Origin of the sequence: Escherichia sp. MOD1-EC5950, from assembly GCF_002965345.1 — a bacterium.
GTDB classification, from domain to species: domain Bacteria; phylum Pseudomonadota; class Gammaproteobacteria; order Enterobacterales; family Enterobacteriaceae; genus Escherichia; species Escherichia marmotae.
The window spans coordinates 1-213,440 of sequence record NZ_PTSR01000004.1 but is presented as its reverse complement, the minus strand read 5'-3'; the positions used below and the strand labels follow the sequence as shown (position 1 = coordinate 213,440).

The following is a 213,440-nucleotide window of genomic DNA, read 5'->3' as shown; positions in this document are numbered from 1 at the left end:
ACAGAAACGAAAGGCCGGGGTTATAGCAGAAGCTAATCCTGAGTAAAACGGTGGATCAATATTGGGCCGTTGGTGGAGATATAAGTGGATCACTTTTCATCCGTCGTTGACACAACCAGGCGCTTACCCTTCTCGCTGTTCTCCGCATAACGGCGATCAACGTACATATCTCCGATGACGCGTCCGTTTTCATGGCGAGCATTCTGAAACCACGCCCCTACGTGATAGTTATTCACGGCGCGCGGATCGCTGGCAGATACGTTTTCCCCATCAATCACCGGGTGATCCAGTGGCATGGGGTTACGTTCGAGAGTGTTATAGGATTTCTGAATTTCGGCTGACGGATAAAAACGCCGATTCATCACAATATCGTCAACGATAGGCACGACGCCGTGCACGACAATGTGCTCGCGTCCGTCGATGGTTTCAGTTGTGATATTTGAAGCGGAGTTGATAACCGTCAGCACGTTAACGCGGTTGCGTTTCATGCTGGGTCCTCTTTGATGGATTTTGGTCAATAAAAAACCCGCCGAAGCGGGTTCATAGTTCTATTAGACTCACTTAAAGTTAAGCTCATGCTTAGCATCATCCACAATCAGTTCAATCAGGTTGTCTACCTCAAGAGCCATATCGTTATAAGCAGCCTGCTCTGGATAATTTTCCTCATGTATCATCTCATCAGCATTAGCGTCTAATGAAAAAAACCAAGTTAAGTGCTCTTTAGTTATTTCACTCAAAGATATTGGAGCCAAGACATACAAGCGCCTCAATTGCTTCTTTAAAACCTTAAATTGACTCCAGTCGAAATAATAATCAGGAACTTCAGACAACCTTTGCTCAGCTATATGTATTCTTTCATGATGGTTTGACGCTGCGAGGTATATAGCTTTCATCTCTATAAGGATATCTATAAGATCCCCATAAGCTTTATGTTTCTTCTCCCACCACTTTTCACTGTGGAAGCGCCTTAAAGCGAAACGTGCAGTAAACCAAGCCACCACCCCCCCAATAGTTATCTGACCAATAAGGGATAGAATATATGAACCAACTTCCTGAGGTGTAATACTCATCAACTTAATACCATGAAAACTATGATGATGTTATTTAGCACTAATTAGAATCATGTTTCCACTGCTTGCGTTCAGTTGTCAACTTATCTGTCAGTCCTTCATTGAAGATACTGCCGTCGTCATTGAGCAGTACCGGTATCTGACTACAGTAGCAGTTGTACCGATTTCCGTTCTCAGCGTAGAATTCCCTCACATCTTTAGTGGTATAGCCCTTACCGTGACGACCGGCGTGCCAGGCACGAGTCGTCGGCTTGAGCGTAGACAACCACAACAGGCCGGTATTCAGGCCAAGCCTTGACGACGCCCAGTCGGCTTCATTCCACAGTGCTTCGCGTAGAGCACCAACCTGTTCCGTCTGGGCAATAGATTTTGCTTTCGCCTTCGATACATCAAGACGTTTGCTGATAGTACTAGCCAGGTCTCTCGGGTTAACACCCCGACCTATGCCGTTGGCAATAATACTGGCGAGATCCACACGCGCCGTATCAGCAATGCCCTTCCAGTCGCTGTAAGTTGAAACATACGCAGCCGCAATCTGGTTTTGATATGCAGGCATACTTAACAACTGCGGAAAGGTCGTCTGGCTGGCGTAAACAGAGGACTGCTGAGAAAGGCTGTTGTAAGCCTGGTGAGTTCCACGTTTGAACTCCGCCACCACATACGACATCGCCCAGATATTATGCGAGCCCCCCTCCAGTAGATAGTCATCCAATATCATCTGCACAATCTGTAACAGGCCTGCCAACTGCCGTCCAGACATGTCGCAAACGTAGGTGCTCGCGTTAACCCGGTACAGCATTGAAGAATCATCCACGTCATGACAAAGGAAGTGCCATGGTTGGCTGTTTGTCGCAGCAGAATGCCCTTGCAGGAGCATATCAAGCTGGTTTTTCAGTGCGTTTTTTATGGCGAAATAGCGATTCTCAATATCGCCAGCCATTCTCTTCACGGCATTTCGTGACAAGGTAGGATCGGTGCGTGACCGTGGTATTACCGGACTTTTACGCGTCTCCCTCTGAACCGACCAGAGGATCAGTCTGCTTTGGCTGGTCGTCATCATTTTCCTCTTCAAATTCTTTCAGTGGCGGGAACTCACCAACAGAACGAATTTCATTTTCAGTTATTGCCGCACGACCAAACGCGTTAGTGGTTTTCACTGCCACGTCTGCCATTTTGTTCATGTTGTCGATTTTTTCGACCTGCCCAGGAGCAAGCAGGTCACTCCAGTGGATCGTGATCTCTTCTTCGCTGGGGGCGGGAATTATTTCGAGATGGATAAACCACCGCACAACCCCCTCAATGACATCTGTCAGAAAACCTGCGCGGCGTGCATTACCGGTTTTCGCCCAGTCTTTCATGTCCTCGGTACTGGCGCGTTCACCTGTCTGCATACCGATAAGAATTTTCACGGGAACCGGGATTGTGGCGCAAAACTCATTAAGCGCCGTTCGCCATGTTGGCTCTGGATCTGCTGCGGCGACGGAAAGGACGCTGGTATCACCCTCTTGCATCATCACTGCGCTATCCGTGTTGTTATTTAGTCTGCGGGTCTGTTCATCCATAGCATCAGATAATTCAGACTCAGAGACGCCAAGGGCGCGGGCAAGTTGGGAAAAGTTGGTTTTGGCGCTGAAATTGAAATTAAGCTGGCGGCTGGCATTCTTCAGAAAGCCTTCGGCGCTGCCACCGGAGATTTTTTCAATATCCAATAATTTATTGAATCCCGCCTCCAGCATGGACTCACCATCCATACCGTCATCATCAGCGCCCTCAGCCAGAATAAAAACGCGATCCGGGTGAACATCAATGATGCGTCCTGGCCTGCCACTCTCACTGCCGACAGGCATTTCCGTGAACTGGTACATTTTCGGCATCCCGAACGTGTCACTGTCCGGGTCGTTATTCCACTGAGAAACGTCCAGCTGCGCTTCCCATACTGGGATAAGACGCACAAGCGCCTTTTCCTGCAACGACCTTACCGTTGTGGTATTAACAGGAGCATGCCACTTACCACCATCTTTTAGTTGAATCAGCAGCGCGGAACAATTGCCTACGAGGTTTCGACGATCCGCGCCTTTAATTTGTTTCCACAACTTTTTAAATAATTTATTAACGCGCTTATCCCACGCGCTGTCCTTTTTCGCGCCGTCCTCTTTCTCCCCCCCCCCTCAAATATTTCGGGGTTGTCCTGCCAACAGTTATCAATGACACGACGGACAGCAGCACGCGCAACTGCATTTCGCTTATATGCGCGATAAAAATCATCAAACCCTAATACTTCGGGGTAACCGAACTCTCTGTACAGGGTTTTGCGCTTAGTGTTACTGGTTCCGTAAAAACGGAAGTCGAGGTTGTTTGCGCGTGCACATTCCATTGAACGCGCCTGACGCTGCGTTGCCGCCAGTTGTTCTTTGTTCATGGGTACTCCAGAAATTAGCGGGAACGGACCAGCATGCCCTGATGAGCAATCTTGTTATTTTTTGCGACGGCAAAGTAACGAAAGCCATCAGCGCCGTGAGATGTAAAGTCATGAAGCGGTTTATCTTTCCAGCAGCCTCGCTTGTCGTCCCACTCTTTGCGGTAACCTTCAAGGTGAGATATGCCAACAGCACACTTCTCTTCGTCGAAAATGCAAAATAGGAGCACTTCACGAACTGATTCAATACCAGTGTCGACGCTGGTTTTTGGCACTACGTTGAATTCAAGGGAATAGTTCTGACCGTCTATTTCGTAACCCTCGCGCGCCAGCTCCTTACGTGACTTCGCATCAGCAGCAAACTCGCGGTTCTCGATATCGTGCGGCCCCCAATGCTCGCCATACTCGTAGCCTCGGTCTTTTAGCACCTTTAGTGCCTCAGCCCCTCGCCAGAGTTTTCGTAGTAGTCGATGATGTGGAACTCTTCACCAACCTCGCGAACGAACCAGATAGCCGTGGAGTCACCTACGCCTATATCCCAGAATGTGTGTACCGGCAGGTGTGAGTTATCCGGGATATGTCCGATACGCTTGTTAGTATAGAGCCAGCGGAATTGCTTGGCGTAGTACCAAGCTTGCTGACGTTCGTTGACGACTACACCGTGCTTCGCCTCCATTTCAGCGAAATACTCAAGCAGGCGCACCGGCAGCGATTCCACCGGGTCGATTGCGTACTGTGGGTTCTTCCACCAGGGGAAGAAGAAAAACTTCCAGTCCAGCGGAGACTGTGCTTTGCCCTGCAGCAGCGCCTTCTCTGCCGTCTGGCAGTAATCGAAGAAATACCCCGCCCGCCCTTCCGCCGTGCTCTCAATAGTCGCAAAGCATCCGGTTGACACTGCCTCAAACGCACCAGTGACAATTTCACGGGCTTTGTCAGGATACTTGGCGCATATCTTCCCGAACTCGGAAACGTGCAGGTAACGCAGCGTACCGCCACGAAATGACGTACTGACGTAGAGTGATCCGCCCTTCTTAAAGACGAGCTCTCCGGAAGAATCATTGCTCGCCGGGTTGGCCGCCGTTATCTCTGCTGGCAGCTTGTCGTATGCGTACTTCACCTTTTCACGGAACAGGCGTTTTGCGTCATTCAGCGTGTGGGCAATAAGCGCGCACTTTGCCGACTCGAACAGCGCTGCATCGAGCTGGATGATGCACACCTCGGTCGTGAATCCGAGCTGACGAGCCTTAAGAATGATGTTGCGGGTGTGGATCCCCTCGAAGTATTCCCGCTGCTCAGGTGTCATCCTGAACCGCGTCGGCTTACCCTCTTTGTCGGTGATCCAGTAGAGATTGTTCAGCCGCCAGTTTTTATCGGACAGCAACTTAAGGTGCTCAGGTTTCATTACGCCCCCTGAGACAGTGAATCCATCAGGTCAGACAGTTGCTTAACAGAGTTGTCGCCTTCTGGCCCGTCGATATCGTAGGCCTGGCGTTCAAGTCCGACCAGGTTCTTCAGCGCGTCGCTCAGTGCTTTTAGCGACTTAACACGCTCCGGCATGCTGATAACCTTGCGGTAGATCTCATTGAGTTTGTCCTGGCCTTTATCGTCAGAGTCAAGCATCAACTCTCCGAGCTTCTCCAGTGCAGCTACGTCTGCGCCCTCAGCACCAAGCTCATCAAACAGGGCATTGGTTATCTGCCTGGCTCGCTTGATGTCGCCGCGATGTTCCATGCGAACATTGGCGATTATCTCGGCGGTAGCCTCGATGAGTACGCGTTCGTTAAAAGTAACTTCGCTGCGTACCTGTTTGCGTACCTCTGCTTTGCGTACCAGATCGTCAGCGCGTTCTTTCACCTTCGCATTCAGGTCACGCGACCAGTCGTCACGCTTGGCCCGCTTACGAATAGCGCCTTCGCTAATACCGTTTTGTGATGCTATTTCTCGAAGGGACATCACTCCGGCCCGGTATGCCGTCTCGATGGCCTCCCAGTCCGCTTTGCTCATATAATTAAATCCTACTGTATTCTCATGGTGCACAGGTGTCGTCTATGCTTTTAACTCGAACATTCAATTAAGAGAAATGCTCTATGGTTATTGGTTTGCAGGAATCAAAAAATTGCCCTGTATGCGGCTCTGATGCCACGTGGACAAATCACGATACGTGCTGGAAAATTCATTGCGGTGGTTTTTGCAATGATTTTTTAATCACGGCCATTACGATAAATTACTTGGAAGGCGATGCGCACAGGCGTCTTGATGCCATCGATCTCTTAAGAGAACCCACAACACTCAAGACGCCTTTAACAAACCAAATCCTTGCTGATTATGCTCGTACAAAACATCCCTTGCACATTTTCGAAAACCTCTATCCGGGCTACTAGTCACCACTAGCAACCTTCAAAGCTGGAGGGGCTTTAGATGGATTGATAATTCATTTCTTCGTTCGTTTGAGGAATCAACCCACTAGCCCCTCAGCAATTGCAACGCGATAATGCGATCCATTCCATCGACTAAAATCGGAACGTTCATAAATAACTACTTCATTACCCACAATAACCCTTAGCTCCGTGCTACCTACGCTTCTGAGATAGATTTCTCAGCATTCACGAATGGAAGTGATTGTGGAACATCCGTTTGACCTGCTGGCCAGCGGTAGCCTGTTACGCGGGAACGAGGAAAAGCTTTGATATTTACTTCATCTGCCTGGTTGCCCCCCAAAATCATTAAATCCCCGGCGGCATTTTTCCCGACAACAAAACCAACGTGGCCACCGCCAGACCGAGACAGAATAGCAATGCATCCATAGGCAGGTTCCTTCAGTTCATTACCCCAATCGAGATAAGAATTCGCAGACTCAAAACGCGTTGAGCGAATACCAACACGTTCCAGCATTGCTCCGGTGAAGGCGGCGCACCATGGTGTTTCGTCATCCTTAATGCCGCCGCGTTTGATATCTTTCCAGTACTGCACAATTTCTGCAGCATGTTGCTTCCCTTTCATTTCCCGGATGCCGAGATTTTTTCGTGCCTCAATTAGCCATTTAGGATCGGTCATTACCTGTCTCCTGTTATTTTTGAAATATTTCCTCGTGCCCGCCAGACAGCAATACAGATGGTGAGGTTGAGAAAGAACTCTGCGGGATCAACCTGCGTATATTTCCCGTAAAAAATTCGTAGGGCTATCCACGCAGCAGACAGAATCGCCAGGTAAGCAGTTAGTGAGATAAAAAAACGATAGCGGCCTGTTTTTTGAAAAAACATCAACCGCAGTGCCAGCATCAGACAGATAATTGCATTGGCATTGATGAGGACAGAGTGCAGGGTCATTATTTCATCCCCTTATCTGATTTCCATAAACGAGCTTGTGACATGATCCGCAACAGTGATGTAACGCTGATTACTGATGCAACCAGTGCACCAATGGCGGGAGAGACTTTTACTGTTACGGGAGGGTTCAGGTGACTCAGCATCGCATTCAGAATACCGGTAATGATGGCTGATGCTGTCTCAGCGCAATACACACCGCCAACAAACGAAATGAGTGCGAAAATAACCTGCTTCCAGAATCGATGCTGCCCGGACGACGACACATAGAGAGCTGCGCCTGCCAGCGCACAGATCATCACTGCAGGTGTTGCCTCAGGAAATAACGCAGCAAACGTCACCCCCGCCGAGCCAGCAGCAACGCCAGCGGTTAGAGGTTCAGACATGATTTTTCCTGATTCAGAAACGACAAAACCCCGCCGTGGCGAGGTTCTTAGATATTTGGCAACATACCAAATTAGCGTTAAATATGGCCTATTTTGTTCGGTTTTGCAAGCATTATACGCAAACGTCGTCTAAATGGTTCTGATAATGATGCAAAGTTGCAAGAAGTGCCACTTCATCAAGTGCTCTCACCGCCTCTTTCATTCCTACCCAGTGCGGGGAGTATGTTTCGCACCAGGTGGAACGAGAAACCGACAGCATTCCAGCTAGCGCAGATCCGGCCATCTCCTTAAAATCCTCGCGTTTATTTGCTGCTGCAACCGCCTGCACGGACAACCACACCAACGAAAGCAGGCGCTTGACTATTTTTCTCTGAGTTGACGCGGGGATGTTTCCTTTATAGCGACTCCAGACAGCCTCACAAATAGCTGTTTGGTGTTTGAACGCCAGGTTACCACCGTAGCAATAGCGCAACCACGCCTGCTGACTAACGTCGAGCGAGTTCACGGCGCGGCGCCACGATGAATCAGCGAATTCAAAATCATTCATCGGCGGCGCGGGGCGACGTCTGCTGAAACTTTCCAGAGCATAAACTGGCGTAACCAGAGCATCAACGGTTCGGTCCTCCAGTTGCACACGATGAATATGTTTGCGTGGGTATGCGTTTTTATCTGCCGGCGGGTGCTCACACAATGCTTCCAGTTGCCCCTTAGAACCACCAGACAAATCCCGCAATGCAGCGCGCAGTTTTGTGCGGGTATATTCCAATAAATACTCGTTACTCATCAGATAAACTCCTCATCGCGCCAGATAGCCAGTGTTCTGAAAACTCCCTCAGCGTGCATCAACAACAATGAGTCGTGCTCGTAATCCGTTTTTGTACGTCCGTCGATGGCATCGTGACACGCACTGCAGGCGATAGCACCCTGCATATCGTGAGGTTTGATGGCTGTGCCGCACGTTCCGGCGAGACGATAATGAGCCAGTACGCTGGTTTCAGGATTGTGATTGCACACACCGGGGATACGCACAGTACAAGCGCGACCACGTGCAGCTTTTCTCAGATCGATTTTTTTCATGATGTGTAATCCAGCAGCTGCGCGGCAGCATTTTCAGCGGCCTCCTGAGAGGCAAACGTGCGGAACAAAATATAATTCCACAGCACATCTAAAACGGCTGAATACAGTTGACCGAACTCAAGATCGTCCATCGCAGCAAACGAGATTGAACGAGGTACGCGCATCAAACTGCCATCTGGCATCTGATGAACGTCATAAAACCCAGCTTCCATAATCGCCCAGGCGCGAAACGCCTCGAACGACTTCACCGCACTGATATTCCCCGCGCGCTTTTCCGACTCATCGAGAAGATACTGATCAGCCAGCTCTGCCATGACATCACCGTGTCCACCGTAATACGCCAGTAACTTAACGTAGCCGTGAACCAGTTCGCGCTCCGCAGGAGAAATAGCCCCTCCGGACGGATGCCAGTAATCAAAGCCCAAGTTGAGAAGTGAGAAAAATTTACGATGAAACGCGGGATTACGCGCCTGTTTGAAATCTGCATACACAACAGCACCTGGTTTGACTCGTTCAGTCAACCAGCGTTGCGTGTCTGGTGTCGCGGGTATTAGCGAACCGCCGGATACCCTGATAAATGAATGCTGCGCCATGGTTAACTCCAGGTGGCGCGGCAGTGTTCAGAAAATGGTGCCGGGTGTTCAATCCAGCACCAGTATTATACCGTGTTTTACGCGTCAGGGGGTGTAATAGTATATCCAGCTATTTCTGCCAACTCGAGAAACGCCATCAGGCTGGCAATCCGTTCATCATCGGTCAGAACACGCACACCAACGATGTGTCCGTCCTTACGCTTGATAACAGCCCGGCATGTTTCCGGTAGTTCGCCTATAGATTCTTGAATATTCATGTCTTCCCCCTAACGCCATTACCTGTACATTTATACAGTATTTTATGGCATTTGTCATAACGCCAAATACAATGAGGGAATAATGAACAATTATATTCACGTCGTGAATTTTACTAAACGGTTTTATAGGGGATTAAACCGTTTATGGTCATTATTTATCATTCCTGTAAATTGAAATTAACCATTTTCTAATCGTCGACGCTGCAGGTGGGTCAGAGTATTTCACCACAAAAATACCGGATATGTATTGCACACCACGCGATAATGGCGCTGTCGGGTTTTCAGTAAAAAAACGATCAGCCAGTTCAATGGCTTCGCTTTTTAATCTGTGCTGTGGTCGTCCTCCGCCCTTCGTGCCAAGGTAGCGCGCCAGTTGTTTGAAACGGTAGGCGATGATCAACGATCGCATCATCATATTGAAAAAATCGCGGGCATCGTTGTCAGCGCCTTGCGCTATCAACAGTGCAAAAAAAAGATACGGAATTGTGTACACTTCAGAAGATATACGAACCCGTTCACAGGTTGGTGGAGCTAACTCAATAAGTAAGTCAGCCAGCGGATTCCCCTTTCCACCATGTTTGTAATAGCGATACAGCGGCCCGATATCAAGTTCACTCGCGTCGATTTCAGGATGACTGGTAACGGCTGTACGTATCTCTTCTGCCAGAGCGTCAAATATTGCCCCGGTCCGCTCAAGATAGAGCCTCCGGGTCGAGCCGCGATCATCCAGAGCTCGTAACATATCTAACCGGCTAACGAAAGTTTCAGGCCAGCCCTCATAGAAGGTTTTCATAATTACCTCGAATAATAAAACTGCATTATTTGCACAGTTTATTATTCGTTTTCACATCGTGAAGTCTATAAAAAAGAAGCCCCGCCGAAGCAGGTTAGTAAATCATTTGTGCCAAATTATAAGACCACACCGTAAGCTTTTATATGCGTTCTATGGTTATAGCTCATATTATATGCTTCAAAAATATCTATTCTTTTGTTCTAACGTCAACACCCACCCTTAAAAGATTAATTCTCTAAGAATGAGAGAATCTTGTGTGTATTAGATAAGATATGAGCTGACACATCTATGGCGTGAAGACAAATTTAATCTGACAGTCCACTTTGTTGCCAGAGCGGATATCGCAAGCGTTAAGTCAGATATTTGAAAACGCATCGTTATCCTGGTTGGGATACTTGCACTACTTTTAGGCGTACTGCTATCTTGCACAGTTATTCAAAGGTAATTTTTTCTTTATTAGTAGCCTACTTCCAGGGGCTTGTACAACTGACAAAACGAGGGAGATCCCCATGAGCAACAAAGATTTTTCACTTTTTATTTTGCAACCATTGATCGGTCTTACTTCCTCGACAAACACAATTTTTATGTTGCTGAAGCCAGAAAGCGTCTATTTTCGCAGTTTAGCGATTCTGATCTTGAAGCTGAAGCCAGGCAGAGAGAACAAGATTACTATGAGGCCGCCGGTAAGCGTTTTGACCCCGATTATGACGACGAAGGGGCTATCTGTGAACAGGCTCATGATGAAGGAATTTCACATTGGATTGCTCTCAGTGATATGAAAAATACGGTTTCCCTTGCTCTGACAGCAGGAATGTTTCATCAGTTCGACAAGGAACTTCGAGAGAAGTGTATCAGAGAATTCAGCCATTGGCTCGACGCTAAATCCATAACATCGATGATCTGGGACATTAGCTTCCCAAGGCTAATTGAAATTCTAGAATGGATTGGGATGGATATCACCAGCAAGGCTTATTACGAAAAAATCGATGCCTGTCGCCAAGTGGTTAATGTTTATAAGCACGGTGATGGCCATGCCCATCGGGTGCTTTCCGTCGCGCATCCTGAGTATTATCAGGATATCAATATTCCAAGAGGCTACAGATTTAGTCTACGTCATGAGCAACTTGAGGTTACAGAAACACAGTTTATAGAGTTTGCAGATGCGATTACAGCTTTCTGGAATGATATCCCAACATACTGTATGCGCTCAGCTATTCGGGAAGAACCTGAATGGATAAATGGCGAATATAAAAAACATGAGAAGAAAGTTAAAATGCTTCAGGACTAAAATTCTTGATAATAGCAAGTGTATCCTACATGTAGACATTTGCCTGCCGTGTCTTTTAGCTACCCTAGTTGCGAGAACAATTACGAACTTCCGCTCCTCGCTCACAGCGAACTTTCAACTCAGTTAGCTTGCCCGCTTCGTACCAAAAGCGGGCATTGCTAACATCTATCTCCATCAATCTGTGGGAACAGCTCGCCGTAATAGCACATTGAATCCTATGTCTAAAAGCAGATGATCTGGTTTGCCGGGAAATTTACAAAATGACGGCGTCTCTTGTTAGAGATTCTCCCTGCTTCACACTGCTGATTCTTCATAGATTTTAGTATAATTAGTGAAAAAAATTTTTTTGGTTGTTATCATATACATGAGGACTTCTTCAGAAGAACTGAGAAAAATTCGGGGTTCACTGAACACAATGACAATTAAGAAGATTAACTGTCTGGTAAGTGATTATTTTATTCATTAAAAAACAAATATCATGATAATTGACTTTATAAAAAGCAAGGAAGCCTTGCTAATATTGGCAATAACTGTTCTATCTTATATGTCTGCAATTTCATTTGAATATGGCTATGCATATCATTTTGATTATCCTATGGAGTTTATAACGTTAGATTCTAAATTTTTATTCGTGGGTATGTCATATTTATTTTTTAATATAATTTGTGTTATGTTGATGTTTTTTACTCCATGGCCTGAAAGTAAAGTAAAAGCAGTTAAAGTTACTGCAGTTACAGTTTTTATCATGATTGTTTTTATTGTTCAGTCTTATAGACATAAGACTGAATATGGTGGTTTTTTCGTTTTAAGTTTATCGATAGCAACAGTTACTTATATTATACACAAAATTGTTAAAAATCATAAACGTAATCCAAGTTATTTAATTTGGTCCGCAACCCTTCCCCTTATTGCCATAATGACATTTAGTTTCTTAATTGGTTTACAACAAGCGTCATTAAAAAAAGAATTTAGTTACTTTCATGATCAATCTAAAGACTACGTGATTATTAGGTTGTATGACGGTAACCTTGTCGCTAAAGAAGTGAATATAAAAGAGCGCAAGCTAGGGAGTGAGATATTATATATACCTAGCTATAACCCAGCCCCTATAACGTTAAATAAAATTAAAATAGAACAATAGATTCATATAGTGGCCTTATGAAAAATAGGTCACTATCGTTGATATTTCATATGAATTTTTAACGACCTTGGTAGTAAAATTATCGTAAATCCCCTACATAACAAGACCATTTACTATAGATCTGTTTTACTCTCAATAAAATCAACTTCCGCTCCTCGCTCACAGCGGACCTTCAGTTTTTTGTCCGCTTCGTGTCAGAAGCGGAAGTAGCTAACAACAGCCTATGTTGATTCAAGGGGAACAGGTCACTGGGTTAATCTAATTATGTCCCTTTAGAACTTTTTTTCTTAAGTGAATATATTTTCACTTTATTTTCTACTGCCTCAGTCATAAGGTTTATTTTTTGGCTTTTGACATCATGAGAAGGAAATATGAAGGGTGGCTCTTTATTTCTGAAGAATGGCTTGTAATATTAAAGACATCTTTTAGAATCGTAAAAGCTCCTGTAGCCAACGACACTGGATTTGGTGCACCAATAAAACCTATCAATGAAGGCACACTGTTAAGAAAAAGTTCTTTTTTACTCTTCCGCTTATAGGCTTGTATTTTTTGCTCAATATCTGTCAATCCTTCATCCCACACCCGCTCGACAAAATGTTGATTTATTAGTTGTCTCTTATATGAATCACTTTCTGCTTCTATATCATACGCAGCTTCACGTAGTACAGAGCGGAAAGAATTAAAACTCGGCTCGTAGTCAGTTCTAATTTTGTAGAGTTCACTTGGAGTCAGTCCCTCTAAGAATGGAACGTCTATAGAGAGTTTAACCCTCTGAACTTCATTCTTTTGATCAAGTTTACGAAGAATCTCTCCATGAAACGGGCAATATGCACCCAGGGATGCTCTACATGAATGCGCTTGGTTAAGGTCAGTAATAAGGTTTTTATAATGAAAGAGAACCGTACGGTTTTTTGCTCCCTGCACCCACCGTTCATAACTTTTTTTTCCGCTATGATTTCCCATGACAAGCTCCATAGATATGGAGCCATCATCATTATCAATGGCATTTTTTATATGTTGATACATATATCCATTTGTATATAAACTTTCACAGTCTTTAATTTCCAACATAATTTCATTCGATAAAACATTTTTGTTTAATAACCGAATTTTATTTGTGTTACCTAGACGTTCTATATTCTTTACGGATAGTCTATTTTCATAAAGACGGGCAATATTAGGAGGGAGATATCGATATATAAAATTAGCATCAGAGTTATCGTCTAAAATTCCATTGCCCCTCTCCGAATCTTTAATAGAAGATTCGCTTCGTACAAAAACGATAAACTCACCACGGATAAGATCAAAGTTTTCTTTAGCAAACCTGATAAATCTAGCAATTTCCTTCCTGAGATGTTCAACCTTCTCTTTTCTATCGCTTACAATAATTTTTTCAAATGCATTTTCTGTTAGACTCACTCTGTATCGTAGGCTCAATGAATACAGAACATCATCAAGAATGACTCTGTCCATTGAAAACAGTCCACTCTTATACCTTTCAATATTACGATTTCCCGCCATGTAAACATTTAGCCGAGACTCCTGTACAGAATTTGCTTGCTCGATAATCAGTGAATCTATTCTTTTATTATATTCATCTAACTCAATTAGCAATTCATTCAATCCAATATTTTCATATTCCTGATCTAAAAGTCGATCAACCCAGAAAAGGCTTTCTGTGAGGGCATAGAGGTTGTTGTACATATCAGTTCCTTTTTACCAGGCTTCAGTCAGAGTACACTATCATTTTACATTTAAATGCACTTCCAAGCATCATGCTGTTAGTGCCGGATTATAACACTTGGCACCCGTATGTTTGGATAACAAACTGCGTATAATCCTTGTGAGTTGTGATGTCTGTTTCTCGCTCACAGCGGGTCTTCAGTTGTTCGTCCACTCTGTGCCAGGAGCGGACATTGATTATTCCTCATTGTAAAAATCTTAATGCTAACTAGTGGGAACTATAAGTTGTCAATTGACATAATTGTGTATATTTTGCGATGAAACGGTTAAATTTCAGGTATTATTATATGGATATTAATGAATTTCCAGCGGGAGTAATCGAACATCTTGGCTGGTATGTCTACCGCCTGATTGACCCGAGAGATGGCAGTACGTTCTACGTAGGGAAAGGGAAAGGTAATCGTGTCTTTGCCCATATGCGTGGTGAGGTTGCTGCAGTGGATGATGATGAGTTACTGAGTAACAAACTCAAACAACTTCGAGAGATCAGATTAGCTGGTCTTGAAGTTATCCATGTTATACATCGGCACGGTATAGCTGAAGAAAAGACGGCTTACGAAGTTGAAGCAGCACTCATAGACGCCTATCCCGGCTTGACTAACATCATGAACGGTGCTGGTAGTAACGAGTTCGGTGCTGCACACATCAAAGAACTAATCGCTACGTACCAACCTGAAACAATTACGTTCCAACATAAAACCCTAATGATATCGGTTAACAGGAGCTCAAAGGATATTGACCTCTATGATGCTGTACGTTTTAGCTGGCGTGTCAGCCTTGAACGCGCTCGTAAGGCTGAGGTCATACTGGCGACAGTAAGAGGAATTGTGAGGGGCGTATATATCGCAGATGAGTGGCTCAAGTCTACCCGTGAGAATTTCCCAGAGATACTCTCATGGGACGCGGATGATGAATTTGAAGCTACTCAAAGTTCCCGATTTGGGTTCCGGGGTAGGGCTGCACCTCCTGAGATTACACAGCTTTATTTAGGTAAGAAGATCCCTGATGACCTCAGAAAGAAAGGTGCTATGTCTCCTGTGAGATATTCTCCCGGATTTTGATTTCGGAATGAGACTGGATTTTAGATCGTAGCCAATATACTGCAGTAATGCATATTTCGGGGATCGTGTTTGCCGCGGTCACGGTTACCATTATTAGTGTGCTGAACTGAAATGACTAAGCGAAATAAAACCCAAAAATTTAACTTGGACAAAGCTCGCAAAAAAGAGATTCGCGCAGCCTTAACCAGCGTGGGTATGACCCCTCAACATGATGGCTGGGCGGATTTGTTTATGTACGCTTATACAGATGGCAGCAATTTAAACGGTTTGCAATTGGCCAAAGCCTTATCAGTGCATCCAACGCTGATAAATGGTTTATCGCGCGGCATCAAGTTAAAACCAGAGAAAGCGCTCTCCAAAAAACGACCATCAAAACCTACGCTGGCCGATAAACGCCGCGAGGCCAAACAGAAGGTCAATATGGGCTGGGAAGCGCTGATTCGCACTATGCCTATGCAAAAGCCAGGCGCACGCAAAAACCCTGAAACAGAAGCCCTTTGGGAGAATGCCCGTCGCCGTGGCACGTCCCAGGCCAGCACGCCAGCATTTACGCCGACAATCATCCCGCGCAAGGTTTCCGCTCAAATCAACACCGAATTACCAGGCCTGCAATCAACGCAGATGGAAACACCGAAACGGTATGATTCTGTGAGCATGACATCAAAAGTTACGACAAAGCTGGATAATCGCGTCCTACAGGATTTTCTGGCAAAACACATTCCAGCCAGCCAGCGTCGTGATGTTGAGCTTTATATCCACAAACACCAGCATGAAGCCACCACGACCATTGAACTGGTGCAGCGGTACCTGGATGAGCAGGAAGAAAAGCAAATCATCCGAGAAGCCGAGAAGCTGGCCGACGTTGTTCCGGAACTGGTAGCCGATGATCGAATCATCATGTCGCAGGAAGTAGTGGTCGTCGTGGAGGAAGAGAAACCCGCGCCCGCACTTGGCCAACCTGTCAAACTCCACAGTACCCGAACCGCGCAGCGCATCGTTGAGCAGCGCGACGCGACGGCGCATATGCAGTTTGTTGAATGGGTATGGAATAATTTTGCTGGCCGTTGCGCGGTGACTGGCTGGCAGAACGGCGAACGATTGCAAGCGGCGCACATTGAGCCAGCTACCTCAGGCAATTTTAGCGCTGATAATGGCCTGTTGTTGACTCCAACGATACACGACTTACTAGACGCAGAGCTGATGGCCGTCAACCCTGAAACAATGACCGTACATTTTGCCCCAGGTATTGAGCTCGGCGCGATGTTTGAAGGCAAAGTGATTGAGCCTAAATTATGGCCGCTGAACATGGCCGCGTTGGTTAAACGCTGGAAAGAACGGAAATTCTGATTAAATATTTTAATCACCATCGTGCTGGCTGCCATCGCCTATATGGCGTTGCCTCATCACTCGAATCCGAATGCATAATCTTATCCGAGTGGGGAAAGTGCACCACCAAAACATCGAAACAGGAATGGAAAATGAACGGAATATCAAAAATCATCTTAGCACTGACCGCTGGATTTACGCTGTCCGGATGTGTAAGCCATACCCAAAAAAATTCACAACCAGATCCGGCTGCAATCGAGGCGGCAAAACTTGCGCAGTACACCGATTCACAGCTTTGCCAGGCAGAAGATAATATAGAGCCATTGCTCAACCTTAATCCATCATCTCATCCTGAATTTAATGAAAATTATCGCCGCGCCCAAGCTATTAAAAAGGTGATCGCCTCTCGTAATTTAAGCTGCTACCACCTGAAAATGGAGAAGGCAGAACAGGCCACACCAGCACGCCCGTTAAGCCCACGACAAAAACAAGCGAGGGCATCCGCTGTTTGCCAGGCTTACACCCAGCGTACCCGATTTGCGGATCCGACAGTCACATTTCAGATGTGCGGGAAAGGATTCCAGTCTACTTCGGCAAAATGTAAGGAAGATTTGGCGAGTTTTGAACGTGAGTCTCAGAAACTTAGAGGTGCGGCCAGAGCGGAATATGTTGAAATTAGCAGTGCCTTTCGGGCAGGCTGTACTTTAAAATAAAAAATTAAGTGATATTAATAACGCAATTAAATTTTAAAAAAGCCAATGCCTGCTCAGTGCCATATACAGCCATGGTTATTAACAACAGGGAATAATCCCACACCGAAATTAAATATCTTCCTTTTACAGTAGAAATAGTTCCTCCAGGACACTATCTATTGCCGGGCACAATCACTCGGGCTATAACGATATAAAATATGTTCATGATAGTGCAGGTTCGTATATTAAGTTCAGCAGCGAAAACATGCCTTACAGGTTTCCGGTTTTGGGAGCGTCGTTACAGGATCCTGTGCATACCGTTCCCATCCGTTGAATTAAAGGTTTCACAGCCTTTGCCGATATCACCTTTTACCTTGCCTGTGATGCGTTCAGTGCTCAGCGTTGTTTACTGTAGCTCTCGGAACTGATTACAGACCGCGTCTTAAAAACCAATCCTTACTCTAAAGGGAATTCATGAGATTAAAATACTCAGTACTCTTACTCGCCATTGCCCTTACAGGCTGTGATAACAAAAAAGATGTGATCGGTTGTTCTTCGGAAATAACCCAGTCAGCGCTTATGGATTTATTAAAAAAATCTGCTTATGAAGGACTATCTGAACAGGTCGATAAATACCCTGATGTCACTAATCAGACCAAACGAAGCACACTGGACAAGATCAAACTAGCCGTCTCTGAAATCTCCACAACATCAAGTGACACGGGCAGCACAATGAAAACTTGTGAAGGGACCGTGACGATGACTCTACCTGCGAACGAGTACGTCCAGCTTTCAGATGCTTACAGAAAGAATTTTAATCGTAATCTCGACAAGCAAATGGAAAACCTGTTTTTGGAGAACAACGCAAACGCCTTTTCAAAACGTATCACCTACACCGTGCAGGCGACCGACGATCAGAAAAACGTTTTTGTAAAAACCTCTACTGATAATCCGATATCAGTGGGCGCCGCTTTACTGACATCGCTTTCCATTATCACCCCGATCGTTGAGCAGCAGAAAATCCAGCAGGCTAAGGATGCCCAACAGAGCCAAATTGAAGCGGAACAACAGGTGCAACTCAGGGCACAGGAACAGGCCAGGTATGAGGCGGAGAAGCAAAAAGAGAGACAGGCACAACTTCAGCCGCAAAAATCTGAAAGCCTTGATCAGTCCCGAATGGCATTTGCGAATGCTGACTCTGATTTGAGTACCGTCTGGAGCAAGTTAACCCCGGCGAAGAAAAAAGAGTTGCTGCCTTCTCAGCGCCAGTGGATCAAAACGAAGGACGCAATGTGCGGTAAAGTTTCAATGCAGGGAACAGATGCTGAAGTCAAGAAAATGGTCGACTGCCAGACGCAAATGACCCTTTCAAGAATCGCGTTCCTCAGAAACCAATAACTGAAGTCTCCTTCAAGCTGGCGCCTGGTGTTAACCTGGTGCCAGCTTAGTCATCAAGTGCATATGTAACTGTTTTATATGGGCGGTACTTTGACAGAGGTATTCGGTCTCGTGCTGGTCGTGGTCAAATACCTTTTTAAGCGCAAATAGAGTATAACCGCGCCAAACATTCAACCTGTCAAAATGCTGAATCAGCAAAGGATACAGCCGACTTTTTCCCCATTAGCATCAATTTATCCAGTGTCATACTTCGCAGATTGTCGCTGTGGATCACCAGATACCCTGCCCGCTCAGCGATCTCTTTGAAAGCGTCAAAAGTCATCAGATGTTCGCCTTTGGCAACATGGCGCATCCTGGTCACTTTTCCATTTTTGATAGTGGTGATAAAAGAAAAATCCGGAATAGTTGGCTGATTTTCATCGAGCAGCAGGCAGTGGATGTATTCAATCGCCTCTAACATTTGCGCCTGTGACAGTTGTTCTATGTGAGAGACGGCGAAGCGTTGATGAATCATGGTATAAGCATCGGGATACATCATGCCTTTCTTGCCGACCAGCATATTAACGGCATCACGTAAGGGGGTGCGGTCATCGGTGGTTGTACTCCGCCTCTCTGGACGCTGGCTAAAATAACAATCTTCCAGCTTTTCGAAAACTTCCCAGGCCTGTTCTGTTTCCAGCATTTTGGCATGGCGAGCTGCGCCGCGTTCTGTCCAGAGAATGAGGGATCGGGTATGTTTAGCAACTGACTGACTATCTGTCAGTCTGTTTTTGAAGTCGCGTAATTCATTACCTTCCAGCTTAAAAAAATGCTTTCCTACGACAAATCTGGCGATGTTGCGCTTGAAGTTTTGCTGGATACCATTTACTTCCGTGCCATACAAACTGGCAAGCAATTCAGTAGTGATGACGGGAAGTTGGTTATGATGTAGCGGAGAAAGGGATTCCGCAGATATTTGGACTGTCATCGCAGTGGCCTCACTTAGTGTTTTTTTCATCACCACCAGCGACGCCAATCATCTGGTGGTGAACTGTGCAGGGTTGGCGTAACCGGCTAAGTGAACCCGGCGCTTCCGCAGAAGCCCCCACACAGCCCACCATAATGCGAATGTGGCCGTGCCTAACACATAAAAAAACCGCTAACGCGGCTATGCGTCACTTAGATATCCGGGACGCCAATCCCGGCAACCGATTTTGCGGCTGCGCGGAAACTATAGCCCCGGGCTTTTTCTAAGTCAATTCAATCAACTTCAAACAGCCTGTGTCCGCATTCTCTACATTCAGTGGGTACTCAACACTATGTAGCTCCCCTCTTGCAATAAACCCTGCGAACAATTCGTCGTCATAGATATTATCCATAAACACCTCAAATAGATATTAGGAAACAATTCTTAATATCTATTATTTGATATATTTCGGATACAGAAACGTCACCAATTGTTTTCTTTTACTCTCGTAACGACTGGTATGTTATGTTATTCATAGAGTTCTGGATGGTTAAAACAGTTAGACGAGTTCTACACTTAAGGAACATAGATGACATTTCGATATTATTTGAGCAACATCCTGTACGGATGCGTATTTCTCGCCATGACAGTTTTCAGGTGGCATCAGGCCATAGCTGAAGGTGATTTATGGATATGGGAGTATTTGGTTATGCTTGCTGTTATTAGCTGTTTCTTGTTCCCATATGCAAAGAAAGCTGTAGAAAATATCGTTCTCAAATATACAACATACGAATCATGGATAACAGGGGCGTGGACAGACACCTGTTTAAAAAGCGGGGTAATGGGTTTATACCACGGTATGCTTTTTATTTTTTCAATTCCCATTGGCCTTCTGTTTATTATTTATATTCAATTGTCAAAAAAGGCCACATGACGTGGCCCTGGTTACTACTGATAACGGTTAAATCCCTAAGAACTTATTCAGTTCCTCAATGCGTTTTTCATTAACCATCGCACTTAGCAATGCCATTATAAGCGCAAACGTCAGAATACCCATCGGCGTTGCCAGAAGCGCACTAAATGCCCACGCAGCAACAATACCTGCATCAGCACCAAGAAGAATTGCCTCCAACTTAACAAGCATTGGGCGATAGTTTTTAGTACGAATAGCTTTCGGAAATTCAACGTAAAGAACATTGTAAGCATCTACAGCATAACTTGCGACACCAAATGCCTTACCAAATTTAGACAAATTCTTCGCCATTGCATCCCGGTTAACCGATTCCAAAGCCCTGGCAACTGCCTCAAGGTCTTTGGCACCATACTTTTTACTCAGTCGGTTATTAAATTTATCCACCGCCGCCAGTGCATCCCTGCTGTTACGAATCTTCTTGCCTTTTGCAGCCTCCGCCAGTTCCTTTGCGATGTTCGCGTTATGCTGTCCAAATTTACCTGCAAGGTCTTTATAGAAATCAGACGTAAATTTTACGGCGTCCAGAATCTCAGCACGTTCCGCAAGACCGTCCTGATACGCTTTTGTCAGTTCAGGCGAAACAACAAACAAATCTTTACCCCGAACGGTATATGTGTCGCCACGACCTTTGCGGCGTTCAACATATTGAGGCACGTTTACGCCTACCTTGCCGTCGTTAAGAACATAACCGTAGGGGATATTACCAGCCCGAACAGCCTTGACTGTTTCAATCCATTTCTTTGCCTCTGCCTCAGCCTTTGGATTGCTGGGCGCACTATTGTTAGCACTCCCGCCAGGCGCTGGCCCCACACCGCCACTAAAACCTGCCGCAACGTTGCTACGTTCCGAAGCAAATGGGGTATTCGCACCCTGAGAACTTACAACATGGTAATTACCTGCAATGTTAGCCTGATAAGTACCGCCACCATCCGGCCTGATGTTCGATACATCACTGGGTTTAATCTGACTACCGCCAAAACTATTCCATTGTGACGCGATCTCCTCGGCTGTCGGCGCACGAGTACCTACAGGATTCCCTTTGCCGTCGAGTTTTATGCCTCCACCGCCTATACTGCCAGAATCATCACCACCAGAATGCACACCGTTATTCCATTGACCTCCAAATCCAGTCCATGCCATATCAACTTTCCTTTTAATAATTATTTCCCAGAGATATTAGATAATCACCTCTTCAAATACTGTATAAATATACAGTATTTGGATGGTAACCTAGGGTTATAATCACGTCAATGAAAATTACCGATATTCCAAATCACCATCTCACTCTTCTTTGATACGAATGCCAGCGGCAACACACGCCCGTTTCAGCTCATCCACCATCACGGATAATGGCGCGTCTGTATCACTAGTAATGTGGTTCCACAAATTTTTAACTCATTTTTCATCTTGCTGGTCATTTCTGTCGATTTGCGAAGTGCCTGATAATTAATTTCACTCATACAGCCTCCCTGCCCTCAAACGGGCGAATATTGGTTGGTTCTCCACACGGAATGGCCCAACCCAGCCAGGTAAATATTTTCAGATCACACATCGCGTCATACCGTTCGCCCGGATTCACATCCACCATGCTGCAGGCAATTTCATATTGTTCACCATTATCAGTCAGTGCGATCTGGTCATTAATAAACCGGGGCACAAATGCCAGAAAAAGTTCTTTCATGAAATCCTCCGCTCAAAATAAACAAACTTATTCACCGCACCGATCGGCATTTCGAGTTTTTCCGCGATATCCTGGCGATTAATACCCGACTGATGTAATTCCCTTGCCAGCTCGATATCCTCCTGGCAGTATTTTGCTGACTGGTGATAATTACCCCGCAGATACATACAGATTTTCAGCTCGCGCGCTTTTGTGCGTACCGCTGCACCGGTTCTGCCAATAAGCTGCCCTATACGTTCAACTGTCATGCTGCCCGCACATTGTTTGATGATTACGACTTCCGCACGAACCCACCGTTTGTATTTCATTGCTCCATCACCCCTCTCCAGTAGTTCAGACGCTCTCTGAAAAATTCCCGGTACGTATCCGGCGTCATTCCGATTTGCTCAATCACGCTTCCCCTCGGAATACGTTTCTCAAAGAGCTGGCGGATCAGCGCCGCCGCTCGCATGTCGTAGTGCTCTTTAAGCTGGTATTCCTGGGGCCATTTGGCGCGGTTGTGTGGTAAGCCGGGCGGCAGGTAATCTGATTGCCCGGCCATATCACGCCCCTTTCTTTGCTATCGGAGTGATGGAACTCAGCAGCAGGCGACAGCGACCAGGCGCGCCAATGCGCTGCCCGGTTATCTTGTCGTAAGTTTCATGCGGTGAGGCACACCAGGTTGTCGCTGTTTCGTGGAGTTTCACTTGCCGCTCGCCATTTCTGCGAATCGCGATCCCGGTGTGCGTTTTCCCCTTACGTTTCACTGCTGGCGCTGTGGCCACGGATGCCTGACAGGCAGGTTGAGCAGGGGTTGAAAAATTGCCTGCTTTGGGTCTTGGCACAAAAACCGCGCGAGTGCGCGCACGTGGCCCGACGTTCATATTCCACAAAATGACGTCGAGATAGTTTTTACCGTCGTCTATGTGTCCTTTGTCCGACGGGTACTCTAATTTGCCTGGAGTGGTGGTCATTGGTCTTTCCTCGGTTATTTCACGCTGGTCAGGCGTGGTTAAAAGGGGTCCGTATTAAAGTTTTTGTTTGAATACCGTTTTTCACGTTTTCTCGGTTGTTCTGCCTCCTTCTGGATGCGTAATTTTTCGCGTGCTACGTGTTGATCAACTGGCAGGAAATGCCCATTCCTGAATTCCTGATAAATAATTTCACCTGCCCCGCCAGAACGGTTTTTACCGATAATCACCTCGGCGATACCCTTTGCAGGTGAATCAGGTGTGTAAACTTCATCGCGGTACAAAAACAAAATGCTGTCAGCGTCCTGCTCAACACTGCCGGAATCGCGCAGGTCCGACATCACCGGGCGACGCTGGCCAGCAGGTCGAGAATCCACCTGGCGGGAAAGCTGGCTAAGAGCAAAAACAGGGGTATGCAGACGCATGGCCATAGTCTTCATGTTGCGGGAGATATGCCCCACAGCGAGATCGTGGCGCTCGGCCTTCGGTTTTTTGATCAAGCCCATGTAATCAACACCAATCAACTTCAGGTGCGGATAACGGCGTTTATGAGTCTCTGCAATGGCGCGGATCTGCTCAATCGTCAAATCAGTGGCATCAACAATCCAGATATCGCGATCCTGCATGGTCTCCAGCGCAGCGGTTAATCGCGACCAGTCCTCATCGTCCATTTCTTTTGGATTACGCAGACGCGATGAGGACATATTCCCAGCCCCGGCAACGGTACGTTCAACAATCTGCTGAGCGCCCATTTCCATGCTGAAAAACAGTGCGCCACCGCCATCTGCGGTAACGCCATCGATAATCTTCAGGGTAAATTCCGTTTTCCCCATGCCTGGACGACCGGCAACCACAACAAGGTCGGTCATGTTGATACCGCCCAGGGCGACATCCAGATCCTCGACTCCGGTTTTCAGCATCATTTCCTGCGCGTCGCCAGACATCCGTTTATCAACGGTGTCAATGTAGAGCGGTAACAGCTCTTTGATGTGTACCGGCTGGACTGTGCCGGTAGCGGCGCTCATATCCAGCACCTGAGCAACATGAGATTCAATAACCTCATCACGCTGACTCTGGTTTACAGCGTTACGGATACCATCCGCGCCAGATTGCAACAATGCCGCCATTTTGCGGCTCCGCCACGCCTGCACCATTTTCCCGGCATAGCCTTTCAGATTCGCTACCGTCGCCGGGATTCGGGATATCTGAGACAGGTCCGCAAGGCTGGAACCGCCCAGCGATTCACTGAGAAACAGCATGTCTATGAAGCCGTTCGCCAGCGCCTGCTTTTTGATTTCGCTAAAAGCGCGGCGGTGAAACACAATGCTGAAAGCTTCCTCCGGAGTGGTGGCAATCACATCAAACGCGTCAGGCGTCGCGCCACCGTTAATCAGACCAGCGAGAACGATCGCTTCCAGTTCTTCCGGATTCATAATGCCCCCTCCCTGGTTTTACGCAGCGTTTCCGGTTTCATCAGGTAATCAAACCCTGCCCGCCAGCCGTCGCGATCCTCACCACCGAAATAAAATTTAGGTGCGGTATCACGGAATTTTTCGAAATACCCCAGGAACGCCCCGAGAGTTTGCGACCGCATGTGTGCCAGTAGTTTCATGATCGCCCGGCGGCGGTCTGTGTCGATTTCAGCCTCAGGCAGTAAATCAGCGAAAATCTCGTTGTAGCCGTTAACGACCTCAGAGGGGTCTACAGCAGCCTCAGCGACAGCCCAGGCCTCAGCGTCAGCCAGGTAGCCATCAAAGCGTCCTACACGGCAAATATTTGCGATTTTGGGCACACTACCGCTACGACGGTGCCACGTTGCCAACACCCAGCGGATCACCAGTTCGATTTCCGCGACGGTATAACCGGTTCGCGTTTTTGTCGGAGTCAGCAGCGTAACGAACGGTTTAACGTCGCGACAACGCGTGTTGGTTTGCTCGTTGTAACTGGCCAGTGCTTTTTGAGCATCAGCGAGAATGGTCTCGTCGCCGTCTCCCCCCTGGGGGTTAGGGGGATCTATAATCTCTGTAGTATTCTCTGTTGTATTCTCTGTAAGAATGTTTGTTGGTTTTCCACGTACAGGCCTGGTGGTTTTCCCCTCACCTGTATGTGGTTTTTCCGCATCCTTGTATGCGGACGTAAGTAGCTGGCACAACACATCATTATCGATTTTGTAGTACAGCCTGGCAGGCAAGCCCTGTTTACGTTCTAGCAAGACGCCGAGACCACGTAGTTTTTTGCGGACGCCCTCCTGCTCGTATCGTGAAAGCCCTGTTTCCTCTTCCCACTCATCCTGGGTTTTATATACCCAGCCGTCGTCAGTTGTTCTGTTTGTCCAGTACGTCAACTGCGACAGAAACAATGCGGCAGTCACGCCCGTTTCAAGACGGATAAAACTTCTCTGGAAGGCTATGGGTCTATCAAGTAACGGGAGGATGTTCATATGCCCAAAGCCTCTGAGAGAACGCGGCAGCCAGCCTCATAGGCAGCGCCAGAGAGATTTTGCTCACGCAGTTTCGCTTTTTCTTCTTCGTACTTTTCCCACACAGAACGTGCAGCTACGACGCGGCCATCGAATATGGGGCGGATCTCTGCAACATGTGCCGGGCGCCCATTCAGGTGCCAGCCGTTACGCCAGGTAATACGGTCAATATGTCTTAACATCGGTCTTTCCTCGGTATAAGTTAAACGCTGGTCAGGCGCTCTGCATGGTGGTCTTGCGCAGTGCTTATCACTGCCCCTCGCGTCGCTACCAGCGCCGCTATTGCTTCGTCAATTTCCTGGATAGTTAACTCTGGCGCGAAGTGGAGATGTACAGCGTTAATCGCTTCCACCCCTTCTTTTGCCGCCAGCGTTGCCAGCAAAACAGGCTCGCCCGGCGACTCCAGACGAGCCCGCCGTTCTGCGGGTAGCACGGCTTTCATCACACTGGCCAGCACCTGAGTTTTTCGGCGCGCCGCCGTTGTCTCGCCACGTAACCAGCGAAAGATTTTCTGCCGGTTGTTGTTGATGGCTCTCCAGTCCACGTTGCCGTCCGTGTCCTCAAATTCATGTAGTCTCAACTCATCATTGCGTCCCTGGCTGAACCAGGCTCGGCAGATTTCAATCGTGACGAGTTCCTGCCCTGCCCTTGCCGCCCAGGTCAAAATCTCTTTTTGTAATTCCTCTGGGTTTTCCATAGCGTCTCCTGTCGCTAAAAATTGATTACGCTTAATCAGATTTGGGGCTCACCAACAGTTAAGCTGCTTCCGTTTTAGGCAAGCTGTCATCTGGGTTTGGGTAAAGATCCGGTCTAAGATCATGAGGGGTCACGCGCCATTCAAGAGCTTCAGATGTGCGCAAAACCTCTTCACCGGGAACCCGTCCTTTGAACCAGAGGCTTACCGTTTGTGGTTTTTTCCCTAATCGCCGCCCTAACTCGGATTGACTCATTACGGAAAGAATTTTGTCTTGCAGTTGTTTATCCATATGGACTCCTTGTGTCCGCGTCATCATTACAAATAATAACTGTAATTACAAATTATATTTGCAATGCTCCCTACAATTAAACCTTGTATCCTTACGGTATGAACACAAAAACGAAAAACATGGCTTTTGCTAGCCGACTACAACGGATTCTAAAAGACTTAGGCTGGTCTCAATCTGAGCTAGCTCGCCATATTGGGGTTACGGCTCAATCAGTTCAGGCATGGTGTAATGGGGTAACTCCAAGAAAAGATAAATTAGACAAACTAGCAAAAGTGACCGGATACCCTGTTCATTTTTTCTTCATGAATGAAGGGGAATATTTGGATGAATCCACGCTACACCCGGGTAATTACAATCAAGAACTAACCCCGCAAGAACAGGCTCTACTGCAACTATTCAGAGGACTGCCTGAGAGCGAAAAAAATAAATTAATCAATGAGCTAAAAGAAAAAAGAGAGCACTTCGATCTACTGCTAAAAGAACTACTTGAAGCCAAAAACCAGACAAAATAGTTCAGTTCAAATTTCCAGGCCAGCCGCTGCTGGCATGCAACTTTCCCCCTAACACAAAAACACCTTTACACAGTGAATATTTTTTTGCCCCTCACTACAAATTATTTTTTAAAAACACATTGACAATTACAAATACAAATTGTAAAGTCACTTTCATCAACAACGCTTACCCAGCGGCAGTTGTTCAGAAACAAGTTCTGACAGCCGGAAAGACGGCACCAAATTTTGCGCGTCGGCGCCAACACGATGACAGAGGGAAAGACTTCACCGGCATATGGCACATGTGTCGAAGCGGTCTGGATGGAAGCGGAGCCTTAACGCGTTGTCTCCATAGCAGGTAGCCGGAATGTGCAAGCCACAGCCAGGTATGAGCGATTGATTCACCATCAAGGCGATACGGTGTGACCACCAGGGAAGAGTCCTGGCGACAACACGAGAGCGCACTTCATCGACTCAACTTTGAGCTTTGTCGTTAAATTTTGAAATGGCGGAGTGCGCTCCCGGTTGTGGTGAACAGGTGTTTGACGGGAACTCCCTGCCCGTTACCCGGTTCGATTCCGGGCGCTACACCGTAATTATTGGGACCCTCTGGTGAAAGCCAGAGCCTCTCGCAGAGAGGCGCAACGAGGAAAGACCGGGCATGACCAGCCCTGACAGCCGGAAAGACGGCACCCTTTAGATGGCAAAAGACCCGCACAAGGCGGGCCAGTTACCCCGAACGGCGACCAAACCATTCGGATATGGTGCAAGGGACCAACCTTACACCGAGGAAAGACCAACGACAGAGCCGCTGATCGGTTCTGAGTATACCCCACCAAGGAGTCGCTATGGAAGCGCGCACCATCCCAGTAACACTCTTTATTCATTATGCAACTTCAACTTTCAGCCACGAAAAGCTGCTTGTTGCGACTGTTGATATGTCAAAAAATTTTCCAGACAGGTACATCCTTCTGGAAAGCCGCGAAATTGAAATTACCGTCAACCAGCCTCAGCCAATCGACATCATCGGTTTACAGGTCGAGCAACTGAGTGAGCAAAAACAGAAAACAGCCGCCGACGCCCAACAGCGTATTGCTGCTATCGATGACAAAATCCAGCAGTTACTTTGCATCGAATACACGCCAGATACCGTTGAAATCCCCTACTAAAGACCACTGACCTGTAATGAGGAAAGACCAATGACCATTTTTAACGGCTTGTTAGAAGCGAAAAAAGGCGCGCTCAAAAACGGCGCGATCCCGGCGCTGGCCATCGCCATCGACGCCCCTAACAAAAAAGTTGCCGAGAACATCATCATCGGCAAATTGTGGGAAGCCTACCCTGACCACGGCGACAACTATTTCAAACCTAAAATCTGGGAAGATGCCCCGGGCCAACCGCGCCCAGGCGTCGGTGAGTTTGATGAGACGTTCGCCACAGAACACAGTTTTGATGGCGAAAAATGGGTAGTTAACACCCCCGCTGATTCAGATAGCGGTTCAGCAGATATCGCACAGGTTAGCGACCTGATGAAACTGCCTGCTCGTGAACGCTTCGCCGCCGTCCTGCTGTTCAGCCACGATGCCAACGAAGTCGACAGTGAATTGCTTGCGCAGACGCGTGAATACCTGGAGATGCTCGACAACAGTGATACTGACAGTCAGGATGAGGTTGACGCGTTTAACCGCATCGTTCTTGATGCCATGGTGGCGTGTAAGCCCATCGAGTACATGCATATTGCTGGATTGAATAATCTGGTACATGCAATTTTGGCAAGTTGCGATACCCAGGAACAAAACCCGACCAGTTGGACTATCTCCAAATTTATAAAAAAATGGGTAGAGAATCCCGGTAAACGCGATGAAATGCTGCCGGAGGTAATACCAGAAACAGCATCCGCACGTCCTTACAAACAGACGCACGCCACACTGGATCGTGAAATTGCCTGCGCCCTGTTACCTGTTGGCCCGGAAAAAATCACTCCCAGCGTCCTGAAAGCGGCAGACGAAATAATCAGCCAGGACCGGGAGGATTTTAAACGCTGGTCAATGGCCTTGCGCACAACGGATCAGATCCTTTCCTATGACCGGGCATCCGTATTCGGTGTCGTTCAGAGCGCCCCTGCAAAAGACACGTACCACTTCCCGCAATCCCTGCGCAGTCACATCGACAACTGGCTGCAAGCTAACGGGAAGCGTGATGCAAATGCTGTTGAAGAGAAACCAAAGGAAGCAGTACCGAAGGACGATGTAAAAGTCACCAACCACGGCGGCGGACGATTCTCAATTGATGGGATGATGTCAGAAACACCCTCAAATCATGGCGAAAAAAGCGAAGCTGCAAATGCTGGAGAACGTAGTTTGCAGCAGTTGCGTGAGCAGTTTGTCACGCCTCGCCATGTGTATGACGTACCTGAAAATAACGCCGTATCACAGAGGGAACCTGCAGCAATTACCCTGGCAGAAGAGACTCCTCCACAAGAAAAACTTAGCGAGCAGGTAAAGGATCTGGTGCAGAACGTTGACGCGCTGGTTGAGCGGATCCATACCGAAGAGCACAAGCGGCAGAATGCAATCTCAGCTATCGAAACGGAGTTAAAGGACTCCGGCGACACGGATAACCTGGCATTGTGGAAGAACGTATTCAAAACCGATGAGCGCTTCACCAAAGCTTTCTCTCAGAACGGCGGCGGCACATCCATCAACGGCACTTATATAGCGATGAAAGCGACTCGCGAATTTGGGCCGTTTGGTATTGGCTGGGGTGTAGAGGTGGTGGAAGAGCGTTTTGATAAAGGCGCACCGATAGTTCGCAAAAAACAGGTTGGTGAAAAAATAGAATGGGATCTGATTCAAGACGGTGTTGGCGGGTACCTATGTGAAATGCACCACACCATGAAAGTTAGAGTCTGGTACATGTTGAATGGGGTGCGCGGTGAATCCGAGGCTTACGGATGCACACCTTATATCTACGACACTAAATACGGACCTACAAGCGACGGCGAAGCGCCGAAGAAGTCCTGGACGGATGCTGTAAAGAAAGCGCTATCCCCTCTCGGTTTCAGCGCCGATATTTTCATGGGCCTGTACGACAATCCGGAATACCGCCAGAGGAATAAAGCTGAATTTGATATCAAGAATGCCAGCGAGAATGCGGAAGATGCTACCCGTCTTCGTAAGGAACTGGATGAGAAGCTTATCAACGTTGCCAATACGCTGGCCGCCGCGGTAACCACCAACGAAGTAAACAAGGTATTTGGCCTCATCGCCCGCGAAGTGGATGTACACAGGAAAGCAGCGGAAGCCAAAGGCGATAAAGAATATTCATCGTATCTGGGATCACGTCTGCGCCGTATCACCGACATTAAAACCGAACGCCTCACCGCCCTCACCGCCGCACAGGAACAAACAGCATGAGCACAGCTATCGCTATTGCAAAAGAATATGCCAGTCTGATTGACCTGTTAGAAACCTCCGACGAACTGACGCCAGAGATGATCGCCGACACGCTTGAAGGTATGGAAGGAGAACTGGGAGACAAACTGGACGCCATGATGGTCATCTGCCGCAATTTACAGGGCAATGCCAGTACCTGCGCTGAAGAAATGTCTCGCCTGGCCACCCGTAAGACGTCCTTTGAAGGCAAGGAAAAAGCAATTCGGAAGCATATGCTCGCCTGCCTGCAAGCTGCTGGCCTGGATAAACTGAAAACCGCAAAAAACACATTTACTGATGCACAGGGGGCTATCCGGGTAATTATTGATAACAAAGATAAGATCCCGGACGAGTATGAGGGTGTGTCACTTGTTGATGTAGAAACGGTTATTACACCAAACAAACGAGCCATTAAAGAAGTGATTGAATCTGCGGAGGCTGTTACAGCCGAAATACTGGCGCGTGGAGAAACACCGCCAGCAGAATTACTAAACCCGGTACCAGGCGCACATCTGGAACGCGGCGAACGGTCACTGAGGGTACGCTAATGCTTAAACTCACATTAAAGCGTGGTGACGCGGTTCACCTGGTACTTGCCGATGGTACCAATGGCATTATTGAAGCACGGAGTCGCTGCGAACTTGGGCTACACCTGCCAGAAAACATTAAGGTCACGCGGGAGAAATCGGCATTCACCCCACCAGAACTGATTACGCCTAATCAGAAATAAAAACTCACCACCGCTAGCATTGCGATTCACCAGACACCGGAGGATCACAATGCTGCGATGGCAACCGGGAGCAACTCTGCTCTCCGCATTTGATATCAAAATTGGCCGACTCTCGGCCAGCGTCAGGAAACAGACTTTGACCGAGTCTGATATTGCCCGTGCCTGCCATGTGGCAGATGACGCAATAAGCTACATAATGAGGAAAGACCATGAAAAGCGATCACGACATAATCACCAGAGAAGAAATGGTCGAGCTGACGGGAAGCCCACTTAAATCAAAGCAATGTGAGGCTCTTCGGCGGGCTGGAATTTTCTTCATGGAAAGGGCTGACGGACACCCAAAAACAACCTGGGGCCATTTCATGAACCCAATAAAATTTCGCAATTTACAGGAGGTGACGACGCGAAAAGATGATGAACCTGATTTTGGAGCAATATTTAATGGCCGGAAAGAGAAAGAACCCAGCAGATAACTGGATGCCGCCTCGTGTATACCAGGGCAAAGCGGCCTACGAATTCAGGAATAAAGATAACAAAGCGATACGCCTGTGCGCATTGGATGCGCCACGATCAGCCGTATGGCTGGCATATGAAAAAGCGGTCGGTGACGAAAAAGAAAGAAATACTTTTCAGGCGCTCGCGGAACAATTCATGACCTCCCCTGATTTTATGGATTTGGCAGTCGAAACCCGGAAAGACTACACAAAATACTCCGGAAAAGTTCTGCCTGTCTTCGGGAAGATCGACCCGGATAAAATCAAACCTGAACATATTCGGCGCTATATGGATCAACGCGGTTTATCAAGTCGAACCCAGGCAAACAGGGAAAAAAGCTTTATGTCCAGGGTATTCCGTTGGGGTTATGAACGAGGTTATGTTCAGAGGAATCCTTGTCAGGGAGTTAAGCAGTTTAAAGAGACAGCACGCGAACGTTATATTACGGATGAAGAATATCAGGCCGTTTATGAAGTGTCTCCTGACGTCGTTCGCGTGGCAATGGAGATTGCCTACTTATGCGTGGCCAGACAGAGTGATGTACTTTCATTGCAGAAAGACCAACTGTTCGATTCCGGGATCTACATTCGTCAGGGAAAAACCGGCGTTAAGCAAATCAAAGCCTGGTCGCCTCGTCTGCAGAAAGCGATAGCTCTGGCTCGTTCTCTGCCATTAAAAACGGGAATCAGTAGTCTGTTTGTGATTCATCAAACTACCGGTGGCAAGTACACCCGTGATGGTTTTAACTCTCGTTGGCGTGATGTCAAAGCTGCGGCACAGGAAAAATATCCTCATCTGCAAATAGACTTCACATTTCATGATCTGAAAGCAAAAGGTATCTCTGATCTGGAAGGCAGCCTGGAAGAGAAGCAAGCAATTTCCGGGCATAAGAACCCACGACAGACAGCAGCATATGACCGAAAAGTTAAAGTAGTGCCCGTAGTTGGTGGCCAGAGAAAATGAATGATGATGCGTCCAGAGAAAAATCATCTTCGGACGCATCTTCGGAAATGAGAAAGAAGATACAAAAAAACCACCCGAAGGTGGTTTCACGACACTGCTTATTGCTTTGATTTTATTCTTATCTTTCCCATGGTACCCGGAGCGGGACTTGAACCCGCACAGCGCGAACGCCGAGGGATTTTAAATCCCTTGTGTCTACCGATTCCACCATCCGGGCTCGGGAAAAAAGTGGAGGCGCGTTCCGGAGTCGAACCGGACTAGACGGATTTGCAATCCGCTACATAACCGCTTTGTTAACGCGCCAAATTCTTCAGGCTTTTCAGCCAGACACCCGCTTATGCCGATGTCTTTTAAACTGGAGCGGGAAACGAGACTCGAACTCGCGCCCCCGACCTTGGCAAGGTCGTGCTCTACCAACTGAGCTATTCCCGCATTCATCAAGCAATCAGCTAATCACTTGATTTTATTATCGTCTGGCAATCAGTACCGCCGTTCGATGCGTTGCATTCTACTTACCTGACGCGATGAGTCAACGATATTTTTCACCAGTTTTGATCGTTTGCTGAATTTTGCGTCGAAACGATCACTGATCAAGCAAATCTGCGCGCGCAGCGCTCAAATATTGCAACATTGACCACAAAGTCAGTACCGCTGCCACAAAGAAAAGTGCAATACCAGCGTATTCAACCCAAATGTTCGGGCGCCATAACAGCCAGGCCAACGCTACCATTTGAGCAGTAGTTTTAACTTTACCGATCCAGGATACGGCCACGCTGCTGCGTTTACCCAATTCAGCCATCCATTCGCGCAACGCGGAGATGATAATTTCACGGGCAATCATCGTTGCTGCCGGTAAAGTCACCCACCAGCTATGGTAATGTTCTGTTACCAGCACCATAGCGATGGCTACCAGCACTTTATCTGCTACTGGATCAAGGAAAGCACCAAACCGGGTACTCTGGTTCCAGCGACGCGCCAGAAAACCGTCGAACCAGTCAGTCACCGCTGCGACACAGAAAATGAGCGCAGCAGCAAACGGTGACCAGGTAACAGGCAGATAAAAAACCAATACAAAGAATGGGATAAGGATGACACGGAACAGTGTGAGCAACGTAGGGATATTAAATTGCATAATGACGGGTAACTATCTGTTGTCAGTAAGATTACCCCTATGTTGCTACAGAGACATCAATGTTTCAACGACCAGAAGATCTTTTCTGCCAGACCTTGCGAAATACCCGGCACTTTTGCAATTTCCTCGACGCTGGCGTTACGTAAACCTTGCAAACCGCCCATATATTTCAACAACATTTGCCGGCGTTTTGGCCCGACACCTTCGATGGTTTCCAGGGTGCTGGTATTTTTGACCTTTGCCCGTTTTTTGCGGTGACCACCAATCGCATGATTGTGTGATTCATCGCGAATATGCTGGATGACATGCAGCGCAGGTGAATCTGGCGGCAGGCTGAATCCCTCTCCTTCCGGCTCGAAGAACAGCGTTTCCAGACCAGCCTTACGATCGGCCCCTTTCGCTACCCCAAGTAACAGCGGATGGTTTTTATCCCATGAGACATCCAGCTCAGCGAAAACATTTTTCGCCTGCGCAAGCTGTCCTTTGCCGCCGTCGATAAGGATCACGTCCGGGATCTTACTGTCGTCGATAGCTTTTCCGTAACGCCGACGCAGCACCTGATTCATCGCCGCATAATCATCGCCCGGCGTAATACCAGTAATGTTATAGCGTCGATACTCCGCTCGCAGCGGGCCGTTAGCATCGAACACCACACACGAAGCGACTGTTTGTTCGCCCATGGTATGGCTGATATCAAAACACTCCATCCGCTTCACTTCCGGCAGTTTCAACACGCTGGCAAGCGCAGACAGACGCTGGTGAACAGTAGATTGCTGCGAAAGTTTGCTGGTTAACGCAGTCGCAGCATTGGTGCGCGCCAGCTTCAGGTAACGTGCCCGATCGCCACGTGGTTTGGTCTGAACGTTAATCTTTCTCCCCGCCAGTTCCGAAAGAGAATCGGCAAGCAGCGTTTTATCGCTAAGATTAAAGTCGAGCAGGATCTCACCCGGCAAAGTGCGCATCTGACTACCCTGTAAATAGAACTGGCCGACAAAAGTTTCCACCACTTCGCCCAATTCCGTACCGCCAGGTACTTTCGGGAAATAACTACGGCTACCGAGCACCTTGCCCTGACGAATAAACAGGACGTGGACACAAGCCATGCCTGCATCAAACGCCACGCCAATAACGTCAAGATCATCACCAGTATTGGAGACAAACTGTTTTTCGGTTACGCGCCGCACTGCCTGGATTTGGTCGCGAATACGTGCAGCCTCTTCAAATTCCAGATTCTGGCTGGCTGTTTCCATGCGGCTAATCAGTTGGGTAAGCACCTGATCGTCCTTGCCGGATAAAAACAGGCGCACATACTCTACCTGCTGGGCGTATTCTTCTTCACTCACCAGCCCTTCAACGCACGGCCCCAGACAACGCCCTATCTGATATTGCAGACACGGACGCGAGCGGTTGCGATAAACACTATTTTCACACTGGCGAATCGGGAAAATTTTTTGTAGCAGCGCCAGGGTTTCACGCACGGCATAACCGTTTGGGAACGGGCCGAAATATTCACCTTTGGCATGTTTCGCGCCGCGATGCATAGCCAGACGCGGATGGGTATCGCCACTCAGGAAGATAAAGGGATAAGATTTATCATCGCGTAACAGAACGTTGTAACGCGGTTGATAGAGTTTAATGTAGTTGTGCTCCAGCAATAACGCTTCTGTTTCGGTGTGGGTAACCGTGACATCGATTTGCTGGATCTGGGCGACCAACGCTTCGGTTTTGCGCGAAGCGAGGTTGCTACGGAAATAACTGGAAAGCCGTTTTTTCAGGTCTTTCGCTTTGCCGACATAAATAACCGTACCACCAGCATCATACATGCGATAAACGCCCGGCTGGCTGGTTACAGTTTTTAAAAACGCTTTTGCGTCAAACTGAACACTCACTGACTTGTTAATGTCTCCGCATTACACAGACCATGGCGAATTGCCAGGTGAGTCAACTCAACATCGCCATGTATGTTTAATTTACTAAACATACGGTAGCGATAGCTGTTCACCGTTTTCGGGCTGAGATTAAGCTGTTCTGAGATCTCATTGACCTTCTGGCCTTTGGTAATCATCAGCATAATCTGCAATTCACGTTCCGACAAACTGGCAAACGGGCTTTCTGTTTTTTCTGGTTCGATTTGGCTTAACGCCATTTGTTGAGCAATGTCAGAAGCAATATAACGCTGCCCTGAATAAACAGAACGAATCGCGCTCACGACTTCCTGCGGGGCTGCGCCTTTGCTGAGATAGCCCGCGGCACCGGCCTGCATCACTTTCGCTGGTAAAGGGTTTTCGGTATGAACCGTAAGCATGATGATTTTGACATCGGCTGTCGAGCGGGCGATTTTACGCGTCGCCTCAAGACCACCAATGCCAGGCATACTCATGTCCATTAGCACAACGTCAACGGTATTTGCCCGGCACCACTTAACGGCGTCTTCACCGCAGGATGCCTCACCGACAACTTTAATACCCTTTATATCTTCCAGAATGCGTCGTATCCCTGCGCGCACCAGTTCGTGGTCATCAACAAGTAGAACGTTGATCAAAGGAATATCTCCAGAAATAGGGATAACGCTACTGATAGTTAGTCATTAGTATATTAGCGGGTTTTATTGCAACTTTGAAACGTTAAAAATGGTGGGTATTCGATTTTTCTCTCGTTTTTGTAAATTCGATTGTCCACAGTTATGATCACGCCCGTCATCAAAGGTTTGCCGGTTCGTTTCACAGCACAACCAACGGCGAGATGTGACAAAAATTGACTTTATTCAGCACAAATGAAAAATCAGCGGTATGAATATGTAACATTAATTAACCCGAACAATACGTGCAAAAAACATTCATGATAAAAATATTTATTGGTCATTATATTGACTGAATTAATATAGTTGACGATACAGCGCACAAAAAACAACCACTAATATTTTTAGCAAAGCTTATGGTATACTCCGCCGCCTTAACATTTTTCACCGCAAATTTTTATTGCAACATGACGAGGAAAATAAATGAGTACGCCTGATTTTTCTACTGCCGAGAATAATCAAGATCTGGCAAATGAAGTCTCCTGCCTGAAAGCGATGCTGACGCTGATGCTGCAGGCGATGGGACAAGCTGACGCGGGCCGCGTGATGTTAAAGATGGAAAAACAGCTTGCGCTGATCGAAGACGAAACCCAGGCTGCAATATTTTCCAAAACGGTTAAGCAAATTAAACAAGCCTACCGTCAGTAATATAAAACCGGCTGAAAGCGCGCCTTTCAGCCGGTTTTGCATCTGGCACGCAGAATGTAATTGATGTCATATTAAGCCAGTTGCAGCAGCGTAGCAGGCAACCTGTGTCTTATTCGGTGCATTGATTTTTTTCTGCATGTTTTTCTGATGAAAATTGACCGTATTTTCAGAGATTGACAAGATCATCGCTATCTCTGCTGACGTTTTTCCTTCCGCGGTCCATTTCAGAATTTCTTTTTCCCGCTTGCTGAAATTCATCTCTGGCGTCATCACTATTTCATCATTTAAGCGTATCAACGCCATCAGACTTTCGCGCACCAATAACTGCATTTTTAATTGCAGTTCATCACTAAGGCCAGGTATTTCACGCGTACTACTACGGGAAAAGGACAAAAAACCCAGCGCCCGGTTTGGCAGCATTAAATACTGAGTGACACCACGGCGTATACCATGTGCACGCGCGGCTTCCCATAGCGGCTGCGCTTCGCTAAATAAGTCATCATTCCACAATAAATGCCCCTGACTGAAGTTTTCATGGTTAAGCACCGGATCAATGGCAAGAAAGTTTTTTGCCTGATAATAACTAATCCATGATTTCGGGTAATTGGTGTAGAAGGCCACTTTCGGTCGCGTGAATGGCACCGGGTGACGCACACATAATGAATAGAAATCGTACTCGAGTTGTTGAGCCTGCCGCTCTATTTCATGGTAGACCTCTTCCGCGGCCTCCATTCTCTGAAAACGTAACAGCATCGTGCGACGCCAACTGAAAAAATCCGTATCCTGCATAGTTAACCGCAACGCTCCTGAGAGTGAGTATCATTTATATTGATAACTCAAACTATCACATAAATAAGATTTATATATAATTTATATTATTCAGACAATGAATTACTTTTGCAAGACATAGCATTCTTTTATGTTATTAATAAGTTATGCTGATTTGTTAAGCAATTCACCAGATTGAGAGCGCGTTCTCGCCCCGTCTGGAAAGCCGACGGGGCTGATTTTTTCTTATTATTGCAACAGAAACTTCTCAAGGAACTGGCGGGTACGGGGCTGCTGCGGATCAGCAAATAACGCTTTTGCTGGCCCCTGCTCGACTATCCGCCCCTGGTCCATAAAGATCGCGCGGTCAGCAACGTCACGAGCAAAGCTCATTTCGTGCGTCACAATGACCATCGTGCGCTTTTCCTGTGCCAGTTGGCGGATGGTATTCAGGACTTCGCCCACCAGCTCCGGATCCAGCGCCGAGGTAGGTTCGTCAAACAGAATGACTTCCGGGCGCATCGCCAGCGCACGCGCAATCGCCACACGTTGCTGTTGACCGCCGGACAAACGACGCGGATAGCTGGTCTCTTTCCCCGTCAGCCCGACCTTCGCCAGCAGTTCGCGGGCGCGTGTCGTGGCCTCTTCTTTCGGTTCGCCTTTAACGATCACAGGCCCTTCAATAATGTTTTCCAGCACCGTACGATGCGGGAACAGATTAAAGTTCTGGAACACAAACCCGACGTGCTGGCGCAACTGGCGAATCAGCGATTTTTGCTGACTTAACGAACGTGCGGTATCAATAGTAATATCGCCAACGGTGATGGTCCCCGCCTCTGGCTGTTCCAGCAAATTTATGCTGCGTAGCAACGTGGTTTTGCCGGAACCACTCGGGCCGATAATTGCCACCACTTCGCCGGTGTTGACCTCCAGATCGATACCGTGCAGCACCGTCTGACCGTGGAATTTTTTCACCAGGTTTTTAACTTCAATGGCACTCATTTTGGCTCTCTCTCCTGGCGATTTAGTTGATTCTCAAAATGGTTCTGCAGCGTCGATAACACTGTCGCCATAATCCAGTAGATGAGCGAAGCCGCCAGATACATGGTGAACACTTCCAGAGTACGCGAGGTTATCAACTGCGCCTGACGAAACAGTTCCGGCACCTGAATCGTCGCGGCTAGTGAGGTATCTTTCACCAGGCTGATAAAGCTGTTCGACAGCGGCGGCAGTGCCACCCGCGCCGCCTGCGGCAAAATTGCGCGACGCATAGTTTGCCACGGCGTCATGCCAATACTGGCAGCCGCCTCCCACTGACCTTTATCAATAGACGAAATCGCTGCCCGCAGCGTTTCGGCAGCATAGGCGGCAGTGTTCAGTGACAGTCCAATCATCGCTGACGGAACCGGATCTAATTCAATGCCAAACTGCGGCAGACCGTAGTAGATCATAAACAGTTGTGCAATGAGCGGCGTACCGCGAAAAATGGAGATGTAAAAACGCGCCAGCCAGCGTACGGGCCATATGGGTGACAGGCGCATCAGCGCGAGAATAAACCCCAACAGCAAACCGAAAAACATACCGCCGATGCTGAGTTGCAGCGTATACCCAGCCCCTTTTAGCAGGAACGGCAAAGAATCAATAACCAGTTGTATACTTTCTTGCATGAGCGTTTCCGGAGCTAGACGTGAGGATGATAGGCGAACAGCGCAGGCGCGCCGCCAGTATGAATAAACAGAATCGGCCCTTCGTCTTTGAAGCGTTTCTGACTGATGCCATCAATCAGCCCCGCCATCGCTTTTCCGGTATACACAGGATCAAGCAGAATGCCTTCCAACCGCGCCAGCAGTTTCACCGCTTCCATGCCTTCGTCATTTGGCACGCCGTAGCCAGGGGCAAAGTAGTCATCCCAGAGTAAAATTTCTGCTGACGCGGTCAGTTCCAGCTCTTTCGCGATTGCCTGTTGCAGGCTAACCACTTTTGGCAACTGGTCAGCAACGGAACGTGACACGGTCACGCCAATCAGTTCGCTTTCTGGCATCAGTTGTTCCAGCCCTACTGCAAGCCCGGCATGCGTTCCGGCACTGCCCGACGCCACCACCACCGAAGAAATATTAACCGCCCCTTCACACTGTTGCGCGATTTCCAGCGCGCTCTCCACATAGCCCAACGCGCCTAAAGCATTGGAACCGCCAACCGGAATGACGTATGGGCGAAAGCCTTGTGCTTCGACGCGAGTCGCCAGCTCTTCCAGTTGGGCATTGGGATCGGTCAGCGCGTCGCACATTTCAATCTGGGTATTGAAGAGATCTAACAACAAGCGGTTGCCGTTGGTTAAATAGTTTTCTGCAGTAGTGCCAATGGGATTTTCCAGCAGCGCCACGCAATGCAGACCAAGTTTTGCGGCCACTGCGGCAGTCTGGCGCACATGGTTAGACTGAATCGCTCCGGCTGTAATCAGTGTGTCAGCACCTTCGCGCAAGGCGTCTGCTGCGAGAAATTCCAGTTTGCGTAACTTATTTCCGCCCATTGCCAACGGGGTGACGTCATCCCGTTTGATGAAAATGTCCCGACCGAGATAATCAGAAAAACGTGGCAGATATTCGAGCGGTGTCGGTGCGCCGATAAACTCCAGTCGAGGGAAACGGGTTAAATTATGCAGTGGCATAAAAGCCTCCGATGTCTGTTGTTGTGATATTGTTATTATGCACGCTGAAAACGCTTAAATAAAAAAGGCGCCGATTAAAGCGCCCTTTTTTGTCATTATGCTGATTACCTGGTCACATCAGCACCAAACCATTTTTCCGAAAGGGCTTGCAAGGTTCCATCTTTTTGCATTTCTGCGATGGCATCGTTGACTGCTTTCAGCAAGTCTTCGTTACCTTTACGCAGCGCGACACCTGACTCCTGGCGGGAAAAGGCTTCGCCGGTTACTGCCAGCGTATCATTGGTTTTCTTCACCAAATCCAGCGCCGCCAGACGGTCAACCAGGATGGCATCAATACGACCTACGCGCAGATCCTGATATTTGGTCGGGTCATCATCATAGGTGCGCACATCAACACCCTGAACATTCTGACGCAGCCACTCTTCATAGTTGGTGCCTAAACCAACGCCAACTTTTTTACCTTTCAGGTCGTCTGCGGTTTTTATTGTGCCTTCATTACCTTTTTTCACCAGCGCCTGAATACCGGAAATGGTGTAAGGGGTAGAGAAATCGTATTTTTTCTTACGTTCATCTGAGATGGTAACCTGATTAATCACCACATCGATGCGCTTAGAATCCAGGGACGCCAGCATACCATCCCACTTGGTCGGTTTTAATGCGGCTTCAACGCCCAGATGTTTTGCCAGTTGTTGAGCAAACTCCACTTCAAAACCGGTCAATTTACCGTCATCGCCCTGAAAGCTAAACGGCGGGTAAGTCCCTTCCAGTCCCACCAGCAACGTGCCACGCTCTTTTACTTTATTGAGCAGGCCTTCGTTGGCAAAACTTTTCACGCTCATACCCGCAACCAGCGCCACGGCCATAACACCCATCAACGCCTGACGCCCCAGATGTACTAATTTCATATTCACCCCGAATGTTGTTATGTTGGTTTGCAGTGTAGAGCCATTGTTCGTAGACACAAAAACAACTCTGCTACATCTTATTCTTATTTAATATATATCAGAAGCTGACAGACTGGGGGATTTCTGCGCAAGGTCGCCGCGGGTTTGCATCTGGTAACACTGGTACTTACGTAATGCGATGCGATAATTATTGGTGCTGGTGGTGGGCAGCCAGGGTGCGAGGTTTTCATCAAGAAAACCATCCTGCAACAGGTCAGAGGAAATATCGTGTTCGCTTAAATAATTACCCAAACGACGTAGACGAACCACATATTCGCGCACTGTACCGGGGCTCATTTCAGTATGGTCAAAAAGAAACTGCTTAAAGCCGATAATATCAAAAAAATCACTCTGGGTTTTGCAGTGTAAATCACCGCAGAAACGGCATAACGCTGCCCATGATTTTTGTTCCTCATACCAGCCATTTTCATCAAGCAGCGTATCAAGACGGGAAATCTCGATTTTATTGACTATTTTGCCATCGTGAACCAGGGTAATGCGATCGAGTAATTTACGGCAATATGCGCAATGAGTCTGGCTGTGTTTAAAATCTTTAAGATAGCGGCTTAATGGTCGCCTTTTCTGGTGCTGCATCATTATTAAGAACTCCTGGTATTCAAAATTAATGTGCGGCATTTACCTGAGTTATAACTTACCCAGTTTGGTGCGTAACCGTTTAATAGCCTGGCTGTGTAACTGACTAACCCGCGATTCACCGACCTCAAGCACCGCGCCAATCTCTTTGAGATTAAGCTCTTCCTGGTAATAGAGCGTTAATACCAACTGTTCACGCTCCGGCAACATTTCGATGGCTTCCATTACCCGCTGGCGCAAATTACTGTCCAGTAACTGCTGTAACGGGTTATCCCGCTGATGATCGTCAGTAACCAGTTCGATGCTATCACCGTGCTCTTCGCGCCACTCATCATAAGAGAAAAGTTGGCTGTTATTAGTATCAAGCAACATTTGCCGGTAATCAGCGATTTCAATCCCTAAACGTTCTGCCACTTCCGTTTCTGTGGCGTTGCGGCCAAGTTCCTGCTCCAGTTGCCCTATTGCCTGCGCCACTTCACGTGCATTGCGTCGCACGCTGCGCGGCACCCAGTCACGGCTGCGAAGTTCATCCAGCATAGCACCACGGATACGCTGCACTGCGTAAGTTGTAAATGCCGTTCCTTGCAGGGCATCATAACGTTCAACAGCATTAAGTAATCCAATGCCGCCTGCCTGTAGCAGATCGTCAAGTTCTACACTCGCGGGCAGTCGAACCTGCAGGCGCAATGCTTCGTGACGCACCAGCGGGATATAACGCTGCCACAGCGAATGTTTATCCATTACACCTTCAGCGGTATAGAGTGATTTCACGATAAACAGCCCTGCGTTATATAAATAATCGGCATAATTATCCGTTTCTGCAGGTTTTTTAATCGGACGATTAATGGGTGAAATAAGGGGTTATTTGGGGTAATCGGTAAATAGTGAGCAGAATAACCCCGCTGGAGCGGGGTTAAGATAGCTGACAAAGTCCGCCTCATCTTGCCGGATGCGGCGTAAACGCCTTATCCGACCTACGCGAATATGCAAATTTAATTAATTGCGATTCACCTTGTAGGCATGATAAGCGTAGCGCATCAGGCAATTTGGCGTTTGTTGTCATTATATTACGACGATTAGCCCTGCAGCAGAGACAGAACTTGCTGCGGCACCTGGTTAGCTTTAGACAGCACAGAGTTACCCGCCTGCTGGATGATCTGCGCTTTCGACATGTTAGACACTTCGGTCGCATAGTCGGCGTCCTGAATACGGGACTGCGCTTCAGACAGGTTGGTGGTGGTGTTGTTCAGGTTGGTTACCGCAGAGTCCAGACGGTTTTGAACGGCACCGAGGGAGGAGCGGAAAGTATCAACCTGTGCAATGGCTTTGTCTAAAAGTGCCAGTGGATCAGCAGAAGAAGCCCCTGAGAACTGCGCAGTCGGAGTTGCTGTAGATAATTCAACAACAACTTTGTTCGCTGTGGCTGTTGCCGTAGTGTCATCATTAAGCGCCGCTGGAGCCGTTGTAGCGTAGTTTTTACCCTGGAATGTTACATATCCCGCTGCCGCGCCGTCAGAGTCAGCGGCAACTTTAATCAGCTGATCTTTCTGAGTAGCTGCGGTCGTTAGTCCATTATCGGTGTCTTTGTATTCGACATCGGCTTTATTCAACGTCACTTCACCACTTGCATGGTCAATGGACGCGGAGTAGAAATCACTACCGGATTGAACGACGAACTGTGCGGTGGCAGCCCCTTTCGCATCCAGGGTGTTGTGTAACGTCAGGCTGGAAACATCGACAGTTTTACCTGTCGCAGTAGTCAGATCTTTCGCAACAGCAGTGAAATCAACACCAACAGGTTTTGTCCCAGCGGCTCCTGTAATTTGAGTAATTGAATCACCAACGTTAAGTGATTGAGCAGAAACGGAGAAACCATTCAACCCTAATGTAGAAGAGTCAATTTTCTGTAAATCAATGCTAATAGTCTGGCCATCATTCGCGCCAACCTGAATCTTCATCGAACCGTCTTTTGCCAGTACATTCACGCCGTTGAACTGGGTCTGACCGGAAACACGGTCAATCTCATCCAGACGGGATTTGATTTCGTCCTGAATAGATGACAGGTCAGAATCAGAGTTAGTACCGGTCGTCGCCTGAACGGTCAACTCACGCACACGTTGCAAGTTGTTGTTGATTTCAGACAACGCACCTTCTGTGGTCTGCGCCAGAGAAATACCGTCGTTGGCGTTACGCGCAGCCTGAGTCAGGCCTTTAATGTTAGAGGTGAAACGGTTAGCAATCGCCTGACCGGCAGCGTCATCTTTCGCACTGTTAATACGCAGGCCAGAAGAGAGGCGTTCGATAGAAGTCGACAGCGCAGACTGGTTTTTGTTGATGTTGTTTTGAGTGATCAGCGAGAGGCTGTTGGTATTAATGACTTGTGCCATAATTCATTTTCCTGTTTTCAAGTCTACGGTTTAAGTATTGGGCTTCCACCCTTCGGCTTCGTCGCCGTCAACCCTGTTATCGTCTGGTCACTCACAACCTTTAGAATTTTTTTCTAGCGGTCGAAATACTCCCCTTCCTCGTTGCTGTTCGTGTCATTAAGCCCAAAAATAAATCGTAAACTTTGCCCCACTTACGCCGATAACCCCGGTATTCGTTCTACATGTCGCATGATTAAGGAATCTATATGGCGAGTATTTCAACGCTTGGGGTTGGGTCGGGGCTGGACTTAAGCAGCATCCTCGACAGTCTGGAGGCGGCAGAAAAATCTACCCTGACGCCGATATCGAAACAGCAAAGTTCTTACACCGCGAAACTGAGCGCTTACGGGACGCTGAAAAGCGCGCTGGAGAGTTTCCAGACGGCCAATACAGCACTGAATAAAGCCGATTTATTTACCGCCACCTCAACCACCAGCAGTTCATCAGCTTTCAGCGCCACGACCACGGGCAGCGCAATTGCCGGGAAATACACCATTAGCGTCAGCCAACTGGCGCAGGCGCAGACGCTGACCACCCAAAATAGTCAAAAAGACAGTAAAGCCGCCATCGCCACCAGCGATAGCGTACTGACCATCCAGCAAGGCGGCGGTAAAGAGCCGGTCACGATTGATATCCGTGCGGCTGATTCGTCGCTCTCCGGCATTCGCGATGCCATTAACAACGCCAAAGCTGGTGTCAGCGCCAGTATCATCAATGTGGGTAACGGCGAGTATCGTTTGTCCATCACCGCCAATGATACCGGTAGCGACAACGCCATGAAGCTCAGCGTCAGCGGTGACAGCACCCTGCAAAGTTTTATGGGTTACAACGGAACTTCGGGTGATAGCAGCAATGGCATGGTTGAAAGCGTCACCGCGCAGAACGCCAAACTGACGGTCAATAACGTTGAGATTGAAAACAGCAGCAATACTATCAGTGACGCGCTGGAAGATATCACCCTCAACCTGAATGACGTCACCACCGGTAATCAGACACTGACCATCAGTAAAGATACATCCAAAGCTGAAAATGCGGTTAAAGCGTGGGTGGATGCCTATAACGCATTACAGGATACCTTCAGCAACTTAACGAAATACACAGCCGTCGATGCCGGTGCTGAAAACCAGGATTCCAGCAATGGTGCATTACTCGGTGACTCCACACTGCGTACCATCCAGACTCAGCTTAAAACCTTGCTCGCCAATACCCACAGCAGTTCAAACTATAAAACGCTGGCACAAATTGGCATTACCAGCGATGCCAGTACCGGAAAGCTGGAAATAGCGACCGACAAACTGCAAACAGCGCTGAAAAAAGATGCTGCTGGCGTCGGTGAAATGTTTATTGGTGACGGTAAAAGTACAGGCGTAACCACCAGCATTAGCAGCAACCTGACCAGTTGGCTCTCCTCCACCGGGATAATCCAGGCCGCAAAAGATGGCGTCAGCAAAACGCTGAACAATTTGACCGATCAATACAATGCCGCCAGCGAACGCATCGATACATTAATGGCGCGCTATAAAGCCCAGTTCACCCAATTAGATGTGTTAATGAACTCGCTGAACTCCACCAGCAGCTATCTGACACAACAGTTCGACACCTCAAATAGCAGTTCGAAATAATCTCAGGAGAGACAATGTACAGCGCAAAAGGCACCCAGGCCTACGCACAAATTGGCGTCGAAAGCGCCGTAATGAGTGCCAGCCAACAGCAACTGGTCACCATGCTATTTGACGGCGTGTTAAGTGCGCTGGTAAGAGCGCGCTTGTTTATGCAGGACAACAATCAGGAAGGCAAAGGCGTCTCTTTGTCAAAAGCGATCAACATTATTGAGAACGGGCTGAGACTCAGTCTTGACGAAGAAAGTCAGGACGAATTAACCCAGAATTTGATTGCACTCTATAGCTATATGATCAGGCGTTTGCTGCAAGCTAATTTACGCAACGATGTCTCCGCAGTCGCAGAAGTGGAAACTTTAATGCGCAATCTTGCCGATGCCTGGAAAGAGTCTCTACTCTCCCCTTCATTGATTCAGGACCCTGTCTGATGAACCATGCACCGCACTTGTATTTTGCCTGGCAACAACTCGTCGAAAAAAGCCAGCTCATGTTACGCCTGGCGACAGAAGGACGGTGGGATGAACTCATCGCCAGCGAAATGGAATATGTCAATGCGGTGCAAAAAATTGCACACTTAACGGAAGAAATGGAACCCTCTGCCATGATCCAGGAGCAACTCAGACCTATGCTGCGCCTCGTTCTGGAAAACGAAAACAAAGTAAAACAGTTATTGCAGATTCGGATGGATGAACTGGCGAAACTGGTCGGTCAGTCATCAATGCAAAAATCGGTGTTAAGCACCTACGGCGATCAGGGTGGCTACGTGCTGGCGCCGCAGGAAAATCTCTTTTGAAGCTTAAAGAGCTGATTGCTCGCGAATAATCCGATTACGGCTACGCTTCTAATGTTCCCCTTGAGCGGAGTCGAAGAATGCGTAACCCCACGCTGTTGCAATGTTTTCATTGGTATTACCCGGAAGGCGGCAAGCTCTGGCCTGAACTGGCCGAGCGCGCCGACGGTTTAAATGATATTGGTATCAATATGATCTGGCTGCCGCCCGCCTATAAAGGCGCATCGGGCGGGTATTCTGTTGGCTACGACTCCTATGATTTATTTGATTTAGGCGAGTTTGATCAGAAAGGCAGCATCCCCACCAAATATGGCGATAAAGCACAGTTGCTGGCGGCCATTGACGCACTCAAACGCAATGACATTGCCGTACTGCTGGACGTGGTCGTCAACCACAAAATGGGGGCTGACGAAAAAGAAGCCATTCGCGTACAGCGCGTCAATGCAGATGATCGCACGCAAATTGATGATGAAATCATTGAGTGCGAAGGCTGGACCCGTTACACCTTCCCGGCTCGTGCCGGTCAATACTCGCAGTTCATCTGGGACTTCAAATGTTTTAGCGGCATCGACCATATCGAAAATCCAAACGAAGATGGCATTTTTAAAATCGTCAACGACTACACCGGCGAAGGCTGGAATGACCAGGTTGATGATGAGTTAGGTAATTTCGACTATCTGATGGGCGAAAATATCGATTTTCGCAACCATGCCGTCACGGAAGAGCTTAAATACTGGGCACGCTGGGTGATGGAGCAAACGCAGTGCGACGGTTTTCGTCTCGACGCAGTAAAACATATTCCAGCCTGGTTTTATAAAGAGTGGATCGAACACGTGCAGGAAGTCGCGCCAAAACCGCTATTTATTGTGGCGGAATACTGGTCGCGTGAAGTAGATAAGCTGCAAACATATATTGCCCAGGTAGAAGGCAAAACCATGCTATTTGATGCGCCGCTGCAAATGAAATTCCATGAAGCATCCCGAATGGGGCGCAACTACGATATGACGCAGATATTCACCGATACGCTGGTGGAAGCCGATCCTTTCCATGCCGTTACACTGGTCGCCAACCACGATACCCAACCGTTGCAAGCCCTTGAAGCTCCGGTAGAACCGTGGTTTAAACCGCTGGCGTATGCCCTTATTTTGCTGCGGGAAAATGGCGTCCCTTCAGTGTTCTACCCTGATCTGTACGGTGCTCATTACGAAGATGTCGGCGGTGACGGGCAAACCTATCCGATAGATATGCCAATAATCGAACAGCTCGATGAGTTAATCCTCGCCCGCCAGCGCTTCGCCCACGGTGTACAGACGTTATTTTTCGATCATCCGAACTGTATTGCCTTTAGTCGCAGCGGCACCGACGAATATCCAGGCTGCGTGGTGGTGATGTCAAACGGTGACGATGGCGAAAAAACCATTCATCTGGGAGAGAATTACGGCAATAAAACCTGGCGTGATTTTCTGGGCAATCGGCAAGAGAGCGTGGTGACCGATGAAAATGGCGAAGCGACCTTTTTTTGCAACGGCGGTAGCGTCAGTGTGTGGGTTATCGAAGAGGTGATTTAAACACATCCCCGGCGGCAAACCGGGGATATTTCATTACGGTAGTGGCGTCGGCAACGGCGCTTTTTCCAGCACAGCAGCACATTCAGCCGTTGGTCGATCCACGCGTTCCATCGTCATGCCATCGTATTCAATAGTGTTACCGTCACGCTCAATCTCGTACAGTTCACGTTTGACAGTAACGTTAGTGAGATCATCAGATATCAGCGTCAACTTACCCGGTAAAGCAATCACCCGCTGCCACTGACGGCAATCCAGCGTATCACCCTCTTTAGTGACAATCAGGCTACCTATCGCTTCCGGGCTGACCAGAGCACGTTGCGGCCCTTTAGTCTGCCAGTAGCCCGCCAGCCAGTCTGGCGCGGGCGTTTTCACAACATTGTTATAATTTTCAACTTCGGCACAGCCAGCCAGCAGCATAAGTGCGCCTGCAATTGCGAGTTTTTTCATCATTCATCCTGCATGAGAAGAAAAGAAGATTGTGGCATTAATGCCTTGATGCTGCCAGCCTTTCCAGGCCCAAAGAGAAATTTGATCTAACCATTATTTTTGTGAATTATTACCACGAAAAAGAATTTGTCTGGTGTATTATTCGCGGCTCTTGTTTCAAACCTTCTGAGTTCAGAGGCTATATACATGTCATGGCAGCAATTCAAACAAGCCTGGTTGATTAAATTCTGGGCCCCCATCCCTGCGGTCATCGCGGCGGGTATTCTCTCCACTTATTATTTTGGCATCACCGGCACCTTTTGGGCTGTTACCGGCGAATTTACCCGTTGGGGTGGTCAGCTCCTGCAACTGTTTGGCGTCCATGCCGAAGAGTGGGGCTATTTTAAAATTATCCATCTGGAAGGATCGCCATTAACCCGCATTGACGGGATGATGATTCTTGGTATGTTTGGCGGCTGTTTTGCCGCGGCTCTGTGGGCCAACAACGTTAAATTACGTATGCCGCGCAGCCGTATCCGCATTATGCAGGCTATTATTGGCGGGATTATCGCTGGTTTCGGCGCGCGTCTGGCGATGGGCTGTAACCTGGCTGCATTTTTCACTGGCATTCCGCAGTTCTCACTGCACGCCTGGTTCTTTGCCATCGCCACCGCCATTGGCTCATGGTTTGGTGCACGCTTTACTCTGCTGCCAGTCTTCCGTATCCCGGTAAAAATGCAAAAAGTCTCTGCCGCCTCACCGCTAACACAAAAACCAGATCAGGCACGGCGTCGTTTCCGCCTCGGGATGCTGGTCTTTTTTGGCATGTTGGGCTGGGCGCTGTTAACGGCGATGAATCAACCGAAGCTGGGGCTGGCAATGCTGTTTGGCGTCGGCTTTGGCTTACTGATTGAACGCGCGCAAATCTGCTTTACTTCGGCGTTCCGCGATATGTGGATCACCGGGCGTACCCATATGGCGAAAGCGATCATTATCGGTATGGCGGTAAGTGCCATCGGTATTTTCAGTTACGTACAGTTAGGTGTAGAACCGAAAATCATGTGGGCTGGCCCGAACGCCGTCATTGGCGGGTTACTGTTTGGCTTTGGTATTGTGCTGGCGGGCGGCTGCGAAACTGGCTGGATGTACCGTGCAGTGGAAGGCCAGGTGCACTACTGGTGGGTTGGGCTGGGTAATGTTATCGGCTCAACGATTCTGGCTTATTACTGGGATGACTTCGCCCCGGCACTGGCCACCGACTGGGACAAAATCAACCTGCTGAAAACCTTTGGCCCAATGGGCGGCCTGCTGGTGACATATTTACTGTTGTTCGCTGCCCTGATGTTGATTATCGGCTGGGAGAAACGCTTCTTCCGCCGCGCGGCGCTGCAAACTGCTAAGGAGATTGCATGAAAAATATCGTTCCTGATTACCGTCTTGATATGGTGGGCGAACCCTGCCCTTATCCGGCGGTCGCGACCCTTGAGGCGATGCCGCAGTTAAAAAAAGGCGAGATCCTCGAAGTGGTCAGCGACTGTCCGCAGTCAATTAATAATATTCCACTGGACGCACGTAACCACGGCTATACCGTACTGGATATCCAACAAGACGGGCCGACCATTCGTTATTTAATTCAGAAGTAATCTTTTCTCCCGCTGTTTCAGGCAGCGGGAGTATCTTTGCTACGAATTCTCCATTGTGGACGTACAGAAAGTCCGTGGTATATCAGAAAAATAGTCTCAATATTTGATGACCATGCGGGAATGAATTAGTGGTGAAGCATCTCATCCACAATTTCTTTCGTCTGTAACTGATAAGGATAATAAGTTGGCCAGTTGTCCATTTCTTCAAGTAACTGCTGTTGTGACGTATTCCCCATAAATATATGAAAATGGGATGATTTACGAGGGGCAATAATATGATCACTAAACTGCACAAACTTAGGGGCTTTACTGGCTGGTTCCCGGCACTCAAACAGATAACGCACACCTTTCTTCCCTGATTTATATGTCAGTATTTTAAACCCACTGTAATTATATTTACAGGAAGTCATCTCCTCCCCTCGATGGAACTCCATAACACCATTTTCGATGCCAATTGTGTCAACATCTGTTATGTATCCCTTCTGATAGTAGGCTTTAATATCTGCGAATGATTTACCCGGTTCTTTTTCTGCTTTCATTTTAAAGACAGGATCAAGATCACCACTTTGAAGCAAGGGGTACACCGATTGCCAAATACCCTCCCAATCAGCGAGGGATCTATCCTTCACGTTATTATCATCAAAAATACCCTCTGCTGCTTTTTGTTCCATTTCTGTCAGTGGTGCCCCATGTGAATGATGCCCATGAGCAAGTGCATAGTTGCCTGCTAATAGTAACCCCAGAGCAAAAGCCAATTTATTAACAATCATCATCCAGTTTGTCCTCCCGCTTTAACATCACATAATGTTATAACATAACATTTAATAAAAACAACACTGAAGAACGAATAGCAAAACCTAACCAAACACACGCACCATAACCCTACATTTAGTACGTCTTTATCACCAACTACAACCGTTGAAAAAATGCGCCGTTGAAAGCTTTTATTGTAATGATTTTGTCTTACTGCGCTGCCAGTAATAACGGGAAATCATGAATGCAGTACAGAGACAACATTAAGTCATCGGATCTGATTGAAGGAATAGCACCAATCATGCAAACTACAAACTCTCACAACCAACAAGAGATTATTCCCCCTGATGGATCAGGTTGCTATTTTCCAAAAGATGTTTGAGCAAGTGAGAACGGAGCTAAACTTTTCCTGGTTTTACACAGAGTTAAAACGTCATCATATTGCGCATTACATTTACTATCTTGCTACAGATAACATTAGGATCGTTACACACGATGACAAGGTATTGTTAATAAGAGGAAGCAGAAATCTATTAAAAGTCAGTGCCACTAAGAACCCTGAGAAAGTAATAAAAGCAGCCCGGACTCACATTGCCAGAAGATCTACTTTTCGGGAATATTGTATAACGCTCGCGAATGCGGGTGTCTTCCGGTGGGTTACTGACGTTAACGATAATAAACGTCGTTACTATTCTATCGATAATACACTCTTATATATTGAAGATGTTGAGAACAATAAACCCTTAATTTAGATGTATTAGCTCATTTCAGATCTGACAGTTATCCGTACAGGTATCTGTCAGATTATCTCTGGCTTGATTTTCTCTTCTCTGACACCACTCACGCTCCATAGCAGCTCCCAGACGGGAAGTTCATGGAAAATGCCTGCCAAAAATTGTTATATTATAACAGCGAACAGCTTTACTCTGACTGAGGAGAAAATACATGAAAATCAATGGCATAGGTAAAACCATTTTTCTTTTTGCACTGCTAACCTCAACGGCCTCTGCCGCTGGCAAGGACATTAATGTTGAGTTCAGAAAGGGGCATAGTAGCGCCCAGTACTCAGGAGAGATAAAGGGGTACGATTACGACACATATAACTTCTATGCCAAAAAAGGCCAGAAGGTGCATATCAGTATCTCCAATGAGGGTGCTGATATTGTCCTCTTTGGGCCAGGAATTAGCGACTCTGTTGATCTCTCCAGATATTCTCCCGAGCTTGATGACAATGGTCAGTACATCCTTCCCGCTTCCGGTAAATATGAGCTAAGAGTGCTTCAAACCCGTAATGACGCTCGTAAAAACAAAGTAAAAAAATACAGCGTCAACATACAGATTGAGTAAACAGAAATTGACGGGGCTATCCCCGTCATTGCTTTCCTGTACCTGAGGATAACTGTCAGTAACAGACAGAGGCTGTCTATGACGCTGTTCCTGCCACATGAAATATGACCCGGAGTCTTCCCACCCGATTGAATCTGCTGGCATAAGGGACACCCCAGCGCCCTGTTTACGCGCTAAATACGGCTTCTTTAACCGTCTGAATGCGGTGAGGATATGTCGGTAAGACTTACCTGAAAATACGGTTAATTTTTTAGTTTAAACCTTTTTTAGTTATTAGTAAGATGCATATGCTTCAACAGAAGCTGGGAAATTCAACAACTCTTAGATAATTTTGGACCTTGTCCCGCGGCTCCAATCCGACAGCCGCGCTTCTTTTCACTCTCATAGTCAACAGGTTACAAAACCTACACCTGCATGGACATCATATGACCATGTATATTTCATAAATGACAAAGATCGCCCAAGAGCACACCAGATAACAGGCAGTTAGAGTTGACTGAAACATCAAGCATCGTAGTTCTCCGTAGATCTAACGGTGTGATTTGCCCCATATATGCCCCACCACTCAGCATCGAAGAGCACAAAGCCTTGCAATCATGCTCAAAGCCTTGTGTTTCTGAGTTTTACGATACCATAATGCATGTTAATAAGAACAATATAGTTGGACAGTAAAGTAGCCACAATTTGGATTGAAATTACTTATGAATTAATTGATCGTGAAATCTCACACCAATAAACTCCATCAAATTGAAGTTCTATTCTATCAAGACCACTATTAGGGACCCAATCACCATTGAGACGCAAATTACCAGACATGTCTTTCAGGGTAACGATATCTGATGAAGTTGCAATCCCAAGAAGCAACCTTTGCCATTGCGTACCACCATTAATCGTGGTTAAATCAACCCTTCCTCCAGATAAACGGTGGAATGAGCGGGTTACAGTTATTGCCCCGGAAATGACTGGTAAAGTAGTCGCTTCATTTACTTGTTTTTTTATTAGATTGACTTCTGGCTTAAGATTGCCATCTTTATCAAGAACCATTACGTCAGAAGTTCCATATCTAAACTTCAATTTATTTTCATCACTATCATCACGATATATTTTTAAACCACTAACAGTAGAATTAGCAGAATCGCCAAACTGAATAGAGCTATCTGTAGTTCCATCTGTCTGTGTTTCTGCCCTGGCACGCAATCCTTTACCCTTATGCCAGACATCAAATCCACGCCAAGATGGGCCACCAACCAATATCACACTCCCCCCAGCGGAGTTCCCAATACATGAGGCATCCTTATAAACTGGATCGTCTGTAAATCTGCACCCAATAAAATAAACATCGCCAGTGGTGTCATCACCAACGAACCTTGAGGTATTGGCTGTAGGGTCAGATGTGTAATCAGGAAGCTCCATCACCACACTTTGAAAAACAACATTATTGGCGCTATATAATTTTATAGCATCATTACCATACTGCTGAATTCGACCGCCTGTAATATAATGTCCATTAATAGAGAACCCACCGCCATCAATAACTAATGCCGTACTATTAAATTGTCCTGTTTGCCGAGAGTGATGGTCGTTTGCATACAAATCCCAATTATCCCATCTGGTTTCACTTAGACCGTGGCTGCCTGTTCCAAGAACTATAAATCCAACATTGCCAGACGAAGATCCGTTTATGAACTTTGTACCATCAGGGTCTGATCCATAATGAATAACCCCTGCAACTGGGAAATACCCCCACACCGTTATATTTTCGTACCTCCCCCTCGTAACATCGTTGCAGAACAGCCCAACATCATAATTAGAACGATTATCAGATGAAATGCCTGTTAATTCCCCACTTTCATTTAAGACATCCATATCCATAACGATAGCAATATTTGTCATTGAGCGTGGTGAGCTGTCACCTGCTCCGTCTTTTACACAATAAGTAAAGCTATCGTATGGTGAACTTCTTACAGTGCTTCCTTTCGCAATACCAGTACCTGAGAATATTAATGTTGTCCCTGGAATTTTATTTTTGTATCCCGGCCTCAGAAATCTCTTATCGTCCTGCCAGTTTGGGAAAGCACCCATTTTAGGAGAGAATACCCCCCTCCATTCCGCTGCTTTTTTCTCAATCCCATTTGAGCATCTAAATTGACCGTGAGGAAAATATAGTGCTTTCCCATTTTGCGCACACCATTCATCAGCAGCAATTATTGCTTCCGTGTCATCAGTTATATAATCTCCTCTTGCCCCCCAAGCACGAACATCCCCCTCATCACGCCATCTTGATATCTGAAGAAGTGGATATTTCATAACACCATCAGGATCTTCTAACTGCTGGCGAAGCTGATCCGGGTCGTACTTCAACACATTAGGGAAATAGAACTGCTGCGCCCCATATGCATCGTACACAGCCATAGAATGTCCTTGCACAGTTACGAACTTGGCAATCTGTCCGTTATATACCGGATATCCAGCAGCGTTAATGATGATGGGTTGCGAAACAGGAACGTGAGAACCGTCTTCGTTCTCCACATAAACCTGAATCTGGTTTTCAGGGTTTACCGGGTCAGTGTCAATTTTACCGATATAAATTTTGCCATTGGCTACGGCTTTAAAAGAACGTGCCATAGTGAAGAGTTGCGAAGGCATCGATACAATCACATTGGCTGTAATGTCTGTCATTTAATTTGCTCCAGATACAAGGAATCGCCGCAGCATGGCTACGGTTGGGATTTGTTTGGTTTTTGAACTACGAAAATTTCGTAGTGCTATCCATCAAGGCCATCGCCGCTTAGTTGCTGCGGTGAATTTTGGGCATAAAAAAACCCAGCCGAAGCTGGGTCGTTGCGTTGGTTATCTGTCAGTAGTTATGTATTGAAGGAGGTAATTCTTTATTCTTAAGTCTCATCCATGCGGAAAGATTCGTTGGTCCGTCTGGCTCATTGATATCAACATCTCGTGTGTGATTGATTAAAACGTCTCTCGCCATTCCGATAACATACGAGAACTCATGACCATAGTCGTAGCATCTGCCGGAATAGTTCGATTGAATTTGTTTTAGCGCCGGATACAATTCGCGGAATAATGCCTGTGAGCGGTTGGCATAATCCCATAACCATACAAGACTGTTTGCTTCTTTTGCAGAAAGCTCGTTGGTTTTCTTATCTTGTTTGCCGATGAACTCTCCTTCAAGCGGAACGCGAGCAGCAAGTGACAGTGCTTCGGTAAACTGCTCCTCACTGATTTCTTTGTACGAACATCCAAAATGGGATTTCAGTGACGACCACATGGTGATCATCGCCTTCGCCTGTTTTTCTTTTGGCAGAGACTGACCGCGACTCATGACGAGTTGTTTAATGGCTTCCTGCTGTTCAGTGGTGATTTTACCCGGCAACGCCTTTTTAGCTTTGCGTGGGTTAACTACATGACCTTTAGTCCAGTACTCGTATAGCACATCGTCACACTCTTCCTGATACTGGATTACCTTGTCGCGGATTTCAGGGCGTACTTTGTTTGGACTGATGGTTTGCAGCCAGCCATTCAGTTTACGTAAAGCAAGGCAAATCATGGTCTGCACACCGCCAACTGAAGGTATTGCGATTTCCACAATACCTTTAGCAAATCTTTGTTTTAACTTTGTAAACTGTGAAGCCCAATCCATACCCATTCCCTCAACGATAGGTTTCATTGGGGTATACGGTTCGCCGTTGTGATTGACAACATAAAGCTCTGCGCCGTGGAATGGTACATTGATAGTAGATACTGCTGTTGCTATACTTTTCATGTCGTTAATTCCTATGCGTGGTTTTACGATACCGAAGCCCTGACTGTTGCCGCAGTTGGGGCTTCACTGTTTTGATTTCTTTGCTGCATCAAGCATCACTTCTGAAAACGTGCGCTTGCCACTGAATACTCTTTCTCTTCTCAATTTTTCGTTCGTGCCAAATGATTCGCCATGAACAAAATTTGGTCTTAAAATGGTAATCGCAATCTCTTTGACTACTGCATCCAAGCGAATCACACCGTTATCCCCTCCCTCTTCAGACTGTCCAACACTCGTTTAATTACTTCTGCGCTAAATGAGCGACACTCTTCCTTTGCTTTCTCTTCAAGGATTTTTTCTAACTTCTCTGGCATACGCAGTGTTTTTACCTTCATTGCATCCTCCGTTGTATGTGGTACGCATACATAGTATTTAGGTACGCATTGATAGTCAATAGATACCTACATATCCTGTGGTAAAAAATTATTCAGGATGTGCCGATGTCTGATCGTAAGTACAAAAACCCTCAAGTGAATCTGAGGCTTCCTGTAGAGATAAAGGAACGTCTTATTGAACTGGCTGAGGCTAATTCTCGTTCATTAAATGCTGAGATGGTCGCGGCACTTGAAGCATGGACCGAAAAAAATAAACACATTCAAGCACTAGACCTTGCAACTATAGCATCACGATTGATAGATCTTGAACATGATGTTGAGACGCTAAAGACCATGTATGGTAAGGATGAAAAATAATGCTGCACACAATTCATTTCTTATGCCCCGTTAATACTGCCACTGTTGGGCAACTTCAGAACCACTGTCTCACCGCATTATCTCAAGGCGCAACTGAATTAAATATCCATATATCAAGTCAGGGAGGGGAAACTGCCGCTGGCTTTACTGCGTATAACTTTCTTAAGTCACTCCCTGTTACCGTTAGAACTCACAACATAAGCAATATTGAATCCATAGCTAATATCGTTTTCCTCGCTGGCTCAGAACGTTTCGCAAACCCATTATCAAGATTCCTGTTACATCCTCTATTATGGGGCTTTGCCACCCCAGCCGCCGACCATGCCAGATTGAGAGAGTACGGGAAATGCCTCGATAACGATCTTGATCGCTTCGTTGAGACGTTCAATATCGACATCGGAACCCATATTAGGTGGGCATCCCTGATAGCAGACTCGACCATTTTGGATGCTAACAAGGCTCTTGAGCATGGCATAATTAATTCCATAAAAACTGCAAGGCTGGTATCCAATCAGGCAAACTGGTGGGTTGTTTGATGGGTAAATCATGATTACTCCTTATAAAAAACCCACCTGAAGGTGGGTTAATTTTTGCCTTTTTTGGACCATATTGACTACTCATAAAATGAGATCAATATTTAATCGCCCAATAACGGGTGCATGTTGAGGTATATCATGGCGAAAAAACCAGGTGAAAACACAGGAAAAAACGGCGGAATATACCAAGAAGTTGGCCCGCGCGGCGGTAAGAAAGACAATTTTGCCACCGTCAAGGACAACGAAAGGCTTCCGCCAACAACAAAGCCAGGTCATGGCTGGGTATTGGATAAGCGAACTCCAGACAGCAAAAAGTAATAATCAAGCCGGTTCACTCCGGCTTTTTGATATGTCGCTCGCAGAACTCAACAAGCCTGCTCATTAAGTAGCAGTAAGTCTCGTTGGCTCTTCCTGGTTCAACATCAACACCGACCCTCGAGCAGATATCGAATGCCATGTGAGCGCACTCATGGGCAATAGTAGATAGTTTGCCATTGAACACACCTATCACATGCAAAACACCATTCTCGCTGCTCATTGTATGAGACGCTCCGTTGGCATCCGAGTCCCGCACGTCCACGCCAAGTTTTTGATGCAGGCGTTGCCATTCTGGAAAGTCTCTGCAAAATACAATCGTACCGCTCTCAAAGAGCGGTACGAGCATCTTTGGTACGTTTCCAATGTTAACTTTTTTCATGGTATCCTGCGCAAAACTAAGGAGGTTGGTGTGAAGCAATTTCTTGCTGCTATGTTCTTATTCATATCTTTTGGGGCTACAGCAGAGTGCTGGGTCGTTGGAGATATGCGCGGAATAAGCTATTCAGAACGAAATAATTTCCATCCGGAAGAAGATGGTTTTAGTGGAACATTCATCATTAAGACAAGCGGTGAAGATGCTAGCATCACATATTCTGGGACAGATGCGGGCGGCATGGCTTACAAAGTATTGTCTAAAAACTCCATCATAGGAATCGGCGCGAATGGCGAAACTCAACGCGTTATCGACTCATGGGTAATACATCCTACTGGAACAGTTTTAATGTCAAAAACCATTTCCGGTTATGGAAATATGGATTCAACCAAAGCTTTTGTTGGAAAAGTAAAAAGAAAATGTTAGCGATTGAATCCAATTTCCAATACGTTACTGCTGTGTTGCCTCAGTGGCAAGCAGCGGCCTGATGGCATTCGCAGCGTTATTCAGCGCTCTTTCATATGCTGGCGTTCCAGCTTTAGTGTTTGCCAGACGTAAGAGAGCATTCCTTGCTGCTTTGGACTCATACAAGCGCATGATTGCACCGAAACCAGCCTCAAGTCCCAGTGATACACCAAGGGTTGCAGTTGCGCCAATCGTTCTAATCCTGTTAGCTTGCGATTGTCCTGTCTGTGTTACTACATTTGCGGCGTCCGACCTTGCTGTTTGCTGTAGAACTTCATGAAGAGCATCAAGCTCTTTCATGTGTCTCCCACTGAATATCGTGTTATAGATCTGACCGTCAGATTGCGACTTCAACTTATTTAACTCGGTAAGAAATTTTGTTGGCGAGTCTCCTGCTTTTTCTGCAATCTTGCTGATATAAGCAGCACGCATAGCGTTCTTTCCATCTTCACTAAGAGCTGGCCATATCCTCTTAATATCTGATGGTTTTCTGCTGAATACAACGCTGTTTATTAGCTCTGGAGTAAACTCTTTTTTAGCTTTGTTGAGATTATTCGCAATCCTTTTATTAAGAACCTTATTGAAGACGTTGGAGTAGTCAGAGTTTGCTTTGACGTATCTGGCGGCCTCTCCAGCCCCCAAATACCGCGCTGCGTTATTCCTCAAATCTGCCCCCATTGCCCTCTCCACGGCATCAGTTGCGGCTTTCGCGCTATTAGGAAAAACCATGGCATCTCCCTGAATACTTTCCCTCAAGGCTGACCGCAACTCTCTCAATAGACCAAAATCTATATCTGGTTTAGCAAGTTCTTCTCGCAAATCGGATAACCCGCGAATCAAATCCTTATTTGCCACTTTCCCAAGCCTATTAGCTCTGGTAAGTACGTTGTCGATAACCTTAATAGATTTTGATGTGTCAACTGGTGTGTCTCCCATTTTGGCTGTAATGTCTTCAATAACGCTTCCGGCCGAATCCTTCCTTGACTTCAGAGAACCATACAGATCGTCAACAACAACTGATGGGCTATATTCACCATATTTCTCAAGCTGTTTTTTAACTAGCTGACTTCTTTTTGCATACTGCTCAGCTCGCTTTGAGCCTGTTCCCAGCAAAGCACCCTCAGCATCCTGAGTAAGACCACGAGTGAAAGCATTTTTCGGCGGGATTACATCAGATGTCATTGGTGTCACGCCCATCGATTCTGATGTGGCAATTTTCTTCGCCACTTCTGGTGCAATATCACCTTTAAAGGCAGTTATTCCACGCTCAAGCCCTTTTGCAACAGTATTAACAGCACCACCTGTTAGCATGCCAACACCTATATCTGTTGCCAGTTTTCCCGCATCATTTTTCTCACTGTTTGCGGCGAGCGATCCGACTGCGTTTTCTGCCAGAAGACGGGCTGCGCCTTGAGTAATTCGACCAGCAAGTGTTGGCGCCTGAGTTGAAGCGCCGCCAACGCCAACAGTAGCCAGGTAAGGCAATGCCTCCGCAAACACCCTACCTTCTGTCGTTTGTGGAGTCAGAGCACCTTGCTGAAGTCCAAACGCCTGCTCTAATCCCTGAGTTGTTACTCGTGGCGCTGGTTGATATGTTCCATCGCCAATACCGAGTTTACCGCCAGCCCATGCCGCCGCGCTTGTTACAGCATCGGCAACTGATGCTGGTATATTTGCCACATTTACACCAGCCTGCACCAGTCCGCGACCAGTTTCTTTTACTGCTTCGCCGAGGTCAGACATAAATCCATCTTGCTGTTCTACAGGCTGCTTTTGGTTTTGAGTTGGTTGATTACTGGAGGACAGAATCTGAGCAATGCGACGCGCTCCTTCTGTATCGCCTGCCGCATCAGCGTTCCTTAATGCTGTCATCAACTGTTCACGACTATAAGCCATTACTGCCCTCCGAGATATTTGCTAATTAATTCGTCATCGGACAATTGCTGTTGAGGTTGGCTATCGCCATAACTTGAGGAAAGAAAACGTTTTGCCGCAGAGTTCAATGATTCACCCTTCTTAACATCCATCCCCATGATGTTTCGGTTGCGATCAGATTGTCCTGGGCTGCCATTTGCACTCATCCACTCCGACCTAAACTCGTTGAACTTCGCGTTATTACTTTCCATTTTTGCCATACCCCTTAACCATCGAGCCATGACCATTGGATTATCCGTTTCGCTTGGAATGCCTTTCCTTGCAAACTCAATATCCTTATCTGATGCAGGGCCGGGAGGGAGAAGCTTGGTTGCCTGCGCATTGGCTAGTTGGTTGAATCTAATCCGCATATCTCGGAGGTAGTTATCTTGCCCCGTAAGCTTAGAGAACATATTTTCAGCGTTACCGAACAAACCAGGAGTTGGCTTCTCCTTCTCCAGCGTGTCAGCGAGCGTTGTCATTGAATCGGCAGCATTACGACTAGCTGCCGCATCACCTGCTGATTTTTCTATAGCCTTTTCCATGTTCACTGATAATTTTGGCGCTGCATTAATAAGTTCCTCGGCCTTTTTTTGTGCCTGTTGTACTTCAAAACCGAATTTCTGCTTATCAAGTGCCAGTCTTTCTGCTGCAAGTCCGTGTCCGGTCATTGCAGACTGATAGGAAAGGTTTTGCCCCCTAATAGCCCTCGCATTCGTCATGTCATTATTGCGAATGGTTTCGTTAATTCTTTGCTGCTCCTGCTGGCGACCAACCATCTTATCCTGAACAGCAAACGCCTTTTCTGGTCCAAGCGCACCGAGAGACATAGTAGTCAGCATGTGTGATAACTGCTCTGGATTCTGGATACCTGTCTGAATCATCCAGTCAGCATTAGCACCAACGCGATTTAACCTGTCCTTGTTGTCAGTAATGAATTTACTGTAGGCTTCCGGTCCCTGAGAAAGAGCGACGTTAGCCCTCATGGCTAAATCGCCCATATCGTTGCGTTGCTGATCATTAAGACCGGAAAACGCCTGTTGTGCCTGTGCAATAAACGCTGGATTTTCCTGGGCAAACTTAAATAGTCCAGATGGATCACCAGAAGCCCATGCATCAGCGTGAACCTTATTGAACGCACTAATAGCTTTCTGTTGCTGTTCCTGATTGTAAATATCAGCAACTCCAGCCAGACCACGTAACGCGGTCAGGCCAACGTTATTTGCACCTGAGCGAGCCAGTTCATTGTTTTCGCGGATCAGACCAAGCGTTGCGTTAATGTCGCTTGCCTTTGGCGCATTCTCATTTTGCGCACCGATGCCAGCCAGAAAACCACCAGAATTAATACCCTGTTGCCACGTAGCCATTGATTACCCCTTAAAACAACGAGCCAAGCAATCCGATACCAGCACCAATGCCAGCGCCCCAAGGTGTTGATGTTCCCAAAAGGCTGGCAAGACCTGCACCGGCAATCGCACCAGACGTGCCGCCGCTAATTGCTGTCTGAAGACCTGATGGTTTATTGGCATTAGCAGCGGCAAGTGCTGCGCTTTGCTGTGCAATGCTGCTCATGTTGTTGGCATATGTTTGCCCGGCGTTTGCCTGACCTTGCAGTGCGCCAAGACCAATATTTGCCAGATTCTGGTAGTTGTTCATCTGACCAGATAGCCATTGCTGACCAAGCGTTGGTGCGATTGTTGCTAACTGATTACTGGTTGCGGTGGAACCCAATCCACCTGTTGCTTCCGCTGCCGCCAGACTCTGATAGCGAGCCTGACCTGCAAGGTCTTTGTACTGCTGAGAGTTGTAATACTGGTTAAGTGCCTGACCTTGCCCTTCCAGAGACGATAAGTTCTCGAGGCTGCCGACATACTTCTCAGCCAGAGGAGTAAACGGCTTCAGGTTGTTCATGATGGTGTTGAACTGCTGATTTTGCAGGTCTGCGACATACTTCTGGGCTTCTGCTGCATACTTTGCGCTTTTATCGGAGCCACCTTTCCCGCCTTTTTCAGGGTAATAAGGTTCCTCGCCGCGCAGTTTTCTGCCCAGCTTAAATGCATATAACATGGCTATCTCCCGTGATTCAGGAAGTCGATTAGTTCTTCGCGTGTTGCGCTGTAAAAAGTCACGTCATCCACGCCTTTGAAGTATTTCTTGATGGTTCCTACACGCTTAAGGCCAATCATTGCGCAGTACATCTGACCGTGGCGGAATTTGCGCGCAGCGAACGATGTGACGCACTGAACGGTGGTGTTGGTCAGAATGTATCGCCAGAACGCCAGCCCGATTTCCTTGCTGAAGCCGCGAATCTCTGGCAGGTACATGGCGTGGCAATCGAATGTCAGCGGCTGAATCTCCTGATAGTAAACAATGCCGCCGAACTGCCCGTGCACATTCACTTCAAAGTAACGGCATTCAGGTTTGTAGTCGTATCCATCACCGTTGTTGCTACCAGCGATAATGTCAGGGTGATTTCCGACTGCTTCTATCAGGTCGATGTTTCGCGTTGGTTTGAATGTAATCATCAGTCAATCAGCCCATGTAATCTAAGTGCCGTTTCAAGCGCCAGAATACGCTGCCGCGCCTGCTGCAAACCTGTAGCGAGAGCCGCGACTTCGGATTGTGTGTACGTAGTGCCGACCGCGTATGACTGGTTAGCGTTGAATGAGCCAAGAAGAGGTGTACCTGTGGCTGCAGTCCATCCGGTATTTCTTGCTCCAACAACCTGAATTCCATCAACTGAATATGATGTTTTTACATCCAGCGGTGACGCAAGAGACTGCGATTCTGTTACGGTTTTCGATACGTAATCACTCTTAATGTCAGATACATCGCTTTCTACGCCATCCAGTCTTTGGTCAACAGTGACCAGATGCGCCTGAATATCGATAACCTCATCCAGCAAGTAATCAACATCGCTACGCAGTACGACTATCTTCCCTTCGGCGGTTGTTAACCTGACCTCAAGGAGATTTATCGCTTTTGTGTTTGCGGTGATTCTTGCGTCGTGATCAGCCAGTTCTACGTCCTGTTCATCGTTTTTTACCTGGGCATCGTAAGCGCCCTGACCAGCCTGATTTGCCTTCCCAGCAATTGCACCGACATCAGCTCCCTGATTTATGACATACAGCAGGTAAGACTGGCTGAATATATTGCGTGGCAAAATTGAAGCATCAAGGCGCGTAGCCTGAACCACGACAGGATCATTCAGTGATGAATCAACCATTACTCAATCCTTATCTGGCAGCCTGAGAGAGTGACAGGTGACTTAGTGATAACGCGCAATTTGAAGCCGACATTTTTCCTGATGCGTCCGACCCGCTTCCACAAAACGCGTTTGTCGTAAACGAACGGTTCATTCTGCTCAATCATCTGCTCACGCCCGTAATTGATGCCGTCAGTGGTTGCAGAGAGAAAAAGGCGGTCAGCATACTGCGCAACTCCAGTTGACGATTCAACTTCAAGGTCGAAAACTCTGGCGTTATCCGCTTTGAACAACGGAGTAAACAGCAGGTGTTCCTGCTGCTTGTCGTACTGGCTGCTGATATCGAACTGCAATTTCCCGGTCACGGATTCCAGCTTATCGCCGCACGTTATCTGATTGCCTTCGTAAATGAAGTCGATAGCGCGGTACACATCGTCATACAAGCCAGTTTTCAACACACACCATTGCGGACCATTGGCGCTTGAAGATGCGTCGTACACGAGAACATGGCGCGGAAGGTGGATAATCAGCAACTCATGAGCATCAAATCGCAGCGATTCCATCACACCATCAGCCAGTTCATCAGCAGTGTAGGAGCGGAGGATTTTCTCAATGCTCGCGCTGGCGATTGGTGACACCTGACCGGAACCGATGATGTACACAGACGGCGCACCTGTTGCCGGATTGCTGATGAACGCATAAGAATCAGCGAATGGCGTTTTGCAGTAGGTTCCGGCAATACCTTTCTGCACCATCAGCGATGGTTGTGCGACATACAAAGCGGCACCAACGGTGGTTGCGCCAGTAAGGGAGAAATATTCAATAGTCGATGAACCAAAGCAGACGATGAAGTCTCGCCATGTCCCGATACCGATGATGCCGTCCGGCTGAGACTCGGCACGATATTGTGCGCTGTATCGGTCAGGATGTGATTCATCTTCAAGGTCAGTGATGAACCATGAATCAGTTCCGTCTTTTGACCACGCATAACGCCCACGTAAGCGCGTAATGTCGCGGACTGAGCCTAACTCATACTGCGTGAATCCGCTGTCTGTAGGCCAGTTTGAGACGGTTTTAACCGTGCCATCATAGCGATACTCGACCAGTTGACCATTAACGCCTACCGCCTGTGATGTTCGACCATGCGCCATTGATACGCGACCACTTCCGGCAACATCACCGACCTCACTTTCGCCCTTATACAGTTTGCCACCACACACGCGATAAACAGCATTCTGCGCCATGTTGTACTCGACGCCGCGAGATACACCGTTCACATCAGAACGTTTGGCAATGCCCGGGAATGAGCGAAGATATCCGCTGCTGTTCAGGATTTCTTTTGGTGTAGCCAACATATTCACTGGCAGATAGTCGATATAGTCGGCGTTTCGGAAGTCTTTGCCGACACCTTTCATAAGCGGAAGTTGCTGAATCGGCATTTATTCGCTCCCGTTATCGCAAGGTTCCTTCCGGTGGAAGTAATTCCAACCGTTCCACTTCGCCAACTGATTACCGCTACCAACAGGCATACGGTTTGGATAACCGGACTTACATTTAGCGGCTTTTGCTCTGTCCATTGCAGACAGTTTGACGAGTCGCTCTTTCCCGTATCTGGCAGTGGTTATAAGTTTTGCTGACGCTTCCAGCGCATAATCCGGAGCAATGCGGCAGGCAAGGTTGAAAATGACGGCATTGATAGCGTTATTTGATAAACCGTGCTCATCGCCCGGATCTGGAGCGACATCTGCATCAGCGAAAATGTAGCCAACGTTGATACCTGGTGACGCATCAGCGCCAAGCCATTCCGCCATCATCATTTCAAGGTCATTGACACCATCTTCCATGGACTGAGGTTCGACATCGGTTAACGTGGCATTTGATGCCACACCGAGCTTACGTAATGCCGCAAGAACTAAATCACCCTTCGTTGTCAGGTTCATCTGCTGCCGCCTTAGGTTTTCGACCAGGCTTTTTAGGCTGTTTTTCTTCTGGCTCTGGCTCTGGCTCTGGCTCTGGCTCTGGCTCTGGCTCTGGCTCTGCAACATCCTTCAGAAGATCATCAGGATGTGCAAACCAGCCAGCATCCAGATATTCCTGAAGCTCTTCGGCTTTCACGATTTCAAAGTCGTATCCAACGCCTTTCCATTTCTTCATGTCGCCATGACGAAAGATCATGTGTGTCATGCTTGTCTCCAGATAAAAAAGGGAGCCGAAGCTCCCTCTGGTTATCACGCGGTCTGGTTAGGCAGACCAACACCAATTGCCTCTGGTCGTACAGCACATGCTGAATACCACACAGCAATACGGCACTTACCAGACAGAGTGTTGATATCACCCTGCGTTGCGAAGATGCCGTTAACACCAATACCAGGAATGCTGAAGGAAGACGTTTTCATGCCAGCAAACAGTTCATGGGTTACCGGGATCGGCTGAGACAGCAGGCGGATTGAGTCATCAGCCCAGAACACGTTAGCGGTGGTTGTTGCCACGTTCAGAACGTTTACCGGAGTGGTATCAGCAAGAGAGGTGTTTACGTTAGCGTAAGCCTTCTCTTCTTTTGTCAGTGACGCGTCATCCAGTGCAATCGGTTTCGGCGTGATTTCGATGTGAGTACCATCGATCACACGGGTGATTGAGAAAGTCGCATCATCAGTTAGCACGTTCTTCGCCATCTGAGACAGGAATTTCACACCAGTGAAACTGATTTTGTCGCCGCGCTTAAATCCGGTGGTGGAGGATACGGTCACCGTTGCAACACGGTTGTCGACGTTCTCTTTGTTACCATCGGTATCAAGAGTGTATGCCTGCGGCTTAAACTTCTGCGCACCAGAAACAGTTACACCAGTAGCGGTTGACTTGGTAACTGCCGGAAGTTTCGGTGAGCGAAGAATTTCATCAAAGCCAGCAATCTGACGCTGAATGGTACCGTTGCGATACGCTTCTTCAGGAACGCGCCCAAAGATGTCACCATCTACCAGGTTGCGGCCTGCTTTGCGGTAATCGTCAGGGTTCAGGAAGTAACTGATGCCCATATCGCGGTTTAGCTCACGTGAGAACATCAGGCGCTCTGCATCAGACACAAAATCCCAGCCAGACAGGCCAGTAGATGGACCAATTGCGCGGGTATCGTGAACAACAAGCGAGCCCATTTCAGTTGCCTGTTTGGCAATCGCTGACTCAATGTTATTCGCCAGTTTTTTGGCGGATGCCTGGATTCGGCGACGGTAAGAACGCTCATCACGCAGGTCATCTGCACGAAGCTCGAAGAAATCGTTATCCGGATCGCCCATGTTGCATTTCACGGAGAGTTCCAGAATCCCGGTTGCGTTGCCAGTTAAATCCCAGCCAGTCTGGGTTGGCGCTTCCTGCTCAACAGGCATCCACACGGTGTTGCTTGAACGCTGCATGGATTCTGCCGGAGGGGTGTATTTTGTCACTTTGGACGCCATTGGCGTCAGGTTCTGGACGGTTTCGATGATTTCATCCAGAGCATACGTGACCAGTTGACCTTCATTTAATGCCATTATCGAATTCCTTTATTCAGTTGCGCCTTGAGCTTGCGGTACGTCTCTACATCCCCTTTGTTTGCTGCCGCCTCCATCTGCTTTTCAATCGCAGAGATATTTGCAGCAACAGCGTGTCCCTGAATGGGTTCATCAGGTAACGGGGCTTCTGAAACAGGCTTGGCTCTAGGCTTGAGAGTTAAACGTTCTGACAGTCGAGTGAGTTCAATCAGCGCGGATTGCCCGTCCATCGCCAGCAACTGGCGTGTTTTCTCAGGATTAGCACCAAGGTGATACATGAGAGCAGCGGATTTCTCCGGGAAGAGGCGCATGATGTCGGCACCGACTGCTGGCGGCACCAGTTGCATGAATGCGTCCTCTTTCTCCTGATAGTCAGGGATATTGAGCTTTTCCGCTGCGTCGTAGTGCTTACGGGCTGCCTCGACGTATTGCGCTGATTGCTGGGTGAACTCCTGAGTTTTGCGACCCTGCTCGGCGACAGCCTGGCTTCGTGCGTCCATAGCCTTGATCTGCCATTCACTGTTTGCCTGCTGGAAGGCAGCCAGTGCGCGGCTCTGGTCATAGTCGTACTTAGCCAGTGCATCTTCGGAAAGATAATCGTTAGGGTCTGGTTGTTTTGGTAACTCAGGGTTCACCCGCAGGTGCTCCGGCAACTCTCCACGCTTAACCGCTTCCATCTGCTGCTCAAGCTCACGCTGGCGTTTGCGTTCGATGCGGCGACGGGCAAATTCAGCATTAGTTGCCGGGTCTTGTTTTGGTTTCTCATCGTCTTTCAGGACAATCTCGAAGCCTTCTTCCTGACCTGCGATGTCGTTGGCATTATCGACAACTAAGCCATCAGCAGATGCCGCTGCATGATTGCCGGGCAGGGTTAATTCTTCAGAAGCCTGAATGTCGGTGGTTTGTTCCATGATTAACTCTCTCTTATTGAGGTGTCTCGGCTACTCCGCCGGAGGGGATTTGAACTTGACGCATAAGATTCGCGAAATCCATGCGTTGTGAATGAGTCTGGTCTGCATCTTTAAGAAGCAGCTCAGCGTTAGCACGAGCATCTTTGCTGCGCTGTTGCTGGAATTGACCTACGAGCTTGAGGTACTCACGCAGTTCTGCCTGCTTGTCGAGGTCCATATTGTTGAAGATTTCTGCAATCTTCGCGGCGTTGAGTTGGTTTTGGGCTTCAACCTTGGCCGCTTCAACCTGAATCTGCGCCTGTTGGTTCTCTGCCTTGAGCAATTCAGCCTGACCTTGCAGAAGGATACCCTGCGCCTGAATTTGCTCTGCTGATGGCTGCTGCGGCTGTTGTTGTGCCTGCTGCACCATCTCCATCTCTTCAGGTGTTTCTGGTTTCTTCAGCCCCATCATCACCAGTTGCTTGTTCGCGTACTCTCGCATCATCTCGACGCCTTTACCGTCAAGCAGCGTGAAGTATTGCAGCATCAGCATCTGGAACTCTGGAGTACCTTGCGGAACCTTGGTTAGCAACTCCTGAATCTCTGCGCGATTCTGTTCCTTCATGCTCTGGAAGGATGGCCCAACGTCCGTATAGCACTCATAGCGACCGCGAATGTCGTTGAGTGTGACCACATTGCCGGACTGATAATCGACAACTTGCGCATAGAGTTGAACGTCTTTCTCGCTTCCATCTTCAAGTGTCAGCGTTACATGACGAGGAACGTCATAAATATCGTTGACCATTGAGGCATAAATCTCGCCATCACGTCGCATTGCGGTAGCCAGGTTATCCTGAAACACGTATGTCTCAAGGTCTGCCCGCATGTTCAGTTGATTGACGGTATCGAAAGCGACCTGACCATTTGCCGCCTGCGCATCAACGCCAAGACTAGCCACCTCTTTCACTGCGTTGGTGGCTGCCTCAAGCATGTAAGCGTTGGCTTGCGGCACTTCAGGGTTTTCCATGTAGGAGATTGGACCAATCGGCAGGTCGTTACCGTTTTCATCGGTCCTGTTCTGCAGATAGTACGGATAGTCATCATTTCCACCGTACATGTATTCGTAGCCTTCGATTTGCTCAGGGAAGAAGGTCGGTTTCTTCTTCGGTGAACGAGCAACAATATCGGCGTTGAATGACATGATCATGTTACGAAGGCGCTGACCGTCTTTCGTCAGCCTTACCACTCCTTCGTAGCACTCCTTGTCACCAGCGAATGACCATTCGCCATACACTGGAACGATTGGAATATGCTCTCCGGCTATCTTCTCGCGGTCTTTCAGTATCTGCGTGCAGGTGATGATCGACTTATACACACGCCGACGCTTCACCTTGCGCTCTGCTACCTTAATGAATCCACGATTAGCTAGGTCGTCGATGACGTCTTTGATATCCTGCTGGTAATAGCTGACCGGCTCACCTGTCAGCGGGTCGCGGTAGATGAAGACTTTCTCTTTCTTCTCTTCTACCTCGTAATACTCAGCGACGTAGACGACATCATTCGATACCCACGGAAACAGCCATGTATCGTTTGGATTCTGGAAAGATGGCAGCGTGTCAGGATCAATACCGTAATCCTCTGCGAACTCTTTCCAGCCATTGCGTGACAAGGCGTTAATCACCGTGCAGTGCTTAGCGTCGCTCTTATCCATCTGCTTGCTGTTGGCGTCCCATATGACGTGTGAGCAGGCTTCATGGATTGGCAGGCGTCGGATTACCTGATTGTTGCTTGTTGGATCGTTGTCTTCGTACTGCGTGACCAGACGCCATGCACCAACACCGGACTCTATCTGCTCACGAACGCCAACGTTAACGGCAATTTTTGCCGTGTTATGGCGCATATCAGTACGATACATCCCCATCAACACATCGGCTGCATCAGGATTAGCGCCGTCTTTGGGTCGGAAGAGAACGTCGATAGGGTTCCGTCGCATCTCTGCGACAAGTTTCCTGACCACCGGGCGAACAACATCGAATTGTCCGCGATATTGCAGGGTCGTGTAGTTTGATAGCCAGTCATCCCATTGCGACACTCGGCTAAAATACAGGTCATTTGTCGCCTCGGTTCTGGCTTCATCGCTCGCCATCCAGTCCGCGTCAAACTTACACAGAATGGAATTGAGTCTGTTTTCGTCGGCCATTTAAGTTCTCCGTGCGATGGGCCTGATTGGGGCTGGTATCTTTTTCTCTTTTGGTTTTTTGATGTCGCGCATCATTTTGGCGAAGCGGCGCATCATGTATGCATAGCGAACGGCGGATAGCACGTCGTCGTTAAGCTTGACGATTTTCCCGTTTTCATCACGGTGATAGAGGCGGAATTCCTCAAAGAATGGTTCACAGGTGTTGAATACCTTGAAGCGACCATCTAGCATCATGTCGCGCAATTCAGTGATTCCAGGCTCAACAGCATTACCGCCATCAGGCCATGTCGCATGCTCCTGCAACATCATAAATCCAGCGTCCGCATACTGCCCTTTGAGCTGCTCACCGCCGCCCTTCTCGTGCTGGTTTCCGTCATGGGGCCATGCGGTTGGCACTTTATGCGCCCATGGTTTAACGGCTCCCCACGCCTGAACAGCTGTCTTTTCTTTCGCCTTCCACACGCGTGAAAGGTAGATTATGTCTGCGTCCTTATCCCACCAAAGCTGAACCTGCGCCTGTGGGTGATCCCATCCGAAATCCATCCCGCCAATTACGTAGAAGTGATCCGGACACTCGAACGGCTGACACTTAATCGTCTCTTCCGGTATCTGGAAGATTCGACCGCTACCCATCGTAGGAATACCGCGAGCACGCGCCTCTCTCTCATGCTCTGGATAGGATGCGATGATTTGCTCTTTCTGCTCGTCGGTATAGTGCTCAGCGTCATAGATGGTCATGTTGACCACTTTCTGCGACTTGCTGGGGTTCTTCAGGAACTTGGTAACAACGTCAGACATCCCCATCAGCGGGGTAAACGTCAGAATTGAGAATTGCCCGTATTTGTTGGTACGGGTAAGGCCTTCGCCATAAATGCTGTATGGTGGTTCTTCGTCAAACCACACGCCGTGGATTGTGTCACCCTGCCAGCGAGCGCGGCCTTGCGAGTATGGTTTGAAGTAGCAGATTGAAATGCCATCTTCAACGCCATCAGCCGTGTGATGCTTAACCAGAAGATGATCAACAAGGTTCGGAAAGAAAGGAGACTTCTTCCAGCTAATGATGTCCTCTTTCGGTATGGAACCGTAGCCAGGCTCATCATTCTCTTCGATACGACCGCACAGGATGCGTTGAGTCGTTTTGGTTACAGTCTCGTTTGTCTCGCCACCAATCCAGAAGACAACAGGCTCATAGAAACGCTTACCTTTCCACTCCCCGCCATATTTACCATCAGCCGGATAGCCTTTTGTTCCCGGATAACGCCCGGTAAGGTGAAACGCGACTTCAGCAGCACCAGTAAATGACTTACCAAGCTGGTTACCAGCCATAAAACATCGCTCTGGGTAGTCATGCCCGGCGTCGATGAACTCACGCTGTTTGCTGTATGGCGTAAATTCATATAGCAGGTGTGTGTTCCGGTAGTTCTCTTCTTCTTCGAGTAGCTCGAGCAACTCGATTTGCTCTTCGTCGCTCAGGTTATCAAGAATCGCGTCCAGTTCCACGGTTGAATAGCTCCTTGATACGAGAGCGCCGCTTATCGCGATCTCCCTTATCAGGTGTCACGTCTTCAACTTGCGACTGCTCTTTGAGGCCCAAATCACGGGCGATGATGTTAGCGTTGAGAAGGTCAGCGGCTGCGCCAGAGAATTTCTGGTCGTAGATGATGTCTTCCGCTCGTGATGTGACGTCAGAAAAACCTTCCATTGACCGGAAGGTTCCCCATGTTTGCCTGGTGATATCAAGGAAGGTACACAATCCTGAAATAGTCATGGCTCGCATCTTAGGGACATTAGCCTTAATTATTTCTCCCTGATATGAAAATACCTTACCCTCCCATAGCGGGTTATCATCAGCCCACTCGAAGTATTCACAACAAGCAGCCCACAGCGCCTCAGGCGATTCGAATTTAGGATTTCGCCCATGGCTACTGCGGGCCTCCCAAAATCGGTTGCCCTTTGGTGCTGCCATATTCATCTCACTTAATTGTCATTTCAGGTTGAGGACTCTTTCGCGCTTTCAATCAGTGACTGCTTCAGCAATTCGAGTGTGCCAATCGCCTCGCATAAACTGATTTCACCATCGTAATCATGAATGACGCTTTCCAGCCGCTCATAAAGCTCTTGAGTAATTGGGAATTTCTTCTCCTTACCCAAATTGATTACACGGATCACATCATGCTCCGGTAGTGAACAGGTCTAACGCTTCCTTCGATTTACGCACCGCTTCGATAGTGCGGGTCGTGATATCCGAATTAGCGCCGCCTGACTGGAAGTGAATTTTGAATAGCTCAAGCTTCAGCTAGTCAGTGCCAATGAATTGAAATGCTTCTTCTGCGGCTGCGTTCTGGTTCATGACCAGTTTGTAAATCTCTAGCTGGAATTTCTGTTCTTCAGTCATGGGAATAATCTCTGCCATTGTTGGCTCCGTTTATCCGTTAAAAGGGATATCAGTTAAGTTATCCCGTGTAGGGTATAAGCCATTATCAAAGCCACTCTGTAGGGAATGGCTTTTGTGATGGCAATAAAAAAGGCCGCCTGAGCGACCTGCTAGTTGTTCACAACTTCCATTGTTGAAGGTTCAGCATGTCGAAAAATGATCCGCATTTAGGGGTATTTTCCATTCTTGCCCTCTCTTCAGCCGCTTTGTAATAAGCCATTGGCCTTTTCACACCATCGGCACCAGTGATGTATTCAACGCCTCCCTTCTGGTCTTTGTCTTTGTTTACGGAAAACATCGCAACCTCTTCCACTTGTTCGTTATCGATTCAGCGGATGTCTTTCCATCAGTCCGCCACCACAAAGAATCTTTTTTTGCCATAAGGCAGGAGGTTCATCTTTCAGTGGCTGCCAGTGTTATTTCCCCGCTTACTGGCTTGGGTTGTTTCGCGGTACTGCCGTAACTGGTTGCCCAGAATAAATTTCGGTTTCATTATCAAGCCCACCAGTAGATGGGCTTTGTAATGGCTACTTCGCTTTTGCTTCCGCTCGCTTACGCCGGCGCTCTTCTTTCCTCTCGGCTTTTGCCATGTCCATGAATGCCTGCATGATCGAGTTCCGCATCATGTAGCTAACAAAGTGATGATTGACACAGCCGTTGAGGCGCAGCTGCTCGCCATATCTTTTTTCTGATCAAACTCATGACACTTCATATTGAGCTGCGCACTTAAGCTGTTGCGATGCTGAAGTTCTCCGGTGAAGTAGTCATCCAGGACTTTATAGGCTGCATATTTAAATCCGGGGTTTAGCCATGCTGCATAATCATAAGCAACAAACTTCCCGCCATATGTTCCACCGTGTACACCGCGCTCAGTAAAAACCACAGATTCGTGGTTTTTCTCCAGCTCGGCTAAGAACTCTTTGGTCTGCTTGTTTCGCAGGTAGTGGTACGGAGATTCAGATTCACTTTTACCACTGGCTTTCCACATATCAGTGAGGCAGATCATGCCATCTTCACCGATACGAATTGGTTGATTGAAGAGGGTTAATGATTTCATAGCGTGTACCTACTCTTTGAAATGAACCTTTGCCGCACAGGAAACCAGCCCACCGAGGCTCGCCAGCACTAACTGGTATCCTCAAAGGCCCATTCCAAAGGGGCCGGTTCGGTGTAAAAAACATGCGTTGCGGTACGCATTTATTGCAAAAAGCCCCGCATCGCGAGGCTCATTAAATTGACTTTGTGATTTGCAAAAAAATTATTTCAGGCATTGCGTCCTGATGTACTCCTGCAGGTAGTTAACCTGCGCGGTTATCCTGTCGATTCCGCTTCGGAGACGGTAATAATTGAGTTCAGCATCTGCTGTAAGTCTTGGACTTTCTCCATCGCCCATGCTGCTGGCTCCGGTCGTTGACTTTGCACAGGTGGCGGCGACTTGCAGGCGCTTACGACCAGCAGAAACATCAGCACGGAGACTTTCGATAGTCGCGTTAGCATCAGCAAGCTCCTTTGTATATCTGGCATCGAGTTCTGCTACGTCACGTTGACGCTTCTGCATGTCAGCGATTGTGGATGTGGCCTTATCGCGCTGTTCTTTGTAGGCGATTGCGTTATCACGGTAATGATTAACAGCCCATGACAGACAGACGATGATGCAGATAACCAGAGCGGAGATAATCGCGGTTACTCTGCTCATACCTCAATCTCTCTGACCGTTCCGCCCGCTTCTTTGAATTTTGCAATCAGGTTGTCAACCTTATGCTCGAACTGACCATAACCAGCGCCAGGCAGTGAAGCCCAGATATTGCTGCAACGGTCGATTGCCTGACGGATGTCACCGCGATCAATCATCGGTAAAGCGCCACGCTCTTTAATCTGCTGCAATGCCACAGCGTCCTGGCTTTTGGGAGAGAAGTCTTTCAGGCCAAGCTGCTTACGGTAGGCATCCCACCAACGGGAAAGAAGCTGGTAACGTCCAGCGGCTGTTGATTTGAGTTTGGGGTTTAGCGTGACAAATTTGCGAGGGTGATCGGAGTAATCAGTGAATAGCTCTCCGCCAACAATGACGTCATAACCATGATTTCTGGTTTTTTGACGTCCGTTATCAGTTCCCTCTGACCACGCCAGCATATCGAGGAACGCCTTACGTTGATTATTGATTTCCACCATCTTCTACTCCGGCTTTTTTAGCAGCGAAGCGTTTGATAAGCGAACCAATCGAGTCAGTACCGATGTAGCCGATGAACACGCTCGTTATATAAGCGAGATTGCTACTTAGTCCGGCAAAGTCGAGAAGGTCACGAATGAACCAGGCGATAATGGCGCACATCGTTGCGTCGATTACTGTTTTTGTAAACGCACCGCCATTATATCTGCCGCGAAGGTACGCCATTGCAAACGCAAGGATTGCCCCGATGCCTTGTTCCTTTGCCGCGAGAATGGCGGCTAACAGGTCATGTTTTTCTGGCATCTTCATGTCTTACCCCCAATAAGGGGATTTGCTCTATTTAATTAGGAATAAGGTCGATTACTGATAGAACAAATCCAGGCTACTGTGTTTAGTAATCAGATTTGTTCGTGACCGATATGCACGGGCAAAACGGCAGGAGGTTGTTAGCGCAGCCTCCTGCCACCCGCTTTCACGAAGGTCATGTGTAGAAGGCCGCAGCGTAACTATCACTAATGAATTCAGGACAGACAGTGGCTACGGCTCAGTTTGGGTTGTGCTGTTGCTGGGCGGCGATGACGCCTGTACGCATTTGGTGATCCGGTTCTGCTTCCGGTATTCGCTTAATTCAGCACAACGGAAAGAGCACTGGCTAACCAGGCTCGCCGACTCTTCACGATTATCGACTCAATGCTCTTACCTGTTGTGCAGATATAAAAAATCCCGAAACCGTTATGCAGGCTCTAACTATTACCTGCGAACTGTTTCGGGATTGCATTTTGCAGACCTCTCTGCCTGCGATGGTTGGAGTTCCAGACGATACGTCGAAGTGACCAACTAGGCGGAATCGGTAGTAAGCGCCGCCTCTTTTCATCTCACTACCACAACGAGCGAATTAACCCATCGTTGAGTCAAATTTACCCAATTTTATTCAATAAGTCAATATCATGCCGTTAATATGTTGCCATCCGTGGCAATCATGCTGTTAACGTGTGACCGCATTCAAAATGTTGTCTGCGATTGACTCTTCTTTGTGGCATTGCACCACCAAAGCGTCATACAGCGGCTTAACAGTGCGTGACCAGGTGGGTTGGGTAAGGTTTGGGATTAGCATCGTTACAGCGCGATATGCGGCGCTTGCTGGCATCCTGGAATAGCCGACGCCTTTGCATCTTCCGCACTCTTTCTCAACAACTCTCCCCCACTGCTCTGTTTTTGCTATATCAACCGCACGACCTGTACCGTGGCAATCTCTGCATCTTGCGCCCGGCGTCGCGGCACTACGGCAATAATCCGCATAAGCGAATGTTGCGAGCACTTGCAGCACCTTTGCCTTAGTATTTCCTTCGAGCTTTGCCACACCACGGTATTTCCCCGATACCTTGTGTGCAAATTGCATCAGATAGTTGATAGCCTTTTGTTTGTCGTTCTGGCTGAGTTCATGCTTACCGCAGAATGCAGCCATTCCGAATCCGGCCTGTGATTGTGCCATCCCCATAGCAGCCATCACATCAGTACCGGAAAGAGAGTCAGAAGCCGTGGCCCGTGGTGAGTCGCTCATCATCGGGCTTTTTGGCGAATGAAATTTAGCTACGCTTTCGAGTCTCATGGTCTTCCCCTCTTGCCCTGTTTGACCATCAGGACGCCGTTAACTATTACGTGACGCTCGCCTTTGCTGTCTCGGTTGTACTTGAGCACTGTTCCTCTTGCGCAGGAAAGAATCCTCGCCACTTCGGTCTGATTTCCTCGTGTCTGGATAAGAAGCTCTGGTATCGTTTGAATTGTGGCGTTCATACGTTCTCCAGTTCGGTGATTTTTATTCCAAGCCGTCCGCCTGGTACTTTCACACCACGAATTACGCGAATGTCATCGAATTGCTCGTCGTCTTCCGCAAATCCGGCGTGGATAAGAGAGTCGAGTAAACCTTTCAGGATGTTATCGAGGTCGCGGCGGCGGGAGTCTGGAACGTCTGCGATGACTTTGATGCGGAGTCGTGATTTGGTGAAAATGTCTAACTTGAGTTGGCGGATTATTTGCTGAACTTCTTTTCGGTATTTCTGGCCTTTATCGCTGATGTAGTATTGGTTTCCCCGTCTTCGCCAGTAGGTATTCACCGACGGCGGGTATGGAAGCACAAACTGATATTCGTTCATGACTTAATCTTCCCCTCCTTCAGCAGTATCGCCTGCGTCCTGATTACGCCTTCGAGGTGGTAAAGTCTGGCGTCTTTGTTGTCGAGGTTATGGGTGCGTCGGTCGATTTCATCGTGACACGAGCTACAAGCCCATGCGCCGATCAGGTCGTCAGGTTTCATTCCCGTTCCGCAAATTCCAGCCATCCGGTAATGTGCCAGAACTGTAGTTTCAGGATTGCCATTGCATACGCCGTAAATACGTACCTGACATTCTCTGCCGCGCGCTTCTTTGCGTAGGTTAGCCATTAAGCAGCCTCCCCTGTTACTTTCAGCATTCCGTTATCGAGCAGCTTTCTGGTCAGCCACTGTTGACCACGCCCGGTGATTTTTGTGGTGAACGATATCTGTATTCCGTGATTTGTGTTGACCGCTGTTTCTTTCACTGTGAAATAGCCGCGATCCATATATTCCTGCATTGGCACATTTCGCCGGGAACCTGAAGCAATAAGGATTTTGTGATCGCGCATCCATGCAAACAGTTTGTTTGGACCAATACCGACAACCTTTGCAAAGTTTCCAATCAAAATTCCGCTGGCCTCGCCAACGCGATCGGCAAACTCAACTTTAGGTGCGGCAATTGCGAGCTGGTTTTCCAGTTGCATTTTCTGCTCAGCAAGGTCAGCAGCAAGGCGCAACGCTTCCGGTAGCGTTTTGGGGATATTAACCGCAGCTTCTTCAAGCTCTCGCCAACGGTCAACAAGACGAGCGGTGAATTCCGGCGACAACTGGGCTACAACGACAATACTGTCTCGCTTACCTTGTTCGCCCTCAAAAACGTAAGCCTCTACGCCACGAAGTAATCCTAAGTTATTGATTTTTTCGAAAACCACCATTGGGGGATTTCGGATCACACCTCGAGCCGCCAGTCGTTCAATAGATTGTTTCACCTTGTCATGACGACTTCCCACCAACTCAGCGATTTCAATGCTTGTCATTTTGATGGCATTGCCATTTATTAACTCATTCATCGTCTTCTTCCTCGTACATTGAGCTATTCGGATCGCTCATCAGTTCTGCGCAGCAATCGGAGCACACGTGAACTTCCAGAAAATGCAGCTTTTGACCGCAATTAGCGCACGTTAAAGCTCGCTCGACGCTTTCTTTCTGGTATTGAAGGGATTGGGATGGGCTAAGCATTATTGGCGTCCTGCATCATGAGAAATACAATCATGGCGGCGCGGAGTGGGTTGTTGTCTATGGTAATAAATTCACAAAATCTATCTGCCTCCCACCAATATTCATTCTTCATTCCAGGATTATTTCTTTCGTATGCACATATGCTGATATGATGTTTTGCGATTACAGGCCATGAGGCGCTCGGATCATTGCAGTAGTCAGGTAAAGGGTTTAATGGCTCAAAAGTTGTATCAGCATTTCCGTAATACCATTTGTTGGTGTTATTCCCTGATGTTTCCGGTTTACATGCCCAAAGGCCTTTAAAAATTATGTCTCCTACCATTCTGTTAATTTCAAAATCACTTAACTGTGAATAATCCATTGTCATTTCCTCGCACGATGTCTTAGCCACCGGATATCCCACAGGTGAGCCGTGTAGTTGAAGGTTTTTACGTCAGATTCTTTTGGGATTGGCTTGCGTTTATTTCTGGAGCGTTTCGTTGGAAGGTATTTGCAGTTTTCGCAGATGATGTCGGTGAAACTTCGTCGCTGTCGCCTCATGCCGCCCTGTCTCCCCATCTTGCTTTCCACTCCAGAGCCAGTCTCGCTTCGTCTGACCACTTAACGCCACGCTCTGTACCGAATGCCTGTATAAGCTCTAATAGCTCCGCAAATTCGCCTACACGCATCCTGCTGGTTGACTGGCCTATTACCACAAAGCCATTCCCGGCAAGGTTAGGAACAACGTCCTGCTGCTTTAATGCTGCGGTAAACACACACTTCCAGCTTTCTGCATCCAGCCAGCGACCATGCCATTCAACCTGACGAGAGACGTCACCAAGGCAAGCCCAAAGCTTTCGATTCTGGTCTAAGCTGCGGTTGCGTTCCTGAATGGTTACTACGATTGGTTTGGTTGGGTCTGGAAGAATTTGCTGTACTGCGTGAATAGCGTTTTGCTGATGTGCTGGGGATCGAATTTCAAAGGTTAGTTTTTTCATGACTTCCCTCTCCCCCAAATAAAAAGGCCTGCGATTACCAGCAGGCCTGTTATTAGCTCAGTGATGTAGATGGTCATTGCTTCATCTCCCTTTCCATTTCATCAATGTCAACGTCATCAGGAAGATGGGAACAATACGCTGCTATACCATGATGATTTATCTCATACCCTTTAAACGTTACCATCTGGCGCGTAATCTCAACTTCGTTCAGGAATCCGTCATCGCATAACTGCCTGGCTATTTTCGATTTGGTCTGGATTATTGGTAGTGCCTGTTCTTTCAAAGCGCATGATATTTGTGCATCCCATGCCTTTTCGAGAATGGCTAATTGTTTTTTATTCATTTAATACTCCGTCACGTTTTCCTGTCGCCACGCCTCGTCATATTCCGATTTCGGCATATTGGCGATGTAGCTATATGGCGATCCTGATTCAAGTTGCAGGAACTGGTGCGATTGCTCGTCAAGGAACAACGGGACACCACCTTCCCAACCTTCGCCGTTACGTTGTTTTTCAAGCATCAAAACAGATGCCGGAGATGCCAGTAGCTGTTCGTCCTTCTCTGACATCTTTTCACCACTCTGAACTCTCTGTAACGCTCTCTCACGAGCCTTGTTACGCCAGATGATGAAAAGGTTGTCTGTCAGGTCTGTTATCGCTCCAGAGCCTTTTACGTCCATTTTCCCGGTTGGTTTTTCTTCGCTGTCTCCTTTTCGCGAGTGAGTAACGAGAATGACGTGGGAGTTTGTTTTGTTTTTGAAGTCGCAAATCGAGTCAACAAACGCTTTCTGCCCGTTATAGTCATCGTCGCCTATGCCACATTTCATCAGGCTGTCGATGATGAATAACTGGATACCGTATCGGCGGCGAGCGTAGTCGAATATTTCGATCAGCCTGTCGGCTTTCGCCGTTCCGGTCAGGCCAAACACCCAAAGTCTTTCGTCATAAAATTTAAATGCAGAGTCAATTTCCAGCACTGGCGGCATCTTGCAGCACGTCGCCTGACGGGTAAGGCGCTTAAGGAGAATACCAGGCTTCAGCTCAAGTGACGCGATGCACGTCTTCACACCCTGACGCATTGCCTCAAGTGCCATATGCCCGACAACCTCCGTTTTTCCGTGACCGTTCACACCATTGACCAGCGTCAACTCTGCCTCACGGAACTGGAATTTATCTGCCAGAGATTTCCACGGTGGATTAAACAGATACTGCTGCTTGCCGTAGAAAGCGTTGATAGTGTCCTGGTAAAACTCTCGCGCGCTGTAGAGTTCTTCGGGGTCGAAGTAGGATGCCGTGCCGATGTACTGCCAGATTTCATCCTCGGTAACACCGTTCATCAGGCATTCGTTGATGTCTTTGTACGGCAGTGTAACAAGACGGCAACGATGTTCACCGAGTCGGCTTGCGATTTCCCTTGCGGCTTCACGACCAACATCATCAACGTCCATCGAGATGAATATTTCCTCAAACCTGTCGAGATTGTGATACTCAAACTCAATCCACTGCTGCTTAGCGCCTTTCCCGCCACCAAACGGCACGGATAACGCCGAGATGCCGTATTGCGCATAGCTCATACAATCAATTTCGCCTTCGCAAAGTACAACCGCCCTCACGCCAGCGTCCAGAGCCTGCCATCCGAACAGACAAGGTTCGCAATCACCTTCTGCCATAATGACTTTCTTCCCGTCCGGGCGCTCAGTGCTGATTCGCTTGACCTGCAACAACTCACCATCGCGTTTGTACGGAAGCACCAGAGCATCCAGTTCCCGCTCTCCATTCCACACCTTGCCGCTGACAACCTCGTAGCGCTTTACGATTTCTGGCGATATGCCACGCGATTGCAGGTACTCAAGATGGGATTCTGTTCTGGTAACGTAGCGGGCGATTTTCTTGCGGTCAGGTCTGGAGAATTTTTTCTCACGTTTGGCATCGAAATGGTGATCGTCATCCTTGATACCGAGAAATGCTTTCGCTTCCTGCATAGCCTGATGCAGGTTAATTCCACGACATGCCATCCACAAATCAAGCATGTCACCGCCGTCTCCCTCAGCGAAATCAGCCCATTTTTTCTTGCCGCTAATGTTGACCTTAAGGCTGTTTCCCTTGTCACCGTTGACGTTACCGGCAACCCACTCATGCCCCTCTTTCTTGCCGTTTGGCAACAGGTGCGGAGCCACCCTGTCAACCTGCGCCCAAAGCAGGTCGCTCAGTTCACTTGGAGTCATTACGCTGACCTCAGATCGAGACGGTTAAACCAGAACTCAACGAATGCAGAACTAAGCCAGCCATGGTTATAGCCAGCGATAAGTAACGATTTGATTCTGGATTTCATGGTTCACCTGTCGAAAAACACGTAGCCAGTTTTCGATACGGTGATTGCGGATGATGGTTTGGATTGTGGTTGAATAGTTTCTGGCTTCTCGTCGTTCCAGCGTTGACCGTTCAGGTAGCTCGATGGTAACAACCTGTCGAACCCGAACTGCTTACCGAGCCTGCACGCAATGTCTTCTGCCAGCATCGTGGCAAACTCGCTTGCCGTCCCCCTGGTAGTTTTACGCCATTCCCTGAACTGTGTTCTGAATGCTGAAGCTGCGTTTTTCTTCCCGGCTTTCCGCATGCCTGCACACCAGAATATTTCCTCGAATGCCTTGTCGGTTTCTTCGTGACGGTCAGGAGTTTTTTCACACTCTGTTCGGACATGTTCGAACATAATGTTTTTAGGTTCATTGACTGGTTCAAAAGAGTGATAGGTTCTGGGGGCAGCTCCTGCCCCACCTGATTCTGGTTGGATTTGTTGTGCATTATCCAGCGTCAGATAAAAAACGTTTGACTGGTTAAGCTCTCCTTTTCTTCTGAATTCCCTTTTCAAAAGCCCCATCTCTTCCAGTGCCCTAATGTGACTTTTTACTGTCGATCTGCTCACCTCACACTGGTCAGCGACATGTTGATATGAAGGCCAGCATTCGCCATTATCATTGGCGTTATCGGCAAGTTTAATCAGAACCAGTTTTCTCAGTGGGTTGCCAACCTTTATATTCATGGCCTTAGCCATAAGATTCATGCTCATTTTGACTTCTCCGAAGTTTTGTACCTGTTAAGTATTTCTCTCAGTGGCACAGCTATTGCTGGATTAACCCCCTGATAAAACTGGTCACGTAGCACATCTTTTCGGTGATTAACGCGTTTATTTTCCTGCGTTTTTCGCATATAATTACCTCGTTGGATGTTATTAAAATTCCATTTGTATTTGATCAGAACGCTCGGTTGCCGCCGGGCGTTTTTTATTGGTGATTCCATCAAGCGCATACTTAAAAGCCCTACTAATCGGACTGATGTCTGATGCCATTCCGAAAGCACACAAGACCGAAGCAATAAATCTCCAGTCCGTTCTGCTTATCTTTGATTCATGACAGCCAATCATCTTTGCCAGACCGCGCTGTGTAAGCGTTGACAGGTTGATGAGTAAATCTGTTTCTGCGCGATCAACGTCACGCTGTGATAGTTTGCTGTAACTTGTTTGTTCCATTTCTTATGATTTCCAATAGTGAATATTACGCATCTGTTGATGCGTTTTTTGTGGGGACGAATCATCCCCGACCTGATTGTTTAAAGAGCGGTGTTACTTATGCTGCCTGATTCGGTTTTGGAAACAGGTGTGGCAAATCGGGGCGAATTTCGTAAGCCTTGATCTGCCCTCCAGTGGCGTTAACGATGGCGGTAACTTTCTCTGGAGAGACCAACCCGCCTTTCAGCCATTTGTGTACTGCTGGCTGCGTTACACCACACTTGTCGGCAAGGCGCTTTTGGCTACCGACAATTTTCAAGGCTCGTTGAATTACTAAATTCATGAGCATACCTCTTGTGGTCATTACTTATAACCAAAGATAACTCAAGTTATAAAAAATAGCAATAACCTTTATTATTTTACTTTGGATAACCGTAGTTATAGATTTGTGGGTATGAAAACATTCGCAGAAAGACTAAATGCAGCCATGAGCTCAGCAGGTGTGTCGCAATCACAGCTTGCTGACATGGTTGGAATATCTCAGCCAGCCATACAGAAGATGTCATCCGGTAAAACAAACGGATCTCGCAAGATGGTTGAATTAGCCAATGCTTTAAAAGTACGCCCTGAATGGCTTAGCTCAGGTATTGGTGAAATGAGGGATGGTGCACATGAAGAGCCATCGAATGTGCGTGAGTCATCGTTAAAAGCGGTGGTATGGGAAGACATAAAAAGAAACGATGACGAGTTTGTCGCATTGCCTCTTCTTAATGTTTCTCTTTCCGCCGGGAGTGGTAGCTGTGAGTTAGAGGAATCATCTGAGTTCTCTTTGGTTTTCAGAAAGTACTATCTGAAAAAGATGGGGGTATCTGAAAGCTCTGCCAAGCTGGTTAGGGTGATAGGCCAAAGCATGGAGCCAACCCTTCACGATGGTGATGTTGTTGGAGTCAACACGCAAGACACCACCATCAGAGATGGTAAAACCTACGCTATTTGTCAATCTGATTTACTAAGAGTAAAGACATTAATAGCCACACCTACATCCGTGATAATCAGATCAATAAATCGCGAAGAGTACCCTGATGAAGTAATGGATAGAGATGAGTTTCATGAAACAGTAAGGATTATTGGCAGAGTATTCTGGTCATCACATAGCTGGTAGCCAGTGGCCTGAAGAGACGTTTGGGTGATTCCAATTGTGATTTATGAAAAGTCAATTGCGCCAGATTAGCGATGATGACAAACCACTATGTCTTATCCTCAACATGAATACATTCATCGTAACCACAACAGGGAGTTTAACGAATGAATACTATTGAAAATAATGATGTTTATGTGTATATAGGCGATATTCATCGTGATGGTTATCTTGATCTAACCAATAAAATCAAGAAGCGTAAGTCACAACATGGATTAAAAGAGAATGTTATCTTCTGTGTTGCTACTTATGGCGGTGATCCTAATGCTGGTTATCGTATAGGTAGGGCTCTCCAGCACTATTATGAAACGGTAACACTTTTAGTTGTTGGGCCGTGCAAAAGTGCTGGTACACTAATAGCCATAGCTGCGAATAAACTTGTTATTGGTGACATGGGTGAGCTCGGGCCATTAGATATCCAACTGAAAAAAAACGATGAAATAGGTGAGATGAGCTCTGGTTTAGCCATTATGACAGCTCTCGATGCACTGAAGGAGCGCTCTATTTCAGCGTTTAACTCATACCTTGTTCAGATAAAATACGAAAACCAGATAAGCACTAAAATATCTGCTGACATCGCAACCAGACTTACAGAGGCATTGATAGCCCCCATGGCTGCTCAGATAGATCCAATAAAACTTGGTGAGCATCAGCGTGCGATGAGCATTGCTATCACTTATGGTCAACGGTTAGCAGACAAGCCAAGTAGTCTAAAAGAAGGGGCGTTAAGCAAACTCATCGCTTCGTATCCTTCACATGGATTTGTTATCGACAGAAAAGAAGCCAAGGAACTTTTCAAGTGTGTTGAATGTCCTAAAGGTATAACAGAAATACTCGATAATTTTTTCTGTGATAAGATTCATAGTGGTGAAATCCCAACGTTTGGAAAACCAAGGGTGATGGATTTCCCTCTTACTACACAAGATAAAGAGGACAATACTAATGCCGAAGAATCTGCAACCGGAGATGGAAATTCTCAACAAAATGTTGGAAAGCCAGATCCAAGAAAGTCGCAATCTGGCAAGAAAAGCGGAACAGCACCTGAACGAGATCAAAAAAGAACTGGAGCCGTATCAATTCAACAACCAGATGAACAGCAACCTAATGCGTGATCTCTTTGCTCTGTAATTAATCCCTCACACCCCGGCCTTAGCGTCGGGTTTTCTTTGCCTCTCGATCCCCCTTCCCAACAACACATAACCATTTGTATTTATTGGAAAACTAATAGATACAACTTGCTAAACAGTGCAATTCTGATCCCTGCCCATCACCTTCATCCTCAACATTTACAAAAATAAAATACCTTTGTTATCCATTACTTATAACTTATTTACCACAAAATATAAACTAAGTTATTGACCACGCCTATAACCTAAGTTATCTTTAAGCCATCAGCAGGACGCAGGAAGCCAAACGGAACAGATTGGCAGGCTCTTTAACATTGATGGAATGGGGATGATTCGTCCCCACCAAAGAGAGGTTGGCTTTGGGATTTGATGAATGCGCAGGTCGATGCACTAACGCTTAGCGGTGAGCACCTGCCTTTGGGGCAGGATGGGTAGCCGCAATCAGGAGATCGACACCTGACATCAAATCACCAAAGTCAATCATCGGAGGTATCCAGTGAAAGCAAGAGAGATTCGCAAACTCGAACGCGCTCGTAAGCACAAAGAGGCGACAGCAAAACGTAAAAATATTGACCGTGTTTCAATGGTGGTTTCGCTAGCAGGAGCGAATAGGAAGAAGGTTGAATGTGGTTCGTGCTGCCTGCCAAACGTAGCCATTTACGCGGCAGGCTACCGGAAATCAAAACAACTGACGGCGAGGTGACGATCCCCCGCCGTCGAGGAACTAAATTAGCTCATCAGCTTTACCAGCAAAGCGCATATAACACTCATAGAACCAGACGTCAGGTATAACAAATTTCTCTTTACCTGACGCGCTGTAAGTCACACCTGAGCGATGGAGAAGGCCTTTTCTCATAAGAGATAAAGCGACCGGATCGCCGTGCTTAAGTACGATTTTGTTATTTGCCATAACAGCAAATGCTAAAACCTCTTTTTCCTGAATACTCAGAGAATTGAACAGGCGCTCAGTCTCCACAATTACTTTAGCCTCATCTCTCTTACTGAGATATTTTTTATATCTGTCTGAAGATGCCAGAAATATAAACTCCATCACCCTGTTCAGAACATAACTGATACACAAAAGCATTGCGTAATACATCCAGTGATCTGGAAGTATTTCGGGGTTCCTTATATCTACCCACTCTTTAATTGATGCTGGGGTAATTATTATCAAGGCAATTAAAATAATAAGCATATGAATTAACTGTTGTAGCGTAAGACCACGCAGGAAGAAGCGTAACAGTTCCTGCCACCAGTTACTCATCGGTGAATCTCCATCATTCTCTCTGTAGGGGTGAATAGAGTTTATCCGATTTCTCGCTGTAGGGGTACACGAGAACCACCGAGCCTGATGTGGTTAAAAGACAGGCACAATCTTTACTACCGCAATCCACTATTTAAGGTGATATATGGAAGAACAAGCAAACAAGATTCTCGTAGAACTACTGCAAAAAGCCAGCAATGGAATAGATGCTGCTGTTTCATTTAGCCAGGCACAGATTCCTGATGTTGTTCATCAGTTGCTGCTATGGAATATGGTTGACAGTCTGATTAAAACATTAATGGCCATTCTAACAATCCCACTAGTTTTCTGGTTTATGAAGAAGCAGTGCCAAAGAGTTGAGACAGGTAAAATCGGTGATGAAGGATATTCATGGGAGAAAGGAAATCACAAATACAGGCCGACAATGGTTTGGGATAGCAAAGGTGATATTAATCTTCTTATCGTGCCATTGGTTGGAGTTTTGACTCTGTGGGGGATTTTTATTATTGGTGTAGTAACCAATATGACTTGGTTAAAAATTTGGCTAGCCCCAAAGCTTTACCTTATCGAATATGCAGCATCATTGGTTAAGTAATTTCAGGCCGCATAGTCGGCCTTTATTTTTGGCATAAATAACAGAATAAATACTGCACTGAATTATTTGAGGTGAGATATGACAAAATCATGGAGCGTACCTTTTCCTGAATCAGAAACTGAACATGATGGAATGCCTGTTTTCTGGAGATTCCAGGCGACAGTTGAAGAAGATGGGATAAAAATATTCGCACTTCAATATATAGCTTTTCATCAGACAGAGCATTATGCATGGTTGGTTCCTGCGCATTGGATTGTTAATTTTAAACCAGCACCAAATCAGTGGTTACAGGAATGGAAACAAAGGAGAAATAGATATGCAATTAAGAAAGTAGCAAAAAATGCAGAAAGATCTTTTGCATTCCCAACGAAGAAACTTGCCATTGAGAGTTTATTGCGCCGGAAGAAATACCATTTAATGAGAATCAAACAAGATTTAGCTGTTGTATCAACTCTTGTTGATGGGATGAAGAATATTGATACATCAACACCAGATATTGAATATAACTTTGGACACAACCAAGAAACAGAAAATTGGGTATTTTATTAGTACGAATAAGCACTGTGTATTCATTCCAACGAGTGAATACACGGAGCAATGTCGCTCGTAACCAAACAGGAGCCGACTTGTTCTGATTATTGGAAATCATTCCTTGATAGTCTTGCCGCTCTATATGAGCGGCATTCTTTTGGTCTGGAGAAAAATATGGAATACGAATTAATGAGAGTAATTGATTTTATCAGCGCGAAATGGGCTGAATTCGAAGCATTTTGTGAAGACAACGGAGACAACCCGGACGACATCATTGATGTTCTTGAAAAGAATCAATAGCAAATAGCCGCCTGTTGGCGGCTTTACCGCATACCAATAACGCTTCACTCGAGGCGTTTTCGTTATGTATAAATAAGGAGCACACCATGCAATATGCCATTGCAGGGTGGCCTGTTGCTGGCTGCCCTTCCGAATCTTTACTTGAACGAATCACCCGTAAATTACGTGACGGATGGAAACGCCTTATCGACATACTTAATCAGCCAGGAGTCCCCAAAAATGGATAAAACACTTATGGCTATCCAGACTAAATTCACTATCGCCGCTTTTATTGGCGACGAAAAGATGTTTCGTGAGGCCGTCGAAGCCTACAGAAAATGGAGGTCAAAATGATTCCGGTAGAACTGGCGAAAACTCCAGAGTTAAGTCGATTAAAAAGAGAATATCACATTGCTGAGGCTCGTTACTGGCGTAAAGCGGGAGATAAATCAAAGAAACAACTTTGCTTATGGCAGGCGCAAAGAGAGCGCATGAATGAGCGCGAATTTCTTTCCGCCCCATCCGAATTACCATTCTGAGGCAAATTATGGGAACTGCGACATTAATACTCGGTGAATCTGGCACCGGAAAATCAACCAGCATGAGAAATATCAATCCAGAGGAAGCAATTCTTATAAAACCAATAGGCAAGCCGCTACCATTTAAATCAAAAGATTGGCTTGCATGGGATTACGGTGCAAAAAAAGGAACCGTAGTTACCACTGACAAATGGGACGTAATAGTTGCCGTAATTAAGCGTGCTCACGAATACGGGAAAAGAATCGTTATTGTTGATGACTTCCAGTATGTGATGAGCAATGAGTTTATGCGCCGCTCAGAAGAAAAATCGTTTGATAAATTTACTGAGATAGGCCGCCACGCATGGGAGGTGATTAAGGCTGCACAGGATGCACCTGATGACCTGAGAGTCTATTTTCTTGCGCACACCGAAGAAACCCCTATGGGGCGCGTGAAAATGAAAACTATCGGCAAAATGCTGGACGAGAAAATCACTGTCGAAGGCATGTTTACTATAGTTCTTCGCACCCTTACCCGTGATGACCAGTTCTTTTTCACCACAAAAAACAACGGTGCAGACACTGTTAAATCCCCAATGGGAATGTTTGATTCCAATGAGATTGATAACGATCTCTCTTTTGTCGATGCCACTGTTTGTGATTACTACGGCATCAATAATGTTCATCAAATTAAGGAAAACGCCGCATGAGCAACGTGATTTTTACTTATAACGAAGAAGCAGCACTGACCGCAGGGCAAGGTGGTTTTATTAACGAAACTGGCGCTCATATCATTACCATTACTGAAGCAGAACTAAAGCAATCAGAAAAAGGAGCCAAATTTATTGAGTTTTCTGGAGAATCCGACGACGGACGTAAAATCCAGTATCTTAGCGTTTGTGTTCAGAAAAATGACGGCACGGAAAACAAATTTGGCGCAAATGTCGTTCACGCTATGATGGGGTGTGCCGGGATTGGACAATTAACGCAACATATGGTTTCCGCCAGTAAATTTGTTGCACCTGAATTTCATGGAAAGAAAATCGGGTTAGTGCTCCAGAAAGTATTAACCACAAACAAAAAGACTGGCGCAGACAGCTACCAGATGGAAATACGCATCCCGTTTATTGCACAAACAGGTCAAACCCTTAAAGAAAAGGCGGAAGGCAAGCAACCAGAAACTATCGCCAACATGGTTGCCAGCCTCAAAGATAAAGACAATCGCTCTAAAAACGTAAGCCATAATCATGCAGATGATTATGGTTACAGCCAGAACGATTACCCTCCTTTCTGATTACTGAAAATAAGGCTCCCATTATGCCAGCGCCTCTGTATGGTGCGGATGACCCGCGCAATTGCTCCGGTAGCTCCAAGGCGGAGGTGCTGGAAAATATCAAAAACATTTTCGACACGTTTATTGATCTGCCACCAGAAACAAAAGCAGAACGGATGTACCGACGCGATATACAACTCGCGTTAAAAGATGAGAAGGACCGAACAAACGAAACAGCAATGAGACCGTTGCGAAAAGCGACAATAGACAAATTCCCTGAATATATCGACCCGCGCCTGCGTAATTACCGCTCACGCTATGGCGCTATCAGTAATGACTGAGGAATTTACCATGAGAGGACTTGCATACAATCCCGGCATTCTTCCGGCAGAAATGATTATTCGCCAACGCGTAAAGCCAATGCCATCGAGAGAGGAATTTCTTAAGAGAAAGAGTTTCGGTTCTGTTAATGACAACAAATATCTGAATGCGATGTGGCGCAAAGGAGGCAACCAGTGAGCGGAAAAAGAATGACTAACAGAGAGCTTGTCGATGCCGCGATTAAGCTTGCTGGTGATTTTTATTCAATGATGGGGTACACGCATCGCCCAGGCTTCAAATATTGGGAGTCTCCTCACCCGCAAGAACAACAGGTGTTTGAAATGGCCTGCCGTGCTTTTGAGGTTATTCGCGGTTCTGATGTGATGGACGCCGTTGCCGACTTGGAGGATGAAGAGTGAACAAGATTGACTATCAGGCACTGCGTGATGCGGCAGAACGTGCAATTCCGGCACCGAAACGCCGTACAGGCGTTGCAGCGGCGAAACGAGCAGCAAAGAAACGCAGGAGAGCAAAACGATGAAAAACCGTAAAGCAAAGATTCTGTTAGCTCGCAGAAACGGTGTTGGGGTCTGGCGATGGTTGAGGATTAGTAACAGACGGTTGAGGTTGACGGGGTTTTTAGGGGTGATGGGTCACAGTTGTTGCAACAAGCCCAGCGCGGCACAAAACCGCTGGAAAAACCACTTGCGCACTAAAGGAGAGTGATGTGCCAACATTATTCAGAAAAGAATATCCGCGAAAAAGTAGAGCGACAGAATTTTTGTTTCTCATTCTGTTTATCGTGTTGATGATACCGATATCCCCGCTAATTTTTGTCTGGGCAATCGGAAAAATAATTGAGCCAGTTATTGAATTGTATAACGACGTGGTATGGGCGTCGTTCAACACACTGCACAACAAAATCAACCCATATAAGGAAAGCTGATATGACCACTATTACCAGAGAAAACGCGGAGATTAAATCATTCATCACTGGTTTCCTGAGCGACGCGGCGCACGATAAACAATCGTCAAACAGCCTGCTTGCCAATGTGTTTCGTATCGCACTGGCATCGCTGGAAGCAGAGCCAGTGGCGTGGAAGGCAACCTTCACGCAAATTGACAATGAATATAATACGTTCACTGCTCTGTATTCTGACAAAGCAGAAGTCGAACGGTGGGTGCGACTGCATGAAATAGGTGACTTTCGGGCAGAAATAACACCGCTTTACGCAGCGCCGCCAGTGCAGGCACAGGGCATAGCGATTGCAATAAACGAACTGGTGGCTCTGTCCCCACGCCTGGATAAACAGGCGGTGGAAACTCTTTCAATGGCCGTGGCACATCTACGCAAACTGGTTAAGAAGCAGATACAGGCTAAGGACTAACACATGAGCACTTTAACTAACGACGAGCTGTTTGGCGAAATGCTGGGGCGTATTAATCACCTTGATGTGCGGGATGATATTGAGTGTCGGGCTTATGAAATCGCCATGGCTTCGCTGGCAGCAGAACCGGTGGCATGGCTGCATTCAGACAATGGCTTAGGTATTCCGGCAATAACGAGGAGTAAAAACATTGCTGACAGTTGGTTATCAAAGGGCTGGTATGTTCAGCCGCTATATATAGCCAAGCCAGTGCCGGTGGTGCCAGATGCTCGTCCGTCTTTAAATAATGGCATAGTCGGCTTTGATGAAGGCTGGAACGCCTGCCGCGCAGCCATGCTTCATGGTGCCGAACCTGTAAGCCAAACTTACAAGTCACAACACACGCAGTTTGAACAAGTTGCTGACCTCTACGAAATGCAATTTGATGACGGTCGCACTTGTGCCTTTCACACTGATGCGCAAAAGGCTGCGCAATGGCTTCAGGCATGCGACGGAAACAGGGTTCAGGAATACGTGAAGCTGGAGCGATTGCGTAATGCGCTATCGGGCAACTCTCCGGTAACTCCGGATGGTTGGATAAGCTGTAGTGAGCGGACGCCGAACGACGCGCAGTGGTGCGTAGTGAACACAAAATACGGGTATTACGTGCAATGCTGGTCTGAAGGTCAAGGGTGGCTTGGTGATGATATCAGCATCCCTGAATGCGATGTAATCAATTGGATGCCGCTACCGGAACCTCCGCAGGAGGTTAACCGTGGCTAACCTGCAACTAGCCGTTAAAGGTGAATACTTCGATGCCATAATTCGTGGAGAGAAAACGGAAGAGTATCGCCTGTGTAATGACTACTGGAATAAGCGAATCATGTTCCGGGAATATGACCGCCTGATTATCACAAAGGGATATCCGAAGCGCGACGACTCCAGTCGCAGAATTGACGTCCCGTATAACGGATATGAAGTGAAGACAATCACACATCCACACTTCGGTGATAAACCGGTAAAGGTGTTCGCGATAAAGGTGAATATCGGCAATGAATAACAATCCTCGCACTCGCGGGGATTTCTTTTATCTGAACTCGCTACGGCGAGTTTTGTTTTATGGAGACAAGAAATGTCAGATTTGGCTATGAAGATTTTGAAATGGCAAACGACTGGCGATGTCGGCATCAGTAGCGCAACTCTTGCCTCAATCGCATGTGGACTGAAAAAGAATATCTATGGTCATCACTTCGGCGCTCCACATGACGCAGCCGACTTCCGGCGATGCGTTGCACTTGTCGAGCAGATTCCAGAAATCAGAAATTCATTCGACAAGGTTGCAAAGCGCGTTCCGGCATTCAAAGGCATCCTCAACGAATGGGATTCCCTCGTTACTCTGTTGAAGTCTGAAATGAAGATACACGGAAACAAAGCGCCAGAGACTTACAGAAGAATCAGCGAGCTACGCAAGGACTAACCATGGAATCACACAGCCTCAAACCCAATGAGGCATGTTAACACCCCCCCTTTCATTCCAGCACCGGAGAAAACAATGAGCGAAGTTAACTTAATTGTGCCCAATGACTGGGTAACAGAGCAAAAACTGATCGAAATTACAGGTTTACGCCCAGGAACCATTGAGAGAGCACGTAAACAATCCTGGCTTGTCGGTCGTGAATATCTCCATGTTGCACCGGACGGTATTCCAAAAGAAAACAGCGAATGCATGTATAACCGCAAGGCTATCGACCAGTGGGTTGAAAGTATGTCAAAAAAACAGCCTGGTGCGCGTCGATGAAGAACCGTTTATGCTTAATACGCTCTTGGGCGTCAGGAGGGAACAATGGCTAAGACAGCATACCCAACAGGCGTTGAGAACCATGGCGGATCACTCCGCATATGGTTTATGTATAAAGGCACACGAGTACGGGAAAGTCTCGGTGTGCCGGATACACCAAAAAACAGGAAAATAGCTGGCGAGCTACGAGCGTCTGTTTGTTTTTCCATTAAGACGGGTAATTTCGACTATGCCGCTCAGTTTCCGAACTCTCCCAACCTGAGAAAATTTGGTGCGGAAAGTAAGGAAATTACCGTCGCAGACCTGGCTGAGAAATGGCTGGATCTGAAAAAGCTGGAAATCAGTACCAATGCGATGGGGCGTTACAGCTCCATTGTAAGAAATATGGTTCCCCGAATCGGAGGCAACAGACTTGCATCTGCTGTGACTCAGGAAGAACTGCTGTTCATACGAAAGGATTTGCTGACCGGATATCATGTTCTGAAACGAGGGCAAAAAACACCCATTAAGGGACGTTCCGTGCCGACAGTTAATAACTACATGAACACCATGGCGGGGATGTTTCAGTTCGCAGCCGACAGCGGATACATCAAAGAAAATCCGTTCGCAGCCATTTCGCAACTGAAGAGATCACGAACGGAACCTGATCCGTTAACCCGTGATGAGTTTGTCAGGTTGATTAACGCATTTAAGCATCAGCAGTTAAAAAATATGTGGTCACTAGCTGTTTATACGGGAGTTCGCCACGGGGAGTTGGTTTCTCTGGCATGGGAAGATATAGACCTGAAGGCAGGGACAATGACGATCAGAAGAAACCACACATTAACGAAAGAGTTCACTCTTCCTAAAACCGAAGCGGGAACAAACCGTGTTATCAACCTAATTCAACCAGCAATAGACGTGCTTAAGAATCAGGCTGAAATGACACGGCTTGGTAAGCAGTATCAGGTTGAAGTGAAACTTCGTGAGTATGGTCGAACTGAAATGCATCCGTGCACTTTTGTCTTCAATCCGCAAATCGTTACGCGTAATGGCCTTGCCGGGCACCATTATGCAGTTGGGTCGATTAATCAGTCATGGGAAACTGCAATGCGACGCGCCGGGATTCGCTACCGCAAAGCATATCAGTCCAGGCACACTTATGCATGTTGGTCTTTGACCGCTGGAGCTAACCCTAACTTCATCGCGAAGCAAATGGGACACTCTGATGCTCAGATGGTTTATCGCGTTTACGGATCGTGGATGGCAGAAAACAATCAGGATCAAGTATCAATTTTAAACCAGAAATTGAGTGAGTTTGCCCCATCCATGCCCCACGCTGTGGGATCGGATGTAATTAAACAAGCATAGTCAACAGGTTACAAAACCTACACCTGCATGGACATCACTTCCTGATACGCCGCCACCAGCTTATTACGCACCTGAATCCCCATTTGCATCGAAACCGACGCTTTTTGCATCTCGGTCATCACATCGTTTAGCGCTACGCCGGGTTCACCGAGGGTAAATTTTTCTGCCTGTGTGCGGGCGGTGGTTTGCGTATCGCTAATGCGATCGAGCGCAGCATGAAGCTGTCCGGCAAAACTGATGGTCGGTTGCGGCAGAGTCCCCTGCGCACGCGCACTCATCACCGTGGCCTGTAACTGGCTGATAACCCCTTCAATCCCCTGTATCGCTGACATATTCATCTCCCGGACAATTCTTGGTAGCAGAGCCTACCAGTAAGTCAATAAGATAAAGGCGCTAAATAGAGACAAAAAAATGGGTTAATTGGCGCATAGAAAAAAATAAAACCACAAATAATGAGGCCGTTAATTTTTCGAGTTTGCTGACCCGGGAGTGCGTCTTGTTCCACTTTGCCAATACCGCTGTCTATCATCTGCCACGAGGTGCGCGATGAATGCGACTGCAGCCCAGACAAAATCTCTTGAGTGGCTTAATCGCCTGCGCGCAAATCCGAAAATACCTTTGGTTGTTGCTGCCTCCGCGGCGGTTGCAGTGATGGTCGCGTTAATTCTGTGGGCAAAAGCCCCTGATTACCGCACGTTATTCAGCAATCTTTCCGATCAGGATGGCGGTGCGATCGTCAGCCAACTGACACAAATGAATATTCCTTACCGCTTCAGCGAAGCCAGCGGCGCGATTGAAGTTCCGGCAGATAAAGTTCACGAGCTACGTCTGCGTCTGGCACAGCAAGGCTTGCCTAAAGGCGGCGCGGTCGGTTTTGAACTGCTCGATCAGGAAAAGTTTGGTATCAGCCAGTTCAGCGAACAGGTGAATTATCAGCGAGCGCTGGAAGGTGAACTTTCCCGTACCATCGAAACTATCGGCCCGGTAAAAGGAGCGCGCGTGCATCTGGCGATGCCGAAACCGTCTTTATTTGTCCGTGAACAAAAATCCCCTTCGGCATCAGTGACGGTAAATCTTTTACCTGGTCGCGCGCTGGATGAAGGGCAAATCAGTGCCATTGTGCATCTGGTTTCCAGTGCGGTAGCCGGATTGCCACCGGGTAACGTCACGCTGGTGGATCAGGGTGGGCATCTGTTAACCCAGTCCAGCACCAGCGGGCGCGATCTTAATGACGTCCAGTTAAAATATGCCAGTGATGTTGAAAGTCGCATTCAGCGGCGTATTGAAGCGATCCTGTCACCAGTTGTCGGCAACGGCAATATTCACGCTCAGGTGACGGCACAACTGGATTTCGCCAGTAAAGAGCAAACCGAAGAACAGTATCGCCCTAATGGCAATGCGTCACAGGCGGCGCTCCGTTCCCGTCAACTGAATGAGAGCGAACAAAGCGGTTCCGGTTACCCTGGCGGCGTGCCTGGCGCATTATCGAATCAGCCCGCGCCTGCCAATAACGCGCCAATCAGTACGCCTCCGGCAAATCAAAACAACCGTCAGCAACAAACAAGCACCACCAGTAATAGCGGCCCGCGTAGCACCCAGCGTAATGAAACCAGCAACTACGAAGTCGATCGCACTATTCGTCATACCAAAATGAACGTAGGCGACGTGCAACGTTTGTCGGTCGCCGTCGTGGTGAATTACAAAACGCTGCCGGATGGTAAACCGCTGCCACTGAGCGCCGAACAGATGAAGCAAATTGAAGATCTGACCCGCGAGGCGATGGGCTTTTCTGAAAAGCGCGGCGATTCACTCAATGTCGTCAACTCCCCCTTCAACAGCGGTGACGAAAGCGGTGGAGAACTGCCGTTCTGGCAACAACAAGTGTTTATCGATCAACTGCTGGCTGCCGGACGCTGGTTGCTGGTGCTACTGGTGGCGTGGCTGTTGTGGCGTAAAGCGGTACGCCCGCAGTTAACACGCCGCACCGAGGCGGCGAGCGCCGTACAACAGCAGCCACAGGCTCGCCAGGAAGTGGAAGATGCGGTGGAAGTACGCCTCAGCAAAGACGAACAATTGCAGCAACGCCGTGCTAACCAACGTCTGGGAGCGGAAGTAATGAGCCAGCGTATCCGTGACATGTCTGATAACGATCCGCGCGTAGTAGCGCTGGTCATTCGCCAGTGGATAAATAACGATCATGAGTAACCTGACAGGCACCGATAAAAGCGTCATCTTGCTAATGACCATTGGCGAAGATCGGGCGGCTGAAGTGTTCAAGCACCTCTCCCAGCGCGAAGTGCAAACCCTGAGCGCAGCGATGGCAAATGTCACGCAGATCTCCAATAAACAGTTAACTGAAGTGCTGGCGGAGTTTGAACAAGAAGCTGAACAGTTCGCCGCCCTGAATATTAACGCCAACGATTATCTGCGTTCGGTGCTGGTGAAAGCGCTGGGCGAAGAGCGTGCCGCCAGCCTGCTGGAAGATATTCTCGAAACCCGCGACACCGCCAGCGGCATAGAAACGCTCAACTTCATGGAGCCGCAGAGTGCCGCCGATCTTATTCGCGATGAACATCCACAGATTATCGCCACCATTCTGGTACATCTGAAGCGCGCCCAGGCCGCAGATATTCTGGCGTTGTTCGATGAACGTCTGCGTCACGACGTGATGCTGCGTATCGCCACCTTTGGCGGTGTACAGCCTGCCGCGCTGGCGGAACTGACCGAAGTGCTGAATGGTCTGCTCGACGGTCAGAATCTCAAACGCAGCAAAATGGGCGGCGTGAGAACAGCAGCCGAAATTATCAACCTGATGAAAACCCAGCAGGAAGAGGCGGTTATTACCGCCGTGCGTGAATTTGACGGTGAGCTGGCGCAGAAAATCATCGACGAAATGTTCCTGTTCGAAAATCTGGTGGATGTCGACGATCGCAGTATCCAGCGTCTGTTGCAGGAAGTGGATTCCGAATCGCTGCTGATCGCCCTGAAAGGTGCCGAACAGCCACTGCGCGAGAAGTTCCTGCGCAATATGTCGCAACGCGCCGCCGATATCCTGCGCGACGACCTCGCCAACCGTGGTCCGGTACGTTTGTCGCAGGTGGAGAACGAGCAGAAAGCGATTCTGCTGATTGTGCGCCGTCTTGCCGAAACCGGCGAGATGGTGATTGGCAGCGGCGAGGACACCTATGTCTGATAACCTGCCGTGGAAAACCTGGACGCCTGACGATCTTGCGCCGCCACAGGCAGAGTTTGTGCCGCTGATGGAGCCGGAAGAAACCGTCACTGAAGAGATCGAACCCAGCCTTGAACAACAACTGGCACAACTGCAAATGCAGGCTCACGAGCAAGGTTATCAGGCGGGGATTGCCGAAGGTCGCCAGACAGGTCATGAACAAGGCTATCAGGAGGGTCTGGCACAGGGGCTGGAACAAGGACTGGTGCAGGCGAAATCTCAGCAAGCACCGATTCATGCGCGGATGCAGCAACTGGTCAGCGAATTCCAGACCACCCTTGACGCGCTGGATAGCGTGATAGCTTCGCGGCTGATGCAAATGGCTCTGGAGGCGGCGCGTCAGGTGATCGGTCAGACGCCCACGGTGGACAGCCAGGCACTGATCAAACAGATCCAGCAGTTGCTACAGCAGGAACCGTTATTCAGCGGCAAACCACAGTTACGCGTGCATCCGGATGACCTGCAACGCGTCGATGAGATGCTTGGCGCAACGTTAAGCCTGCACGGCTGGCGGTTGCGCGGCGATCCAACTCTGCATCCCGGCGGCTGTAAAGTCTCTGCCGATGAAGGCGATCTCGATGCCAGTGTCGCCACCCGTTGGCAAGAACTCTGCCGTCTGGCAGCACCTGGAGTGGTGTGATGACCACTCGCCTGACACGCTGGTTAACCTCGCTGGATAGCTTTGAAGCCAAAATTGCGCAACTTCCTGCGGTACGCCGCTACGGGCGATTAACCCGCGCCACCGGGCTGGTGCTGGAAGCTACCGGATTACAACTACCGCTCGGCGCAACCTGTGTGATTGAACGCCAGAACGGCGCTGAAACTCACGAAGTGGAAAGCGAAGTGGTTGGCTTTAACGGTCAACGGCTGTTTTTAATGCCGCTGGAGGAAGTGGAAGGTGTACTGCCTGGCGCACGCGTTTATGCCAAAAACATCTCCCCACAAGGGTTGCAAAGCGGCAAGCAATTACCGCTCGGTCCGGCGTTGTTAGGTCGCGTTCTGGACGGTAGCGGTAAACCACTCGACGGCCAGCCCTCCCCCGATACGACCGAAACCGGTGCATTAATTACCCCGCCGTTTAACCCATTGCAACGTACGCCGATTGAGCACGTGCTGGATACGGGCGTGCGTCCAATCAATGCCCTGCTTACCGTCGGACGCGGGCAGCGTATGGGGCTGTTTGCCGGTTCCGGCGTCGGCAAAAGTGTGTTGCTGGGGATGATGGCGCGTTACACCCGTGCAGATGTGATTGTCGTTGGTTTAATTGGTGAACGTGGACGCGAAGTAAAAGATTTTATTGAGAATATCCTCGGTGCTGAAGGGCGTGCGCGCTCGGTGGTGATTGCCGCACCAGCCGATGTTTCTCCGCTCCTGCGAATGCAAGGTGCCGCCTATGCCACGCGCATTGCCGAAGATTTTCGCGATCGGGGTCAGCATGTGTTGCTAATTATGGATTCCCTCACCCGCTACGCGATGGCTCAGCGTGAAATTGCGCTGGCGATTGGCGAACCGCCTGCCACCAAAGGCTATCCTCCATCGGTATTCGCCAAACTACCGGCGTTGGTCGAGCGTGCCGGAAACGGCATCAGCGGCGGCGGCTCGATTACCGCTTTTTATACCGTGCTCACCGAAGGTGATGATCAGCAAGATCCGATTGCCGACTCCGCGAGGGCGATCCTCGACGGGCACATCGTACTGTCTCGTCGTCTGGCGGAAGCCGGACACTATCCGGCAATTGATATTGAAGCGTCAATCAGCCGTGCAATGACAGCACTGATCAGCGAGCAACATTACGCGCGGATGCGCACATTCAAACAGTTGTTGTCGAGTTTTCAGCGCAACCGCGACCTGGTCAGCGTTGGTGCTTATGCCAAAGGCAGCGATCCCATGCTCGATAAAGCCATCGCCTTATGGCCGCAGCTTGAGGGCTATTTGCAACAAGGCATTTTTGAACGCGCGGACTGGGAAGACTCTCTCCAGGGGCTGGAGCACATTTTCCCAACGGTGTCATAACTCAGGAGATAACAGCAGATGGCAGAACATGGCGCACTGGCGACCCTGAAAGATCTGGCAGAAAAAGAGGTGGATAACGCCGCACGACTGTTGGGTGAAATGCGTCGCGGATGCCAGCAGGCAGAAGAGCAACTCAAAATGCTGATCGATTATCAGAATGAATATCGTAACAACCTGAATAGCGATATGAGTGCAGGAATGACCAGCAATCGCTGGATTAATTATCAGCAATTTATCCAGACGCTGGAAAAAGCCATTACTCAGCACCACCAGCAACTTACACAGTGGACACAGAAAGTTGATGTTGCCCTGAATAACTGGCGGGAAAAGAAACAACGTTTGCAGGCCTGGCAGACACTGCAGGAACGGCAATCCACGGCGGCACTGTTAGCAGAAAACCGCCTCGATCAGAAAAAGATGGATGAGTTTGCCCAGCGCGCCGCCATGAGGAAACCAGAATGATTCGCTTAGCGCCCTTGATTACCGCTGACGTTGACACCACCACGCTGTCCGGCGGTAAAGCCACCGATAGCGCACAAGATTTTCTCGTTTTGTTGAGCGGAGCATTAGCAGGCGAGACAACAAACAACAAATCTACGCCCCCATTGTTGGTGGCGACAGATAAACTTGTCATCAAAGTCGAGCCGCTGGTCAGCGATATTCAGAACGACGCGCAACAACCAGATTTACGGATCTCTGTGGATGGAACACAGCCCGTCATCAACGACGAACAATCCACATCAACACCATTAATCACCGCTCAGGCGATTACGCTGGCTGCGGTGCCAGACAAAGACACGGCAAAAGACGAAAAAGCGGATGATCTTAATGAAGACGCCGCGGCCAGCCTGAGCGCCCTTTTCGCAATGTTGCCGGGTTTTGACAATACGCCCAAAGTAACTGACACACCATCAACCGTGTTACCGACAGAAAAGCCAGCACACCCCACAAAACTGACTTCTGCGCAACGCACAACAGCACAGCCTGGCGACACCGCTGAAGCGTCAGTCCAGCCATTAACACCGCTGGTAGCTGAAGCCCAGAGCAAAGCGGAAGTCATCAGCACACCTTCGCCAGTGACTGCTGCTGCCAGCCCGCTAATCACTCCACACCAGACGCAGCCTCTGCCCACCGTCGCAGCGCCTGTTTTGAGTGCCCCGCTGGGTTCCCATGAATGGCAACAATCCTTAAGCCAACATATTTCACTGTTTACCCGTCAGGGGCAACAAAGCGCTGAATTGCGTTTGCACCCACAGGATTTAGGTGAAGTGCACATCTCCCTCAAAGTGGATGACAACCAGGCGCAAATCCAGATGGTTTCGCCGCATCAGCACGTGCGCGCCGCCCTGGAAGCGGCTCTTCCGGTACTGCGTACACAACTGGCAGAAAGCGGTATTCAGTTGGGGCAGAGCAATATCAGCGGCGAAAGTTCTAGCGGTCAGCAACAGGCAGCGTCTCAACAACAGCAAAGCCAGCGCACAATAAACCATGAACGCCAGGCTGGCGAAGATGACGATGCACTGCCAATTTCTGCCTCTTTACGAGGGCGTGTAGCAGGCAACAGTGGCGTTGATATTTTCGCCTAACGTCAGAGGTAACCCCTTAATCTGCGTCTTTTCCCCGCTTTGTCGCGATCAAGACACAGGATAATTAGCCGATAAGCAGTAGCGACACAGGAAGACCGCAACACATGACTGATTACGCGATAAGCAAGAAAAGCAAGCGATCGCTTTGGTTCCCGATTCTGGTATTCATTACTCTCGCGGCCTGCGCCAGCGCGGGGTACAGCTACTGGCACTCGCATCAGGCGGCGACTGACGACAATGCGCAGCAACATGTCATGCCCTCACCGGTCTTCTACGCACTGGACACTTTTACGGTCAACCTGGGCGATGCGGATCGTGTGCTTTATATCGGTATTACTCTGCGACTAAAAGATGAAACCACCCGTTCGCGCCTGAGCGAGTATTTGCCGGAAGTTCGTAGTCGCTTGCTGTTACTGTTTTCGCGTCAGGATGCCGCCGTGCTGGCAACCGAAGAAGGCAAGCAAAAGCTGATTGCCGCGATTAAAGCCATACTCTCCACCCCGCTTGTTGCCGGGCAACCGAAACAGGATGTCACCGACGTGCTGTATACCGCTTTTATTCTGCGATAACGACATGGGCGATAGTATTCTTTCTCAAGCTGAAATTGATGCACTGTTGAATGGCGACAGCGAGGTCAAAGACGAACCGACTTCCGGCGTGACCAGCGACAATGACATTCGGCCTTACGATCCCAATACGCAACGACGGGTTGTGCGCGAACGTTTGCAGGCGCTGGAAATCATTAATGAACGTTTTGCCCGACATTTCCGCATGGGGCTGTTTAACCTGCTGCGTCGTAGCCCGGACATCACCGTCGGGGCGATCCGTATCCAGCCATATCATGAATTTGCCCGCAACCTGCCGGTGCCGACCAACCTTAACCTTATCCACCTGAAACCGCTGCGCGGCACAGGACTGGTGGTGTTCTCGCCAAGCCTGGTATTTATTGCCGTGGATAACCTGTTTGGCGGCGATGGTCGGTTCCCTACCAAAGTGGAAGGTCGCGAGTTTACCCATACCGAACAGCGCGTCATCAACCGCATGTTAAAGCTGGCGCTTGAAGGCTATAGCGACGCCTGGAAGGCGATTAATCCGCTGGAAGTCGAGTATGTACGTTCGGAAATGCAGGTGAAATTTACCAATATCACCACCTCACCAAACGACATTGTGGTTAATACGCCTTTTCATGTCGAAATTGGCAACCTGACCGGTGAATTTAATATCTGCCTGCCATTCAGCATGATCGAGCCGCTGCGGGAATTGTTGGTTAACCCGCCACTGGAAAACTCGCGTAATGAAGATCAGAACTGGCGCGATAATCTGGTGCGTCAGGTACAGCATTCACAACTGGAGTTGATCGCCAACTTTGCCGATATTTCGCTGCGCCTGTCGCAGATTTTGAAACTGAAACCCGGCGATGTCCTGCCGATAGAAAAACCCGATCGTATCATCGCGCACGTTGACGGCGTTCCGGTGCTGACCAGCCAGTACGGCACCATCAATGGCCAGTATGCGTTACGGATAGAACATTTGATTAACCCGATTTTGAATTCTCTGAACGAGGAACAGCCCAAATGAGTGACTTGAATAATCCGGCCGATGACAACAACGGCGCAATGGACGATCTGTGGGCTGAAGCGTTGAGCGAACAAAAATCAACCAGCGGCAAAAGCGCCACTGAGGCGGTGTTCCAACAGCTTGGTGGCGGCGACGTCAGTGGAACATTGCAGGATATCGACCTGATTATGGATATTCCGGTCAAACTGACCGTCGAACTGGGTCGCACACGAATGACTATCAAAGAGCTGTTGCGCCTGACGCAAGGATCAGTGGTGGCGCTGGACGGTCTGGCTGGCGAACCGCTGGATATTCTGATCAATGGCTATTTAATCGCCCAGGGCGAAGTTGTGGTCGTTGCCGATAAATATGGCGTGCGGATCACCGATATCATTACCCCGTCTGAGCGGATGCGCCGCCTGAGCCGTTAGTGATGAATAACCACGCCACCGTGCAACCAACCACGCCGGTTTCCACCGCGCCGCTCCTGCAGGTGAGTGGCGCATTAATTGCCATTATTGTCCTGATTCTCGCTGCAGCGTGGCTGGTGAAACGGCTGGGATTTGCCGCCAAACGCAGCGACGCCCGCGGGTTAAGAGTCAGCGCCAGCGCTTCACTTGGCGCGCGCGAGCGGGTAGTGGTGATCGATGTGGAAGATGCACGACTGGTACTCGGCGTCACCGCAGGGCAAATCAGTCTGTTGCATAAACTTCCCCCTTCTGCGCCAACGGAAGAGATGCCACAGGCCGATTTCCAGTCGCTAATGAAAAATTTGCTCAAGCGTAACGGGAGATCCTGATGCGTCGTCTGTTATCTGTCGCTCCTGCTCTTCTCTGGCTGGTCAGCCCCCTCGCCTTTGCGCAACTGCCTGGCATCACCAGCCAACCGCTGCCTGGCGGAGGACAAAGCTGGTCGCTTCCGGTGCAGACGCTGGTGTTCATCACCTCGCTGACGTTTATTCCGGCGATTTTACTGATGATGACCAGTTTCACTCGCATCATCATCGTTTTTGGTTTACTGCGTAACGCGCTGGGAACCCCCTCCGCCCCGCCCAACCAGGTATTGCTGGGACTGGCGCTGTTTTTGACCTTTTTTATTATGTCACCGGTTATCGACAAAATTTATGTCGATGCGTACCAGCCATTCAGCGAAGAGAAAATCTCAATGCAGGAGGCGCTGGAAAAAGGGGCGCAACCGCTGCGTGAGTTTATGCTGCGTCAGACCCGCGAGGCAGATTTAGGGTTGTTTGCCAGACTGGCAAATACCAGCCCCTTGCCGGGACCGGAAGCCGTGCCGATGCGCATTTTGCTACCGGCCTATGTGACCAGCGAGCTGAAAACCGCATTCCAGATAGGCTTCACGATTTTCATTCCTTTCCTGATTATCGACCTGGTGATCGCCAGCGTGTTGATGGCGTTGGGGATGATGATGGTGCCCCCCGCGACCATTGCTCTACCATTTAAACTGATGCTGTTTGTGCTGGTGGATGGCTGGCAATTGCTGGTCGGTTCGCTGGCGCAGAGCTTTTATAGTTAGAGAGGGCAAAATGACACCTGAATCGGTCATGATGATGGGGACGGAAGCGATGAAAGTCGCTCTGGCGCTGGCCGCCCCGCTGCTACTGGTGGCGCTGGTGACTGGCCTTATTATCAGCATTTTGCAAGCTGCCACGCAGATTAACGAAATGACGCTATCGTTTATTCCGAAAATCATCGCCGTATTTATCGCCATTATTATTGCCGGGCCGTGGATGCTCAACCTGTTGCTGGATTACGTCCGCACCTTGTTCACTAACCTGCCGTATATCATCGGGTAGCGCGTGCTATGTTGCAGGTAACAAGCGAACAATGGCTTTCCTGGTTAAGTCTGTATTTCTGGCCATTGCTGCGCGTGCTGGCGCTGATCTCCACCGCGCCCATTTTAAGCGAACGTAGTATACCGAAACGGGTGAAACTGGGACTCGCGATGATGATCACTTTCGCTATTGCCCCGGCATTACCAGCCAACGATGTTCCCGTTTTTTCGTTCCATGCCCTGTGGCTGGCGGTGCAGCAAATCCTGATTGGCATTGCCCTTGGGTTTACCATGCAATTTGCCTTTGCCGCTGTGCGAACTGCTGGAGAAATTATCGGTCTGCAAATGGGGCTTTCATTTGCGACATTCGTCGATCCAGGCAGCCATCTTAATATGCCCGTTCTGGCGCGTATTATGGATATGCTGGCTCTGCTGTTGTTCCTGACATTTAACGGCCATTTATGGTTGATTTCGCTGCTGGTCGATACGTTTCACACTCTGCCTATTGGGGGCGAGCCGCTTAACAACAATGCGTTTCTGGCGCTCACCAAAGCAGGAAGTTTAATTTTTCTCAACGGATTGATGCTGGCATTACCGATTATTACCCTGCTGCTGACACTGAATCTGGCGCTGGGATTACTTAATCGTATGGCTCCGCAATTATCAATTTTCGTTATCGGTTTTCCATTAACTCTGACGGTCGGTATTTCATTAATGGCAGCATTAATGCCGTTAATTGCTCCGTTTTGCGAACATTTATTCAGTGAAATTTTTAATTTGCTTGCCGATATTATTAGCGAATTTCCAGCAATATGATTCCGTAATGTTTATCGTGTTATCCTAAGGATTATCCGAAAAATAAAATCAGGCTACATCTTCCAGGATACTCCGCTGGCGCAATATTTATTTTAGTCTCACTCACATATCACAACATTTACTTTACTTTAAGACAATTCCAGGCAAATTATAAAGAACTTTACGGGATAGTAAGTCCGCCTGAAAAATCGCGAGAGTGCCGCATTAGGTGATGCTTGTTGTTCCGTTTAGTCATGATGAAATATTCAGGTAAGGGGAATTATCGTTACGCATTGAGTGAGGGTATGCCATGTCAACGATTATTATGGATTTATGTAGTTACACCCGGCTAGGTTTGACCGGGTATCTGTTGAGTAGAGGGGTTAAAAAAAGAGAAATCAACGACATCGAAACCGTTGATGACCTTGCCATCGCTTGTGATTCACAGCGCCCTTCAGTGGTGTTTATTAATGAGGACTGTTTTATCCACGATGCTTCTAACAGTCAGCGTATCAAGCACATCATTAATCAACATCCCAATACGTTATTTATCGTTTTTATGGCAATTGCCAATGTTCATTTTGATGAATATCTGTTGGTCAGAAAAAATTTATTGATTAGTTCTAAATCAATTAAACCGGAATCTCTCGATGATATCCTTGGCGATATTCTGAAAAAAGAGACAACAATGGCCACTGTTTTAAATATGCCGACGTTATCATTGAGTCGAACCGAATCGAGTATGTTGCGAATGTGGATGGCTGGTCAGGGAACCATTCAGATCTCCGACCAAATGAATATCAAAGCCAAGACCGTTTCATCGCATAAAGGCAATATTAAACGTAAGATCAAAACGCATAATAAACAAGTTATCTATCATGTCGTCCGACTGACGGATAATGTGACTAATGGTATTTTTGTCAACATGCGCTAACACATTCTGACTGGTGGTTTCCCACCAGTCAGGCTGAATGAAATTACTCTGCTTTCTCCACAAAGATACCGTCCTGATGCCCTGCCTCATTAAAGAACCAGATGCCGAGCGGGTAGTCTTCCAGCGAAACCAGGTACATTGTGCCTTCACTAAACTCCTCAACTGCCAGTACCACGCCAGGACGACGCGGACCGCCATCCGTTTTGACTGTTACCCGATCATTCACCTTCATCATTTTCCTCCTGTGGCTTTGTGCCAGTGTAGAACAATTTCTTTTTGCTGGCAGCGCCGGATGAGCGCGAGTGCTGATTTTCTCGACGGTCTATACTTAAAAGATGCCAGGCGTGCATCACGGTCAGCAGCATCAAATGAGTAACGGTTGCGAGGAAAGATGATGAAAACCGCAAAAGAGTACAGCGATACCGCAAAACGTGAGGTCAGCGTCGATGTCGATGCCCTGCTGGCGGCAATCAATGAAATTAGCGAAAGCGAAGTTCATCGCAGCCAGAGTGATTCAGAACACGTCAGTATCGATGGTCGTGAATACCATACATGGCGTGAATTAGCGGATGCCTTTGAACTGGATATTCATGACTTTAGCGTCTCGGAAGTAAACCGCTAAATGCGACATAAAAAAATCCCGGCCCTTGTGGGGGTCGGGATCAAACTTGCTTAAGCAAGAAGCACTTAAAAAATTCGTTACACCAGGAAATCTGATGTGTTCATCACCTTATCTGCAATTTTTTTCGCTGACAAGGAAATATTCTTTGCATGAATGATTAATATCACTAATGAATGAAATTGTGACTTTCGTCACCCCTTATGGCCTCTGCTACGGGCGGGATCGCTCCCAAAAAATGATCAAATACAAATCGTGCTATTTTGAGAAACATCCTGGTAAAGGGAGTATGCGCTACCATGCTTTCAATTCAACAACCACTGCTGATTTTCACCGATCTCGATGGCACCCTGTTGGACAGTCATAGCTATGACTGGCAGCCTGCCGCTCCCTGGCTAAACCGTTTACGAGAAGCAGACGTTCCAGTGATTCTCTGCAGCAGTAAAACGTCGGCGGAAATGCTGTACTTGCAAAAAATCCTGGGTCTGCAAGGGTTGCCGCTGATTGCCGAAAACGGAGCGGTGATCCAACTGGATCATCAATGGCAAGATATAGATGGTTTCCCCCGTATCATCTCGGGTATTGCCCATAGTGAAATCAGTCTGGTGTTGAATACGTTACGCGAGAAAGAACATTTCAAATTCACCACTTTTGATGATGTCGATGAGACAACCATTGCTGAATGGACTGGATTAAGCCGTAGCCAGGCGGCGCTGACGCAATTGCATGAAGCCTCGGTCACGCTCATCTGGCGCGACAGTGACGAGCAAATGACGCAATTTACCGCTCGCCTGAACGAGTTAGGGTTGCAGTTTGTCCAGGGCGCTCGCTTCTGGCATGTGTTGGACGCCTCTGCCGGAAAAGATCAGGCCGCCAACTGGATCATCGCGGCATATCAACAATCAGGCGGAGAACGTCCGACGACGCTTGGCTTAGGCGATGGTCCAAATGACGCGCCATTACTGGAAGTGATGGATTACGCGGTCATTGTGAAAGGGCTAAACCGGGAAGGCATTCATCTGCAAAATGAGGATCCGCCTCGTGTCTGTCGAACGCAGCGAGAAGGTCCTGATGGCTGGCGCGAGGGGTTGGATCACTTTTTTACCGTCCGTTAAGGGGTATCACTGGCGCAGACCCGATTACGTCCTGCTTGTTTAGCGAGATACAGCCGACGATCGGCCAGCGATTGCAATTGTTCAAAATCATAATCACCGGTTTCTTCACTGCTGCTCACCCCCAATGAAGCACTGATGCGGATAGTCTTGCTCTTGGCAATCAACATCTCTTTTTCATTCAGCTTCAGACGAATATGTTCGGCAACTTCTTTTGCCTGCTCCAGGCTGGCGCCAGGCAGAATCACACAAAACTCCTCACCACCAACCCGTCCGGCAACATACTGGGGTCGTAATGAACGACTAATTAATCCGGCAGCATGTGACAACACACGGTCGCCCGCCTGGTGACCAAAGCGGTCATTAATCGCTTTAAAATGGTCAAGGTCGACCTGAATGACAGAAAAAGGATGTTTGTGTGTCTGGCACATTTTGGCCAGCGGACGCGCTTTTTCGAACAGTGCGCCACGGTTATACAGACGGGTTAAAGTGTCGTGCCACGCCTGCCATTGCAACGAGCTTTGCAGGACAAACATATTGCTGACCATCTGGCGAATCACATACCAGGAGATAAGTAACATGGTTGTGAAGAGCGCCCACAACAGGGTTAATGCAATGCTGATACTGCCGAAATCACCACGCACACCTTCGCTAAGCGTATGGATTCGCACTAATACCCCGTCAAAATGATCCAGCCGTTCCCAGCTAACATAGCGACTGTTCATCCGGATTCCACCGCGCGTATCGTGTTCAATGGCCTGCGCAAGTGATGCCAGTTCGCGAGGATCAAAGAGATCTTCGGTAGGATTCTCCGGGTTGGAAGAGGTCAATAATTTCAGTTTACTGTCGTAGAGTTGATATTCACCGTCGAGATTTTTATCGATAGCATTTTGTAAAAATTGCTGCATTGAACGCACGGGAATACTCATTCCCAGCACGCCATACCAGTAATTATTGCTGTCAACCGGCACGCTTACAGTGACTTGTGGTTCAGTAACATTGTTATGGTCATGCTGAGAGGTAAACCAACGCACCGCACGTTGGCGGTTTTCTCGTTGTGAATGACCGATAAACCAGGGTTGGGTGACAAATTCGTAGTAACGCCCGGGCACACTTCGCATAAACAGCGTCGGCTGCGTAGAAACGTAAAATCCGGCGCGCGAGACATACATCGCCTGTTCAACCATCGACGAGGAGTTGTGCGCCAGTCGCAGCAAGTAACCGACTTCCAGCGCGGCGGTAATTTCGTTGTCCAGGGATTCATTTTCGCGAGAAAGCAGATCCCCCTCGCTGACTAACGCATCAGAGACGCCATTTACCGGCAGGGTACGTCGTCTGTTGAGTTCTATCTGCCAGGCATGTTCATCGCGACGTTGTTCGAACTCGGTAACGGCATTGCGCAGAGAGGTGAAATCGAGCGGCGCAACGAGGGCTTCGCGCATCCCGTTACGCAAAAATAATAACTTATCAACGTTATATTGCAGTTGTTTATCAAGCGCGTTGGCAACATTTTCCAGATGGTTACGCTGACTTGAAATATAGGCATCTTCCAGTACGACGACTTCACGCCATGTGAGTAAAGTTGAGAAGATCAACACCACAATAAAGCAGAGATTAACGACATGACCAGGCCCCAGGCGGCGCGCGAGTTTTTTCAGCCAGCTCTGGTTTTCCATTTCTGTCTCGTGCAGCACCCTGACAACTCCCAACCTGCTTTCTTATGATTCTGGCATAACCTGGCAATAGCGTACCGCCAAACAACAATATTTTTATAACGAGGCATGATAAGACGCGCCAGCGTCGCATCAGGCTTTCAATGCCAACGCTGGCACAATCGCCGGATACGGCGTGAACGCCTTATCTGCCCTGGTGTTAATTATACGCTTTTAAACTTCTTCCGATGAACGACTCTTCTCCCCCGGAACAAGCTCAGTTTCATGAAAGGCTTCCCGTTTGACGCCGTAACCGTCATACCAGCGACACTCAACCATGCCGCTGGAATACCCGGTAACAATCATCCGCGGGCCGCCCTCTTTAACCGTTACTTCCTCACTCACCACAAAGCTCATACTCGCCTCCTTTTTTCGAGTGAAACTTGTTCACCTTAGTCGAGAATGGCGAATTTTGCATACCAGCCAGTGAGAATATTAATGTACCTGACCGCGCATTTTCGCTACTGCTTTCACTGCCAATACGACGATGCTACCGATGATAAAACCAAGAATCAGATTTAAAACAGTCGGTAATATCATCGCCACCAGCGCACTCTGCTGCCCGGAGAAATGTTCAATAGCATGATGCAGCGGCGCAATACCATGTACCACAATGCCACCACCGACGAGAAACATCGCCAGCGTGCCGACGATCGATAACGCTTTCATCAGCCAGGGCGCGATAATCAATAACCCCTTGCCCAGCGCCTGTATAACCGTACTGGATTTTTCCGCCAGCCAGTAACCCAGATCATCAATCTTAACGATGATCCCCACCAGACCGTAGACGCCCACGGTAACCACCAGTGCGATCCCTGAAAGTACCAGCACCTGATTAAGCAACGGCGCTTCCGCCACAATCCCCAGCGTGATAGCGACAATTTCCGCAGACAAAATAAAATCGGTACGAATCGCCCCTTTTATTTTGTCCTTTTCGAACTTCAGCGGATCCTGCGCTGCCAGTTTTTCCAGACGCTGCTGACTCTGTGCCGGATCCTCTTTATGCTTACGCGCCTCCAGCATATGCAGCACCTTCTCTACCCCTTCAAAGCAGAGAAATGCACCGCCAATCATCAACAGCGGTGTAATCGCCCACGGGATAAACGCACTGATGATCAGCGCCAACGGCACCAGAATCACTTTGTTGATGAGCGATCCCTTCGCCACGCCCCAGACCACGGGTAATTCCCGGTTGGCACGCACACCTGAAACTTGTTGCGCATTAAGCGACAAGTCATCCCCTAATACACCAGCGGTTTTCTTCGCCGCCAGCTTGCCCATCACGGAGATATCGTCCAGCAAAGTGGCGATATCATCGAGCAACGTCAATAAACTACTCCCGGCCAAAAGCATTCCCTCTCATTTTTATTGTTGACGGTGCTAAGTATGAAGCAAAATCGGCTTGTCTGATACTTGCTTCACAAGTCAACATTTTATTAACAATCAATTACGATTATATCTCTCGCCAGTGAAATGATTTTCACGTTTACTATGAACCGCCTTTTTATTTCCATCGTGAGGGATTATGCGTTTCCGCCAGTTGTTACCGCTTTTTGGCGCACTGTTTGCGCTGTATATCATTTGGGGCTCAACCTATTTTGTCATTCGGATTGGGGTAGAAAGCTGGCCACCGTTAATGATGGCGGGCGTGCGCTTTCTGGCAGCCGGTATTTTACTAATGGCATTTTTACTGCTGCGCGGGCACAAATTGCCGCCGCTACGTCCACTGCTTAATGCCGCGCTTATTGGCCTGTTACTGCTGGCTGTCGGTAACGGCATGGTAACGGTAGCCGAACATCAAAACGTCCCTTCCGGCATTGCCGCCGTGGTGGTGGCAACGGTGCCACTCTTTACCCTGTGCTTCAGCCGCCTGTTTGGCATAAAAACGCGCAAACTGGAGTGGCTTGGCATCGCCATTGGGTTAGCGGGGATCATCATGCTCAACAGTGGCGGTAATTTAAGCGGCAATCCGTGGGGCGCGATCCTGATTTTGATCGGGTCTGTGAGTTGGGCATTTGGTTCAGTTTATGGCTCACGAATCACTCTGCCAGTGGGGATGATGGCGGGAGCCATTGAAATGCTGGCGGCAGGCGTGGTGTTAATGATCGCATCGATGATTGCGGGTGAAAAACTGACGGCGCTCCCTTCTCTTTCGGGCTTCCTGGCGGTCGGCTATCTGGCGCTGTTTGGTTCTATCATCGCCATCAACGCTTATATGTATTTAATCCGCAATGTCAGCCCGGCCCTGGCGACCAGCTACGCTTATGTTAACCCGGTGGTCGCGGTATTACTGGGTACGGGGCTGGGTGGCGAAACGCTATCGCGGATTGAATGGCTGGCACTGGGCGTGATTGTCTTCGCGGTGGTGCTGGTAACGCTGGGGAAATATCTCTTTCCCGCAAAACCCGTTGTCGCCCCCGTCATTCAGGACACATCAAGCGAGTAAATGAATCCCCAGAGAGTCGATCTGCGCGCTGGCACCCTCGCTGCAGATCCACTCTTCCAGACGCTCGGTCAGCGCCGCGTCCGTCAACTTCTCTCGCCCACGTAACGCACACTCCCAGACAATCAATACACGCCAGCCGAGTTCCTGCAATCGATTAATATCACGACGATCGCGCTCGACATTTTTACCTATCTTCTCCAGCCAGAACTCCGTTCGTGTGGCAGGAACTTTGAACAAATGGCAATGATGATGGTGCCAGAAGCAGCCGTGGGTAAATATCACGCAGCGATACTCATCGAGGACAAAATCCGGACGTCCGGGTAGACTGGCACCCTGAACGCGAAACATCAGCCCCTGTGCGGTTAACAGACTGGCCAGGCGCTTCTCGATTGCTGTATCGTGCGTGGCAATCGCGCGCATATTTTTGCTACGCGTGGCCTTATCGTGAACGTCGGCCATGTTGTGCCTCTTGCTGACGCAATGCTACCGCCTGTTTGATTTTTGGCTCGAGCAGTTTTGCCACCGCGGCAAAGACCGGTACGACTACCGAGTTGCCGAACTGGCGATAGGCCTGAGTGTCAGAAACCGGAATGCGGAATTTCGCTTCATGCGGCGCTTCAAAGCCCATCAACCGTGCGCATTCACGAGGTGTTAACCGACGCGGACGATGTTGCTGATTCTGCGGATCGTCAAAGTCTTTCTCACCTGTTGCCATATCCCAGCCGCGATCGATTAAAATTTCTGCGCCATCTTTGTAATAGCGGGCAGAAAGCGTGCGCGTGACACTTTGCGGATTGTTCGGATAAACCATCCCGTACCCGAAGCCGTTACCGCGCGCCTGATGTTTTTTCGCATAGCGATAGAGGTACTTCCACAGCACCGGCGTCAGAATATATTTCGCTTCGACTATCGGATCCAGCAACTCCGCCAGCGTCACTCGCTGCGCAGGGAAACAATCGCTGATATCACGCAGGGTAAAATCTTGCTTCAGATTAAGATCGCGACGGAAACCCACCAGCACAATGCGTTCACGGTGCTGCGGTAAAAAATGTTTGCCATCAATGATCTTCGGATCGTTCGGGCCATTATCTTCTGCATCGGCTACGTCATAGCCCAGTTCGTCCAGCGTCTGCATGATGATGCGGAACGTTTTGCCCTGGTCGTGACTTTTCAGGTTTTTGACGTTTTCAAGTACAAAAATCGCCGGACGGCGGGCGTCGATAATGCGTACCACATCAAAAAACAACGTCCCCTGGGTATCGCAGGCAAAACCGTGCGCGCGACCAAGAGAGTTCTTTTTCGATACGCCAGCCAGGGAAAACGGCTGGCAAGGAAAACCGGCCAATAAAACATCATGTTCAGGGATGTGCTGACGAATATGTGCCGCCGCTGCTTCATCGCTCACGCCCTCTTTATGGCTCAGGGTAATGTCGCGGATATCTTCATTAAAGTGATGCGTAGCCGGGTCGCAATAATGATTCGCTTTGTAGGTGCGTACCGCATGTTTATTCCATTCACTGGTAAACACGCATTGACCGCCAATCGACTCAAAACCGCGACGGATGCCACCAATTCCGGCAAACAGATCGATAAAACGAAACGCATAGTGCGGATGATGTGCAGGTGGTTTGGGTAACAACGTTTGCAGATGAGCGAACTCTTTCTCACTTAAACGGTGCCATGCCGAATCATTCGCCAGCGCACGTTTTAAAATCGCCGCGCTCCAGTGATTCTCACCCACGCCATTAAGTTGTGCCACCAATGTTTTAACATCATAAATTTGCAGCAGTTTCTCCAGCATTGCCTGTGCGGCATTCCCGGTGCTGTATGAATCGGTTACTGATATATTTTCCTGCATAGATTTAACCGGCCATCTGAGATGGCCGACAGGTTAACATAATTACTTCAGTTTAGGGCCACGCGGTCAGCCTGCTGGAGAAAAGGCACGAATCACGTCATGATCCACACCTTCATTCTCGCCCGCCAGTTCAGCGCTGAGTTTAGCCATAAACTCCACCTGAAAACGGGCGTTGTGTTGCGCCAGTTGTTTACCTTTTGTCGTTTGCATGGTTTGCGGTAGTTTCAGCAGCTTAGTCTGGAAATGATCCAGCGCGTAGCGTTTATCATCAAGCGGGCGATGCTGCGCGAACGGGTCTTCACCGTCAAACAGCGCCACACCCAGCGAGCCTGAGACCGCAAACACTCGCGCCAGACCAATCGCGCCTAAGGCTTCCAGTCTGTCTGCATCCTGCACGATTTTGGCTTCCGCCGTTAAAGGTGTAATTTGTGCGCTGAAACTGTGTGCCGCGATAGCATGGCAAATGGCGTCTATTTTCTCTGGCGGAAAATCGACAAATTCCGCACTTAAAATGCGACGCGCCTCTTCTGCCGCCAGTAATGAGGAGCGCTGCCGTTGCGGATGATTTTTCGCCAGGCTCACAATATCGTGAAAATAACAGGCGGTTAAAATGACCAGCATATCGACGTCTTCATCTGCCGCCAGTTTCTGCGCTGTCGCCCAGACACGACGAAAATGACACAGGTCATGGGCCACGTCCTGGTGCGTTTGATGGTTTTTAAACCAGTTTTCAAACTGTGCCTGCCAGTGTTGTAAATCCATACACGCTCCGCTGCAAATGAGTCGCAACCTTAGCAGTTTTTACTCATAGCGTCTGCTACGCACGGGTCGTGGTCGGGTGTACCACGCAATACCACCTAACAACGCTCCGACCAGGGCCATAAACAAAAATCCCACTAATGCCCCTAACCACTTTCCTGCGGTAGAGCCTAAATCACTTTCAAATCCCGACACGGGGGCATCCGGGATCCTGCTCATCACCCAAATGTAACGCGCCATTACCCAGACGAAATAGCCACACCATGTATAGAAAGCCCATAAAGCCAGTTTGCCGCCAGGGCTGCGAGAAAGTCTCTCTTCCATCGTTGTCGAACCGTACTCCATTTTAAGATAACCCGGGAAATTCAGACTTAGCACTATTATGTGATAAAAGTCACATTTTTCCACATTAGTTGAGACAGTCAAGTCTCACTCATTTTTTGAACAAATATATAAATCTTAGCCAATGGCTATTATTTGCAGAAAAAACAAATAAGAAAGTATTTTTCTTTCGGCAGTGGATAATTAATTAATTCACATCTTGTATATATTAGCACTGAATACAATTATACCTTTTTCGTTTTCTGTGTCATGATAACTCCGTTATTAGCCTTTATCGTCTTGTTTATATTTTTGGGCCGGCATGATGTCGGCTTTTTTTATGCCATTCATAATGTGCGCAAGATCACTCAGGGTCTTTGGTGCAACACTCATTGACACAAACTATCCTTCCGCAAAATCAATAATCTATTGATATACAACCATAAATGACATGAATTTTTGTATCTGAAATTCATAATTTTGAATTATATTAAATAAGATAGAAACATTTTGAAATCTTTTAAATATATTTGTTACATGTAATCCTTAAAATAAAATGAACTTCATAGAATAGTATCCAAATGTGCTTTTTTTGGATAATGGCACTTATTGATATATTCATGAAGATTATAATCACAAGGGAATACATAATGAAAAGAAAAGTTCTGGCAATGCTGGTCCCGGCGTTATTAGTTGCTGGCGCAGCAAATGCGGCTGAAATTTATAATAAGAATGGCAATAAAGTTGATTTTTACGGCAAGATGGTTGGCGAACGCATCTGGTCGAACACTGATGATAATAACAGCGAAAACGAGGATACCTCCTATGCTCGTTTCGGCGTTAAAGGTGAAACTCAGATTACCAGCGAACTGACTGGTTTTGGTCAGTTTGAATACAACCTTGATGCCAGCAAGCCTGAAGGTTCTAATCAGGAAAAAACCCGTTTAACCTTCGCCGGTTTGAAATATAACGGATTTGGTTCTTTCGACTACGGTCGTAACTACGGTGTTGCCTATGATGCCGCAGCTTATACCGATATGTTAGTTGAATGGGGCGGCGATTCCTGGGCTTCCGCTGACAACTTTATGAACGGTCGTACCAACGGTGTTGCAACCTACCGCAACTCTGATTTCTTTGGTCTGGTCGATGGACTGAATTTTGCAATTCAGTATCAAGGCAAGAACAGCAATCGTGGCGTTACTAAACAAAACGGTGATGGCTATGCGTTATCCGTAGACTACAACATTGATGGTTTTGGTATTGTCGGTGTTTATGGTAAATCTGATCGTACCAATGAGCAAGTTGCTGATGGAAACGGTTCAAATGCAGAAGTATGGTCATTGGCAGCAAAATATGATGCGAACAATGTCTACGCTGCTGTGATGTATGGTGAAACTCGTAATATGACACCGACATCAGTTAATACAGGCGGCTTCGACAAAGACGGCAACTCGATAATGCATGATCAACTGCTCAACGAAACTCAGAACTTTGAAGCAGTTGTTCAGTATCAGTTCGACTTTGGTCTGCGTCCTTCCTTAGGTTATGTCTACTCCAAAGGTAAAGATATTAAAGGCGTCCCAGGCCATAGATATGTTGACGCTGACCGCGTGAACTACATTGAAGTTGGTACTTGGTACTACTTCAATAAGAACATGAACGTTTATACTGCATATAAATTCAACATGCTGGATAAAGATGACGCGGCAATTACTGGCGCAGCAACTGATGACCAGTTTGCAGTTGGTATCGTCTACCAGTTCTAATCAGCCAACGCGCCACGGCACGTTACTGTAAAAACTCATCCAGCCTGAGTTCGTCCCTCATTGAACTCGGGCTTTTTTATCCCCCTCGTCAAATCACCAGCAGCGGCACTCTCAACCGCTGTAGCATGTCGACAAAACTCAATTCCTGGGTGACTCCCGGCACAATAACATCTGCCAGTTTCTGTTCAACCAGAGTCGCTAAACAGTGCAAAGCCTGATCACGTAGTGCATCTTTAAAACGATGCATGTCAGAAACATATCTACGCTCCAGGATTCTTACATATTCCGGAATAAAGCCAGGTAAATGAATATGCCCTGAAGAAACGTTAGCGAAAAACCACGCATAATAAAGCGATAGTTCCCTATCATCCCGAGAAAGACATTCACCGGAATAACAATATTTCAGTACATAGAAAATCTCTGAAAACATCTTAATATAAAAAAGACTATAAATTATTATTAATTTATCTGTTAAAGATTATAGTTATGCCTTAAATATTTGGTGCATTATATCTGCTGTAACCTTAGCCACTCCTCGCACACCTGTTTCTGGTTGCTACTGTAATTAGAGAATCTGATAGCATGTAATTAACCATATCTGTCATTAGTTAATGATTAATCTGATTCATCATTTTTCCACGACTAACGGGCATACAGAACGGCTGCATCATTATTTTTTGCTAAAAATCTCATTTATGATTCTTACAGTCACCCTATGTAACGAGAGTATGCAATCTCATCTTTTCTGAAAAATGAACTAAAATATATTGCTACGCTTTACGTTTTTTATTGCAAATAAGGTTGATTCGATGAGAACACTATTCGTGAACTGTGATGTATTTTCCCTGACGTGTTTAACGCAACCCTCTACCGCTTTAGGTATATTGACTCGTTTTACGTTCCTGGTTAAATATAGCATCCAGCTCAGTCGCGAATATAGTGACTAACCTACCGAAGTAACAATAAGGAATACACTATGACTGTTCAAACAAGTAAGAACCCGCAGATTGATATTGCTGAAGATAATGCGTTCTTCCCTTCAGAATATTCGCTTAGCCAATATACCAGTCCTGTATCTGATCTTGATGGTGTGGACTACCCAAAACCGTATAGCGGTAAGCATAAAATTCTGGTGATCGCCGCTGACGAACGCTATTTGCCGACCGATAACGGTAAACTATTCTCGACGGGCAACCATCCCATTGAAACGTTGCTACCGTTGTATCACCTGCATGCTGCTGGTTTCGAGTTCGAAGTTGCGACCATCTCTGGCCTGATGACGAAGTTTGAATACTGGGCTATGCCGCACAAAGATGAAAAAGTGATGCCATTCTTTGAGCAGCATAAATCTCTGTTCCGCAATCCGAAGAAATTAGCGGATGTTGTCGCCAGCCTCAACGCAGACAGCGAGTACGCAGCAATCTTTGTTCCAGGTGGTCATGGTGCTCTTATTGGCTTACCTGAAAGCAAAGAAGTTGCTACCGCTCTGCAATGGGCAATTGAAAACGACCGCTTTGTTATCTCTCTTTGTCACGGCCCGGCTGCGTTTCTGTCGCTCCGCCACGGTGATAACCCACTAAACGGTTATTCAATTTGCGCATTCCCGGATGCAGCAGACAAACAAACACCAGATATTGGCTATATGCCGGGTCATCTGACCTGGTACTTCGGTGAAGAACTGAAGAAAATGGGAATGAACATCATCAATGATGACATTACTGGCCGGGTACATAAGGATCGTAAACTTCTCACCGGAGACAGCCCTTTTGCAGCGAATGCGCTGGGCAAACTTGCTGCACAGGAAATGCTGGCGGCATACGTGGGTTAACCGGACATCACTTACGGTGTAATAAAAAAGTGGGGGTTTATCTCCCCCACTGAATAAACGAGAGATGTTCACCACCAGTTGTTGACGCCTTATCTCTTGTCTTACCTCCATTTTTGCATCAGCTTCATGCATTGAAGAATGCAATACAATCCTTTGTTGAAATAACAAGTATAATTCAAGCAAATCATTAACACATAAAATATAAGGACATGTTATGTGGCATTACGTTATTTATCGATTTTAGAAAACGACTATCTCTGATAAACTCCATCACGTTTTAACCAGTAGGGAAGCGAGGTTAGATATGTCGTTAACGTCAATTTTTAGACGCATTGCATTTAGCTATTATGATTATTCATGTGAAGATATTGATATTGCAAATACTGAATTTGCAGTCATTCACATTCCAGATCAAATTGGTGATGCAATGGCTATTTACCCAATAATTAGATCGCTGGAATCACATAAAATAAAACATTTATTAATTGTCACATCTACAATTAATAAATCTGTTTTTGATGCGCTTCATCTTAAATACACCAAATTAACATTAGTCAGTATGACAATGCAGGACTATGCCAGCTTAAATGAAATAAAAAAACTGGCGAAAAGTATAAGAGAGCAACACGGTACACCAGATCTCTGTATTGAAGCGATGCGCAAGAAAAACTTGAAAACAATGCTATTCATAAGTCATTTAAAGGCGAAAACGAATTTACAAGTTGTGGGTTTAACGATGACATGTTATTCCCCATTATGTAAATCGGCATCAACAATGGATCAGTCTCTTCGAGCGCCAGTACCAATGACATGGGCTTTCATGATGCGAGAAGCAGGTTTCCCACCCGTCCCCCCTTTATTTGAATTACCGATCCACGAAGAGGTAATAGACGAGGTACATTATGAACTGGATCCATTGGGTTCTTATATCGCTCTTAATCTTGATGGCAGTGCCCAGGAAAGAACCTTTTCAGAGACAATAGCTCAAAAGCTAATAGCTATGATTAAAAATGAAACAAATATGCCAATTGTCATTGTTCATGGACCCAATGGTACTGAAAAAGCAGTAGAGCTAACCCAGTATTTTGACAATGTCTATCATTTATCGTTGGCTCCTTCAATAGCACGTTCTGCTGCCGTCATAAAAAATGCTTTTCTCGCGATAACGCCAGATACCTCTATTTTGCATATGACAAGTGCTTATAATGTTCCTGTCATCGCCGTGTATGCCGATTATAAAACACGCTGGCCTGCAATGGCGGATATTTCAGAGACAATTGTAGTAGGGAAAGAGATTGATCGCATCAATCTGGATGAATTCAGAAACACGGTGAAAAGAATTATCGTAAAAATTCAATCCTGATGTAATTATCAGATTTAAGAGATTTTAGATATGTCTGTTATGATTTGGCGCTAAATAGCAAAAAGCCTGCTTAAAGCAGGCTTTTTTGAATTTGGCTCCTCTGACTGGACTCGAACCAGTGACATACGGATTAACAGTCCGCCGTTCTACCGACTGAACTACAGAGGAATCGTGAGAACGAGGCGAATATTACTGAGTGGTGCAGCGAGTGTCAACACTAAAATTCACAAGCCATTTCAATCGGTTAATTAAGCAACAAAATTGATATTTAATGAACATCTGGTGCTGAATATGCGTCCCTTTCATTAGCATTTCGCAGTCTTTGCAGTGGATCCTGCTGATAAAATTGGCAGAAACGTTGCCACAGCGAGGGGAAGCGAGGCGCAAAAAGCTCCGGAGCACTAAAAAAGTATTCGGAAAGCACGGCAAAACATTCGGCAGGATCACTGGCAGCATAAGCATCGATGCTGGAGGCATTCTCCCCCACTAACTCAATTTCTTCCTGAATGTTATCCATCGCAGCGTGAAGATCGTGTTCCCAGCCCGCGACTTCGCGTAAAGAAATAAAGGGGACGCCACTGGCGCGATCGCCATTTCGGGTGTCCAGTTTATGTGCAACTTCATGGATAATCAGATTAAATCCCGAGGCATCGAAAGAATCCTGTATATCGAGCCAATTCAGCACGATGGGACCTTGCTGCCAGCTTTGACCTGACTGAACAATACGTTGATTATGAACCAGCCCTATATCGTCTTCCCATTCATCGTCTACCACAAATGGTGCCGGGTAAATTAACACTTCATGAAATCCATCCAGCCATTCCAGTCCCAGTTCCATAACAGGTAAGCAAAACAGCAAGGCAATGCGACCACTTTTCAATGCATCAAGTTCAACGCCTTGTAAAGGAACCAGCCGTTTTTGTTGCAAAAAACGTTCAGCCAGAGTGACTAATTTGTTTTGCTCTTGCTCAGTCAAACATGTCAAAAGAGGTATCGCCAAAGCTTCCTTCCACGGAATTGCATCATCATGGGCGGTTTCTTGTACTTTCCAGGGCCACTTAATCATCGTTTTGCTCGCAAACTCGTCACTTGAACAAAATTGCACGGACAGAGACTGTTAAAATGCCAAATTTCCTGGCATCATGGCAACAATCTGAACGGAGAGATGCCGGAGCGGCTGAACGGACCGGTCTCGAAAACCGGAGTAGGGGCAACTCTACCGGGGGTTCAAATCCCCCTCTCTCCGCCAATCATTCAAACAGCTAGTCCGCCCCATGTCAGTGACACAAATCCCATTGAGAAAATTCGAAAAATTCATCCGCGAAAAATAACGCCTGTAAGTAACCTGCACTACTTTAGCAATCACATTTTTCTCGCTGTTTTTGAATTTCTAATACGCGCCTGAACCCACAATTCTGTTTCGTTTCCGCACATTACAGTGATGCCCCTACCCGTCCCCCATAGTCATTTTCTGACATAAAAACATTTGCAGATGCTCTCTGTCGCGGTAGTCTCATAAGGTTCGTTTATAGTTCGACGGCAATGTGAGTTACCTTTTCCATACTAATTATAAAAAGACAGTACAAACAGGAACATTATGGACTCCACGCTCATCTCCACGCGTCCCGATGAAGGCACGCTTTCGTTAAGTCGCGCCCGACGAGCTGCGTTAGGCAGTTTCGCCGGTGCCGTCGTCGACTGGTACGATTTTTTACTCTATGGCATTACCGCCGCACTGGTGTTTAATCGCGAGTTTTTCCCGCAAATAAGCCCGGCAATGGGAACGCTCGCCGCATTTGCTACTTTTGGGGTCGGTTTCCTTTTCCGTCCGCTCGGAGGTGTCATTTTCGGCCATTTTGGCGACCGTCTGGGACGTAAACGCATGTTAATGCTGACCGTCTGGATGATGGGCATCGCAACAGCTTTGATTGGTATTCTCCCTTCGTTTTCGACTATTGGCTGGTGGGCACCGATTTTATTGGTGACGCTGCGTGCCATTCAGGGTTTTGCCGTCGGCGGAGAGTGGGGAGGCGCTGCATTGCTGTCTGTTGAAAGCGCGCCGAAAAATAAAAAAGCCTTTTACAGCAGCGGCGTACAAGTTGGTTACGGTGTAGGGTTACTACTTTCAACCGGACTGGTTTCACTGATCAGCATGATGACTACTGATGAGCAGTTTTTGAGCTGGGGCTGGCGCATCCCTTTCCTGTTTAGCATCATACTGGTGCTGGGCGCATTGTGGGTGCGTAATGGCATGGAGGAGTCCGCTGAATTTGAACAACAGCAACATAATCAAGTGACCGCGCAAAAGCGTATCCCGGTTATCGAAGCCCTGTTACGACATCCCGGCGCTTTCCTGAAGATTATTGCACTACGCCTGTGCGAGTTGCTGACAATGTATATCGTTACCGCCTTTGCACTTAACTATTCAACCCAGAATATGGGGTTACCGCGCGAATTGTTCCTTAATATTGGTTTGCTGGTGGGTGGGTTAAGCTGTCTGACAATTCCCTGTTTTGCCTGGCTTGCCGACCGTTTTGGCCGCCGTAGGGTGTATATCACTGGCGCGTTAATTGGAGCGTTAAGCGCGTTTCCTTTCTTTATGGCACTTGAGGCACAGTCTATTTTCTGGATTGTTTTCTTCTCCATTATGCTGGCGAACATTGCGCATGACATGGTGGTTTGTGTGCAACAACCGATGTTCACCGAGATGTTTGGTGCCAGTTATCGCTACAGCGGCGCGGGGGTCGGATACCAGGTTGCCAGTGTGGTAGGGGGTGGATTTACACCTTTTATTGCTGCAGCTCTCATTACTTATTTTGCTGGAGACTGGCATAGCGTCGCCATTTATTTGCTGGCAGGATGCCTGATTTCCGCAATAACTGCTTTGTTGATGAAAGACAATCAACGCGCCTGAGGGTCTGGCGAAGATCATTCGATCTTCGCCTTCCACTTTTGTTTCACATTCCTGTGACATACTATCGGAAACGCGGTAATTGTATGGAACAGGAGACACACATGAATAATAAGGGCTCCGGTCTGACCCCAGCTCAGGCACTGGATAAACTCGACGCGCTGTATGAGCAATCTGTAGTCGCTTTACGCAATGCCATTGGCAAATATATTAAAAGTGGCGAATTGCCTGATGAAAACGCCCGCAAACAAGGTCTTTTTGTCTATCCATCACTGACCGTGACCTGGGACGGCAGCACAACCAATCCCCCCAAAACACGCGCTTTCGGTCGCTTTACTCACGCTGGCAGCTATACCACCACCATCACACGCCCTGCTCTCTTTCGTTCGTATCTCAATGAACAACTTACTTTGTTGTATCAGGATTATGGCGCGCATATCTCCGTGCAACCGTCACAGCATGAAATCCCCTACCCCTATGTCATTGATGGCTCCGAGTTAACGCTTGATCGCTCAATGAGCGCCGGGCTAACGCGTTATTTCCCGACAACAGAGCTGGCACAAATTGGCGATGAAACTGCAGACGGCATTTATCATCCGGCGGAATTTTCTCCGTTATCGCATTTTGATGCACGCCGGGTAGATTTTTCCCTCGCGCGGTTACGCCATTATACCGGCACACCTGTCGAACATTTTCAGCCGTTCGTCTTGTTTACCAACTACACACGTTATGTGGATGAATTCGTTCGTTGGGGATGCAGCCAGATCCTTGATCCTGAAAGCCCTTATATTGCACTTTCTTGCGCTGGCGGGAACTGGATCACTGCCGAAACAGAAGCACCTGAAGAAGCAATTTCCGACCTCGCATGGAAAAAACACCAGATGCCCGCCTGGCATTTAATCACTATTGATGGTCAGGGCATCACTCTGGTGAATATTGGCGTGGGGCCGTCAAATGCAAAAACCATCTGTGATCATCTGGCGGTGCTACGTCCGGATGTCTGGTTAATGATTGGTCACTGCGGTGGATTACGTGAAAGCCAGTCTATTGGTGATTATGTACTTGCGCATGCTTATTTACGCGATGACCACGTTCTCGATGCGGTTCTGCCGCCCGATATTCCTATTCCCAGCATTGCTGAAGTGCAACGTGCGCTTTATGACGCGACCAAGCTGGTCAGCGGTAGACCGGGTGAGGAAGTTAAACAGCGGTTACGTACTGGCACTGTGGTAACCACAGATGACAGAAACTGGGAGCTGCGCTACTCGGCTTCTGCACTGCGTTTTAACTTAAGCCGGGCCGTGGCGATTGATATGGAAAGTGCAACCATTGCAGCACAAGGATATCGTTTCCGCGTGCCATACGGGACGCTACTGTGTGTTTCAGATAAACCGTTGCATGGTGAGATTAAACTTCCCGGCCAGGCTAACCGTTTTTACGAAGGCGCTATTTCCGAGCACCTGCAAATTGGCATTCGGGCGATAGATTTGCTGCGCGCGGAAGGCGATCGACTGCATTCGCGTAAACTGCGAACCTTTAATGAGCCGCCGTTCCGGTAATGAGTTCAGATCCTTTGCGTCAGGAAAAAATGTGAAGGATTTGATAAGTAGCAAAGCAAAAAGCCCGCTATCAAAGCGGGCTTTTCAGAATTTGGCTCCTCTGACTGGACTCGAACCAGTGACATACGGATTAACAGTCCGCCGTTCTACCGACTGAACTACAGAGGAATCGTGAGAACGGGGCGAATATTAACTATGCCCATCCACAATGTCAAAGCCTGTTTTTTAATTTTGAAAGCGTTTGCTGAAATATTCTGCGTTTTGCCGTTTATTCCGACACAACTGGCTTTTTTTCACACTTTTTATGTTCAGCGCGAGGATATTTCCATAGCCAACGCCCGGTCACCATCCGCCAGTAAAACAGCACGGCACGCACGGCCCAGTCGGCAAACATCCCCATCCAGACGCCAACCACGCCCCAGTCAAGCATAATTCCCAGCGCATAACCCACAACCACGCGGCATCCCCACATGCTCAGCATAGAAACCCACATGGCGTAGCGTGCATCACGAGCACCTTTAAAACCAGCAGGTAACACCCATGAGGCGGACCAAATAGGCATAAACAAAGCGTTTAGCCAAATCAGAATCACAACGACATGTTTAACTTGTGGATCCTGGGTATAAAACGACGCCATAACTCCGGCAAAAGGGGCAGTCAACCAGGCTATTGCCGTTAGTCCAATAGTGGACAGCCAGAAAACATGCCGCAACTGAATTTCTGCTTGCGCTATCTGCCCTACCCCCAGTCTTCGACCGGTGATTATTGTGGAGGCTGAACCGAGTGCACTTCCTGGTAAATTGATAAGAGCCGCGATCGAAAAAGCGATAAAGTTCCCGGCAATAACGCTGGTTCCCATCCCGGCGACAAACATTTGTGTTAATAACCGGCCACTGGTAAATAATACAGATTCAACGCTCGCAGGAATACCGATCCCCATTACTTCCCAGATAATGCTGAAATTCAAAGGCTTAAAATAGCTCTTTAACGAGATCCGTAGCGCAGGGTTAAAACCAATCGCCAGTACCCACAAAATTGCAATTGCGCCAATATAACGGGAAATAGTTAATCCCAGCCCAGCCCCGACAAAACCCAATCCCTGCCAGGAAAAAAGACCGTAAATTAATATACCGCTAATAATAATATTAAGAATATTCAGGCTGCCGTTTATAAGCAGCGGTATTTTCGTATTCCCTGCACCGCGAAGTGCCCCACTGCCAATCAAGGTGATAGCCGCAGCAGGATAACTGATTACCGTTAGCTCCAGGTAAGTCAGCGCCAGTGCTTTCACTTCCGTCGAGGCATCACCTGCAACAAATTCGATAATGTGCTCGCCAAAATGATGAATAAGAACAGCCAACAGCACGGCAAACAACGTCATGATTACCAATGATTGCCGTGTCGCTACTCTGGCTCGCCGTCGATCACGTTTACCGAGACTAAATGCCACAACGACAGTAGTACCAAGATCGATAGCGGCAAAAAAGGCCATAATGACCATATTGAAGCTATCAGCCAACCCTACGCCCGCCATCGCATCTTTTCCCAGCCAACTGACCAGAAAAGTGCTCAGGACGCCCATCAACAGGACACAGGCATTCTCCATAAAGATAGGAACAGCAAGCGGAGTTATCTCACGCCAGAACAACACTTTGTAACTCTTGCGTTTTGCGTGCCAGCGAGTGTGGCGTAAAGCAGAGGAGATATTCAAAGCCGACCCTAATTGCAGAAAGTGAAACCACATTTCAAATAATGAGGGAGAATCAGCAAAGCTGCAAAGATTTTCGCTGTCAAATTGTCTGCAAATGCAACAAACTGTTGATAGAAACGGCAAACAGTTAGGTTTTTTAAAAATCGGGTTTGACAAAATATTTTTCGCCGTTAAGATGTGCCCCAACAGCGATTCCTCTGTAGTTCAGTCGGTAGAACGGCGGACTGTTAATCCGTATGTCACTGGTTCGAGTCCAGTCAGAGGAGCCAATTTAAAGAAAGCAGACGTTCACTGACGTCTGCTTTCTGCATTTATATCAACTGGTTATCCCCTTCTTCAGGTTCACCCTCGTTCGTTAAAAACCGCTCGAATCCACACTACTTTGCTGGTAAAAATGCTGGTAAAGCTGGTTCGATTTGCGTTTTACCAGCACGCGGAGGGAACCGTCATGTCACTTACTGATACTAAAGTAAAAAATGCCAGACCAGCGGAAAAAGCCGTCAAGCTCACTGATGGATTTGGTCTCTACCTTCTTGTGCATCCCAATGGTTCAAAATACTGGCAGTTAGGCTATCGCTTCGATGGTAAACAGAAAGTGTTTTCCATTGGTGTTTACCCTGCGGTTTCTCTTGCTGATGCCAGACAACGACGTGATGAAGCAAAAAAGCTGCTTGCTCAGGGAATCGATCCCAACGCTAAAAAACAGGCTGATGAAAAAGCTCTGCAGGAAAAGCGGGATAAAACCCGTTCGTTCCGGGTCGTTGCCAGAAGCTGGTTTGCCACCAAAACAAAATGGTCAGAAGATTACGCCGATACGGTATGGAAGCGCCTTGAGACCTATGTATTCCCGGATATTGGCGACAGCAACGTTTCAGATCTGGATACGGGTGATCTGCTTGTTCCGGTTAAAAAAGCAGAAACGCTTGGCTATCTTGAAATTGCCATGCGGATCAAGCAATACATCACTGCCATCCTGCGTCACGCCGTTCAGCAAAAGCTTATGCGCCATAATCCTGCCTACGATATGGAAGGTGCTGTGCAGAAACCAGAGACTGAGCACCGTCCTGCACTGGAGCTGGAAGAGATCCCCCTGCTACTTGAACGTATTGATGCCTACAAAGGCCGTGGACTTACCACACTGGCGATTAAACTCAATCTGTTGATTTTCATTCGTTCCAGTGAACTCCGCTATGCACGATGGTCTGAAATCGACTTCAACAGTAAGTTATGGGTGATACCAGAAAAGCGTGAAGCGATTGAGCGCGTCAAATATTCCACGCGTGGCGCAAAAATGAAACGCCAGCACTTTGTTCCCCTCTGCAGGCAGGCTATTAAGATACTGAAAGAGATCCGTCAGCTTACCTATGAAGAAGGTAACGACGCCGGATTAATTTTTACTGGATGTTATGACTCATTCAAACCCATGAGTGAAAACACCATCAACAAGGCGCTGCGTAAGATGGGCTATGACACCACGCAGGACATCTGCGGTCATGGTTTCCGAACACTGGCATGTAGTGCTCTGATTGAATCAGGGCTATGGTCTGAAGATGCGGTAGAACTTCAGATGAGCCACAAGGAAAGCAACAGTGTTCGTGCTGCCTATACCCATAAGGCCAAGCATCTTGAGCAGCGAAGGTTAATGTTACAGTGGTGGGCTGATTTTCTTGATGCAAACCGGGATGGGATGGTCAGACCGTTTGAGTTTGCATCGATAGCTCAGCCATAAAAATATCTTGTATTTACTCAATAACAGAAGCTCGTGAGATCGGGCTTTTGTCGTATCTGAACAAACAGTTTTCCACTTTGTTTCTACACGCAGCATGGGTTTAGATCGACATTCCGTCATTGGGCTGGTGAAACGACCAACTACCCGCGTGAGGTTATTGAACATGCCTTAGCGCACCAGTTGGCAGATAAGGCCGAACAGGACTATGGTCTGAAGATGCGGTGGAACTCCAGATGATCCACAAGGAAAGCAACAGTGTTCGTGCTGCCTATCCCCATAAGGCCAAGCATCTTGAGCAGCGAAGGTTAATGCTACAGTGGTGGGCAGATTTTCTTGATGCTAACCGGGATGGGATGGTCAGGCAGTTTAAATTTGCTCAATAAGTAAGATTTAACTTTTTCACAACTTTGATTAAGATTCCTGTAAACCGTAAATAGCAAGTTTCCCGATTATTTCGTTACTAACAGAATAGTAACGTTATTTATGAGTTTTACATGAAGAAAAACTTCACATTTTGCAAGGTGTTAGATGATTTTTAGTCCACTTTATAATATCCTTTAGCTAAGGAGAATGCGTATTTCATACATAAAGCTAATGTTAAATATGTATTAATAGATTTACGCTATGATTTGATTAACAGGGGCAGCAAAAAATGTCAGAAAGCGTCAACTCAGGAGTTGAGGGAGGCTCAGGATATACATTCCAACGTTGTTGTGTTGTATACCTTCTTTTTGATGATTACGAAAAACTAAACTCTCCATTGCTAGATTATTTTATATGTGTTGAACACCATGAAGATTTTCTTTTTGCCTTTGTTGATGAAAATGGTGACATTAGTCGCATTGATACTTATCAAGCTAAAAAATCAAGAGATGACTGGAAAACGGATCAAAAATTTTGTGAGATCATCGGAAAAATATCGCTTGTTGGAAATGAACTTATCAACGATAAACACCCCAAATCTGATGATTACAAACACACTCTATCTTTCTTGACAAATCGAAATATTATACTTCAGGGTAAGAAAGAAAAAGGTAAAAAATGCAAAGTAGAAAAAATACAAGTAACAAACATCTCTAAAAATTATTCTGATCTACATGATGAAATCAAAGAAAACATTCAATCAAAACTAATAGATGGAGAAATTGCAGATTTTAAGCAACTCTCTAATGTAAAATTTAGTTTCATTGACCTTCCTCAAACTTATAAAGGGTGGAGAAGAACGCTAACAGGTTTATCTACTGAGGTTCTAGGTTGTAAGGTTAGTGATCATGACGCTGTAATAACAACTCTAATGGCTTTATTGCAAGATGTTGAGTTAACATATAATAATGCTGGATATGCTTTACTTACAGATAGGTCAAAGCGTTTGACCAAACAAAAAATTGATGCAACATTCAGTATGTTCCAAGAAAGTAAAAAAGCTTTCAACTTTTGGCGTTCTCATGCAGATAAATTGGCGAAAGGATTATCAATTAAGCTCCCTATAAAAAGAAGAGCGCAAGAATTATTAGATAACTGTTTCGATTTTTTTAAAGACATTCAACAAGTAGAATACAAAAAGATTTATAAATTTGTATCAGAAAACACGCAAATAGATTATAAACATACAGATGAAGCAGATTGTATTACTGAATTATATCAAACTTATATTAACACATATAATTCAAGGTTAGAAAAACACATGATTGCATTTGCGATAATAGCTGCATATGTTGAGACAAGAGGAATGTATGTCTAAATTAATTCTGAAAAGCATTTTAGCATACTCTATGAATAATAAATGTTTTTTTTGCACTGATTTTGGTGACTCAGTCAATATTATTCACGGGAGGAACACATCAGGGAAAAGTACATTAATGCAATCAATTTTGTACACAATGGGTGTTAATGATTCCAAAGAAAATTTGCACGACATTCTTACAGAAAGAGTACTCTTTCGTCTTGAGTGTGAAATAACAAAAGTAAAATCATCTCATACGGTTGTATTTGTTCGATTTGATGATACTCTCGTCGTTCGCATTGATGATAGAGTCCCCCTACGGTTTGATGGCATTAATGGAAATAACTCATATGAATATGCAAGATACAAAAGATTATTTAACCACTTATTTGACTTTAAACTAACATTACAGAACCAAACTAAGTTTACTGATGCACCGATAGAAGCTGCATTCTTGCCATTCTATATATCTCAATCTGTTGGTTGGGTTTATCTAAGAGAATCAATAGGTGATTATAGATTTTATAAAGACTTCAAATATGACTACCTTGATTACTACGCAGGCATAAAAGATCGTACGGACAGATTGCAAAAATATATGTTGCAAAAAGAAAAACAACAAATTGAATATGAAAGAGATCTATTAATTCAATACAAAACAAAAGATAGCTCTCTTAAAATCTCTGAGATATTAGAATCTCGATTCAAAGGGGAAGCAATTGATTACTTAAAAAAATACAACATATTAGCAGCAAATCTGATTACGGAAGAAGCTAAGTATGAAAAACTATGCAATAAACTCAGTATGTTACGTGGACGTCAAAAAGTACTTTTACAAACTATTCGAAATTTAAAACTTCAAAAACCCAGCGTTGACACATGTCCTGTATGCGAACAAACGCTACCCGGCGATCTTAGACAATTATATATCTATACTCAAGATATTAACGATGCGCTACGAGAAAAAGAACGTATAACTGAAGAAATTAAAGATGTTTCGTCATCATTAAATTCTGTTGAAAGAAAGATCAAACACGATAGTGAAAAAATAAACCTTGAGTATGAGGTGTTAAAAGAATCGAGAATTAAAAATATTGACTTTGACAATTGGGTTAATCACCGTGCAAATATCACCATTTTAAATGATATTAAAATTAAAGAAGCTAGTTATGTCGAAAAAATATCAAACCTTCAGACCCAAATTGACAACCTACTCACAGATTCACAAATTAAAGCTCTCCGAAACAACATTGACAAGGAATTTTTAACTATTTTCAGCGAAAAAGCAAAAGCTTTGAAGGTAATAATACCTAATAATCCAAGGTATCAAAATCTTTATTCCATTACATCCTTCCCCTTCCAAGGTGTTGAATTACACAAAATAATCATGGCTTATCATTTTTCCTTTATTAAATTAATCAATAAAAGAAAAACAATCCATAAATTTCCATTTTTGTTAGATGCTATATTCAAAGAAGATATAGATATAGGAAATAGAGATCTTATTTTTAAGTTCTTAGAAAATGAATCTGGCAATACTGAGCAAATGCTATTTACTGTAGCAGAATATAAAAAAAATGAAATTAATGACAATCCACTTTTTGATATCAATGAAATAAATAAGAAATATTTCGCAGGAAAAGCGAAACAAATTTGTATCGGTAATGCAAAATCAGTGAGATCATTTCTATTAAATAAAGAGCTAAACAATAGCGAGAAAATTCTATTGGATGACGCCTTCTCTTTATTACAAACCTCATAATAGCTGAAAGGGCCTATCGGCCCTTCTTACCTGTAATTTATGAAATCATCCATAGCGAGATTACCGACATGCATATAACCTTCTTAAATTACTATAACAGTGATCATTCTTACCACCACTACAACGCTCCTCATTATATTCTGCAATAAGGGTTCCAGATATATAACCAAACTGAGGACTATACGTTGATCCCGGACAGGCACATGTTCCAGTATCACTATTCGGTATAACGCATTTATAACCAGAGATTTGATCTGTTATCGTTATAAAAATACCTTTCAGGCCATCACCACTTGCTGTCTGCCATTTACCGTTAACACACGATAACACTCGACCTGTACTGTCTCGTCCCACCAAACCATTAGGCGTACATTTCGCATTCAACGTTGCCTGACCATTCAGGTGGAGATATTCACCTGCTTTGATTCTGCCTGTTGATTCAATTGTTCCGTAGGATTTTATCGTCCCGGCGGTAAGATTACCTGACGCATAAATATTACCCGCATTGTTCATGTAAGCTTTAACTGTTTTACCGGTTCCAACACCAACAGTCCCCGACGCATACAAATCATAGGTGCGAACACCGCCAGCCCAGCCAGCAGGAAAATCGTTTGGATTAAGTCCGTTCGTCGCAATACGGCTACCAAACTTCGCCAGACCAGTTGTTGATAGCGTGTTCAGATAGGTATCGGATTTTACCTTGAGGTTGTTGTTGATATTTACAGAACCATTAAGGGTCGAGGTTCCACCCACAGTCAGATCTGATGCAACAGACGCATTACCCGTTGTCTTAAGTGCCCCGGTTGTTGTTGTCCCTGATGCAGTAATGTCTTTGATGTTTTTGATGCTCTTACCACCAAGATTCAGATCACCCGTCATCGGTAACGTTCCATCACGACGCAGATAAACAGAATACATTGAAGAGTTATACCCCACGCGGTAAGCCAGTAATCCACCACCCGTGATATTGCTGTAGCTGTTAGAGTTCTCACTCCACTGACCACCATAGCCGGAAGCTATCTTGGTGTTTCTGCTCATCCCACCATCAACACCTGCCGCCTGAACCGCTTTACCTAACAGGTCATAACGAATACGACCACCTTCTTCCCACGGGCTGGCGGTTGTTATAAGGCCATTAATGACGTAATCCGGCGCTGTTCCTGAACGCTTTAACACAATTTTGTAGGATGCTTTTTGCGCATTCGTTCCTGTATAGCCTACAGGCAACAGACCTTCATTAATTAACGTCTGGTAAGTGATTTCACAACCAGCAGCCGAACAGGTTCTTGGCCCCGGATCACTGCTTTGATTGTTGGATGATGACAGTGTGGAAATCTTGTCATAGCGAATACTGATATAGCGGTTAACTGCTTCACCAAGCTGTTTAATCTGTGTTCCAACATTATCAGCCAATACTGCTTCCTGATCGTTTCTCATATCCTGAAACTTCATAAAAGCGATAAGCGTTCCAATACCTAAAACAATAGTCACTTCCAGTAAGGTAAATCCTTTTTTCTTTATCATAATTATCTCCCTGTTTTAGCAATAAGAAAGAAAAGGGCTTACGCCCTCTTCATTAAATAGACGTGAAAACTAATGTATTACTTGTGGCATTCGTACATGCTGCTGCCGTAGCTGCCACATCGAGTGTTCCTCCAGCGGCTTTAACAACCTTGGTTCCAACCGTAGTAATGTAGAAATTACCTGCTGCCGCTGTCGCAATCTTCACACATTCCGCTGCTGGCACATTATCGTATGTGATAGTGAAAGAAGAGCCAGCCGCTGATGACGGCCCAGTTGCTGCCGCAGCCAGCGTCACATTACCTTTAAAGGCATTGATTGGTTTAGCTGCCGTTCCTGAGCCACTTAACATATTGTCAGGGAAGATTTTTGCCTGAACAGCCACAGTATTTGTTAAGCCAGTAAAGCTTGATGCCGATGTGTATAATGCTTTAACACCTGCCTGTATGGTGGCAATGTTATTGGATTCTGCCTGTGCTCTTTGTGAAGCCTGAACCTTGGGATACACGATAAAAGCCGCTACCACTAATGCAGCAATGATGCCTAATACAAGCAATAGTTCGAGTAGTGAGAAACCTTTCTTACTTTTTCTTTTGTTATTTAATAAAACCATTATTATCTCCTTTTTTGTTTTAATGATAACTCCTGTTATAACGCTTCTCTCATATCTGGCAATAGAAATAGCAAGATATATTTAACTCTGTCTGACAGACGGATGAATTAAAAAAGGCAAAGATTTCTCTTTGCCTTCCGGGAGATTTAAAAACAACATTTGTTATCACTACTGTCATTATTACTTCCTCATGGGATATTTATCACATCTGATAAAAAAGTAATAATGACGTTCACTACATAAATATAAAAATTAACAGATTACTGGTCGAACAGAACGCATGATTGAAAAGGAAAAAAATATTAATAAAGGATGATTCTGCGTTCTGTTCTTTTATATAGATAACAGATAATAATCAGATATCAATACCTGAATCAAAATAAATTTAAATATTTTTTATTTTTGTCTTCCATCCATTTGCGCCAGAAACTTCCTGCCTGCTTTTATATACGTTATTTTTTCAATATCATTCAGGTCAGGAACTGAAAGCAAAATCCCCATAACGAGTTCTTTATCCACCTGTTCGATATCGCAATGCATAGCCTTAGCTACTTCCGCACCAAGAATAATCTTTAGCCTTGTTTCAACTTTCTTACGTTCTGATTTCTCCAGAGACTTAAGACGATTAAGTTCTAGTTGAGCAAAAGCAACCTTTTGCTTTAATGTTTTTTCTGTTCTTGTTTTTTTACTTTCATTATCCATAGTTATCACCTCTTGCTGTTTACACGTATTTAATTATCACAAATATAAATGACGTCAAATTTACACCGTTTTGTCAGAGGAAATAAATCTGGACTATCCACAAATAAAATAATGCAACACATGTGATAGTGTTCACTAACCAAAAATATCTGGCACTCTCCGCGTTACTTATTTTTGCGCATTTGTGCTTTTATTTTCACCTGTCAATTTTAAACTCTATTTTCCAATCTCAACCTGTGAATTGTGCAACACATAACACTCTCTGTTTTATTGGTTTTTTCCATCAAATTTAGCTATCCCGTCTTACGGCGGGAATAATTAATACTTCTTTTGCCCTTACGGGCCTTTTCTTTACTCTTTTTGTCCTGTGGACGTGAAACCTACACCTTTAATCCAGTTTGCGCCGCTTAACCCGGCGTATTATTTTACAACCATACATATATTTCGTATTAATTAATAAGAGGGGCATTTTACATTGGCTTATTTTCTTAAAGACAATGCCCACCCACACACTGCTACGCAGTGTGTGGGGTCTACCGACGGTTGCCTGCCGCAGGCTAAAAGCAAAACCAAGGTCAACGTCAACACCAAAGTTTTTCTTACGAAAAACTAACAGCATTACTTTTATTTGAGGTTATATTTTTAATGGCGATTTTTCATCTGGATTTTAAAATTGTGAAACGAAGCGAAGGCATGACTTCCGTTGCGAAAGCTGCCTACCATGCCCGTACACGTATTACAGATGATCGCATTGGCGAAACATTTGATTTCAGCCACAGAACAGATCTTCATGGTCATATTATATTAGCGCCCGTTTCCGCACCTGCTCATATTGTTGAATGCTCCTCAGCACTCTGGAATGAAGTTGAAAGAGTGGAACGCCAGAACAACGGTCAAACAGCCCGTTATTTTGATGTCGCTATCCCCGTAGAACTCAGTAATGATGACAAGAAAAAATTGGTTGCTGAATACTGCCAGAAGAACTTTGTTGATAAAGGAATGATTGCTGATGTCGCATTCCACGATTTAGATGGTAAGAATCCCCATGCTCACGTCATGTTAACCCTGAAAACCATTGGTCCCGAAGGCTTCGGTAAAAAAGACAGAAGCTGGAATGATAAGAAGATAATGATCCAATGGCGTGAGTCATGGGCCACGATGTCAAACAGCTACCTTGAGGCTGCAGGGAGTGAAGAACGTATCGATCACCGTTCTCTCAGGACACAATGTGCTGATGCCCTTGCTCACGCAGAAGAAGCATTCAGTGCTGAAGAGAAAGCATTCTGGCTTGCTAAAGCGACAGAAACTAACCGCCCGGCAATGCAGCGTGTTCATCGTGCTAAATGGAATAACACCGAGTCTCAGGAACAACGAGCTGCTGAACAAGCTCAACGCGATCATCAAATTAAAGAAGCAAAAAAGGTCTACACCACATTCAGTGAGCTACCACTGGAAATCGTTGTTGATGTCAGAAGCTTTACGATTACACATCCTGCTGAACCAGAAGAAATCGTTATCCCTGACTACCCGGCAACAGAAGAGCAGCAACCTGTTCTTACAACATCTGAACCACACAGAAGACCAGCCGTAAAATCTTACCGTGACCCCAGTAAGGTCAGTAAAGTAAATGTATCAGGGAAGAAATCCCCTGTTCTGGTTGTTCCTGAACCAAATGCATCCACTAAACTGAAAACCCCATCTCTTCAAAAAACCAGAGCGGTGAACCGTGCTCCTATGGGAAGTAGAAAACAGACTAAACCCCGTCAGAATGGTTTGTTTAAGCGTTTCACACTACTGATAGTAGGCTATATAAGAGAGAAATTTATCTGGGCCAAAAGGAAAGCAGATACCACTGATGCTGACCATGATAAGCGTATCGCAGAGAGCTATGTCTATGATGAAGTGTTAGGAGTCAATGTTCCACGCTCAGAGTTTGAAAAACGTACCAAATTTAACAATACTGAAAACAAGGCATCTGTATGTGAAATCAGCTACTTACCTAAGCATTCACAGCAAATTTTCGGTAATATCACAGGTGACCCCTTTGAACCATCATCACAGTTAAAAAGCATCTCATCTTCGAAATTAGGCTTACGGCAGTTTCATAAAAATATAAAATGAACTATGATATACAATATTTTTTAGAAAAAAAGTATAACAGAAAGGATATATATGTTATTTAATATCAAGCTAAATAATTTCAAATCATTTTCTTCTGAAACTGAAATTCCCTTGGCTCCTATAACTCTTATATATGGGCCTAACTCATCTGGCAAAAGTAGCATTATTCAAGCTCTACTAGCTTTAAAACAATCACTTATTGGTAACAACAAAAACGGTGAATTTATATCTTCTGGTGAATGTTTAGATTTAGGTGATTTTGAATCTGTCATTAGCAATCATGATTTAGCTGAAAATTTATCTATCAGTATAGCATTCAAGAATGGAATGAATATTAAGGAATATAATGACGAGTTTATGTTTCAACCAATTTTTGGTGCAGACGATATAAGACACTTCAGCACAACCTATAAATATTCCGAGGCAAACCCGACGACAAACTTGACTAGTAATAAAAATTATTTATCGTATTTCAAATATACTGTTACTCAATCAAAGTCTGATAAAAAGGTATTTGGAATAGATGTATTAGGGAGCAAGCTAGGGAGTTTTTCTTTTGAAAATAATGGATTTGATGATTTAGCCACGTTCTTCAACAGGCGTGATCGTCGCTCGAAAAAATTAGAAATACCAGAATATTATAATGAGCTTATCAGTGCAAAAATCTTGATATCTCCTATCCTATCAATCCCTATATATTCCCCCGTAAGAGAAGATTTTAATATAATAAGTAATTATTTTAATTCCATTGCTTATGAAATACGACATGAACTATTAAAAATCAACTATCTTGGGCCATTAAGAACTCACCCTAGAAGATTTTATTCTTCCGAAAGAGAAAATGTCAAAAAGAACAAGGGGCAGACAAATTTAGGAGCAGATCTTTATTATGGAGGGAGTTCAGGGCAAGAAAAAGTCAATTATTGGATGAATAAGTTTGATATCCCATATAAGTTAAGTGTAGAAAATATTGGTAATAATATTACAGGTAATATTATATCATTAATGCTTTGTGATACGAGAAATAACACAAGTGTTACACCTGCTGATGTGGGCTTTGGAATAGGGCAAGTTCTTCCAATAATCACATGTGCAGTAACTAAAAAAAATCAAACAATATGTGTTGAACAACCCGAAATACATTTGCACCCAAGATTACAAGCACATCTGGCTGATTTATTTATTGAAACATCGAGCAATGCTGATGGAAACCAATGGATAATAGAAACTCATAGTGAAGCTCTAATGCTTAGATTACAGAGAAGAATAAGAGAGAAGAAAATAGATAAAAATTCTGTAAAAGTATTGTATGTTGATGTCGGAATGTCTGGAACGAGTGTTATGGAATTACCTTTAGATGATGAAGGAGATTTTTTGAAACATTGGCCAGAAGGATTCTTTGAAGAACGCATGAAAGAAACTATGGGGATTGACTAATGTTAACAGAGTTTCATTTCGATGAATTCTATCTTGGAAGTGATGAACTAGATAGTGATAATGCTATTTTTATTCATAAGAAAATAATCGACTCATGGAAAGATTTTGGTTGTTTTGTTTATCCTAATATGAAAAAAACGGATTATATTGAATGGATAAACGGCCTTGAACCAAAAATATCACAATTGTGGCAAGTGGCATTTTCGCATTATAAGAAAAGCTCAATGGTAAGTACTTACACGCCAATTTGTGACTTTCTAAACCCAGTGGATATAGAAGCGACCTATAGAGCTGATGAGCTTGATCTAATCATAATACCTAATAACTCTCCGCTTATAAACACACCTCTGATTACCGCGCACAATTTAGAAATATCAAAAACTATTGGGATCATAGATAGTTTAAGTTTTGCAAACAGTAAATCTCTTTGTGAAACTGACATAGCAGATGGAGATTCAATAGATGATATTTTGGAGAAAAGATTCAAAAAATTAATAAAGAACTCAAAAGTAATAACCATAATTGATAGGTATTGGGCGAAAAATCATGATGAAGATATTTCTCGCAGAAAGCCTGCGTTAGAAAAAATATTAGATTACATATATTTTCTGAAGAAAAATATTTCAATTGTGATCTATACATCAAATGTTAACAGTCCAGATAACTACAATACAATTTTAACTAACTACGTGAACTTCACATTAAAAGGATCGACAAACTTCAGTAAATACATTACATATTTTGAGATTTCCGTTTGCGACGATAACTTATTCCAACCGAAAGGACATGACAGATACCTTGCATTTGATGATAAGGTCTGCATCTTAGGAAGAGGTATCTCAATTTTTAGAGCTTATCCTGTTCAAAACTGCACCCTTAATATTAAAGACATAAATCAAACACAATTTAACAAAATATTAAAAGAGTTTTCTAGAAATAGGAAATTTAAAATTGATATTTTATAAATATAGTTATATTTACCACCAAAAATTCTCAATCACATGATCTGGTGGTGGAGATTATTACTAGGTTGAAGAAAACAAAGCTTCTGATTTTTTAATTGAAAAATCGGTGATTATTACATAGATCACCGAATCTTTTCTAGATACTGAAATCACATAATTCCTTTTAATACAATATTATCAGAGAATAGTTTTGCCCGTGTTCGACGCCACAATAGGAGATATTGAAAAACTGATGGTATGCCACCTTGGATAGGCCTCATATAAAACAGAGCTATATATCTTACATAAACATGCCCCTATTCTGACTTTCAACAGAACAACAGGGGCACTTAACAAGCCGATATTCCTTTAGTTGGCTTTCCAACCATTACTGGTCTTAACAAGAGAGATAAGACTTTCAGCAGGTTCAGTCATTCCCCTAACGCCACCGAATGCGCTTTTATCCACCCACGAAGGAACATCAGCCAGCCTCCACGTATACGACACGCGAACAATCTTCATGCCACTTGCATCGGCTTCTGTCCATTCTTTAATTTCAGCTACGGCACGATGACCGATACAGACACCATCCTTGCGATCCCAGAACTCAACCTCTTGTCCCTTATCCGTTACTTCCAGAACATCAACATTGCTAAAACCGTTAGACTCCTGCGAAACATCAAACAGCCCTTGTTCAGACAGGCCGTTTAAGATTTCATCATTTTCATTGTATCCGGCAGATCGATAACCACGATTGACCCGAACAGGAAAACCTTTATTAAACACACGATCATTGTCCTGTAATGAATAGCACACCTTAGATTTTGATATCTTCGCGTTAATCGCCTTTTCAAAATCACCTTTCTCACCACATCCCGCCAGTGCCAGAGCTGCGCCAGCAACGAGTAAAATCTTCTTCATCTGCTTATCCATCCTGATAATCAAAGTGCCTAAATTTTTGACCTAATCCGGTCAGGGCTAGAGTTGTTGCGGGATCCGGCTGATATCACATCGCAAAACCACCGCTTAACCAATTGATAGGATTCAATTCTTTTAACGTCTCGTCATATCGTTTAAAACGATCAAAAACGACCACATGATAGCTTGCAACTATCATAAATAGATATTCGATCGATGTTAACAATTAATCACCGATCGATATCGCGCTTTCAATCGCTATAATCTATCGATAACTCATTATCGATCTTTTATATCGATTATAATTTCAAGTTCTGATAGCCTTGCAACGCCGAGACCGACGCCATGAGTTTGGTGCTGTAGGACGTATAAAACGAAGCAAAGCTCTGTGAGCGGGTTCAGTCTATTTAACTCATTTACATGGAGGAAGTAAGAGTGGAAGCAACAGGTATCGTATTTTTAGTGGTGCTCTTCGTCATTATCATGACCGTAGCAGATATACAGAAGAAAAAGCACTACAACAGCTTTACGGAAGTTCTGGACGGCGACATTCTTTCGTATGAATGCCAACAGACAGGTATTGTTATTGATACACAAAAACATACTGTCCGTATTTTCAATAAAGATAAAGACAGCACATATACTTTTGATGAAATCCGGGAAATAAATTATACGCTTTCAGACGGTGGTAAGTTTTACGGCAATGGAACATTACGAGGTATGAATAATGCGGCTATTGCTAACTGGAGAGAACAACTTTCAGCTAATAAACGGTCTGGCCTAAATATTTTAACCGATGATATTAAAAACCCCATGTGGAAAGTTAATGTTCCCCTGAAAAATAAAAGCACCTCAAATCACGAACTTTGCGAGCGGTGGATGCTGGTATTTAAAAAGTATGTTTTCTGAGTCTCACCTTTCATCTAATTATGGAACAAAATGAAAAAATTATTACTTGCTATTTTTATCATATTACCACTTGGTGGCTGTACCGTTCATGGTAATAAATCCCTAACTGATGAAAATCATCAGACGGTTAAAGTTAAAATCGTCAAGGGAAAAACAACCCAACAAGAAATTCTTGCTGCCTTTGGAGAGCCTCAGACACGCGCTACGAATGATGGACAGGAGATGTGGAACTACTCAAGTATGACGGGAGAAAGCCAGCTATCTAACTACATACCGGGCCTTGCTCTGTTGACCAATAGCAGCACGGCACACATTAAATCACTGGATATCTGGTTTAAGGGTGATGTTGTGGAACGTTATGATTTTCGTCTTACTGCAAGTAAGAGTTCACGCGGCTTGATGGATTAACCAACATTAATTATTGGAAACAATAATGCTGAGATTACTTCATACAGCATTATTGTTTATTTAAAATCCACCAAATGAATTTACAGATAGGTAAGATTCTCCTGTTTGTGAAGAATGGCGTCTTATCCGTGTAATTATTTCATCAAATCTCATTCCACCACTCAAGAATAAATATAAATGGCTATAATCTAATAATAATAAAGGGGTTCGACTACCCGATGATTCAGTTATGGCAACAGAGGAATAACCTGATACAGAAATCATTACAGCCATCGTGTTATCAGCCATTTTACTCACTTTAGCTTTTAATGAGTCGATGTCGATGGCGTCAGCCTGTGTTTTCTGAAATTTTAATTCAACAAGGTACGTAGTGCCATCAATAGTTATGGCTCCATCTACTTGCCTACCATTAGTTTTATATGGTTTTTTACAGACAATTTCACAGTAGTCTACAAGTTTAAAAAACCACTTTTCAAATGCGTAGCCACCATTTTGAGTTCCTATTTCATTATGCAAACACTCAAATTCATTCTTTAATTTCATCAAATCCGTCTCAGAGCGTTTTATTTCAGTTCTCTCTTTTTCTGCTCGTGCTCTGAACTCTTGTTTTTCTTTTTCAGTCTGATGTTCTTCATTTTGTTTTGTTATATAGTTTTTTAAATCTTTTATGGCATCAGTTGCAGATTGAATCATTTGTAGAGAATCTTCCCAGCCTTTTAAATCAGGAAAAGAAGTCTGTTCAGAAAGATTAACTGCCATATGGCAGATAACATTTTTTCCTTTTGCACTACTTTGTAATTTAGGGAACAAACGATCTAAAAAATTTCTTTTTGATTCATCTTCTCTCCAAGTTGAAATGAAGCTTTCAGAAATATGCGACGATAACAAAAATTTTTTGAGTGCGGGTTTACGCCAAAAGGATCTTAAAAGCGCTTCGTAGACAAGTGTAATTAATACTGGTGTTGCGTTAATGTTCAATTCAATGTCCTTACTGGTTGACTACGCGCTCATAAAACACTTGCTACGTTGGTGTTAAAGTTGGGAATTTTACCATAGTCGACATAGGGTTGATCAGGAGATAACACAAAAAAGTGAGCAAACATACACCATATCCTTTCACCACAATGCTAACTGTTGCCTGTACCTATTCATGTAAGATTTTCCCGCCAATACATAGCTCCGCAGGCTCAGCTATTCTGATACTACCAATACGTATGGGCAGCTCGCTATCTTGCTGGCACAACTTCTTAATGTATTGCCACTCCGCTTTTTCAGACTCCATGTGAGCAGCGAGCGAATCAAAAGCACCGTCGGCTACGACGATGGTAGGTTCTTCATCTGTTTCATTATTATCCGATTCTGTTTCAGGCACCTCGGTCAGTTCGTCTTCCAGTCCAGCCACACTCGCTTTCAGCGCATCAAGACTACTGGCGGCGTCTCTTGGCGCATAGAAGAACAGCCCGCTAATGAAGATGGCTTCCATAACCTCTCTCAATGAAAACGAGGTATCGCCATAAACGAAGCAACTGTGCTTGGAACTCTTCACACCCGATACGTTTTTCTTCAGCAAACCGTCTTTCGGTGAAGTCATCAATGTCTGTTTGCTATAGAGGATTACAGGCAGATTCTTTATCTCGTGAACATCACCACTGATGCTCCAGCGTTCTTTATCACCTTTAATGTAGCCAGAAGCCTCACAGCCACTTTCAATTTCAAATTCATCGGTCAGAACGCGTTCCCGGTTTAAATAGTCAGAAAAATCCTCTCCATCCTGCATCTCCTGACGTTTATAAGCGCGGTAAACCATGCTACGACGATCAATCCCAATCCATTCAATATCCCATGTCGTTGGCCCGGACGGTTTTCTTACCTCATCTATATAAGCACCAACATCTCTGTCCAGATAAGCCGCTAACAAAGCCTTCCACGGTTCTATTGCCAGAAAGATACTTGCCAGCGTTGTTCCTTCTTCAATCAGAACGGTATGGTGGAAGAAACGGAGAAGAAAGAACGGATCGGTATCGGCTATGACGTTCTGGATGGATAGCAATGGAACGGCAGCGGTTTCATCGTAATCGGACTGAAACCGTAGTATTGCATCGGAACAAAAAATTAACTGACCTTCCATAGCTCATCCTCCTCCTGTAGTTATCAGACTGAATATTTTATCAGATTATAGGTTGTTATCGCATTTTGATTTTTACTGATTCATATTCGTTGATGTGATCCTTAAAAGTGCTTATCGCTTTTGGCAATGACCTGTTAAGTAAACCATTAACTTCCTGTGATGCTTTTCCGTTTCTGACGACCACGATATATCCAAGAGTCAGATCTTGTCTTATCATTGGATTCAATGGTTCTATACCTATGCTAATCCCTGTATTTTTGTATTTAGCAACCGGATACCCAACTGAACTATGGATAACAATACTACCGCTATCTGCAAGCCTTGATAACATTCTGTCGCTGTATATCGTTTTTCTTAAATCCTCTAAAATAGGGATATAGTGTTTATCCATGTTTCCTGTCAAAGCTGTAGGCAAGTAGATTTTTGTTTTTATTTTTCGCATGATATTTTTCCTGTTATTGTTTTTATTTAATACCATGCAACTAATAATAATATCAAAAATATTTATTATATTTTATAGGTGTTTTATAACATCTGTGATTTTATAGTTTCTTCACTCATCTGTGTGAGTTCTGAAACCAGACGAATATAAATATTTTTCAACCTGTCTTTATCACAACGACTTACAGACTCTGATAACAGATAATGACTATAATTATTGACACAAATGTTGTTGCCGTTTTCAATAGTTAATTTCAATCCAAGTTCTGTATCTTCTACTTTTTTATAATACAGATCATAAATGGTGTTTTATCATGTGGATGGAAGAGTGTGATCATTTTGATATTGTTCATTGTATTTTCCTTTTATTATTTTATTACTACTTAATACTCTATCGTAAGCGTAAAAATCAAATATATCTGTGTTTTCTTCATGCTTTTACTTATTATTTTTAAACTACTTTTTGAAAAAATCTTTATCTCTGTGCTGACGCACGGCTACGCCCTGACGCTGATATTTTTATTTTATTCATCTCCTGTCTTTTAAATAAAAAGAAAAGTATTCGATCATTGTTTGATCTCTTTTCCTCATGATGCTGAATTTAGATCCTATGTTTAAACATAGTTTTTCCCTTTAGACATATAGCATTTGCTCTTAAACGTATAGGAAAACTATATCCTTGATAGCAGCACTTCGTGATTGTTGCGAACAATCACTCTGCTGAACAGGGCTTGCCCCTGTTAATATTGGATTTATCCAAAAAAGATCGCGTCGTAGACGCATATAAAGTTAAAGTAAAATTAATCAAGCAGTCCCGATAGTAGCAGCAGTTCGTGATTGTATACAACAATCACTTCGCTGTAATTACATAGTAGGAAAAATAACACAGATGACACCACTGGTGCCATTTTGATAAGGCACCAATCAACTAAAAAGAAGAACTATTTCCAATATTATATTCTTTAAAATGTCATCCAAAGCTTCGCTATTTGAATAATGAAGAAGAAAACTGCTCTCAAGCCAGCTATAGCTTAAAACAAAGTACGCACTCTCGGGAGTTAAAGTCCCGAATTCCGGTACTTAAGTTGATAACTATTATCAAATAAAAATAATAAAGTGTTATTTGCATATATTCTGTAGCACTACAAGTTTTATACGTAAAAACATCAAGTGTTAGTTATTTTAAAAAATATAAACTTTAAGTATTGACTTGCACGCAAAATATAGTATTTACTTAAATGTATAACTAAAAAAATAAAGGAGTAAATACCATGATAGAAAATAAGATACAAACGGAAGTAAAGAAATCAAGAAGAGGTCTACCTCGCCATGTAAAAAACCCATTCCTTAATGATACAAATATACATACAAAAACAGGTATCAGACGTATCACAACAGGAAAAGACCGCTTAGCCGTAGTAAATGAAAATACAGGAGAACAGGTTGGGCATGGTGGTTTCTTTCAGTCAATGGAAGTAGACAAGACACAGTTCGTGAAGCTTTATGTGGATGGCGTATCAGCTATTGAGGGTTTATCCTCATCCGGTAAGAAAGTATTTAAGATACTGTATCTTGCTATTAGAGACAATAAAGATACAGATACGATATTAATGTCATTCGATATTGTTGATCAAGAGATTGTAAAAATATCAAGAACGACATATTTCAAAGGGATGAAAGAACTTGCTGACAAGAAATTTATTGCTGAGACCATGATACAGAACTATTATTTTATTAATCCAGACTATATGTTTAATGGTGATCGTTTAACTTTCATGAAAACTTATTACTTGAAGGGCAAAAAGAAAACAGCGAATAATAAAAATTAATTACCAACGGGAAAACAGGTTAAAAAATCGCCGTAATAAACCACGATTACATTAAAGGTATTTTCTTGCCAAGAGAGAAACATCACTAATTTGACACCTGAACCATATCTCGTAATATAAATATATCAACCATTTTATTTACGAGGTATTTCTTATGAGAAAAGTAAAAACAGACAACAGTGATTTAATCGAATACATAAATACAATCAAAGAACTAAAAAACCATATTTCGATAGAAGAATACAGAAATGAATATCGCAAACTGCGTTCTGATGATATTCCATTGGTTAAGGCTCAGAAATTTAAATCTGCACATACCGAACTTCGCAGACTTGAAAAGAAGAGGGAATCTCTTATTGAATACTTTATTGATGAGTTAAATCCCATCAGCAGTTCAAAAGCTAACACATCAGCGAGATCAACTGGTAATCTCGATTTATTTAACGAACGCGTGTTATACCGTAAGGCCATTTCAGAAAAAAGTGATGAAGAAATAGTTGCCTTGGTCATAAAACAACGCACAGAAGCCACTATGGAGTTCCAGCGTTCAATTGAGCATAGTCTTGAGCAACTGTCTCGTATCTCGTCAGAGTTCGAACCATCAAGCCAGAAACGCAGGAAAATGTCTATTTAAAACGACTCTATGCTATTCGTGTGAAATAGGATGCTTTAGATTGCTTAAACGATAATGTTTACTATATTATTTACTGACTGTTTTTTTTGATTTTTTCCAACAGCACCGTAAGCATTATTTTTATTAATCGCCCATTTAAAAACACCGGATGACATACTATGAGTGAAGCTATTAAGGCACTGAACAATATTCGTACACTTCGCGCACAGGCTCGTGAAACAGATCTGGTAACTCTGGAAGAGATGCTGGAAAAACTCTCTGCTGTTGTTGAAGATCGCCGTGAGGAAGAAAATTCAGCCCGTAAAGAACAAGAAGAACGTCAGGCTAAACTTGAAGCCTTCCGCCAGAAATTGTTAGAAGACGGTATCGATCCTACAGAACTACTCGCTTCAGTTGGTTCATCCCAGCCTAAAACCAAATCAACTCGTGCTCCTCGTCCAGCTAAATACAAATATACAGATGAAAACGGTAATGAGCAGACTTGGACGGGTCAGGGCCGTACTCCTAAAGCAATCGCCGCTGCTATCGAAGCTGGTAAAACGCTGGAAGACTTCGCGATCTAATCACTACAGCATATCCGGGCTTCACTTGGTCTCAAGATAACAGGCCCGGAAAATATTCGGTTATTCATCCAAGACTATCCCAGTCTGGCAGGTTGTTAATGACCTTTCGCCACCAATGATACGCAGCCATAAGAACACCAAAACAAATACCTGCTACTACGCTTGAGACAAATGCAGTGCCCGGTTGCATCCCTGTATCCTTCCAAGTAAAAAACCACATACAGATCCCCCATGCCGGACCAAACCATCCGCCCATCAACAAAGTGATTTGCCAGAAAGAGGCAAAAGGTAGTGGTGGTATCTTGAGTCCTGCTCTCCATGCGAGGTGTAGCATAGGAGGGGCATAATTACTTCGCCACATCTTCTTGCTTTCCATGATGGCAATAGCGTGTTTCTTTTTAGCTTCAAAGCCCATACAGTTCCCTCCAGATCCACCTTTACTCATCTATCTATTGATAAAAAGCCACAATAGACACTAATGATTATCAATTCCATGCATGTAAGTCAAAAATAACTCAAATAGTCATTTCTTTAGATCTTCTGGCGAAACCCGGTCACATGCCATTTTCTCAAGTAATCTTTTCATTTTCAACTTATGCGCTTTTTTCTCACCAATCTCCTGATAGTATTCTTCACGACGTTCGTTGACCACACTCCTGAACTTTTTCAAAAGCTGTTCAAGTGTTTTCATATCTGTTGTTGCGGCTTCTGCTTGGATTTTTTTATACATATACATCACATGAAATTCATCGATCTTTTTTTTGCTCCTTTGATAGACAAATAATATTTGTTATCAGCCCCAAGAAGGGGCCGATAGACCTCAGAACATATCAACATATTGATTCCGCCAGAACCGTGTAGTGCATTTTAGCTAATGCCTGCTTAACCTCTTTAAAGTCAACTTCAGATAGTTTTTCAGCAGCGTTCTTTTTCCATGCTTTTTTCAGAAGATGCTTCTCAGCATTCCTCATCGCCAAATCGATTAGCTTACAGACAAACTCATGATCCATTACATGCGTTATAATCATATTACTGGTTGTTTTATCCTTTGAGTTAAAAAGCTCCGCATAGATATGCAAGGACACAACATAAAAGATTTCAGTAGTTTTATTTTTAAATGTATTCATTGGCTTTTCCTTTTGGTTAATATTAAAAATGAAATGCTGTAGTATTAGCGATATACACACTTATAGATAATCCAAAGCTGACGAAGGTGTTGTTTTACCTTACTGTGGCTTACTTCTCCATAAATCCGATTCCTTTTGCCTTCTTCGGTGTCATCATAAAAATGATATCTCGTTTTTTTAATGATACTTTCCATAATGTCATTCATCTTGTATTTGTTGTTGAGAAAATAATAAAAATCATCTGGTGCATTCCTCCGCAATCCGTCCATATAGTTCCTGAAATAACATTCGGCTTGTTCAATAAACTTTTTTGTCGTAATAAGTTCTATCTTCATATTTTTCTCCATTATTGTTTAGGACAATAAGATTCCCTGTGCGAACAGTTATCTGTTCGACACGAGATCTTGTTTCTTTTTTTATGCAGCGTTCTGGCGTGAGTTTCGAATAGTCGCTTCAATCCATTCATCAATCTCACTTTCAATGAATGCCACTGCTCTTATCCCTGTTTTCACCTGTGATGGAAACCGCCCAGCCTTAATCAGTTCGTAAATCCACGTTTTACCAAATCCGGTGCGTTTTATTACTTCGGGCAAACGGATAAACGTTGTCTTTGCTTTTATTTCTCTTTTAACCATATTTATCTCCTGTGTTATTCGATGGAGATAATTGTAGGGAGATCGCTTGTGAAAAACTAGGTTGGTTCACCAGCCCTGAACCGGAGGGATGTTCAGGACCAGTGAATACAGGGGATGTTTATAAGAAATGAATACAGGGGAAGTTCAGTGTTAGTGGATGTCCCTTGTTTTCTTTTTTGTTTCTGGTTTGTCATTCATTGCGATGACATCAAGAATAGGCGAGTTTTTCACCAGATTGTTTTTTATGAAAAAATCATTCAGTGACTTGAAATAATTGTCATTGCTTAAAAAACCGTGGGCAAGCGGATAATCAGTGTCTTTGATTTGCTCGCTACCTCTGGCATAACGTATATCAGGGTGTAGGATACCAGCCAATACAGGGTATTTGATTTTCTGGTTGTTGAGCTGTTCCCAAGCGATGAGGTCCATCAGAGGGATAATCTTGTAATCGAGTATCTTCTGGAATGTTTTATGACCAAACCGGAAATCTTTTTCCGGTGGCTTAGGCACTTTCAGGTGCTTTTGCCACTGACTGATAAGCACTTTCAGGTGTTCAGCCAGATCGTCACTGCTGGCTTCTTCCAAGTCAATTTCAATCAGCATCTTGTTCGCAGGGTTCAGACCACCCTGTTTCAGGTATTCAGATATGTAATCCGAACTCACTGAAACATTTTCTTCTGGAGGCATATTCTCCAGCCGATACATTGCCCGTCCATAGTTAAACAGTGAATTCCTTGTCATTGGCCTGACAGCATAGCTATGAGCCAGCATGTGGCTCTCAGAGATCCATTTATCCTCCAGCAAGACCCTACCAGAGTGGATCATCGCATCATGGTGAATAACGGCATTACGATGCTTATCGTCCAGTGTTTCCCATTGCTGTCTGGCTTTATAGACAAACATGCGCCTTTCCAGTTCTGAATAAATTTGTTCCAGAGTGAGGTCTTTCAACGCATCATAGCGACTAGCATCAAACCATTTGCTTAGTGCTTCCACTATCTCTGCGACATGCATTCTTTTTGTCATTCTTTTCCCTAAAAATGTTGATATTCATTACATTGACGTTAACGCATCCGGCAGCATAGAGAAAGGGAATAATGATAACTGGCGGTCTCAGCATTGGTCATAGAGTGTTCTTCTGTCTTTCGTTATCTTTCCGGAGGTAAACATATCGGGTAATAGCGTTAATCTGTTGAATCAGCGATTGAAGATTTGTAGCAGAACAGGGAGATCGTTCAGTGAGATTCAGTGAAGCGTGTTGTCATAGCTAATTGATAGTAATTGACTTTATGGTGATATAGCATTAAAGATGCTGGTAAATATGATGGTAAAAATAGACGCCATTTTTTGAAAGCCACTAACAGCAGGAGATACAGATGAAGTTCGAGTCCAGTCAGAGGAGCCAAATTTCTGAAAAGCCCGCTTTGATAGCGGGCTTTTTGTTATATCTGATAATCAATTACCTCTTCACTATTTTCCATCACCTGCCGCTTAATATCCTCAACCGACAATCCAGCGTTACACAGTTCCAGAAAGTGCCAGACGTAGTTACGCTGCAGTTGCCCTCGTTTCAGCCCCAACCAGACAGTATTGGCATCGAAAAGATGGCGAGTATCCAGACGAATTAAATTCTCTTCCTCTTGTTCACCGCTGGATTGTTCGGCTACTAATCCGATTCCCAGCCCAAGAGCGACGTAGGTTTTGATGACATCAGAATCCTGGGCGCTCAATACAATATCTGCCAGCAAACCTTTGCGGGTAAATGCATCATCAATACGCGAGCGGCCTGTAATCCCCTGCCGGTAAGTGATCAACGGCCACTTCGCTATTGATTCCAGCGTTAATGGCGTAATTTTTGTTAAAGGATGATTAACAGGAACAAGCAAACTATGATGCCAACGAAACCAGGGGAAGGCGACGAGTTGGAGGTCATTGCTCAAACGCTCACTGGCTATGCCAATATCAGCGCCGCCATTTTGTAGCAATGTGGCAATTTCCTGTGGCGTTCCCTGGATAAGCTCGAGTCGCACTTCCGGGAAAAGTTCGCGAAAGACTTTAATGACATCCGGCAAGCTGTAGCGAGCCTGAGTATGCGTCGTTGCGATAGTGAGTACGCCAGACGTATCGTTGGTAAACAGCTCGGCAAGCCGACGAACATTACTGGCTTCATTCAGAATACGTTCTGCAATAACCAGTAACGCTTTGCCCGGTTCAGTCATGCCAAGAAGCCGTTTGCCCCGACGAATGAATATTTCTATACCAAGTTCATCCTCCAGCTCTCGAATATGACGGCTGACACCAGACTGTGAGGTAAAGAGCATATTCGCGACCTCTGTCAGATTGTAATCCTGACGGGCAGCCTCGCGGATTATCTTTAGCTGTTGGAAATTCACGGTAAACTCCGGGCATATCAGACATCCACTATTGTTAGAGTCTAATGCCCGGCATAACAAATAATAAAAACCTGCATCTTATTCCATTCGGATATAACGTTTAGCTCACCAATTGCCATTGTCTTTTTTCCATGGCTGGATTACTAATCACTGACAACAGAAGCTCTTTCACTGCCTGCGCCTGTGGCGATAAATTCGATCTGGCGGGTAAATTTAATGACAATGAGAGACTCATTGAAGGTGTGGTAATACGTGACATCCAACCGTTAACAGCGTCACATAACGAACGCGCGGCCGATTCCGGCAATACTGCAACGCCCATACCGCTGGCAATCGCGGCGGTAAGTGTGGCGATAGACTCAATTTCACCGATAACTTTAGCTGTGAGTCGCCGTAGGGAAAAAGCCTCATCGACACGAAGTCTTACTGCACTGTAATCGCCGGGAAGGAAGAGGTTCATTTGCGCTATAGCATTAACATCAACGCTTTGCCCAGGACAATCCTGAGTACCGACAAGAAACAGATCTTCTTTTAACAAGGCCTGGCTGGATACGCCTGATACAGGGGAATGCTCGTAAATCACCGCCATATCAAGCTGACGATTAATAAGTTTATCGTTAAGAACAGCACCACTATTTTCATGTAGATAGATAACCACCTCTGGAAATTCGGCGCGAACCGCCTGTAATAAGGGCATGGTGATAGATGACGCGGCGATCCCAGGCGCAAAGCCAATCGAAACTTGACCCGATAATGTCTGTCCTACGTTATGTACCGCCAGTTGGGCCTGTTCACACTGACGTAAAATTGCCCGCGCATGGGTGTAGAGAATTTTTCCGGCGTCTGTCGGTGTAACGCCTCGTTTTGTGCGAATCAAAAGTTGTTGATTCAGCTCTCCTTCCAGCGTAGCAACCTGCTGACTGAGCGCAGGCTGTGCTATATGCAATACTTCAGCAGCCTGGGTCAGGCTACCAATGTCTACAATTTTTACGAAGTATTTCAGGCGTCTAAAGTTCATGGTGCCTCCGGTTTTTTAAAAGTCAGCCCAAGTGCCGACATTACTACAACCAGATTGCAAGATACTTGCCAGTTTCATTTTTCCGCTGGTACTAAAGCTAATAGCCTGTCAAATAAGAGATTATGATTGTTTTGCCCTTGCTCTTTTTTACAGAACAAATGTCCCATGCCCCATGAAAGGGTGATATGCACCACGATGGAACATGATTAAAAAGATTGAAAGTTCATCGCTTTGTTGAAATTGGCAGCAAACGAACAAAAAAATGCATTTCCCCCTTTGACATCCCCAGGCCTCGCCATTAATATTCGCCCCGTTCTCACGATTCCTCTGTAGTTCAGTCGGTAGAACGGCGGACTGTTAATCCGTATGTCACTGGTTCGAGTCCAGTCAGAGGAGCCAAATTTTGAAAAGCCCGCTTTTAACGCGGGCTTTTTGCTATTCACTCGGCAGTTATTTTAAAACCTCTGCCTTGCGCCAGGATTAATTTGCACAGGCATTCCCGAGCGACGTTGCAACGCAGCATTTGCACGGTTTACATCAACTTCTTGCCCGTTGATAAACGCCCGCAAAGAAGGCGTTACCGGCAATGGCACTTTTCTGTCAGACTCATATTCTGCTCGATTGCGCGACAGCGGTTCATGAACTTCCAGCCACTTTGAACCATCCGGTTCAGTTGTGTATTTCACAGGCTGATCAATAATTTGCACACGCGTGCCTACCGGAACATTATCAAACAGATACTTGATATCGTCATTACGCAGACGAATACAGCCCTGACTCACCCGTAGGCCAATACCAAAATTGGCATTAGTACCGTGGATGGCATATAACCTGCCGATATAAATAGCGTACAACCCCATAGGATTATCGGGCCCGGCAGGGACAAACGCGGGCAGACTCTCCCCACGTTTCGCATATTCGCGGCGAGTGTTGGGAGTTGGCGTCCAGGTTGGCGCTTCTTGTTTTCGTTCAACGGCAGTCACCCAGTTACGCGGGGTTTCACGCCCGGCCTGACCGATCCCGATAGGAAAAACTTCTACAGTGTTACTGTCTGGCGGATAGTAATAAAGACGCATCTCAGCAACGTTAACGACTATCCCTTTACGTATAGTGTCGGGCAAAATCAGTTGCTGCGGAATGGTGAGTTGCGAGCCAGACTTCGGCAAGAAAACGTCAACGCCTGGATTCGCTTCCAACATATTACTCAGCCCTTGCCCGTACTGCGCAGCAAAAGTTTCAAGCGGCTGGATATTGCGATCGGGAACCGTAACCGTAAGAGACTGCCCCACTAAACGGCTACCCTCTGGAGGTAGTGGATAAGTTACCGCCAGACTATGATGGCTGGCAAAAAGCAGAACAAATGAACAAAGAATATTTACACGACGCATCATATCCCTTTCCTAAGTCGCGAAAGTTATCCAATAAGTATAGCTTTTGTCAGGCTTTCCGTTTTTAGCTGTTCAATCCAGAAGTTGTATTTCCGGGTAGAACAATATTACTGGCAGCAAGTTCGCCCATGCTGCTGTATATCGCACAAGCTGCTTCAACGATGGGCATCGCCAGTGCCGCGCCACTCCCCTCACCTAAGCGCATTTCCATATTGAGATAAGGCTCCATTCCCAAATGCGCCAGCGCAATACGCGCCCCTTTTTCTGCCGATAAGTGAGAAGGAATAAGATAAGGTTTAATAGCGGGTGACATCTGGCAGGCCGCAAGCGCGGCGGCATAAGATAGAAATCCATCCAGCAATACAGGTAAACCACAGGAGGCGGCACCTAACATCACGCCAGCCATTCCGACCAAATCAAACCCACCGACTTTTGCCAGTACATCAACACCATCCAGTGGATTCGGTTGATTCAACGTAATTGCCCGACGGACAACATTCACTTTATTAGCCAGTTTATCTGTTGGCAGGTTTGCACCAATACCCACCACAACTTCAGGATCATGTCCCGTCATAGCGCTAACTATCGCCGCTGCCGGAGTCGTGTTTGCCATCCCCAGTTCGCCCACACCAAACAGCGTTACGCCATTTTTCGCCAGTTCACGCGTATAACGGATGGTTTCCAGAAGCAACTCTTCAGCCTGGCAGCGGCTCATTGCCGGGCCTGAGGCGATGTTGCCACTACCTCGGGCGACACGCATGTTGATAAGTCCGGGGATTGGCTCTGCAGTATCTATCCCCACATCAATCACATGAACTTTAGCACCCGCTTGTGCTGCCAGCACACACACGCCTGTTGTTCCGCGTGTCATATTTTCAGCCTGAATGGCTGTCACCGCTTTCGGGGAAATAGCGACCCCCTCATCCCAGACGCCGTGATCGGCACACATGACCAGTACTGCTTTTTTGCCCACATGAGGTGTGCCATTCAGCCCCGGCATTCCCGCCAGTTGTATGGCAAGCGACTCCAGTCTTCCCAGACTACCGACGGGTTTTAGTAACCCGTCAATATACCGTTGTACGCGCGACATAGCGGCAGAATCGATAGCAGGGATTGTATTCAGTAAATCGACGAGTGTTTGCATGTCACTTCTCCTGGGTTATCTGTCTTACAGCAGCGCCAGCAGGAAAACCAGTTCACCAAGTTCAATGGCCGCTCCCAGCGTATCGCCGGTCTGCCCACCCAGAGTACGTTTGAGAAGCTGACCGAGGATGAAAATCACCACCATCGTCACCACCATAGCAGCAACACCGTGCATACCTGGCAATAATACGGCTGCAAAAATAACGGCTAAACCGAGGGTGACACAGGTTTGTCGTCCATCGATTTTACCAATAAACACATTGCCAAGCCCTTCTTCCCTGGCATAACGATGACGATACATTAATAACGCAGCGGCTCCGCGGCTGACCGCACACGCTGCTGCCAGAGATGCAAGGATCGGCTCACCACGTAATGCCAGCTCGCTTAACACCAGAATCTTTGCCAGCACAACAAAAATCAGTGCCAGACCGCCGTGGGTTCCTAAACGACTATCACGCATGATTTCCAACATGCGATCGCGGCTACGAGCAGAAAATACGCCATCACAGGTATCTGCAAGCCCATCCAGGTGGAATCCTCCGGTCATCAGCGCCAGAACCAGCACACTAAACAATGCCGCCAGCGGCACACCACACCATGCCTGCAACACCATGAAGACCAGTCCGCTAATAGCACCAAGTAATAAACCAATTAAAGGAAAAGTAATAATACCGCGAGAATAATGCTCAAAATCCAGCCCCTGGGACCAACGATGCGGTACAGGCAGACGCGTAATAAAAGAGAGCATCGCCCAAAATAATTTACTCATTTGATTTTTACTCCAATACCCGAAACCACCAGCCATACTTCATCTGCCGCAGCGGCCAGTTGCTGATTCACTCGCCCGGCAATATCACGAAAATGTCGCGCCAGGCGATTCTCCGGCACAATCCCCATTCCCACTTCATTGGTGACTACTACGACTTTTGCAGGGCAACATAGACAGGCGGCAATCAACGACTGAATCTCGTCATTAATCGCCAGCTCCAGCGCCATATAGTCCCATTCGTCAGGGTCTTTATCGCCGCCATATTCAAACAACAGATTAGTCACCATTGTCGTAATGCATTCCAGCAACACGGCGTGTTGCGGATTAATGTCCGCATTAATTAACTCATCAAGCTGTTGCCAGCGTTCCACTGTACGCCAGTGCACCGGGCGGCCTTGTCGATGATGCTCAATTCGTGCCGCCATCTCATCGTCAAGGATTTGCGAAGTGGCGATATACAGAACCTGTGGAGAATTCCCAATAAGCGCCTCAGCGTGCCGACTTTTCCCGCTCCGTGCTCCACCCGTCACTAAAATCATCATACGGACTCCTGATTCAATTGTATGATGGTATTCATTGACCAGAACAATGGATACACCACCGTGCTGACCGTAATAACATTCCCTCGATTAATACTGCGCGTAATAAAAATAAAAATCCAGTATTCTCAATTCATTACGAATGAGGACGGCATTGTGAGATAGTCTGATTTCCCTGTGAAAACGCCCGACAAAATGCGTCATTAGCAACAGATTCTCTCCATCGACACGTCTCATTCAGATAATGGATTAATGCTACTGCTCCACCGGTCGGACCGGCCAACAAACGGGCATTGTGCTCTGCAATTAAGATTACCGTCGCACCATCAGGATGAGAAAAGCTTTCTGGTATGGATGCCCCGTTTTCAGCAATCAATAACAGCACTGAATAATCGCTATATGCATCTGACAACGATTGTACTGGCCCTCCGTTAAAAGGCAGAAAACCTTGATGCCAGTCCTCACCAACAAAACAGGTCATTGGCAACATTTCAGCCAGATGTTTAGCCAATTCAATATCGCCAGTGGAGAGGCAAAAAAGTGCTATCGATTCGGGTTTCATCGTTTTCATACCCTCCGTCCTCCGCTTGGTTTCCTGCAATGACGGTCAGGTTGATATACCATGAAAAAAGATTGCTGCGCCTTGAGTGCAGCCCTGATGCCTGTCGGCACTACGATGAATAAACTAAATGATGCCGCCATCCCCTGATCCTTTCAGGGTGGTAGGGGTATAAAGACGCGTCAGTGCTCAAGCAGACGCTTCCGGGCAACCCACTTCCCACCGAAGTTGTTGGTATTGACTGGCAGGCTGGTCTTCTGGCTTAGCGTCATCCTCCCCCACCCTTCCCAATCTCGCGATCAGTGGTATTTTCGGGGTTGTCAGCATTACAGCAGCGGGGGCTGCGAGGGATTTACACCCACTTCCCAGGCACAAATGTGCCAAACCTGTCAGCGTATGTTATGAGCTGATTTCACTTTTCCCATAACACGTAAATAACGTTAATTATTACTGTCGGAATCTATTTAGTCATCCCTCATTTTTTACATTCAATTTATGCTGTTTCCGCTGCTGTATTTTCGCTAATTTGCTGACGATATACCTGCGGTGTTACCTGATACGTCTGACGAAAAACTTTGCAAAAATAACTGGTTTGCGAAAAGCCTAAATTACGCGCAATGCTGGCGATGCTCCAGTCACTATGGCACAGCAACTCGCGGGCGCTGGCCATCCGTTGTTGGTTTACCCACGCATTAAAACCAATCCCATGATATTTCTTGAACAATTTACTGAAGTAATAAGGGCTGAGATAAACATGGGAGGCAACATCTTCCAGGCGCAAATCGTCTGATAAATGCGCATCAATATAGCGTAATGCTTTTTTCATTTTGTTATCGTGGGGATTAGGCGTGCGAGTCTGACGTAGCGGATCCGAATAAGGTTTATTCTCTTTAATAACAACAAAATTGAGTTGTTTTTTGAGGCAGTTTTCCACAATTAACTTCAACAGATCAGCAGAAGCCATAACTCGCGAGTAATCCATCTCCGGGACTTTGCGAAATTCATTAAGTAACTCGGGATCTGCCTGCCAACAATCATCGACATTCAGAATATCGACTAAATCGACATCATCATTACGCAGGCGGACTTGTCCACACAATACAAAGCCGACTAAATGCCCGGCAATCACCAGAGGGATAGAAAAATCGGTTAATCCTGCATGGCAACGATAAATACAAGGTTGATCGGATTTAGAGGCTTCCAGCCCCCCACAACGATCGCTCATGCGGCAGCGTGTGCTAAGCTGAGGATGTCGCCGCATCATCTGACAAAATGAGGTGAAGTTAAACAGCTCGGAAATTTCATCACCGTGGATATTAACCACGACAACCGCAAGGCTGGTCGCCTGCGCAAAATCCTGCGCGATTTTATTAATGAGTTCTGAATTAAGTGTCGCCGCAGAAATCATGATAAAACCTCCCAGTTAATTTATTGTTATAGTAAAACAATTGTTTTACATTTAATCTTCACATCATCCCTAATGATTTACTGACGAGAAGCACAAAGGACAATAACAAAAGCCTCCGTGAGGCGGGAGACTTTTTAATAAGTTCTGAAAGCAGATCACAAACAGTAAAAAAATAAACGTTTATAACCGCTATGTTATTTCACTATTCGATGATGTCTTTAGGCGTAACACTATTGACAGGTAAGTTTTTTGCAATGAGAAAACGATAAATTGCTGCGCCAACACATGCCCCAATGATCGGAGCAATAATGGGGACGATGAAATAAGGAATATTACGCCCACCGGTCATCGCTATTTCCCCCCAACCAGCAAGCCAGGTGAAAATTTTTGGCCCGAAATCACGCGCTGGATTCATGGCAAAACCGGTTAATGGTCCAGTAGATGCACCAATAACAGCAACCAGAATGCCAATAAGTAAAGGAGCAAGAGGTCCTTTTGGTACGCCATTGCCGTCATCGGTTAACGCCATAATCAACCCCATCAACATGGACGTAATGACCACTTCAACCAACGCCGCCTGCCATACATTTAACGCGGCAGCCGGATAAGTGCTAAAGATACTGGCGAGTTGCAAACTTTCAGCGCTACCACGAACTATATTGTGAGTGGATTCAAAATCGGTAAACAAGCTGTTGTATAAAAAATACGCCAGAACGGCTCCACCAAAGGCCCCCGCCAATTGTGCCACACAATATGGCAACACTTTACGGGCAGGAAAAGCAGCAAACAACCACAGAGCAATGGTAACCGCCGGGTTCAGATGGGCGCCAGAAATGCCTGCCGTAAGGTAAACAGCAAGTGAAATACCTAACCCCCAAATGATACAAATTTCCCACAGACCCAGACTTGCCCCGGCAAGTTTTAGGGCGCATAAACAACCAATGCCAAAAAAGAGGAACAGTCCGGTGCCCAAAAACTCGGCAACGCATTGCGCCTTGAGTGAATCATTCATAGTGACACCTTCTTTACGGAGTTTGTTTCTTTATCAGTTAATCGTGCACTGATTGTCGTGTATATCGAGCGCAACTATAAAAATTGCGCCGGGGAAAATATTGCCAACATGCATGACCGGCACGCTGAAAAATCGTGTTGATATAGCAAATTATTGTCATTCAAAAAGTATTCAACTTAGATACAATCGCTATTGAGCTCGCCAACTCTGCCAGATTTCCACAATAAAAAATTGCCATCCTTATATAATAAAACTTAAACAAATATCACAATTCACTTCCGCAAAGCCCAACCCGACAAAGCATTAGTGCAAATTAAATCTACCGACCAATGCAATTAATTCACATTAAAAAAACCAGAAAACGACCAGTAAATTAATAACATATAGATAATTAAGGCAATTTTATAATATTTACCCTCTATTAATTTTGCTCATCGGATGATTAAGTCAGCCATTCTTTTTCCTCGCTTTTTTTTATAGTCATATCGTCAAAAAATCCAGGCGAGGTCTTTATGCAACAAGAAACGTTAGGAATGGTTGAAACCAAAGGCTTAACTGCCGCCATAGAGGCCGCAGATGCCATGGTTAAATCGGCAAATGTATTGCTGGTTGGCTACGAAAAAATAGGTTCCGGGCTGGTGACCGTCATCGTTCGTGGTGATGTCGGGGCGGTAAAAGCGGCAACAGACGCAGGTGCCGCCGCCGCACGTAACGTCGGTGAAGTGAAAGCCGTACACGTAATTCCCCGCCCACATACTGATGTCGAAAAAATCTTACCAAAGGGAATTAACCCATGAGCAGCAATGAACTGGTCGAACAGATCATGGCGCAGGTTATCGCTCGCGTAGCGACGCCAGAGCATGAGGTTCTCCCGAAAACCACTCATCAAACACGAGAGACGGCTATGGCAGAAAAAAGCTGCACGTTAACGGAATTTGTTGGCACCGCTATTGGCGACACTGTAGGTCTGGTCATTGCGAATGTTGATAGCGCCCTATTGGACGCGATGAAACTCGAAAAACGCTATCGCTCCATTGGCATTCTGGGCGCGCGTATTGGTGCGGGGCCACACATTATGGCCGCGGATGAAGCAGTAAAAGCCACGAACACTGAAGTTATTAGCATTGAACTTCCTCGCGATACCAAAGGTGGTGCCGGACACGGCTCATTAATCCTCTTAGGTGGCAACGATGTTTCCGACGTGAAACGCGGTATTGAAGTTGCACTGAAAGAACTCGACCGAACCTTTGGCGACGTCTACGCCAATGAAGCCGGACATCTTGAACTGCAATATACCGCTCGCGCCAGCTATGCACTGGAAAAAGCGTTTGGCGCACCACTGGGCCGCGCTTGTGGCGTCATTGTCGGCGCTCCGGCTGCTGTTGGTGTTCTGATGGCCGATACTGCGCTGAAATCCGCCAATGTGGATGTCGTGGCATACAGCTCCCCAGCTCATGGCACCAGCTTCAGTAATGAAGTCATTCTGATTATCTCGGGTGACTCCGGCGCTGTCCGACAGGCGGTCATCTCCGCTCGCGAAATCGGTAAAACCGTGCTTTCGACTCTCGGTGATACACCGAAAAACGATCGCCCTTCCTACATCTGAATTCCATGAGGCAGATTCATGAGATCGAAAAGATTTGAAGCACTGGAAAAACGCCCGGTTAACCAGGATGGTTTCGTTAAAGAGTGGATTGAAGAAGGCTTCATTGCGATGGAAAGCCCGAACGACCCGAAACCATCAATAAAAATTGTTAACGGCATCGTCACCGAGCTGGATGGAAAACCCGCCAGCCAGTTTGACTTGATCGACCACTTTATCGCCCGCTACGGTATCAATCTCGCGCGTGCCGAAGAAGTCATCGCGATGAGCTCGGTCAAACTTGCCAATATGTTGTGCGATCCAAATGTCAAACGTAGCGATATTGTTCCCCTGACCACAGCAATGACGCCCGCCAAAATCGTCGAAGTTGTTTCACAAATGAACGTGGTAGAAATGATGATGGCGATGCAGAAAATGCGCGCCCGTCGCACACCATCGCAACAGGCTCACGTCACCAACGTCAAAGATAACCCGGTGCAAATTGCTGCCGACGCGGCCGAGGGAGCATGGCGCGGGTTTGACGAACAGGAAACCACCGTTGCCGTTGCTCGTTATGCACCTTTCAATGCTATCGCCCTGTTGGTAGGTTCGCAGGTGGGACGCCCTGGCGTCTTAACCCAGTGTTCACTGGAAGAAGCCACTGAACTGAAACTCGGTATGTTAGGCCACACCTGCTACGCCGAAACGATTTCTGTCTACGGTACGGAACCCGTTTTCACCGACGGCGACGATACACCGTGGTCAAAAGGGTTTCTCGCATCATCTTATGCTTCTCGCGGCTTAAAAATGCGTTTTACTTCCGGCTCCGGTTCTGAAGTGCAGATGGGCTATGCGGAAGGAAAATCAATGCTTTATCTTGAGGCACGTTGTATTTACATCACCAAAGCCGCGGGTGTTCAGGGTCTGCAAAACGGTTCCGTAAGCTGCATCGGCGTGCCATCGGCTGTGCCGTCAGGCATCCGTGCAGTACTGGCGGAAAACTTAATTTGCTCATCGCTGGATCTGGAATGCGCCTCCAGTAATGACCAGACCTTTACCCACTCAGATATGCGCCGTACCGCACGTTTCCTGATGCAGTTTCTGCCGGGCACCGACTTTATCTCTTCCGGTTTTTCCGCAGTACCGAACTACGACAACATGTTTGCCGGCTCAAACGAAGATGCCGAAGACTTCGATGATTATAACGTCCTTCAACGTGACCTGAAGGTTGATGGCGGCCTGCGACCGGTGCGCGAAGAAGATGTTATCGCCATCCGCAATAAAGCCGCACGCGCTTTACAGGCTGTCTTTGCAGGTATGGGATTACCGCCCATTACCGATGAAGAAGTCGAAGCAGCGACCTATGCCCACGGTTCGAAAGATATGCCAGAGCGCAACATCGTAGAAGACATAAAGTTTGCCCAGGAAATTATCAATAAAAACCGTAACAGTCTGGAAGTGGTGAAAGCCCTGGCGCAAGGCGGTTTTACCGATGTCGCGCAGGACATGCTCAACATGCAAAAAGCGAAACTGACCGGCGATTATCTCCATACCTCAGCCATTATCGTCGATGACGGACAAGTACTCTCTGCGGTCAATGACGTCAATGATTACGCCGGACCGGCTACGGGTTATCGCCTGCAAGGGGAACGCTGGGAAGAGATCAAAAATATTCCCGGTGCACTTGATCCCAACGAAATTGACTAAGGGTGAGAAATGGAAATTAACGAGAAATTACTTCGTCAGATCATCGAAGACGTGCTGGCAGAAATGCAAACCAGCGACAAGTCCGTTTCATTTCGCGCACCTGTCGCCGCAACTGCCACTTCCGCGCCGGATGGCGGAAAATTTTTGACCGAAATTGGTGAAGCCCAACAAGGTGTTCAGCAAGATGAAGTCATTATTGCTGTAGGCCCGGCTTTTGGCCTGGCGCAGACCGTCAATATTATCGGCATTCCGCATAAAAACATTTTGCGCGAAGTGATTGCCGGTATCGAAGAAGAAGGCATTAAAGCCCGAGTGATTCGCTGCTTTAAATCGTCTGATGTCGCATTCGTAGCGGTCGAAGGCGATCGTCTTAGTGGTTCAGGCATTGCTATTGGTATCCAGTCGAAAGGCACCACAGTTATCCACCAGCAAGGGCTTCCTCCCCTGTCTAACCTGGAGCTGTTCCCACAAGCGCCATTGTTGACGCTGGAAACCTATCGCCAGATTGGCAAAAACGCCGCGCGTTATGCGAAGCGTGAGTCTCCACAACCCGTTCCGACCCTCAACGATCAGATGGCGCGGCCGAAATACCAGGCCAAATCTGCCATTTTGCATATCAAAGAGACCAGGTACGTGGTCACTGGCAAAAAGCCGCAAGAACTGCGCGTGACGTTTTAACAAAGGAAACCTTCATGAATACCGATGCAATTGAGTCGATGGTCAGGGACGTGTTGAACCGTATGAATAGTCTACAGGATACAACTCCTGTTTCTGCGGCCCCCCACTCATCAACACTGAGCGCCAAAGTGACTGATTACCCGCTGGCAAATAAACACCCAGAATGGGTCAAAACGGCAACCAATAAAACGCTCGACGATTTCACTCTGGAAAATGTACTCAGCGATAAAGTTACCGCCCAGGATATGCGCATAACCCCTGAAACATTGCGTATTCAGGCCGAGATTGCCAGAGATGCTGGTCGTGATCGCCTGGCGGTGAATTTTGAACGTGCTGCCGAACTTACCTCAGTGCCGGATGATCGCATCCTTGAAATCTACAATGCGTTGCGCCCTTATCGTTCGACTAAGCAAGAACTCATTGCCATTGCCGACGATCTTGAACAGCGTTATCAAGCCCAAATTTGCGCTGCATTTGTCCGTGAAGCCGCAGAACTCTATGTCGAGCGTAAAAAACTGAAAGGCGACGATTAAGGACGAACTATGCGCTATATAGCAGGCATTGATATCGGCAATTCATCGACAGAGGTTGCGCTGGCAACGCTCAGTGCGTCTGGAGAATTGTCGTTCGTGAGCAGCGCTCTGGCAGAAACCACCGGAATCAAAGGTACGTTGCGTAACGTACATGGTATTCAGGAGGCGCTCGCACAGGCAACGAAAAAAGTCGGTATCACTGTCAGCGATATTTCGCTTATTCGTATCAACGAAGCAACTCCGGTCATTGGGGATGTAGCGATGGAAACCATTACGGAAACCATCATCACCGAATCAACCATGATCGGCCACAACCCGAAAACGCCAGGCGGAGTAGGTCTGGGAGTGGGACTCACCATCACTCCGCAAGAGTTGTTAACACGCCCGGCGGAAGCACCATACATCCTGGTCGTGTCATCGGCATTTGATTTTGCCGATATCGCGACCATGATAAACGCCTCCGTGCGTGCCGGATATCAACTGACTGGCGTAATTCTGCAACGCGATGATGGTGTGCTGGTCAGTAACCGACTGGAAATCCCTTTACCCATTGTTGATGAAGTCCTCTATATCGAGCGTATTCCACTCGGTATGCTGGCCGCGATTGAAGTTGCCGTTCCCGGGAAAGTTATCGAAACCCTGTCTAACCCGTATGGGATTGCCACTGTTTTTGCCCTCAATGCTGAAGAGACTCAAAACATTGTTCCTGTGGCACGAGCGCTTATCGGCAACCGTTCAGCAGTAGTAGTGAAAACACCGTCTGGTGACGTTAAAGCTCGTTCGATACCCGCCGGAAACATTGAGCTGCTTTCTGCCGGGCGCACAATGCGGGTCGATGTTGCCGCAGGTGCCGACGCCATTATGAAAGCGGTCGGTGAGTGCCCAAAACTGGAGAACGTGACGGGCGAACCGGGCACCAACATCGGCGGAATGCTGGAACATGTTCGCCAGACCATGGCGGTGCTGACCAATAAACCCAGCCACGAAATTTTTATTCAGGATTTGCTGGCGATAGATACGTCTGTTCCGGTCAGCGTAACCGGTGGTCTGGCTGGAGAATTTTCACTGGAACAGGCAGTGGGTATCGCCTCAATGGTGAAATCAGACCGCCTGCAAATGGCGATGATCGCCAGTGAAATTAAGCAAAAACTGCATATTGATGTTCAGGTCGGAGGCGCAGAAGCAGAAGCCGCAATTCAGGGAGCATTAACTACCCCGGGGACAACGCGCCCTCTGGCAATTCTGGACTTAGGCGCCGGTTCTACCGATGCCTCCATCATCAATCAGAAAGGGGAAATGATTGCCACTCACCTTGCAGGAGCTGGCGACATGGTGACGATGATTATCGCCCGTGAACTGGGCTTAAATGATCGTTATCTGGCTGAAGAAATCAAAAAGTACCCGTTGGCAAAAGTAGAAAGCCTGTTCCATTTACGCCATGAAGACGGCAGCGTTCAGTTCTTCCCTACTCCGCTATCCCCTCATGTCTTTGCCCGCGTTTGTGTGGTGAAACCCGACGAGCTGGTGCCGATTCCCGGCGATTTAACACTGGAAAAAGTGCGTGCCGTTCGTCGCAGTGCGAAAGAGCGCGTCTTCGTAACAAACGCTCTGCGTGCGTTACGTCAGGTAAGCCCAGGTGGAAATATTCGCAACATTCCATTCGTCGTGCTGGTGGGCGGCTCTTCGCTGGATTTTGAAGTACCACAGTTAGTCACCGATGCGTTGGCGCATTATCGACTGGTCGCCGGGCGGGGGAATATCCGTGGCAACGAAGGACCGCGCAATGCGGTAGCTACCGGGCTACTTATCGCCTGGCGCAAGGAGTCGGCTTATGGAAAGTAAAGGACGAGCCCCCGCCATTGTCGTCATGGTAATCGGTGCTTACACCAACGCATGGGATGAGGTGCTTTTCGGTATTGAAGAAGAGGGGATCCCCTTTAGCATTCAACAAATCCCGTCAGGTGAGGTGATCGATAGCGCCTGGCAGGCCGCTCGTCAGTCCCCCCTGTTGGTTGGCATAGCCTGCGACCGGGAAAAACTGATTGTACATTACAAAAATTTACCGGCATCAGCACCGTTGTTTACGCTGATGTATCAACAAGATAACTATGCCCGGCGTAGTATCGGCAATAACGCCGCCCGCCTGGTCAAAGGCATTCCCTTCAGGGAATACCACCCATAATCCACAGGAGAAATGCTGTATGAATAACGCACTAGGACTGGTTGAAACAAAAGGGTTAGTTGGCGCAATTGAAGCCGCGGATGCCATGGTTAAATCCGCCAACGTGCAACTGGTTGGCTATGAAAAGATTGGTTCGGGTCTGATTACGGTGATGGTCCGCGGCGATGTCGGCGCAGTAAAAGCCGCCGTTGATGCGGGGAGCGCAGCAGCAAGCGCCGTTGGTGAAGTGAAATCCTGCCATGTCATTCCACGACCGCACAGCGATGTTGAGGCCATTTTACCTAAATCTGCATAACCCCATTCGCTAAGGAGCACAGCGTGAAGCAATCACTGGGATTACTTGAAGTCAGTGGTCTGGCACTCGCCATCAGTTGCGCGGACGCTATGGCTAAGGCCGCGTCCATCACGCTGGTTGGCCTTGAGAAGACCAATGGTTCGGGCTGGACGCTCATCAAAATTATCGGTGACGTCGCCTCGATTAATGCAGCGATCGCAACAGGCGTCAGTTTCGCCAGACAGCGAAATGGTCTTGTCGCGCACAAAGTGATTGCCCGCCCTGGAGAAGGAATACTGCCCCGCACAACAGAAGCATTGAATGTGACAGTCGAAGCAAGCGAAACACCTGCAACAACAGTCGCCGCAGAAATTATCAGTTGTAATTTGTGTCTTGACCCGGCGTGCCAACGGCAAAAAGGTGAACCCCGTTCACTTTGCCTGCATTCCGATAAGCGAGGGGTGTAGTAATGGATAAACAAACCTTGCAGGAGGCTGTTAGCCTGGTCCTGGATGAGATGCGCGAGCGCCCTATCCCTCTGGGCGTCTCCAGTCGTCACATTCATCTTTCAACGGCGGATTATGTGCGCCTTTTTCCTGAACAACCGATCAGCGAGAAAAAGTCGTTATTACAACCTGGTCAGTTCGCTGCTGAACAGGTTGTTACGCTGGTGGGACCAAAAGGTAAATTACACAACGTTCGCTTGTTGGGGCCATTACGTAACTCAAGTCAGGTGGAGATTTCCCGGACTGACGCCAGAACGTTAGGGATCGCCGCTCCGCTACGCATGTCTGGCGATCTCAGCGACACACCGGGAATTCGTCTGATAAGCCCTTTTGCAGAGCTGGAAATCGCTTCTGGCGTTATTGTCGCGCAACGGCATATTCATATGTCTCCGCTTGATGCCCTGATTTATGGCGTTACACATGGTGATAAGGTGGCGGTCGCCATTGAAGGGGATGAGCGACGACTGATATTCGATAACGTTGCCGTTCGCGTCTCACCGGATATGCGTCTTGAAATGCATATTGATACCGACGAAGCCAACGCCGCAGGCGCTGATAACCCTGACGTTTTTGCCACGCTGGTGTCGGTGCCATGAATAACGTGCTGATGCAACACATTGTTGACGAAGTGATTTTTCGCCTGAAACAGCGTGCGGGAAAAACACTCGCGCTAACTGTTTCGCAACTGCGAGAAGCCAGCGTTCACGAGATAGTTCATCAGTATGCATCGTTACAAATTCAATACGTCGATCTGCCGTTGTTGCGACAACTCGCGGAAAACGAAACGTCAGATCGTGCAGCAATCCACATTCACGAGGCGTTAGCCTGGGGAATGCACATTCAATTGTCGTTGCAGCATCATTTTCTGAACGCCATCAAATTAAAGTCACTCGCCCGTCTACCGTTAACCTGGTGCGACGAACAAGGGCAACCGGTCTACCTTCATCGTGGTCGACTTTTAAGTTATGTCGACATAGCGCAGTTATGCACGGGAATACTGGTGCTGCAACGGAAATGTTGTGTGACCGCTCTTGCGCGTGAAGCGGCAATTACCCGAAACATTCAGTTAATCAGGCAGGAGTAACCCATGCATCTGGCTCGAGTCACTGGCGCGGTGGTATCCACGCAAAAATCACCTTCTCTGGTCGGGAAAAAACTGCTGTTGGTTCGCCGGGTCAGCGCTGACGGTGAACTGCCTCTCACGCCATTAACCGGTGACGAAGTTGCCGTTGATTCAGTCGGTGCTGGCGTCGGTGAGTTGGTACTCCTCAGCAGCGGTTCCAGCGCCAGACATGTGTTTTCCGGACCTAACGAAGCCATCGACCTGGCAGTGGTTGGCATTGTCGATACGCTTTCGCGCTAAGGAGTTGAAAGATGGCGATTTATACCAGAACAGGCGATTCAGGAAATACGTCCCTATTTACCGGGCAACGTGTCAGCAAAACTCATCTACGTGTCGAAGCCTATGGCACGCTGGATGAACTGAACGCGACACTCAGTCTGTGTTATTGCGCCACCACCATCGAAAGTCATCGCATCTTACTGGAAGCCATTCAGCAACAGATATTCTGGTTTAGTGCCGAGCTCGCCAGTGAAAGCGAACAGCCATCAGCGCAGCAACGTTACATCAGTACGGAAGAAATCGCCGCGCTGGAAAAAGCGATCGACAGTGCAATGAACGCGGTTCCTCCAGTTCGCAGCTTCATTCTACCTGGTCGTTGTGAAGCCGCAAGCCGCATGCATTTCGCCCGCACAGTGGCTCGCAGGGCCGAAAGACGTCTGGTTGAACTGACAACGGAAGCCACCGTTCGCCATGTTTTACTGCACTACATCAACCGGCTTTCCGATTGCCTGTATGCCCTCGCCCGCGTGGAAGACAATGTTGCTCATCAGAACCTGATGATTCAGGAAATAACAAAACGTTATCACGAAGCTAACCACACTCCAGCATTGAAGGAACGCACGATGCCGCTCACTTTTCAGGATCTTCATCAGCTCATTCGTAGCGCGGCAATGCGCGCAGATGAACTGCATATTCCCGTAGTCATTAGCATCGTTGATGCCAACGGTACGGAAAGCGTTACCTGGCGGATACCTGATGCGCTGCTGGTTAGCAGTGAACTGGCACCGAAAAAAGCCTGGACCGCCGTGGCGATGAAAACGGCGACACACAAGCTTGCTGACACCGTGCAACCCGGAGCGCCGCTTTACGGACTCGAAAGCCATATGCAAGGCAAAGTTGTCACTTTTGGTGGCGGTTTCCCCCTCTGGCGTGACGGAATATTGCTTGGAGGGCTTGGTATCAGCGGCGGTAGCGTTGAACAAGACATGGATATTGCACAAACCGCAATGGCAGCAATTAACGCAGGAGCAAACCTATGAATACCACTGAATTAGAAACGATTATCCGCAATATCCTGCGCGAACAAATGATGCCCACTGCGTCACAAACGCAAAGAAATGGTATTTTCCAGACTGTCGATGACGCCGTCTGCGCTGCACACCAGGCCTTTTTGTGCTTTCAACAGTGCCCACTTAAAACCCGCAGTGCCATTATCAACGCCATTCGCGAAGAATTATCCCCCCGCCTTACCGAACTGGCAGAAGAGAGCGCTATCGAAACGGGGATGGGAAATAAAGAAGATAAGTATCTAAAAAACAAAGCGGCTCTCGATAACACACCTGGAATTGAAGACTTAACCACCACTGCGCTAACCGGTGATGGTGGCATGGTTTTATTTGAATACTCTCCGTTTGGGGTTATTGGCTCAGTCACGCCAAGTACCAATCCAACGGAAACCATCATTAACAACAGCATCAGCATGTTGGCTGCAGGCAATAGTGTCTATTTCAGTCCTCACCCGGGAGCCAAAAACGTATCGCTGAAACTGATCGCCATAATCGAAGACATCGCGTTTCGCTGTAGTGGCATTCATAACCTTATCGTTACCGTGTCTGAACCAACCTTTGCCGCCACCGAACAGATGATGACGCACCCTAAAATCGTCGTTCTGGCAATTACTGGCGGTCCAGGTATCGTCGCGATGGGGATGAAAAGTGGCAAGAAAGTGATTGGTGCCGGTGCGGGTAACCCGCCCTGCATCGTCGATGAAACGGCGGATATTGTGAAAGCCGCCGAAGACATCATCAACGGCGCTTCATTCGATTACAACCTGCCGTGTATCGCTGAAAAAAGCCTGATAGTCGTTGAATCAGTAGCAGATTACCTAATCCAACAGATGCAAAGTTTTGGCGCTTTTCTTCTTAACCGGGAACAAACTGACCAATTGCGTGCTATTTGCCTTCCTGGCAATGTTGCCAACAAAAAGCTGGTGGGTAAAAGTCCTTCAGCCATGCTGGAAGCAGCGGGAATTCCTTTACCGCAGAAAGCCCCTCGATTACTAATTGCTATTGTCGACGCCGATGATAGCTGGGTTACCTGCGAACAACTGATGCCAATGTTACCCATTGTAAAAGTTAATGATTTTGATAGCGCCCTCACCCTGGCGCTGAAAGTGGAAGACAGCTTGCACCACACGGCAATTATGCACTCGCAGAATGTCTCTCGGCTCAACCTTGCCGCGCGCGTTATGCAAACCTCCATCTTTGTCAAAAACGGCCCCTCCTGGGCAGGCATTGGCGTCGGCGGTGAAGGATTTACGACCTTCACCATTGCTACACCGACCGGAGAGGGGACAACGTCAGCACGGACTTTTGCCCGCTCACGACGCTGCGTGTTGACCACTGGTTTTTCCATTCGCTAGAGAAACGGAAATGAATACTTTTTCACTGCAGACGCGTTTATACAGCGGACCTGGAAGTCTTAAAGTGCTTAGCCGTTTCACCAATAAGCACATCTGGATTATTTGCGACGCCTTTCTGGCACGCTCACCACTGATTGACACGTTGCGCCAGGCGCTGCCTGACAGCAACCGCCTCAGTATTTTTAGCGAAATAACACCCGACCCAACTATCCAGACCGTGGTAAAAGGCATTGCACAAATGCAGACTTTACGCCCGGATGTGGTTATCGGTTTTGGCGGCGGCTCTGCGCTGGACGCCGCAAAAGCGATTGTCTGGTTTAGTCGCCAGTGTGCTATTGAGATTGACACCTGCGTAGCCATTCCCACCACCAGCGGCACCGGCTCAGAAGTGACCAGCGCCTGTGTCATCAGCGATCCAGAGAAAGGGATTAAATATCCCCTTTTCGATAATGCACTTTATCCGGATATTGCAGTCCTCGATCCCTCGCTGGTCGTCAGCGTGCCTCCCGCGATAACTGCCAATACCGGAATGGATGTTTTAACCCATGCGCTAGAAGCCTATGTTTCTCCACGCGCCAGTGATTTCTCGGATGCTCTGGTCGAAAAAGCCGTGCAAATTGTTTTTCACTACCTGCCTACAGCAGTGAATAAAGGCAATTGTCTTGCTACTCGCGGCAAAATGCATAATGCCTCGACGCTTGCCGGAATGGCCTTTAGCCAGGCTGGGCTTGGGTTAAATCATGCAATTGCCCATCAACTCGGCGGGCAGTTTCATCTGCCACACGGCCTGGCGAATGCTCTCCTGCTCACGGCGGTTATCCGCTTTAATGCTGGCGATCCGCGCGCCGCCAAACGCTACGTCCGGCTGGCAAAAACGTGTCATTTATGCCCTGATAACGCCAATGACACCGCCAGCCTGAATGCACTCATTCAACATATTGAACAGCTTAAAAAAGCCTGTGCAATACCGACTCTCGCTAATGCACTGAAAGAAAAAAAAGCAGAATGGTCAGCACGTCTTCCAGATATGGTTCAGGCAGCGCTGGCGGATGCAACATTGCGTACCAACCCACGAGCGGCTGATGCCTCCGCTATTGAGGAACTGCTTGAGGAGTTGTTATGAACGTCGAGTTAACGTCCTGTGACAGTCAGACGATCCGTGAGCGAGTTCAGGCAGCCGGGGTTGTGGGTGCTGGCGGCGCAGGCTTTCCAACACATATCAAGCTGCAGGCGTGTGTTGACACTTTCCTGGTAAATGCCGCGGAATGCGAACCAATGTTGAAAGTGGACCAGCAGTTAATGGCACAACAAGCCAGCCGCCTGCTGCGCGGTGTTCACTATGCGATGAAAGCCACCGGGGCTGCTAGCGGAATCATCGCGCTGAAAGAGAAGTATCAACCCGCAATAAAAGCACTTACACCATTACTTCCAACGGATATCCGCCTGCATATTTTGCCCGACGTTTATCCCGCTGGGGATGAGGTGCTGACCATCTGGATGGCAACAGGTCGTCGCGTTCCACCCGCCGCGTTGCCCGTTAGCGTCGGCGTGGTGGTGAATAACGTCCAGACCGTGCTGAATATTGCCAGAGCCGTTGAGCAACAGTATCCGGTAACGCGCCGCACGTTAACCGTTAATGGTGCAGTTGCTAAACCAGTAACAGTGACCGTTCCCATCGGAATGTCTTTACGCGAGGTACTGGCGCTGGCGGGAGGCGCTACGGTAGATAATCCCGGTTTTATCAATGGCGGGCCGATGATGGGGAGTTTGATCCCATCGCTCGATACGCCAGTCAGCAAAACCACCGGCGGCTTGCTGGTCTTACCCAACTCTCATTCACTGATCCAACGTCGAATGCAGGATGATCGCAACGTACTTGCCGTCGCGAAAACCGTTTGTGAACAATGCCGCTTATGTACCGATCTCTGTCCACGTCATTTAATCGGTCACGAACTGTCACCACATTTGTTAGTACGTGCGGTTAACTACCAACAGCTCGCTACACCGCAACTGTTACTGACAGCACTCACCTGTTCGGAGTGCAACGTCTGTGCCAGCGTCGCCTGCCCGGTAGGTATTTCACCAATGCGCATAAATCGCCTGCTTAAGCAGGAATTACGCGCTAAAAATCTCCGCTACGAAGGCACCTTAAACCCTGCGGATGTCATGGCAAATTATCGACTGATTCCCGTAAAACGGCTGGTAACCAGACTGGGCTTAGCACCGTGGTATCAGGATGCGCCATGGTCTGAACACGTGCCACAGCCCGAAAAAGTGACGCTATTGTTACGCCAGCACATCGGAGCCAGCGCAATTGCGTGTGTCCAAAAAGGCGATCGTGTCGTTCGTGGGCAATGTGTAGGCCAAATTCCACACGGCACATTAGGTGCCCCCATTCATGCCAGTATTGATGGCACGATCAGTGATGTGACAGAAAACGCGATTACGGTTGTGAGAGGTTAACCATGTCAAAAGCGGTAGGTATTTTAGAACTTAGCAGTATCGCGAAAGGGATGGAAACCGGCGATGCCATGCTGAAAAGCGCCAACGTTGAGTTACTGGTCAGCAAAACGCTATGCCCCGGTAAATTTCTGCTGATGCTCGGTGGCGATGTCGGTGCGGTGCAACAGGCCATCGATAATGGCACGTCCCTTGCTGGTGAAATGCTGGTCGACAGTCTGGTTCTTCCTAATATTCATCCCACTATCCTGTCTGCAATCAGCGGTCTGAACCATGTTGACCAGCGACGGGCTGTCGGTGTAGTAGAAACCTGGAGTGTAGCAGCCTGCATTGACGCTGCCGATTGTGCAGTGAAAGCGGCAAACGTCACGCTCGTGCGGGTGCATATGGCCTTCGGTATTGGCGGTAAATGCTACATGGTAGTGGCAGGCGATATTTCTGATGTTAATAACGCGGTCTCTGTCGCCAGCGAGCGCGCGGGGGAAAAAGGTTTGTTGGTCTATCGTTCGGTGATTGCCCGTCCGCATGAAGCCATGTGGCGTCAGATGGTGGAGGGATAATGTCAACTCAACACACGACTGAACGGATGATTCAGGAATATGTTCCCGGTAAACAGGTCACACTGGCGCATGTGATTGCGAATCCCGGAAAGGATCTGTTTAAGAAATTAGGTTTACCAGACACCGTTTCTGCCATTGGCATTCTGACGATTACCCCCAGTGAAGCATCTATCATCGCGTGTGATATCGCCACAAAATCAGGCGCTGTAGAGATTGGTTTTCTTGATCGTTTTACCGGCGCGGTAGTTCTGACTGGCGATGTTTCTGCTATCGAATATGCACTTAGCCAGGTTACACGCACGCTGGGCGAAATGATGCACTTTACCGCCTGTTCCATTACACGGACCTGACACTATGCAACGGATGATGCTCATCGGTCCCAGTCAGTGCGGAAAAACGTCACTCACACAATGCCTGCGCGGAGAGAATATTCAGTATCAGAAGACGCAGGCAATCGTCTGGTCACCGGCCACCATTGACACACCCGGGGAATACCTCGAAAACCGCAGCCTTTACAGCGCACTGCTGGTCTGTGCCTGCGAAGCGGACATTATCGCACTGGTACTTAATGCGAACGCACCGTGGTCCCCTTTTTCGCCAGGCTTTACTACATCGATGAATCGCCCGGTCATTGGGGTAGTAACCAAAGCGGATTTAGCCAGCGTAGAACAAATATCTTTGGTGAAATGCTGGTTACGGGAAGCTGGGGCACGCAACGTATTAGTAACCAGCGCGATAAATAACATCGGGGTTGCAGAACTTTTTACCTTGTTACATACAGAAGAAGGTTGTCGTTAATTTCGACATTTCAATATGTTATCAGATGGGAATGATGACTTGTGACACAGAGAAAGGAATCATGAACAATGAGGGTTGCCGGGCAACCCTCATTGAATAAAGCAGAAATTACTTCGCTTCGCCGTTTTTCATTTCACCCATAGCTTTCAGCTTTTTGGAGATATCGCGGCGTTCTTTGGAAAGCTCAGCATTTTTGATGATGTAATCATCAACGCGATCTTCATAGTCGCCTTTCATGCTGGCGATGATGCCCTGAATTGCTTCGACGCTCATACCCGGTTTGATGTAATCGCTCAGGTTGTCCAGCAGCAGAACGCGTTTCTGGTTGTCACGGATCTTTTTCTCAACGTCCTGGATTTCACGTTGCAGTTTGTTCTTACGACGGAACAGGCGAACAAATTCCAGTACGTCCTGGAATGAAGGCTTGGTAGTTTCCATTTTTATACCCCTGATAATGTGAGAGTCGGATTCGTTTAAGCAGCCGCTATTCGTTAGGGCCAACATTACTCATAGCTGCCGCAGATGACAATGCTTTTATCCCTTTTCACTATCATACCCTTTATCTTTGCTGAATCGAAGCAGCAAGATGATTCTGAAGATCGGGAATTATTTGCGCAAGGCCCGGCAAATCAGATTTGACAACAACTCCAGTTGATGCGCCGTTTCCATGTTAAGCCACACATAGCCATAAATCGGGGTCTCAACGACCTTGAGATCATGGTGGTTATCGAGCAACTGACGCAGCTCTTCCACAGCATCGTTCAATTTTTCCGTATTAGCAAAAACCGGCTGCGGATTACCTTCGTACAGGGCATGAACAAGGCTCAACACGATTTGCTGCATCATGTGCTGTGTATCGCGCAGTTTTTGCGCGTTCAATAACACGAAATGGCTGGGGCGCGTGGCCCAGTAAGCATTGATTTGCAGTTCCAGCATACAAACCAGATTACGGTTAATTGTCTGGATCCCTTCATATATCGATTTTGGGATACGGGTTTCTTTGCTGGCGGGCGCAATCAGCCCACGCATTTTCACGGCATCGGTCAGGAGTTTTTGCAGATGTTTTTCCAGACGTGGACGTTCGAGTAAGTTCGGTGAGAACGCTGACTGATAGACGCGATTATATTCAGTGAGACTTTTCGCCAGTTGAATGCGCCAGTGGATAAAAGCACGTTGCGGCCAGATGCCGGTAAACAACATTGCCAGTAAAGAGCCGAGGATCACATCGCCGCTTCGCCATAATGCGGTATCAATTTCACCGGTTGGCGAGCCAACAACAATTGCCAGCGTCACACCAATCAATAAACCTTGATATGGCTTCTTACCCAGCGCCAGCCAACCGCAAAGGAACATGGCTGCAGCACACCAGACTAACATCAACGGTAAAGAGATTAACTCCAGTTGCAGAGCGATAAGACCTAATATCGAACCCAACACAGTACCGCCAATACGTTCAAAGGCGCGAGGGACAACGTTGCCCCAGAACGAAATTGGCCCCATGATCACCACCATAGTGACCAGCGGCCAGGTGCTTTCCGGGATGGTAAACAAGCGAATGATGAGAAAGGTGAGCAAGAACGCCAGCGCAACTCGCGTACCATGCACAATGCGGTAATGGCGGTACACTCGAATTTCAAACGGGCTTAAGGACTTATCGGCACGCACGCGGGCACTCCGTGGAATAAGAGAAAAAACGGTCATAATGCAATCTGGCAGTCCGGGAACGATAACGCTATGTAACAAATCTGTCCGGCAAACCGGGAATAGCAGACGTTCCCGGTTTGGTTGTCAGAAAACTGCAGACGAATCTTACTCTTTTACATAACGAAAAACAGCGTAGCAATCGGGTTATCCTCTGATCCAGTGCCACTTATCAGCGCTGTTTAGGCTGCACCGCAACATACATTTCGATATCCCAATACCCCTCTTCCGCACCATTGTTCAGATAAACCTCAAAGCAGGGCTTTGGCAACATTTCGTAAGCGCTGTCCTGCAAGAGAGTATTAAAGAACTGATACCAGGGTTTAGCAAAGTCATCACCCACTACGCGTGCAACCGCCACCGCATACTGACCTCCAGAAATTTCCGTCAGGATGACGCCCTCACTGTTTTCGGGGAGAGTGAAGTCATCTGCCACCGAGACGACGGTGTCACAACGTAACTTTTCGGCGGGTGTTTCGTCTGGATTATCGTAATAGACCGCTACCCACTCCTTTGGCACGATATTTTTGTCGTCTACCCACATCATCAACTGCTCAAAACCTTGCTTTACCGTCTGTTCCCACGGGCCAACGAGATGGAAACCTGCAACGGTACGTTTATCTTCCTGTTTAATCTCGTAGTTCATGATGCCCCCATTAATACTGGTTTTATGTACAGTACATTTGCAATATAAAAACCACAAGGAATGAGTGTTGATTATGCGAGCAGACTCGCACTCCTGCCAGTCTGCTGCAAAAGAAAGGTCAGGCCTTATGGTAGAAATAATCGCTCAACCGGGAAAACATGCCGCCTTCACTGACGGATTCCAGGGTGACCAGCGGCCAGTGCGCCACCTGTTTATCCCGATCGTAAAGTTCAATTTCCCCAACCTGCTGATGGGCATTAATTGGCGCGGTCAGTTCTTTATCATTAAGGGTGTATTTTGCTTTGATATTCGGAATCTCCGCTTTTGGCAGCACCATCCAGAACTCTTGTTCGGTTCCAAGCGCAATCTTTTCTTTATCGCCATACCAGATGCGTTCTGTGCCAATCTTTTTCCCACGATGTAAAATTTGCACCGTAGTAAAGTTCTGTTGTCCCCAACGCAGTAGCTTTCTCGCCTCTTCTTCACGACCTTTTGCGCTTTCAGCCCCCATCACCACCGCAATGAGTCGACGCTGACCATCCACAGCCGAAGCAATGAGATTAAACCCGGCCCCGGAAGTATGTCCGGTTTTCAGGCCATCGACATTCATGGTTTTATCCCATAATAAGCCGTTACGGTTTTGCTGGGTGATGCCGTTCCAGGTGAGGCTTTTCTCACTGTACATATGATAAAACTCAGGTTCACCATGAATGATGGCGCGCGAAAGTACGGCTAAATCGTAGGCTGAACTATGCTGACCCGGCGCATCCAGACCATGTACCGTTTCAAAATGCGTATCCTTTAGATGCAACTTCTCGGCGTAATTGTTCATCATTTCAACAAACTGCCGTTGCCCACCAGCAATATAATCAGCCAGCGCAACACAAGCATCATTGCCAGAGTCGACAATTAATCCACGGCTTAAATCACGTACCGATACGCGATCCCCCTCTTTCAAAAACATCAGTGAAGAACCGACAAATACCGGGTTATCTTTTGCCCACGCATCACGCCCCACAGTGACAATATCGTCTGGTGTAATGCGATGACTATCGATAGCACGATCAACGACATAGCCAGTCATCAGCTTAGTCAGGCTGGCAGGATTACGTTGTTGATGCTCATTACCCGCCGTGAGGATCTGTCCGGTTGTGTAATCCATCAATACCCATGACCCCGCATGAATTTCTGGAGGCTGGGGTGAAAAAGGAATATTTTCTGCTGCAAAAGCAGACGATAAATTAAAAACGAACAAAGAAGCAGCAATAACAAGACGGCGTTTCAACAGCAAATCCTCAGGAGTTTCAAATAGCTGTTCTTTTTACGGAAATCCTGATGAACTGGCTGGAATAAAGTGCAAGAAAATGTGACATTTATCTCATTTTAATCTGACATTATCTGTTTCCACACGCTGCCAAATTGTCGCTCTAAAGCTGATTAGCGTTGTGATATTTGGTACTCTGGCATACAGCAGAAATAACGGATTTAACCTAATGATGAATGACGGTAAGCAACAATCTACCTTTTTGTTTCACGATTACGAAACCTTTGGCACGCACCCCGCGTTAGATCGCCCTGCGCAGTTTGCCGCCATTCGCACCGATAGCGAATTCAATATCATTGGCGAACCAGAAGTCTTTTACTGCAAACCTGCTGATGATTATTTACCTCAACCAGGGGCGGTGTTAATCACCGGCATCACACCGCAGGAAGCACGGGCGAAAGGAGAAAACGAAGCCGCCTTTGCCGCCCGCATCCACTCGCTTTTTACCGTACCGAAAACCTGCATTCTTGGTTACAACAATGTGCGTTTCGACGACGAAGTCACGCGCAATGTTTTTTATCGTAATTTCTACGATCCCTATGCCTGGAGCTGGCAGCATGATAACTCTCGCTGGGATCTGCTGGACGTCATGCGTGCCTGTTATGCCCTACGTCCGGAGGGGATCAACTGGCCTGAAAATGATGACGGTCTGCCGAGTTTTCGTCTTGAACATTTAACCAAAGCGAATGGTATAGAGCATAGCAACGCCCACGATGCGATGGCCGATGTATACGCCACTATCGCGATGGCGAAGCTGGTGAAAACGCGTCAGCCACGCCTGTTTGATTATCTCTTTACCCATCGTAATAAGCACAAACTGATGGCATTGATTGATGTGCCACAGATGAAACCACTGGTGCACGTTTCCGGCATGTTTGGTGCGTGGCGCGGCAATACCAGTTGGGTTGCGCCGCTGGCGTGGCATCCTGAAAATCGCAATGCCGTGATTATGGTGGATTTAGCTGGAGATATTTCGCCATTACTGGAACTGGATAGCGACATGCTGCGCGAGCGTCTGTATACCGCAAAAGCCGATCTGGGCAATAACGCCGCAGTCCCGGTTAAGCTGGTGCATATTAATAAATGTCCGGTGCTGGCACAGGCGAATACACTTCGCCCGGAGGATGCCGACCGTCTGGGAATTAATCGTCAGCATTGCCTTGATAACCTGAAAATTTTGCGTGAAAACCCGCAAGTGCGCGAAAAAGTGGTGGCAATATTTGCTGAAGCCGAACCGTTTATGCCTTCAGATAACGTGGATGCCCAGCTTTATAATGGCTTTTTCAGTGACGCCGATCGCGCGGCAATGAAAATTGTGCTGGAAACCGAGCCACGTAACTTACCGGCACTGGATATCACCTTTGTCGATAAACGCATAGAGAAGCTGTTGTTCAATTATCGGGCGCGTAACTTCCCCGGCACGTTAGATTACGCCGAACAGCAACGCTGGCTGGAGCATCGCCGTCAGGTCTTCACTCCAGAGTTTTTGCAAGGCTATGCTGATGAACTGCAGATGCTGGCGCAGCAATATGCCGATGATAAAGAGAAAGTGGCACTGTTAAAGGCGCTTTGGCAGTACGCGGAAGAGATCGTCTGATACAAAAAAGCCGGAGCGTTAAACTCCGGCTTTTTGAGACTTACCGGATGATGACACCATCCGGTTTTATAAAATTATGCAACGTCTTCGTACTGCGGAACCGGGTTGCGGAAGCTCTTAGTTACGCAAGCCAGGTAAATCAGACCGATAGCCGCCCAGATCAGCCCCAGAACCATCGAGCTTTCTTCCAGGTTAACCCACAGCGCACCAACGGTCAGCGCACCACACATCGGCAGGAACAGATACTGGAAGTGATCTTTCAGCGTCTTGTTACGCTTCTCACGGATCCAGAACTGCGAGATAACCGACAGGTTAACGAAGGTGAACGCCACCAGCGCACCAAAGTTAATCAGCGCCGTTGCCATTACCAGGTCAAAGTTGATTGCCAGCAGAGCAATCGCACCAACCAGGATGATGTTCATCGCCGGAGTACGCCATTTCGGGTGTACATAACCGAAGAAACTTTTCGGGAACACGCCGTCACGCCCCATCACGTACATCAGACGCGCTACGCCTGCGTGCGCCGCCATACCAGACGCCAGTACGGTAATGGTGGAGAAGATCAGCGCGCCAACCTGGAACGCTTTCCCCGCAACATACAGCATGATTTCAGGCTGTGACGCATCCGGATCTTTAAAGCGAGAGATATCCGGGAAGTACAGTTGCAGGAAGTAGGTCGCAAAGATGAAGATCATACCGCCGATCAGCGCGGTCAGGAAAATCGCACGCGGGATCACGCGCTCTGCATCTTTGGTTTCTTCCGACAGGTTGCTGATGCCGTCAAAACCGGTAAAGGAGAAGCACAGGATCGTCGCACCGGTAATCATCGGGATGACATGCGCATCGCCAGACCAGAACGGACGGGTGCTCGCCAGCGTACCAGCGCCTTCACCTTCAAATACGCCGTAGACCACCATGCCCAGAATCACCGCGATCAGCACAATCTGCAACACCACAATGACGGTGTTGAAGTTCGCTACGGATTTCAGGCTACGCAGGTTAAAGGCAGTCATAAAGGCCACCAGCGCCACCACAAACATCCACGATGGGATGGAAGGCACCAGAGCTTCAAAATAGATTTTCGCCAACAGGATGTTGATCATCGGCGCGAACAGATAGTCGAGCAGAGAAGACCAACCCACCATAAAGCCAACGGTCGGGCTAATAGATTTCTGGGCGTAAGTGTACGCAGAGCCAGCAGAAGGATAGCGGCGAACCAACTTCCCGTAGCTCAGAGCCGTGAACAGGATCGCAATCAATGCGAACGCATAGGCTGTCGGCACATGACCATCCGTGAGGCCTGAAACGATACCAAAAGTATCAAACAGCGTCATCGGCTGCATATAGGCAAGACCCATCATTACAACCGGAACTAACGTAAGCGTTTTACGCAATTCCACGCGAGAGGTGTTTGGAGTAACGTTATGCGACATGGTTATTCTCCTTTACGGTGATAACCGTCGCGTAAGCAAAAAATTGCCCCATTTTTTTGGATTCCTCAGCGACAACAACTGTCGATTTTTAGTAAATATCTATCCGGTACGAAGCCCGGCCTCTTGGTATGAATGATTGGTTTGAAGCAAAAAATAACCGACGCGGATAAAACGTCGGTTTTTAGTCATTTTTTGACAGCGGCGCATTGTGCCTAAATGGGGGGTAAATGACAAGAGAATGAGGGGCTTGACAGATGATTTTTTATTTAAATGGCTGATTTTCCGTCACCAGATTTTGCATAAACACCGGCGATAGCACTATTTGCTAAAATCTCGTCTCGCCACCACACACTGGCAAGCCCTGCGGTTTGTTCGTTCCAGCCAATCCAGACAGGTTCAAAGAGGGTTTGCGCGACCACTTTCTTCTCGATTAACGCACCACTATCAAGAAAGCGTTGCGCCAGATAACGGGGTAAATAACCACAACCAAGACCACTGATTTGCAGCTCCAGCTTGGTTTTAAAATCAAATACGGTAATAGCTTCTTGTTCATCAAGTATTTGTGAAGCTGTAGACGCGGCTGCCTGCGCAGTGTCACCGACGACTATCGCCCGATATCGTTTAATGATTCGTCGATTTAACGGTTCTTCTTCCAGCGCTAACGGATGATGGGGTGCCACAGCGAACACTTGCTCCAGATCACCCAGACGAGAAAAACCAAATTCGCTGGAAGATGGCGGCTCGTGCATAGCGCCGACAATAATATCTGCCCGGCCCTGGGTCAGCGCCTCCCAGGAACCACCGAGCACGCCATTGATAAATTTCAACCGCGTTACACTGTGATGTTGATAAAAGAGTTCAATAAGTGGCGCAAGCAGAGAAAAAGGAAAGGTGTCATCAACCCCGATAATCAGCTCGTTCTCCCAGCCTTCGTGAAGTTTTATTGCCTGTTTTTCCAGCTCATGAACAGTGTGAAGAATTTCCCGCCCTTTCTCTAATAACATTTTTCCGGTGCGGGTGAATTTAGCGCGGTGACCGCTGCGATCAAGCAATTGAATATTAAGATCACTTTCCAGCTTATGAACGGTGTAACTCAGCGCAGACGGCGTCTTGTACAGTTTGGCTGACGCCGCCGCAAAACTGCCCTCTTTTTCTAAGGCATCGAGGATCATCAACACATCCAGCAGTGGTTTCATACACGCCCCCTTGCGGTGTATGCGGCATTCTGCTGGCGTGATGCTTTACTCCAGCGGCATTACCAGTGGATCGGGATACTGGTATTCAAATCCCAATTCATTACAGATCCGGCTGCCATCAATAATTTTACCTTTGCCGCTGTCCAGGCTGTTTCTGAACTGCGGAGGTTCCAGCCCCAGTAAACGGGCCATCTGCGGATAGAAAACATTACGCGCAGGGTGAGCTGGCGCACATATATTATAGATGTGTCCGCCTTTAGGTGCCTGTAACAACAGAGTGATAGCGCCAATAACATCTTCCAGGTGAACTAAATTGACGCCGTGTTCACCGTCTGGCGCAGTTTTTCCGGCAAAGAAGCGCCCTGGATGACGCCCCGGCCCCACCAGGCCAGCAAGACGCAAAATATCGACCGAAGTACCAGGTAAATTGTGCAGCCAGTCTTCGAGTTCTTTTAACACTCGTCCACTGTTGGTCACGGGATTGCGTGGTGTGGTTTCTTTTACTATGCCTTGCGCATCGCCATAGACAGAGGTTGAACTGGTGAAAATAATGCGGGGAATATGGTGAGCCAGCGCGCTGTCTACCAGCTCTTGCACTGCCTGCAAATAGAACTCGTCGCCAGGACCGCTGCGTCGCGCCGGAAGCGTAATGACCAACGCATCAGCATCCATCAGGGCATCCAGATCGTCAGAATCGCAAACTAACTCGGGATCCATGCGAAGCGTATAGCTATCAATCCCACTCATTCGGGCCGCTTCGACGCCATCTTGTGTGGTTTTACTCCCGGTGACTTGCCAGCCCCGCGCTGAAAGTGACATCGCCAGCGGCATACCTAACCACCCTAACCCGACAATTGCGACCTTTTTCATCCGTTTTCTCCTGATACACCTTAGATCTATAAGGCTACGCCAGCGTATCAAAACTGACAATTCATTCTATGAATGAATCGAAGCTGTTAGCAAATGTACAATTGCCTGATGCGCTCCGCTTATCAGGCCTACAAAAACACCAATATATTGAATTTAGGAAACATTTGTAGGCCAGATAAGGCGTTCACGCCGCATCCGGCATGAACAAAGGCCACTTTAGTTACAGAACACAATGTTCTTGAGGGTTTTAAAACATGTTTTCACGATTACTTTTTTTAACGTAGTCACTCTTAACGCCCTTCTTTCCCTGCTCATTCATTAAACAAATCTATCACCGCAAAATATATAAAAAAGCCCTTGCTTTCTATCGTGAAAGTGGTTTAGGTTAAAAGGCATCAGTTGAATAAACATTCACAGAGATTTTTATGACACGCGTTCAATTTAAACACCACCATCATCACCATCATCCTGACTAGTCTTTCAGGCGATGTGTGCTGGAAGACATTCAGATCTTCCAGTGGTGCATGAACGCATGAGAAAGCCCCCGGAAGATCACCTTCCGGGGGCTTTTTTATTGCGCGGTTGATAACGATTCAGACAGGTTAAAAGAGGAATAAGAAAATGACAGACAACACTCGTTTACGCATAGCTATGCAAAAATCCGGCCGTTTAAGTGATGATTCACGCGAATTGCTGGCGCGCTGCGGCATTAAAATTAATCTTCACACCCAGCGCCTGATCGCGATGGCAGAAAACATGCCGATTGATATTCTGCGCGTGCGTGACGACGACATTCCCGGTCTGGTAATGGATGGCGTGGTAGACCTCGGGATCATCGGTGAGAACGTACTGGAAGAAGAGTTGCTCAACCGCCGCGCCCAGGGTGAAGATCCGCGCTACTTTACCCTGCGCCGTCTTGATTTCGGTGGCTGTCGCCTTTCACTGGCAACGCCCGTTGATGAAGCCTGGGACGGCCCGCTCTCCTTAAACGGTAAACGTATCGCCACCTCTTATCCTCACTTGCTCAAGCGTTATCTCGACCAGAAAGGTATCTCTTTCAAATCCTGCTTATTGAACGGTTCTGTCGAAGTTGCTCCGCGCGCCGGACTGGCGGATGCGATTTGCGATCTGGTTTCCACCGGTGCCACCCTAGAGGCCAACGGCCTGCGCGAAGTGGAAGTTATCTACCGCTCGAAAGCCTGCCTGATCCAGCGCGATGGTGAAATGGAAGAATCCAAACAGCAACTAATCGACAAGCTACTGACCCGTATTCAGGGCGTAATTCAGGCGCGTGAATCGAAATACATCATGATGCATGCACCAACCGAGCGTCTGGATGATGTCATCGCCCTGCTGCCAGGTGCCGAACGACCAACCATTCTGCCGCTGGCGGGTGATCAACAGCGCGTCGCCATGCACATGGTGAGTAGCGAAACCCTGTTCTGGGAAACGATGGAAAAACTGAAGGAACTGGGCGCGAGTTCGATTCTGGTCCTGCCAATTGAGAAGATGATGGAGTAATAGCCATGAGCTTTAACACAATCATTGACTGGAATAGCTGTACTGCGGAGCAACAACGCCAACTGTTAATGCGCCCGGCGATCTCCGCCTCAGAAAGCATCACCCGTATCGTCCGTGAAATTTTAGATAACGTGAAAGCACGCGGCGATGACGCCTTACGGGAATACAGCGCGAAGTTTGATAAAACCAAGGTTACCGCGCTGAAAGTGTCTGCTGAAGAAATCGCCGCAGCCTGCGAACGCCTGAGCGACGACCTGAAACAGGCGATGGCGGTAGCAGTAAAGAACATTGAAACCTTCCACAATGCGCAAAAACTGCCGACGGTAGATGTCGAAACCCAGCCAGGCGTACGTTGCCAGCAAGTCACGCGCCCGGTAGCTTCAGTGGGTTTGTATATTCCTGGCGGCTCTGCCCCACTCTTCTCAACCGTATTAATGCTGGCGACTCCAGCGCGTATTGCCGGTTGTAATAAAGTGGTGCTGTGCTCACCGCCGCCGATTGCCGATGAGATCCTCTACGCGGCGCAACTGTGCGGCGTGCAGGACGTGTTTAACGTCGGTGGCGCACAAGCCATTGCCGCACTGGCCTTTGGTACTGAATCCGTGCCGAAAGTGGACAAAATTTTCGGACCGGGTAACGCCTTTGTGACTGAAGCGAAACGTCAGGTGAGCCAGCGTCTGGACGGTGTAGCAATCGATATGCCCGCAGGCCCGTCGGAAGTGCTGGTGATTGCCGATAGCGGCGCAACGCCGGACTTCGTGGCTTCAGATTTGCTCTCTCAGGCTGAGCACGGCCCGGATTCACAGGTGATCTTACTGACGCCCGACGCCGATATGGCACGCCGCGTTGCCGAAGCTGTAGAACGTCAACTTGCAGAGTTACCGCGTGCTGAAACTGCACGCCAGGCACTGCTCACCAGCCGCCTGATTGTGACCAACGATTTAGCGCAGTGCGTGACAATCTCCAATCAGTACGGCCCGGAACACCTGATTATTCAAACCCGCAACGCCCGCGAACTGGTCGATAGCATCACCAGCGCCGGTTCGGTATTTCTTGGTGACTGGTCACCGGAATCGGCAGGTGACTACGCCTCCGGCACCAACCACGTTCTACCGACTTACGGTTACACCGCCACCTGTTCCAGCCTCGGACTGGCGGATTTCCAGAAGCGCATGACCGTGCAGGAATTGTCGAAAGAGGGTTTCTCTGCGTTGGCTTCGACCATTGAAACGCTGGCTACCGCCGAACGCCTGACAGCCCACAAAAATGCCGTGACTTTACGTGTCAACGCCCTTAAGGAGCAAGCATGAGCACCGTGACTATTACCGATTTAGCGCGTGAAAACGTCCGCAACCTGACGCCATATCAGTCAGCGCGTCGACTGGGCGGTAACGGCGATGTCTGGCTGAACGCCAACGAATATCCTACAGCCGTGGAGTTTCAGCTCACTCAGCAAACGCTCAACCGCTATCCGGAATGTCAGCCAAAAGCGGTTATTGAAAATTACGCGCAATATGCTGGCGTAAAACCGGAACAAGTGCTGGTCAGCCGCGGCGCAGACGAAGGCATTGAACTACTGATTCGCGCCTTTTGTGAACCGGGTAAAGATGCCATCCTCTATTGCCCGCCAACGTACGGCATGTATAGCGTCAGCGCCGAAACCATTGGCGTCGAGTGTCGCACGGTGCCGACGCTGGAAAACTGGCAACTGGACTTGCAGGGGATTTCCGACAAGCTGGACGGCGTGAAAGTGGTTTATGTTTGCAGCCCTAACAACCCGACCGGGCAACTGATCAATCCGCAAGATTTTCGCACTCTGCTGGAGTTAACCCGCGGAAAAGCCATTGTGGTTGCCGATGAAGCCTATATTGAGTTTTGCCCGCAGGCATCGCTGGCGGGCTGGCTGGCGGAATATCCGCACCTGGCTATTTTGCGCACCCTTTCGAAAGCTTTTGCTCTGGCGGGTCTCCGTTGTGGGTTTACGCTGGCAAACGAAGAAGTCATCAACCTGCTGATGAAAGTGATCGCCCCCTACCCACTCTCAACGCCGGTTGCCGACATTGCGGCACAGGCGTTAAGCCCGCAGGGGATCGTCGCCATGCGCGAACGAGTGGCGCAAATTATTGCAGAACGCGAATACCTGATTGCCGCATTGAAAGAGATCCCCTGCGTGGAGCAGGTTTTCGACTCCGAAACCAACTACATTCTGGCACGCTTTAAAGCCTCCAGCGCAGTGTTTAAATCTTTGTGGGATCAGGGCATTATCTTACGTGATCAGAATAAACAACCCTCTTTAAGCGGCTGCCTGCGAATTACCGTCGGAACCCGTGAAGAAAGCCAGCGCGTCATTGACGCCTTACGTGCGGAGCAAGTTTGATGAGTCAGAAGTATCTTTTTATCGATCGCGATGGAACCCTGATTAGCGAGCCGCCGAGTGATTTTCAGGTGGACCGTTTTGACAAACTCGCCTTTGAACCGGGCGTGATCCCGGAACTGCTGAAGCTGCAAAAAGCAGGCTATAAGCTGGTGATGATCACCAACCAGGATGGTCTTGGAACACAACGTTTCCCGCAGGCGGATTTCGATGGCCCGCACAATCTGATGATGCAGATCTTTACCTCGCAAGGCGTGCAGTTTGATGAAGTGCTGATTTGCCCGCACCTGCCCGACGATGAATGTGACTGCCGCAAGCCGAAGGTAAAACTGGTGGAGCGTTATCTCGCTGAGCAGGCGATGGATCGCGCCAGCAGTTACGTGATTGGCGATCGTGCGACCGATATTCAACTTGCTGAAAACATGGGTATTAATGGTTTACGCTACAACCGCGAAACCCTGAACTGGCCGATGATTGGTGAGCAACTCACTAAACGCGATCGTTATGCCCACGTAGTGCGCAACACCAAAGAGACGCAGATTGACGTTCAGGTGTGGCTGGATCGCGAAGGTGGCAGCAAGATTAACACTGGTGTTGGTTTCTTTGATCACATGCTGGATCAGATTGCCACCCACGGTGGTTTCCGTATGGAAATCAACGTTAAAGGCGATCTCTATATTGACGATCACCACACCGTCGAAGATACCGGGCTGGCGCTGGGCGAAGCGTTAAAAATTGCCCTTGGCGACAAACGCGGCATCTGCCGGTTTGGTTTTGTCTTGCCGATGGATGAATGCCTCGCACGCTGCGCGCTGGATATCTCTGGTCGCCCGCACCTGGAATATAAAGCTGAGTTTACCTACCAGCGCGTGGGCGATCTCAGCACCGAAATGATCGAACACTTCTTCCGTTCACTCTCTTACACCATGGGCGTGACTCTGCACCTGAAAACCAAAGGTAAAAACGATCACCACCGTGTAGAGAGCCTGTTCAAAGCCTTTGGTCGCACCCTGCGCCAGGCCATCCGCGTGGAAGGTGACACCCTGCCCTCGTCGAAAGGAGTGCTGTAATGAACGTGGTGATCCTTGATACCGGCTGCGCCAACCTGAACTCGGTGAAGTCTGCCATTGCGCGTCACGGCTATGAACCAAAGGTCAGCCGTGACCCGGACGTCGTGTTGCTGGCCGATAAACTGTTTTTACCCGGCGTTGGCACCGCGCAAGCGGCGATGGACCAGGTGCGTGAGCGCGAACTGTTTGATCTCATCAAAGCCTGTACTCAACCGGTGCTGGGCATCTGTTTAGGAATGCAACTGCTGGGGCGACGCAGCGAAGAGAGCAACGGCGTCGATTTGCTGGGCATCATCGACGAGGATGTACCGAAAATGACCGACTTTGGTCTGCCATTGCCGCATATGGGCTGGAACCGCGTTTACCCACAGGCTGGCAACCGCCTGTTTCAGGGGATTGAAGACGGCGCGTACTTTTACTTTGTTCACAGCTACGCCATGCCGGTCAATCCGTGGACCATCGCCCAGTGCAACTACGGCGAACCGTTCACCGCGGCGGTACAAAAAGATAACTTCTATGGCGTGCAGTTCCACCCGGAACGCTCCGGTGCCGCTGGCGCTAAGTTGCTGAAAAACTTCCTGGAGATGTAATGATTATTCCGGCATTAGATTTAATCGACGGCACCGTGGTGCGTCTCCATCAGGGCGATTACGGCAAGCAGCGTGATTATGGCAACGACCCGCTGCCGCGCTTACAGGATTACGCCGCCCAAGGTGCTGAAGTGCTGCACCTGGTGGATCTGACAGGGGCAAAAGATCCGGCTAAACGTCAAATCCCGCTGATTAAAACCCTGGTCGCGGGCGTTAACGTTCCGGTGCAGGTTGGCGGCGGCGTGCGTAGCGAAGAAGACGTGGCGGCGTTACTGGAAGCAGGCGTTGCACGCGTGGTGGTTGGCTCCACCGCGGTGAAGTCACCAGAAATGGTGAAAGGCTGGTTTGAACGTTTTGGTGCCGATGCCTTAGTGCTGGCGCTGGATGTCCGTATTGACGAGCAAGGCAACAAACAGGTGGCAGTCAGCGGCTGGCAAGAGAACTCAGGCGTTTCGCTGGAACAACTGGTGGAAACCTATCTGCCCGTCGGCCTGAAACATGTGCTGTGTACCGATATCGCGCGCGACGGCACGCTGGCAGGTTCTAACGTCTCTTTATATGAAGAAGTCTGCGCCAGATATCCACAGGTGGCGTTTCAGTCCTCCGGCGGTATTGGCAACATTGAAGATGTCGCTGCCCTGCGTGGCACTGGCGTGCGCGGCGTAATAGTTGGCCGGGCATTACTGGAAGGTAAATTCACCGTGAAGGAGGCCATCGCATGCTGGCAAAACGCATAATTCCGTGTCTTGACGTTCGTGATGGTCAGGTGGTGAAAGGCGTACAGTTTCGCAACCATGAAATCATTGGCGATATTGTGCCGCTGGCAAAACGCTACGCCGAAGAAGGTGCAGACGAACTGGTGTTCTACGATATCACCGCTTCCAGCGATGGCCGCGTGGTAGATAAAAGCTGGGTATCTCGCGTGGCGGAAGTGATCGACATTCCGTTCTGCGTGGCGGGTGGGATTAAGTCGCTGGATGACGCCGCGAAAATTCTTTCCTTTGGTGCGGATAAAATCTCCATCAACTCCCCTGCACTGGCCGATCCGACATTGATCACCCGTCTGGCAGATCGTTTTGGCGTGCAGTGTATTGTGGTCGGTATTGATACCTGGTACGACGCCGAAACCGGCAAATATCACGTTAATCAATATACCGGCGATGAAAGCCGTACCCGCGTTACGCAGTGGGAAACGCTCGACTGGGTACAGGAAGTGCAAAAACGCGGAGCCGGAGAAATCGTCCTCAACATGATGAATCAGGACGGCGTGCGTAACGGTTACGACCTCGAACAACTGAAAAAAGTGCGTGAAGTTTGCCACGTCCCGCTGATTGCCTCCGGTGGCGCAGGCACTATGGAACACTTCCTTGAAGCCTTCCGCGATGCCGACGTTGACGGCGCGCTGGCAGCTTCCGTATTCCACAAACAAATAATCAATATTGGTGAATTAAAAGCGTACCTGGCAACACAGGGCGTGGAGATCAGGATATGTTAACAGAACAACAACGCCGCGAACTGGACTGGGAAAAAACCGACGGACTGATGCCAGTGATTGTGCAACACGCGGTATCTGGCGAAGTGTTAATGCTGGGCTACATGAACCCGCAAGCGCTGGATAAAACCATCGAAAGCGGCAAAGTCACTTTTTTCTCACGCACCAAACAGCGACTGTGGACTAAAGGTGAAACGTCGGGGAACTTCCTCAACGTAGTCAGCATTGCACCGGACTGCGACAACGACACCCTGCTGGTGCTGGCGAATCCCATCGGCCCAACCTGCCACAAAGGCACCAGCAGTTGTTTTGGCGATACCGCTCACCAGTGGTTGTTTCTCTACCAGCTTGAACAACTGCTCGCTGAACGCAAATCTGCCGATCCGGAAACCTCCTACACCGCCAAACTGTATGCCAGTGGCACCAAACGCATCGCACAGAAAGTAGGAGAAGAAGGCGTGGAAACCGCACTGGCCGCGACAGTACATGACCGCTTTGAGCTGACTAACGAGGCGTCTGACTTGATGTATCACCTGCTGGTGTTGTTGCAGGATCAGGATCTGGATTTAACGACGGTGATTGAAAACCTGCGCAAACGGCATCAGTGAGTTACGGGGTAAGCGGATGCGATATTGTTGTCGCATCCGGAGCCATTGCCCGATGCGCAAGCTTATCGTGCCTACACATTCTCTCTGCACACGCAGGCTGGATAAGATGCGCCAGCATCACATTCGGCAAAAAAATGGGCAAGGTGTCACCACCCTGCCCATTTTGTTTAAAACCGAAAAGATTACTTCGCGTTGTAATTACGCAGCGCATTACGTCCCAGCACAATCCCCGCGCCAACCATACCGCCCAGCAGCACAGCCAGAATCAGAGTGATAGCCTTTTTCGGGCTATCGCGACGCACAGGTAACGTCGGTTTCATAACATAGCGATAAGCATGAATATCAAGATCATCAGCCTTCAGACTTTCAATATCCAGCAGGTTTTGACGAGTCTGATAGTAACCAGGCGAGAAAACCAGCGGACGGGTCGCCTCGTGCTTAATCATCGACTCCAGCGCTTCGCTCCCCAACAGGAACATCGTATCTTGCGTCACGTCCTGCGTCTGTTGAATCTGCGGCTTTGCGACCTGCGCCTGATTCGCATACTGCAACGCTTCCTGAATCTGACGGATACGCAGATCTTTCTGCTCCTGTGCCACCACTTCCTGCGTTTTCAAAGAATCCTGCAAGTTTTTCACACTCAGTGCGATGTTGTCTTTCAGGTCTTTTTCCAGCTCTTCATTCACCTGTTCATCAACTTGCTGAATATATTGAGCTAGCTGTTTCTGCGCACCTTCAGGCGTTTGCCCGACATAAGAAACAATCAGGGGTAATGGCTGGTTTTTAACAGAAGGTTCGATAGTCAGTTTTTCGGGTTGTTCCTGATTATCCAGCGTTTCTGCTAATGCAGAAAATGTCGTACTGAAACGACCAACTAACGTCGCCTGGATATCAGACACTTTCGGCGCAGCCGTACCATAAATCACATTCATGGCATTGTTATAACCCGCGATTTGTCCCACATCAGGTTGAGTAACGATAGCTGTGGAAGTCCATTTTTCTTTGGCAACGGCCAGATACCCTATTGCCAGGGCAATCGCTACAATGACAGAGATGATGATAGTCATCTTGCCACGCCACAACTGCACCAGTAAATCAATCAAATCAATCTGTTCCGGGTCATGGTTTTGCCCAGGAATATTATTATTTTCAACTCTCATCATTACCCTAACTGACGGAAAATTTCAGGTTCGCGCATAGTGTAGCGATAATCCTCATGAATGCTATAGGATAAGTGATAAAAATAATGAATTATTACGTGGGTAACAAAAGACAATCAGGGCGAAAATCGCCCTGATTACAGAAGGTTAGTCGCTGCCAAACAAATCGCGGGTGTAGACCTTGTCTGCCACATCCTTAAGCTCTTCTGCCATTCGGTTGGAAATAATGACGTCGGCTTGTTGTTTGAAGGTGGCGAGATCACGTTCCAGGCGAGAGTTGAAGAATGAGTCTTCTTTCATCACCGGCTCATAAATGATCACTTCCACACCTTTCGCCTTGATACGCTTCATAATCCCCTGAATGGAAGATGCGCGGAAGTTATCTGAACCGCTCTTCATAATCAGACGATATATTCCCACTACTTTAGGTTTACGCGACAAGATAGCATCCGCAATAAAGTCCTTACGCGTGCGGTTAGCATCAACAATTGCCGAGATCAGGTTATTCGGCACAGACTGGTAGTTCGCCAGTAACTGTTTAGTATCTTTCGGCAGACAATAACCACCATAACCAAATGACGGATTGTTATAGTGATTACCTATGCGCGGGTCGAGACAAACGCCTTCGATAATCTGACGCGTATTCAGACCTAAACTTTCTGCATAGCTATCCAGCTCGTTAAAGTACGCCACACGCATTGCCAGGTAGGTATTAGCGAAAAGTTTAATCGCTTCTGCTTCAGTGGAGTCGGTAAACAGAGTCGGGATATTTTGCTTAATGGCCCCTTCCTGTAATAACGCAGCAAAACGTTCTGCACGTTCTGAACGCTCACCGATGACAATACGAGACGGATGGAGATTATCGTAAAGGGCTTTACCTTCCCGGAGGAATTCTGGGGAGAAAATGATGTTCTCAGTATTGAATTTTTTTTGCATCGTGACCGTAAAACCTACCGGAACCGTGGACTTGATAACCATTACTGCACAAGGGTGTATTTCTGTAACATCTTTAATGACAGATTCTACGCTAGATGTATTGAAATAATTGGTTTTAGGATCATAATCAGTCGGGGTTGCGATGATTACGTAATCAGCATTCCGGTAGGCTTCTTTTTTATCTAATGTGGCATTAAAACGTATTTTGTCTGATTGCAAAAATTGCTGAATTTCTTTATCAACAATAGGAGATATCTTATCATTCAGCATAGCAACGCGTGACGGTAAAATATCTAATGCCACAACCTCATGATTTTGTGCGATTAGAAGCCCGTTTGACAAGCCTACATAGCCAGTACCGGAAATGGTGATTTTCATTTCATGCTCTCAGAATTAACTTAACTGTGAATCATGATGTTTTTAGCATCCTGATAAGAGTTAAAAGTTTTAACGCTACGATGATGACTGGTCAACGCAACGAAAAACAATTCAGATTTTCTTTATGAGAATAGCTGCCATTTATTAAGTTAGTATTAAGCAATGAAATTAAATCAATGAGATTGATAGCAAAAAAAAACCGGCGATTAGTGAACTACACCCCAAAAGTTGGACACCCAACTGAGTAAGGTGCAGTTTATGAAGCCGAAGTATTCACTTAAATTTCGTCATTCGGTCGTCAAGTTTTATCTTGAAGGAAATGGAGCCAGAAAAACTGGCAAGAAATTTGACGTTTGCCGGGATACCGTCAGCCAATGGGTTGCTTCCTATGAGCAGCATGGAATCGATGGTATAACTTGGAAAAGTGACAACCATCCCCCTGAATTTAAGCTCTCCATCGTCCAGCTCATGCTTAAGGAAGGCCTCACCGTTCGTGAAGCCACTGCTCGTTTCAATATCTCCGATAAAAGCGTAGTAAGGCGCTGGCTCCGGGTGTATAACGCCTCAGGCGCTGAAGGCTTATTGAAACTAAAACGAGGTCGTGAGAAATCCTTGAATAAACAGAAAGATTCTCAGGAATCACAGGAAGTGACGGTTCGGTCTTTGGAAGAGCTTACTCCGGAGGAATTACGTAAAGAGCTACGTTATCTCCGGGCTGAGAACGCCTATCTAAAAAAGCTGAAAGTCTTAGTTCAAAGCAAAAAGCCAGAGAAAAAGCGCAAATAATCAATGAACTAAGGCAAGAGCATTGTCTGGGCGATTTGCTACGTGTAGCAAAAATGCCGCGTAGTACCTGGTATCATAATTTCAACAGGCTTAAGTGCCCTGATCCCTATGCTGACTTAAAAAAACAAATTAGTGAGATTTATCAGTATCACAAAGGCCGGTATGGCTATCGCCGGATCACGGTGTCACTGCGAAGAACAGGCCTCAGGATTAATCATAAAGTCGTGCAAAGACTGATGGAAGAGCTAAACCTTGAGGCCCTTATCAGAGTGAAAAAATATCGCTCATGGAAAGGAAATGTGGGTAAAACTGCACCAAACCTTCTCCAGCGTGACTTTAACGCTGAAAAAGCTAACGAAAAATGGGTTACCGACGTAACGGAGTTCGCAGTTGAAGGGAAGAAGCTTTATCTTTCGCCTGTACTGGATCTTTATAACAGAGAGATAATCGCCTACAACCTGTCCGAGAGGCCCAGAATGCAGATGATTAATGCGATGCTTGAACAGGCCATGTCGAAGCTTGGGCAAAATGATAAGCCTATTCTGCACTCAGACCAGGGGTGGCAGTACCAGATGAAACCATATCAGAATATTTTGGAGTCAAATGGGGTAGTTCAAAGCATGTCTCGTAAAGGAAACTGTCTGGATAATGCCGTGATGGAGGGATTCTTCGGAATGCTCAAGTCAGAATGTTATTACCTGAATGAATTTAAAAGTACAAAAGAGCTTCGAAGAGCAGTCGAGGAGTATATCGATTACTACAACAATGAGCGGATTAGCTCAAGGTTAAAGGGCCTGAGCCCGGTAGAATACCGGGCTCAGGCACTGCTAGCCGTCTAACAAATAACTGTCCAACTTTCGGGGGGCAGTTCATAGATGCCGGGTCTTAGTATATTGATAATTAAATCAGATTAATCCAGCCATTCGGTATGGAACACACCTTCTTTATCAATGCGCTTATAAGTATGCGCACCGAAATAGTCACGCTGTGCCTGGATCAGGTTCGCTGGCAGCACTGCGGCACGATAGCTGTCATAGTAAGCAACCGCTGCAGAGAAGGTTGGTACTGGAATGCCGTTCTGCACTGCATAAGCAACAACATCACGCAGGGCTTGCTGGTAGTCGTCGGCAATTTTCTTAAAATACGGGGCTAACAGCAGGTTAGCGATCTGCGGATTTTCGGCATATGCATCGGTGATTTTCTGCAGGAACTGCGCACGGATGATGCAGCCAGCACGGAAAATCTTCGCGATTTCGCCGTAGTTCAGATCCCAGTTGTACTCTTCAGACGCGGCACGCAGTTGAGAGAAGCCCTGAGCGTAAGAAACAATTTTGCCCAGATACAGCGCACGGCGAACTTTCTCGATGAATTCAGCTTTGTTACCTGCTGGCTGTGCTTGTGGGCCAGACAGTACTTTAGACGCGGCAACGCGCTGCTCTTTCAGAGAAGAGATATAACGTGCAAACACTGATTCAGTGATCAGCGACAGAGGCTCACCGAGATCCAGTGCACTCTGGCTGGTCCACTTACCAGTACCTTTGTTTGCTGCTTCATCCAGGATCACATCAACCAGGTAGTTACCGTCTTCATCTTTTTTGGTGAAGATGTCTTTAGTGATGTCGATCAGGTAGCTGCTCAGTTCACCGTTATTCCACTCGGTAAAGGTCTGCGCCAGTTCTTCGTTGGAGAGATTCAGGCCACCTTTCAGCAGAGAATAGGCTTCAGCAATAAGTTGCATATCACCGTATTCAATACCGTTGTGAACCATCTTCACATAGTGACCTGCGCCATCGGCACCAATATAGGTAACGCACGGTTCACCATCTTCAGCCACGGCGGCGATTTTGGTAAGGATTGGCGCAACCAGTTCATAGGCTTCCTTCTGCCCACCCGGCATAATGGAAGGACCTTTCAACGCGCCCTCTTCACCACCGGAAACACCCGTACCGATGAAGTTAAATCCTTCTGCGGAAAGCTCACGGTTGCGACGAATGGTGTCCTGGAAGAAGGTGTTACCACCATCAATAATGATGTCACCTTTATCGAGGTATGGCTTGAGGGAATCAATAGCAGCATCCGTGCCTGCACCTGCTTTCACCATTAACAGGATGCGACGAGGCGTTTCAAGAGATTCAACAAACTCTTTCACCGTATAGTAAGGAACCAGTTTCTTGCCTGGATTTTCAGCAATCACTTCTTCCGTCTTTTCACGGGAACGGTTGAAAATAGAGACGGTATAACCACGGCTTTCGATGTTGAGCGCAAGGTTGCGTCCCATCACTGCCATACCGACTACGCCGATCTGTTGCTTTGACATTGTTTACTCCTGTCAGGGGTTACTGCGAACTTGCACGCAGGTTTGTATGAAGCTTATGGTAACTCAGGTTGGAAAAGTATTATATTTTTGCTGGCGCTAATCAATTCAGTTTTTCCTGGATATTTTATAACCATCAGGATTGTTTCGTTGCCAATTCCAAGCATCGCGAACCATCTCATCTAATCCCAAACGGGCTTTCCATCCAAGTTCAAGATATGCTTTAGATGGGTCGGACCAACATTCGGCAATGTCCCCTGCTCGCCGCTCAACCAATACATACGGTATATTAACAGAAGTTACACGTTGAAAAGCAGTCAAAAGTTCAAGAACCGAATAACCTTGTCCTGTACCTAAATTATAAATCTTATAATTGTCACCTTCATCTCGGTGCTTCAAGGCGGCTACATGACCATTTGCGAGATCCATGACATGAATAAAATCCCTTACTCCTGTACCATCTTTAGTTTCATAATCATTACCATAGATGGATAATTGTTTATATTTACCACTTGCAACTGAACATATATAAGGCATCAAATTATTTGGAATACCGTTAGGGTCTTCTCCAATTTTTCCGGAAGGATGTGCGCCAACAGGATTAAAATAACGTAAAATTGTTGTTCTAAAAGCAGGATATGCAAATGAAACGTCGTGTAATATATTCTCAACCATAAGTTTTGACGTCCCATAAGGATTAGTAGTACCACCTACAGGGAATGTCTCTTTTACGGGCATTTTCTCTGGAGTACCGTATACAGTGGCTGAGGAACTAAATATTAGATTTTTAATATTATTACTAATCATCTCCTCAATAAGAACAAGAGTACCGTACACATTATTATCGTAGTAGTCTATTGGTGAATGAATTGAATCGTTTACTGATTTTAAACCAGCAAAGTGAATAATATCTGTTATGCTGTTTTCAGTAAAAATGGATCTTAAAATAGCACGGTCACGAATATCCCCATTAATGATAGATATATCACTACCAGTAATTTCTTTAACGCGACGCAAAGATTCAATTGAAGAATTCTGGAAATTATCAAGCACTATTACTTCATATTGTTCTTTCAGAAGCATTAATACAGTATGTGAGCCAATATATCCAGCACCACCCGTAACTAATATAGTCATAAACATCATCCTCATTTAATTGAAGTAACAAGTCTAAAAATTAGAACATTATTAATGTTTAGGCAACTCAATGATTCTTATGAAATTATGATATTAACTAGAGAATTAGCAGTTTCACTTTCATTAAATTTAGACAATGCAAATCTTCGACTATTTAATCCCATAGTAACAATAAGCTCACGTTCTTGAATAAATGACTCCATAGCTAAAGCAATTTTTTTCGCATCCCATGGAGGTACCAGATATCCATTATATCCATCAATTACTGTTTCTCGACAACCAGGCACATCTGTCGTAATAATCGCACGACCTATTGCCATTGCTTCCTGAGTACTTTTGGGGACACCTTCTCGATAAGAAGGTAATACAAAGACGCTAATACCATCCAAATATCTTTTTATGTAAGAGCACGGTCCTAAAAATTCAACATGCCCTTCTGCTTTCCAATTTTCAATTTGTGAAGCATCAATCCCACCAGGATTATCATCAAAATCACCAGCTATACTAAATCGGACCATTGGAAATTTTTTCTTTATTATTTTAGCCGCTTCAACAAATTCACAGACTCCCTTCTCTCTCAATAACCTCGCCACCATTCCAAAATGGATCTCCCCACTAAGAGGTGGATGATAGCTAAATTCATTGAGATTTACACCTATCCCACCAATAACTCTATAGGCTTTGATTTTAATATTATTTTTTACAACCAAGTCAAGATAGTCATCATTATTAAGAAAAAGAACTTTCGTCGCAAACGGTAATGTTACCTTATATAAAAAACATTGAATTTTTCTCAAGACTATTTTTTTTAAAGAGTCTTTATCTTTATTTTGTGTAAAACAAAAACCCAACCCCTCCAATAAAGCGTAACGTTTTTTTACGCCAGCAATCATAGCAGCAAGAGTACCATATATGACTGGTTTGGGGAAAAAGCAAAGAACAGAGTCAGGATTGATTTCTTTTATTTTCTTTGCTAGCAAAAAAGTATTAAAAAAATCAGATAAGGGATTAATACCAGATCGTGAAAAAGAATAGGATAAGGGTATTGCACCTATTTTTTTAATTTTTTTAAAGTTCCCTTCATCATTATCCATCGTAAGTGTATAAACTTTAATATTTTTTGATATCAAGTTTTCAATAACAGCCTTTCTGAACAAAATAATAGTACTAGATTGATTACCTATTAAAAGTACTTTCATTTTAAGAAACCTTATAATATAACTGCATCTCATTTTTTAAATCATAACTTGATTATGCTTTATTCAGAAACGATGAAACAAACAAAATAACAGCCATATTTTATTTTGATTATAGACGGTGCAACAAATAATACACAGGCGCACTTACGATTAATTTATTAAATGCAATGAATTTAGATTGAGCGGTGTATTATATTGAAGCATACAATCTCATCCATTCATCCTCGACAATATCTATTGAGAACATTGTTAAAACAAATTCTCTATTTCTAAGCATTATTTCCATTTTAATTTCTTTATCATACTCCATAACTTCATTAATTTTCTTTGCCAACGACTGAGAGTCTGAAACTGGTACAATATAATTCATATCACCAACTACTTCAGCGACACCTCCGGCATTAGTTGCAACAACCAAACGCTGACAAGACATAGCCTCAGCTACTACCAAACCAAAACCTTCCCACTTTGACGACGAAACATAAAGATCACATGCAGAATAATAAGCGGCGACGTTAGCGATACTGCCTAGCAATTTCACTCTTTTTTCAAGACCATAATTTAGAATCGTACGTTCTACTTCACTTCTGGCCTCACCATCACCTATTATGACTAATTTATATCTTTCAGGTAGCTCTAATAACGCTTTTAATAAGTTTGGATAATCTTTTGCATCAGTAAGTCGGCCTACTGACAGTATAAGGCTATCATCATTATTGATATTTAAAATGTGTCTTATTTTATCTCTTTGTAAAGGATCATATTTAAATAGCTCAGTGTCAATTCCATTATAAACGGGAATTGACTTCGATTTTCTAAAGGCTTTTTTCTTGATAAAAACATCAAGTGCTTCTTTACTAACATTAGTTGTAACATCACATAAAAAATCAGTTAATCTATAAACGAGCATCCTAATATGCCCACCTTCATTTTTACTATGTGCTGTACATACTAATTTGTATTTATTACAGGTAAATATCTTTGCAAGTCTAGCAACGATATTTGCATGGAACATATGTCCATGAACAATATCTGGCTTGAAAAAATCAATTATTTTTGCAAGACTGAGAACTGCATTTAGTAATCCAAGCGGATTTTTTTTCATATGCAAATTATGAATTCTAATATTTTTATTCAATGGAGTAACATTGACATTTCCATTCAGCACAACAATATTAACTTCATTATTTTGCACGGAAAATTTATCAGCTAACAAACATATTTGTTTTTCAGCTCCACCTAATCCCAGTCCTGTAATAACAAAAATAATTCTTTTACTCATAAATAATCCACGCTGCCCTGTATTCCTTTAAAGTATTTATCGTATGCATTTGTTCTAAGGTAATCATCATCAAATGTGTTAAACAATTGTAAATTCATATTGTTAAACCCAACAGGAGCTTGCTCATTTCTAAAGTAGGATGCAAGATTCAATAGCAGCATTACATTAACGAAGACAGCCAATGCTAATGTGTTGAAATTTTTAATTGCAAATACCCTAGGTGCCTTATTATTTAATGAGTGGCAGTATATATAAATACCAACAAAATAAAAATAAAAACATACCCGAGCTAGAAAAGTAATCGTTCCACTGAACAGATGAATAACAGAGCCAACGAAAATAATTCGCATCAATATATTTATATTCATCTGTTTATTAATTACATTTCTATAATGTATATAAAATATAACAAATAAAGCATCAAGAATATTTAACCACCCAAAATTTAAGCCAACTGGATTTTGTCGCAAATAATAATCAATTTTAGCAAAAACAAAACTTATAGCAGCAAGAGATGATATGGCTGAATAAATTGCCATCATAAATAGCACAATACTTGAAATTGAGAATACTGTAATTATGATAAAAGTAGTTACATTTCTAAAAGAGATTAACAAAATTGTCGGTAAAATTATTATTGCCGACACATGAAAAGTTGACGCTATTATAACCAACGTACATAATGCTGTTATATTTTTATCCTGATTGTATTTAAGTATTGCGTAGAATATTATTATACATGCTAATAATTGACGTAACTGCTCTAAAAAAAGGTTGTAGCCAAATAACAACAAAAGACATCCCCAAAATAATGGTTCATTAGCTTTATACTTTTTTAATATTAAGGATAGTAATGCAAAACAGATCAGATAGTAGAACAGGATGGCCAATCCAAAATTATCGTCTGAAATAATAAGCAATAGTTTTAAAGTAATAACAAACCCAAACTCAAACGAGGTAAATACCCCCCCCCCTTCCATGAATCTTAGATAATAAACACTCCAATCCACACCATTTGTATAATATGATACAAAACATACACTGAAAAATATTATGAATAATACACGGAATACAACCTGGGCTTGGTGACTAAATCGTTGCCAACACAGCGATATGAAAAATAATGGCATAGCGATTGATAATATAAACATTATTTTATTACTCTTTCATATAGTAAAATTAATAGATTCAAGGGGTTTATTATTTTAAAATACCTATAAAACCGTATTCTTTTTACTACGCAGTAGAGGTTGAATTTATGATGAAGGTAAGCCAGATAACGACCATTTTTTTTTCGATAATAATTTAAACGACAGAGATCATTAAGAAGAACATCATTGACTTTAATGTTAGTAAGCGAGGTGATTTGAGACTCATGGAGTCGATATAATACCGTTGTATAATCAAAAAATAGCGTGTTTATATCATTATTAATCATTTTTAACCATAGAGGAAGATCTTCTAAAAGTTTATATGAAGTATCAAACCCATTAAAATGATTTTTATTTATAAAAGCACAAGGAGCCACATTATTAAAGTGAATCATAGCCATTGCCTTCTTTAATCGTGATGGTGGCATTTGGCATATAGTTCTCGTCCATGAAGATGGATATCGAATACTTACATTTACAGAGCGTCCAAAGGTTTGAAAATAAGTAAACACTGCACCTATATTATCCCAATCCGAATATTTTTCCAATCTCTTTACGAATTCAGATATTGCTTCAGGAAGAAGAATATCATCTGAACCAATACATTTAACCCATGCACCATTAATATATGGAAGAGCATTATTAAGGTTTGCAGGAATTCCTTTATTTCTTTCGTTTTCGATCAATATACATCTAATTTTAGGGAATGTACTTTTCTTTTCTTTACACCATTGTTTTATAATTTCTACGCTATTATCACTAGAATAATCATCTACTATAATAATCTCTATATTTTGATATTGTTGGTTAATACATGACTCTAATGTCTCTCGTATGTAATCTTTTGAGTTATATGATGCCACAATAATTGTAATTAATGGATTTTTCATATTTAGCTAACAAGTTTAGATATTATATATAATTGAACTTTCGATTTAAAATGTAGGTTGATATTTTTCTTACTGTTTATTTTTTTTATATTTTGCATTCCTTTTATTATTGCTTCGCGCCACTTTTCTTTTGTTTCATCACTGAATTTTTTCTTCCATTTTTGATAACGAACAAATACTCCCCATATAGTACTAACAAGGAGTTTATCGGCTTCATTTAAACAGTCAAAACCACTACACTTTATTTCTGCGTCTATATATTCTCTTAAATAAAATGCATTATTTATAACTTTATAATAGCTTTCATTTATTCTTCTTGTTGTTGAATCCATATTATGTACAAAATAATATCTCCCGGATGATAAATAGATGTTTTTAGATAAACCAAAACAAATCCTTGAAATCACCTCATCATTATTTATATAATTTTCTTTATTTTGATTATATTTATAATATATACCATAGGCTTTTTGAATCAATTCCCTTTTATAGATACCAAACCCATGTAATCCCCAACATGAAATACAATTAGCAAGAGCTTCTTCTCCAAATATTAATTTGGATGTCGAATAAGGGACGAATATTTCATTACTATCGTGATTTAAGTCTTTAGCATATACTAGTTCAAATAGCGAGATGTCGATGCCTTCATTATCCAACATTGGAGCCAATGCTTTTTCAAGAGCATCTGGACTTAGAGTATCATCACTATCTATAAATGCAATATAGTTACTTTGGATAGAGTTGATGGCATTCTCCCTTGCTCGAGCAGCCCCCATATTATTTTGCTGTATTAAGCTTAAACTATATGATAATGGTTTATGTTCTTTCACAAGAGAAGCAGTCCTGTCTTTTGAACCATCATCAATAACAATAACATTAAACCCAGTTAAAGACTGACATTCAAGAGATTGCAGGATATTAATAATATTCTTTTCTTCATTATAAACAGGGATAATAATACTTAGACTATCTGAAGATATTATCATTCGTTAAAGGACCTTTTTAGTTAAATGCCAATAATAAATAATACACACCACTACAAAATACAATGCATAAGTAATGCTGTAGGCAATGCTAACACTATTTAGTCCAAATTTTGTTATCAACAACTTAACCATAACAGGAAAAATTATTGAAAATATAACTTCCAGCATAGCATTTATTTTAAAATATCCCTTCGCTAACAATATAGTGGCAAATAGCCAACTACAAATCCTCAAGAAATCCCCAATGTTTTGAAACAAAAAAAGCTCTCGAGCACGTATAAAGTCAGCCGTAAACAGGATGCTAATTATAAAATCTTTCAAGACGTAGATGGTTAAAGCCATAATTAACGCGAGCGGTACGACAATACAAGCCCCCGTCTTTAAAAGTGTTATATATTCGCTATATTTTTTTGCTGCTGCAGTTTTTGGAAAATAGTAGACTGTTAATGCCGTAGTGAGAACAGCCAGATAAGCCTCTGAAATTTTATTTACAGCTTGCCAATATCCTGCATCTGCTAAAGAAAAATTATTAGTGAGAATAGTTCGAACAACTATCATCGAAACCGGGCCTGTTAATGCTCCAATCACCCCCATGTAAAAGTAATTTTTCATCTGGGTGATATTATCCCGAGGAGTATGCCCCACCCAATATTTAAATTTAAACCATGGCCTTTTAATTATGATTGTAATAAGCCAGATACCTGCAACTGCATTATTCAATGAAGCAGATATCAATGCACCTTTGAGGCCAAAGAAATAAACTAACCCAACCATAGATAACAAGGATGAGGATATTGCTAAAATATTTGCGAGGAAAAACCTATTATATTCATTCAGCCCATTTAGAACCCCTAAAAATATATTGTTTACTATGTTAAGTGGAAGAGCGCATAGTGCAATTATAATTAGCCAATACAAATCCGTTTGATGAAATAAATATTCTGATATCTTACTAGAAAAAAGCACACCTATGCTTATAATAAAGCAGCAGGCTATAAAGGATAACTTAATTGATGCACGCCAATAAAAACATGCTTTTTCATAATTACTTTGATTCTCTGCAGAATATCGATTAACCCCCTGTGAAACTTGTGACGAAATGAATCCATTTATAAACGCCACGAAATTTTGCAATTGTCCTAAATTTGCTATCCCAATAGGACCAGTATAGATTGCTACAACTTTTGAAATAAGAAGACCACAAATCAGCCTAAAGCATGTTACCACACCACTGAGTATTGTAACTTTTGCGAAATTTAGTTTTTCCATCTATTAATCGCTTCGATTACCATGTTGATATCTTCGATACTCATTGTTGGATCCATTGGCAACGATAATACTTCTTTATGTATTTTCTCTGTTATCGGGAGAGATAACCAATTGTATTCTTTATATGCTTCTTGATTATGAGGAGCTACAGGATAATGCACTAATGTAGTAATGCCTGCAGATTTCAAATGCTTTTGCAAAGAGTCTCGCTCTAAAGTTCGGATAACAAAAAGATGCCATACATGAGATACTTCGTCACCAGCAATTACAGGCAGTGAAATAAATGGATTATTTATTTCATCAATATATTTTTTAGCTATTGCACGTCTTAATTCATTTTCCCTATCAAGATATTTTAGCTTGACGTTTAAAAATGCCGCTTGCATTTCATCCAGTCGACTATTTAATCCTTGATATTTATTTTTATATTTCTCATGAGAACCATAGTTTCTAATGGCTCTCAAAACATCTGCAAGTTGATCATCACTTGTTGTTATCGCACCAGCATCACCTAAAGCGCCAAGATTTTTTCCCGGATAGAAACTGAATCCTGCTGCATGCCCCCAACTGCCAGCTTTGCGTCCATTGATTGAGGAGCCATGGGCTTGAGCGCAATCCTCTAATACTAATAAATCAAACTCTGATGCAATCTCCATAATTTCTGCCATTGGAGATATTTGTCCATACAAGTGTACTGGCAAAATTGCTTTTGTTTTACCTGTGATTACTTTACGAATTCCGCTTGCACTTAAATTAAATGTTAAAGGATCTGGTTCAGTCAATACAGGCACTAGATTATTTTCAGTTATTGCCAATACTGACGCAATATATGTATTGGCAGGTACAATAACTTCATCCCCATCATTTAATTTCCCCATTTCTTTCCAAGCACGAAGAACAAGGATAAGTGCATCTAAACCGTTAGCAACGCCAATAACGTGCTTTACCCCACACCAATTTGCAAATTCGTTCTCAAATTCCTTTAATTCTGCCCCCATTATATACCATCCAGAATCAATAACTCTGGAACAGGCATCTTTTAATTCCATTTCATATTGCGCATTTATTCTTTTTAAATTTAAAAAGTCAACCATTATCTGTTCCCCTCAAATATATTTACTATATTTTTCTTTTAAGTTAATAAAGTTTTCCATATAAAATTCAAAGTGATAATTCACTTCATCCTCTTTTATTATCGTAGCTCCTATTTTTTGATGAAATGCTATTACTTCTTTATTTTTCCTATCAACTTGAAAATATGAAAATTTATATTTTTTATGTATAAAACCAAATTTGTATATTAGATATGCGCTTTCTATTGCAGAGCTTTTCATTTTATCTTCATTTAGAATCCAACTCCCCCAACAAAAACCATCATCTTTTGTAATATCATAAAGTCTTATTGTTCCAATTTTTTTATCATTATCAGTCCTTTTTATAATAAAATAAAACTCTTCATTATTTTCTTCTCTTTTCTTATAATCTTCAATCCATCTAGCCTGATCAATAACCGTCCCATTAATTGTAGAAATATGCTTACTGAGACGAGAATCAATGCGAAGTGAATAAATAAACTCTGCGTCACTTATTTCAACTGGAATTAATTCTGTATTTTTTGTGCAAAGCAACAAATTACGCATTAGTTATCTCCCGGATAAAATCAGCATAATTACGAATATAATCACTTTCATCGTAAAAGTCATCAGCCAACACCATTAAAACACAATCTGATGAATAATCGTACATTTCATGCCAAACCATTGGCTCTATAATTAATCCTACGGTAGGTGAATCTAATGTAACATGCTCTACCGTCTTACCGTCATCAAGCAAAAACTTGCAAGATCCTTTAACAGGGATTGCTATTTGTGTAAGTGTTTTATGTGCGTGATATCCCCGCCTTACATCAAATCCCGTATCAAACATGTAGTAAACTCGTTTAATTTCAATTGGGATATTTTTATTTTGCTCAACAACAATAAGAGCGCCTCTGTGATCGCCTTTCTTATCTAACTGTATAAGCTTCACTTTATTATTCATGCGATTTTATCAACCTTAGTAAATATTGTCCGTAGTGATTTTTTTTCAAAAATTCACCTTTAGCATTTAATTCATCATGGTTTAACCAGCCATTTCGCCATGCAATCTCCTCCGGACAGGCAACCATCATCCCTTGCCTTTTTTGGACTGTTTCTACAAAACCTCCAGCTTCAATCAAACTGTCATGTGTACCGGTATCCAGCCATGCAAAACCACGGCCTAGCAATTCAACAGTTAAATTATTATTTTTGAGATAAACTTCATTAACTGCTGTAATTTCTAATTCACCACGTTTAGAGGGTTTAATACTCTTTGCAATATCGATAACGTTATTGTCATAAAAATACAATCCCGTGACAGCCCAATTTGATTTTGGATTAGCAGGTTTTTCTTCAATACTTAAAGCTTTAAAATTTCTATCAAACTCCACCACTCCAAATCTCTCAGGATCCATTACTTGATATCCAAAGACCGTGGCACCTGATGTTCTTTCTGCTGCATCCCGGAGCTTTGGTGTAAAACCTTGTCCAAAAAAGATGTTATCTCCAAGCACAAGGCATACTGTGTCATCTCCAATAAAGTTTTCACCAATAATAAATGCTTGGGCTAAACCATCAGGGCTTGGCTGAACTGCATATGTCAGATTAATGCCAAATTGACTTCCATTCCCAAGTAATCTTATGAACCCCTGCTGATCTTCCGGCGTTGTAATAATAAGGATATCTTGTATACCTGCTAGCATCAAAACCGATAATGGATAATAAATCATCGGCTTATCATAAATGGGTAATAGCTGCTTTGAAACCCCCATTGTAATTGGATAAAGCCTTGTTCCAGAGCCACCGGCTAAAATAATTCCTTTCATTTAACTAACCCCAAACGCTCACGTTGATAAGAACCATCTTGAACTCGTCGGCACCAATCATTATTATTCAAATACCAGTTAATTGTTTTACGAATCCCACTCTCAAACGTTTCTTGCGGTTTCCAGCCCAATTCGCGGCTAATTTTATCGGCATCAATGGCATAACGGCGATCATGTCCCGGGCGGTCAGCGACATAAGTAATTTGCTCACGATAAGATTTTTCTTTCGGTACAATTTCATCCAACAAATCACAAATCGTGAGCACTACATCGATATTTTTCTTTTCGTTGTGTCCACCAATGTTATAAGTTTCACCCGCTTTACCTTCGGTTACGACGGTATATAACGCACGAGCATGATCCTCTACATACAACCAGTCGCGAATTTGATCCCCTTTACCATAAATAGGTAATGCCTTACCTTCCAGCGCATTAAGAATGACCAACGGAATCAATTTTTCTGGAAAGTGATAAGGACCGTAGTTATTCGAGCAGTTAGTCACAATGGTCGGCAAACCATAGGTGCGTTTCCACGCGCGGACTAAATGATCGCTGGATGCTTTGGATGCGGAATAAGGACTGCTTGGCGCGTAAGCTGTCGTCTCAGTAAATAAGGGTAATTCTTCTGTATTATTTACTTCATCAGGATGAGGTAAATCACCATAGACTTCATCAGTAGAAATATGATGGAAGCGGAAATTGTTTTTCTTTTCATCATCCAATGCAGACCAGTAATTACGAGCTGCTTCTAAAAGGACGTAAGTCCCCACAATATTGGTTTCAATAAAGGCTGCCGGGCCAGTTATTGAACGGTCAACGTGGCTCTCTGCCGCCAGGTGCATCACCGCGTCTGGCTGATGCTGTGAAAAAATACGAGCCATTGCTACGGCATCGCAGATGTCTGCATGCTCAAATGAATAACGTTCAGAATCAGAAACTTCAGCGAGTGATTCCAGGTTTCCGGCGTAAGTTAATTTATCGACATTAACAACACTGTCCTGCGTATTATTTATAATGTGACGAACTACAGCAGAACCAATAAATCCTGCGCCACCAGTAACGAGTATCTTCACTTTTTTATTCCATATTACTTCAGAGCATACTGTGAAATAAGCGGCTCTCAGTTTGATTAATAGAGGTATTAATGCACGCTACCGCCCCTGGCTTTACAGCTACCAGAGCACTGCATACATGCCTACGATGTGACGAGCGTTACCCACTCGCGCTAAACCCGAAAAATTCAAACGCTAATTGTCTTACCAATCAGCCCAGGAAACAAGGAAAATCCTGGAAAAGTTTGACTAAAATCCTATTGCTAACTCATTGTTATTCTGAAAGTTTATAAAGCAATAACGGCAGGAAGATTCGCAACAAATTACTTTCGCCACGAATCTTCACTGCCGTTATGATTTTCTTATTAACCGTTACATCCGGTCAGATTTTCATTATTCGCTTAACAGCTTCTCAATACCTTTGCGGAACTTCGCCCCTTCTTTCAGGTTACGCAGCCCATACTTCACAAACGCCTGCATATAGCCCATTTTTTTACCGCAGTCGTAGCTGTCACCGGTCATTAACATGGCATCAACGGCTTGTTTTTTAGCCAGTTCAGCAATGGCATCTGTCAACTGTATACGTCCCCATGCACCTGGCTGAGTGCGTTCCAGTTCAGGCCAAATGTCGGCAGAAAGCACATAACGACCAACAGCCATTATGTCTGAGTCCAGCGTCTGCGGCTGATCCGGTTTTTCAATAAATTCAACAATACGGCTAACTTTGCCTTCACGGTCCAGCGGCTCTTTGGTCTGGATGACGGAGTATTCAGAGAGGTCGCCCGGCATACGTTTTGCCAGTACCTGGCTGCGGCCCGTTTCGTTAAAGCGCGCAATCATGGCAGCAAGGTTGTAACGCAGCGGATCGGCGCTGGCGTCGTCAATAACAACGTCTGGCAACACTACGACAAACGGATTGTCGCCAATGGCAGGTCGCGCGCACAAAATGGAGTGGCCTAAACCTAAAGGTTCACCCTGACGCACGTTCATAATGGTCACGCCCGGCGGGCAGATAGACTGTACTTCCGCCAGTAGTTGACGCTTCACGCGCAGTTCAAGGAGAGATTCTAATTCATATGAGGTGTCGAAGTGGTTTTCGACCGCGTTCTTGGACGCATGAGTTACCAGGAGGATTTCTTTGATCCCTGCAGCCACAATCTCGTCAACAATGTACTGAATCATTGGCTTGTCGACGATCGGTAGCATCTCTTTGGGAATCGCCTTAGTGGCAGGCAACATATGCATCCCAAGACCCGCTACAGGAATAACTGCTTTTAAATTCGTCATTATTTCATCCACCTGTAAAATGGTTGCTGAATTATAGCTTGTTCGATTTTTTTCGCCAGCATCAATTACCCTGAACTGATGACTGATTTACTTCCGATGTTACGCCGCTTCGCTCAGGATTGCAGTAGCGTTATTCTTAAGTATGGCTCCATTTTTCCAGGAATGGTCGCAATTCTACTTCCCCCGTTCCGGCAATCGAAAGTTAATCTTTTCCACATTAACAATGTGGTAATTAATCCTGTCGATATCGACTGAACTTTGTCCTTTTTCATTCACCGAATGAACATTTGCCAGTGACAGTAAGGTCTCGTTCTTTGCCATAAATGTGCCACGAACGTCTTTACGCAAGTCGAAGTTCATGGTCAATGCTGGCCCCACAGAGGATTCCTGCATCACTTTGATATTTCGCATAAAAAGATGTTGCGGTTTGTTGTGCAGTTCCAGCGACGCACACTTCATTTCAATGTTGGTCAGCGCCACAAAAGAAGTTGCATTGCCTGCCGAAATTTGTATTCCGCGCAATTTCCAGGCAAGGTGAGTATTATCAAGGTGAATATTATTCAGTTTGAAATTTTGCGGTATGGAGAGATACCTGCCTTTAATGACACCGTAGCCGATTAACATTCCGGCACTATTAACCATTTCTATCTGGTCAATAACAAAGTTATCACATCCATATATCGCAACTGTGGCATTATCAATACCCGCTTTCTTACTGAAATCCGGCGTAATATTACGCGCTTTGATATTACGGATAATGAAATGCTTGCCATTTTCAACATGAATTAGTTGCCGACAATCAGAGCCAGTGATATTCGCTACGACAAAGTTTTTCACTGCCTGGTCTTCCGGATAGTTGTTATCGTAAGTACTTCCCGCAAGGCCTATGCCAATACCCCAGTTGATTTTGCCATTAGTACAGTTGATGCGTTCTATTACGTGGTCGGAAATTAAAATATCGCGGTCGTTAATCGCCACATTCCATTCGATGGCGTCGCCCTGTAAATCGCTGAACTTACAATGGGTGATGTTGGCACCGATAATCTGGTTATGAAATCCCTGGCGTAAGATGGCGTAGTTGGCGTGGCTGACCGTGAGGTTGTCAATGACCAGATTGCGCATGACCCGCTTGTTTTTGCCGCCAATATAGATCTGCGTCACCGGGCCAAAACCGCTCATCGCCAGGTCTTTAATGACGCAATCAGAACCGCGCACATCCAGGGTGATGTTATGCATACTACCGCCCTTCCCCCCTGTCACCTGGCTGCCGTCCTGTAAGACAAATCGCCCTCTGCCGTTGCCGCGCAGGCTACCGAGGATGTGTAACGTTTTACCGGGAGGGATGAAGATGCCGGTGTTGATGTTGTCGCAAACAAATCCGCCAGGCACAACGACCGTTTGCCCTTCGCTGAAAGCCTGTTTAAACGAGGCTATCCAGTCTTTGGAATTGTAGTCATTGATGTTAACGCTTTGTCGGGCGGGAATTGCACGGGCAAAAGGAGTATGGAGGAAAGCAAGCGCGGATCCTGCCGTCAGGAAGGTGCGTCGGGAGAGTTTTTTAAATGGCATACGTTCTCCTCTATAAAGCCTGCAACAAGCTGGCGAGTTCTCGGTTAATCACCTGCTGGTTAAAATCGTGTTCGACTTTTTCGCGCGCGCGTTTGACTACCGGAGCCAGTTTGTCGGCGTCCAGTTGGCTAAACGCCGCCAGTCGTTGCGCCAGTGCGCGAGCATCGTTCTCAGGCACCAGCCAGCCGGATTTATCGGCCTCCACCAGTTCCGGTATTCCGCTATGCAGAGTAGAAACCACCGGAATGCCAACGGCCATCGCTTCCATTAGCGCCACCGGAATACCTTCCATATCGCCGTCCGCGCCCGTAACCGATGGCAGCAGGAAGACATCCGCGTCGTCGAGCATCGCCTTCACTTCGTGGCTCGGTTTAAACCCCGGCATCTCCACCATATCTTCCAGTTGATACTGTTCGATGAGCGTGCGTAAACGCCGCTCCCACGGGCCGATGCCGAGGATGCGATAGCGAAACGCCACACCCTGCTCTTTCAACTGACGGCAGGCTTCGATCGCCACATGCAGGCCTTTTTTCTCGGTTAAGCGTGCGACGGAAATGATTTCCAGCGGCGTTGCGGGTGCTTTCACCGGACGCGGGCTAAAGCGCGTCATGTCCACGCCCATGCGCGATACGGCGATTTTTTCTCTGGGGCAGCCCATTTTTTGCAGCCTTCCGGCCCACAGTTCGCTTATCGGTAACATCAGCTCGCCACGGCGAAACAGTTGTTGATATTCGGGGGTGTAGTGGTTGAGCACTTCCCGACTGGAGATATCAATGCCGTGGAAGATAGTAGCGATTTTGCCGCGAATGACACCCAGTTCACGCAATTTGGCTGCGGTTACCCCCGCAGGGCCAAAATGAGCGATGAACACATCGGCGCGAAACGGTGTTGCAACCCGGCCGCAAATGGCAGACAAAATCAGGTTCCGCGACTCGGCACCATAGCGTTTGAGGTTGAGCGCCTGCCAGGTGTTTTTACGATGAATGCCGCGTAAGGTCTGGCTGGCACGATGGCGTAGTTTCGCTACTTTGCCCTGAGGTTCGTCCTGTAACCAGCGAGTTTTAGCGGCAAGGTTGTATTGCGTCCATGCCGCATGGGTGTTTTGCGTATCGCCTTTTTGCAGCGCGACAATCTCCACCTCAAAGCCCATATCAATAAACGCAGTAATTTGGTTGAGGACGAAGGTTTCCGACGACAGCGGGAATTTCAGTAAAAAGAAGCCAACCTTCATTTCGCCTCCCCGATGCGTTCCAGTACAGACTGCACCATCTGCATTCCCGTCTGACGTTCGCGACTGACGGCTTCGCTAAGTCGCGCGTTCAGCGCCGGAAGCTGGCCTAAGGTATCCGCAACCATCGCTTGCAGGCTGCCGTCTAATAAATGACGAATATCCATCGCCATCTCCGGCAGCCCCAGTTGTTGCATAATCCCGGCGGATTTATGTTCGTAGTTGATAGCAATTGCCGGAGTGGCAAAGTTCATAGAGATAATGGCGGAGTGCAGGCGCGTACCGACAGTGAGTTCACAGGCAGCGAGAATTTTGCCCATTTCCAGATCGTTAAGTTCATCCATCACCACGTGGTAACGGGAAGGATCGCTGATGTGCTGGCGCAGGTTGAGCGCCACCATGCGGTCATCTTTGTTGTAGCTGTCGATGCCCGTACAGGTGGAAAGCGCAATGACCTGATACCCTTCGTCGAGAATGCGATTGACCACCCCGGCAAAGGCTTGTTCATACGCTTGTTGAGTAGTGCCGAGGCGTCTATCGAACGGTGCCAGTTCGCGCAGAGTAATTGCCACGGTTTTCTGTTGGGATGCGACGCCCAGCCAGTGTTGGACGGCGTAGCTGGCGGTGTAATCTTCAGTGTGATGATCGACCAGCCAGGCGGTATCGACGCCGTGTTCGACTTTTGCGGTAGTGATATTGCTGCGTTTCATCAGCTCAAGGCTGACCGATTCGCGCAGGATCAATGCATCGCAGTGACCAAAAACGTAGTTAGCCAGTTGGTTAAATTGCTCATCCTGGAACGGGCCGACGCTGTGACCAATCATAAACAGCGGCTTTTTCGCCATAAAGGTGCACAGAGCGTGTTCAAATTGCGGTACGCCGTAGAGATCGACAAAAAACGAACCGCCGACCTGAATAATGGCGTCGTAACCTGAAAGCAAGCGCACGAAGTCGGTAAATCCCTGGGCGATGGCAATATTACGCAGCTTGCCGGTGTCGGTGACGCGAGAGAGCAATACCTGGTGTTGGTAGCGGCGACGGAGGACTTTTTTTACGCGCCCGACAACGCCCGCCGCGCTGTTGTGTTGTTTCATTTGCAGGAACAGCGGATCGCCCATTACCGGGCGATTAAGCAGCCAGGAAGAACTGACCGGATAGCGGCTCATCACGTCCACTTCTGCGTGTGGATTGAGGATGTTGATGGCATCAAGTAAGCCACGCAAGATGGCGCTGTCGCCGCGGTTGCCGCAAGTGTGGTTGCCCAGAATAAGTAATTTCATTTTTTCCTCATAAATTTGATGCCAGGTGAGGTTGTGTTCGTTGCCGCTTTTTGCCTGATGCGACGCTGACGCGTCTTATCAGGCCTACAAGATCCGGGCACTGAACCGTAGGCCGGATAAGGCGTTTTACGCCGCATCCGGCATTCAACGCCTGATGCGACGCTGGCGCGTATTATCAGGCCTGCAAAATCCGGGCACTGAACCGTAGGCCAGATAAGGCGTTTTACGCCGCATCCGGCATTCAACGCCTGATGCGACGCTGACGCGTATTATCAGGCCTACAAGATCCGGGCACTGAACCGTAGGCCGGATAAGGCGTTTTACGCCGCATCCGGCATTCAACGCC

General features: G+C 46.4%; 252 protein-coding genes, 8 tRNA genes, 7 pseudogenes, 1 riboswitch and 1 other annotated feature. Of the genes and pseudogenes, 120 read left to right on the top strand and 147 right to left on the bottom strand.

Translation table 11 applies throughout. The features are described from left to right. Positions 1–113: 113 nt before the first annotated feature. The 7 genes and pseudogenes from BEA93_RS08025 to BEA93_RS08000 form a co-directional block, all read right to left on the bottom strand. Positions 114–488: pseudogene (locus tag BEA93_RS08025) on the bottom strand (DUF2213 domain-containing protein); the annotation flags it as partial. Positions 489–557: 69 nt separating this feature from the next. Next, positions 558–1,070 (bottom strand): hypothetical protein, encoded by a 513-nt coding sequence (locus tag BEA93_RS08020; protein ID WP_105267649.1) that lies wholly within the window; start codon positions 1,068–1,070, stop codon positions 558–560. A gap of 40 nt (positions 1,071–1,110) precedes the next feature. Beyond that, the gene (locus BEA93_RS08015) at positions 1,111–2,010 is read right to left on the bottom strand and encodes a phage minor head protein (RefSeq protein WP_105267648.1); all 900 of its coding nucleotides are present in this window, start codon (positions 2,008–2,010) and stop codon (positions 1,111–1,113) included. 61 nt (positions 2,011–2,071) lie between these two features. After that, a complete protein-coding gene (locus BEA93_RS08010) occupies positions 2,072–3,163 on the bottom strand; it encodes an anti-CBASS protein Acb1 family protein (protein WP_236942892.1) in 1,092 nt (363 codons plus the stop codon). Continuing rightward, a complete protein-coding gene (locus BEA93_RS25640; protein ID WP_236942891.1) occupies positions 3,121–3,489 on the bottom strand; it encodes a hypothetical protein in 369 nt (122 codons plus the stop codon). Before BEA93_RS25640 ends, BEA93_RS08010 begins: the two co-directional genes overlap by 43 nt. 14 nt (positions 3,490–3,503) lie before the next feature. Next, a pseudogene (locus BEA93_RS08005) lies at positions 3,504–4,888 on the bottom strand (terminase). After that, positions 4,888–5,490 carry a hypothetical protein gene (locus BEA93_RS08000; RefSeq protein WP_105267647.1) on the bottom strand — a complete coding sequence of 201 codons (603 nt, stop codon included), beginning with the start codon at positions 5,488–5,490 and terminating at the stop codon, positions 4,888–4,890. The pseudogene BEA93_RS08005 and the gene BEA93_RS08000 overlap by 1 nt, the downstream one beginning before the upstream one ends. A gap of 83 nt (positions 5,491–5,573) precedes the next feature. Here BEA93_RS08000 and BEA93_RS25220 point away from each other — a divergent pair, with 83 nt between their 5' ends. Then, positions 5,574–5,867, top strand: a complete 294-nt coding sequence (locus BEA93_RS25220; protein WP_157945143.1) for a hypothetical protein — start codon at positions 5,574–5,576, stop codon at positions 5,865–5,867. A gap of 193 nt (positions 5,868–6,060) precedes the next feature. Here BEA93_RS25220 and BEA93_RS07995 read toward each other — a convergent pair whose 3' ends face one another. The 8 genes from BEA93_RS07995 to BEA93_RS07960 form a co-directional block, all read right to left on the bottom strand. Next, positions 6,061–6,540 (bottom strand): TIGR02594 family protein, encoded by a 480-nt coding sequence (locus BEA93_RS07995; RefSeq protein WP_000131874.1) that lies wholly within the window; start codon positions 6,538–6,540, stop codon positions 6,061–6,063. Beyond that, positions 6,540–6,812 (bottom strand): phage holin family protein, encoded by a 273-nt coding sequence (locus BEA93_RS07990; protein WP_000172496.1) that lies wholly within the window; start codon positions 6,810–6,812, stop codon positions 6,540–6,542. Before BEA93_RS07990 ends, BEA93_RS07995 begins: the two co-directional genes overlap by 1 nt. After that, positions 6,812–7,195, bottom strand: a complete 384-nt coding sequence (locus BEA93_RS07985; protein WP_105267646.1) for a putative holin — start codon at positions 7,193–7,195, stop codon at positions 6,812–6,814. Before BEA93_RS07985 ends, BEA93_RS07990 begins: the two co-directional genes overlap by 1 nt. A gap of 112 nt (positions 7,196–7,307) precedes the next feature. Beyond that, positions 7,308–7,979 (bottom strand): bacteriophage antitermination protein Q, encoded by a 672-nt coding sequence (locus BEA93_RS07980; RefSeq protein WP_105267645.1) that lies wholly within the window; start codon positions 7,977–7,979, stop codon positions 7,308–7,310. Next, the gene (locus BEA93_RS07975; RefSeq protein ID WP_000717782.1) at positions 7,979–8,272 is read right to left on the bottom strand and encodes a DUF1364 domain-containing protein; all 294 of its coding nucleotides are present in this window, start codon (positions 8,270–8,272) and stop codon (positions 7,979–7,981) included. The genes BEA93_RS07980 and BEA93_RS07975 overlap by 1 nt, the downstream gene beginning before the upstream one ends. Next, positions 8,269–8,865: a DUF1367 family protein gene (locus tag BEA93_RS07970; protein WP_000057009.1), complete on the bottom strand. Its 597-nt coding sequence runs from the start codon at positions 8,863–8,865 to the stop codon at positions 8,269–8,271. Before BEA93_RS07970 ends, BEA93_RS07975 begins: the two co-directional genes overlap by 4 nt. A 77-nt stretch (positions 8,866–8,942) precedes the next feature. After that, positions 8,943–9,122, bottom strand: a complete 180-nt coding sequence (locus BEA93_RS07965) for a hypothetical protein (RefSeq protein ID WP_001025459.1) — start codon at positions 9,120–9,122, stop codon at positions 8,943–8,945. A gap of 151 nt (positions 9,123–9,273) precedes the next feature. Further along, positions 9,274–9,915: a hypothetical protein gene (locus tag BEA93_RS07960; RefSeq protein ID WP_105267644.1), complete on the bottom strand. Its 642-nt coding sequence runs from the start codon at positions 9,913–9,915 to the stop codon at positions 9,274–9,276. 509 nt (positions 9,916–10,424) lie between these two features. Between BEA93_RS07960 and BEA93_RS25635 the strand changes: the two genes are divergently transcribed. The 3 genes from BEA93_RS25635 (at position 10,425) to BEA93_RS07950 (ending at position 12,344) form a co-directional block, all read left to right on the top strand. Further along, positions 10,425–10,694, top strand: a complete 270-nt coding sequence (locus BEA93_RS25635) for a hypothetical protein (protein ID WP_236942890.1) — start codon at positions 10,425–10,427, stop codon at positions 10,692–10,694. Then, a complete protein-coding gene (locus tag BEA93_RS07955) occupies positions 10,691–11,203 on the top strand; it encodes a hypothetical protein (RefSeq protein ID WP_236942889.1) in 513 nt (170 codons plus the stop codon). The genes BEA93_RS25635 and BEA93_RS07955 overlap by 4 nt, the downstream gene beginning before the upstream one ends. Positions 11,204–11,681: 478 nt before the next feature. After that, positions 11,682–12,344, top strand: a complete 663-nt coding sequence (locus BEA93_RS07950) for a hypothetical protein (RefSeq protein ID WP_105267643.1) — start codon at positions 11,682–11,684, stop codon at positions 12,342–12,344. A gap of 336 nt (positions 12,345–12,680) precedes the next feature. Here the strand turns inward: BEA93_RS07950 and BEA93_RS07945 are convergent, their stop codons facing one another. Continuing rightward, on the bottom strand, positions 12,681–14,048 hold the full coding sequence (locus BEA93_RS07945; RefSeq protein WP_236942888.1) for a hypothetical protein: 1,368 nt from the start codon (positions 14,046–14,048) through the stop codon (positions 12,681–12,683). Positions 14,049–14,374: 326 nt separating this feature from the next. Here BEA93_RS07945 and BEA93_RS07940 point away from each other — a divergent pair, with 326 nt between their 5' ends. The 4 genes from BEA93_RS07940 to BEA93_RS07925 all read left to right on the top strand — a co-directional run bounded on the left by BEA93_RS07940 (position 14,375) and on the right by BEA93_RS07925 (position 18,564). After that, complete coding sequence (locus tag BEA93_RS07940; RefSeq protein ID WP_105267642.1) at positions 14,375–15,148, top strand: LEM-3-like GIY-YIG domain-containing protein; 774 nt, start codon at positions 14,375–14,377, stop codon at positions 15,146–15,148. A 111-nt stretch (positions 15,149–15,259) separates the two neighbouring features. Further along, the gene (locus BEA93_RS07935; protein ID WP_105267641.1) at positions 15,260–16,495 is read left to right on the top strand and encodes an HNH endonuclease signature motif containing protein; all 1,236 of its coding nucleotides are present in this window, start codon (positions 15,260–15,262) and stop codon (positions 16,493–16,495) included. Positions 16,496–16,626: 131 nt separating this feature from the next. After that, positions 16,627–17,187 carry a hypothetical protein gene (locus BEA93_RS07930; protein WP_105267640.1) on the top strand — a complete coding sequence of 187 codons (561 nt, stop codon included), beginning with the start codon at positions 16,627–16,629 and terminating at the stop codon, positions 17,185–17,187. Between the two features lie 453 nt (positions 17,188–17,640). Further along, entirely contained in the window at positions 17,641–18,564 is a 924-nt protein-coding gene (locus BEA93_RS07925) for a lysozyme inhibitor LprI family protein (RefSeq protein ID WP_105267639.1), read from the top strand. Between the two features lie 178 nt (positions 18,565–18,742). On the opposite strand, the gene BEA93_RS07920 is transcribed toward BEA93_RS07925, so the two are convergent. Beyond that, positions 18,743–19,531 (bottom strand): ORF6N domain-containing protein, encoded by a 789-nt coding sequence (locus BEA93_RS07920; protein ID WP_105267650.1) that lies wholly within the window; start codon positions 19,529–19,531, stop codon positions 18,743–18,745. Between the two features lie 568 nt (positions 19,532–20,099). Here BEA93_RS07920 and BEA93_RS07915 point away from each other — a divergent pair. Further along, positions 20,100–20,444 (top strand): colicin E1 family microcin immunity protein, encoded by a 345-nt coding sequence (locus BEA93_RS07915; protein WP_105267638.1) that lies wholly within the window; start codon positions 20,100–20,102, stop codon positions 20,442–20,444. A gap of 27 nt (positions 20,445–20,471) precedes the next feature. Here the strand turns inward: BEA93_RS07915 and BEA93_RS07910 are convergent, their stop codons facing one another. The 10 genes from BEA93_RS07910 to BEA93_RS07865 form a co-directional block, all read right to left on the bottom strand. Beyond that, positions 20,472–21,623 carry a colicin-like pore-forming protein gene (locus BEA93_RS07910; protein WP_105267637.1) on the bottom strand — a complete coding sequence of 384 codons (1,152 nt, stop codon included), beginning with the start codon at positions 21,621–21,623 and terminating at the stop codon, positions 20,472–20,474. Positions 21,624–21,939: 316 nt separating this feature from the next. Beyond that, a complete protein-coding gene (locus BEA93_RS07905; protein ID WP_059270170.1) occupies positions 21,940–22,164 on the bottom strand; it encodes a hypothetical protein in 225 nt (74 codons plus the stop codon). Then, positions 22,161–22,472 (bottom strand): DNA-binding protein, encoded by a 312-nt coding sequence (locus BEA93_RS07900; protein ID WP_105267636.1) that lies wholly within the window; start codon positions 22,470–22,472, stop codon positions 22,161–22,163. The genes BEA93_RS07905 and BEA93_RS07900 overlap by 4 nt, the downstream gene beginning before the upstream one ends. Then, a complete protein-coding gene (locus tag BEA93_RS07895; protein WP_000918616.1) occupies positions 22,469–22,705 on the bottom strand; it encodes a hypothetical protein in 237 nt (78 codons plus the stop codon). Before BEA93_RS07895 ends, BEA93_RS07900 begins: the two co-directional genes overlap by 4 nt. 1 nt (position 22,706) lies before the next feature. Further along, positions 22,707–23,117: a hypothetical protein gene (locus tag BEA93_RS07890; protein WP_105267635.1), complete on the bottom strand. Its 411-nt coding sequence runs from the start codon at positions 23,115–23,117 to the stop codon at positions 22,707–22,709. A gap of 38 nt (positions 23,118–23,155) precedes the next feature. Further along, positions 23,156–24,547 carry a replicative DNA helicase gene (locus tag BEA93_RS07885; RefSeq protein ID WP_105267634.1) on the bottom strand — a complete coding sequence of 464 codons (1,392 nt, stop codon included), beginning with the start codon at positions 24,545–24,547 and terminating at the stop codon, positions 23,156–23,158. Next, on the bottom strand, positions 24,544–25,554 hold the full coding sequence (locus tag BEA93_RS07880; RefSeq protein WP_105267633.1) for a replication protein RepO: 1,011 nt from the start codon (positions 25,552–25,554) through the stop codon (positions 24,544–24,546). The genes BEA93_RS07885 and BEA93_RS07880 overlap by 4 nt, the downstream gene beginning before the upstream one ends. Continuing rightward, the gene (locus BEA93_RS07875) at positions 25,551–25,775 is read right to left on the bottom strand and encodes a hypothetical protein (RefSeq protein WP_105267632.1); all 225 of its coding nucleotides are present in this window, start codon (positions 25,773–25,775) and stop codon (positions 25,551–25,553) included. The genes BEA93_RS07880 and BEA93_RS07875 overlap by 4 nt, the downstream gene beginning before the upstream one ends. 20 nt (positions 25,776–25,795) lie before the next feature. Further along, on the bottom strand, positions 25,796–26,290 hold the full coding sequence (locus BEA93_RS07870; RefSeq protein WP_105267631.1) for a toxin YdaT family protein: 495 nt from the start codon (positions 26,288–26,290) through the stop codon (positions 25,796–25,798). Positions 26,291–26,348: 58 nt separating this feature from the next. Next, on the bottom strand, positions 26,349–26,579 hold the full coding sequence (locus BEA93_RS07865) for a transcriptional regulator (protein ID WP_000360804.1): 231 nt from the start codon (positions 26,577–26,579) through the stop codon (positions 26,349–26,351). Between the two features lie 119 nt (positions 26,580–26,698). Between BEA93_RS07865 and BEA93_RS07860 the strand changes: the two genes are divergently transcribed. The 7 genes from BEA93_RS07860 (at position 26,699) to BEA93_RS07825 (ending at position 32,692) form a co-directional block, all read left to right on the top strand. After that, positions 26,699–27,091, top strand: a complete 393-nt coding sequence (locus BEA93_RS07860) for a helix-turn-helix domain-containing protein (protein ID WP_000853106.1) — start codon at positions 26,699–26,701, stop codon at positions 27,089–27,091. An 827-nt stretch (positions 27,092–27,918) separates the two neighbouring features. After that, positions 27,919–28,239: a hypothetical protein gene (locus tag BEA93_RS07855; protein WP_105267630.1), complete on the top strand. Its 321-nt coding sequence runs from the start codon at positions 27,919–27,921 to the stop codon at positions 28,237–28,239. A 30-nt stretch (positions 28,240–28,269) separates the two neighbouring features. Further along, complete coding sequence (locus tag BEA93_RS07850; RefSeq protein ID WP_105267629.1) at positions 28,270–30,486, top strand: hypothetical protein; 2,217 nt, start codon at positions 28,270–28,272, stop codon at positions 30,484–30,486. Next, entirely contained in the window at positions 30,483–31,052 is a 570-nt protein-coding gene (locus BEA93_RS07845; RefSeq protein WP_105267628.1) for a siphovirus Gp157 family protein, read from the top strand. The genes BEA93_RS07850 and BEA93_RS07845 overlap by 4 nt, the downstream gene beginning before the upstream one ends. After that, complete coding sequence (locus BEA93_RS07840; RefSeq protein WP_096839898.1) at positions 31,052–31,234, top strand: hypothetical protein; 183 nt, start codon at positions 31,052–31,054, stop codon at positions 31,232–31,234. Before BEA93_RS07845 ends, BEA93_RS07840 begins: the two co-directional genes overlap by 1 nt. A gap of 209 nt (positions 31,235–31,443) precedes the next feature. Then, a complete protein-coding gene (locus BEA93_RS07830; protein WP_000833838.1) occupies positions 31,444–31,707 on the top strand; it encodes a DUF4224 domain-containing protein in 264 nt (87 codons plus the stop codon). Then, positions 31,676–32,692, top strand: coding sequence for a tyrosine-type recombinase/integrase (locus BEA93_RS07825; protein WP_059270178.1), 1,017 nt, complete (start codon positions 31,676–31,678; stop codon positions 32,690–32,692). Before BEA93_RS07830 ends, BEA93_RS07825 begins: the two co-directional genes overlap by 32 nt. A gap of 130 nt (positions 32,693–32,822) precedes the next feature. Here BEA93_RS07825 and BEA93_RS07820 read toward each other — a convergent pair. The 6 genes from BEA93_RS07820 to uvrY all read right to left on the bottom strand — a co-directional run bounded on the left by BEA93_RS07820 (position 32,823) and on the right by uvrY (position 36,366). Next, a tRNA-Leu gene (locus BEA93_RS07820) sits at positions 32,823–32,909 on the bottom strand. 12 nt (positions 32,910–32,921) lie between these two features. Beyond that, a tRNA-Cys gene (locus BEA93_RS07815) sits at positions 32,922–32,995 on the bottom strand. 53 nt (positions 32,996–33,048) lie between these two features. Further along, positions 33,049–33,124, bottom strand: a tRNA-Gly gene (locus BEA93_RS07810). A gap of 151 nt (positions 33,125–33,275) precedes the next feature. Continuing rightward, the gene (gene pgsA, locus BEA93_RS07805; RefSeq protein ID WP_001160187.1) at positions 33,276–33,824 is read right to left on the bottom strand and encodes a CDP-diacylglycerol--glycerol-3-phosphate 3-phosphatidyltransferase; all 549 of its coding nucleotides are present in this window, start codon (positions 33,822–33,824) and stop codon (positions 33,276–33,278) included. Between the two features lie 56 nt (positions 33,825–33,880). Then, positions 33,881–35,713, bottom strand: coding sequence for an excinuclease ABC subunit UvrC (gene uvrC, locus BEA93_RS07800; protein ID WP_000116020.1), 1,833 nt, complete (start codon positions 35,711–35,713; stop codon positions 33,881–33,883). Then, the gene (gene uvrY / locus BEA93_RS07795; protein ID WP_000611331.1) at positions 35,710–36,366 is read right to left on the bottom strand and encodes a UvrY/SirA/GacA family response regulator transcription factor; all 657 of its coding nucleotides are present in this window, start codon (positions 36,364–36,366) and stop codon (positions 35,710–35,712) included. The genes uvrC and uvrY overlap by 4 nt, the downstream gene beginning before the upstream one ends. 332 nt (positions 36,367–36,698) lie before the next feature. On the opposite strand from uvrY, the gene BEA93_RS25015 reads away from it, so the two are divergent. Then, on the top strand, positions 36,699–36,839 hold the full coding sequence (locus tag BEA93_RS25015; RefSeq protein WP_228929308.1) for a hypothetical protein: 141 nt from the start codon (positions 36,699–36,701) through the stop codon (positions 36,837–36,839). Beyond that, positions 36,826–37,050, top strand: coding sequence for a DUF2594 family protein YecF (gene yecF, locus BEA93_RS07790; RefSeq protein WP_000106471.1), 225 nt, complete (start codon positions 36,826–36,828; stop codon positions 37,048–37,050). The genes BEA93_RS25015 and yecF overlap by 14 nt, the downstream gene beginning before the upstream one ends. Positions 37,051–37,116: 66 nt before the next feature. Here the strand turns inward: yecF and sdiA are convergent, their stop codons facing one another. The 8 genes from sdiA to BEA93_RS07750 all read right to left on the bottom strand — a co-directional run bounded on the left by sdiA (position 37,117) and on the right by BEA93_RS07750 (position 44,411). After that, positions 37,117–37,839: a transcriptional regulator SdiA gene (gene sdiA / locus BEA93_RS07785; protein ID WP_001154282.1), complete on the bottom strand. Its 723-nt coding sequence runs from the start codon at positions 37,837–37,839 to the stop codon at positions 37,117–37,119. A 228-nt stretch (positions 37,840–38,067) separates the two neighbouring features. After that, a complete protein-coding gene (gene tcyN, locus BEA93_RS07780; RefSeq protein ID WP_001516561.1) occupies positions 38,068–38,820 on the bottom strand; it encodes an L-cystine ABC transporter ATP-binding protein TcyN in 753 nt (250 codons plus the stop codon). Beyond that, positions 38,817–39,485, bottom strand: coding sequence for a cystine ABC transporter permease (gene tcyL, locus BEA93_RS07775; RefSeq protein WP_001158227.1), 669 nt, complete (start codon positions 39,483–39,485; stop codon positions 38,817–38,819). The genes tcyN and tcyL overlap by 4 nt, the downstream gene beginning before the upstream one ends. A 14-nt stretch (positions 39,486–39,499) precedes the next feature. Further along, positions 39,500–40,486 (bottom strand): D-cysteine desulfhydrase, encoded by a 987-nt coding sequence (gene dcyD / locus BEA93_RS07770; RefSeq protein ID WP_105224424.1) that lies wholly within the window; start codon positions 40,484–40,486, stop codon positions 39,500–39,502. A 104-nt stretch (positions 40,487–40,590) separates the two neighbouring features. Continuing rightward, on the bottom strand, positions 40,591–41,391 hold the full coding sequence (gene tcyJ / locus BEA93_RS07765; protein ID WP_000779811.1) for a cystine ABC transporter substrate-binding protein: 801 nt from the start codon (positions 41,389–41,391) through the stop codon (positions 40,591–40,593). A gap of 87 nt (positions 41,392–41,478) precedes the next feature. Further along, entirely contained in the window at positions 41,479–42,030 is a 552-nt protein-coding gene (gene fliZ, locus BEA93_RS07760) for a flagella biosynthesis regulatory protein FliZ (RefSeq protein WP_024191890.1), read from the bottom strand. Between the two features lie 45 nt (positions 42,031–42,075). Then, on the bottom strand, positions 42,076–42,795 hold the full coding sequence (gene fliA, locus BEA93_RS07755; protein ID WP_000839544.1) for an RNA polymerase sigma factor FliA: 720 nt from the start codon (positions 42,793–42,795) through the stop codon (positions 42,076–42,078). Between the two features lie 305 nt (positions 42,796–43,100). Then, positions 43,101–44,411 carry a FliC/FljB family flagellin gene (locus BEA93_RS07750; protein WP_000079767.1) on the bottom strand — a complete coding sequence of 437 codons (1,311 nt, stop codon included), beginning with the start codon at positions 44,409–44,411 and terminating at the stop codon, positions 43,101–43,103. A gap of 245 nt (positions 44,412–44,656) precedes the next feature. Between BEA93_RS07750 and fliD the strand changes: the two genes are divergently transcribed. From fliD to amyA, 4 genes are all read left to right on the top strand, one after another. Beyond that, a complete protein-coding gene (gene fliD / locus BEA93_RS07740; protein WP_105224423.1) occupies positions 44,657–46,072 on the top strand; it encodes a flagellar filament capping protein FliD in 1,416 nt (471 codons plus the stop codon). A 14-nt stretch (positions 46,073–46,086) separates the two neighbouring features. After that, positions 46,087–46,497, top strand: a complete 411-nt coding sequence (gene fliS, locus BEA93_RS07735) for a flagellar export chaperone FliS (RefSeq protein WP_000286599.1) — start codon at positions 46,087–46,089, stop codon at positions 46,495–46,497. After that, the gene (fliT, locus tag BEA93_RS07730) at positions 46,497–46,862 is read left to right on the top strand and encodes a flagella biosynthesis regulatory protein FliT (protein ID WP_001015042.1); all 366 of its coding nucleotides are present in this window, start codon (positions 46,497–46,499) and stop codon (positions 46,860–46,862) included. The genes fliS and fliT overlap by 1 nt, the downstream gene beginning before the upstream one ends. Before the next feature lie 77 nt (positions 46,863–46,939). Then, positions 46,940–48,427, top strand: a complete 1,488-nt coding sequence (amyA, locus tag BEA93_RS07725) for an alpha-amylase (RefSeq protein WP_016262078.1) — start codon at positions 46,940–46,942, stop codon at positions 48,425–48,427. Between the two features lie 33 nt (positions 48,428–48,460). On the opposite strand, the gene yedD is transcribed toward amyA, so the two are convergent. Further along, positions 48,461–48,874 carry a lipoprotein YedD gene (gene yedD, locus BEA93_RS07720; protein ID WP_001516567.1) on the bottom strand — a complete coding sequence of 138 codons (414 nt, stop codon included), beginning with the start codon at positions 48,872–48,874 and terminating at the stop codon, positions 48,461–48,463. A gap of 186 nt (positions 48,875–49,060) precedes the next feature. Here yedD and yedE point away from each other — a divergent pair, with 186 nt between their 5' ends. Together yedE and yedF are read left to right on the top strand one after the other, a co-directional pair. After that, entirely contained in the window at positions 49,061–50,266 is a 1,206-nt protein-coding gene (yedE, locus tag BEA93_RS07710; RefSeq protein WP_001516568.1) for a selenium metabolism membrane protein YedE/FdhT, read from the top strand. Further along, a complete protein-coding gene (yedF, locus tag BEA93_RS07705; RefSeq protein ID WP_000790504.1) occupies positions 50,263–50,496 on the top strand; it encodes a sulfurtransferase-like selenium metabolism protein YedF in 234 nt (77 codons plus the stop codon). The genes yedE and yedF overlap by 4 nt, the downstream gene beginning before the upstream one ends. 125 nt (positions 50,497–50,621) lie before the next feature. On the opposite strand, the gene zinT is transcribed toward yedF, so the two are convergent. Then, positions 50,622–51,269 carry a metal-binding protein ZinT gene (gene zinT, locus BEA93_RS07700; protein WP_001516569.1) on the bottom strand — a complete coding sequence of 216 codons (648 nt, stop codon included), beginning with the start codon at positions 51,267–51,269 and terminating at the stop codon, positions 50,622–50,624. A 327-nt stretch (positions 51,270–51,596) separates the two neighbouring features. Here zinT and BEA93_RS07695 point away from each other — a divergent pair, with 327 nt between their 5' ends. Continuing rightward, positions 51,597–52,001 (top strand): DUF1398 domain-containing protein, encoded by a 405-nt coding sequence (locus BEA93_RS07695; protein ID WP_016248821.1) that lies wholly within the window; start codon positions 51,597–51,599, stop codon positions 51,999–52,001. Between the two features lie 193 nt (positions 52,002–52,194). Further along, complete coding sequence (gene pliG, locus BEA93_RS07690; RefSeq protein ID WP_105224422.1) at positions 52,195–52,596, top strand: g-type lysoyme inhibitor PliG; 402 nt, start codon at positions 52,195–52,197, stop codon at positions 52,594–52,596. A gap of 699 nt (positions 52,597–53,295) precedes the next feature. Here the strand turns inward: pliG and BEA93_RS25630 are convergent. From BEA93_RS25630 to BEA93_RS07675, 4 genes are all read right to left on the bottom strand, one after another. Then, complete coding sequence (locus BEA93_RS25630; RefSeq protein ID WP_236942048.1) at positions 53,296–55,275, bottom strand: phage head-binding domain-containing protein; 1,980 nt, start codon at positions 55,273–55,275, stop codon at positions 53,296–53,298. Positions 55,276–55,453: 178 nt separating this feature from the next. Beyond that, a complete protein-coding gene (locus BEA93_RS07680; RefSeq protein ID WP_105224421.1) occupies positions 55,454–56,377 on the bottom strand; it encodes a phage antirepressor N-terminal domain-containing protein in 924 nt (307 codons plus the stop codon). Positions 56,378–56,440: 63 nt separating this feature from the next. Further along, entirely contained in the window at positions 56,441–56,614 is a 174-nt protein-coding gene (locus tag BEA93_RS25300) for a hypothetical protein (protein WP_000620145.1), read from the bottom strand. Beyond that, positions 56,611–56,751 carry an Arc family DNA-binding protein gene (locus BEA93_RS07675; RefSeq protein WP_023150346.1) on the bottom strand — a complete coding sequence of 47 codons (141 nt, stop codon included), beginning with the start codon at positions 56,749–56,751 and terminating at the stop codon, positions 56,611–56,613. The genes BEA93_RS25300 and BEA93_RS07675 overlap by 4 nt, the downstream gene beginning before the upstream one ends. A 105-nt stretch (positions 56,752–56,856) precedes the next feature. On the opposite strand from BEA93_RS07675, the gene BEA93_RS07670 reads away from it, so the two are divergent. The 3 genes from BEA93_RS07670 (at position 56,857) to BEA93_RS07660 (ending at position 57,962) form a co-directional block, all read left to right on the top strand. Continuing rightward, on the top strand, positions 56,857–57,108 hold the full coding sequence (locus BEA93_RS07670; RefSeq protein WP_097563420.1) for an Arc family DNA-binding protein: 252 nt from the start codon (positions 56,857–56,859) through the stop codon (positions 57,106–57,108). Beyond that, a complete protein-coding gene (locus BEA93_RS07665) occupies positions 57,108–57,644 on the top strand; it encodes an ATP-dependent Clp protease proteolytic subunit (RefSeq protein ID WP_105224420.1) in 537 nt (178 codons plus the stop codon). Before BEA93_RS07670 ends, BEA93_RS07665 begins: the two co-directional genes overlap by 1 nt. 138 nt (positions 57,645–57,782) lie before the next feature. After that, positions 57,783–57,962 (top strand): hypothetical protein, encoded by a 180-nt coding sequence (locus BEA93_RS07660; RefSeq protein ID WP_001085430.1) that lies wholly within the window; start codon positions 57,783–57,785, stop codon positions 57,960–57,962. 13 nt (positions 57,963–57,975) lie between these two features. Here BEA93_RS07660 and BEA93_RS07655 read toward each other — a convergent pair whose 3' ends face one another. Further along, the gene (locus tag BEA93_RS07655; RefSeq protein ID WP_000757528.1) at positions 57,976–58,341 is read right to left on the bottom strand and encodes a hypothetical protein; all 366 of its coding nucleotides are present in this window, start codon (positions 58,339–58,341) and stop codon (positions 57,976–57,978) included. Positions 58,342–58,392: 51 nt separating this feature from the next. On the opposite strand from BEA93_RS07655, the gene BEA93_RS07650 reads away from it, so the two are divergent. Further along, the gene (locus BEA93_RS07650) at positions 58,393–58,761 is read left to right on the top strand and encodes a hypothetical protein (protein ID WP_085956046.1); all 369 of its coding nucleotides are present in this window, start codon (positions 58,393–58,395) and stop codon (positions 58,759–58,761) included. Positions 58,762–58,785: 24 nt separating this feature from the next. Here BEA93_RS07650 and BEA93_RS07645 read toward each other — a convergent pair whose 3' ends face one another. The 34 genes and pseudogenes from BEA93_RS07645 to BEA93_RS07475 all read right to left on the bottom strand — a co-directional run bounded on the left by BEA93_RS07645 (position 58,786) and on the right by BEA93_RS07475 (position 83,289). Continuing rightward, positions 58,786–60,696, bottom strand: a complete 1,911-nt coding sequence (locus BEA93_RS07645; protein ID WP_000331835.1) for a hypothetical protein — start codon at positions 60,694–60,696, stop codon at positions 58,786–58,788. Continuing rightward, positions 60,696–62,081 (bottom strand): DNA transfer protein, encoded by a 1,386-nt coding sequence (locus BEA93_RS07640; protein WP_105224419.1) that lies wholly within the window; start codon positions 62,079–62,081, stop codon positions 60,696–60,698. Before BEA93_RS07640 ends, BEA93_RS07645 begins: the two co-directional genes overlap by 1 nt. Positions 62,082–62,091: 10 nt before the next feature. Then, positions 62,092–62,781, bottom strand: a complete 690-nt coding sequence (locus BEA93_RS07635) for a DNA transfer protein (RefSeq protein WP_105224418.1) — start codon at positions 62,779–62,781, stop codon at positions 62,092–62,094. 2 nt (positions 62,782–62,783) lie between these two features. Beyond that, the gene (locus BEA93_RS07630; RefSeq protein ID WP_000627632.1) at positions 62,784–63,239 is read right to left on the bottom strand and encodes a DUF2824 family protein; all 456 of its coding nucleotides are present in this window, start codon (positions 63,237–63,239) and stop codon (positions 62,784–62,786) included. Next, a complete protein-coding gene (locus tag BEA93_RS07625) occupies positions 63,239–63,940 on the bottom strand; it encodes a phage tail protein (protein WP_105224417.1) in 702 nt (233 codons plus the stop codon). Before BEA93_RS07625 ends, BEA93_RS07630 begins: the two co-directional genes overlap by 1 nt. Beyond that, a complete protein-coding gene (locus BEA93_RS07620; protein ID WP_001122392.1) occupies positions 63,940–65,358 on the bottom strand; it encodes a packaged DNA stabilization protein gp10 in 1,419 nt (472 codons plus the stop codon). Before BEA93_RS07620 ends, BEA93_RS07625 begins: the two co-directional genes overlap by 1 nt. Continuing rightward, positions 65,359–65,859 carry a packaged DNA stabilization gp4 family protein gene (locus tag BEA93_RS07615; RefSeq protein ID WP_096932823.1) on the bottom strand — a complete coding sequence of 167 codons (501 nt, stop codon included), beginning with the start codon at positions 65,857–65,859 and terminating at the stop codon, positions 65,359–65,361. It lies immediately after the preceding gene. Then, entirely contained in the window at positions 65,837–66,103 is a 267-nt protein-coding gene (locus BEA93_RS07610) for a hypothetical protein (protein ID WP_105267627.1), read from the bottom strand. Before BEA93_RS07610 ends, BEA93_RS07615 begins: the two co-directional genes overlap by 23 nt. 44 nt (positions 66,104–66,147) lie before the next feature. Next, positions 66,148–67,443, bottom strand: coding sequence for a P22 phage major capsid protein family protein (locus BEA93_RS07605; RefSeq protein WP_001196946.1), 1,296 nt, complete (start codon positions 67,441–67,443; stop codon positions 66,148–66,150). Continuing rightward, on the bottom strand, positions 67,443–68,354 hold the full coding sequence (locus BEA93_RS07600; RefSeq protein WP_105224415.1) for a scaffolding protein: 912 nt from the start codon (positions 68,352–68,354) through the stop codon (positions 67,443–67,445). Before BEA93_RS07600 ends, BEA93_RS07605 begins: the two co-directional genes overlap by 1 nt. Positions 68,355–68,367: 13 nt before the next feature. Then, the gene (locus tag BEA93_RS07595; protein ID WP_023486193.1) at positions 68,368–70,533 is read right to left on the bottom strand and encodes a portal protein; all 2,166 of its coding nucleotides are present in this window, start codon (positions 70,531–70,533) and stop codon (positions 68,368–68,370) included. Continuing rightward, the gene (locus tag BEA93_RS07590) at positions 70,534–72,033 is read right to left on the bottom strand and encodes a terminase large subunit domain-containing protein (RefSeq protein ID WP_000417850.1); all 1,500 of its coding nucleotides are present in this window, start codon (positions 72,031–72,033) and stop codon (positions 70,534–70,536) included. Beyond that, positions 72,011–72,499 carry a DNA-packaging protein gene (locus BEA93_RS07585; protein ID WP_000729920.1) on the bottom strand — a complete coding sequence of 163 codons (489 nt, stop codon included), beginning with the start codon at positions 72,497–72,499 and terminating at the stop codon, positions 72,011–72,013. Before BEA93_RS07585 ends, BEA93_RS07590 begins: the two co-directional genes overlap by 23 nt. Positions 72,500–72,522: 23 nt before the next feature. Then, on the bottom strand, positions 72,523–72,702 hold the full coding sequence (locus BEA93_RS07580; protein WP_105224414.1) for a hypothetical protein: 180 nt from the start codon (positions 72,700–72,702) through the stop codon (positions 72,523–72,525). Between the two features lies 1 nt (position 72,703). Further along, positions 72,704–72,946: pseudogene (locus BEA93_RS07575) on the bottom strand (DUF2560 family protein). A 139-nt stretch (positions 72,947–73,085) separates the two neighbouring features. Then, positions 73,086–73,280 (bottom strand): hypothetical protein, encoded by a 195-nt coding sequence (locus tag BEA93_RS07570; RefSeq protein WP_236942047.1) that lies wholly within the window; start codon positions 73,278–73,280, stop codon positions 73,086–73,088. Between the two features lie 309 nt (positions 73,281–73,589). Continuing rightward, entirely contained in the window at positions 73,590–74,024 is a 435-nt protein-coding gene (locus tag BEA93_RS07565) for a KilA-N domain-containing protein (protein WP_105224412.1), read from the bottom strand. A 201-nt stretch (positions 74,025–74,225) separates the two neighbouring features. Further along, on the bottom strand, positions 74,226–74,663 hold the full coding sequence (locus BEA93_RS07560; RefSeq protein WP_060617796.1) for a lysis protein: 438 nt from the start codon (positions 74,661–74,663) through the stop codon (positions 74,226–74,228). Then, positions 74,660–75,136, bottom strand: a complete 477-nt coding sequence (locus BEA93_RS07555; RefSeq protein ID WP_105224411.1) for a glycoside hydrolase family 24 protein — start codon at positions 75,134–75,136, stop codon at positions 74,660–74,662. Before BEA93_RS07555 ends, BEA93_RS07560 begins: the two co-directional genes overlap by 4 nt. Next, positions 75,120–75,443 (bottom strand): phage holin, lambda family, encoded by a 324-nt coding sequence (locus BEA93_RS07550; protein WP_000783734.1) that lies wholly within the window; start codon positions 75,441–75,443, stop codon positions 75,120–75,122. The genes BEA93_RS07555 and BEA93_RS07550 overlap by 17 nt, the downstream gene beginning before the upstream one ends. 676 nt (positions 75,444–76,119) lie before the next feature. Continuing rightward, on the bottom strand, positions 76,120–76,743 hold the full coding sequence (locus BEA93_RS07540; RefSeq protein WP_001235461.1) for an antitermination protein: 624 nt from the start codon (positions 76,741–76,743) through the stop codon (positions 76,120–76,122). Beyond that, complete coding sequence (locus BEA93_RS07535) at positions 76,740–76,928, bottom strand: phage NinH protein (RefSeq protein WP_024008439.1); 189 nt, start codon at positions 76,926–76,928, stop codon at positions 76,740–76,742. Before BEA93_RS07535 ends, BEA93_RS07540 begins: the two co-directional genes overlap by 4 nt. Then, positions 76,925–77,287, bottom strand: coding sequence for a RusA family crossover junction endodeoxyribonuclease (locus tag BEA93_RS07530; RefSeq protein WP_105224410.1), 363 nt, complete (start codon positions 77,285–77,287; stop codon positions 76,925–76,927). The genes BEA93_RS07535 and BEA93_RS07530 overlap by 4 nt, the downstream gene beginning before the upstream one ends. Then, positions 77,284–77,574: a DUF1364 domain-containing protein gene (locus BEA93_RS07525; protein ID WP_087897448.1), complete on the bottom strand. Its 291-nt coding sequence runs from the start codon at positions 77,572–77,574 to the stop codon at positions 77,284–77,286. The genes BEA93_RS07530 and BEA93_RS07525 overlap by 4 nt, the downstream gene beginning before the upstream one ends. After that, entirely contained in the window at positions 77,574–78,296 is a 723-nt protein-coding gene (locus BEA93_RS07520) for a phage antirepressor KilAC domain-containing protein (RefSeq protein ID WP_064236819.1), read from the bottom strand. The genes BEA93_RS07525 and BEA93_RS07520 overlap by 1 nt, the downstream gene beginning before the upstream one ends. Beyond that, on the bottom strand, positions 78,289–78,465 hold the full coding sequence (locus BEA93_RS07515) for a protein NinF (RefSeq protein WP_105224409.1): 177 nt from the start codon (positions 78,463–78,465) through the stop codon (positions 78,289–78,291). The genes BEA93_RS07520 and BEA93_RS07515 overlap by 8 nt, the downstream gene beginning before the upstream one ends. Continuing rightward, the gene (locus tag BEA93_RS07510; RefSeq protein ID WP_047624827.1) at positions 78,458–78,826 is read right to left on the bottom strand and encodes a phage protein NinX family protein; all 369 of its coding nucleotides are present in this window, start codon (positions 78,824–78,826) and stop codon (positions 78,458–78,460) included. Before BEA93_RS07510 ends, BEA93_RS07515 begins: the two co-directional genes overlap by 8 nt. A gap of 2 nt (positions 78,827–78,828) precedes the next feature. Next, entirely contained in the window at positions 78,829–79,005 is a 177-nt protein-coding gene (locus BEA93_RS07505) for a NinE family protein (RefSeq protein ID WP_001254220.1), read from the bottom strand. Next, positions 79,002–79,442 (bottom strand): recombination protein NinB, encoded by a 441-nt coding sequence (locus tag BEA93_RS07500; protein ID WP_000736903.1) that lies wholly within the window; start codon positions 79,440–79,442, stop codon positions 79,002–79,004. The genes BEA93_RS07505 and BEA93_RS07500 overlap by 4 nt, the downstream gene beginning before the upstream one ends. 73 nt (positions 79,443–79,515) lie before the next feature. Continuing rightward, positions 79,516–79,785 carry a hypothetical protein gene (locus BEA93_RS07495; protein ID WP_001036029.1) on the bottom strand — a complete coding sequence of 90 codons (270 nt, stop codon included), beginning with the start codon at positions 79,783–79,785 and terminating at the stop codon, positions 79,516–79,518. Continuing rightward, entirely contained in the window at positions 79,786–81,666 is a 1,881-nt protein-coding gene (locus BEA93_RS07490) for a toprim domain-containing protein (protein WP_105224408.1), read from the bottom strand. Positions 81,667–81,776: 110 nt separating this feature from the next. Continuing rightward, a complete protein-coding gene (locus BEA93_RS07485) occupies positions 81,777–82,508 on the bottom strand; it encodes a helix-turn-helix domain-containing protein (RefSeq protein WP_053905147.1) in 732 nt (243 codons plus the stop codon). 162 nt (positions 82,509–82,670) lie between these two features. Further along, complete coding sequence (locus BEA93_RS07480; RefSeq protein WP_105224407.1) at positions 82,671–82,967, bottom strand: CII family transcriptional regulator; 297 nt, start codon at positions 82,965–82,967, stop codon at positions 82,671–82,673. 97 nt (positions 82,968–83,064) lie between these two features. Next, positions 83,065–83,289 carry a transcriptional regulator gene (locus BEA93_RS07475; RefSeq protein WP_001054987.1) on the bottom strand — a complete coding sequence of 75 codons (225 nt, stop codon included), beginning with the start codon at positions 83,287–83,289 and terminating at the stop codon, positions 83,065–83,067. A gap of 111 nt (positions 83,290–83,400) precedes the next feature. Between BEA93_RS07475 and BEA93_RS07470 the strand changes: the two genes are divergently transcribed. The 3 genes and pseudogenes from BEA93_RS07470 to BEA93_RS25625 all read left to right on the top strand — a co-directional run. Continuing rightward, on the top strand, positions 83,401–84,108 hold the full coding sequence (locus BEA93_RS07470) for an XRE family transcriptional regulator (protein WP_000846395.1): 708 nt from the start codon (positions 83,401–83,403) through the stop codon (positions 84,106–84,108). Positions 84,109–84,251: 143 nt separating this feature from the next. Continuing rightward, positions 84,252–85,256, top strand: a complete 1,005-nt coding sequence (locus tag BEA93_RS07465; RefSeq protein ID WP_172954566.1) for an SDH family Clp fold serine proteinase — start codon at positions 84,252–84,254, stop codon at positions 85,254–85,256. 571 nt (positions 85,257–85,827) lie between these two features. Further along, a pseudogene (locus tag BEA93_RS25625) lies at positions 85,828–85,974 on the top strand (transcriptional antitermination N peptide); the annotation flags it as partial. 21 nt (positions 85,975–85,995) lie between these two features. Here BEA93_RS25625 and BEA93_RS07455 read toward each other — a convergent pair. Further along, a complete protein-coding gene (locus BEA93_RS07455; protein ID WP_072249019.1) occupies positions 85,996–86,535 on the bottom strand; it encodes a super-infection exclusion protein B in 540 nt (179 codons plus the stop codon). Between the two features lie 145 nt (positions 86,536–86,680). Between BEA93_RS07455 and BEA93_RS07450 the strand changes: the two genes are divergently transcribed. The 19 genes from BEA93_RS07450 (at position 86,681) to BEA93_RS07365 (ending at position 94,567) form a co-directional block, all read left to right on the top strand. After that, positions 86,681–87,130 carry a hypothetical protein gene (locus BEA93_RS07450; protein ID WP_105224406.1) on the top strand — a complete coding sequence of 150 codons (450 nt, stop codon included), beginning with the start codon at positions 86,681–86,683 and terminating at the stop codon, positions 87,128–87,130. A 78-nt stretch (positions 87,131–87,208) separates the two neighbouring features. Next, positions 87,209–87,679 carry a hypothetical protein gene (locus BEA93_RS07445; protein ID WP_000167595.1) on the top strand — a complete coding sequence of 157 codons (471 nt, stop codon included), beginning with the start codon at positions 87,209–87,211 and terminating at the stop codon, positions 87,677–87,679. A 48-nt stretch (positions 87,680–87,727) separates the two neighbouring features. Beyond that, the gene (locus BEA93_RS07440; RefSeq protein WP_105224405.1) at positions 87,728–87,961 is read left to right on the top strand and encodes a hypothetical protein; all 234 of its coding nucleotides are present in this window, start codon (positions 87,728–87,730) and stop codon (positions 87,959–87,961) included. An 86-nt stretch (positions 87,962–88,047) separates the two neighbouring features. After that, entirely contained in the window at positions 88,048–88,188 is a 141-nt protein-coding gene (locus tag BEA93_RS25005) for a protease FtsH-inhibitory lysogeny factor CIII (RefSeq protein ID WP_001198858.1), read from the top strand. Then, on the top strand, positions 88,181–88,294 hold the full coding sequence (gene kil, locus BEA93_RS25000; protein ID WP_015674621.1) for a host cell division inhibitory peptide Kil: 114 nt from the start codon (positions 88,181–88,183) through the stop codon (positions 88,292–88,294). Before BEA93_RS25005 ends, kil begins: the two co-directional genes overlap by 8 nt. Beyond that, positions 88,291–88,479 carry a hypothetical protein gene (locus BEA93_RS07430; RefSeq protein ID WP_000613343.1) on the top strand — a complete coding sequence of 63 codons (189 nt, stop codon included), beginning with the start codon at positions 88,291–88,293 and terminating at the stop codon, positions 88,477–88,479. Before kil ends, BEA93_RS07430 begins: the two co-directional genes overlap by 4 nt. Positions 88,480–88,487: 8 nt before the next feature. Continuing rightward, complete coding sequence (locus tag BEA93_RS07425) at positions 88,488–89,168, top strand: AAA family ATPase (protein ID WP_000536248.1); 681 nt, start codon at positions 88,488–88,490, stop codon at positions 89,166–89,168. Further along, positions 89,165–89,752 carry a hypothetical protein gene (locus BEA93_RS07420; protein ID WP_000073097.1) on the top strand — a complete coding sequence of 196 codons (588 nt, stop codon included), beginning with the start codon at positions 89,165–89,167 and terminating at the stop codon, positions 89,750–89,752. Before BEA93_RS07425 ends, BEA93_RS07420 begins: the two co-directional genes overlap by 4 nt. Before the next feature lie 23 nt (positions 89,753–89,775). Then, positions 89,776–90,072, top strand: a complete 297-nt coding sequence (locus BEA93_RS07415) for a phage anti-RecBCD protein (RefSeq protein WP_001515397.1) — start codon at positions 89,776–89,778, stop codon at positions 90,070–90,072. Between the two features lie 10 nt (positions 90,073–90,082). Next, complete coding sequence (locus tag BEA93_RS07410) at positions 90,083–90,250, top strand: DUF2737 family protein (protein WP_105224404.1); 168 nt, start codon at positions 90,083–90,085, stop codon at positions 90,248–90,250. Positions 90,251–90,261: 11 nt separating this feature from the next. Beyond that, positions 90,262–90,471 carry a hypothetical protein gene (locus BEA93_RS07405; protein WP_105224477.1) on the top strand — a complete coding sequence of 70 codons (210 nt, stop codon included), beginning with the start codon at positions 90,262–90,264 and terminating at the stop codon, positions 90,469–90,471. After that, positions 90,468–90,593: an ead/Ea22-like family protein gene (locus tag BEA93_RS25620; RefSeq protein ID WP_236942045.1), complete on the top strand. Its 126-nt coding sequence runs from the start codon at positions 90,468–90,470 to the stop codon at positions 90,591–90,593. The genes BEA93_RS07405 and BEA93_RS25620 overlap by 4 nt, the downstream gene beginning before the upstream one ends. A gap of 186 nt (positions 90,594–90,779) precedes the next feature. Beyond that, positions 90,780–90,998, top strand: coding sequence for a DUF4014 family protein (locus tag BEA93_RS07395; protein ID WP_040073347.1), 219 nt, complete (start codon positions 90,780–90,782; stop codon positions 90,996–90,998). 1 nt (position 90,999) lies between these two features. Then, positions 91,000–91,440, top strand: a complete 441-nt coding sequence (locus BEA93_RS07390; RefSeq protein ID WP_105224402.1) for a hypothetical protein — start codon at positions 91,000–91,002, stop codon at positions 91,438–91,440. A gap of 3 nt (positions 91,441–91,443) precedes the next feature. Beyond that, a complete protein-coding gene (locus BEA93_RS07385; RefSeq protein WP_105224401.1) occupies positions 91,444–92,202 on the top strand; it encodes a DUF551 domain-containing protein in 759 nt (252 codons plus the stop codon). Continuing rightward, the gene (locus BEA93_RS07380; protein ID WP_105224400.1) at positions 92,195–92,479 is read left to right on the top strand and encodes an ASCH domain-containing protein; all 285 of its coding nucleotides are present in this window, start codon (positions 92,195–92,197) and stop codon (positions 92,477–92,479) included. The genes BEA93_RS07385 and BEA93_RS07380 overlap by 8 nt, the downstream gene beginning before the upstream one ends. Before the next feature lie 72 nt (positions 92,480–92,551). After that, positions 92,552–92,896, top strand: a complete 345-nt coding sequence (locus BEA93_RS07375) for a hypothetical protein (RefSeq protein ID WP_105224399.1) — start codon at positions 92,552–92,554, stop codon at positions 92,894–92,896. 75 nt (positions 92,897–92,971) lie between these two features. Continuing rightward, complete coding sequence (locus BEA93_RS07370) at positions 92,972–93,217, top strand: excisionase family protein (protein WP_000005726.1); 246 nt, start codon at positions 92,972–92,974, stop codon at positions 93,215–93,217. A gap of 45 nt (positions 93,218–93,262) precedes the next feature. After that, a complete protein-coding gene (locus BEA93_RS07365; protein WP_105224398.1) occupies positions 93,263–94,567 on the top strand; it encodes a tyrosine-type recombinase/integrase in 1,305 nt (434 codons plus the stop codon). A 17-nt stretch (positions 94,568–94,584) separates the two neighbouring features. Here the strand turns inward: BEA93_RS07365 and fliE are convergent, their stop codons facing one another. Next, positions 94,585–94,899 carry a flagellar hook-basal body complex protein FliE gene (gene fliE / locus BEA93_RS07360; protein WP_105224397.1) on the bottom strand — a complete coding sequence of 105 codons (315 nt, stop codon included), beginning with the start codon at positions 94,897–94,899 and terminating at the stop codon, positions 94,585–94,587. Positions 94,900–95,113: 214 nt separating this feature from the next. Here fliE and fliF point away from each other — a divergent pair, with 214 nt between their 5' ends. The 14 genes from fliF (at position 95,114) to rcsA (ending at position 106,478) form a co-directional block, all read left to right on the top strand. Beyond that, positions 95,114–96,772: a flagellar basal-body MS-ring/collar protein FliF gene (gene fliF, locus BEA93_RS07355; RefSeq protein WP_061090460.1), complete on the top strand. Its 1,659-nt coding sequence runs from the start codon at positions 95,114–95,116 to the stop codon at positions 96,770–96,772. Further along, entirely contained in the window at positions 96,765–97,760 is a 996-nt protein-coding gene (gene fliG / locus BEA93_RS07350) for a flagellar motor switch protein FliG (protein WP_000067961.1), read from the top strand. The genes fliF and fliG overlap by 8 nt, the downstream gene beginning before the upstream one ends. Next, the gene (gene fliH, locus BEA93_RS07345; protein ID WP_001282686.1) at positions 97,753–98,439 is read left to right on the top strand and encodes a flagellar assembly protein FliH; all 687 of its coding nucleotides are present in this window, start codon (positions 97,753–97,755) and stop codon (positions 98,437–98,439) included. Before fliG ends, fliH begins: the two co-directional genes overlap by 8 nt. After that, positions 98,439–99,812 (top strand): flagellar protein export ATPase FliI, encoded by a 1,374-nt coding sequence (gene fliI / locus BEA93_RS07340; RefSeq protein WP_105224396.1) that lies wholly within the window; start codon positions 98,439–98,441, stop codon positions 99,810–99,812. Before fliH ends, fliI begins: the two co-directional genes overlap by 1 nt. Before the next feature lie 18 nt (positions 99,813–99,830). Continuing rightward, the gene (gene fliJ, locus BEA93_RS07335) at positions 99,831–100,274 is read left to right on the top strand and encodes a flagellar export protein FliJ (RefSeq protein WP_000807573.1); all 444 of its coding nucleotides are present in this window, start codon (positions 99,831–99,833) and stop codon (positions 100,272–100,274) included. Next, positions 100,271–101,398 carry a flagellar hook-length control protein FliK gene (locus tag BEA93_RS07330; RefSeq protein ID WP_105224395.1) on the top strand — a complete coding sequence of 376 codons (1,128 nt, stop codon included), beginning with the start codon at positions 100,271–100,273 and terminating at the stop codon, positions 101,396–101,398. The genes fliJ and BEA93_RS07330 overlap by 4 nt, the downstream gene beginning before the upstream one ends. 104 nt (positions 101,399–101,502) lie before the next feature. Then, positions 101,503–101,967 carry a flagellar basal body-associated protein FliL gene (fliL, locus tag BEA93_RS07325; protein WP_000133098.1) on the top strand — a complete coding sequence of 155 codons (465 nt, stop codon included), beginning with the start codon at positions 101,503–101,505 and terminating at the stop codon, positions 101,965–101,967. 4 nt (positions 101,968–101,971) lie between these two features. After that, on the top strand, positions 101,972–102,976 hold the full coding sequence (fliM, locus tag BEA93_RS07320) for a flagellar motor switch protein FliM (protein ID WP_001516574.1): 1,005 nt from the start codon (positions 101,972–101,974) through the stop codon (positions 102,974–102,976). Continuing rightward, positions 102,973–103,386, top strand: a complete 414-nt coding sequence (gene fliN, locus BEA93_RS07315; protein ID WP_001281690.1) for a flagellar motor switch protein FliN — start codon at positions 102,973–102,975, stop codon at positions 103,384–103,386. Before fliM ends, fliN begins: the two co-directional genes overlap by 4 nt. A 2-nt stretch (positions 103,387–103,388) precedes the next feature. Beyond that, a complete protein-coding gene (fliO, locus tag BEA93_RS07310) occupies positions 103,389–103,754 on the top strand; it encodes a flagellar biosynthetic protein FliO (protein WP_105224394.1) in 366 nt (121 codons plus the stop codon). After that, a complete protein-coding gene (gene fliP, locus BEA93_RS07305; protein WP_001253435.1) occupies positions 103,754–104,491 on the top strand; it encodes a flagellar type III secretion system pore protein FliP in 738 nt (245 codons plus the stop codon). The genes fliO and fliP overlap by 1 nt, the downstream gene beginning before the upstream one ends. Positions 104,492–104,501: 10 nt before the next feature. Continuing rightward, complete coding sequence (gene fliQ, locus BEA93_RS07300) at positions 104,502–104,771, top strand: flagellar biosynthesis protein FliQ (RefSeq protein WP_000187358.1); 270 nt, start codon at positions 104,502–104,504, stop codon at positions 104,769–104,771. 8 nt (positions 104,772–104,779) lie between these two features. After that, positions 104,780–105,565 carry a flagellar biosynthetic protein FliR gene (gene fliR, locus BEA93_RS07295; protein WP_001516577.1) on the top strand — a complete coding sequence of 262 codons (786 nt, stop codon included), beginning with the start codon at positions 104,780–104,782 and terminating at the stop codon, positions 105,563–105,565. Positions 105,566–105,854: 289 nt separating this feature from the next. Then, positions 105,855–106,478: a transcriptional regulator RcsA gene (gene rcsA, locus BEA93_RS07290; RefSeq protein WP_000103995.1), complete on the top strand. Its 624-nt coding sequence runs from the start codon at positions 105,855–105,857 to the stop codon at positions 106,476–106,478. Positions 106,479–106,521: 43 nt separating this feature from the next. Here rcsA and dsrB read toward each other — a convergent pair whose 3' ends face one another. Further along, positions 106,522–106,710, bottom strand: a complete 189-nt coding sequence (gene dsrB, locus BEA93_RS07285; RefSeq protein WP_000867217.1) for a protein DsrB — start codon at positions 106,708–106,710, stop codon at positions 106,522–106,524. Between the two features lie 162 nt (positions 106,711–106,872). Between dsrB and yodD the strand changes: the two genes are divergently transcribed. Further along, positions 106,873–107,100, top strand: coding sequence for a peroxide/acid resistance protein YodD (yodD, locus tag BEA93_RS07275; protein ID WP_001516578.1), 228 nt, complete (start codon positions 106,873–106,875; stop codon positions 107,098–107,100). 296 nt (positions 107,101–107,396) lie between these two features. Further along, a complete protein-coding gene (locus tag BEA93_RS07270; protein ID WP_105224393.1) occupies positions 107,397–108,212 on the top strand; it encodes a mannosyl-3-phosphoglycerate phosphatase-related protein in 816 nt (271 codons plus the stop codon). Here BEA93_RS07270 and dgcQ read toward each other — a convergent pair. The 3 genes from dgcQ to BEA93_RS07250 all read right to left on the bottom strand — a co-directional run bounded on the left by dgcQ (position 108,209) and on the right by BEA93_RS07250 (position 111,274). Continuing rightward, entirely contained in the window at positions 108,209–109,903 is a 1,695-nt protein-coding gene (dgcQ, locus tag BEA93_RS07265) for a cellulose biosynthesis regulator diguanylate cyclase DgcQ (protein WP_016248837.1), read from the bottom strand. The genes BEA93_RS07270 and dgcQ overlap by 4 nt on opposite strands. Positions 109,904–110,095: 192 nt before the next feature. After that, positions 110,096–110,278: a YodC family protein gene (locus BEA93_RS07255; RefSeq protein WP_000011632.1), complete on the bottom strand. Its 183-nt coding sequence runs from the start codon at positions 110,276–110,278 to the stop codon at positions 110,096–110,098. A gap of 78 nt (positions 110,279–110,356) precedes the next feature. Next, positions 110,357–111,274, bottom strand: coding sequence for a DUF808 domain-containing protein (locus BEA93_RS07250; RefSeq protein ID WP_000922674.1), 918 nt, complete (start codon positions 111,272–111,274; stop codon positions 110,357–110,359). 172 nt (positions 111,275–111,446) lie between these two features. Here BEA93_RS07250 and yedA point away from each other — a divergent pair, with 172 nt between their 5' ends. Beyond that, on the top strand, positions 111,447–112,367 hold the full coding sequence (gene yedA / locus BEA93_RS07245) for a drug/metabolite exporter YedA (protein WP_001212246.1): 921 nt from the start codon (positions 111,447–111,449) through the stop codon (positions 112,365–112,367). On the opposite strand, the gene BEA93_RS07240 is transcribed toward yedA, so the two are convergent. The 4 genes from BEA93_RS07240 to drpB all read right to left on the bottom strand — a co-directional run bounded on the left by BEA93_RS07240 (position 112,356) and on the right by drpB (position 115,308). Then, a complete protein-coding gene (locus tag BEA93_RS07240; RefSeq protein WP_105224392.1) occupies positions 112,356–112,826 on the bottom strand; it encodes a very short patch repair endonuclease in 471 nt (156 codons plus the stop codon). The two genes, yedA and BEA93_RS07240, sit on opposite strands and share 12 nt — an antisense overlap. Beyond that, positions 112,807–114,225, bottom strand: coding sequence for a DNA-cytosine methyltransferase (dcm, locus tag BEA93_RS07235; protein ID WP_001157228.1), 1,419 nt, complete (start codon positions 114,223–114,225; stop codon positions 112,807–112,809). The genes BEA93_RS07240 and dcm overlap by 20 nt, the downstream gene beginning before the upstream one ends. A 66-nt stretch (positions 114,226–114,291) precedes the next feature. Next, the gene (locus tag BEA93_RS07230; protein WP_016248840.1) at positions 114,292–114,987 is read right to left on the bottom strand and encodes a phosphohydrolase; all 696 of its coding nucleotides are present in this window, start codon (positions 114,985–114,987) and stop codon (positions 114,292–114,294) included. A gap of 39 nt (positions 114,988–115,026) precedes the next feature. Next, positions 115,027–115,308 carry a cell division protein DrpB gene (gene drpB / locus BEA93_RS07225; RefSeq protein ID WP_242664688.1) on the bottom strand — a complete coding sequence of 94 codons (282 nt, stop codon included), beginning with the start codon at positions 115,306–115,308 and terminating at the stop codon, positions 115,027–115,029. Between the two features lie 647 nt (positions 115,309–115,955). Between drpB and BEA93_RS07220 the strand changes: the two genes are divergently transcribed. Continuing rightward, positions 115,956–117,071: a porin gene (locus tag BEA93_RS07220; protein ID WP_016248841.1), complete on the top strand. Its 1,116-nt coding sequence runs from the start codon at positions 115,956–115,958 to the stop codon at positions 117,069–117,071. A gap of 88 nt (positions 117,072–117,159) precedes the next feature. Here the strand turns inward: BEA93_RS07220 and BEA93_RS25615 are convergent, their stop codons facing one another. Beyond that, the gene (locus tag BEA93_RS25615; protein WP_172955709.1) at positions 117,160–117,318 is read right to left on the bottom strand and encodes a hypothetical protein; all 159 of its coding nucleotides are present in this window, start codon (positions 117,316–117,318) and stop codon (positions 117,160–117,162) included. 729 nt (positions 117,319–118,047) lie between these two features. Here BEA93_RS25615 and hchA point away from each other — a divergent pair. Continuing rightward, a complete protein-coding gene (gene hchA, locus BEA93_RS07210) occupies positions 118,048–118,899 on the top strand; it encodes a glyoxalase III HchA (protein ID WP_000218188.1) in 852 nt (283 codons plus the stop codon). A 304-nt stretch (positions 118,900–119,203) separates the two neighbouring features. Then, on the top strand, positions 119,204–120,262 hold the full coding sequence (locus tag BEA93_RS07205; protein WP_001516582.1) for a glycosyltransferase family 9 protein: 1,059 nt from the start codon (positions 119,204–119,206) through the stop codon (positions 120,260–120,262). A gap of 92 nt (positions 120,263–120,354) precedes the next feature. On the opposite strand, the gene BEA93_RS07200 is transcribed toward BEA93_RS07205, so the two are convergent. Together BEA93_RS07200 and mtfA are read right to left on the bottom strand one after the other, a co-directional pair. Beyond that, a tRNA-Asn gene (locus BEA93_RS07200) sits at positions 120,355–120,430 on the bottom strand. Between the two features lie 100 nt (positions 120,431–120,530). After that, positions 120,531–121,328 carry a DgsA anti-repressor MtfA gene (gene mtfA / locus BEA93_RS07195; RefSeq protein WP_001516583.1) on the bottom strand — a complete coding sequence of 266 codons (798 nt, stop codon included), beginning with the start codon at positions 121,326–121,328 and terminating at the stop codon, positions 120,531–120,533. Positions 121,329–121,421: 93 nt separating this feature from the next. Here mtfA and BEA93_RS07190 point away from each other — a divergent pair. From BEA93_RS07190 to amn, 3 genes are all read left to right on the top strand, one after another. Continuing rightward, positions 121,422–121,511, top strand: a tRNA-Ser gene (locus BEA93_RS07190). 348 nt (positions 121,512–121,859) lie between these two features. Continuing rightward, entirely contained in the window at positions 121,860–123,176 is a 1,317-nt protein-coding gene (shiA, locus tag BEA93_RS07185) for a shikimate transporter (RefSeq protein ID WP_000378543.1), read from the top strand. A gap of 101 nt (positions 123,177–123,277) precedes the next feature. Continuing rightward, positions 123,278–124,732, top strand: a complete 1,455-nt coding sequence (amn, locus tag BEA93_RS07180; protein WP_001060212.1) for an AMP nucleosidase — start codon at positions 123,278–123,280, stop codon at positions 124,730–124,732. A gap of 92 nt (positions 124,733–124,824) precedes the next feature. On the opposite strand, the gene BEA93_RS07175 is transcribed toward amn, so the two are convergent. After that, positions 124,825–124,900, bottom strand: a tRNA-Asn gene (locus tag BEA93_RS07175). A gap of 100 nt (positions 124,901–125,000) precedes the next feature. After that, positions 125,001–126,476, bottom strand: coding sequence for a toxic metabolite efflux MATE transporter YeeO (gene yeeO / locus BEA93_RS07170; protein WP_077627720.1), 1,476 nt, complete (start codon positions 126,474–126,476; stop codon positions 125,001–125,003). 160 nt (positions 126,477–126,636) lie between these two features. Here yeeO and BEA93_RS07160 point away from each other — a divergent pair. The 6 genes and pseudogenes from BEA93_RS07160 (at position 126,637) to BEA93_RS07135 (ending at position 131,657) form a co-directional block, all read left to right on the top strand. Continuing rightward, a tRNA-Asn gene (locus BEA93_RS07160) sits at positions 126,637–126,712 on the top strand. A gap of 179 nt (positions 126,713–126,891) precedes the next feature. Further along, positions 126,892–128,172: a tyrosine-type recombinase/integrase gene (locus tag BEA93_RS07155; RefSeq protein WP_105224476.1), complete on the top strand. Its 1,281-nt coding sequence runs from the start codon at positions 126,892–126,894 to the stop codon at positions 128,170–128,172. An 87-nt stretch (positions 128,173–128,259) separates the two neighbouring features. Then, a pseudogene (locus BEA93_RS26330) lies at positions 128,260–128,409 on the top strand (integrase); the annotation flags it as partial. Then, positions 128,370–128,555 (top strand): annotated as a pseudogene (locus BEA93_RS07145) (tyrosine-type recombinase/integrase); the annotation flags it as partial. The pseudogenes BEA93_RS26330 and BEA93_RS07145, both read left to right, overlap by 40 nt. A 269-nt stretch (positions 128,556–128,824) precedes the next feature. Further along, on the top strand, positions 128,825–129,913 hold the full coding sequence (locus BEA93_RS07140) for a hypothetical protein (RefSeq protein ID WP_085459651.1): 1,089 nt from the start codon (positions 128,825–128,827) through the stop codon (positions 129,911–129,913). Next, on the top strand, positions 129,906–131,657 hold the full coding sequence (locus BEA93_RS07135; RefSeq protein ID WP_105224391.1) for a hypothetical protein: 1,752 nt from the start codon (positions 129,906–129,908) through the stop codon (positions 131,655–131,657). Before BEA93_RS07140 ends, BEA93_RS07135 begins: the two co-directional genes overlap by 8 nt. Before the next feature lie 60 nt (positions 131,658–131,717). Here the strand turns inward: BEA93_RS07135 and pilV are convergent, their stop codons facing one another. From pilV to BEA93_RS07120, 3 genes are all read right to left on the bottom strand, one after another. Further along, positions 131,718–133,181 carry a shufflon system plasmid conjugative transfer pilus tip adhesin PilV gene (gene pilV, locus BEA93_RS07130; RefSeq protein ID WP_105224390.1) on the bottom strand — a complete coding sequence of 488 codons (1,464 nt, stop codon included), beginning with the start codon at positions 133,179–133,181 and terminating at the stop codon, positions 131,718–131,720. A 52-nt stretch (positions 133,182–133,233) separates the two neighbouring features. Further along, positions 133,234–133,791: a type IV pilus major subunit protein BfpA gene (gene bfpA, locus BEA93_RS07125; RefSeq protein WP_052922935.1), complete on the bottom strand. Its 558-nt coding sequence runs from the start codon at positions 133,789–133,791 to the stop codon at positions 133,234–133,236. Between the two features lie 396 nt (positions 133,792–134,187). After that, the gene (locus BEA93_RS07120) at positions 134,188–134,493 is read right to left on the bottom strand and encodes a conjugal transfer protein TraD (RefSeq protein WP_085459654.1); all 306 of its coding nucleotides are present in this window, start codon (positions 134,491–134,493) and stop codon (positions 134,188–134,190) included. A 645-nt stretch (positions 134,494–135,138) separates the two neighbouring features. On the opposite strand from BEA93_RS07120, the gene mobQ reads away from it, so the two are divergent. The 3 genes from mobQ to BEA93_RS07105 are packed head-to-tail and all read left to right on the top strand — an operon-like array spanning position 135,139 to position 139,016. After that, positions 135,139–136,614 carry a MobQ family relaxase gene (gene mobQ, locus BEA93_RS07115; RefSeq protein WP_228929349.1) on the top strand — a complete coding sequence of 492 codons (1,476 nt, stop codon included), beginning with the start codon at positions 135,139–135,141 and terminating at the stop codon, positions 136,612–136,614. A gap of 51 nt (positions 136,615–136,665) precedes the next feature. Next, entirely contained in the window at positions 136,666–138,051 is a 1,386-nt protein-coding gene (locus tag BEA93_RS07110; RefSeq protein WP_105224389.1) for a DUF3696 domain-containing protein, read from the top strand. Next, positions 138,051–139,016: a hypothetical protein gene (locus tag BEA93_RS07105; protein WP_105267626.1), complete on the top strand. Its 966-nt coding sequence runs from the start codon at positions 138,051–138,053 to the stop codon at positions 139,014–139,016. The genes BEA93_RS07110 and BEA93_RS07105 overlap by 1 nt, the downstream gene beginning before the upstream one ends. A gap of 348 nt (positions 139,017–139,364) precedes the next feature. Here BEA93_RS07105 and BEA93_RS07100 read toward each other — a convergent pair whose 3' ends face one another. After that, positions 139,365–139,916: a lipoprotein gene (locus tag BEA93_RS07100; RefSeq protein ID WP_105225193.1), complete on the bottom strand. Its 552-nt coding sequence runs from the start codon at positions 139,914–139,916 to the stop codon at positions 139,365–139,367. A gap of 432 nt (positions 139,917–140,348) precedes the next feature. Here BEA93_RS07100 and BEA93_RS07095 point away from each other — a divergent pair, with 432 nt between their 5' ends. Both BEA93_RS07095 and BEA93_RS07090 read left to right on the top strand, forming a co-directional pair. Continuing rightward, positions 140,349–140,822 (top strand): DUF4755 domain-containing protein, encoded by a 474-nt coding sequence (locus tag BEA93_RS07095; protein WP_021580836.1) that lies wholly within the window; start codon positions 140,349–140,351, stop codon positions 140,820–140,822. A 30-nt stretch (positions 140,823–140,852) separates the two neighbouring features. Continuing rightward, the gene (locus tag BEA93_RS07090; RefSeq protein ID WP_105225192.1) at positions 140,853–141,230 is read left to right on the top strand and encodes a hypothetical protein; all 378 of its coding nucleotides are present in this window, start codon (positions 140,853–140,855) and stop codon (positions 141,228–141,230) included. Positions 141,231–141,290: 60 nt separating this feature from the next. Here BEA93_RS07090 and BEA93_RS07085 read toward each other — a convergent pair whose 3' ends face one another. The 4 genes and pseudogenes from BEA93_RS07085 to BEA93_RS26205 all read right to left on the bottom strand — a co-directional run bounded on the left by BEA93_RS07085 (position 141,291) and on the right by BEA93_RS26205 (position 144,152). Then, positions 141,291–142,208 (bottom strand): hypothetical protein, encoded by a 918-nt coding sequence (locus tag BEA93_RS07085; protein WP_201797533.1) that lies wholly within the window; start codon positions 142,206–142,208, stop codon positions 141,291–141,293. 166 nt (positions 142,209–142,374) lie between these two features. After that, the gene (locus BEA93_RS07080; RefSeq protein ID WP_105225190.1) at positions 142,375–143,358 is read right to left on the bottom strand and encodes a hypothetical protein; all 984 of its coding nucleotides are present in this window, start codon (positions 143,356–143,358) and stop codon (positions 142,375–142,377) included. Positions 143,359–143,413: 55 nt separating this feature from the next. Further along, complete coding sequence (locus BEA93_RS07075) at positions 143,414–143,800, bottom strand: hypothetical protein (protein ID WP_105225189.1); 387 nt, start codon at positions 143,798–143,800, stop codon at positions 143,414–143,416. Positions 143,801–143,883: 83 nt separating this feature from the next. Then, positions 143,884–144,152 (bottom strand): annotated as a pseudogene (locus BEA93_RS26205) (hypothetical protein). A 918-nt stretch (positions 144,153–145,070) separates the two neighbouring features. On the opposite strand from BEA93_RS26205, the gene BEA93_RS07070 reads away from it, so the two are divergent. The 3 genes from BEA93_RS07070 (at position 145,071) to BEA93_RS07060 (ending at position 146,825) form a co-directional block, all read left to right on the top strand. Next, the gene (locus tag BEA93_RS07070) at positions 145,071–145,628 is read left to right on the top strand and encodes a replication/maintenance protein RepL (protein WP_001764630.1); all 558 of its coding nucleotides are present in this window, start codon (positions 145,071–145,073) and stop codon (positions 145,626–145,628) included. A 154-nt stretch (positions 145,629–145,782) separates the two neighbouring features. After that, complete coding sequence (locus BEA93_RS07065) at positions 145,783–146,262, top strand: DUF4756 family protein (protein ID WP_105224915.1); 480 nt, start codon at positions 145,783–145,785, stop codon at positions 146,260–146,262. 158 nt (positions 146,263–146,420) lie between these two features. Further along, entirely contained in the window at positions 146,421–146,825 is a 405-nt protein-coding gene (locus BEA93_RS07060) for an H-NS family histone-like protein (RefSeq protein WP_105224916.1), read from the top strand. Positions 146,826–146,889: 64 nt separating this feature from the next. Here BEA93_RS07060 and BEA93_RS07055 read toward each other — a convergent pair whose 3' ends face one another. The 8 genes from BEA93_RS07055 to nac form a co-directional block, all read right to left on the bottom strand. Next, complete coding sequence (locus BEA93_RS07055) at positions 146,890–147,240, bottom strand: DUF6404 family protein (RefSeq protein WP_105224917.1); 351 nt, start codon at positions 147,238–147,240, stop codon at positions 146,890–146,892. Between the two features lie 108 nt (positions 147,241–147,348). After that, complete coding sequence (locus BEA93_RS07050; protein WP_105224918.1) at positions 147,349–147,561, bottom strand: H-NS family histone-like protein; 213 nt, start codon at positions 147,559–147,561, stop codon at positions 147,349–147,351. A gap of 94 nt (positions 147,562–147,655) precedes the next feature. Continuing rightward, positions 147,656–147,952 carry a hypothetical protein gene (locus tag BEA93_RS07045; protein WP_105224919.1) on the bottom strand — a complete coding sequence of 99 codons (297 nt, stop codon included), beginning with the start codon at positions 147,950–147,952 and terminating at the stop codon, positions 147,656–147,658. A 44-nt stretch (positions 147,953–147,996) separates the two neighbouring features. Beyond that, positions 147,997–148,287, bottom strand: a complete 291-nt coding sequence (locus BEA93_RS07040; protein ID WP_105224920.1) for a hypothetical protein — start codon at positions 148,285–148,287, stop codon at positions 147,997–147,999. Between the two features lie 81 nt (positions 148,288–148,368). Then, positions 148,369–148,587 carry a helix-turn-helix transcriptional regulator gene (locus tag BEA93_RS07035; protein ID WP_000240779.1) on the bottom strand — a complete coding sequence of 73 codons (219 nt, stop codon included), beginning with the start codon at positions 148,585–148,587 and terminating at the stop codon, positions 148,369–148,371. Between the two features lie 150 nt (positions 148,588–148,737). Continuing rightward, the gene (locus tag BEA93_RS07030) at positions 148,738–149,613 is read right to left on the bottom strand and encodes a DUF6387 family protein (RefSeq protein WP_105224921.1); all 876 of its coding nucleotides are present in this window, start codon (positions 149,611–149,613) and stop codon (positions 148,738–148,740) included. Positions 149,614–150,029: 416 nt separating this feature from the next. Next, complete coding sequence (gene cbl / locus BEA93_RS07025) at positions 150,030–150,980, bottom strand: HTH-type transcriptional regulator Cbl (protein WP_001010989.1); 951 nt, start codon at positions 150,978–150,980, stop codon at positions 150,030–150,032. A 100-nt stretch (positions 150,981–151,080) separates the two neighbouring features. Continuing rightward, the gene (gene nac, locus BEA93_RS07020) at positions 151,081–151,998 is read right to left on the bottom strand and encodes a nitrogen assimilation transcriptional regulator NAC (protein ID WP_001011486.1); all 918 of its coding nucleotides are present in this window, start codon (positions 151,996–151,998) and stop codon (positions 151,081–151,083) included. Between the two features lie 323 nt (positions 151,999–152,321). Between nac and BEA93_RS07015 the strand changes: the two genes are divergently transcribed. After that, positions 152,322–152,397: transfer RNA gene (locus BEA93_RS07015), tRNA-Asn, on the top strand. A 56-nt stretch (positions 152,398–152,453) separates the two neighbouring features. On the opposite strand, the gene ldtA is transcribed toward BEA93_RS07015, so the two are convergent. The 7 genes from ldtA to pduF form a co-directional block, all read right to left on the bottom strand. Then, positions 152,454–153,389: a L,D-transpeptidase gene (gene ldtA / locus BEA93_RS07010; protein ID WP_000986354.1), complete on the bottom strand. Its 936-nt coding sequence runs from the start codon at positions 153,387–153,389 to the stop codon at positions 152,454–152,456. A gap of 61 nt (positions 153,390–153,450) precedes the next feature. Continuing rightward, the gene (cobT, locus tag BEA93_RS07005; RefSeq protein ID WP_001194240.1) at positions 153,451–154,530 is read right to left on the bottom strand and encodes a nicotinate-nucleotide--dimethylbenzimidazole phosphoribosyltransferase; all 1,080 of its coding nucleotides are present in this window, start codon (positions 154,528–154,530) and stop codon (positions 153,451–153,453) included. Between the two features lie 24 nt (positions 154,531–154,554). Further along, a complete protein-coding gene (gene cobS / locus BEA93_RS07000; protein WP_001516588.1) occupies positions 154,555–155,298 on the bottom strand; it encodes an adenosylcobinamide-GDP ribazoletransferase in 744 nt (247 codons plus the stop codon). Further along, a complete protein-coding gene (gene cobU / locus BEA93_RS06995) occupies positions 155,295–155,840 on the bottom strand; it encodes a bifunctional adenosylcobinamide kinase/adenosylcobinamide-phosphate guanylyltransferase (protein ID WP_000973182.1) in 546 nt (181 codons plus the stop codon). Before cobU ends, cobS begins: the two co-directional genes overlap by 4 nt. Before the next feature lie 133 nt (positions 155,841–155,973). Continuing rightward, positions 155,974–156,408: a cobalamin biosynthesis protein gene (locus tag BEA93_RS06990; RefSeq protein WP_105224922.1), complete on the bottom strand. Its 435-nt coding sequence runs from the start codon at positions 156,406–156,408 to the stop codon at positions 155,974–155,976. Positions 156,409–156,626: 218 nt separating this feature from the next. Next, positions 156,627–156,801: riboswitch (cobalamin riboswitch) on the bottom strand. Between the two features lie 88 nt (positions 156,802–156,889). Beyond that, positions 156,890–157,804 carry a transcriptional regulator PocR gene (pocR, locus tag BEA93_RS06985; protein ID WP_000622053.1) on the bottom strand — a complete coding sequence of 305 codons (915 nt, stop codon included), beginning with the start codon at positions 157,802–157,804 and terminating at the stop codon, positions 156,890–156,892. A gap of 202 nt (positions 157,805–158,006) precedes the next feature. Beyond that, positions 158,007–158,816, bottom strand: coding sequence for a propanediol diffusion facilitator PduF (gene pduF, locus BEA93_RS06980; RefSeq protein ID WP_001516591.1), 810 nt, complete (start codon positions 158,814–158,816; stop codon positions 158,007–158,009). A gap of 512 nt (positions 158,817–159,328) precedes the next feature. Here pduF and pduA point away from each other — a divergent pair. The 19 genes from pduA to BEA93_RS06885 are packed head-to-tail and all read left to right on the top strand — an operon-like array spanning position 159,329 to position 173,860. Then, positions 159,329–159,613 carry a propanediol utilization microcompartment protein PduA gene (gene pduA, locus BEA93_RS06975; RefSeq protein WP_105224923.1) on the top strand — a complete coding sequence of 95 codons (285 nt, stop codon included), beginning with the start codon at positions 159,329–159,331 and terminating at the stop codon, positions 159,611–159,613. Next, complete coding sequence (gene pduB, locus BEA93_RS06970; protein WP_000097486.1) at positions 159,610–160,422, top strand: propanediol utilization microcompartment protein PduB; 813 nt, start codon at positions 159,610–159,612, stop codon at positions 160,420–160,422. The genes pduA and pduB overlap by 4 nt, the downstream gene beginning before the upstream one ends. An 18-nt stretch (positions 160,423–160,440) precedes the next feature. Beyond that, positions 160,441–162,105, top strand: a complete 1,665-nt coding sequence (pduC, locus tag BEA93_RS06965) for a propanediol dehydratase large subunit PduC (RefSeq protein WP_001256922.1) — start codon at positions 160,441–160,443, stop codon at positions 162,103–162,105. A gap of 9 nt (positions 162,106–162,114) precedes the next feature. After that, the gene (locus BEA93_RS06960) at positions 162,115–162,783 is read left to right on the top strand and encodes a propanediol/glycerol family dehydratase medium subunit (RefSeq protein ID WP_000405038.1); all 669 of its coding nucleotides are present in this window, start codon (positions 162,115–162,117) and stop codon (positions 162,781–162,783) included. Positions 162,784–162,797: 14 nt separating this feature from the next. Continuing rightward, positions 162,798–163,316 carry a propanediol dehydratase small subunit PduE gene (pduE, locus tag BEA93_RS06955; RefSeq protein WP_001090590.1) on the top strand — a complete coding sequence of 173 codons (519 nt, stop codon included), beginning with the start codon at positions 162,798–162,800 and terminating at the stop codon, positions 163,314–163,316. 9 nt (positions 163,317–163,325) lie between these two features. Next, positions 163,326–165,158 carry a diol dehydratase reactivase subunit alpha gene (locus BEA93_RS06950; protein WP_001268904.1) on the top strand — a complete coding sequence of 611 codons (1,833 nt, stop codon included), beginning with the start codon at positions 163,326–163,328 and terminating at the stop codon, positions 165,156–165,158. Then, complete coding sequence (locus tag BEA93_RS06945; protein WP_000444065.1) at positions 165,148–165,498, top strand: glycerol dehydratase reactivase beta/small subunit family protein; 351 nt, start codon at positions 165,148–165,150, stop codon at positions 165,496–165,498. The genes BEA93_RS06950 and BEA93_RS06945 overlap by 11 nt, the downstream gene beginning before the upstream one ends. Before the next feature lie 19 nt (positions 165,499–165,517). Then, entirely contained in the window at positions 165,518–165,793 is a 276-nt protein-coding gene (gene pduJ, locus BEA93_RS06940) for a propanediol utilization microcompartment protein PduJ (RefSeq protein ID WP_001057752.1), read from the top strand. 23 nt (positions 165,794–165,816) lie between these two features. Beyond that, positions 165,817–166,239, top strand: coding sequence for a BMC domain-containing protein (locus BEA93_RS06935; protein ID WP_105224924.1), 423 nt, complete (start codon positions 165,817–165,819; stop codon positions 166,237–166,239). A 2-nt stretch (positions 166,240–166,241) separates the two neighbouring features. After that, a complete protein-coding gene (locus BEA93_RS06930) occupies positions 166,242–166,874 on the top strand; it encodes a phosphate propanoyltransferase (protein WP_000361033.1) in 633 nt (210 codons plus the stop codon). Then, positions 166,871–167,362, top strand: a complete 492-nt coding sequence (gene pduM / locus BEA93_RS06925; RefSeq protein ID WP_001067061.1) for a microcompartment protein PduM — start codon at positions 166,871–166,873, stop codon at positions 167,360–167,362. Before BEA93_RS06930 ends, pduM begins: the two co-directional genes overlap by 4 nt. A gap of 3 nt (positions 167,363–167,365) precedes the next feature. Continuing rightward, on the top strand, positions 167,366–167,641 hold the full coding sequence (locus BEA93_RS06920) for a EutN/CcmL family microcompartment protein (protein WP_000549830.1): 276 nt from the start codon (positions 167,366–167,368) through the stop codon (positions 167,639–167,641). Positions 167,642–167,652: 11 nt separating this feature from the next. Then, a complete protein-coding gene (gene pduO / locus BEA93_RS06915) occupies positions 167,653–168,660 on the top strand; it encodes a two-domain cob(I)yrinic acid a,c-diamide adenosyltransferase PduO (RefSeq protein ID WP_105224925.1) in 1,008 nt (335 codons plus the stop codon). Further along, the gene (gene pduP / locus BEA93_RS06910; RefSeq protein WP_105224926.1) at positions 168,657–170,042 is read left to right on the top strand and encodes a CoA-acylating propionaldehyde dehydrogenase PduP; all 1,386 of its coding nucleotides are present in this window, start codon (positions 168,657–168,659) and stop codon (positions 170,040–170,042) included. The genes pduO and pduP overlap by 4 nt, the downstream gene beginning before the upstream one ends. Before the next feature lie 10 nt (positions 170,043–170,052). Beyond that, on the top strand, positions 170,053–171,165 hold the full coding sequence (locus BEA93_RS06905; protein WP_105224927.1) for a 1-propanol dehydrogenase PduQ: 1,113 nt from the start codon (positions 170,053–170,055) through the stop codon (positions 171,163–171,165). Further along, complete coding sequence (locus BEA93_RS06900) at positions 171,162–172,505, top strand: 4Fe-4S dicluster domain-containing protein (protein WP_001516600.1); 1,344 nt, start codon at positions 171,162–171,164, stop codon at positions 172,503–172,505. The genes BEA93_RS06905 and BEA93_RS06900 overlap by 4 nt, the downstream gene beginning before the upstream one ends. Before the next feature lie 2 nt (positions 172,506–172,507). Beyond that, the gene (pduT, locus tag BEA93_RS06895; protein ID WP_105224928.1) at positions 172,508–173,062 is read left to right on the top strand and encodes a propanediol utilization microcompartment protein PduT; all 555 of its coding nucleotides are present in this window, start codon (positions 172,508–172,510) and stop codon (positions 173,060–173,062) included. After that, on the top strand, positions 173,062–173,412 hold the full coding sequence (gene pduU, locus BEA93_RS06890; protein ID WP_000107121.1) for a propanediol utilization microcompartment protein PduU: 351 nt from the start codon (positions 173,062–173,064) through the stop codon (positions 173,410–173,412). Before pduT ends, pduU begins: the two co-directional genes overlap by 1 nt. Before the next feature lie 4 nt (positions 173,413–173,416). Continuing rightward, positions 173,417–173,860: a EutP/PduV family microcompartment system protein gene (locus tag BEA93_RS06885; RefSeq protein ID WP_085449036.1), complete on the top strand. Its 444-nt coding sequence runs from the start codon at positions 173,417–173,419 to the stop codon at positions 173,858–173,860. 108 nt (positions 173,861–173,968) lie between these two features. Here the strand turns inward: BEA93_RS06885 and BEA93_RS06880 are convergent, their stop codons facing one another. From BEA93_RS06880 to dacD, 4 genes are all read right to left on the bottom strand, one after another. Then, positions 173,969–174,298 (bottom strand): DUF496 family protein, encoded by a 330-nt coding sequence (locus BEA93_RS06880; RefSeq protein ID WP_000450409.1) that lies wholly within the window; start codon positions 174,296–174,298, stop codon positions 173,969–173,971. A 168-nt stretch (positions 174,299–174,466) separates the two neighbouring features. After that, a complete protein-coding gene (locus BEA93_RS06875; RefSeq protein WP_001516604.1) occupies positions 174,467–175,525 on the bottom strand; it encodes an FUSC family protein in 1,059 nt (352 codons plus the stop codon). Positions 175,526–175,733: 208 nt separating this feature from the next. Further along, positions 175,734–176,207 carry a DNA gyrase inhibitor SbmC gene (gene sbmC, locus BEA93_RS06870; protein WP_001105399.1) on the bottom strand — a complete coding sequence of 158 codons (474 nt, stop codon included), beginning with the start codon at positions 176,205–176,207 and terminating at the stop codon, positions 175,734–175,736. Positions 176,208–176,325: 118 nt separating this feature from the next. Beyond that, positions 176,326–177,492: a serine-type D-Ala-D-Ala carboxypeptidase DacD gene (dacD, locus tag BEA93_RS06865; RefSeq protein WP_105224929.1), complete on the bottom strand. Its 1,167-nt coding sequence runs from the start codon at positions 177,490–177,492 to the stop codon at positions 176,326–176,328. A 208-nt stretch (positions 177,493–177,700) separates the two neighbouring features. Between dacD and sbcB the strand changes: the two genes are divergently transcribed. Beyond that, positions 177,701–179,128, top strand: coding sequence for an exodeoxyribonuclease I (gene sbcB, locus BEA93_RS06860; protein WP_001516606.1), 1,428 nt, complete (start codon positions 177,701–177,703; stop codon positions 179,126–179,128). A gap of 74 nt (positions 179,129–179,202) precedes the next feature. On the opposite strand, the gene plaP is transcribed toward sbcB, so the two are convergent. The 4 genes from plaP to BEA93_RS06840 form a co-directional block, all read right to left on the bottom strand. After that, positions 179,203–180,561, bottom strand: a complete 1,359-nt coding sequence (gene plaP / locus BEA93_RS06855) for a putrescine/proton symporter PlaP (protein ID WP_000019194.1) — start codon at positions 180,559–180,561, stop codon at positions 179,203–179,205. Beyond that, positions 180,551–180,613 carry a membrane protein YoeI gene (gene yoeI, locus BEA93_RS06850; RefSeq protein WP_097433929.1) on the bottom strand — a complete coding sequence of 21 codons (63 nt, stop codon included), beginning with the start codon at positions 180,611–180,613 and terminating at the stop codon, positions 180,551–180,553. Before yoeI ends, plaP begins: the two co-directional genes overlap by 11 nt. 214 nt (positions 180,614–180,827) lie before the next feature. Next, a complete protein-coding gene (locus BEA93_RS06845) occupies positions 180,828–181,757 on the bottom strand; it encodes a LysR substrate-binding domain-containing protein (RefSeq protein ID WP_105224930.1) in 930 nt (309 codons plus the stop codon). Positions 181,758–181,802: 45 nt separating this feature from the next. Continuing rightward, positions 181,803–182,627 carry an SDR family oxidoreductase gene (locus tag BEA93_RS06840; RefSeq protein ID WP_016248869.1) on the bottom strand — a complete coding sequence of 275 codons (825 nt, stop codon included), beginning with the start codon at positions 182,625–182,627 and terminating at the stop codon, positions 181,803–181,805. Positions 182,628–183,052: 425 nt separating this feature from the next. On the opposite strand from BEA93_RS06840, the gene hisL reads away from it, so the two are divergent. The 9 genes from hisL to hisIE all read left to right on the top strand — a co-directional run bounded on the left by hisL (position 183,053) and on the right by hisIE (position 190,282). Continuing rightward, positions 183,053–183,103 (top strand): his operon leader peptide, encoded by a 51-nt coding sequence (hisL, locus tag BEA93_RS06835; protein WP_001364200.1) that lies wholly within the window; start codon positions 183,053–183,055, stop codon positions 183,101–183,103. Then, positions 183,079–183,202 (top strand) — a sequence feature (His leader region). Its footprint overlaps the gene before it by 25 nt. Positions 183,203–183,248: 46 nt before the next feature. After that, positions 183,249–184,148, top strand: coding sequence for an ATP phosphoribosyltransferase (gene hisG, locus BEA93_RS06825; RefSeq protein ID WP_000131781.1), 900 nt, complete (start codon positions 183,249–183,251; stop codon positions 184,146–184,148). 5 nt (positions 184,149–184,153) lie between these two features. Further along, positions 184,154–185,458, top strand: coding sequence for a histidinol dehydrogenase (hisD, locus tag BEA93_RS06820; RefSeq protein ID WP_105224931.1), 1,305 nt, complete (start codon positions 184,154–184,156; stop codon positions 185,456–185,458). Next, positions 185,455–186,525, top strand: a complete 1,071-nt coding sequence (gene hisC / locus BEA93_RS06815; RefSeq protein WP_000108967.1) for a histidinol-phosphate transaminase — start codon at positions 185,455–185,457, stop codon at positions 186,523–186,525. The genes hisD and hisC overlap by 4 nt, the downstream gene beginning before the upstream one ends. Then, positions 186,525–187,592: a bifunctional histidinol-phosphatase/imidazoleglycerol-phosphate dehydratase HisB gene (gene hisB, locus BEA93_RS06810; RefSeq protein WP_001516610.1), complete on the top strand. Its 1,068-nt coding sequence runs from the start codon at positions 186,525–186,527 to the stop codon at positions 187,590–187,592. The genes hisC and hisB overlap by 1 nt, the downstream gene beginning before the upstream one ends. Next, the gene (gene hisH / locus BEA93_RS06805) at positions 187,592–188,182 is read left to right on the top strand and encodes an imidazole glycerol phosphate synthase subunit HisH (RefSeq protein WP_001103560.1); all 591 of its coding nucleotides are present in this window, start codon (positions 187,592–187,594) and stop codon (positions 188,180–188,182) included. Before hisB ends, hisH begins: the two co-directional genes overlap by 1 nt. Continuing rightward, positions 188,182–188,919, top strand: coding sequence for a 1-(5-phosphoribosyl)-5-[(5-phosphoribosylamino)methylideneamino]imidazole-4-carboxamide isomerase (hisA, locus tag BEA93_RS06800; protein ID WP_105224932.1), 738 nt, complete (start codon positions 188,182–188,184; stop codon positions 188,917–188,919). The genes hisH and hisA overlap by 1 nt, the downstream gene beginning before the upstream one ends. Further along, positions 188,901–189,677 carry an imidazole glycerol phosphate synthase subunit HisF gene (gene hisF / locus BEA93_RS06795; protein WP_000880156.1) on the top strand — a complete coding sequence of 259 codons (777 nt, stop codon included), beginning with the start codon at positions 188,901–188,903 and terminating at the stop codon, positions 189,675–189,677. Before hisA ends, hisF begins: the two co-directional genes overlap by 19 nt. After that, a complete protein-coding gene (gene hisIE, locus BEA93_RS06790) occupies positions 189,671–190,282 on the top strand; it encodes a bifunctional phosphoribosyl-AMP cyclohydrolase/phosphoribosyl-ATP diphosphatase HisIE (protein ID WP_000954922.1) in 612 nt (203 codons plus the stop codon). Before hisF ends, hisIE begins: the two co-directional genes overlap by 7 nt. A 182-nt stretch (positions 190,283–190,464) precedes the next feature. On the opposite strand, the gene wzzB is transcribed toward hisIE, so the two are convergent. Next, complete coding sequence (gene wzzB, locus BEA93_RS06780; RefSeq protein WP_016248873.1) at positions 190,465–191,442, bottom strand: LPS O-antigen chain length determinant protein WzzB; 978 nt, start codon at positions 191,440–191,442, stop codon at positions 190,465–190,467. A gap of 147 nt (positions 191,443–191,589) precedes the next feature. Next, on the bottom strand, positions 191,590–192,756 hold the full coding sequence (ugd, locus tag BEA93_RS06775) for a UDP-glucose 6-dehydrogenase (RefSeq protein ID WP_061090446.1): 1,167 nt from the start codon (positions 192,754–192,756) through the stop codon (positions 191,590–191,592). A 258-nt stretch (positions 192,757–193,014) separates the two neighbouring features. On the opposite strand from ugd, the gene BEA93_RS06770 reads away from it, so the two are divergent. Then, positions 193,015–194,381, top strand: a protein-coding gene (locus BEA93_RS06770; protein WP_411161994.1) for an IS3 family transposase whose coding sequence is annotated in 2 segments (ribosomal slippage) — positions 193,015–193,501 and positions 193,501–194,381 — 1,368 coding nt in all. Because the reading frame shifts where the segments join, the coding sequence is not laid out codon by codon here. A 71-nt stretch (positions 194,382–194,452) separates the two neighbouring features. On the opposite strand, the gene gndA is transcribed toward BEA93_RS06770, so the two are convergent. The 17 genes from gndA to wcaK form a co-directional block, all read right to left on the bottom strand. Next, entirely contained in the window at positions 194,453–195,859 is a 1,407-nt protein-coding gene (gene gndA / locus BEA93_RS06765) for an NADP-dependent phosphogluconate dehydrogenase (protein ID WP_016262107.1), read from the bottom strand. A 105-nt stretch (positions 195,860–195,964) separates the two neighbouring features. Next, positions 195,965–196,993 carry a UDP-glucose 4-epimerase GalE gene (galE, locus tag BEA93_RS06760; RefSeq protein ID WP_016248876.1) on the bottom strand — a complete coding sequence of 343 codons (1,029 nt, stop codon included), beginning with the start codon at positions 196,991–196,993 and terminating at the stop codon, positions 195,965–195,967. A 77-nt stretch (positions 196,994–197,070) separates the two neighbouring features. Further along, a complete protein-coding gene (locus BEA93_RS06755) occupies positions 197,071–198,192 on the bottom strand; it encodes a glycosyltransferase family 4 protein (RefSeq protein WP_016248877.1) in 1,122 nt (373 codons plus the stop codon). A gap of 190 nt (positions 198,193–198,382) precedes the next feature. Beyond that, positions 198,383–199,474 carry a glycosyltransferase gene (locus BEA93_RS06750; RefSeq protein WP_016248878.1) on the bottom strand — a complete coding sequence of 364 codons (1,092 nt, stop codon included), beginning with the start codon at positions 199,472–199,474 and terminating at the stop codon, positions 198,383–198,385. Beyond that, complete coding sequence (locus BEA93_RS06745) at positions 199,471–200,625, bottom strand: EpsG family protein (RefSeq protein ID WP_016248879.1); 1,155 nt, start codon at positions 200,623–200,625, stop codon at positions 199,471–199,473. Before BEA93_RS06745 ends, BEA93_RS06750 begins: the two co-directional genes overlap by 4 nt. Continuing rightward, positions 200,625–201,515, bottom strand: a complete 891-nt coding sequence (locus tag BEA93_RS06740; RefSeq protein ID WP_016248880.1) for a glycosyltransferase family 2 protein — start codon at positions 201,513–201,515, stop codon at positions 200,625–200,627. Before BEA93_RS06740 ends, BEA93_RS06745 begins: the two co-directional genes overlap by 1 nt. Positions 201,516–201,517: 2 nt before the next feature. After that, positions 201,518–202,504, bottom strand: a complete 987-nt coding sequence (locus BEA93_RS06735) for a glycosyltransferase family 2 protein (protein WP_016248881.1) — start codon at positions 202,502–202,504, stop codon at positions 201,518–201,520. A 3-nt stretch (positions 202,505–202,507) separates the two neighbouring features. After that, complete coding sequence (locus BEA93_RS06730; RefSeq protein ID WP_016248882.1) at positions 202,508–203,773, bottom strand: O-antigen translocase; 1,266 nt, start codon at positions 203,771–203,773, stop codon at positions 202,508–202,510. After that, positions 203,761–204,867 carry a DegT/DnrJ/EryC1/StrS family aminotransferase gene (locus tag BEA93_RS06725; protein ID WP_016248883.1) on the bottom strand — a complete coding sequence of 369 codons (1,107 nt, stop codon included), beginning with the start codon at positions 204,865–204,867 and terminating at the stop codon, positions 203,761–203,763. The genes BEA93_RS06730 and BEA93_RS06725 overlap by 13 nt, the downstream gene beginning before the upstream one ends. 12 nt (positions 204,868–204,879) lie before the next feature. After that, complete coding sequence (locus BEA93_RS06720) at positions 204,880–205,413, bottom strand: GNAT family N-acetyltransferase (RefSeq protein WP_016248884.1); 534 nt, start codon at positions 205,411–205,413, stop codon at positions 204,880–204,882. After that, entirely contained in the window at positions 205,406–205,813 is a 408-nt protein-coding gene (locus BEA93_RS06715; RefSeq protein WP_105224934.1) for a sugar 3,4-ketoisomerase, read from the bottom strand. Before BEA93_RS06715 ends, BEA93_RS06720 begins: the two co-directional genes overlap by 8 nt. Then, positions 205,806–206,678: a glucose-1-phosphate thymidylyltransferase RfbA gene (rfbA, locus tag BEA93_RS06710; RefSeq protein ID WP_016248886.1), complete on the bottom strand. Its 873-nt coding sequence runs from the start codon at positions 206,676–206,678 to the stop codon at positions 205,806–205,808. Before rfbA ends, BEA93_RS06715 begins: the two co-directional genes overlap by 8 nt. Next, positions 206,675–207,751, bottom strand: coding sequence for a dTDP-glucose 4,6-dehydratase (rfbB, locus tag BEA93_RS06705; RefSeq protein ID WP_016248887.1), 1,077 nt, complete (start codon positions 207,749–207,751; stop codon positions 206,675–206,677). The genes rfbA and rfbB overlap by 4 nt, the downstream gene beginning before the upstream one ends. Positions 207,752–208,123: 372 nt before the next feature. After that, complete coding sequence (galF, locus tag BEA93_RS06695) at positions 208,124–209,017, bottom strand: UTP--glucose-1-phosphate uridylyltransferase GalF (RefSeq protein WP_016248888.1); 894 nt, start codon at positions 209,015–209,017, stop codon at positions 208,124–208,126. Positions 209,018–209,191: 174 nt separating this feature from the next. Next, positions 209,192–210,586, bottom strand: coding sequence for a colanic acid biosynthesis protein WcaM (wcaM, locus tag BEA93_RS06690; RefSeq protein WP_061090441.1), 1,395 nt, complete (start codon positions 210,584–210,586; stop codon positions 209,192–209,194). A 10-nt stretch (positions 210,587–210,596) separates the two neighbouring features. Further along, positions 210,597–211,817, bottom strand: coding sequence for a colanic acid biosynthesis glycosyltransferase WcaL (gene wcaL, locus BEA93_RS06685; protein ID WP_105224935.1), 1,221 nt, complete (start codon positions 211,815–211,817; stop codon positions 210,597–210,599). Further along, positions 211,814–213,094, bottom strand: coding sequence for a colanic acid biosynthesis pyruvyl transferase WcaK (gene wcaK / locus BEA93_RS06680; RefSeq protein ID WP_105224936.1), 1,281 nt, complete (start codon positions 213,092–213,094; stop codon positions 211,814–211,816). The genes wcaL and wcaK overlap by 4 nt, the downstream gene beginning before the upstream one ends. Positions 213,095–213,440: the final 346 nt, after the last annotated feature.

Bases quoted from the DNA above. Each gene is read 5' to 3' on its own strand.
- BEA93_RS08020 (WP_105267649.1), bottom strand. From the start codon at position 1,070: ATGAGTATTACACCTCAGGAAGTTGGTTCATATATTCTATCCCTTATT.
- BEA93_RS08015 (WP_105267648.1), bottom strand. From the start codon at position 2,010: ATGGCTGGCGATATTGAGAATCGCTATTTCGCCATAAAAAACGCACTG.
- BEA93_RS25640 (WP_236942891.1), bottom strand. From the start codon at position 3,489: ATGAACAAAGAACAACTGGCGGCAACGCAGCGTCAGGCGCGTTCAATG.
- BEA93_RS08000 (WP_105267647.1), bottom strand. From the start codon at position 5,490: ATGAGCAAAGCGGACTGGGAGGCCATCGAGACGGCATACCGGGCCGGA.
- BEA93_RS25220 (WP_157945143.1), top strand. From the start codon at position 5,574: ATGGTTATTGGTTTGCAGGAATCAAAAAATTGCCCTGTATGCGGCTCT.
- BEA93_RS07995 (WP_000131874.1), bottom strand. From the start codon at position 6,540: ATGACCGATCCTAAATGGCTAATTGAGGCACGAAAAAATCTCGGCATC.
- BEA93_RS07990 (WP_000172496.1), bottom strand. From the start codon at position 6,812: ATGACCCTGCACTCTGTCCTCATCAATGCCAATGCAATTATCTGTCTG.
- BEA93_RS07985 (WP_105267646.1), bottom strand. From the start codon at position 7,195: ATGTCTGAACCTCTAACCGCTGGCGTTGCTGCTGGCTCGGCGGGGGTG.
- BEA93_RS07980 (WP_105267645.1), bottom strand. From the start codon at position 7,979: ATGAGTAACGAGTATTTATTGGAATATACCCGCACAAAACTGCGCGCT.
- BEA93_RS07975 (WP_000717782.1), bottom strand. From the start codon at position 8,272: ATGAAAAAAATCGATCTGAGAAAAGCTGCACGTGGTCGCGCTTGTACT.
- BEA93_RS07970 (WP_000057009.1), bottom strand. From the start codon at position 8,865: ATGGCGCAGCATTCATTTATCAGGGTATCCGGCGGTTCGCTAATACCC.
- BEA93_RS07965 (WP_001025459.1), bottom strand. From the start codon at position 9,122: ATGAATATTCAAGAATCTATAGGCGAACTACCGGAAACATGCCGGGCT.
- BEA93_RS07960 (WP_105267644.1), bottom strand. From the start codon at position 9,915: ATGAAAACCTTCTATGAGGGCTGGCCTGAAACTTTCGTTAGCCGGTTA.
- BEA93_RS25635 (WP_236942890.1), top strand. From the start codon at position 10,425: ATGAGCAACAAAGATTTTTCACTTTTTATTTTGCAACCATTGATCGGT.
- BEA93_RS07955 (WP_236942889.1), top strand. From the start codon at position 10,691: ATGAAAAATACGGTTTCCCTTGCTCTGACAGCAGGAATGTTTCATCAG.
- BEA93_RS07950 (WP_105267643.1), top strand. From the start codon at position 11,682: ATGATAATTGACTTTATAAAAAGCAAGGAAGCCTTGCTAATATTGGCA.
- BEA93_RS07945 (WP_236942888.1), bottom strand. From the start codon at position 14,048: ATGTACAACAACCTCTATGCCCTCACAGAAAGCCTTTTCTGGGTTGAT.
- BEA93_RS07940 (WP_105267642.1), top strand. From the start codon at position 14,375: ATGGATATTAATGAATTTCCAGCGGGAGTAATCGAACATCTTGGCTGG.
- BEA93_RS07935 (WP_105267641.1), top strand. From the start codon at position 15,260: ATGACTAAGCGAAATAAAACCCAAAAATTTAACTTGGACAAAGCTCGC.
- BEA93_RS07930 (WP_105267640.1), top strand. From the start codon at position 16,627: ATGAACGGAATATCAAAAATCATCTTAGCACTGACCGCTGGATTTACG.
- BEA93_RS07925 (WP_105267639.1), top strand. From the start codon at position 17,641: ATGAGATTAAAATACTCAGTACTCTTACTCGCCATTGCCCTTACAGGC.
- BEA93_RS07920 (WP_105267650.1), bottom strand. From the start codon at position 19,531: ATGACAGTCCAAATATCTGCGGAATCCCTTTCTCCGCTACATCATAAC.
- BEA93_RS07915 (WP_105267638.1), top strand. From the start codon at position 20,100: ATGACATTTCGATATTATTTGAGCAACATCCTGTACGGATGCGTATTT.
- BEA93_RS07910 (WP_105267637.1), bottom strand. From the start codon at position 21,623: ATGGCATGGACTGGATTTGGAGGTCAATGGAATAACGGTGTGCATTCT.
- BEA93_RS07905 (WP_059270170.1), bottom strand. From the start codon at position 22,164: ATGAAAGAACTTTTTCTGGCATTTGTGCCCCGGTTTATTAATGACCAG.
- BEA93_RS07900 (WP_105267636.1), bottom strand. From the start codon at position 22,472: ATGAAATACAAACGGTGGGTTCGTGCGGAAGTCGTAATCATCAAACAA.
- BEA93_RS07895 (WP_000918616.1), bottom strand. From the start codon at position 22,705: ATGGCCGGGCAATCAGATTACCTGCCGCCCGGCTTACCACACAACCGC.
- BEA93_RS07890 (WP_105267635.1), bottom strand. From the start codon at position 23,117: ATGACCACCACTCCAGGCAAATTAGAGTACCCGTCGGACAAAGGACAC.
- BEA93_RS07885 (WP_105267634.1), bottom strand. From the start codon at position 24,547: ATGAATCCGGAAGAACTGGAAGCGATCGTTCTCGCTGGTCTGATTAAC.
- BEA93_RS07880 (WP_105267633.1), bottom strand. From the start codon at position 25,554: ATGAACATCCTCCCGTTACTTGATAGACCCATAGCCTTCCAGAGAAGT.
- BEA93_RS07875 (WP_105267632.1), bottom strand. From the start codon at position 25,775: ATGTTAAGACATATTGACCGTATTACCTGGCGTAACGGCTGGCACCTG.
- BEA93_RS07870 (WP_105267631.1), bottom strand. From the start codon at position 26,290: ATGGAAAACCCAGAGGAATTACAAAAAGAGATTTTGACCTGGGCGGCA.
- BEA93_RS07865 (WP_000360804.1), bottom strand. From the start codon at position 26,579: ATGGATAAACAACTGCAAGACAAAATTCTTTCCGTAATGAGTCAATCC.
- BEA93_RS07860 (WP_000853106.1), top strand. From the start codon at position 26,699: ATGGCTTTTGCTAGCCGACTACAACGGATTCTAAAAGACTTAGGCTGG.
- BEA93_RS07855 (WP_105267630.1), top strand. From the start codon at position 27,919: ATGGAAGCGCGCACCATCCCAGTAACACTCTTTATTCATTATGCAACT.
- BEA93_RS07850 (WP_105267629.1), top strand. From the start codon at position 28,270: ATGACCATTTTTAACGGCTTGTTAGAAGCGAAAAAAGGCGCGCTCAAA.
- BEA93_RS07845 (WP_105267628.1), top strand. From the start codon at position 30,483: ATGAGCACAGCTATCGCTATTGCAAAAGAATATGCCAGTCTGATTGAC.
- BEA93_RS07840 (WP_096839898.1), top strand. From the start codon at position 31,052: ATGCTTAAACTCACATTAAAGCGTGGTGACGCGGTTCACCTGGTACTT.
- BEA93_RS07830 (WP_000833838.1), top strand. From the start codon at position 31,444: ATGAAAAGCGATCACGACATAATCACCAGAGAAGAAATGGTCGAGCTG.
- BEA93_RS07825 (WP_059270178.1), top strand. From the start codon at position 31,676: ATGGCCGGAAAGAGAAAGAACCCAGCAGATAACTGGATGCCGCCTCGT.
- pgsA (WP_001160187.1), bottom strand. From the start codon at position 33,824: ATGCAATTTAATATCCCTACGTTGCTCACACTGTTCCGTGTCATCCTT.
- yecF (WP_000106471.1), top strand. From the start codon at position 36,826: ATGAGTACGCCTGATTTTTCTACTGCCGAGAATAATCAAGATCTGGCA.
- sdiA (WP_001154282.1), bottom strand. From the start codon at position 37,839: ATGCAGGATACGGATTTTTTCAGTTGGCGTCGCACGATGCTGTTACGT.
- tcyN (WP_001516561.1), bottom strand. From the start codon at position 38,820: ATGAGTGCCATTGAAGTTAAAAACCTGGTGAAAAAATTCCACGGTCAG.
- tcyL (WP_001158227.1), bottom strand. From the start codon at position 39,485: ATGCAAGAAAGTATACAACTGGTTATTGATTCTTTGCCGTTCCTGCTA.
- dcyD (WP_105224424.1), bottom strand. From the start codon at position 40,486: ATGCCACTGCATAATTTAACCCGTTTCCCTCGACTGGAGTTTATCGGC.
- tcyJ (WP_000779811.1), bottom strand. From the start codon at position 41,391: ATGAAATTAGTACATCTGGGGCGTCAGGCGTTGATGGGTGTTATGGCC.
- BEA93_RS07750 (WP_000079767.1), bottom strand. From the start codon at position 44,411: ATGGCACAAGTCATTAATACCAACAGCCTCTCGCTGATCACTCAAAAC.
- fliD (WP_105224423.1), top strand. From the start codon at position 44,657: ATGGCGAGTATTTCAACGCTTGGGGTTGGGTCGGGGCTGGACTTAAGC.
- fliS (WP_000286599.1), top strand. From the start codon at position 46,087: ATGTACAGCGCAAAAGGCACCCAGGCCTACGCACAAATTGGCGTCGAA.
- fliT (WP_001015042.1), top strand. From the start codon at position 46,497: ATGAACCATGCACCGCACTTGTATTTTGCCTGGCAACAACTCGTCGAA.
- amyA (WP_016262078.1), top strand. From the start codon at position 46,940: ATGCGTAACCCCACGCTGTTGCAATGTTTTCATTGGTATTACCCGGAA.
- yedD (WP_001516567.1), bottom strand. From the start codon at position 48,874: ATGAAAAAACTCGCAATTGCAGGCGCACTTATGCTGCTGGCTGGCTGT.
- yedE (WP_001516568.1), top strand. From the start codon at position 49,061: ATGTCATGGCAGCAATTCAAACAAGCCTGGTTGATTAAATTCTGGGCC.
- yedF (WP_000790504.1), top strand. From the start codon at position 50,263: ATGAAAAATATCGTTCCTGATTACCGTCTTGATATGGTGGGCGAACCC.
- zinT (WP_001516569.1), bottom strand. From the start codon at position 51,269: ATGATGATTGTTAATAAATTGGCTTTTGCTCTGGGGTTACTATTAGCA.
- BEA93_RS07695 (WP_016248821.1), top strand. From the start codon at position 51,597: ATGGATCAGGTTGCTATTTTCCAAAAGATGTTTGAGCAAGTGAGAACG.
- pliG (WP_105224422.1), top strand. From the start codon at position 52,195: ATGAAAATCAATGGCATAGGTAAAACCATTTTTCTTTTTGCACTGCTA.
- BEA93_RS25630 (WP_236942048.1), bottom strand. From the start codon at position 55,275: ATGACAGACATTACAGCCAATGTGATTGTATCGATGCCTTCGCAACTC.
- BEA93_RS07680 (WP_105224421.1), bottom strand. From the start codon at position 56,377: ATGAAAAGTATAGCAACAGCAGTATCTACTATCAATGTACCATTCCAC.
- BEA93_RS07675 (WP_023150346.1), bottom strand. From the start codon at position 56,751: ATGAAGGTAAAAACACTGCGTATGCCAGAGAAGTTAGAAAAAATCCTT.
- BEA93_RS07670 (WP_097563420.1), top strand. From the start codon at position 56,857: ATGTCTGATCGTAAGTACAAAAACCCTCAAGTGAATCTGAGGCTTCCT.
- BEA93_RS07665 (WP_105224420.1), top strand. From the start codon at position 57,108: ATGCTGCACACAATTCATTTCTTATGCCCCGTTAATACTGCCACTGTT.
- BEA93_RS07660 (WP_001085430.1), top strand. From the start codon at position 57,783: ATGGCGAAAAAACCAGGTGAAAACACAGGAAAAAACGGCGGAATATAC.
- BEA93_RS07655 (WP_000757528.1), bottom strand. From the start codon at position 58,341: ATGAAAAAAGTTAACATTGGAAACGTACCAAAGATGCTCGTACCGCTC.
- BEA93_RS07650 (WP_085956046.1), top strand. From the start codon at position 58,393: ATGTTCTTATTCATATCTTTTGGGGCTACAGCAGAGTGCTGGGTCGTT.
- BEA93_RS07645 (WP_000331835.1), bottom strand. From the start codon at position 60,696: ATGGCTTATAGTCGTGAACAGTTGATGACAGCATTAAGGAACGCTGAT.
- BEA93_RS07640 (WP_105224419.1), bottom strand. From the start codon at position 62,081: ATGGCTACGTGGCAACAGGGTATTAATTCTGGTGGTTTTCTGGCTGGC.
- BEA93_RS07635 (WP_105224418.1), bottom strand. From the start codon at position 62,781: ATGTTATATGCATTTAAGCTGGGCAGAAAACTGCGCGGCGAGGAACCT.
- BEA93_RS07630 (WP_000627632.1), bottom strand. From the start codon at position 63,239: ATGATTACATTCAAACCAACGCGAAACATCGACCTGATAGAAGCAGTC.
- BEA93_RS07625 (WP_105224417.1), bottom strand. From the start codon at position 63,940: ATGGTTGATTCATCACTGAATGATCCTGTCGTGGTTCAGGCTACGCGC.
- BEA93_RS07620 (WP_001122392.1), bottom strand. From the start codon at position 65,358: ATGCCGATTCAGCAACTTCCGCTTATGAAAGGTGTCGGCAAAGACTTC.
- BEA93_RS07615 (WP_096932823.1), bottom strand. From the start codon at position 65,859: ATGAACCTGACAACGAAGGGTGATTTAGTTCTTGCGGCATTACGTAAG.
- BEA93_RS07610 (WP_105267627.1), bottom strand. From the start codon at position 66,103: ATGACACACATGATCTTTCGTCATGGCGACATGAAGAAATGGAAAGGC.
- BEA93_RS07605 (WP_001196946.1), bottom strand. From the start codon at position 67,443: ATGGCATTAAATGAAGGTCAACTGGTCACGTATGCTCTGGATGAAATC.
- BEA93_RS07600 (WP_105224415.1), bottom strand. From the start codon at position 68,354: ATGGAACAAACCACCGACATTCAGGCTTCTGAAGAATTAACCCTGCCC.
- BEA93_RS07595 (WP_023486193.1), bottom strand. From the start codon at position 70,533: ATGGCCGACGAAAACAGACTCAATTCCATTCTGTGTAAGTTTGACGCG.
- BEA93_RS07585 (WP_000729920.1), bottom strand. From the start codon at position 72,499: ATGGCAGCACCAAAGGGCAACCGATTTTGGGAGGCCCGCAGTAGCCAT.
- BEA93_RS07565 (WP_105224412.1), bottom strand. From the start codon at position 74,024: ATGAAATCATTAACCCTCTTCAATCAACCAATTCGTATCGGTGAAGAT.
- BEA93_RS07560 (WP_060617796.1), bottom strand. From the start codon at position 74,663: ATGAGCAGAGTAACCGCGATTATCTCCGCTCTGGTTATCTGCATCATC.
- BEA93_RS07555 (WP_105224411.1), bottom strand. From the start codon at position 75,136: ATGGTGGAAATCAATAATCAACGTAAGGCGTTCCTCGATATGCTGGCG.
- BEA93_RS07550 (WP_000783734.1), bottom strand. From the start codon at position 75,443: ATGAAGATGCCAGAAAAACATGACCTGTTAGCCGCCATTCTCGCGGCA.
- BEA93_RS07540 (WP_001235461.1), bottom strand. From the start codon at position 76,743: ATGAGACTCGAAAGCGTAGCTAAATTTCATTCGCCAAAAAGCCCGATG.
- BEA93_RS07535 (WP_024008439.1), bottom strand. From the start codon at position 76,928: ATGAACGCCACAATTCAAACGATACCAGAGCTTCTTATCCAGACACGA.
- BEA93_RS07530 (WP_105224410.1), bottom strand. From the start codon at position 77,287: ATGAACGAATATCAGTTTGTGCTTCCATACCCGCCGTCGGTGAATACC.
- BEA93_RS07525 (WP_087897448.1), bottom strand. From the start codon at position 77,574: ATGGCTAACCTACGCAAAGAAGCGCGCGGCAGAGAATGTCAGGTACGT.
- BEA93_RS07520 (WP_064236819.1), bottom strand. From the start codon at position 78,296: ATGAATGAGTTAATAAATGGCAATGCCATCAAAATGACAAGCATTGAA.
- BEA93_RS07515 (WP_105224409.1), bottom strand. From the start codon at position 78,465: ATGCTTAGCCCATCCCAATCCCTTCAATACCAGAAAGAAAGCGTCGAG.
- BEA93_RS07510 (WP_047624827.1), bottom strand. From the start codon at position 78,826: ATGGATTATTCACAGTTAAGTGATTTTGAAATTAACAGAATGGTAGGA.
- BEA93_RS07505 (WP_001254220.1), bottom strand. From the start codon at position 79,005: ATGAGGCGACAGCGACGAAGTTTCACCGACATCATCTGCGAAAACTGC.
- BEA93_RS07500 (WP_000736903.1), bottom strand. From the start codon at position 79,442: ATGAAAAAACTAACCTTTGAAATTCGATCCCCAGCACATCAGCAAAAC.
- BEA93_RS07495 (WP_001036029.1), bottom strand. From the start codon at position 79,785: ATGAATAAAAAACAATTAGCCATTCTCGAAAAGGCATGGGATGCACAA.
- BEA93_RS07490 (WP_105224408.1), bottom strand. From the start codon at position 81,666: ATGACTCCAAGTGAACTGAGCGACCTGCTTTGGGCGCAGGTTGACAGG.
- BEA93_RS07485 (WP_053905147.1), bottom strand. From the start codon at position 82,508: ATGAGCATGAATCTTATGGCTAAGGCCATGAATATAAAGGTTGGCAAC.
- BEA93_RS07480 (WP_105224407.1), bottom strand. From the start codon at position 82,967: ATGGAACAAACAAGTTACAGCAAACTATCACAGCGTGACGTTGATCGC.
- BEA93_RS07475 (WP_001054987.1), bottom strand. From the start codon at position 83,289: ATGAATTTAGTAATTCAACGAGCCTTGAAAATTGTCGGTAGCCAAAAG.
- BEA93_RS07470 (WP_000846395.1), top strand. From the start codon at position 83,401: ATGAAAACATTCGCAGAAAGACTAAATGCAGCCATGAGCTCAGCAGGT.
- BEA93_RS07465 (WP_172954566.1), top strand. From the start codon at position 84,252: ATGAATACTATTGAAAATAATGATGTTTATGTGTATATAGGCGATATT.
- BEA93_RS07455 (WP_072249019.1), bottom strand. From the start codon at position 86,535: ATGAGTAACTGGTGGCAGGAACTGTTACGCTTCTTCCTGCGTGGTCTT.
- BEA93_RS07450 (WP_105224406.1), top strand. From the start codon at position 86,681: ATGGAAGAACAAGCAAACAAGATTCTCGTAGAACTACTGCAAAAAGCC.
- BEA93_RS07445 (WP_000167595.1), top strand. From the start codon at position 87,209: ATGACAAAATCATGGAGCGTACCTTTTCCTGAATCAGAAACTGAACAT.
- BEA93_RS07440 (WP_105224405.1), top strand. From the start codon at position 87,728: ATGTCGCTCGTAACCAAACAGGAGCCGACTTGTTCTGATTATTGGAAA.
- BEA93_RS25005 (WP_001198858.1), top strand. From the start codon at position 88,048: ATGCAATATGCCATTGCAGGGTGGCCTGTTGCTGGCTGCCCTTCCGAA.
- kil (WP_015674621.1), top strand. From the start codon at position 88,181: ATGGATAAAACACTTATGGCTATCCAGACTAAATTCACTATCGCCGCT.
- BEA93_RS07430 (WP_000613343.1), top strand. From the start codon at position 88,291: ATGATTCCGGTAGAACTGGCGAAAACTCCAGAGTTAAGTCGATTAAAA.
- BEA93_RS07425 (WP_000536248.1), top strand. From the start codon at position 88,488: ATGGGAACTGCGACATTAATACTCGGTGAATCTGGCACCGGAAAATCA.
- BEA93_RS07420 (WP_000073097.1), top strand. From the start codon at position 89,165: ATGAGCAACGTGATTTTTACTTATAACGAAGAAGCAGCACTGACCGCA.
- BEA93_RS07415 (WP_001515397.1), top strand. From the start codon at position 89,776: ATGCCAGCGCCTCTGTATGGTGCGGATGACCCGCGCAATTGCTCCGGT.
- BEA93_RS07410 (WP_105224404.1), top strand. From the start codon at position 90,083: ATGAGAGGACTTGCATACAATCCCGGCATTCTTCCGGCAGAAATGATT.
- BEA93_RS07405 (WP_105224477.1), top strand. From the start codon at position 90,262: ATGACTAACAGAGAGCTTGTCGATGCCGCGATTAAGCTTGCTGGTGAT.
- BEA93_RS07390 (WP_105224402.1), top strand. From the start codon at position 91,000: ATGACCACTATTACCAGAGAAAACGCGGAGATTAAATCATTCATCACT.
- BEA93_RS07385 (WP_105224401.1), top strand. From the start codon at position 91,444: ATGAGCACTTTAACTAACGACGAGCTGTTTGGCGAAATGCTGGGGCGT.
- BEA93_RS07375 (WP_105224399.1), top strand. From the start codon at position 92,552: ATGTCAGATTTGGCTATGAAGATTTTGAAATGGCAAACGACTGGCGAT.
- BEA93_RS07370 (WP_000005726.1), top strand. From the start codon at position 92,972: ATGAGCGAAGTTAACTTAATTGTGCCCAATGACTGGGTAACAGAGCAA.
- BEA93_RS07365 (WP_105224398.1), top strand. From the start codon at position 93,263: ATGGCTAAGACAGCATACCCAACAGGCGTTGAGAACCATGGCGGATCA.
- fliE (WP_105224397.1), bottom strand. From the start codon at position 94,899: ATGTCAGCGATACAGGGGATTGAAGGGGTTATCAGCCAGTTACAGGCC.
- fliF (WP_061090460.1), top strand. From the start codon at position 95,114: ATGAATGCGACTGCAGCCCAGACAAAATCTCTTGAGTGGCTTAATCGC.
- fliG (WP_000067961.1), top strand. From the start codon at position 96,765: ATGAGTAACCTGACAGGCACCGATAAAAGCGTCATCTTGCTAATGACC.
- fliH (WP_001282686.1), top strand. From the start codon at position 97,753: ATGTCTGATAACCTGCCGTGGAAAACCTGGACGCCTGACGATCTTGCG.
- fliI (WP_105224396.1), top strand. From the start codon at position 98,439: ATGACCACTCGCCTGACACGCTGGTTAACCTCGCTGGATAGCTTTGAA.
- fliJ (WP_000807573.1), top strand. From the start codon at position 99,831: ATGGCAGAACATGGCGCACTGGCGACCCTGAAAGATCTGGCAGAAAAA.
- BEA93_RS07330 (WP_105224395.1), top strand. From the start codon at position 100,271: ATGATTCGCTTAGCGCCCTTGATTACCGCTGACGTTGACACCACCACG.
- fliL (WP_000133098.1), top strand. From the start codon at position 101,503: ATGACTGATTACGCGATAAGCAAGAAAAGCAAGCGATCGCTTTGGTTC.
- fliM (WP_001516574.1), top strand. From the start codon at position 101,972: ATGGGCGATAGTATTCTTTCTCAAGCTGAAATTGATGCACTGTTGAAT.
- fliN (WP_001281690.1), top strand. From the start codon at position 102,973: ATGAGTGACTTGAATAATCCGGCCGATGACAACAACGGCGCAATGGAC.
- fliO (WP_105224394.1), top strand. From the start codon at position 103,389: ATGAATAACCACGCCACCGTGCAACCAACCACGCCGGTTTCCACCGCG.
- fliP (WP_001253435.1), top strand. From the start codon at position 103,754: ATGCGTCGTCTGTTATCTGTCGCTCCTGCTCTTCTCTGGCTGGTCAGC.
- fliQ (WP_000187358.1), top strand. From the start codon at position 104,502: ATGACACCTGAATCGGTCATGATGATGGGGACGGAAGCGATGAAAGTC.
- fliR (WP_001516577.1), top strand. From the start codon at position 104,780: ATGTTGCAGGTAACAAGCGAACAATGGCTTTCCTGGTTAAGTCTGTAT.
- rcsA (WP_000103995.1), top strand. From the start codon at position 105,855: ATGTCAACGATTATTATGGATTTATGTAGTTACACCCGGCTAGGTTTG.
- dsrB (WP_000867217.1), bottom strand. From the start codon at position 106,710: ATGAAGGTGAATGATCGGGTAACAGTCAAAACGGATGGCGGTCCGCGT.
- yodD (WP_001516578.1), top strand. From the start codon at position 106,873: ATGAAAACCGCAAAAGAGTACAGCGATACCGCAAAACGTGAGGTCAGC.
- BEA93_RS07270 (WP_105224393.1), top strand. From the start codon at position 107,397: ATGCTTTCAATTCAACAACCACTGCTGATTTTCACCGATCTCGATGGC.
- BEA93_RS07255 (WP_000011632.1), bottom strand. From the start codon at position 110,278: ATGAGCTTTGTGGTGAGTGAGGAAGTAACGGTTAAAGAGGGCGGCCCG.
- BEA93_RS07250 (WP_000922674.1), bottom strand. From the start codon at position 111,274: ATGCTTTTGGCCGGGAGTAGTTTATTGACGTTGCTCGATGATATCGCC.
- yedA (WP_001212246.1), top strand. From the start codon at position 111,447: ATGCGTTTCCGCCAGTTGTTACCGCTTTTTGGCGCACTGTTTGCGCTG.
- BEA93_RS07240 (WP_105224392.1), bottom strand. From the start codon at position 112,826: ATGGCCGACGTTCACGATAAGGCCACGCGTAGCAAAAATATGCGCGCG.
- dcm (WP_001157228.1), bottom strand. From the start codon at position 114,225: ATGCAGGAAAATATATCAGTAACCGATTCATACAGCACCGGGAATGCC.
- BEA93_RS07230 (WP_016248840.1), bottom strand. From the start codon at position 114,987: ATGGATTTACAACACTGGCAGGCACAGTTTGAAAACTGGTTTAAAAAC.
- drpB (WP_242664688.1), bottom strand. From the start codon at position 115,308: ATGGAAGAGAGACTTTCTCGCAGCCCTGGCGGCAAACTGGCTTTATGG.
- BEA93_RS07220 (WP_016248841.1), top strand. From the start codon at position 115,956: ATGAAAAGAAAAGTTCTGGCAATGCTGGTCCCGGCGTTATTAGTTGCT.
- BEA93_RS25615 (WP_172955709.1), bottom strand. From the start codon at position 117,318: ATGCATCGTTTTAAAGATGCACTACGTGATCAGGCTTTGCACTGTTTA.
- hchA (WP_000218188.1), top strand. From the start codon at position 118,048: ATGACTGTTCAAACAAGTAAGAACCCGCAGATTGATATTGCTGAAGAT.
- BEA93_RS07205 (WP_001516582.1), top strand. From the start codon at position 119,204: ATGTCGTTAACGTCAATTTTTAGACGCATTGCATTTAGCTATTATGAT.
- mtfA (WP_001516583.1), bottom strand. From the start codon at position 121,328: ATGATTAAGTGGCCCTGGAAAGTACAAGAAACCGCCCATGATGATGCA.
- shiA (WP_000378543.1), top strand. From the start codon at position 121,860: ATGGACTCCACGCTCATCTCCACGCGTCCCGATGAAGGCACGCTTTCG.
- amn (WP_001060212.1), top strand. From the start codon at position 123,278: ATGAATAATAAGGGCTCCGGTCTGACCCCAGCTCAGGCACTGGATAAA.
- yeeO (WP_077627720.1), bottom strand. From the start codon at position 126,476: ATGTGGTTTCACTTTCTGCAATTAGGGTCGGCTTTGAATATCTCCTCT.
- BEA93_RS07155 (WP_105224476.1), top strand. From the start codon at position 126,892: ATGTCACTTACTGATACTAAAGTAAAAAATGCCAGACCAGCGGAAAAA.
- BEA93_RS07140 (WP_085459651.1), top strand. From the start codon at position 128,825: ATGTCAGAAAGCGTCAACTCAGGAGTTGAGGGAGGCTCAGGATATACA.
- BEA93_RS07135 (WP_105224391.1), top strand. From the start codon at position 129,906: ATGTCTAAATTAATTCTGAAAAGCATTTTAGCATACTCTATGAATAAT.
- pilV (WP_105224390.1), bottom strand. From the start codon at position 133,181: ATGATAAAGAAAAAAGGATTTACCTTACTGGAAGTGACTATTGTTTTA.
- bfpA (WP_052922935.1), bottom strand. From the start codon at position 133,791: ATGGTTTTATTAAATAACAAAAGAAAAAGTAAGAAAGGTTTCTCACTA.
- BEA93_RS07120 (WP_085459654.1), bottom strand. From the start codon at position 134,493: ATGGATAATGAAAGTAAAAAAACAAGAACAGAAAAAACATTAAAGCAA.
- mobQ (WP_228929349.1), top strand. From the start codon at position 135,139: ATGGCGATTTTTCATCTGGATTTTAAAATTGTGAAACGAAGCGAAGGC.
- BEA93_RS07110 (WP_105224389.1), top strand. From the start codon at position 136,666: ATGTTATTTAATATCAAGCTAAATAATTTCAAATCATTTTCTTCTGAA.
- BEA93_RS07105 (WP_105267626.1), top strand. From the start codon at position 138,051: ATGTTAACAGAGTTTCATTTCGATGAATTCTATCTTGGAAGTGATGAA.
- BEA93_RS07100 (WP_105225193.1), bottom strand. From the start codon at position 139,916: ATGAAGAAGATTTTACTCGTTGCTGGCGCAGCTCTGGCACTGGCGGGA.
- BEA93_RS07090 (WP_105225192.1), top strand. From the start codon at position 140,853: ATGAAAAAATTATTACTTGCTATTTTTATCATATTACCACTTGGTGGC.
- BEA93_RS07080 (WP_105225190.1), bottom strand. From the start codon at position 143,358: ATGGAAGGTCAGTTAATTTTTTGTTCCGATGCAATACTACGGTTTCAG.
- BEA93_RS07075 (WP_105225189.1), bottom strand. From the start codon at position 143,800: ATGCGAAAAATAAAAACAAAAATCTACTTGCCTACAGCTTTGACAGGA.
- BEA93_RS07070 (WP_001764630.1), top strand. From the start codon at position 145,071: ATGATAGAAAATAAGATACAAACGGAAGTAAAGAAATCAAGAAGAGGT.
- BEA93_RS07065 (WP_105224915.1), top strand. From the start codon at position 145,783: ATGAGAAAAGTAAAAACAGACAACAGTGATTTAATCGAATACATAAAT.
- BEA93_RS07060 (WP_105224916.1), top strand. From the start codon at position 146,421: ATGAGTGAAGCTATTAAGGCACTGAACAATATTCGTACACTTCGCGCA.
- BEA93_RS07055 (WP_105224917.1), bottom strand. From the start codon at position 147,240: ATGGGCTTTGAAGCTAAAAAGAAACACGCTATTGCCATCATGGAAAGC.
- BEA93_RS07050 (WP_105224918.1), bottom strand. From the start codon at position 147,561: ATGTATATGTATAAAAAAATCCAAGCAGAAGCCGCAACAACAGATATG.
- BEA93_RS07045 (WP_105224919.1), bottom strand. From the start codon at position 147,952: ATGAATACATTTAAAAATAAAACTACTGAAATCTTTTATGTTGTGTCC.
- BEA93_RS07040 (WP_105224920.1), bottom strand. From the start codon at position 148,287: ATGAAGATAGAACTTATTACGACAAAAAAGTTTATTGAACAAGCCGAA.
- BEA93_RS07035 (WP_000240779.1), bottom strand. From the start codon at position 148,587: ATGGTTAAAAGAGAAATAAAAGCAAAGACAACGTTTATCCGTTTGCCC.
- BEA93_RS07030 (WP_105224921.1), bottom strand. From the start codon at position 149,613: ATGACAAAAAGAATGCATGTCGCAGAGATAGTGGAAGCACTAAGCAAA.
- nac (WP_001011486.1), bottom strand. From the start codon at position 151,998: ATGAACTTTAGACGCCTGAAATACTTCGTAAAAATTGTAGACATTGGT.
- ldtA (WP_000986354.1), bottom strand. From the start codon at position 153,389: ATGATGCGTCGTGTAAATATTCTTTGTTCATTTGTTCTGCTTTTTGCC.
- cobT (WP_001194240.1), bottom strand. From the start codon at position 154,530: ATGCAAACACTCGTCGATTTACTGAATACAATCCCTGCTATCGATTCT.
- cobS (WP_001516588.1), bottom strand. From the start codon at position 155,298: ATGAGTAAATTATTTTGGGCGATGCTCTCTTTTATTACGCGTCTGCCT.
- cobU (WP_000973182.1), bottom strand. From the start codon at position 155,840: ATGATGATTTTAGTGACGGGTGGAGCACGGAGCGGGAAAAGTCGGCAC.
- BEA93_RS06990 (WP_105224922.1), bottom strand. From the start codon at position 156,408: ATGAAAACGATGAAACCCGAATCGATAGCACTTTTTTGCCTCTCCACT.
- pocR (WP_000622053.1), bottom strand. From the start codon at position 157,804: ATGATTTCTGCGGCGACACTTAATTCAGAACTCATTAATAAAATCGCG.
- pduF (WP_001516591.1), bottom strand. From the start codon at position 158,816: ATGAATGATTCACTCAAGGCGCAATGCGTTGCCGAGTTTTTGGGCACC.
- pduA (WP_105224923.1), top strand. From the start codon at position 159,329: ATGCAACAAGAAACGTTAGGAATGGTTGAAACCAAAGGCTTAACTGCC.
- pduB (WP_000097486.1), top strand. From the start codon at position 159,610: ATGAGCAGCAATGAACTGGTCGAACAGATCATGGCGCAGGTTATCGCT.
- pduC (WP_001256922.1), top strand. From the start codon at position 160,441: ATGAGATCGAAAAGATTTGAAGCACTGGAAAAACGCCCGGTTAACCAG.
- BEA93_RS06960 (WP_000405038.1), top strand. From the start codon at position 162,115: ATGGAAATTAACGAGAAATTACTTCGTCAGATCATCGAAGACGTGCTG.
- pduE (WP_001090590.1), top strand. From the start codon at position 162,798: ATGAATACCGATGCAATTGAGTCGATGGTCAGGGACGTGTTGAACCGT.
- BEA93_RS06950 (WP_001268904.1), top strand. From the start codon at position 163,326: ATGCGCTATATAGCAGGCATTGATATCGGCAATTCATCGACAGAGGTT.
- BEA93_RS06945 (WP_000444065.1), top strand. From the start codon at position 165,148: ATGGAAAGTAAAGGACGAGCCCCCGCCATTGTCGTCATGGTAATCGGT.
- pduJ (WP_001057752.1), top strand. From the start codon at position 165,518: ATGAATAACGCACTAGGACTGGTTGAAACAAAAGGGTTAGTTGGCGCA.
- BEA93_RS06930 (WP_000361033.1), top strand. From the start codon at position 166,242: ATGGATAAACAAACCTTGCAGGAGGCTGTTAGCCTGGTCCTGGATGAG.
- pduM (WP_001067061.1), top strand. From the start codon at position 166,871: ATGAATAACGTGCTGATGCAACACATTGTTGACGAAGTGATTTTTCGC.
- BEA93_RS06920 (WP_000549830.1), top strand. From the start codon at position 167,366: ATGCATCTGGCTCGAGTCACTGGCGCGGTGGTATCCACGCAAAAATCA.
- pduO (WP_105224925.1), top strand. From the start codon at position 167,653: ATGGCGATTTATACCAGAACAGGCGATTCAGGAAATACGTCCCTATTT.
- pduP (WP_105224926.1), top strand. From the start codon at position 168,657: ATGAATACCACTGAATTAGAAACGATTATCCGCAATATCCTGCGCGAA.
- BEA93_RS06905 (WP_105224927.1), top strand. From the start codon at position 170,053: ATGAATACTTTTTCACTGCAGACGCGTTTATACAGCGGACCTGGAAGT.
- BEA93_RS06900 (WP_001516600.1), top strand. From the start codon at position 171,162: ATGAACGTCGAGTTAACGTCCTGTGACAGTCAGACGATCCGTGAGCGA.
- pduT (WP_105224928.1), top strand. From the start codon at position 172,508: ATGTCAAAAGCGGTAGGTATTTTAGAACTTAGCAGTATCGCGAAAGGG.
- pduU (WP_000107121.1), top strand. From the start codon at position 173,062: ATGTCAACTCAACACACGACTGAACGGATGATTCAGGAATATGTTCCC.
- BEA93_RS06885 (WP_085449036.1), top strand. From the start codon at position 173,417: ATGCAACGGATGATGCTCATCGGTCCCAGTCAGTGCGGAAAAACGTCA.
- BEA93_RS06880 (WP_000450409.1), bottom strand. From the start codon at position 174,298: ATGGAAACTACCAAGCCTTCATTCCAGGACGTACTGGAATTTGTTCGC.
- sbmC (WP_001105399.1), bottom strand. From the start codon at position 176,207: ATGAACTACGAGATTAAACAGGAAGATAAACGTACCGTTGCAGGTTTC.
- sbcB (WP_001516606.1), top strand. From the start codon at position 177,701: ATGATGAATGACGGTAAGCAACAATCTACCTTTTTGTTTCACGATTAC.
- plaP (WP_000019194.1), bottom strand. From the start codon at position 180,561: ATGTCGCATAACGTTACTCCAAACACCTCTCGCGTGGAATTGCGTAAA.
- BEA93_RS06845 (WP_105224930.1), bottom strand. From the start codon at position 181,757: ATGAAACCACTGCTGGATGTGTTGATGATCCTCGATGCCTTAGAAAAA.
- BEA93_RS06840 (WP_016248869.1), bottom strand. From the start codon at position 182,627: ATGAAAAAGGTCGCAATTGTCGGGTTAGGGTGGTTAGGTATGCCGCTG.
- hisG (WP_000131781.1), top strand. From the start codon at position 183,249: ATGACAGACAACACTCGTTTACGCATAGCTATGCAAAAATCCGGCCGT.
- hisD (WP_105224931.1), top strand. From the start codon at position 184,154: ATGAGCTTTAACACAATCATTGACTGGAATAGCTGTACTGCGGAGCAA.
- hisC (WP_000108967.1), top strand. From the start codon at position 185,455: ATGAGCACCGTGACTATTACCGATTTAGCGCGTGAAAACGTCCGCAAC.
- hisB (WP_001516610.1), top strand. From the start codon at position 186,525: ATGAGTCAGAAGTATCTTTTTATCGATCGCGATGGAACCCTGATTAGC.
- hisH (WP_001103560.1), top strand. From the start codon at position 187,592: ATGAACGTGGTGATCCTTGATACCGGCTGCGCCAACCTGAACTCGGTG.
- hisA (WP_105224932.1), top strand. From the start codon at position 188,182: ATGATTATTCCGGCATTAGATTTAATCGACGGCACCGTGGTGCGTCTC.
- hisF (WP_000880156.1), top strand. From the start codon at position 188,901: ATGCTGGCAAAACGCATAATTCCGTGTCTTGACGTTCGTGATGGTCAG.
- hisIE (WP_000954922.1), top strand. From the start codon at position 189,671: ATGTTAACAGAACAACAACGCCGCGAACTGGACTGGGAAAAAACCGAC.
- wzzB (WP_016248873.1), bottom strand. From the start codon at position 191,442: ATGAGAGTTGAAAATAATAATATTCCTGGGCAAAACCATGACCCGGAA.
- ugd (WP_061090446.1), bottom strand. From the start codon at position 192,756: ATGAAAATCACCATTTCCGGTACTGGCTATGTAGGCTTGTCAAACGGG.
- gndA (WP_016262107.1), bottom strand. From the start codon at position 195,859: ATGTCAAAGCAACAGATCGGCGTAGTCGGTATGGCAGTGATGGGACGC.
- galE (WP_016248876.1), bottom strand. From the start codon at position 196,993: ATGACTATATTAGTTACGGGTGGTGCTGGATATATTGGCTCACATACT.
- BEA93_RS06755 (WP_016248877.1), bottom strand. From the start codon at position 198,192: ATGAAAGTACTTTTAATAGGTAATCAATCTAGTACTATTATTTTGTTC.
- BEA93_RS06750 (WP_016248878.1), bottom strand. From the start codon at position 199,474: ATGAGTAAAAGAATTATTTTTGTTATTACAGGACTGGGATTAGGTGGA.
- BEA93_RS06745 (WP_016248879.1), bottom strand. From the start codon at position 200,625: ATGTTTATATTATCAATCGCTATGCCATTATTTTTCATATCGCTGTGT.
- BEA93_RS06740 (WP_016248880.1), bottom strand. From the start codon at position 201,515: ATGAAAAATCCATTAATTACAATTATTGTGGCATCATATAACTCAAAA.
- BEA93_RS06735 (WP_016248881.1), bottom strand. From the start codon at position 202,504: ATGATAATATCTTCAGATAGTCTAAGTATTATTATCCCTGTTTATAAT.
- BEA93_RS06730 (WP_016248882.1), bottom strand. From the start codon at position 203,773: ATGGAAAAACTAAATTTCGCAAAAGTTACAATACTCAGTGGTGTGGTA.
- BEA93_RS06725 (WP_016248883.1), bottom strand. From the start codon at position 204,867: ATGGTTGACTTTTTAAATTTAAAAAGAATAAATGCGCAATATGAAATG.
- BEA93_RS06720 (WP_016248884.1), bottom strand. From the start codon at position 205,413: ATGCGTAATTTGTTGCTTTGCACAAAAAATACAGAATTAATTCCAGTT.
- BEA93_RS06715 (WP_105224934.1), bottom strand. From the start codon at position 205,813: ATGAATAATAAAGTGAAGCTTATACAGTTAGATAAGAAAGGCGATCAC.
- rfbA (WP_016248886.1), bottom strand. From the start codon at position 206,678: ATGAAAGGAATTATTTTAGCCGGTGGCTCTGGAACAAGGCTTTATCCA.
- galF (WP_016248888.1), bottom strand. From the start codon at position 209,017: ATGACGAATTTAAAAGCAGTTATTCCTGTAGCGGGTCTTGGGATGCAT.
- wcaM (WP_061090441.1), bottom strand. From the start codon at position 210,586: ATGCCATTTAAAAAACTCTCCCGACGCACCTTCCTGACGGCAGGATCC.
- wcaL (WP_105224935.1), bottom strand. From the start codon at position 211,817: ATGAAGGTTGGCTTCTTTTTACTGAAATTCCCGCTGTCGTCGGAAACC.
- wcaK (WP_105224936.1), bottom strand. From the start codon at position 213,094: ATGAAATTACTTATTCTGGGCAACCACACTTGCGGCAACCGCGGCGAC.